Source organism: Herbaspirillum sp. Her2, assembly GCF_057961375.1.
This window is the reverse complement of record NZ_CM176331.1, coordinates 5,090,244-5,316,612: the sequence shown is the minus strand read 5'-3', so window position 1 is coordinate 5,316,612 and position 226,369 is coordinate 5,090,244. Positions and strand designations below refer to the sequence as shown.

At 61.9% G+C, this 226,369-nt stretch carries 205 protein-coding genes, 2 tRNA genes, 3 pseudogenes and 1 riboswitch (2 of these 211 only partly in view); of the genes and pseudogenes, 90 read left to right on the top strand and 120 right to left on the bottom strand.

The window, feature by feature from the left end; translation table 11 throughout:
• The 4 genes from ftsY to rpoH all read left to right on the top strand — a co-directional run.
• A protein-coding gene (ftsY, locus tag ACWHXP_RS24140) for a signal recognition particle-docking protein FtsY (protein WP_134136932.1) crosses the window boundary here: on the top strand, window positions 1-122 show its final stretch. 1,099 nt of this gene lie to the left of the window's left edge; the window shows 122 of its 1,221 coding nt (coding positions 1,100-1,221); its start codon lies off the left edge, out of view; the stop codon is at window positions 120-122.
• A gap of 4 nt (window positions 123-126) precedes the next feature.
• Window positions 127-819, top strand: coding sequence for a cell division ATP-binding protein FtsE (locus ACWHXP_RS24135; RefSeq protein WP_121040482.1), 693 nt, complete (start codon window positions 127-129; stop codon window positions 817-819).
• Window positions 816-1,739 carry a permease-like cell division protein FtsX gene (gene ftsX, locus ACWHXP_RS24130; RefSeq protein WP_034330663.1) on the top strand — a complete coding sequence of 308 codons (924 nt, stop codon included), beginning with the start codon at window positions 816-818 and terminating at the stop codon, window positions 1,737-1,739. Before ACWHXP_RS24135 ends, ftsX begins: the two co-directional genes overlap by 4 nt.
• Before the next feature lie 560 nt (window positions 1,740-2,299).
• Window positions 2,300-3,199, top strand: coding sequence for an RNA polymerase sigma factor RpoH (rpoH, locus tag ACWHXP_RS24125; RefSeq protein ID WP_121040486.1), 900 nt, complete (start codon window positions 2,300-2,302; stop codon window positions 3,197-3,199).
• Between the two features lie 88 nt (window positions 3,200-3,287).
• Here rpoH and ACWHXP_RS24120 read toward each other — a convergent pair whose 3' ends face one another.
• From ACWHXP_RS24120 to ACWHXP_RS24100, 5 genes are read right to left on the bottom strand one after another with little or no spacing between them, the layout of a single operon-like run.
• Window positions 3,288-3,878 (bottom strand): SCO family protein, encoded by a 591-nt coding sequence (locus ACWHXP_RS24120; protein ID WP_034332698.1) that lies wholly within the window; start codon window positions 3,876-3,878, stop codon window positions 3,288-3,290.
• 12 nt (window positions 3,879-3,890) lie between these two features.
• Complete coding sequence (gene cyoE, locus ACWHXP_RS24115; RefSeq protein WP_489634869.1) at window positions 3,891-4,784, bottom strand: heme o synthase; 894 nt, start codon at window positions 4,782-4,784, stop codon at window positions 3,891-3,893.
• Window positions 4,781-5,917 (bottom strand): COX15/CtaA family protein, encoded by a 1,137-nt coding sequence (locus tag ACWHXP_RS24110; protein WP_134223500.1) that lies wholly within the window; start codon window positions 5,915-5,917, stop codon window positions 4,781-4,783. Before ACWHXP_RS24110 ends, cyoE begins: the two co-directional genes overlap by 4 nt.
• Window positions 5,918-5,961: 44 nt before the next feature.
• Window positions 5,962-6,594: an SCO family protein gene (locus tag ACWHXP_RS24105; protein WP_489623887.1), complete on the bottom strand. Its 633-nt coding sequence runs from the start codon at window positions 6,592-6,594 to the stop codon at window positions 5,962-5,964.
• On the bottom strand, window positions 6,581-7,297 hold the full coding sequence (locus ACWHXP_RS24100) for an SURF1 family protein (protein ID WP_489634870.1): 717 nt from the start codon (window positions 7,295-7,297) through the stop codon (window positions 6,581-6,583). The genes ACWHXP_RS24105 and ACWHXP_RS24100 overlap by 14 nt, the downstream gene beginning before the upstream one ends.
• A 108-nt stretch (window positions 7,298-7,405) precedes the next feature.
• Here ACWHXP_RS24100 and ACWHXP_RS24095 point away from each other — a divergent pair, with 108 nt between their 5' ends.
• Window positions 7,406-7,606 carry a twin transmembrane helix small protein gene (locus ACWHXP_RS24095; RefSeq protein WP_006461519.1) on the top strand — a complete coding sequence of 67 codons (201 nt, stop codon included), beginning with the start codon at window positions 7,406-7,408 and terminating at the stop codon, window positions 7,604-7,606.
• A gap of 72 nt (window positions 7,607-7,678) precedes the next feature.
• On the opposite strand, the gene ACWHXP_RS24090 is transcribed toward ACWHXP_RS24095, so the two are convergent.
• From ACWHXP_RS24090 to ACWHXP_RS24055, 8 genes are all read right to left on the bottom strand, one after another.
• A complete protein-coding gene (locus ACWHXP_RS24090) occupies window positions 7,679-8,539 on the bottom strand; it encodes a cytochrome c oxidase subunit 3 (RefSeq protein WP_489634871.1) in 861 nt (286 codons plus the stop codon).
• 128 nt (window positions 8,540-8,667) lie between these two features.
• Window positions 8,668-8,844 carry a DUF2970 domain-containing protein gene (locus ACWHXP_RS24085; protein WP_166675599.1) on the bottom strand — a complete coding sequence of 59 codons (177 nt, stop codon included), beginning with the start codon at window positions 8,842-8,844 and terminating at the stop codon, window positions 8,668-8,670.
• 73 nt (window positions 8,845-8,917) lie between these two features.
• A complete protein-coding gene (locus ACWHXP_RS24080) occupies window positions 8,918-9,490 on the bottom strand; it encodes a cytochrome c oxidase assembly protein (RefSeq protein WP_039783803.1) in 573 nt (190 codons plus the stop codon).
• Window positions 9,487-9,597 carry a cytochrome oxidase small assembly protein gene (locus ACWHXP_RS24075; RefSeq protein ID WP_209532642.1) on the bottom strand — a complete coding sequence of 37 codons (111 nt, stop codon included), beginning with the start codon at window positions 9,595-9,597 and terminating at the stop codon, window positions 9,487-9,489. Before ACWHXP_RS24075 ends, ACWHXP_RS24080 begins: the two co-directional genes overlap by 4 nt.
• Window positions 9,598-9,646: 49 nt before the next feature.
• Window positions 9,647-11,266 (bottom strand): cytochrome c oxidase subunit I, encoded by a 1,620-nt coding sequence (gene ctaD / locus ACWHXP_RS24070; protein WP_034332709.1) that lies wholly within the window; start codon window positions 11,264-11,266, stop codon window positions 9,647-9,649.
• Between the two features lie 18 nt (window positions 11,267-11,284).
• Window positions 11,285-12,445: a cytochrome c oxidase subunit II gene (gene coxB, locus ACWHXP_RS24065; protein WP_489634872.1), complete on the bottom strand. Its 1,161-nt coding sequence runs from the start codon at window positions 12,443-12,445 to the stop codon at window positions 11,285-11,287.
• 22 nt (window positions 12,446-12,467) lie between these two features.
• Entirely contained in the window at window positions 12,468-12,938 is a 471-nt protein-coding gene (locus ACWHXP_RS24060) for a DUF2244 domain-containing protein (RefSeq protein WP_121040498.1), read from the bottom strand.
• A gap of 426 nt (window positions 12,939-13,364) precedes the next feature.
• A complete protein-coding gene (locus tag ACWHXP_RS24055; protein WP_489634873.1) occupies window positions 13,365-14,309 on the bottom strand; it encodes a methyltransferase domain-containing protein in 945 nt (314 codons plus the stop codon).
• A 136-nt stretch (window positions 14,310-14,445) separates the two neighbouring features.
• On the opposite strand from ACWHXP_RS24055, the gene ACWHXP_RS24050 reads away from it, so the two are divergent.
• Entirely contained in the window at window positions 14,446-15,297 is an 852-nt protein-coding gene (locus tag ACWHXP_RS24050; protein ID WP_489634874.1) for a double zinc ribbon domain-containing protein, read from the top strand.
• A 37-nt stretch (window positions 15,298-15,334) separates the two neighbouring features.
• Complete coding sequence (locus tag ACWHXP_RS24045; protein WP_489634875.1) at window positions 15,335-15,817, top strand: tRNA (cytidine(34)-2'-O)-methyltransferase; 483 nt, start codon at window positions 15,335-15,337, stop codon at window positions 15,815-15,817.
• Window positions 15,818-15,878: 61 nt separating this feature from the next.
• Here ACWHXP_RS24045 and ACWHXP_RS24040 read toward each other — a convergent pair whose 3' ends face one another.
• The 4 genes from ACWHXP_RS24040 to ACWHXP_RS24025 form a co-directional block, all read right to left on the bottom strand.
• Window positions 15,879-16,673, bottom strand: a complete 795-nt coding sequence (locus ACWHXP_RS24040) for an ABC transporter ATP-binding protein (RefSeq protein ID WP_034331301.1) — start codon at window positions 16,671-16,673, stop codon at window positions 15,879-15,881.
• Between the two features lies 1 nt (window position 16,674).
• A complete protein-coding gene (locus ACWHXP_RS24035; RefSeq protein ID WP_489634877.1) occupies window positions 16,675-17,568 on the bottom strand; it encodes an ABC transporter permease in 894 nt (297 codons plus the stop codon).
• A gap of 142 nt (window positions 17,569-17,710) precedes the next feature.
• The gene (locus ACWHXP_RS24030) at window positions 17,711-18,682 is read right to left on the bottom strand and encodes an ABC transporter substrate-binding protein (protein WP_343742682.1); all 972 of its coding nucleotides are present in this window, start codon (window positions 18,680-18,682) and stop codon (window positions 17,711-17,713) included.
• Between the two features lie 150 nt (window positions 18,683-18,832).
• Complete coding sequence (locus ACWHXP_RS24025) at window positions 18,833-19,813, bottom strand: ABC transporter substrate-binding protein (protein WP_034331297.1); 981 nt, start codon at window positions 19,811-19,813, stop codon at window positions 18,833-18,835.
• Window positions 19,814-20,024: 211 nt separating this feature from the next.
• Here ACWHXP_RS24025 and ACWHXP_RS24020 point away from each other — a divergent pair, with 211 nt between their 5' ends.
• Both ACWHXP_RS24020 and ACWHXP_RS24015 read left to right on the top strand, forming a co-directional pair.
• Window positions 20,025-20,411: a DUF2946 family protein gene (locus tag ACWHXP_RS24020; protein ID WP_489634878.1), complete on the top strand. Its 387-nt coding sequence runs from the start codon at window positions 20,025-20,027 to the stop codon at window positions 20,409-20,411.
• 88 nt (window positions 20,412-20,499) lie between these two features.
• The gene (locus tag ACWHXP_RS24015) at window positions 20,500-21,018 is read left to right on the top strand and encodes a copper chaperone PCu(A)C (RefSeq protein WP_259433368.1); all 519 of its coding nucleotides are present in this window, start codon (window positions 20,500-20,502) and stop codon (window positions 21,016-21,018) included.
• A gap of 78 nt (window positions 21,019-21,096) precedes the next feature.
• On the opposite strand, the gene rfaE2 is transcribed toward ACWHXP_RS24015, so the two are convergent.
• The 4 genes from rfaE2 to ACWHXP_RS23995 all read right to left on the bottom strand — a co-directional run bounded on the left by rfaE2 (window position 21,097) and on the right by ACWHXP_RS23995 (window position 24,902).
• On the bottom strand, window positions 21,097-21,579 hold the full coding sequence (rfaE2, locus tag ACWHXP_RS24010; protein WP_034331294.1) for a D-glycero-beta-D-manno-heptose 1-phosphate adenylyltransferase: 483 nt from the start codon (window positions 21,577-21,579) through the stop codon (window positions 21,097-21,099).
• A gap of 124 nt (window positions 21,580-21,703) precedes the next feature.
• Window positions 21,704-22,558 (bottom strand): ferritin family protein, encoded by an 855-nt coding sequence (locus ACWHXP_RS24005; protein ID WP_034331293.1) that lies wholly within the window; start codon window positions 22,556-22,558, stop codon window positions 21,704-21,706.
• 137 nt (window positions 22,559-22,695) lie between these two features.
• Window positions 22,696-23,568 (bottom strand): PhaM family polyhydroxyalkanoate granule multifunctional regulatory protein, encoded by an 873-nt coding sequence (locus ACWHXP_RS24000; RefSeq protein ID WP_489634879.1) that lies wholly within the window; start codon window positions 23,566-23,568, stop codon window positions 22,696-22,698.
• A gap of 29 nt (window positions 23,569-23,597) precedes the next feature.
• Window positions 23,598-24,902 carry a branched-chain amino acid ABC transporter substrate-binding protein gene (locus ACWHXP_RS23995; protein ID WP_252696487.1) on the bottom strand — a complete coding sequence of 435 codons (1,305 nt, stop codon included), beginning with the start codon at window positions 24,900-24,902 and terminating at the stop codon, window positions 23,598-23,600.
• Between the two features lie 110 nt (window positions 24,903-25,012).
• On the opposite strand from ACWHXP_RS23995, the gene ACWHXP_RS23990 reads away from it, so the two are divergent.
• The 4 genes from ACWHXP_RS23990 (at window position 25,013) to ACWHXP_RS23975 (ending at window position 29,201) form a co-directional block, all read left to right on the top strand.
• Entirely contained in the window at window positions 25,013-26,158 is a 1,146-nt protein-coding gene (locus ACWHXP_RS23990) for a DUF3108 domain-containing protein (protein WP_489623892.1), read from the top strand.
• A gap of 158 nt (window positions 26,159-26,316) precedes the next feature.
• On the top strand, window positions 26,317-27,087 hold the full coding sequence (locus tag ACWHXP_RS23985; RefSeq protein ID WP_209532619.1) for a DUF3108 domain-containing protein: 771 nt from the start codon (window positions 26,317-26,319) through the stop codon (window positions 27,085-27,087).
• 120 nt (window positions 27,088-27,207) lie between these two features.
• Complete coding sequence (gene queC / locus ACWHXP_RS23980) at window positions 27,208-27,975, top strand: 7-cyano-7-deazaguanine synthase QueC (protein ID WP_489634880.1); 768 nt, start codon at window positions 27,208-27,210, stop codon at window positions 27,973-27,975.
• A 38-nt stretch (window positions 27,976-28,013) separates the two neighbouring features.
• Window positions 28,014-29,201, top strand: coding sequence for a serine hydrolase domain-containing protein (locus ACWHXP_RS23975; RefSeq protein ID WP_134223514.1), 1,188 nt, complete (start codon window positions 28,014-28,016; stop codon window positions 29,199-29,201).
• 143 nt (window positions 29,202-29,344) lie between these two features.
• Here the strand turns inward: ACWHXP_RS23975 and ACWHXP_RS23970 are convergent, their stop codons facing one another.
• On the bottom strand, window positions 29,345-31,660 hold the full coding sequence (locus ACWHXP_RS23970; protein ID WP_209584658.1) for a penicillin-binding protein 1A: 2,316 nt from the start codon (window positions 31,658-31,660) through the stop codon (window positions 29,345-29,347).
• Window positions 31,661-32,012: 352 nt separating this feature from the next.
• Here ACWHXP_RS23970 and pilM point away from each other — a divergent pair, with 352 nt between their 5' ends.
• The 8 genes from pilM (at window position 32,013) to ACWHXP_RS23930 (ending at window position 41,131) form a co-directional block, all read left to right on the top strand.
• A complete protein-coding gene (gene pilM / locus ACWHXP_RS23965; protein ID WP_489634881.1) occupies window positions 32,013-32,912 on the top strand; it encodes a type IV pilus biogenesis protein PilM in 900 nt (299 codons plus the stop codon).
• Between the two features lie 8 nt (window positions 32,913-32,920).
• Complete coding sequence (locus ACWHXP_RS23960) at window positions 32,921-33,511, top strand: pilus assembly protein (RefSeq protein WP_489634882.1); 591 nt, start codon at window positions 32,921-32,923, stop codon at window positions 33,509-33,511.
• The gene (locus ACWHXP_RS23955) at window positions 33,508-34,095 is read left to right on the top strand and encodes a type 4a pilus biogenesis protein PilO (protein ID WP_204727006.1); all 588 of its coding nucleotides are present in this window, start codon (window positions 33,508-33,510) and stop codon (window positions 34,093-34,095) included. Before ACWHXP_RS23960 ends, ACWHXP_RS23955 begins: the two co-directional genes overlap by 4 nt.
• Window positions 34,092-34,739 (top strand): hypothetical protein, encoded by a 648-nt coding sequence (locus tag ACWHXP_RS23950; RefSeq protein ID WP_489634883.1) that lies wholly within the window; start codon window positions 34,092-34,094, stop codon window positions 34,737-34,739. The genes ACWHXP_RS23955 and ACWHXP_RS23950 overlap by 4 nt, the downstream gene beginning before the upstream one ends.
• Entirely contained in the window at window positions 34,736-36,772 is a 2,037-nt protein-coding gene (locus ACWHXP_RS23945) for a type IV pilus secretin PilQ (protein WP_489634884.1), read from the top strand. Before ACWHXP_RS23950 ends, ACWHXP_RS23945 begins: the two co-directional genes overlap by 4 nt.
• 199 nt (window positions 36,773-36,971) lie before the next feature.
• Window positions 36,972-38,771: a bifunctional shikimate kinase/3-dehydroquinate synthase AroKB gene (gene aroKB, locus ACWHXP_RS23940; protein WP_489623900.1), complete on the top strand. Its 1,800-nt coding sequence runs from the start codon at window positions 36,972-36,974 to the stop codon at window positions 38,769-38,771.
• A 1-nt stretch (window position 38,772) separates the two neighbouring features.
• Window positions 38,773-39,924: a deoxyguanosinetriphosphate triphosphohydrolase gene (locus ACWHXP_RS23935; RefSeq protein WP_489634885.1), complete on the top strand. Its 1,152-nt coding sequence runs from the start codon at window positions 38,773-38,775 to the stop codon at window positions 39,922-39,924.
• Window positions 39,925-40,375: 451 nt separating this feature from the next.
• On the top strand, window positions 40,376-41,131 hold the full coding sequence (locus ACWHXP_RS23930) for a DUF5610 domain-containing protein (RefSeq protein ID WP_489634886.1): 756 nt from the start codon (window positions 40,376-40,378) through the stop codon (window positions 41,129-41,131).
• 161 nt (window positions 41,132-41,292) lie between these two features.
• Here ACWHXP_RS23930 and ACWHXP_RS23925 read toward each other — a convergent pair whose 3' ends face one another.
• Window positions 41,293-43,644: a Tex family protein gene (locus tag ACWHXP_RS23925; RefSeq protein ID WP_489634887.1), complete on the bottom strand. Its 2,352-nt coding sequence runs from the start codon at window positions 43,642-43,644 to the stop codon at window positions 41,293-41,295.
• Window positions 43,645-43,886: 242 nt separating this feature from the next.
• Here ACWHXP_RS23925 and pth point away from each other — a divergent pair, with 242 nt between their 5' ends.
• On the top strand, window positions 43,887-44,465 hold the full coding sequence (gene pth / locus ACWHXP_RS23920; RefSeq protein ID WP_489623903.1) for an aminoacyl-tRNA hydrolase: 579 nt from the start codon (window positions 43,887-43,889) through the stop codon (window positions 44,463-44,465).
• Window positions 44,466-44,539: 74 nt separating this feature from the next.
• Here the strand turns inward: pth and ACWHXP_RS23915 are convergent, their stop codons facing one another.
• Together ACWHXP_RS23915 and ACWHXP_RS23910 are read right to left on the bottom strand one after the other, a co-directional pair.
• Window positions 44,540-45,307 carry a DsbC family protein gene (locus tag ACWHXP_RS23915; protein ID WP_489634888.1) on the bottom strand — a complete coding sequence of 256 codons (768 nt, stop codon included), beginning with the start codon at window positions 45,305-45,307 and terminating at the stop codon, window positions 44,540-44,542.
• Between the two features lie 181 nt (window positions 45,308-45,488).
• Window positions 45,489-46,721: a UbiH/UbiF family hydroxylase gene (locus ACWHXP_RS23910; RefSeq protein WP_489634889.1), complete on the bottom strand. Its 1,233-nt coding sequence runs from the start codon at window positions 46,719-46,721 to the stop codon at window positions 45,489-45,491.
• Between the two features lie 85 nt (window positions 46,722-46,806).
• On the opposite strand from ACWHXP_RS23910, the gene ACWHXP_RS23905 reads away from it, so the two are divergent.
• From ACWHXP_RS23905 to ACWHXP_RS23895, 3 genes are all read left to right on the top strand, one after another.
• Window positions 46,807-46,882: transfer RNA gene (locus ACWHXP_RS23905), tRNA-Phe, on the top strand.
• Window positions 46,883-47,203: 321 nt separating this feature from the next.
• Window positions 47,204-47,635: an STM2901 family protein gene (locus ACWHXP_RS23900; protein WP_252696497.1), complete on the top strand. Its 432-nt coding sequence runs from the start codon at window positions 47,204-47,206 to the stop codon at window positions 47,633-47,635.
• A complete protein-coding gene (locus tag ACWHXP_RS23895) occupies window positions 47,635-48,003 on the top strand; it encodes a DUF1493 family protein (RefSeq protein WP_489634890.1) in 369 nt (122 codons plus the stop codon). Before ACWHXP_RS23900 ends, ACWHXP_RS23895 begins: the two co-directional genes overlap by 1 nt.
• A gap of 85 nt (window positions 48,004-48,088) precedes the next feature.
• Here ACWHXP_RS23895 and ACWHXP_RS23890 read toward each other — a convergent pair whose 3' ends face one another.
• Window positions 48,089-48,859, bottom strand: coding sequence for an OmpA/MotB family protein (locus ACWHXP_RS23890; RefSeq protein WP_489634891.1), 771 nt, complete (start codon window positions 48,857-48,859; stop codon window positions 48,089-48,091).
• Between the two features lie 7 nt (window positions 48,860-48,866).
• Window positions 48,867-49,562, bottom strand: coding sequence for a hypothetical protein (locus ACWHXP_RS23885; RefSeq protein ID WP_489634892.1), 696 nt, complete (start codon window positions 49,560-49,562; stop codon window positions 48,867-48,869).
• Between the two features lie 204 nt (window positions 49,563-49,766).
• On the opposite strand from ACWHXP_RS23885, the gene ACWHXP_RS23880 reads away from it, so the two are divergent.
• Window positions 49,767-53,123 (top strand): autotransporter outer membrane beta-barrel domain-containing protein, encoded by a 3,357-nt coding sequence (locus ACWHXP_RS23880; protein WP_489634893.1) that lies wholly within the window; start codon window positions 49,767-49,769, stop codon window positions 53,121-53,123.
• A 73-nt stretch (window positions 53,124-53,196) separates the two neighbouring features.
• A complete protein-coding gene (locus tag ACWHXP_RS23875) occupies window positions 53,197-54,057 on the top strand; it encodes an alpha/beta fold hydrolase (protein WP_489634894.1) in 861 nt (286 codons plus the stop codon).
• A gap of 101 nt (window positions 54,058-54,158) precedes the next feature.
• Here the strand turns inward: ACWHXP_RS23875 and mqo are convergent, their stop codons facing one another.
• Window positions 54,159-55,808, bottom strand: a complete 1,650-nt coding sequence (mqo, locus tag ACWHXP_RS23870; protein WP_489634895.1) for a malate dehydrogenase (quinone) — start codon at window positions 55,806-55,808, stop codon at window positions 54,159-54,161.
• Window positions 55,809-56,310: 502 nt separating this feature from the next.
• Here mqo and cheD point away from each other — a divergent pair.
• Window positions 56,311-56,922, top strand: coding sequence for a chemoreceptor glutamine deamidase CheD (gene cheD / locus ACWHXP_RS23865; protein WP_034341503.1), 612 nt, complete (start codon window positions 56,311-56,313; stop codon window positions 56,920-56,922).
• 92 nt (window positions 56,923-57,014) lie between these two features.
• Here the strand turns inward: cheD and otnI are convergent, their stop codons facing one another.
• From otnI to ACWHXP_RS23835, 6 genes are all read right to left on the bottom strand, one after another.
• Complete coding sequence (otnI, locus tag ACWHXP_RS23860; protein WP_134223547.1) at window positions 57,015-57,818, bottom strand: 2-oxo-tetronate isomerase; 804 nt, start codon at window positions 57,816-57,818, stop codon at window positions 57,015-57,017.
• Between the two features lie 129 nt (window positions 57,819-57,947).
• On the bottom strand, window positions 57,948-59,261 hold the full coding sequence (locus ACWHXP_RS23855) for an MFS transporter (RefSeq protein WP_034341512.1): 1,314 nt from the start codon (window positions 59,259-59,261) through the stop codon (window positions 57,948-57,950).
• A gap of 277 nt (window positions 59,262-59,538) precedes the next feature.
• Window positions 59,539-60,186: a 3-oxo-tetronate 4-phosphate decarboxylase gene (gene otnC / locus ACWHXP_RS23850; protein WP_008332714.1), complete on the bottom strand. Its 648-nt coding sequence runs from the start codon at window positions 60,184-60,186 to the stop codon at window positions 59,539-59,541.
• A complete protein-coding gene (gene otnK / locus ACWHXP_RS23845; RefSeq protein WP_134223548.1) occupies window positions 60,183-61,469 on the bottom strand; it encodes a 3-oxo-tetronate kinase in 1,287 nt (428 codons plus the stop codon). The genes otnC and otnK overlap by 4 nt, the downstream gene beginning before the upstream one ends.
• 37 nt (window positions 61,470-61,506) lie before the next feature.
• Window positions 61,507-62,403, bottom strand: coding sequence for an L-threonate dehydrogenase (gene ltnD / locus ACWHXP_RS23840; protein WP_134136972.1), 897 nt, complete (start codon window positions 62,401-62,403; stop codon window positions 61,507-61,509).
• Window positions 62,404-62,575: 172 nt separating this feature from the next.
• On the bottom strand, window positions 62,576-63,277 hold the full coding sequence (locus tag ACWHXP_RS23835) for a FadR/GntR family transcriptional regulator (protein WP_121040565.1): 702 nt from the start codon (window positions 63,275-63,277) through the stop codon (window positions 62,576-62,578).
• A gap of 250 nt (window positions 63,278-63,527) precedes the next feature.
• On the opposite strand from ACWHXP_RS23835, the gene ACWHXP_RS23830 reads away from it, so the two are divergent.
• Window positions 63,528-64,469 carry a 5'-nucleotidase gene (locus ACWHXP_RS23830; RefSeq protein WP_489634896.1) on the top strand — a complete coding sequence of 314 codons (942 nt, stop codon included), beginning with the start codon at window positions 63,528-63,530 and terminating at the stop codon, window positions 64,467-64,469.
• Window positions 64,470-64,709: 240 nt separating this feature from the next.
• Here the strand turns inward: ACWHXP_RS23830 and ACWHXP_RS23825 are convergent, their stop codons facing one another.
• From ACWHXP_RS23825 to ACWHXP_RS23805, 5 genes are all read right to left on the bottom strand, one after another.
• Window positions 64,710-65,144 (bottom strand): hypothetical protein, encoded by a 435-nt coding sequence (locus ACWHXP_RS23825; RefSeq protein ID WP_489634897.1) that lies wholly within the window; start codon window positions 65,142-65,144, stop codon window positions 64,710-64,712.
• Complete coding sequence (locus tag ACWHXP_RS23820) at window positions 65,141-66,736, bottom strand: methyl-accepting chemotaxis protein (protein ID WP_489634898.1); 1,596 nt, start codon at window positions 66,734-66,736, stop codon at window positions 65,141-65,143. Before ACWHXP_RS23820 ends, ACWHXP_RS23825 begins: the two co-directional genes overlap by 4 nt.
• A gap of 319 nt (window positions 66,737-67,055) precedes the next feature.
• Window positions 67,056-68,030, bottom strand: a complete 975-nt coding sequence (locus ACWHXP_RS23815) for a helix-turn-helix domain-containing protein (protein ID WP_489623918.1) — start codon at window positions 68,028-68,030, stop codon at window positions 67,056-67,058.
• A 102-nt stretch (window positions 68,031-68,132) separates the two neighbouring features.
• Window positions 68,133-68,798 (bottom strand): ceramidase domain-containing protein, encoded by a 666-nt coding sequence (locus tag ACWHXP_RS23810; RefSeq protein WP_489634899.1) that lies wholly within the window; start codon window positions 68,796-68,798, stop codon window positions 68,133-68,135.
• A gap of 129 nt (window positions 68,799-68,927) precedes the next feature.
• Window positions 68,928-70,118 (bottom strand): MFS transporter, encoded by a 1,191-nt coding sequence (locus ACWHXP_RS23805; protein ID WP_489634900.1) that lies wholly within the window; start codon window positions 70,116-70,118, stop codon window positions 68,928-68,930.
• 122 nt (window positions 70,119-70,240) lie between these two features.
• Here ACWHXP_RS23805 and ACWHXP_RS23800 point away from each other — a divergent pair, with 122 nt between their 5' ends.
• Window positions 70,241-71,122 carry an AraC family transcriptional regulator gene (locus tag ACWHXP_RS23800; RefSeq protein WP_489634901.1) on the top strand — a complete coding sequence of 294 codons (882 nt, stop codon included), beginning with the start codon at window positions 70,241-70,243 and terminating at the stop codon, window positions 71,120-71,122.
• On the top strand, window positions 71,107-72,663 hold the full coding sequence (locus ACWHXP_RS23795) for a CYTH and CHAD domain-containing protein (protein ID WP_489634902.1): 1,557 nt from the start codon (window positions 71,107-71,109) through the stop codon (window positions 72,661-72,663). The genes ACWHXP_RS23800 and ACWHXP_RS23795 overlap by 16 nt, the downstream gene beginning before the upstream one ends.
• 33 nt (window positions 72,664-72,696) lie before the next feature.
• Here ACWHXP_RS23795 and pelG read toward each other — a convergent pair whose 3' ends face one another.
• The 7 genes from pelG to ACWHXP_RS23760 form a co-directional block, all read right to left on the bottom strand.
• Window positions 72,697-74,067: an exopolysaccharide Pel transporter PelG gene (pelG, locus tag ACWHXP_RS23790; RefSeq protein ID WP_134136983.1), complete on the bottom strand. Its 1,371-nt coding sequence runs from the start codon at window positions 74,065-74,067 to the stop codon at window positions 72,697-72,699.
• 11 nt (window positions 74,068-74,078) lie between these two features.
• A complete protein-coding gene (pelF, locus tag ACWHXP_RS23785) occupies window positions 74,079-75,704 on the bottom strand; it encodes a GT4 family glycosyltransferase PelF (RefSeq protein WP_039783712.1) in 1,626 nt (541 codons plus the stop codon).
• The gene (locus ACWHXP_RS23780; protein WP_489634903.1) at window positions 75,701-76,765 is read right to left on the bottom strand and encodes a tetratricopeptide repeat protein; all 1,065 of its coding nucleotides are present in this window, start codon (window positions 76,763-76,765) and stop codon (window positions 75,701-75,703) included. The genes pelF and ACWHXP_RS23780 overlap by 4 nt, the downstream gene beginning before the upstream one ends.
• Window positions 76,755-78,245, bottom strand: a complete 1,491-nt coding sequence (locus tag ACWHXP_RS23775; RefSeq protein WP_489634904.1) for a PelD GGDEF domain-containing protein — start codon at window positions 78,243-78,245, stop codon at window positions 76,755-76,757. Before ACWHXP_RS23775 ends, ACWHXP_RS23780 begins: the two co-directional genes overlap by 11 nt.
• A gap of 11 nt (window positions 78,246-78,256) precedes the next feature.
• Window positions 78,257-78,886 carry a penicillin-binding protein activator LpoB gene (locus tag ACWHXP_RS23770; RefSeq protein WP_489634905.1) on the bottom strand — a complete coding sequence of 210 codons (630 nt, stop codon included), beginning with the start codon at window positions 78,884-78,886 and terminating at the stop codon, window positions 78,257-78,259.
• 140 nt (window positions 78,887-79,026) lie between these two features.
• Window positions 79,027-83,121 (bottom strand): tetratricopeptide repeat protein, encoded by a 4,095-nt coding sequence (locus tag ACWHXP_RS23765; RefSeq protein WP_489634906.1) that lies wholly within the window; start codon window positions 83,119-83,121, stop codon window positions 79,027-79,029.
• Window positions 83,051-86,035 carry a bifunctional glycoside hydrolase/polysaccharide deacetylase family protein gene (locus ACWHXP_RS23760; protein WP_489634907.1) on the bottom strand — a complete coding sequence of 995 codons (2,985 nt, stop codon included), beginning with the start codon at window positions 86,033-86,035 and terminating at the stop codon, window positions 83,051-83,053. The genes ACWHXP_RS23765 and ACWHXP_RS23760 overlap by 71 nt, the downstream gene beginning before the upstream one ends.
• Before the next feature lie 543 nt (window positions 86,036-86,578).
• On the opposite strand from ACWHXP_RS23760, the gene ACWHXP_RS23755 reads away from it, so the two are divergent.
• The 5 genes from ACWHXP_RS23755 (at window position 86,579) to ACWHXP_RS23735 (ending at window position 90,410) form a co-directional block, all read left to right on the top strand.
• Window positions 86,579-87,325: a GntR family transcriptional regulator gene (locus tag ACWHXP_RS23755; protein ID WP_034334379.1), complete on the top strand. Its 747-nt coding sequence runs from the start codon at window positions 86,579-86,581 to the stop codon at window positions 87,323-87,325.
• A gap of 58 nt (window positions 87,326-87,383) precedes the next feature.
• The gene (locus tag ACWHXP_RS23750; protein ID WP_039783710.1) at window positions 87,384-88,166 is read left to right on the top strand and encodes a transporter substrate-binding domain-containing protein; all 783 of its coding nucleotides are present in this window, start codon (window positions 87,384-87,386) and stop codon (window positions 88,164-88,166) included.
• 204 nt (window positions 88,167-88,370) lie between these two features.
• Window positions 88,371-89,042: an amino acid ABC transporter permease gene (locus tag ACWHXP_RS23745; protein ID WP_034334375.1), complete on the top strand. Its 672-nt coding sequence runs from the start codon at window positions 88,371-88,373 to the stop codon at window positions 89,040-89,042.
• A complete protein-coding gene (locus ACWHXP_RS23740; RefSeq protein WP_034334373.1) occupies window positions 89,039-89,695 on the top strand; it encodes an amino acid ABC transporter permease in 657 nt (218 codons plus the stop codon). The genes ACWHXP_RS23745 and ACWHXP_RS23740 overlap by 4 nt, the downstream gene beginning before the upstream one ends.
• Window positions 89,676-90,410 carry an amino acid ABC transporter ATP-binding protein gene (locus ACWHXP_RS23735; protein ID WP_489634909.1) on the top strand — a complete coding sequence of 245 codons (735 nt, stop codon included), beginning with the start codon at window positions 89,676-89,678 and terminating at the stop codon, window positions 90,408-90,410. The genes ACWHXP_RS23740 and ACWHXP_RS23735 overlap by 20 nt, the downstream gene beginning before the upstream one ends.
• Window positions 90,411-90,525: 115 nt before the next feature.
• On the opposite strand, the gene ACWHXP_RS23730 is transcribed toward ACWHXP_RS23735, so the two are convergent.
• The gene (locus ACWHXP_RS23730) at window positions 90,526-91,071 is read right to left on the bottom strand and encodes a hypothetical protein (protein ID WP_121040593.1); all 546 of its coding nucleotides are present in this window, start codon (window positions 91,069-91,071) and stop codon (window positions 90,526-90,528) included.
• A gap of 301 nt (window positions 91,072-91,372) precedes the next feature.
• On the opposite strand from ACWHXP_RS23730, the gene ACWHXP_RS23725 reads away from it, so the two are divergent.
• The 5 genes from ACWHXP_RS23725 (at window position 91,373) to puuE (ending at window position 97,060) form a co-directional block, all read left to right on the top strand.
• Entirely contained in the window at window positions 91,373-92,431 is a 1,059-nt protein-coding gene (locus ACWHXP_RS23725) for an adenosine deaminase (protein WP_489634910.1), read from the top strand.
• 442 nt (window positions 92,432-92,873) lie between these two features.
• Complete coding sequence (locus ACWHXP_RS23720; RefSeq protein ID WP_204726984.1) at window positions 92,874-93,614, top strand: GntR family transcriptional regulator; 741 nt, start codon at window positions 92,874-92,876, stop codon at window positions 93,612-93,614.
• Between the two features lie 223 nt (window positions 93,615-93,837).
• Complete coding sequence (locus tag ACWHXP_RS23715; RefSeq protein WP_121040597.1) at window positions 93,838-95,289, top strand: NCS1 family nucleobase:cation symporter-1; 1,452 nt, start codon at window positions 93,838-93,840, stop codon at window positions 95,287-95,289.
• Window positions 95,290-95,328: 39 nt separating this feature from the next.
• Window positions 95,329-96,063 carry an aspartate/glutamate racemase family protein gene (locus ACWHXP_RS23710; RefSeq protein ID WP_489634911.1) on the top strand — a complete coding sequence of 245 codons (735 nt, stop codon included), beginning with the start codon at window positions 95,329-95,331 and terminating at the stop codon, window positions 96,061-96,063.
• A gap of 64 nt (window positions 96,064-96,127) precedes the next feature.
• Window positions 96,128-97,060, top strand: coding sequence for an allantoinase PuuE (gene puuE, locus ACWHXP_RS23705; protein WP_489623929.1), 933 nt, complete (start codon window positions 96,128-96,130; stop codon window positions 97,058-97,060).
• A 945-nt stretch (window positions 97,061-98,005) separates the two neighbouring features.
• Here puuE and ACWHXP_RS23700 read toward each other — a convergent pair.
• Window positions 98,006-99,250: a urate hydroxylase PuuD gene (locus tag ACWHXP_RS23700; protein WP_121040603.1), complete on the bottom strand. Its 1,245-nt coding sequence runs from the start codon at window positions 99,248-99,250 to the stop codon at window positions 98,006-98,008.
• Between the two features lie 719 nt (window positions 99,251-99,969).
• On the opposite strand from ACWHXP_RS23700, the gene ACWHXP_RS23695 reads away from it, so the two are divergent.
• The 17 genes from ACWHXP_RS23695 to prmC all read left to right on the top strand — a co-directional run bounded on the left by ACWHXP_RS23695 (window position 99,970) and on the right by prmC (window position 116,376).
• A complete protein-coding gene (locus ACWHXP_RS23695; RefSeq protein WP_489623930.1) occupies window positions 99,970-101,052 on the top strand; it encodes a porin in 1,083 nt (360 codons plus the stop codon).
• A 300-nt stretch (window positions 101,053-101,352) separates the two neighbouring features.
• Window positions 101,353-102,387, top strand: a complete 1,035-nt coding sequence (locus tag ACWHXP_RS23690; RefSeq protein ID WP_489634912.1) for an ABC transporter substrate-binding protein — start codon at window positions 101,353-101,355, stop codon at window positions 102,385-102,387.
• 44 nt (window positions 102,388-102,431) lie between these two features.
• Entirely contained in the window at window positions 102,432-103,217 is a 786-nt protein-coding gene (locus tag ACWHXP_RS23685) for an ABC transporter ATP-binding protein (protein ID WP_034332722.1), read from the top strand.
• A gap of 28 nt (window positions 103,218-103,245) precedes the next feature.
• Window positions 103,246-104,025 carry an ABC transporter permease gene (locus tag ACWHXP_RS23680; RefSeq protein ID WP_051057499.1) on the top strand — a complete coding sequence of 260 codons (780 nt, stop codon included), beginning with the start codon at window positions 103,246-103,248 and terminating at the stop codon, window positions 104,023-104,025.
• A 179-nt stretch (window positions 104,026-104,204) separates the two neighbouring features.
• Window positions 104,205-105,755, top strand: coding sequence for an ABC transporter ATP-binding protein (locus ACWHXP_RS23675; RefSeq protein WP_034332724.1), 1,551 nt, complete (start codon window positions 104,205-104,207; stop codon window positions 105,753-105,755).
• Window positions 105,748-106,842 carry an ABC transporter permease gene (locus ACWHXP_RS23670; protein ID WP_413458012.1) on the top strand — a complete coding sequence of 365 codons (1,095 nt, stop codon included), beginning with the start codon at window positions 105,748-105,750 and terminating at the stop codon, window positions 106,840-106,842. The genes ACWHXP_RS23675 and ACWHXP_RS23670 overlap by 8 nt, the downstream gene beginning before the upstream one ends.
• A 16-nt stretch (window positions 106,843-106,858) precedes the next feature.
• Window positions 106,859-107,779: an ABC transporter permease gene (locus tag ACWHXP_RS23665; protein ID WP_034332726.1), complete on the top strand. Its 921-nt coding sequence runs from the start codon at window positions 106,859-106,861 to the stop codon at window positions 107,777-107,779.
• Window positions 107,780-107,877: 98 nt separating this feature from the next.
• Window positions 107,878-109,017 (top strand): BMP family ABC transporter substrate-binding protein, encoded by a 1,140-nt coding sequence (locus ACWHXP_RS23660; protein ID WP_039783680.1) that lies wholly within the window; start codon window positions 107,878-107,880, stop codon window positions 109,015-109,017.
• Window positions 109,018-109,398: a hypothetical protein gene (locus ACWHXP_RS23655; RefSeq protein ID WP_489635889.1), complete on the top strand. Its 381-nt coding sequence runs from the start codon at window positions 109,018-109,020 to the stop codon at window positions 109,396-109,398.
• Window positions 109,328-110,125 (top strand): septum site-determining protein MinC, encoded by a 798-nt coding sequence (minC, locus tag ACWHXP_RS23650; protein WP_121040610.1) that lies wholly within the window; start codon window positions 109,328-109,330, stop codon window positions 110,123-110,125. Before ACWHXP_RS23655 ends, minC begins: the two co-directional genes overlap by 71 nt.
• Before the next feature lie 72 nt (window positions 110,126-110,197).
• Window positions 110,198-111,013: a septum site-determining protein MinD gene (gene minD, locus ACWHXP_RS23645; protein ID WP_489623933.1), complete on the top strand. Its 816-nt coding sequence runs from the start codon at window positions 110,198-110,200 to the stop codon at window positions 111,011-111,013.
• Between the two features lies 1 nt (window position 111,014).
• The gene (gene minE, locus ACWHXP_RS23640; protein WP_006465131.1) at window positions 111,015-111,284 is read left to right on the top strand and encodes a cell division topological specificity factor MinE; all 270 of its coding nucleotides are present in this window, start codon (window positions 111,015-111,017) and stop codon (window positions 111,282-111,284) included.
• A gap of 122 nt (window positions 111,285-111,406) precedes the next feature.
• Window positions 111,407-112,108 (top strand): winged helix-turn-helix domain-containing protein, encoded by a 702-nt coding sequence (locus ACWHXP_RS23635; protein ID WP_489634913.1) that lies wholly within the window; start codon window positions 111,407-111,409, stop codon window positions 112,106-112,108.
• A 275-nt stretch (window positions 112,109-112,383) separates the two neighbouring features.
• Window positions 112,384-113,676, top strand: coding sequence for a glutamyl-tRNA reductase (hemA, locus tag ACWHXP_RS23630; protein ID WP_121040612.1), 1,293 nt, complete (start codon window positions 112,384-112,386; stop codon window positions 113,674-113,676).
• Between the two features lie 107 nt (window positions 113,677-113,783).
• The gene (gene prfA / locus ACWHXP_RS23625; protein WP_034331945.1) at window positions 113,784-114,863 is read left to right on the top strand and encodes a peptide chain release factor 1; all 1,080 of its coding nucleotides are present in this window, start codon (window positions 113,784-113,786) and stop codon (window positions 114,861-114,863) included.
• Between the two features lie 185 nt (window positions 114,864-115,048).
• Complete coding sequence (locus ACWHXP_RS23620; RefSeq protein WP_489634914.1) at window positions 115,049-115,543, top strand: disulfide bond formation protein B; 495 nt, start codon at window positions 115,049-115,051, stop codon at window positions 115,541-115,543.
• Window positions 115,543-116,376, top strand: coding sequence for a peptide chain release factor N(5)-glutamine methyltransferase (gene prmC, locus ACWHXP_RS23615; RefSeq protein WP_489623934.1), 834 nt, complete (start codon window positions 115,543-115,545; stop codon window positions 116,374-116,376). The genes ACWHXP_RS23620 and prmC overlap by 1 nt, the downstream gene beginning before the upstream one ends.
• 34 nt (window positions 116,377-116,410) lie before the next feature.
• On the opposite strand, the gene ACWHXP_RS23610 is transcribed toward prmC, so the two are convergent.
• The 7 genes from ACWHXP_RS23610 to ACWHXP_RS23580 all read right to left on the bottom strand — a co-directional run bounded on the left by ACWHXP_RS23610 (window position 116,411) and on the right by ACWHXP_RS23580 (window position 127,348).
• Window positions 116,411-120,004: an indolepyruvate ferredoxin oxidoreductase family protein gene (locus ACWHXP_RS23610; RefSeq protein WP_489634915.1), complete on the bottom strand. Its 3,594-nt coding sequence runs from the start codon at window positions 120,002-120,004 to the stop codon at window positions 116,411-116,413.
• Window positions 120,005-120,604: 600 nt separating this feature from the next.
• The gene (phhA, locus tag ACWHXP_RS23605) at window positions 120,605-121,486 is read right to left on the bottom strand and encodes a phenylalanine 4-monooxygenase (RefSeq protein WP_489623936.1); all 882 of its coding nucleotides are present in this window, start codon (window positions 121,484-121,486) and stop codon (window positions 120,605-120,607) included.
• An 80-nt stretch (window positions 121,487-121,566) separates the two neighbouring features.
• Complete coding sequence (locus ACWHXP_RS23600; RefSeq protein WP_489623937.1) at window positions 121,567-122,304, bottom strand: GNAT family N-acetyltransferase; 738 nt, start codon at window positions 122,302-122,304, stop codon at window positions 121,567-121,569.
• A gap of 12 nt (window positions 122,305-122,316) precedes the next feature.
• On the bottom strand, window positions 122,317-123,549 hold the full coding sequence (locus ACWHXP_RS23595) for a multifunctional CCA addition/repair protein (protein WP_489634916.1): 1,233 nt from the start codon (window positions 123,547-123,549) through the stop codon (window positions 122,317-122,319).
• 10 nt (window positions 123,550-123,559) lie between these two features.
• Window positions 123,560-124,261, bottom strand: coding sequence for a glutathione S-transferase family protein (locus ACWHXP_RS23590; protein ID WP_034331932.1), 702 nt, complete (start codon window positions 124,259-124,261; stop codon window positions 123,560-123,562).
• A gap of 44 nt (window positions 124,262-124,305) precedes the next feature.
• Window positions 124,306-125,274, bottom strand: a complete 969-nt coding sequence (locus ACWHXP_RS23585; RefSeq protein WP_039783660.1) for a complex I NDUFA9 subunit family protein — start codon at window positions 125,272-125,274, stop codon at window positions 124,306-124,308.
• 73 nt (window positions 125,275-125,347) lie between these two features.
• A complete protein-coding gene (locus ACWHXP_RS23580) occupies window positions 125,348-127,348 on the bottom strand; it encodes a lytic transglycosylase domain-containing protein (protein WP_489634917.1) in 2,001 nt (666 codons plus the stop codon).
• Window positions 127,349-127,382: 34 nt separating this feature from the next.
• Between ACWHXP_RS23580 and ACWHXP_RS23575 the strand changes: the two genes are divergently transcribed.
• Window positions 127,383-127,979: a 5-formyltetrahydrofolate cyclo-ligase gene (locus ACWHXP_RS23575; RefSeq protein ID WP_489634918.1), complete on the top strand. Its 597-nt coding sequence runs from the start codon at window positions 127,383-127,385 to the stop codon at window positions 127,977-127,979.
• A 45-nt stretch (window positions 127,980-128,024) separates the two neighbouring features.
• Here the strand turns inward: ACWHXP_RS23575 and metF are convergent, their stop codons facing one another.
• The 4 genes from metF to metK all read right to left on the bottom strand — a co-directional run bounded on the left by metF (window position 128,025) and on the right by metK (window position 132,298).
• Window positions 128,025-128,867, bottom strand: a complete 843-nt coding sequence (gene metF, locus ACWHXP_RS23570; protein ID WP_121040626.1) for a methylenetetrahydrofolate reductase [NAD(P)H] — start codon at window positions 128,865-128,867, stop codon at window positions 128,025-128,027.
• Window positions 128,864-129,217: a phage holin family protein gene (locus tag ACWHXP_RS23565; RefSeq protein WP_008332818.1), complete on the bottom strand. Its 354-nt coding sequence runs from the start codon at window positions 129,215-129,217 to the stop codon at window positions 128,864-128,866. The genes metF and ACWHXP_RS23565 overlap by 4 nt, the downstream gene beginning before the upstream one ends.
• A gap of 152 nt (window positions 129,218-129,369) precedes the next feature.
• A complete protein-coding gene (gene ahcY, locus ACWHXP_RS23560; RefSeq protein WP_085946192.1) occupies window positions 129,370-130,776 on the bottom strand; it encodes an adenosylhomocysteinase in 1,407 nt (468 codons plus the stop codon).
• 49 nt (window positions 130,777-130,825) lie between these two features.
• A riboswitch (S-adenosyl-L-homocysteine riboswitch) is annotated at window positions 130,826-130,915 on the bottom strand.
• 219 nt (window positions 130,916-131,134) lie between these two features.
• On the bottom strand, window positions 131,135-132,298 hold the full coding sequence (gene metK, locus ACWHXP_RS23555; RefSeq protein ID WP_489623940.1) for a methionine adenosyltransferase: 1,164 nt from the start codon (window positions 132,296-132,298) through the stop codon (window positions 131,135-131,137).
• Window positions 132,299-132,487: 189 nt separating this feature from the next.
• Between metK and ACWHXP_RS23550 the strand changes: the two genes are divergently transcribed.
• Genes ACWHXP_RS23550 through dapF form a run of 3 tightly spaced genes read left to right on the top strand, consistent with a single transcriptional unit; the run spans window position 132,488 to window position 135,136 of the window.
• On the top strand, window positions 132,488-133,333 hold the full coding sequence (locus tag ACWHXP_RS23550) for a lysophospholipid acyltransferase family protein (RefSeq protein ID WP_121040627.1): 846 nt from the start codon (window positions 132,488-132,490) through the stop codon (window positions 133,331-133,333).
• On the top strand, window positions 133,330-134,214 hold the full coding sequence (locus ACWHXP_RS23545) for an LpxL/LpxP family acyltransferase (protein WP_310838777.1): 885 nt from the start codon (window positions 133,330-133,332) through the stop codon (window positions 134,212-134,214). The genes ACWHXP_RS23550 and ACWHXP_RS23545 overlap by 4 nt, the downstream gene beginning before the upstream one ends.
• Window positions 134,215-134,272: 58 nt before the next feature.
• Window positions 134,273-135,136 (top strand): diaminopimelate epimerase, encoded by an 864-nt coding sequence (dapF, locus tag ACWHXP_RS23540; protein WP_288065077.1) that lies wholly within the window; start codon window positions 134,273-134,275, stop codon window positions 135,134-135,136.
• A gap of 103 nt (window positions 135,137-135,239) precedes the next feature.
• Here the strand turns inward: dapF and ACWHXP_RS23535 are convergent, their stop codons facing one another.
• Entirely contained in the window at window positions 135,240-136,856 is a 1,617-nt protein-coding gene (locus tag ACWHXP_RS23535) for a tetratricopeptide repeat protein (protein WP_489634919.1), read from the bottom strand.
• Between the two features lie 367 nt (window positions 136,857-137,223).
• Here ACWHXP_RS23535 and ACWHXP_RS23530 point away from each other — a divergent pair, with 367 nt between their 5' ends.
• From ACWHXP_RS23530 to ACWHXP_RS23515, 4 genes are all read left to right on the top strand, one after another.
• The gene (locus tag ACWHXP_RS23530; RefSeq protein ID WP_489634920.1) at window positions 137,224-138,351 is read left to right on the top strand and encodes a porin; all 1,128 of its coding nucleotides are present in this window, start codon (window positions 137,224-137,226) and stop codon (window positions 138,349-138,351) included.
• A gap of 252 nt (window positions 138,352-138,603) precedes the next feature.
• Window positions 138,604-139,272 (top strand): DUF484 family protein, encoded by a 669-nt coding sequence (locus ACWHXP_RS23525; RefSeq protein ID WP_489634921.1) that lies wholly within the window; start codon window positions 138,604-138,606, stop codon window positions 139,270-139,272.
• A gap of 34 nt (window positions 139,273-139,306) precedes the next feature.
• Window positions 139,307-140,299: a tyrosine recombinase XerC gene (gene xerC / locus ACWHXP_RS23520; protein ID WP_489634922.1), complete on the top strand. Its 993-nt coding sequence runs from the start codon at window positions 139,307-139,309 to the stop codon at window positions 140,297-140,299.
• A gap of 135 nt (window positions 140,300-140,434) precedes the next feature.
• Window positions 140,435-141,007 (top strand): Fur family transcriptional regulator, encoded by a 573-nt coding sequence (locus tag ACWHXP_RS23515; RefSeq protein WP_489634923.1) that lies wholly within the window; start codon window positions 140,435-140,437, stop codon window positions 141,005-141,007.
• A 22-nt stretch (window positions 141,008-141,029) separates the two neighbouring features.
• Here ACWHXP_RS23515 and ACWHXP_RS23510 read toward each other — a convergent pair whose 3' ends face one another.
• Complete coding sequence (locus tag ACWHXP_RS23510; RefSeq protein WP_034331773.1) at window positions 141,030-141,767, bottom strand: HAD-IA family hydrolase; 738 nt, start codon at window positions 141,765-141,767, stop codon at window positions 141,030-141,032.
• 95 nt (window positions 141,768-141,862) lie between these two features.
• On the opposite strand from ACWHXP_RS23510, the gene ACWHXP_RS23505 reads away from it, so the two are divergent.
• Window positions 141,863-142,765, top strand: coding sequence for a TraB/GumN family protein (locus ACWHXP_RS23505; RefSeq protein WP_489634924.1), 903 nt, complete (start codon window positions 141,863-141,865; stop codon window positions 142,763-142,765).
• A gap of 127 nt (window positions 142,766-142,892) precedes the next feature.
• Here the strand turns inward: ACWHXP_RS23505 and ACWHXP_RS23500 are convergent, their stop codons facing one another.
• The 5 genes from ACWHXP_RS23500 to ACWHXP_RS23480 all read right to left on the bottom strand — a co-directional run bounded on the left by ACWHXP_RS23500 (window position 142,893) and on the right by ACWHXP_RS23480 (window position 146,998).
• A complete protein-coding gene (locus tag ACWHXP_RS23500) occupies window positions 142,893-143,372 on the bottom strand; it encodes a DUF2059 domain-containing protein (protein ID WP_489634925.1) in 480 nt (159 codons plus the stop codon).
• A 110-nt stretch (window positions 143,373-143,482) separates the two neighbouring features.
• Window positions 143,483-144,376 (bottom strand): acetylglutamate kinase, encoded by an 894-nt coding sequence (gene argB / locus ACWHXP_RS23495; RefSeq protein ID WP_121040645.1) that lies wholly within the window; start codon window positions 144,374-144,376, stop codon window positions 143,483-143,485.
• A 131-nt stretch (window positions 144,377-144,507) separates the two neighbouring features.
• Window positions 144,508-145,290, bottom strand: a complete 783-nt coding sequence (locus tag ACWHXP_RS23490; protein WP_489634926.1) for an SPOR domain-containing protein — start codon at window positions 145,288-145,290, stop codon at window positions 144,508-144,510.
• Window positions 145,291-145,358: 68 nt separating this feature from the next.
• Window positions 145,359-146,159, bottom strand: a complete 801-nt coding sequence (locus tag ACWHXP_RS23485; RefSeq protein ID WP_489634927.1) for a type III pantothenate kinase — start codon at window positions 146,157-146,159, stop codon at window positions 145,359-145,361.
• Window positions 146,156-146,998 carry a biotin--[acetyl-CoA-carboxylase] ligase gene (locus ACWHXP_RS23480; RefSeq protein WP_121040651.1) on the bottom strand — a complete coding sequence of 281 codons (843 nt, stop codon included), beginning with the start codon at window positions 146,996-146,998 and terminating at the stop codon, window positions 146,156-146,158. Before ACWHXP_RS23480 ends, ACWHXP_RS23485 begins: the two co-directional genes overlap by 4 nt.
• A 111-nt stretch (window positions 146,999-147,109) precedes the next feature.
• On the opposite strand from ACWHXP_RS23480, the gene ACWHXP_RS23475 reads away from it, so the two are divergent.
• The 4 genes from ACWHXP_RS23475 to ACWHXP_RS23460 all read left to right on the top strand — a co-directional run bounded on the left by ACWHXP_RS23475 (window position 147,110) and on the right by ACWHXP_RS23460 (window position 150,857).
• Window positions 147,110-148,261, top strand: coding sequence for a VanZ family protein (locus tag ACWHXP_RS23475; protein ID WP_489634928.1), 1,152 nt, complete (start codon window positions 147,110-147,112; stop codon window positions 148,259-148,261).
• A 67-nt stretch (window positions 148,262-148,328) separates the two neighbouring features.
• Entirely contained in the window at window positions 148,329-148,673 is a 345-nt protein-coding gene (locus ACWHXP_RS23470) for a (2Fe-2S) ferredoxin domain-containing protein (protein ID WP_034331765.1), read from the top strand.
• Between the two features lie 78 nt (window positions 148,674-148,751).
• Window positions 148,752-149,414 carry an alpha/beta hydrolase gene (locus ACWHXP_RS23465; RefSeq protein ID WP_343726157.1) on the top strand — a complete coding sequence of 221 codons (663 nt, stop codon included), beginning with the start codon at window positions 148,752-148,754 and terminating at the stop codon, window positions 149,412-149,414.
• A gap of 288 nt (window positions 149,415-149,702) precedes the next feature.
• Entirely contained in the window at window positions 149,703-150,857 is a 1,155-nt protein-coding gene (locus ACWHXP_RS23460) for a D-alanyl-D-alanine carboxypeptidase family protein (protein WP_034331763.1), read from the top strand.
• 252 nt (window positions 150,858-151,109) lie between these two features.
• Here the strand turns inward: ACWHXP_RS23460 and ahpF are convergent, their stop codons facing one another.
• Both ahpF and ahpC read right to left on the bottom strand, forming a co-directional pair.
• A complete protein-coding gene (gene ahpF / locus ACWHXP_RS23455; protein WP_121040657.1) occupies window positions 151,110-152,711 on the bottom strand; it encodes an alkyl hydroperoxide reductase subunit F in 1,602 nt (533 codons plus the stop codon).
• A 172-nt stretch (window positions 152,712-152,883) separates the two neighbouring features.
• Window positions 152,884-153,447, bottom strand: a complete 564-nt coding sequence (gene ahpC, locus ACWHXP_RS23450) for an alkyl hydroperoxide reductase subunit C (protein ID WP_008332872.1) — start codon at window positions 153,445-153,447, stop codon at window positions 152,884-152,886.
• 358 nt (window positions 153,448-153,805) lie between these two features.
• Between ahpC and ACWHXP_RS23445 the strand changes: the two genes are divergently transcribed.
• Entirely contained in the window at window positions 153,806-154,258 is a 453-nt protein-coding gene (locus ACWHXP_RS23445; RefSeq protein WP_286864655.1) for an acyl-CoA thioesterase, read from the top strand.
• A gap of 92 nt (window positions 154,259-154,350) precedes the next feature.
• Here ACWHXP_RS23445 and ACWHXP_RS23440 read toward each other — a convergent pair whose 3' ends face one another.
• On the bottom strand, window positions 154,351-156,219 hold the full coding sequence (locus ACWHXP_RS23440) for a phosphoenolpyruvate carboxykinase (GTP) (protein WP_252696538.1): 1,869 nt from the start codon (window positions 156,217-156,219) through the stop codon (window positions 154,351-154,353).
• A 387-nt stretch (window positions 156,220-156,606) separates the two neighbouring features.
• Window positions 156,607-156,813, bottom strand: a complete 207-nt coding sequence (locus ACWHXP_RS23435; RefSeq protein ID WP_489634929.1) for a LysR substrate-binding domain-containing protein — start codon at window positions 156,811-156,813, stop codon at window positions 156,607-156,609.
• Window positions 156,814-156,992: 179 nt separating this feature from the next.
• Here ACWHXP_RS23435 and ACWHXP_RS23430 point away from each other — a divergent pair, with 179 nt between their 5' ends.
• On the top strand, window positions 156,993-157,979 hold the full coding sequence (locus tag ACWHXP_RS23430) for a D-2-hydroxyacid dehydrogenase family protein (protein ID WP_489623948.1): 987 nt from the start codon (window positions 156,993-156,995) through the stop codon (window positions 157,977-157,979).
• Here the strand turns inward: ACWHXP_RS23430 and ACWHXP_RS23425 are convergent.
• Window positions 157,957-158,721, bottom strand: coding sequence for a hypothetical protein (locus ACWHXP_RS23425; protein ID WP_034330392.1), 765 nt, complete (start codon window positions 158,719-158,721; stop codon window positions 157,957-157,959). The genes ACWHXP_RS23430 and ACWHXP_RS23425 overlap by 23 nt on opposite strands.
• 208 nt (window positions 158,722-158,929) lie before the next feature.
• On the opposite strand from ACWHXP_RS23425, the gene ACWHXP_RS23420 reads away from it, so the two are divergent.
• Window positions 158,930-159,415, top strand: coding sequence for an asparaginase domain-containing protein (locus ACWHXP_RS23420; RefSeq protein ID WP_489634930.1), 486 nt, complete (start codon window positions 158,930-158,932; stop codon window positions 159,413-159,415).
• A 25-nt stretch (window positions 159,416-159,440) separates the two neighbouring features.
• Here ACWHXP_RS23420 and ACWHXP_RS23415 read toward each other — a convergent pair whose 3' ends face one another.
• The gene (locus ACWHXP_RS23415; protein WP_489634931.1) at window positions 159,441-160,343 is read right to left on the bottom strand and encodes a LysR family transcriptional regulator; all 903 of its coding nucleotides are present in this window, start codon (window positions 160,341-160,343) and stop codon (window positions 159,441-159,443) included.
• A gap of 159 nt (window positions 160,344-160,502) precedes the next feature.
• On the opposite strand from ACWHXP_RS23415, the gene ACWHXP_RS23410 reads away from it, so the two are divergent.
• Complete coding sequence (locus ACWHXP_RS23410; protein ID WP_204726967.1) at window positions 160,503-161,552, top strand: YeiH family putative sulfate export transporter; 1,050 nt, start codon at window positions 160,503-160,505, stop codon at window positions 161,550-161,552.
• 107 nt (window positions 161,553-161,659) lie between these two features.
• On the opposite strand, the gene ACWHXP_RS23405 is transcribed toward ACWHXP_RS23410, so the two are convergent.
• A complete protein-coding gene (locus ACWHXP_RS23405) occupies window positions 161,660-162,130 on the bottom strand; it encodes an SRPBCC family protein (RefSeq protein ID WP_489623950.1) in 471 nt (156 codons plus the stop codon).
• A gap of 126 nt (window positions 162,131-162,256) precedes the next feature.
• Between ACWHXP_RS23405 and ACWHXP_RS23400 the strand changes: the two genes are divergently transcribed.
• The 7 genes from ACWHXP_RS23400 to ACWHXP_RS23370 all read left to right on the top strand — a co-directional run bounded on the left by ACWHXP_RS23400 (window position 162,257) and on the right by ACWHXP_RS23370 (window position 170,133).
• Entirely contained in the window at window positions 162,257-164,329 is a 2,073-nt protein-coding gene (locus ACWHXP_RS23400) for a UvrD-helicase domain-containing protein (protein ID WP_145605004.1), read from the top strand.
• A gap of 217 nt (window positions 164,330-164,546) precedes the next feature.
• Complete coding sequence (locus tag ACWHXP_RS23395) at window positions 164,547-165,359, top strand: basic amino acid ABC transporter substrate-binding protein (protein WP_134223600.1); 813 nt, start codon at window positions 164,547-164,549, stop codon at window positions 165,357-165,359.
• A 159-nt stretch (window positions 165,360-165,518) separates the two neighbouring features.
• Window positions 165,519-166,262 carry an amino acid ABC transporter permease gene (locus ACWHXP_RS23390; protein ID WP_034330368.1) on the top strand — a complete coding sequence of 248 codons (744 nt, stop codon included), beginning with the start codon at window positions 165,519-165,521 and terminating at the stop codon, window positions 166,260-166,262.
• An 85-nt stretch (window positions 166,263-166,347) separates the two neighbouring features.
• Window positions 166,348-167,646: a TIGR03862 family flavoprotein gene (locus tag ACWHXP_RS23385; protein ID WP_204726964.1), complete on the top strand. Its 1,299-nt coding sequence runs from the start codon at window positions 166,348-166,350 to the stop codon at window positions 167,644-167,646.
• Window positions 167,643-167,852, top strand: a complete 210-nt coding sequence (locus tag ACWHXP_RS23380) for a SlyX family protein (protein ID WP_083859453.1) — start codon at window positions 167,643-167,645, stop codon at window positions 167,850-167,852. The genes ACWHXP_RS23385 and ACWHXP_RS23380 overlap by 4 nt, the downstream gene beginning before the upstream one ends.
• A 39-nt stretch (window positions 167,853-167,891) precedes the next feature.
• Complete coding sequence (dinB, locus tag ACWHXP_RS23375; protein ID WP_259433442.1) at window positions 167,892-169,046, top strand: DNA polymerase IV; 1,155 nt, start codon at window positions 167,892-167,894, stop codon at window positions 169,044-169,046.
• Window positions 169,047-169,206: 160 nt separating this feature from the next.
• The gene (locus ACWHXP_RS23370) at window positions 169,207-170,133 is read left to right on the top strand and encodes a recombination-associated protein RdgC (protein WP_034330361.1); all 927 of its coding nucleotides are present in this window, start codon (window positions 169,207-169,209) and stop codon (window positions 170,131-170,133) included.
• Window positions 170,134-170,201: 68 nt separating this feature from the next.
• Here the strand turns inward: ACWHXP_RS23370 and lhgO are convergent, their stop codons facing one another.
• Complete coding sequence (lhgO, locus tag ACWHXP_RS23365) at window positions 170,202-171,419, bottom strand: L-2-hydroxyglutarate oxidase (protein WP_489634932.1); 1,218 nt, start codon at window positions 171,417-171,419, stop codon at window positions 170,202-170,204.
• Window positions 171,420-171,487: 68 nt separating this feature from the next.
• Complete coding sequence (locus ACWHXP_RS23360) at window positions 171,488-172,129, bottom strand: TetR/AcrR family transcriptional regulator (protein WP_204726962.1); 642 nt, start codon at window positions 172,127-172,129, stop codon at window positions 171,488-171,490.
• 227 nt (window positions 172,130-172,356) lie between these two features.
• Here ACWHXP_RS23360 and fusA point away from each other — a divergent pair, with 227 nt between their 5' ends.
• A complete protein-coding gene (fusA, locus tag ACWHXP_RS23355) occupies window positions 172,357-174,462 on the top strand; it encodes an elongation factor G (RefSeq protein WP_088755108.1) in 2,106 nt (701 codons plus the stop codon).
• A gap of 139 nt (window positions 174,463-174,601) precedes the next feature.
• On the opposite strand, the gene ACWHXP_RS23350 is transcribed toward fusA, so the two are convergent.
• The 7 genes from ACWHXP_RS23350 to rpmH all read right to left on the bottom strand — a co-directional run bounded on the left by ACWHXP_RS23350 (window position 174,602) and on the right by rpmH (window position 179,918).
• Window positions 174,602-174,678, bottom strand: a tRNA-Asp gene (locus ACWHXP_RS23350).
• 111 nt (window positions 174,679-174,789) lie between these two features.
• On the bottom strand, window positions 174,790-175,383 hold the full coding sequence (locus ACWHXP_RS23345; RefSeq protein WP_039783592.1) for a nitroreductase family protein: 594 nt from the start codon (window positions 175,381-175,383) through the stop codon (window positions 174,790-174,792).
• Window positions 175,384-175,696: 313 nt separating this feature from the next.
• On the bottom strand, window positions 175,697-177,097 hold the full coding sequence (mnmE, locus tag ACWHXP_RS23340; RefSeq protein ID WP_209584367.1) for a tRNA uridine-5-carboxymethylaminomethyl(34) synthesis GTPase MnmE: 1,401 nt from the start codon (window positions 177,095-177,097) through the stop codon (window positions 175,697-175,699).
• Window positions 177,098-177,251: 154 nt separating this feature from the next.
• Complete coding sequence (gene yidC, locus ACWHXP_RS23335) at window positions 177,252-178,952, bottom strand: membrane protein insertase YidC (protein ID WP_489623959.1); 1,701 nt, start codon at window positions 178,950-178,952, stop codon at window positions 177,252-177,254.
• A gap of 16 nt (window positions 178,953-178,968) precedes the next feature.
• Window positions 178,969-179,322, bottom strand: a complete 354-nt coding sequence (yidD, locus tag ACWHXP_RS23330; protein ID WP_134223606.1) for a membrane protein insertion efficiency factor YidD — start codon at window positions 179,320-179,322, stop codon at window positions 178,969-178,971.
• Between the two features lie 18 nt (window positions 179,323-179,340).
• Complete coding sequence (gene rnpA / locus ACWHXP_RS23325; RefSeq protein ID WP_134223607.1) at window positions 179,341-179,754, bottom strand: ribonuclease P protein component; 414 nt, start codon at window positions 179,752-179,754, stop codon at window positions 179,341-179,343.
• 26 nt (window positions 179,755-179,780) lie between these two features.
• Window positions 179,781-179,918 carry a 50S ribosomal protein L34 gene (rpmH, locus tag ACWHXP_RS23320; RefSeq protein WP_006461360.1) on the bottom strand — a complete coding sequence of 46 codons (138 nt, stop codon included), beginning with the start codon at window positions 179,916-179,918 and terminating at the stop codon, window positions 179,781-179,783.
• Window positions 179,919-181,174: 1,256 nt separating this feature from the next.
• Here rpmH and ACWHXP_RS23315 point away from each other — a divergent pair.
• The 4 genes from ACWHXP_RS23315 (at window position 181,175) to ACWHXP_RS23300 (ending at window position 186,670) form a co-directional block, all read left to right on the top strand.
• Complete coding sequence (locus tag ACWHXP_RS23315) at window positions 181,175-183,097, top strand: PrkA family serine protein kinase (protein WP_013236263.1); 1,923 nt, start codon at window positions 181,175-181,177, stop codon at window positions 183,095-183,097.
• A 102-nt stretch (window positions 183,098-183,199) separates the two neighbouring features.
• Complete coding sequence (locus ACWHXP_RS23310; protein WP_034336397.1) at window positions 183,200-184,468, top strand: YeaH/YhbH family protein; 1,269 nt, start codon at window positions 183,200-183,202, stop codon at window positions 184,466-184,468.
• Window positions 184,465-185,994 carry a SpoVR family protein gene (locus tag ACWHXP_RS23305; protein WP_008332933.1) on the top strand — a complete coding sequence of 510 codons (1,530 nt, stop codon included), beginning with the start codon at window positions 184,465-184,467 and terminating at the stop codon, window positions 185,992-185,994. The genes ACWHXP_RS23310 and ACWHXP_RS23305 overlap by 4 nt, the downstream gene beginning before the upstream one ends.
• Before the next feature lie 22 nt (window positions 185,995-186,016).
• Entirely contained in the window at window positions 186,017-186,670 is a 654-nt protein-coding gene (locus ACWHXP_RS23300; protein ID WP_039783570.1) for an LON peptidase substrate-binding domain-containing protein, read from the top strand.
• A gap of 64 nt (window positions 186,671-186,734) precedes the next feature.
• On the opposite strand, the gene ACWHXP_RS23295 is transcribed toward ACWHXP_RS23300, so the two are convergent.
• From ACWHXP_RS23295 to ACWHXP_RS23185, 23 genes and pseudogenes are all read right to left on the bottom strand, one after another.
• Entirely contained in the window at window positions 186,735-187,424 is a 690-nt protein-coding gene (locus ACWHXP_RS23295; RefSeq protein WP_039783569.1) for a MarC family protein, read from the bottom strand.
• 110 nt (window positions 187,425-187,534) lie between these two features.
• Window positions 187,535-188,820 (bottom strand): annotated as a pseudogene (locus tag ACWHXP_RS23290) (MFS transporter).
• A 100-nt stretch (window positions 188,821-188,920) separates the two neighbouring features.
• Window positions 188,921-189,382, bottom strand: coding sequence for a DUF4279 domain-containing protein (locus ACWHXP_RS23285; RefSeq protein ID WP_489634933.1), 462 nt, complete (start codon window positions 189,380-189,382; stop codon window positions 188,921-188,923).
• Between the two features lie 341 nt (window positions 189,383-189,723).
• Window positions 189,724-190,305 (bottom strand): tetratricopeptide repeat protein, encoded by a 582-nt coding sequence (locus ACWHXP_RS23280; protein WP_489634934.1) that lies wholly within the window; start codon window positions 190,303-190,305, stop codon window positions 189,724-189,726.
• Window positions 190,306-190,502: 197 nt separating this feature from the next.
• Window positions 190,503-190,940 carry a hypothetical protein gene (locus tag ACWHXP_RS23275; protein ID WP_489634935.1) on the bottom strand — a complete coding sequence of 146 codons (438 nt, stop codon included), beginning with the start codon at window positions 190,938-190,940 and terminating at the stop codon, window positions 190,503-190,505.
• 236 nt (window positions 190,941-191,176) lie between these two features.
• A complete protein-coding gene (locus ACWHXP_RS23270; RefSeq protein ID WP_489634936.1) occupies window positions 191,177-191,710 on the bottom strand; it encodes an SMI1/KNR4 family protein in 534 nt (177 codons plus the stop codon).
• Window positions 191,711-191,813: 103 nt separating this feature from the next.
• Complete coding sequence (locus ACWHXP_RS23265; RefSeq protein WP_489637753.1) at window positions 191,814-192,086, bottom strand: hypothetical protein; 273 nt, start codon at window positions 192,084-192,086, stop codon at window positions 191,814-191,816.
• Between the two features lie 226 nt (window positions 192,087-192,312).
• Window positions 192,313-192,612 (bottom strand): hypothetical protein, encoded by a 300-nt coding sequence (locus ACWHXP_RS23260; RefSeq protein ID WP_489634938.1) that lies wholly within the window; start codon window positions 192,610-192,612, stop codon window positions 192,313-192,315.
• 37 nt (window positions 192,613-192,649) lie between these two features.
• Window positions 192,650-193,186, bottom strand: coding sequence for a hypothetical protein (locus ACWHXP_RS23255; RefSeq protein ID WP_134040221.1), 537 nt, complete (start codon window positions 193,184-193,186; stop codon window positions 192,650-192,652).
• 142 nt (window positions 193,187-193,328) lie between these two features.
• Window positions 193,329-193,682 carry a hypothetical protein gene (locus tag ACWHXP_RS23250; RefSeq protein WP_489634939.1) on the bottom strand — a complete coding sequence of 118 codons (354 nt, stop codon included), beginning with the start codon at window positions 193,680-193,682 and terminating at the stop codon, window positions 193,329-193,331.
• 143 nt (window positions 193,683-193,825) lie between these two features.
• Window positions 193,826-195,181 (bottom strand): lysozyme inhibitor LprI family protein, encoded by a 1,356-nt coding sequence (locus ACWHXP_RS23245; protein WP_489634940.1) that lies wholly within the window; start codon window positions 195,179-195,181, stop codon window positions 193,826-193,828.
• A gap of 345 nt (window positions 195,182-195,526) precedes the next feature.
• Window positions 195,527-195,907 (bottom strand): hypothetical protein, encoded by a 381-nt coding sequence (locus ACWHXP_RS23240; RefSeq protein WP_489634941.1) that lies wholly within the window; start codon window positions 195,905-195,907, stop codon window positions 195,527-195,529.
• Window positions 195,908-196,016: 109 nt separating this feature from the next.
• On the bottom strand, window positions 196,017-196,445 hold the full coding sequence (locus ACWHXP_RS23235; RefSeq protein ID WP_489634942.1) for a hypothetical protein: 429 nt from the start codon (window positions 196,443-196,445) through the stop codon (window positions 196,017-196,019).
• A gap of 180 nt (window positions 196,446-196,625) precedes the next feature.
• Window positions 196,626-197,036 carry an SMI1/KNR4 family protein gene (locus tag ACWHXP_RS23230; RefSeq protein WP_489634943.1) on the bottom strand — a complete coding sequence of 137 codons (411 nt, stop codon included), beginning with the start codon at window positions 197,034-197,036 and terminating at the stop codon, window positions 196,626-196,628.
• Window positions 197,037-197,117: 81 nt separating this feature from the next.
• Entirely contained in the window at window positions 197,118-197,729 is a 612-nt protein-coding gene (locus ACWHXP_RS23225; RefSeq protein ID WP_489634944.1) for a T6SS immunity protein Tdi1 domain-containing protein, read from the bottom strand.
• Window positions 197,730-197,799: 70 nt separating this feature from the next.
• Window positions 197,800-198,465, bottom strand: coding sequence for a DUF6392 family protein (locus ACWHXP_RS23220; RefSeq protein WP_489634945.1), 666 nt, complete (start codon window positions 198,463-198,465; stop codon window positions 197,800-197,802).
• Between the two features lie 138 nt (window positions 198,466-198,603).
• On the bottom strand, window positions 198,604-199,092 hold the full coding sequence (locus ACWHXP_RS23215; RefSeq protein ID WP_489634946.1) for a hypothetical protein: 489 nt from the start codon (window positions 199,090-199,092) through the stop codon (window positions 198,604-198,606).
• A 71-nt stretch (window positions 199,093-199,163) separates the two neighbouring features.
• Window positions 199,164-199,994, bottom strand: coding sequence for a hypothetical protein (locus tag ACWHXP_RS23210; protein ID WP_489634947.1), 831 nt, complete (start codon window positions 199,992-199,994; stop codon window positions 199,164-199,166).
• Window positions 199,995-200,946: 952 nt separating this feature from the next.
• Complete coding sequence (locus ACWHXP_RS23205) at window positions 200,947-203,655, bottom strand: bpX6 domain-containing protein (protein WP_489634948.1); 2,709 nt, start codon at window positions 203,653-203,655, stop codon at window positions 200,947-200,949.
• Window positions 203,645-205,453, bottom strand: coding sequence for a hypothetical protein (locus ACWHXP_RS23200; RefSeq protein WP_489634949.1), 1,809 nt, complete (start codon window positions 205,451-205,453; stop codon window positions 203,645-203,647). The genes ACWHXP_RS23205 and ACWHXP_RS23200 overlap by 11 nt, the downstream gene beginning before the upstream one ends.
• Window positions 205,450-205,866, bottom strand: a complete 417-nt coding sequence (locus tag ACWHXP_RS23195; protein ID WP_489634950.1) for a bpX5 domain-containing protein — start codon at window positions 205,864-205,866, stop codon at window positions 205,450-205,452. Before ACWHXP_RS23195 ends, ACWHXP_RS23200 begins: the two co-directional genes overlap by 4 nt.
• Window positions 205,866-206,987: an AAA family ATPase gene (locus ACWHXP_RS23190; protein ID WP_034336441.1), complete on the bottom strand. Its 1,122-nt coding sequence runs from the start codon at window positions 206,985-206,987 to the stop codon at window positions 205,866-205,868. The genes ACWHXP_RS23195 and ACWHXP_RS23190 overlap by 1 nt, the downstream gene beginning before the upstream one ends.
• A gap of 107 nt (window positions 206,988-207,094) precedes the next feature.
• Window positions 207,095-207,505: pseudogene (locus tag ACWHXP_RS23185) on the bottom strand (XdhC family protein); the annotation flags it as partial.
• A gap of 59 nt (window positions 207,506-207,564) precedes the next feature.
• Between ACWHXP_RS23185 and ACWHXP_RS23180 the strand changes: the two are divergent.
• A pseudogene (locus ACWHXP_RS23180) lies at window positions 207,565-207,729 on the top strand (IS30 family transposase); the annotation flags it as partial.
• Window positions 207,730-207,912: 183 nt separating this feature from the next.
• On the opposite strand, the gene ACWHXP_RS23175 reads toward ACWHXP_RS23180, so the two are convergent.
• The 6 genes from ACWHXP_RS23175 to ACWHXP_RS23150 form a co-directional block, all read right to left on the bottom strand.
• Window positions 207,913-208,374: a DUF7832 domain-containing protein gene (locus ACWHXP_RS23175; RefSeq protein WP_489634951.1), complete on the bottom strand. Its 462-nt coding sequence runs from the start codon at window positions 208,372-208,374 to the stop codon at window positions 207,913-207,915.
• A 748-nt stretch (window positions 208,375-209,122) separates the two neighbouring features.
• Window positions 209,123-209,440 carry a hypothetical protein gene (locus tag ACWHXP_RS23170; protein ID WP_489634952.1) on the bottom strand — a complete coding sequence of 106 codons (318 nt, stop codon included), beginning with the start codon at window positions 209,438-209,440 and terminating at the stop codon, window positions 209,123-209,125.
• 219 nt (window positions 209,441-209,659) lie between these two features.
• Window positions 209,660-209,983, bottom strand: coding sequence for a hypothetical protein (locus tag ACWHXP_RS23165; protein ID WP_489634953.1), 324 nt, complete (start codon window positions 209,981-209,983; stop codon window positions 209,660-209,662).
• A gap of 805 nt (window positions 209,984-210,788) precedes the next feature.
• Window positions 210,789-211,142 (bottom strand): DUF2185 domain-containing protein, encoded by a 354-nt coding sequence (locus ACWHXP_RS23160; RefSeq protein ID WP_134137034.1) that lies wholly within the window; start codon window positions 211,140-211,142, stop codon window positions 210,789-210,791.
• A gap of 51 nt (window positions 211,143-211,193) precedes the next feature.
• Window positions 211,194-211,481, bottom strand: coding sequence for a hypothetical protein (locus tag ACWHXP_RS23155; protein WP_489634954.1), 288 nt, complete (start codon window positions 211,479-211,481; stop codon window positions 211,194-211,196).
• Window positions 211,482-211,584: 103 nt separating this feature from the next.
• Entirely contained in the window at window positions 211,585-211,989 is a 405-nt protein-coding gene (locus ACWHXP_RS23150; RefSeq protein WP_489634955.1) for a hypothetical protein, read from the bottom strand.
• Between ACWHXP_RS23150 and ACWHXP_RS23145 the strand changes: the two genes are divergently transcribed.
• Window positions 211,980-212,429 carry a hypothetical protein gene (locus ACWHXP_RS23145; RefSeq protein ID WP_489634956.1) on the top strand — a complete coding sequence of 150 codons (450 nt, stop codon included), beginning with the start codon at window positions 211,980-211,982 and terminating at the stop codon, window positions 212,427-212,429. The two genes, ACWHXP_RS23150 and ACWHXP_RS23145, sit on opposite strands and share 10 nt — an antisense overlap.
• Here the strand turns inward: ACWHXP_RS23145 and ACWHXP_RS23140 are convergent.
• Window positions 212,417-212,701, bottom strand: a complete 285-nt coding sequence (locus tag ACWHXP_RS23140) for a WGR domain-containing protein (protein ID WP_034336458.1) — start codon at window positions 212,699-212,701, stop codon at window positions 212,417-212,419. The genes ACWHXP_RS23145 and ACWHXP_RS23140 overlap by 13 nt on opposite strands.
• Window positions 212,702-212,834: 133 nt before the next feature.
• Window positions 212,835-216,578 carry a methionine synthase gene (gene metH, locus ACWHXP_RS23135; RefSeq protein WP_489634957.1) on the bottom strand — a complete coding sequence of 1,248 codons (3,744 nt, stop codon included), beginning with the start codon at window positions 216,576-216,578 and terminating at the stop codon, window positions 212,835-212,837.
• Between the two features lie 200 nt (window positions 216,579-216,778).
• On the opposite strand from metH, the gene ACWHXP_RS23130 reads away from it, so the two are divergent.
• Window positions 216,779-217,378 (top strand): phosphorylase family protein, encoded by a 600-nt coding sequence (locus tag ACWHXP_RS23130; RefSeq protein ID WP_489623981.1) that lies wholly within the window; start codon window positions 216,779-216,781, stop codon window positions 217,376-217,378.
• A gap of 86 nt (window positions 217,379-217,464) precedes the next feature.
• Here ACWHXP_RS23130 and fmt read toward each other — a convergent pair whose 3' ends face one another.
• The 7 genes from fmt to hemE all read right to left on the bottom strand — a co-directional run.
• Complete coding sequence (fmt, locus tag ACWHXP_RS23125) at window positions 217,465-218,418, bottom strand: methionyl-tRNA formyltransferase (RefSeq protein WP_489623982.1); 954 nt, start codon at window positions 218,416-218,418, stop codon at window positions 217,465-217,467.
• 32 nt (window positions 218,419-218,450) lie between these two features.
• Window positions 218,451-219,257: an SDR family oxidoreductase gene (locus ACWHXP_RS23120; protein WP_134223616.1), complete on the bottom strand. Its 807-nt coding sequence runs from the start codon at window positions 219,255-219,257 to the stop codon at window positions 218,451-218,453.
• Between the two features lie 100 nt (window positions 219,258-219,357).
• Entirely contained in the window at window positions 219,358-220,065 is a 708-nt protein-coding gene (locus tag ACWHXP_RS23115; RefSeq protein WP_039783539.1) for a thiol:disulfide interchange protein DsbA/DsbL, read from the bottom strand.
• A gap of 107 nt (window positions 220,066-220,172) precedes the next feature.
• Entirely contained in the window at window positions 220,173-220,841 is a 669-nt protein-coding gene (locus ACWHXP_RS23110) for an SPOR domain-containing protein (RefSeq protein WP_489634958.1), read from the bottom strand.
• Between the two features lie 21 nt (window positions 220,842-220,862).
• A complete protein-coding gene (gene argS / locus ACWHXP_RS23105) occupies window positions 220,863-222,596 on the bottom strand; it encodes an arginine--tRNA ligase (RefSeq protein ID WP_134137043.1) in 1,734 nt (577 codons plus the stop codon).
• 296 nt (window positions 222,597-222,892) lie between these two features.
• Window positions 222,893-225,076, bottom strand: coding sequence for a primosomal protein N' (locus ACWHXP_RS23100; RefSeq protein ID WP_489634959.1), 2,184 nt, complete (start codon window positions 225,074-225,076; stop codon window positions 222,893-222,895).
• Between the two features lie 717 nt (window positions 225,077-225,793).
• Window positions 225,794-226,369: the 3' portion of a uroporphyrinogen decarboxylase gene (gene hemE, locus ACWHXP_RS23095; RefSeq protein WP_489634960.1), read on the bottom strand. Its footprint extends 522 nt past the window's final position; 576 of the gene's 1,098 nt are visible here — the last part of the coding sequence; its start codon lies off the right edge, out of view; the stop codon is at window positions 225,794-225,796.

Below are 226,369 nucleotides of genomic sequence, written 5' to 3'. Positions count from 1 at the left end.
GCATCCTGGCCGCCATCGCCAAGACCCGCCCGGTGCCGCTGTACTTCATCGGCGTGGGCGAGAAGATCGAAGACCTGCAGCCGTTCAATGCCACCGAATTCGTCGATGCCCTCCTGAGTTGAACCGATGATTGAATTTACCCGGGTTTCCAAGCAATACGCGCGCGAGGTCTATGCCCTGCGCGACATTACGTTGTCGGTGAAGAAGGGCGAATTGATCTTTTTGGCCGGCCCTTCCGGTGCCGGCAAGTCCACGCTGCTGAAGATGATCGCGGCCATCGAGCGGCCCACTTCGGGCAAGCTCACCGTCAGCGGCACCGACATCGCGGGCTTGAAACCTTCCGGCCTGCCCTACCTGCGGCGCAACCTGGGGCTGATCTTCCAGCAGCAGAAGCTGTTGCTGGACCGCAATCTGCTGGCCAACGTGATGCTGCCGCTGATCGTGACCGGCTCTTCCCGCCCGGATGCGGAAAAGCGCGCCCGCGCCGCGCTCGACAAGGTCGACCTGCTGGAGAAGGCCATGTGCGAGCCGCTGGAACTGTCCGGCGGTGAGCAACAGCGCGTGGCCATTGCACGCGCCATCGTCAACCGTCCGCAGATCATTCTGGCTGACGAGCCGACGGCCAATCTGGACCGGGCCAATGCCAACAAGGTGCTGGCGGCCCTGAAATCCTTCCACGGCGTGGGCGTGACCTGCCTGATCTCGACCCACGACGAAAATTTCCTCACCGGTGCCGACCGCATCATCTACCTGGACCGTGGCCGCATTGTCGATGGCTGGCACAACGGCGTGGCCAATCCCGTGGAGGTGTCGCCATGAACTGGCTCCGACAGCATTTCGCCGCCATTGCGGACGCCCTGCGCCACCTGCTGCGCTCGCCGGGCAATTTCCTGTTGAACGTGCTGGTGGTCTCGATTGCGCTGGCGCTGCCCTTTGCCGGCCTCTCGGCGCTGGAAAACGTGCGCCCGATCTCGGAGCAGATGTCGGTGGAACCGGAGATCAGCATCTTCATGAAACCCGATGCCAGCCGCGAGGCCGCGCAGGCCGTGGGCAAGACCATCAGCCAGGTGTTGAAGGACAGCAACACCAATGGCAAGGTCGAGTTCATCCCGCGCGAAAAAGCCTTCGATGCGATGAAGAGCAAGACCGGCCTGGCCGACGTGCTCGCCACGCTGGGCAGCAATCCGCTGCCGGACAGCTACGTGGTGCGCCTGCCCGGCTTCGAGAACGCCATGAATGCCAGCCGGGTGGATGACATCGCCCAGCAGCTCAAGAAGCAGCCGGGCGTGGATACGGTGCAGATCGATTCCGAATGGGTCAAGCGCCTGGCGGCGCTGCTGCGCATCCTGCGGCTGGTGCTGCTGTTCCTGGGGATCACGCTGGGGGCGGTGGTGGTGGCGGTCGTTTTCAACACGATTCGCCTGCAGGTCATGACGCAGCGCGACGAAATCGAGGTCTCGCGGCTGTTCGGGGCGACCAATTCCTTCATCTATCGTCCGTTCTATTACACCGGCGCGCTGCTGGGCCTGTGTGCCGGCGCGGTGGCGCTGGGGCTGGTGGTGGCGGCACAGCAGCCGCTCAATGAAGCCATCCTGGACTTTGCTCACCTGTATGCGTCGGAATTCCAGCTGGCCCTGCCCAGCCCCATGGCCATCGGCCTGCTGCTGGCCATCAGCGGCTTGTTGGGCTTGTTCGGGGCGATGCTCTCGGTGCGCAGGCAGTTGGCCAGGAAGGCTTGAGCGCCAGCTCAGCCATCCGGTTCGCCAAGCCAGAAAGCCCGCTCATGCGGGCTTTCCTTTTTTGACAGGAACATTCACCTGATCCTGCTGCCCATACAATAAGAGCGGCGTCAGATCGTCTTCTACTTGAAGCCAAGTTCATTTGACCGGTTTACCACCCCCCCAGCACCGAAGCTTCCCAATGCAGGATGGCCATTTCCTGCGCCTTGCCCCTCACTTGGCGCGCTGCAAAAAAGTGTTACAAGTTTCTGGCCCCCTTTTGACCCCAATCGCAACTTTTGTCGCCCAAAGGCGACTAATATGAAGAGGAAGTAATGCAATGATTAGCTGAGCAGCAATAGTTCTTGGCTATCAACACCGCACCATCATGCAATTAGCACTCTTGGGTGACGAGTGCTAGAATACCTTATTGAATTGCTCCAGTTTTATCGGAGCACAGCACCAAACAGCGTCTGGCCACGTTGGCCGCGCCGGGGAAGTTGGCAACATTGCCCCCGGCAACCGAAGCATCCGCTTCCTACCGTTTCATACTGTTTCCGCAAAGGAACCAAGGAGAATCCATGAAAACTGCGTCTGCACACACTGCACTCATGCCTGCCGAGTCCAATGCACTCGCGCTGGGTTTTTCCGGCAGCCTGGGCAATATCGACGCGTATATCTCGGCAGTGAACCGCCTGCCCATGCTGACCCACGAAGAAGAGATCAAGCTGGCGCGCGACCTGCGTGAAAAGAACGACCTGGGCGCCGCTCAGAAGATGGTTCTGTCGCACCTGCGCTTGGTGGTGTCGATTGCCCGTGGCTATCTCGGCTACGGCCTGCCGCACGCCGACCTGATCCAGGAAGGCAATATCGGCCTGATGAAGGCCGTCAAGCGCTTCGACCCGGCCCAGAACGTGCGTCTGGTGTCTTATGCCATGCACTGGATCAAGGCCGAGATCCACGAGTACATCCTGAAGAACTGGCGTCTCGTGAAGGTCGCGACCACCAAGGCCCAGCGCAAGCTGTTCTTCAACCTGCGCAGCCACAAGGAAGGCCTGGACGCGATGACGCCGGCCCAGGTCGAGGCCCTGGCCAAGACCCTGGACGTCAAGCGCGAAGAAGTGATCGAGATGGAAACCCGTCTGTCCGGTCGCGACATCGCCCTGGAGTCGCCCACCGATGATGAAGATGACAAGTTCGCCCCCATCGCCTACCTGTCCTCCGACAATTCGGAACCGACCCGCGTGATCGAAGCCAAGCAGTACGACCGCCTGCAATCCGAAGGCCTGGAAGCGGCCCTGTCCAAGCTGGATGACCGTTCGCGCCGCATCGTCGAAGCCCGCTGGCTGGCCAATGACGACGGCTCGGGTGCAACCCTGCATGAACTGGCTGACGAGTTCGGCGTGTCGGCCGAGCGTATCCGCCAGATCGAAGCAGTCGCGCTGAAGAAAATGAAGACCGCGCTGCAGGCTTATTCCTGATCCGGATTTCATTCAGGTCAGCAGCAATGAAAAAGGCACCCTCGGGTGCCTTTCTTTTTATCCAAACGATTTATATCGTTTCAAGCCATCACGACAGCAGCAGCTTGATGTCATGCGCCAGCGTCTGCGGCCCTTGTCCGTGCTTGACGAACAGGCGGATGTGTCCCTGCGGATCGAATACGTAGCTGCCCGCCGTGTGATCCATCGTATAGCTGCCCGGCTGCTTGCCCGGCACCTTCTGGTAGAACACCTTGAATTCCTTGGCCACCTTCTCGGTCTGCTGCAGATCGCCGCGCAAGCCAAGGAAACGCTTGTCGAAGGCCGGCACGTATTGCGCCAGCACTTCCTGGGTATCCCGCTCCGGATCGACGGTCACGAAGAGCACCTGCACGCGGTCGGCGTCCGGTCCCAGTTCCTTCATGACGTTGGACATCTCGACCATGGTGGTCGGGCACACGTCCGGGCATTGCGTATAGCCGAAGAACATCACCACCACCTTGCCCTTGAAATCGGCCAGAGTGCGCGGCTTGCCGGTGTGGTCGGTCAGGGCGAAGTCCTTTGCGTAATCCAGCCCGGTGACATCGGTATTGTTGAACTTCAGTTCAGGCTTGGACGGCCCGCAGGCCGCCAGCAGCGTTGCGCAGCCAGCCAGCAGCAGCGCCGAGAGGAATCGTTTCATGCGTTCAAGGAATCAGAAACTGCGGAACAGGAAATAATGGTCCACCAGCAGCACCGCAAACAGGATGGACAGGTAGACGATCGAATAAGCAAAGGCCTTGCGCGCGATCAGGTCGGTGTAGTGGCGATAGATCTGCCACGAATACCAGAAGAAGATCGCACCCAGCACGATGGCGGTACCCAGGTAGATCAGGCCGCTCATGCCGATGGCGAAGGGCAGCATGCTCACCGCCAGCAGTGCAATGGTGTACATCAGGATGTGCAGCTTGGTGACATCCATGCCATGCGTGATGGGCAGCATCGGCAGGCCGGACTTGGCGTAATCGTCGCGGCGGTACATGGCCAGCGCCCAGAAGTGCGGCGGGGTCCAGATGAAGATGATCATCACCAGCACCCAGGCCTGCATCGGCACGTCATTGGCCATGGCCGCCCAGCCCAGCGCGGGCGGCATGGCGCCGGCCAGGCCGCCGATGACGATGTTCTGCGAGGTCGCCGGTTTCAGGATGATGGTGTAGATGATGGCGTAGCCGACGAAGGTGGCGAAGGTCAGCCACATGGTCAGCGGATTGACCAGGTTGTACAGCACCCACATGCCCAGGCCACCCAGCACGCCCGAGAACACCAGCGTCTGTCCCACCGTGATTTCGCCGCGCGCCATCGGACGGCGGGCGGTGCGGGCCATGCGCGAATCGATCTCGCGCTCGACCAGGCAATTGATGGCGAAGGCCGCGCCGGCAAGCAGCCAGATGCCCAGCGTGCCGAAGATGACCTTGCGCCAGTCCGGCAGGTCAGGCGTGGAAAGGAACATGCCGATCACGGCACAGAACACTGCCAGCTGCGTCACGCGCGGCTTGGTCAGTGCCCAGTACTGGGCGATGCGGTTGGGTTGGGCGGTCAATGTGGTCATGGCGTGACGGGCCGGGCGGATGCTGGTGGAGCAGCGGCGGCCAGGCCGGAGGGTGCGTAACGGACCTTGTAGTTTAACATGACCATCAGGATGACCAGCAGCGCCGCGCCGCCGTTGTGGATCACCGCAATGGCCAGCGGCCAGTTCAGATAGATGGTCGCCAGACCAGTACAGAGCTGCAAACCCAGCACCGTCAGCATCCAGCGGGCGGTCTTGCGCAAGCCTTCATCACGCAGTGCGCGGTGTGCCAGCCATACAACATACAAGATGACGACAAAGGCAAAACTGCGATGCACCCAGTGGATCGCGGTCAGCGCTTCCACCGGCAGGTAGTCGCCCGAGGAGGTCATGCCAAGATGCCGCCAGAGGGTGAAGCCATGTTCGAAGTCCATCTCCGGCACCAGCTGGCCATTGCACAGCGGGAAATCGGAACAGGCCAGCGCCGCGTAATTGGTGCTGACCCAGCCGCCCAGCGCGATCTGCAAGCCCAGCAAGGCCGCGCCGATGGTGGCCGGCGCGATCAGCGCGCGGCCTGCGGGCGAGACCGGCACATGCTGCTCCTGCCGCGCCCCCAGCCAGGCCAGCATGGCCAAGAGCGTCAGGCCCAGCAGCAGGTGGATGGTGACGATGATCGGTTGCAGCTTCATGGTCACGGTCCACGCACCGAAGGCGCCCTGCAGGCAGACGAAGCCCAGCAGTGCCGTCGGGAACCAGGGACGGAACTGCAGTTCGGTCTTGCCCGACTTGATCCAGCGCCGCCAGGCGGCCACCATCAGCACGATGATGAGGAAGCCCACGGCCATGGCGAAATAGCGGTGGATCATTTCGATCCAGGCCTTGGCCCAGGTCACCGGACCAAACGGCATGGCCTCCTGCGCGGCATTGATGTGCTCATGCGCCAGCAGCGGATTGGCATGGCTGTAGCAGCCCGGCCAGTCGGGACAGCCGAGGCCCGAATCGGTCAGGCGCGTGAAGGCCCCGAACATGATCAGGTCGAAGGTAAAGAACAGCGTCACCCACACCAGCTTGCGGTATTTGTTGGCCACGCCCTGTGCGCGCCACACCAGCGCCAGCGGAATCAGGGCCACCACGAGCCCGGTCAGGCCCAGTTGTATCAGCGTCGTTGCATTCATCTTGAGTCAAACGTGCGTCACTGCGCGCAGGGGATCCATCCGCATCAGCCGATGGAGGAAGCGCGCAGCAATTTGGAAATGTCCTTCTTCATCTTGCCGGGATCGGGGTCCTTGGGGAAGCGCATCATCAGGTTGCCCAGCGGGTCGATCAGGTAGATGTGGTCTTCGGCCGAGGTGCCGGCATCGGCCGGCAACCAGGACTGCAATTTGCCAGCGTCAACCCGAAGGATATCGGTTCCGTCGAATTCGCGCAGGAGCATGGTCGCAATCGGCGCGCGATCCGTCACCAGCCATACGCGCTCGATGCGCTCCATTTCCTTGCCTTGCATCAGCCGCAGCTGGCGCATGGTCAGCAGTTTCTTCTGGCAGGGTTCGCCGCAGTCGCCGCGATCGACCTGCAGCATCACCCACTTGCCCTTGTAATCCTGCAGCTTGGCCGGACCGCCATCGATGGCACTGCTGCCCAGATCCGGAATCGGATACTGGCGCGGATCGATCAGCGCACCATAGTTGTTGCGGCTCTGCGGCTTGATCACGTAATAGGTGAGGTAGGAAGCGATGAGCGGTGCGGCACACACGGCCACCACCGCCAGCATCTTCCAGCGGCCGATGCGGCGGCGGCGCGCCTCGTCGATGGATGCGGCTTGCGCGGATTGTGGAGCTTCAGGCTTTGTCATGACGACCACGTTTGAATCCTGTCACGATGAAAAAAAGAAGAGCCATGCCCGCCAGTGCATACCACTGCACGGCATAGCCGCGATGACGATCGATGCCCAATGAAGGAGCGGGCCAGTCGCGCACCAAGGTATCGCCCGCCGCCCCGCCCTGCTCGATCACCAGCGGTGCGAGCGGCACCCCGCTGGCCTTGGCCAGTGCCGGCACATCGAGATTCTGCAGGATGGCTTGCGGACGCGGCGCATCGGCCGTCCCCAGTTGCAGCACATGCCCGGCATCGCGGCGCAGGATGCCTTCCACCTCGGTGACTCCTGATGGCGGCGGCACCTGCGGCACACGCGTGCGATCGGACGCATCGCGCGGAGCCCAGCCACGTGCCACGACCACGGCCGGTCCACTGCCCTCGGGCTGGAACAGCGTGAGGACATGGAAACCGACTACGCCGTTGTAGGGGCGGTTCTCCAGATACAGCGTCCACTGCGGAAGATAGTGGCCGCGCAGGCGGATCTGTCGAAACTCCGCATCGCTCGCATCAACCGGCAGCGCACTCAGAGGAGCCTCGCTGCCCCGCGCCTGCATGCGCTGCTGCAAGCCCAGCTTTTCCTCGGCGCGATGCGTCTGCCACTGGCCCAGCGCAATGCCGGCGGCAGCCACGACCAGCGTGGCGCAAAACGGGATGAGGCGAAAAACGAATCGGGTCGGCATCGATGAAGTTTGGCCTTACAATGAAGCGCACACAGGACAAGAAAAAATCTTGCATATCAGCGTCGCAGCATACCGCATGCACGCCTTCGGAGACAGGGTTCCATCCTCATGAAAATCATCGTCGCCATCGCCTTCATCCTGATCCTGGCCAGCCTGGCCTCGGCATTGATCTTCCTGATGCGCGACAAGGGCAAGAGCAATCGTACGGTCCAGGCGCTGACGCTGCGGGTCGGCTTCTCGGTAGCGCTGTTCCTCTTCATCCTCCTGAGCTACAAACTGGGCTGGATACAGCCGACCGGCATCCGCTGATGTCATCCTCACGGGTCGCATGAAAAAGCCGCACCGAAGTGCGGCTTTTTCATTGCGCAGGCGGTGCCCGCCTTACAGCCAGTACACCACCACATACAGGCCCAGCCACACCACGTCCACGAAGTGCCAGTACCAGGCCGCGCCCTCGAAGGCGAAGTGGTTGGTGGGTGTGAAATGCCCGCGCAGCACCCGATACAGCACCACCGACAGCATGATCGCACCCATGGTCACGTGGAAGCCATGGAAGCCGGTCAGCATGAAGAAGGTCGAGCCGTAGATGCCGGAGGTGAGCTTGAGGTTGAGCTCGCTGTAGGCGTGGATGTATTCATAAGCCTGGAAGCCCATGAAGACCGCGCCCAGCAGAATGGTCAGGAACAGCCAGACGGCCGTCTGCGCACGATGGCCGGCGCGGATGGCATGATGCGAGATGGTCAGCGTCACGCCCGAGGTCAGCAGCAGCAAGGTGTTGATGGTCGGGATCGGGAACGGACCCATGGTGGTGAAATTCTCCACCGTACCGGCCGGGCCGATATTGCCCCACTGCCCGGTGAAGTCGGGCCAGATCACCTTGTGGTCCAGATCGGCCAGCCACGGCATGGTGATGCTGCGCGCATAGAACAGCGCACCGAAGAAGGCCGCGAAGAACATCACCTCCGAGAAGATGAACCAGCTCATGCTCCAGCGATAGGAAAGATCGATGCGCTCGCTGTAGAGGCCCGACTCCGATTCGCGGATCGCATCCCCGAACCAGTAGTACAGCACCACCAGCACCATCAGGATGCCGAGGATATTGACGTAGGGCGCCCACGAGACGCCATTGACCCAGGCCGAGGCCCCGATCATGGTGATGAGCATGGAAATGCCCGCCATCATCGGCCAGCGCGACGGGCCTGGAACGAAATAATGGGGTGCCTTGGCTTGTTGAGAACTCATGTTCTTCTCCCGGTACGAAATCCGATTGTCCTGGCCTGGGCAAGAGCAGCAAACATGGGCATTAAGCTGCGTTGAATGCTCTTGCGATACAGGGTTTACGTTTCCTTAATGCTCTTTTTCGGTCAGTCTCATCCACCTGCCGCGCTGCGTACCACCAGCTTGACGATGCTCACCAGCACGGTCACGAAGATCACCGCACCGAGAATGCCGGCGATGATGACGTGCACCGGATTCAGCCGTGCTGCATCCGACTCGTAATCCTTGCGCTTGCGCACGCCGAAGAAGGACCAGAACACCGCCTTCATCGTCGCGCCGAAGGAGGCCTTGCGCCGGGCCGCCTGTTTCAGCTCATCGTTCACACCCGCTCCTCGGGGCTGGTCAGCCCGCCGTCTTGGCCTTGCCGTTGATCTCGAAGAAGGTATAGGACAGCGTGATCGTGGTCACTTCCTTGGGCAGCTTGGGGTCGATATAGAACACCACCGGCATCTGCTTGGCCTGGTTTGGTCCCAATGTCTGCTGCGTGAAACAGAAGCACTCCACCTTCTTGAAGAAGGCCGCCGACTGCAGCGGTGCATAGCTCGGGATGGCCTGTGCATCCACATTGCGCGGCTGGGTGTTGACCACTTCGTAGGTGACCTGCGTCATCTCGCCGGGGTGCACCTGCATGCTGGCCACCGTCGGGCGGAAGCGCCACGGTCCCTGTGCATTGCCATCGAACTCCACGGTGATGGTGCGCGTCTTGTCGATCTGCGTATTGGCCGGCGCTTCCACCGTCACATCCTTGGGCGTGAGGAAGTTCACGCCGGTCACTTCGCAGATCTTGCGATAGACCGGGATGAGCGCATAGCCAAAGCCGAACATCAGCACCGCCACCACCAGCAGCTTCCTGAACATCACGCGGTTCAGGCCGCGTGATGTCGTCTCTTCCACCTGATCGTCATCTCTGCTCATTTGGCAAACCAGATGCGGTTGATGAAGATGCCGACGAAGAAGGCCAGCGCCACCAGCCCCAGCAGCAGGCCGGTGCGCAGGTTGTTGGGTTTCTTGCGTTCGGTCATGAGGGTTGCCTTTGCATTAGGGGCGATGACTTGTGTTATCCACAGGCGATTACTTCACCACCGGTGGTTCTTCGAAGGTGTGGAAAGGCGCCGGGCTGGGCACGGTCCATTCCAGGCCCTCTGCACCTTCCCAGGGCTTGGCTTCGGCTTTCTTGCCACCCTTGATCGAGGGAATCACCACGAAGAACAGGAAGTACACCTGCGACAGCCCGAAACCGAAGGCGCCGATGGAGGCGATCATGTTGAAGTCGGTGAACTGCGCCGGGTAATCCGCATAGCGGCGCGGCATGCCCGCCAGCCCGAGGAAGTGCATCGGGAAGAAGGTGATGTTGAAGGTGATCAGCGAGGCCCAGAAGTGGAACTTGCCGCGCCATTCGTTGTACATGAAGCCGGTCCACTTCGGGCCCCAGTAGTAGTAGCCGGCGAAGAGCGCGAACAGCGATCCGGCCACCAGCACGTAGTGGAAGTGCGCCACCACGTAGTAGGTATCCTGCATCTGGATGTCGATCGGCGTCACCGCCAGGATCAGGCCGGTGAAGCCGCCCATGGTGAAGACGAAGATGAAGCCCACCGAGAACAGCATCGGCGTCTCGAAGGTCATGGAGCCGCGCCACATGGTGGCGATCCAGTTGAAGATCTTCACGCCGGTGGGCACGGCGATCAGCATGGTGGCGTACATGAAGAACAGCTGCGCCGTCACCGGCATGCCGGTGGTGAACATGTGGTGCGCCCAGACGATGAAGGACAGGATCGCAATCGAGGCCGTCGCATACACCATCGAGGCATAGCCGAACAGCGGCTTGCGCGCGAAGGCCGGGATGATCTGCGAGACGATGCCGAAGGCCGGCAGGATCATGATGTAGACCTCGGGGTGGCCGAAGAACCAGAAGATGTGCTGGTACATCACCGGGTCACCACCGCCGGCGGCGTTGAAGAAGGAGGTACCGAAGTGACGGTCGGTCAGCGTCATGGTGATGGCACCGGCCAGCACCGGCATCACGGCGATGAGCAGGTAGGCGGTGATGAGCCAGGTCCAGCAGAACATGGGCATCTTCATCAGCGTCATGCCGGGCGCGCGCATGTTGAGGATGGTGACGATGATGTTGATCGAACCCATGATGGAAGAGGCACCCATGATGTGCATGGCGAAGATGCCCATGTCCATGCCGGGGCCCATCTGGGTCGACAGCGGTGCGTACAGCGTCCAGCCGGCCGCGGTGGCGCCGCCCGGCACCAGGAAGGAACCGGCCAGCAGGAGCGCGGCCGGCGGCAGCAGCCAGAACGAGAAGTTGTTCATGCGCGCAAAGGCCATGTCGGACGCCCCGATCTGCAGCGGGATCATCCAGTTGGCGAAGCCCACGAAGGCCGGCATGATCGCACCGAACACCATCACCAGGCCGTGCATGGTGGTCAACTGGTTGAAGAATTCAGGACGGAAGAACTGCAGGCCCGGCTGGAACAGCTCGGCCCGGATCAACAGCGCCAGCACGCCGCCCGAGAGCAGCATGGTGAACGAGAACCACAGGTAGAGCGTACCGATGTCCTTGTGGTTGGTGGCAAAGAGCCAGCGCCGCCAGCCGTGCGGATGGTCGTGCGCGTGGTCATCGTGAGCGTGCCCATGCCCGTGATCGTGGGAATGATCGGGGGCGTGATCGGCGGTGGTAGTCATGTCCGGTTCTCCAAACGATTACTTGCGGGCGGCCAGGATTTCGGCCGGCTGCACGATGTTTTCCTGGGCCTTGTTGGACCAGCTGTTGCGCGTGTAAGTGATCACGGCGGCGATTTCGGTGTCGTTCAAGACACCCTTCCAGGCCGGCATGGCGTTCTTGCCGTTGAGCAGGATGTGGATCTGGCCATCCTTGGGGCCATTGACCACGGCACTGCCGTCCAGCGCCGGGAAGGCTCCCGGCACGCCCTTGCCGTTGGCCTGGTGGCAGGCCACGCAGTTGGCTGCATAGACCTTCTCGCCGCGCTGCTTGAGCTCATCCACCGTCCAGACCTTGCTGGGATCGTCGGCCTTGGCGGCCATTTCCTTCTTCTTGCCCTCGACCCATTTCTTGTAGTCGTCATCACTGACCACGTTGACCACGATGGGCATGAAGGCGTGATCCTTGCCGCACAATTCCACGCACTGGCCGCGATAGGTACCGATCTTCTCGGCGCGGAACCAGGTGTCGCGCACGAAGCCGGGAATCGCATCCTGCTTCACGCCGAAGGCGGGGATGGTCCAGGAGTGGATCACGTCATTGGCGGTGGTAACGATGCGCACCTTCTTGTTGACGGGCACCACCACCGGATTGTCGACTTCGATCAGGTAGTTGTCGTTTTTCTTCAGGGTAGGATCGGTGACCTGCTCGCGCGGCGTGGCCAGGCTGGAGAGGAAGGAGATGCCCTCACCATCGCCCTTGAGATAGTCATACCCCCACTTCCACTGCATGCCGGTGACCTTGATGGTGAGGTCGGCGTTGGAGGTGTCCTTCATGGCCACCACGGTCTTGGTGGCCGGCAGGGCCATGCCGATGACGATCAGGAAGGGCACCACGGTCCAGGCGATTTCCACGGTCGTGCTTTCGTGGAAGGACGCGGCCTTGTGGCCGACCGACTTGCGGTGCTTGATGATGGAATAGAACATCACCCCGAAGACCGCCACGAAGATGACCAGGCAGATGATCAGCATCAGGATGTGCAGGTCATAGATCTGCTCGGCGATCTTGGTCACCGGTGGCTGGAAATTCATCTGCAGCACGGCCGGTCCGCCCGGACTATCCACCACTGCCCAGGCCGGCAAGCCGGCCGCCAGCAGCGAGGCACCGAGGGTCAAGGATTGAAGGCGCTTCGCAAGTTTCATGGATTTCCTCAAAAGCCCAAAATTATAAGAATGAGAGTGCTGCCACCCCGCCACCCCTGGCGGCCAGTTCCTGTTGCAGCTCCTGCACCAAAGCGCGCCGCTGCCACAAGCTCATGAACCGGCCAATTTCCACGCGCTGCCCCCGGCTTTCCAGGGCCACCAGCGACTGCCGGCCCACAGGAAAAGCGATGCGCATGCCATGCAACTGCAAGCTGCTGCGGTGCGAACGACTACCCTGGATGACTTCCACCTCCAGGCCATGATCGGCCAGCACCAGCACTTCGCGATCGGTGGCGTGACGGGCGTAGACCAGCATGGCCGCGCCCACCGCTACCAGTTCAATGCATGAAAAAACCAGGATGATCCAAGCGCCGCGCAGCGTGAAGCCCAGCGCGACCGTGAGTGAAACCGTACAAAGGACTGCGAAGACCCACGCCAGCTGGCGTGGCGCAATCGAACAATTGCGCTTCAATATCCATTCCCGCGTCTCCATGGCACCTCGCCAGCATGATTGTCGGTCGAGCGTGTCTCTGTCTCTTACCGCAGGGGATGCTCACTGGATGCGGGCCAGCCCGTTCTTGCCGGGGGCCGTCTTGCGTGGGGCGCACTCCGTGGCTATCCGTTTTGCGGTCTTTATTTATTCTTGCTATTCGTTCGTACTGGAATTTCTTTGTGTGAATTTTTTTACCCATTTGAGTATAAGGGCTAACGTCGCCATGGATCAAGCACGCACCGCCGCATTGACAACGGTGGCGCCTGCGGGCTGTCCGGCGGGCCGGGATAGCGGCAGCAGAGCCGCCAGGGGCGCGGCTTTGCGGCGATATGAAGGCTTCGGCAGGAACAGGCAGGGCGTAACGATACAGCAACTATCTGGCAGGCCAGATAGAGCTGGGCGACTAAGCCTTATATGAAGTTTCGACTATCGCGGCGGGCGTTCGAAGCGAATGATGCTCTCGCCGGCCGCGGTGGTCTTGGGCACCGGACGGAAGGCGTGGCCGTAGACGACCTCGAAGGTCAGCGGGATCTTGCCGTCGGGCTTGCGCATGGCCTCGAAGGCCGCCAGCAGGCGCTGGTACTGGCTGCGGCTCATCATGCTGCGGCGCCGCGATTCCAGCGGATTGCCACCCCAGGCGCGCACGTCTTCCAGCAGGCGCTGGGGCGTTTCGTAGGTGACGGTGATGGTTTCCATGTCCATCACCGGTGTGGAAAAACCGGCATTGACCAGCATGTCGCCGAAGTCGTGCATGTCGACGAAGGGCAAGGTGTGCGGTGCAAGATCGATTTGTTCGAAGGCGCTGCGCACTTCGCGCAGGGTATCGGGGCCGAAGCAGGAAAACATCAGCAGGCCCTCCACCCGCAGCACGCGCCGCCACTCGGCAAACACGCGGTCGGGCTGGGGATGCCAGTGCAGGGCCAGGTTGGACCAGACCAAGTCCAGCGCGTTGGCGCCCAGCGGCAGGCTGGCGAAGTCGGCGCAGGCCAGTTCCGGCCCGCCGGCACCCGGACCGGAACCGAGCCACTTGTTGATGGAGCCGAACAGGCGGTTCATGGCCGTCTGCGCGCCGCGCTGGTGGTCGGCGGCCTTGGCCAGCATGCCGTAGGCGCCGTCCAGACCGATCACCTGCGCCTCCGGATAGCGTTTCTGCAGCACCGGCAGGTCGGCCCCTTCGCCGCATCCGGCGTCCAAGACTTCACGCGGGGCGATTTTCACCAGGGCCAGGCGCTCCTGCATGCGGGCCGAGACTTCGCGGCGCAGGAAATCGGATTCGGCCACGCGCTGGGGCTGGCCGAAACGGCGGCGCACCAGGGGCAGGTCGATGGGAGCACTCAGCTTGGCGCTGGCAGAAGGGGGCGGCAGGGACATGGGCAACGGAACAGGAAGATGGACTGCGCAGCAGCGTGGCAAGCTCGGGCGGCCAGCAGAGGGGCGCCGATCCACGGGGCTGATGCGATAATGCGCGTAGTTTAGTCGAAATCCATTTTTCCCGGGCGCACCTCGCATGGATCTCAAATCCCCCAAACCCGCTGCACCATCGCCCCAGGCCAAGCCTGGCACCGCCTATCGCGCCGTCGGCGGCAAGCCGGCCCGGCCGGGCAAGCCATCCGGCCCCGGCTGGCTGCAGCGCCTGCTGGCCCATATGCCGCAACTGTTGCCGTCGTCCTGCGCGCTGTGCGGCGCGGCCGGACGCGAGACTCTCTGCGCGCCCTGCCACAAGCGTTTCTACACGCGCCAGCACCGCCGCTGCATCCAGTGCGCCCTGCCCATGCCGGTCACCGGCAAGGAACTGCGCTGCGGTGCCTGCCTCAAGGACCGCCCGGCCTTCGACGCCACCATCGTGGCCACCGATTATTTCGCCCCGTCCGACCAGCTGGCGCTGGCCCTGAAGTTCGGCGGCGACCTGCGCCTGGCACCGCTGCTGGCGCGATTGATCTTCGATGCCACGCGCCGCAATCCGGTGCCGGGCAGCGACGTGCAGCTGCCGATGCCGGTCTTGCTGGCCCCGGTGCCGCTGGGATTGGCGCGATTGCAGGAACGCGGCTTCAACCAGGCGCTGGAAATTGCCCGGCCGCTGGGCAAGCTGATGGACATCCCGGTGCAGCCGCGCCTGCTGGAACGCAAGAAGGAAACCGATGCCCAGTCGGCCCTGCCGGTCGGGGCTCGCGCGCGCAACGTGCGTTCGGCCTTCGCCCTGCCGTTCGCGGCCATGGACCAGGTGCGCGGGCTGCATGTGGGCATCGTCGACGATGTCATGACCACCGGCGCGACCTTGAATGAAGTGGCGATCGTGCTCAAGCGGCACGGCGCCCGGCGCGTGACCAACCTGGTCTTTGCGCGCACCCTGCCGACCTGAAGCGGGCCGGCCATCCTTTACATAGCAGGAGAATTGTTTGTTCCACGTCGTCCTGGTCGAGCCGGAGATCCCTCCCAATACCGGCAACATCATCCGCCTGTGCGCCAATACCGGCGTGCAACTGCACCTGGTGGAGCCGCTCGGCTTCCCGCTCGATGACGCCAAGATGCGGCGCGCCGGGCTGGATTACCACGAATACGCCAACATGCAGGTGCACAAGGACTGGGACCAGTTCCTGGCCCATCGCCGCCAGGATCCGCAGTTCGATGAGGCGCGCATGTTCGCCATGACCACGCATGGGTCCACGCCCTTTGCCGGCCTGGCCTTCCGTCCGGGCGACACCTTCGTGTTCGGCTCGGAAACGCGCGGGCTGGCACCGGAGCGGCGTGAATCCTTCCCCACGGCACAGCGCATCCGTCTGCCGATGCGGCCGGGCAATCGCAGCATCAACCTCTCCAATACGGTGGCGGTGGTGGTGTATGAAGCCTGGCGGCAGAATGGCTATGACGGTGGCAGCTGACGATCCGCTGCGCCCATGAAAAAACGGCTCCCGAGGGAGCCGTTTTCGTTGGCAGGGCAGATCAGCCCAGCAACAGGGCGTCGTCCGAGAGCTTCTCGCCGCGCGTCTGCTCGAACATCTTGAGCAGGTCCGGCACGTCCAGCCCGGCGCGTTCGGGGCCGGAGACATCCAGCACCACGCGGCCCTGGTGCAGCATCACGGTACGGTCGCCGTAGTCCAGCGCCTGGCGCATGCTGTGGGTCACCATCATGGTGGTCAGCTTGGCCTCGGAGACGATCTTGGCCGTCAGTTCCAGCACGAAGGCGGCCGTCTTCGGGTCCAGCGCGGCCGTGTGTTCATCGAGCAGCAGGATGCGCGAAGGCTGCAGCGAAGCCATCAACAGGCTCACCGCCTGGCGCTGGCCGCCCGAGAGCAGGCCGATACGGTCGGTGAGGCGATTCTCCAGGCCCAGGTTGAGGATGGCCAGCTTCTCGCGGAACAGCTCGCGCATCTTGCCACGAATGGCGAAGTTGAAGCCGCGGCGGCGGCCACGGGCCATCGCCAGCGCCATGTTCTCCTCGATGGTCAGCGCCTCGCAGGTACCGGCCATCGGATCCTGGAACACGCGCGCCACCATGCCGGCGCGATCCCACGCCTGCTTGCGGGTGACGTCGGTGCCGTCGATTTCGATCTTGCCGGTATCGACCAGCAGATCACCGGAGATGGCGTTGAGGAAGGTCGACTTGCCGGCGCCATTGGAGCCGATCACGGCCACGAACTGGCCGGTCGGGATTTCCAGCGAGAGGCCGCGCAGGGCCGGGTTCTCGATGGGCGTGCCGGGATTGAAGGTGATCTTGAGATCGGTGGCTTTCAACATTTCAGGCTCCCTTTCTCAGCAGTTTCAGTTTGCGCTTGCCCATGGGCAGCACCAGCGCCAGCATCACCAGCACGGCCGTCACCAGGTTCAGGTCCTGCGCCTGCAAGCCGACGAAGTCGCTGTTGAGCGCCAGGGCAATGAAGAAGCGATACAGGATCGCGCCCAGGATCACCGCCAGCGTGGTCCACACCAGGCGGCGCGCCGGCAGGATGTTCTCGCCGATGATGACGGCAGCCAGGCCGATGACGATGGTACCGATGCCCATGGAGATGTCGGAACCGCCCTGGGTCTGCGCAAACAGGGCACCGGCCAGGGCCACCAGGGCATTGGCCAGGGCCATGCCGGCCAGCGTCGCGCGGCCGGTGGCGATGCCTTGGGCACGCGCCATGCGGGCATTGGCGCCGGTGGCGCGCATGGCCAGGCCGATCTCGGAAGAGAAGAACCAGTCCAGCAGCAGCTTGGCGCCAGTCACCACCACCAGCAGGATCAGCGGTCGGGCCACGTAGTCGGGAATCGAGCCCGGCTGCAGGATGGTGAAGATGGTCGGCTCGGAAATGAGCGGCACGTTGGGCTTGCCCATGACGCGCAGGTTGATCGAGTACAGCGCGATCATCATGAGGATACTGGCCAGCAGGTCCATGATCTTCAGGCGCACGTTCAGCCAGGCGGTGATGAAACCGGCCAGCGCACCGGCCAGCAGCGCGACGAAGGTGGCGAGGAAGGGATTGAAACCGGCTGCGATCATGGTGGCGGCCACGGCACCGCCCAGCGGGAAGCTGCCGTCGACGGTCAGGTCAGGGAACACCAGGATGCGGAAGGAAATCAGCACGCCGAGGGCCACCAGACTGAAGATCAGGCCGATCTCCAGGGCGCCCAGGAGGGTATACAGCGACATAAAAAGGACTTTCTAAAAAAAACACATTCGGCACGGCGCGGTACGCCAATGCCGAATGTCTTCTGCGTGGCGCCGGCGCTGCACGGGTGGTGCCGCGCCGGCGGTGCATGGCCGACGAATCAGACTGCGGTCATGCTCTGTTTCAGTTGAGGACCTTGGTGGCCGACTTCAAAAACTCCGGCGACAGGGTCACGCCCTGCTTCTGCGCCGCCGAGGTATTGACGTACAGCTCAAGATTCTTGACCGGCGACGAAGCGATCTCGCCGGCCTTCTCGCCCTTCAGGATACGGGCCACGACCTTGCCGGTCTGGCGGCCCATGTCGTAGAAGTTCACGCCCAGGGCGGCCACGGCACCGCGCTTGACGCTGCCGGTGTCGGAGGCGATCAGCGGGATCCTGGCGTCATTGCAGACCTTGGCCAGCGACTCGAAGACCGAGACCACGTTGTTGTCGGTGGTGGTGTACATCACGTCGATCTTGCCGATCAGGCTCTTGGCGGCCGGGGCCACGTCCACCGAACGGGGGGCGGCGGCTTCCACCAGGGTCAGGCCGGCTTTCTGCAGCTCGCCCTTGAGGTTGTTCAGGGCCGACACGGAATTGGCTTCGCCCGGATTGTAAACCACGCCCACACGCTTGGCCTCGGGCACCACGCGCTTGATGATCTCGACCTGCTTGACCGGGTCCAGCATGTGCGACAGGCCCGTCACGTTGGTGCCGGACGGCTTCCAGTCCTTGACCAGCTGCGCGGCCATGGGATCGGCGATGGCCGAGTAGACGATGGGGATGCTCTTGGTCGCGGCCACCATCGGCTGCGCCGACGGGGTGCCGATGGCCACGATCACGTCGGGGTTGTCCCCCACGAACTTCTTGGCGATCTGGCCGGCCGTACCGGCATTGGCCTGGGCGCTCTGGAAATCCCACTTCAGATTCTTGCCGGGCTCGAAGCCCTCGGCGATCAGTTCATCCTTGGTACCGTCCCGCACGGCGTCCAGCGCCGGGTGTTCGACGAAGGAGGTGATGGCCACCACCTTCTCGGCGGCCAGGGCCGACGCGCAGATGGCGCTCAGGGCGAGCGCGCCGGCGATGGCGCGCAATGACTTCGATACTGCAAACATGGTCCTCTCCTCGTTCATGGTGGTCAGGCCTCGGCGTTCCTCTCGACCGGGCCCGTTATGCGTATGGGCAGATCTTGCTACGTTGCTGCGTTGTTGCGGCCAGATACGGAAGATCCCGCATGGCAGCGGGATCTTCAGGCGAACCCTGGTTTATTGCTTGATGACGGTCTTGGCCGAGCTCACCAGTTCCGGCGACAGGGTCACGCCCTGCTTCTGGGCGGCGGCGGTGTTGACGAACAGTTCCAGCTTGCTGCTGGTGGCCGAGGCGATGTCGCCCGGCTTTTCACCCTTGAGAATGCGTCCGACCACCTTGCCGGTCTGGCGGCCCAGGTCGTAATAGTTCACGCCCAGGGCAGCGATGGCGCCGCGCTTGACGCTGTCGGTGTCGGAGGCCACCAGCGGGATCTTGGCGTCGTTGCCGACCTTGACCAGCGCTTCATAGGCCGACACCACGTTGTTGTCAGTGTTGGTGTAGATCACGTCGACCTTGCCGATCAGGCTCTTGGCGGCCGAACCGACGTCCACCGAACGGGGTGCGGCGGCTTCCACCAGGGTCATGTTGGACTTGGCCAGCAGTTCCTTCAGGGCCTTGACCACCACGGCGGAGTTGGCTTCGCCCGGGTTGTAGACCATGCCCACGCGCTTGGCGTTGGGGACCACGCGCTTGATCAGGTCGATTTGCTTGTCCAGTTCCAGCAGGTCGGACACGCCCGTGACGTTGGTGCCGGATGCTTTCCAGTCCTTCACCAGTTGCGCGGCCACCGGATCGGTCACGCCGGAATAAACCACCGGGATGCTCTTGGTGGCCGATACCAGCGCTTGGGCCGAGGGGGTGGCGATGGCCACGATGACGTCGGGCTTGTCGCCGACGAACTTGCGGGCGATCTGGGCGGCGGTGCCGGTGTTGCCCTGGGCGCTCTGGTATTCCCACTTCAGGTTCTTGCCGGCTTCAAAGCCTTCTTCCTTCAGCTCGTCCTTCACGCCGTCACGCACGGCGTCCAAGGCCGGGTGTTCGACGATGGCGGTCACGGCAACCGATTTGTCGGCAGCCATGGCCGGGGCTGCGCAGACGGCAGCCAGGGACAGGGCGGCGACCATCGCGCGCAGTGTCAGCTTGTTGGTGTAGGACATGCAGTCTCCCTTGGAAAAATGTGAACGAAAACCCAAAAACCCGAAAAGACGCTAAGTCTAGCCTAGCGCCTGTCAACAATCAATTTGCATGAAGGACCGCCGCCGCCCGCGCTGGCAGGCGTGCCGGGCGGCTCGCATTGCGGGACATCCCCTGATCGGGATCAAGCAGCGCGCCGGGCAAAAAGGGCGACGGGCGCTATAATCAGGCCCCATGTCTTCCCGCCTGCGCCCCTCCCCCACACGACTTGCCTTGCGCCGCCCCTGGCTGCGCCTGCAGGTGTGGACCAGCCTGGCGCTGCTGCTGGCGATGGTGGCTGCGCCCTGGTGGCAGCAGGCCGCCGCGCGCACCCTGCGCGACAGTCCGGCCATGGCCATCTGCAGCGTGGGCGGCGGCGCTTCCGGCAATGCACCGGTGCATCTGGCGGCCAGCCATTGCCCGCTCTGTTGCGGCGGCCAGGCGGCCACGCCGGCAGCGGATGCTTCCTTCGATACTACGGTCCTGCCGGGCATCAGCTATCCGCTGGCCGGCACCGCGCTACGCCTGCGTCCGCTCAGCCTGGCACCGGGTTCGCCGCGGGCCCGTGCACCACCGGCCTGAACCCGCCGTCCCCCGGGCCTTTGCGCCCACCCATGCAGGCCGCGCGCCCGCATTCCAGACATGAACAAGACAACCAGGAATCATTGATATGAAGCATTTCGTCCAAAAGCTGGCCACCCTGGCCATCACCTCCGCCCTGCTGGCTGCCGCCCCGCTGTCACAGGCCCATGAATACAAGCTGGGCCAGCTGGAAATCGGCCATCCCTACGCCCGCGCGACGGTTCCCGGCCAGCCGGCCGCCGGTGCCTACGTGAGCATCGAGAACAAGGGCAGCGCGCCGGATCGCCTGGTGGGCGTGTCCTCGCCGGTGGCCAAGTCGGGTGAAATCCACACCATGGCCATGGAAGGCAACGTCATGAAGATGCGCGAAGTCGAGGGCGGTCTGGAAGTCAAACCCGGCCAGAAGATCACCATGCAGCCGGGCAATGGCTACCACATCATGCTGATGGGCCTGTCCAAGCCGCTGCAGGCGGGAGAGAAGGTGCCGGCCACGCTGACCTTCGAGAAGGCGGGCAAGGTCGACGTGACCTTCAACGTCGAGGACCGCAATGCGGCAGCGGCGGGCAAGGATGACATGAAGGACATGAAGGGCCACATGCACCACTGATCCACCGGGCAGCCTGAAACGGCAAGGCCGGCAGCGAGCGATGCTCCTGCCGGCCTTGTCGTTTGCAGCGTACCGCGATCAGCCGGCCAGCTTGCGCACCTTGGCCAGCAGCTTGGTGGTGGAGCGGTCATGTTCGAAGGCAATCGACAGCACCTGGCCGCCATAAGCCGCCACGGCCTGGCCTTCGGGGATGGCGTGCATGTCGTAGTCGCCGCCCTTGACGTAGATCTCCGGACGCGCCTGCTGCACGGCTTCCAGCGCCGTGTCTTCATCGAAGGGGACTACCAGCGACACCGATTCCAGCGCCGCCAGTACCGCCATGCGGTCTTCGCAGGTGTTGATGGGACGGTCATCGCCCTTGCCCAGGCGCTTGACGGAGGCATCGGTATTGGCTGCCACCACCAGCGACGCACCCTGGGCGCGGGCCTGCGCCAGGTAGGTCACGTGGCCGCGATGCAGGATGTCGAAGACGCCATTGGTCATCACCACCGGCTTGGGCAATTGCGCTACGCGCTGCTGGAGTTCGTCGCGGGTACAGAGTTTGGATTCGAAGTCGGCCATCTTGATCGGGATCGGTTCGGGTAAGCGGGTGATTGATTGCTGAGTGCAGCATGAAAAAAGCCGCAACCTGGGTTGCGGCTTTCGTGATTGTACTGCCTTGCTGCCTGTGAAGGATTTTTCCCTGTCAGGCGGCCGCCGTACCCGGCGGCAGGATGCGCTGGGTCACTTCCTTGCGGTAGCGGTTCAGCTCCTGCACGTTGCTGAAGGTCCTTTCGAACAGCAGCGACATGTTGTGCAGGATGCGGTCCACGACCTTCTTTTCCCACTCGCCGTCGAACTTGATCTGGTTGTCCAGCCAGCGTTCCAGCCATTCCGGATCCGGCAGGCGGCTCTGGACGGTGTCGTTGGGGAACAGCGCCTGGTTCACGTGCAGGTTGGTCGGGTGCAGCGGCTTCTCGGTGCGGCGCGCCGAGGCCATCAACACGCCGATCTTGGCGAAGGCGGCACGGGCCTTGTCGCCCACTTCGTTCAGGGCCTTCTTCATGTAGCGCAGGTAGGCGCCGCCGTGGCGGGCTTCGTCCTGGCTGATGATCTTGTAGATCTGCTTGATGACCGGCTCGGTGTGCCAGTCGGCGGCACAGCGGTACCAGTGGTTCAGGCGGATCTCGCCGCAGAAGTGCAGCATCAGGGTTTCCAGCGGCGGGGCGGGATCGAACTCGAAGCGCACGTTGTGCAGTTCCTCTTCGGTCGGGCACAGGTCCGGGCGGAAGCGGCGCAGGTATTCCATCAGCACCAGCGAGTGCTTCTGTTCCTCGAAGAACCATACCGACATGAATGCCGAGAAATCGCTGTCCCCGCGATTGTCGCGCAGGAACATCTCGGTAGCCGGCAGCGCCGACCATTCCGTGATGGCGTTCATGCGGATGGTCTGCGCCTGTTCGTCGGTGAGCAAGGAAGCGTCGAACTTGTCCCAGGGAATATCCTTATCCATATTCCAACGGACCTGCTCTAGCGATTTGAACAATTCTGGGTACAGCATCTCAGTATGTGCCTATATGCGTTAAGTGTTTGATTTTAACAAGATTTTCCCGATCCATACTAAAACGGTCAGGTTTCAGCAATATGACAGAGACCCGGCGCGGCTGCGCCCGGGGCCAGGCTCTGCCATGGCGAGGATCAGGGGGAATTTGGCTTGCGGGAGGCTGGCTTCTTGTTTTGCCGGGATTGTACAACAGCCGTCCGGGCGGGCGCGCTCGTATTTTCCGCACGCTTGGGCGCTTTCTTGACCGCTGGCTTCTTCGGCGCCGTCTTGGCTCCCTTGGCCGGCTTGGGAGCGCCAGCAGGCTTGGCTTTGGCGCCTGCCTTGGGCTTGGGGGCAACTGTCTTATTTTCGCTACGCTTAGGAGCCTTCTCGGGCTTGGGCGGCTTGGCGGGCTTCAACAGCGGTTCCTGCTCAGCCAGGCCACCGGCCAGGGCGTTGCCGACGGCATGCTTGAATTGCTCCTGCAACACATTCCACCAGGCATTGGGATTGGCGATGGCGGACTGGAAATCCGGCGCCGGCGGAGCACTGCCCTCGGCTTCTGCAGCAGGCTCGGCATCGGCCTGCGGCGCAGCGGCTTGCTCCTCTGCAACTTCAGGCACGGAAGCAGGCTCTTCCTCTTCTTCAGGCGTTTCTTCGGGCTGGGCACCTGCTCCCGGCCACATCGGGAAACCGAAGGGGAAAGCCGGGGCCGCGCTGCCCTCTTCCTCCGCCGGGGCCTCGGCCTGGGGCGTGCCGCGCGAGGCCATGATCTCGCTCATGGCCTGCAGGGTGGAGAGGGTCGCGCTCTGCACTTCCAGGGTCTGGATGGTGGCCTTGAGCATGTTCAGGTTCAGCTCCAGCCAGGAGGCCACGGTCTTCAGGTCGCTGATCTTCTTGTTGATGTCCTCCACCGACAGCGAAGGCGTGGCCATCGCGGGGGCGCCCATGCTGCTCCACATCTTCTTCATGAAATCGATGGTATCGGCTACCGAGCCTGCGCCCGGCATCTGCTCATGGTTCAACATTGATCGCTCCTCTTGTTGTGGTGTCGTGCTCAGCGTGGCGGGCGCTGCATCCGGCACGTGCTCGGCAGTGCGGTCTGCTCGGCCGGGATGAAGCGCTCGGTACGGAATCCGAAGCCGCTGCCCTCATTGTCGAAGCGGATGCCGCCACTGTCGGCGCGCTGCATCTGCATCAGGTAGAGCGGCTGGATCAGCTGGTGATCCTCGGCCCGCAAGGTCGCCTCGTGGAAGGCGTTCTGATAATGCGCGCCTTCCAATGCATATGCAACCGCCTTGGGATCGGTGCTCCTGGCTTTCTCGATGGCCTTGACCAGCATGTCGATCATCACCTGCATGCGCAGGTAGAGGTAATCGTCCTTGGGCTGCGGATAGCGCTTGCGGAATTCCTGGTAGTAGGCGTCGCTGGGCGAGCCCGGATTTCCGCCGGCATTGGGATGCCATTCCGCCACCGCACGCACCACGCCCACACCCGCATCACCGATGGCCGCAGGCGCGCCCAGGCTGTTGGCATAGAAGGTGTAGAACTTGGCCTTGAAGCCCGCATCACGTGCAGCCTTCACGAGCAGCGTCAGGTCATTGCCCCAGTTGCCGGTGATGACGGCGTCGGCCCCGGCGCTGCGCATCTTGGCGATGTAGGGGGCGAAATCCTTGATCTTGCCGATGGGATGCAGCTCGTCGCCGACGATGGCGATATCGGGCCGCTTGGCCGTGATCTGCTCGCGCGCGGCCTTGGCGACCTGGCGGCCGAAGCTGTAGTCCTGGCCGATCAGGTAGACCTTTTTGGTCGCCGGATCAGCCTTGATGGCTTCGGTCAGGGCCTGCATGCGCATGTCGGCACTGGCATCGAAACGGAAATGCCAGAAGCTGCATTTCTCGTTGGTCAGCGTGGGATCGACCGCCGAATAATTCAGGAACAGCACGCGCCGGTCCGGCTCGCGCTGGTTGTGCTTGTTGACCGCATCGATCAAGGCCGCAGCCACGGCCGAGCTGTTGCCTTCGATCAGGAAGGGAATGCGCTCGTCCGTCAACTGGCGGAACTGCACCAGCGAGTCTTCCACGCCCAGCTTGTTGTCGAAGGTGGAGAGCTGCAGCAGGTGCTTGCCATCGGGCAGATTCACGCCGCCGCGCGCATTGACGCGCTCGATGGCGTAGCTGATGTTGCGCACCACCGCTTCACCGGCATTGGCGAAAGGACCGGAGAGGCCATCGATCATGCCGATGCGCACCGGCGGCAAGGGTGCGGCAACGCTGGAAACCGGGGTGGAAACGGCGGCCAGCGCCAGCAGGGCGGCCGGGAACATGCGCAGGGGCAGGCGGAAAGACAGGGACAGGTTCATCGATTCTGCAAGAGACAGCGGCAAAACCCGCATTGTACGTTGTTTGAAATGGCCCTCCTTTGCCCTGCGCCCCCACGACGCTCCTTGCATGATCCGATACACTGGCGGGCATGAGCGAAGTTTCCCGTCCCACCCGGCGCTGGCCGCGCCTGTTGATCCTGATTGCATCGAGCCTGGCACTGCACGCCGCGCTGGTGGACTGGGGCCGGCGCCAGATCGTGATGCCGGGCCGGACGCAGGAACAGGCCATCACGGTGGAACTGCGCCCGGTGCCGCCGCCGGAGCAGCCGGTGGCACTGCCGACACCCAAGCCGGTACCACCGAAGACGGCCAAACCGTCCACTCCCGCCAGTCGCCCGGCACCACAGCCACGGCGCGCGCCCGAGCCCTCCGTCGAACCGCCAGACGAGCCTATCCGCGAGACCGTGGAACGCATCACCACGCCTGCCCCGGAAGCGCCGCAAACGGCCGCAGCGCCCTCCGCTGCGGAAACTGCGGGCCCGGCGTCGCCAGGCAGCGGACCGGGCAGCGGCACCGCCAGCACCGCAACCGGCAGCGGCGATGCGCCCGAGGCCGCCACCGGCAAGCAATACCAGACCAGCGCCCCGCCCAGCGTGCTGCTGGAATACGACGTCACCGGCACCAAGGACCAGCAGCCGGCCTACGGCCGCGGCAGCATCGCCTGGCACAACGAGGGCGATCACTACAAGGTGGAAGGCAAGGCCAAGGCGCTGTTCTTCACGCTTCTCAATTTCACCAGCGTGGGCGAGCTTGATGCCTGGGGCGTCTCGCCCGAGCTCTATACGGAACAGAAGGGCTTCAAGTCGGCCACCAACACCCATTTCAATCGCGAACGCAACGTCGTCAGTTTTTCCGCCTCCACCACCAGCTACCCGCGCCGGGGCGGCGAACAGGACCGCGCCAGCCTGATCTGGCAACTGGCCGCCATCGGCCGGGGCGATCCCGGCCAGCTCCAGCCGGGCGCGGTGATCGACCTGTTCGTGGCCGGCGTGCGCGATGGCGAAATCTGGCGCGTGCAGGTCTTGGGCCAGGAAAGCCTGACGCTGCCCGTCGGCACCGTCCAGACCTGGCATGTGGTGCGCCAGCCCAAGCCCGGCTCCTATGACGACCGCGTCGATATCTGGCTGGCCCCGCAGCATGAGTGGTATCCGGTGCGGGTGCGCTATACCGACCTGCGGCCCAATGGCGACTACACCCAACTGGACCTGTCGGGCCTCAAACCGGTGGACCAGTAAGACCAGATCCTGCAAGCCCTGTCAAAATCGGAAACAATTGCGCACAATTACGCGCCCGGACGGCAGAACCGCCCCCCGGCATTTTGGTCGTATTCCTTCATATGGCTCGGCATTGCCTCATCGCCGAGCCCCACAGAGACCAACACGAAGAGCTCGCCATGACATTTCTTTCATATCGCCTCAAAACCACCCTCGCTGCGCTGCCGCTGGCCGCCCTGATCGCCAGTGCGCCCGCTCTGGCCGCCGACGGTCCGCATCCGGTGGACAAGCGCCCCTTCAACCTGCCGCCTTCGGCCGAGCTGCATTACGCCATCACCGCCAAGCAGAGCGGCCTCGATCTGAAGGGGGAAGGCCTGGTCAAGTGGACGCAGAGCAAGACCGCCTACAGCGTCAACACCGAAACCCGCGCCATGCTGCTGGGCAAGATCCTGGAAACCAGCAGTGAGGGCAGCATCGACGCCTACGGCCTGGCCCCGTCGCGTTTCGTCGAAAAGCGCCTGCGCCGCGAACCGACCACCACCACCTTCAATCGCGAACAGAACAAGATCACCTTCACCGAATCGGCCGAGAGCTTTCCGCTGCAGGGGGGCGAGCAGGACCGCACCGGCATCACCTGGCAGTTCGTGGCGATTGCCCGTGCCAATGCCGCCAAGATGAAGCCGGGTTCGGAGTGGAATTTCTTCGTGGCCGGTCCGCGTGATGCCGAGCAGTGGACCTTCAAGGTGGTGGGCCGCGAAAAGATCAAGACCGCCCAGGGCGAGACCGAAGCGCTGCACCTGTTCCGCAATCCGCCCCCGGACGACCAGGCCCAGAAACTCGACATCTGGCTGGCACCGAAGATGGAGTGGTATCCGGTGCGCCTGAAGTTCACCGATCCCAATGGCGACTATATCGAGCAGGTGCTGGATTCGGTCAAGAAAACCAACTAAGCTTGCCGCTATTGCAGGCGCGGGGCCAGGCCGGCAGCGATGCCGCCTGGCCCCGCGTGCGTTTTTCGCCCCCATCACGCGCCTGATTCCCCCGATTCCGATTACTTGTTGAGCCCGACCATGTCCGCCAATCCCGCCAATCCCGCCAATCCCGCCACTCCCGCCATCGCCCCGACCCTCAGCACCCAGAGCGCCCTGGTGCTCTTCTCCGGCGGACAGGATTCCACCACTTGCCTGGCCTGGGCGCTGTCCCGCTATCAACGGGTGGAGACCATCGGCTTCGACTACGGCCAGCGCCATGCCATCGAACTGGAAGTGCGTCCGGCCCTGCTGGAAAAGATGAAAGCCTTCTCGCCTGCATGGCAAGCACGCCTGGGCGAGGATCACATGATCGACCTGTCGCTGATCGGCAAGATTTCCGACACGGCCTTGACACGCGATGTCGCCATCGCCATGCAGGACAACGGCCTGCCCAATACCTTCGTGCCCGGCCGCAACCTGCTGTTCATGACCGTGGCCGCCACGCTGGCTTATCGCCGTGGCTTGAACGTGCTGGTCGGCGGCATGTGCGAGACCGATTTTTCCGGTTATCCCGATTGTCGCGACGACACCATGAAGGCGCTGCAAGTGGCGCTCAACCTGGGCATGGCCACGCAACTGAAGGTGGAAACCCCGCTGATGTGGATCGACAAGGCCGAGACCTGGTCCCTGGCCGAATCGCTGGGCGGTAGCGCGCTGGTGGACCTGATCCGCGCCGATACCCACACCTGCTACCTGGGCGAACGCGGCCAGCTGCATGACTGGGGCCATGGCTGCGGCAAGTGCCCGGCCTGCGAACTGCGCGCCCGTGGCTATCAACAGTACGCGGCACGCAAAAGCGCCGGGTAATCGGGCACAATAGGCTCACCATTCCAAGAGCGAGCCTCATGCCCCAAGCCCGCACCACCCTTCTGCTCGCCCGCAGCGCCGCCGCCTTGCTGGTGCTGCTGGCCAGCGCCGAGATCGGCCGCCGCATCGCCGACCTGCCCAGCCTGCCCGCGCTGGTCGACCTGCAATTCGACCTGACCCCGCGCAGTCAGAGCTTCAAGGTATTCGAGGACAACCCGATTGCACGATCCTCGCATCCACAGCCGCTGCCCACCGCGCTGCGCCCGCTCAACATTGATGTGCCCTGGAAAGACGGCAAGCGCCTGCCGCTGATCGATTTCATCAAGGGGACGGCGGCGCACGCCTTTGTGGTGATCCAGGATGGCAGCGTGGTCTATGAGCGCTACATCGATGGCTACGATGCCAATTCGCGCTTCACTTCCTTCTCGGTGGCCAAGTCCTTCGTCTCGGCGCTGACCGGTGTGGCGCTGAAACAGGGCAAGATCCGATCGCTCAATGATCCCATTGGCCGCTATCTGAAACCCGATGAGATTTCCCCGGCTTACGCCAACATCACCATCGGCCAGTTGCTGGACATGCGCTCCGGCATCGATGTCGATGAAAACTACGGCGGGTCGCTCGCCTCGCCGGTGGTGCGCATGTTCGTCAGCACCGACCTGCAGCGTTTCATCGCCCGCCGCAGTGGTTTGCGCTTTGCACCGGGTTCTCGCTTCGAATATCGCAGCGTCGATACGCTGATCCTGTCGCGGGTGCTGGCGCGCGCCACCGGCATGCGCCTGTCCGACTTCGCCCAGCAGGCGCTGTGGGAGCCGCTGGGCATGGAGCAGGACGCCAGCTGGAGCGTGGACAGCCGCCAGCATGGCGTGGAGAAGGCCTTCTGCTGCCTCAATACCACGGCGCGCGACTTCGCCCGCCTCGGTTTGCTTTATCTGCATGGCGGCCGCATCGGCGAGCAGCAGATCGTCAGCCCGGCCTGGGCCGCCGAGCCGCGTCAGCCGGTCAACAACGGCAATGCGCTGGATTATCGCGATGGCTGGTGGATCCCGCCGGGCAATGCCAATGACCGCGACTTCTCGGCCATCGGCGTGTTCGGCCAGTACATCTACGTCAACCCGGCCACGCGCACGGTCATCGTCAAACTCAGCGACTACGGCACGGAGCAGGATGAAGTGCTGACCATGCTGGCCATGCGCAGCATCAGTCATGTGGTGTCGGGCAAGGAGTAAGCTGGCCTGCCGCATACCGATGGCCATGAAAAAAACCGCCTGTCTTGCAACAGGCGGTTTTCGTTTGAAGCAGCGATCAACGGAAAAAATTTAAATGATATAAATCGTTTATATTTTTTGATCCGTTCATCGAAAATCAGAAATCAGAACAGCTCGTTCTTCATCTGCGTCTTGGCTTTTTCTTCTTCCGGCGTCAGCCCACCGCGATCGCCCATGCCCAGGTCACGCACCATTGCGCTGGGCGGGAACTCGGCATAGTAGTACTCGCCGCCCGATTCGATCACGCCATCCGGCACCTTGCGGTCCACGTTGGGCACATCCTTGAGCGCCTTGGACATGTAGCTGATCCACACCGGCAGGGCCAGGCCGCCACCGGTTTCGCGGTCGCCCAGGCTCTTGGGCTGGTCATAGCCAATCCACGCAATCGCGGTCAGGCCCGGTTGATAGCCGGCGAACCAGGCATCCATGGAATCGTTGGTGGTACCGGTCTTGCCGGCCAGGTCGGTGCGTTTGAGCGACAAGGCCTTGACGGCGGTGCCATGGCGCACCACGTCGCGCAGCATGCTGTCCATGATGAAGGCATTGCGTGCATCGATGACGCGATTGGATTCATCCTCGGCAGTAGCCGGCTTGGCCTGCGAGAGGACTTCGCCGTTGCTGTCGGTGACCTTGGTGATCAGGTAGGGATTGATCTTGTAGCCGCCGTTGGCAAACACCGAATACGCGCCCACCATCTGCAGCGGCGTGACGTTGCCCGCGCCCAGCGCCAGGGTCAGGTAGGGCGGGTTCTTGTCGGCATCGAAACCGAAGCGGGTGATGTATTCCTGCGCATACTTCACGCCCACGCGCTCCAGGATGCGGATGGACACCAGGTTGATCGACTTCTGCAAGGCGCGGCGCATCGAGATCGGGCCTTCGAACTTGCCACCGTAGTTCTTCGGCTGCCACACCTGGCCGCCGGTCTGGGTGAAGGTCAGCGGCGCATCATTGATGATGGTGGCCGGCGACAGGCCCTTTTCCAGCGACGACGAATAGATGAAGGGCTTGAACGACGAACCCGGCTGGCGCCACGCCTGCGTGACGTGGTTGAACTTGTTGCGGTTGAAGTCGAAGCCGCCGACCAGCGAGCGGATCGCACCATCGCGCGAGTTCACCGAGACGAAGGCCGATTCCACTTCCGGCATCTGGGTGATGATCCAGCTGTTGCCATCCTGGAACACGCGGATGATGGCGCCACGGCGGATCTTTTTCTGCGGCGGTGCCTTGTCCGACAGCAGGTTGGCACCGAAGCCCAGGCCGGCACCGGAGATGCTGATCTCTTCGCCGGTCGAGAGCATGGCGGTGATTTCCTTGGGCTTGGCCTCCAGCACCACGGCGGCGACCATGTCGTCACTGTCGGGATGGTCGGCCAGTTCCACTTCAACCGCATCTTCCACCACTTCCTTGGTGGCCTTCTCCGGCAGCTCCATGTAGCCTTCCGGACCGCGATAGCCATGGCGGCGCTCATAGTCGATGATGCCGCGGCGCAGGGCGATGTAGGCGGCGTCCTGGTCGGCCTTGGTGATGGTGGTGAAGACGTTCAGGCCGCGCGTGTAGGTCTCGTCCTTGTATTGCGCATAGACCAGCTGGCGCGCCATTTCGGCCACGTATTCGGCGTGCATGCCGAAGGCCGAGCTGTCGCCCTTGACGCGCAGCTCCTCATCCTTGGCTTCCTGATACTGGGCATCGGTGATGTAGCCCAGCTGGCGCATGCGCAAGAGAATGTACTGCTGGCGCGCATGCGCGCGCTTCGGATTGACCACCGGGTTGTAGGCCGAGGGGGCCTTGGGCAGGCCGGCCAGCATGGCTGCTTCGGCGATGGTGAGGTCCTTCAGTTGCTTGCCGAAATAGATCTGGGCGGCCGAGGCGAAGCCATAGGCGCGCTGGCCCAGATAGATCTGGTTCATGTAGACCTCGAGGATCTGGTCCTTGGTGAGGTTGTTCTCGATCTTCCAGGCCAGCGGAATCTCATAGAAAAACTTGCGCGTGGCCTTCTGCAGGAAGGTCGGCTCGTTGCTGGTCAGGAAGAAGTTGCGCGCCACCTGCTGCGTGATGGTGGAAGCACCGCCGCCGCCGCCGGACAGGTTGGAGAAGGTGGCGCGGGCGATACCCTGGTAGTCGACACCGCCGTGTTCGTAGAAACGGTCATCCTCGATGGCCAGCACGGCCTTCTTCATGATGTCCGGGATGTCCTTGAAGTGGACCAGGTTGCGGCGCTCCTCGCCGAATTCGCCGATCAGCACGCCATCGGCGGAGAAGATGCGCAGCGGGATCTTGGGGCGATAGTCGGTCAGCGTATCGAGGTCGGGCAGCTTGGGATAGGTCAGGGCGACGATGAAGGTCACGCCCAGCAGCACCATCACCACCAGGCCCAGCACGGTACCGAACAAACCCAGAAGGATGCGCAGCGACCAGTGCATGCGCTTGCGGGGCGCTTTTTCTGCGGGGGCATCCGCCGATGCCGGTTTGGGTTGATCGCCGCCGTTGGAAGATGAAGACATTCGAATTAAGCGTTAAAGCAGGCCGAAGCTGCAGGCCAGAGCCGGAGTGGAAGAAACAAGCCCGCATTATAGCGGCTCGCCCTGAGCCGCCGCGCGGCCGGGTGTTGCAAATAGACCAAAGGGCAGGAGGCCGGTTCCGGAGTGAGAGCGGGGAAGTGCGGCATTGGGCGCAAATTGCTGCAAATTGACGGGCATTCCTCAAGTTTCAGCGATTCCCGCCTGGCCGCGCAGACCGGAGAATCCGGGGTTTCCCTCCGCATGAGAACGGCATATGACAGGCTTACCCCACTTTTTCGGCCTCGGCACCCCGCGCCTGTGCGCAGGCCTCGACATCGCGACCGACCGTGTGCGGCTGGCGCTGCTGCGCCGTAGCGGCCGCCGCGCGCAGTTATTGAAGCTGACGCAGCGGCTCACCGGCGGAGTGATCTGCCGGGACGGACAGATCACCGACTTCGAGGCCTTGACCCTGATCTGCCGCTCCCTGCTGGATGAGGCCGGCTGCCAGGGTGCCGCCCTGGCGCTGGCGGTCCCGGTGCAAGGCCTCACCGGACGCCGACTCGTGCTGCCGGCTGACAGTCACCCGGTACAACGCTGGCGGCAAGTGCAATCCGAACTCGCGGCCCACGGCATCGCCGCTGACGATCACGCCATGGACTACCGTGAACTGGGTCCGCCGCCGGGCTCGCCCTCGGACCAGCAGGTACTGGCGGTGGCCGCCTCCCGGCTCATCATCGAAGACCGCCTGTCGCTGGCTGCAGCGGTGGGCCGGCCGCTGGTCACCCTGGCACCGGAAGACCTGTGCCTGGCCGCCTGGCTGCGCGACGACCGGCTTCCCGGCGAGACCGCCGTGCTGCGCCTGGATCGCAGCGCCCGCTGGCTGCTGCACGGCGAGGGTCCCAGCCACGCCTTGCCGGAGGTCAGCGCCCGCGGCGGGCACCTGGCCCTGCTGGCGCACGCCGCGCCCTTGCTGAAACCCCTGCCGCGTCGCCTGCTCCTGAGTGGCGACCATCCGGCTCTCGGCACGATTGCCCGCGCCTTCGTCAAGTACGCGGGGCTGGAGGCGCGGGTGGCCGCGCCTCCCTCCTCGCTGGTGCTGACGCCGCAGATCGCGGCGCTGATGCCGCCGGACTACCAGCTGGCACTGGCCCTGGCCTGGGAGGGACTGGCATGAGATGCGACATGGATTTCTCTCAGTCACCGGCACAGCGGCGGCGCACGCGGGAACGGAATTTCTATCGAGTGCTGGTCTTCTTCCTGCTGCTGGGCATCGCGCTGGCGGCCTTCCCCGGCTGGCGCGTTTCCTTGCACACGGCCTCACTGCAAAAAGCCAATGTGCTGTTGACCGGCGAGTTGCATACCCTGGCCCCCCAGGCCAGGCAAACGGCCGAGTTGCGCAGCCAGATCGCCGCGCTGGAAAAGCAGATCACGGCACACCAGCATCTCGGCAAACGCCGCCAGCAGTCGGCGCAATTGCTGCGGGCTGCCGCCCGAGCGGCGCAGGCAAGCGCGGGCAAGATCCGCCTGCACCGCCTGTTGCTGCAAGGCGATCGCGGCGAATTGCGCGGCCAGGCGGCCAGCGCGCAGGAAGTCCGCGACTTTACCGCCGCGCTGGGTGCTGCCGGCCTGGAGGGGGCCACCCTGCATGACCTGCACGTCGAAGACGGTGCCTATGCCTTCATCCTGGCCATCCCCCTGCCGGCCTTGCAGACGGGCACGTCCCCCGCGCCCGCCCCCGCAACCGCAACCGCAGCCAAGGTGGCCGCACCGTGAACCAGTCGCGCTGGCAGACCCATCCCGCGCACTGGCCGTTGCTGCCCCGGCTGGCCTTGTGTTTGCTGGCCCTGCTGGCGTGTGCAGGCAGTGGCCTGCTGCTGGCCGTGAGCGAACTGGATGAGGCACGGCGGTCCGCGCGCCAGCGACAGCAGGATCTGCGCGTGCAATACCAGGCGGCATTGACCCAGCAGGCGCAACTGCCTGCCCTGCAATCACGTGAACGGGCGCTGGCGGTACAACTGACCGCGCAGCAGAGCCAGTTGTGGCCGACCGATCAGCTGCAGCCGGAGCTGCTGCAAGCCAAGCTGGCCCGCCGCGCCAGTGAATGCGGGCTGACGCTGTCCTCCTTCAAGCCATTGAGCGGCAAGCTGGCCGCGGCCATCGTGCTGCGCGGCAGCCATGCCGGCCTGCTGCGCTTTGTGGAACTGGTCAGCAGCCTGCCCTTGCCTGTGATGGTCGAGCGGCTCGATGTCAATGTCGTCGAACAGGACGGGCAAAGCGAGTTGCAGATGAATGCCTCCGTGAGCGCACTGGTGACGGCGAGCCTGTCCGGCACCGGGACGAAGGAGAGCGCGCCATGAGCCCGCTCTGGCTGGCAGCGCTGCCGGTCTTGCTGGCGGGGCTGGTGATGGGCGCAATGATGGCGCTCGACCATCCCGATGAAGTCCACGCCACGCGGATGTGGATCACGCAGGTCCGGCCCTCTTCCACCCTGCCCCTTCCTGCTGCCGCCCTCTCCGACGCGGCGACGGAAGACAGCCTCCCCGGCGAGGACAGCGAGTTGCCCGATCCCTTCCAGCTCGGCGCGCTTGCGCCCGCCAGTCCGACGCGACCGGCCGCCTCACGGGTTCGCGCGCAAGATGAGGAGGATGAAGAAAACAGTCCAGTCCCGGCCGCCGCCCCGATTGCCCCGCTTCCGACGCCCGTCCTGCGCCTGCTGGGTACGCTGCGCCGTGACCAGGAGTGGATCGCCATCGCTGAACTGGAGGGCAGCACCAGGCAGTTGCAAACCGGGGATACGCTGCCTGGCGGCCTCGGCCGTGTCCTGGCGGTACGCGAAGACGCCCTCGACATCGGCCAGGACGACGCCGCTCGACAGACCATTGCCATGACCACCCTCCCCGCTGCCAGCCCGATGGCCATCGCTCCTGCGCGCAAGGTCCCGGCGCGAACTTCCCAGCGCAACACACGTCGCCGCCTGATCCGTCCCGGAATGTCGCCATGAAAATGATCCTGTTCCTGCTGGCCCTGCTGGCGAGCCACGCTGCCTTGGCGGAAAACCGCCTGCTGGCCATCCATCTCCATCCCCGTGCGGACGGTACGACCCTGGAACTGCAGTTGCAGGCACCCGTGGACCCTGCACTGGTCCAGAACTTCCTGTTGATCGAGCCGCCGCAGTTGGTCCTCGACCTGCCCCGGAGCACGGCTGCGGCAACACTTGCGCGGACCCTGAGCGGCAGCGGCCTGGTCAAGCGCATCCAGCTCGCCGAAGATGATGACCGCCTGCGCCTGCAGGTGCTGCTCAAGCACGCCGCCATCTATCAACTGCGCACCGAAGAAGAGCGCCTGCTGGTGGACCTGACGCTGCAGCCGCCCTCCGATCCCGTTGCGCTGCAAGCGATCGACTTGCGCCGCGGCCCACAGGGCGAGGCGCACCTGGCAGTGGACATGGGCAGCCACGCACATACCGTGCAGGTACGCCAGCTGGGCGGACGCCTGATCGCCGACATCACCGGTGCGACCGTCCCGCTGGCCCTGCGGCGGCTGGTCGAGACCGGACAGATGGGCACGCCGGTCCTGCAATACCGTGCTTACGGCCATCAGGACGGCGCACGCCTGGTCCTGGAGATGCAGGGCCAGTGGCGCTACCAGGCCTATCAGAGCAAACGCCGGCTGATGATCGATGTCCTGCCGGTCAAATCGGCTCTGACCGGGATTGCGGCGGCCGGCTTGCAGGAAGGCAAGACCTACGGCGGCCCCCGGCTGTCGCTGAACTTCCAGAACATCGAGGTGCGTACCGCCCTGCAAGTGCTGGCCGAGCACAGCGGCGTCAACATCGTGGCCAGCGATACGGTCACGGGCCAGCTGAGCCTGCGCCTGAAGGACCTGCCCTGGGAACAGGTGCTGGACCTGATCCTGCAGGCCCGGGGGCTGGAAATGCGCCGTCATGGCGAAGTGCTGTGGATCGCGCCGCGCGACGAGATGCTGGCGCGCGAGCGACTGGAGCTGGAGCAGAAGGCCATGATCGCCGACCTCGAACCCTTGCACGCCGAGAGCTTCCAGCTCAATTATCAGCGCGCCGACACCCTGCGCAAGGCGCTGGGCATCGGCGAAGACGGCAGCACCCAGGCCAATCGCCGCAATGCCCTGCTGTCGCGCCGTGGCAGCGCCATGATCGACAGCCACACCAACCAGTTGCTGGTCACCGACACGCTGGCCGTACTGGCCAATGTACGCAAGCTGATCGAGCGCATCGATGTGGCCTCGCGCCAGGTGCTCATCGAAGCCCGCATCGTCGAGGCCGACGACGGCTTTTCGCGCAATCTCGGCATCAAGCTGGGATTGGCCGCCACCACACGCGGTGCCGCCGTCGGCAACGGCTATGCGGCCATCGCTGAACAGAGTGGCCAGACGCCGGCCACACCCGATCTCACCCTGCGCGAACCGGCCCTGAACCTGCGCGCCGACGGCCTCAGCGGCGCAGCCCCGGGCAGCTTCGCCTTCACCCTCTTCAATGCCGCTGCCCGGCGCTTCCTCAACGTCGAACTCTCGGCACTGGAAGCCGACGGGCGCGGCAAGATCGTCTCCAGCCCGCGCCTGATCACGGCCGACCAGCAGGCTGCGCTAATCGAGCAGGGCGAAGAAATTCCCTACCAGCAATCTGCCGGCAATGGCAGCACCGCCACCGCCTTCAAGAAGGCCAACCTCAAGCTGGAGGTCACGCCCCAGATCACCCCGGACGGCAACGTGATCCTCGACGTGGACGTCAACAAGGACAGCCGGGGCAGCGTCACGCCGGGCGGGCTGGCCATCAACACCAAGCACATCAAGACCAAGGTCCAGGTCGAGGATGGCGGCACGGTGGTCATCGGCGGCATCTACACCCAGACCGACAACGACCACGAGACGCGGGTACCGCTGCTGGGCGACCTCCCGGTGCTGGGGGCGCTGTTTCGCAGCCAGAGCAAGGTGCGGGACAAGACCGAGCTGCTGATCTTCCTGACCCCGCGCATCGTCGCCGGGCCGCGCCCGTATTGAGCCGGAAGGCCCCGGCCACGGGATTTTTCCCCGGTGGCGGGCCAAAGAACGGTAAAATCGCTGTTCCAGGCCCGCTGCGCCGGGCGCAAGCCCGCCAGCGGCGGGCAACACAGCCGTCCACCGGGCGGCAGGCGACCGTGCCGGCAGACGTGCGGCGCCATGACATTGGCCAGTAGCGCAAAGCGCAGAATTCTTAGATATGACGGGAAGCATTTTCCTTGTCGGCCTGATGGGAGCCGGCAAGACCACCATAGGCCGGGCCCTGGCCAAAAAGCTGAACAAGCGCTTCGTCGATTCGGACCACGAGATCGAAGCGCGGACCGGTGCCACCATCCCGGTGATCTTCGAGATCGAGGGCGAGGAGAACTTCCGTCGCCGCGAAGCCGAGATCATCCGCGAGCTCGCAGCCCAGCCCGACATCGTGCTGGCCACCGGCGGCGGTGCCGTCCTGCGTGCCGAGAATCGCGAGAACCTCAAGAAGGGCGGCACCGTCGTCTACCTGCGCGCCAGCATCAACCAGATCCTGCAACGTACCGGCCGCGACAAGAACCGCCCGCTGCTGCAGACCGCCGATCCGCGCCGCAAGCTCGAAGAGCTGTCGCGCCAGCGCGATCCGCTGTATCGCGAAGTGGCCGATTTCGTCGTCGAGACCAACCGGCCCAATGTGCAATTCCTGGTGCAGACCATCATCAGCCATCTGGAACTCTCGCCCAAGCATGGTTCCTGGCTGGCCGAACCGGAACCTGACGAAACCGTCGTATTCGAGAGTCACAGCGCGGTCCTGACGCAAGGCGCGGACGGCAGCACCACGCTGTCCCGCAGTCATTCCACCCAGATCTTCCATGGTGCCGCCAGCACCGAACCGAATCTTCGCAGCATGAACCAGAACACCGCTCCCGCCGCTACCACGATCGCTTCGCTGACCCTCAACGTCGACCTGGGCGAACGCAGCTATCCCATCCACATCGGCCGCGGCCTGCTGGATGACGCCACGCTTTTGCCGCAATACGTCAAGGGCAAGCGCGTGGCCATCGTCACCAATGACAAGGTCGGTCCGCTCTACCTCGACAAGGTGGCGCAAGCGCTGCGCGCGGCAGGCAAGCAGGTCACCGAGATCGTGCTGCCCGATGGCGAGGAAGAGAAGAACTGGGCCAGCCTGATGAAGATCTTCGATCGTCTGCTGGCCGACAAGTGCGACCGCAAGACCACCCTCATCGCCCTGGGCGGCGGCGTGATCGGCGACCTGACCGGCTTTGCGGCCGCCTCCTACATGCGCGGCGTGCCCTTCGTGCAAGTGCCCACGACCTTGCTGTCGCAGGTGGATTCCTCGGTGGGCGGCAAGACCGGCATCAACCATCCGCTGGGCAAGAACATGATCGGCGCCTTCTACCAGCCGCAGGCCGTCATCGCCGATACCGCCACCCTGCACACCCTGCCCCCGCGCGAACTGGCGGCCGGCATTGCCGAAGTCATCAAGCACGGTGCCATCATCGATGCTCCCTTCTTCGACTGGATCGAAACCAATATGGCGCGCCTGGTCTCCAAGGATGACGCCGCCCTGGCCTATGCCATCCAGCGCTCCTGCGAGATCAAGGCCGAGGTGGTGCGCCAGGACGAACGCGAAGGCGGCCTGCGCGCCATCCTCAACTTCGGCCACACCTTCGGCCATGCGATCGAGAATGGCCTGGGCTACGGCCAGTGGCTGCATGGCGAGGCGGTCGGTTGCGGCATGGTGATGGCGGCCGATCTGTCGCAGCGCCTGGGCTACATCGATGCCGCCACGCGCGAACGGATCCGCGCCGTGACCGCCGCGGCCGGCCTGCCGACGGTGGCCCCGAACCTGGGCACCGAACGCTGGCTGGACCTGATGGAAGTGGACAAGAAGAACGAAGGCGGCGCGATCAAGTTCATCCTGATCAAGCCGCTGGGCAGTCCCCTGATTACCAACGCGCCGCAGGAACTGCTCTTGCAAACCCTGGCGGCCTGCACCGGAGAATGACATGCACACTGAAGCGCCCGACCATCTCGCCCCCTATGCCGCCCACTCGGCAAGTTCGCGAGGCCGGCGCTTCAGTGAAACGCCACCGGGCTCGCGCAGCGAATTCCAGCGCGACCGTGACCGCATCGTCCACTCCACCGCCTTCCGCCGTCTCGAATACAAGACGCAGGTCTTCGTCAATCATGAAGGCGACCTGTTCCGCACCCGCCTGACCCACAGCATCGAAGTCGCCCAGATCGCCCGCTCCTGCGCGCGCAACCTGCAACTGAACGAAGACTTGGTGGAAGCCATCTCGCTGGCCCACGACCTCGGCCACACGCCCTTCGGCCATGCCGGGCAGGACGAGCTCAACCACTGCATGAAGCATCACGGCGGCTTCGAACACAACCTGCAGAGCCTGCGCGTGGTCGATGAGCTGGAGCAGCACTACGCTGCCTTCGATGGCCTCAATCTCACCTTCGAGACGCGCGAAGGCATCCTCAAGCACTGCTCCCTGCACAATGCGCGCCAGCTGGGCGAGATCGGCGTGCGCTTCCTGGAAAAGAAGCAGCCCTCGCTGGAAGCGCAGCTGGCCAACCTGGCCGATGAGATCGCCTACAACAATCACGACATCGACGATGGCCTGCGCTCCGGCCTGTTGACCATGGAGCTGATGAGCGAAGTCGATTTCTTCGCACGCCATCTGCGCGAAGTCGAACAGACCTATCCCGGCATCACCGGACGCCGCGTCATCCATGAGACCGTGCGCCGCATGATCAATGCGCTCATCGTCGACCTGAACCAGACCTCGCGCAGCCGCATCGCCGAGATCGCCCCGCGCGACATCGAGGATGTGCGCAATGCGCCGCAGCTCATCGCCTTCTCCGATGCGATGGCAGCCGAAGCGGCCATCCTGAAAAAATTCCTGCGCGAGAAGCTCTACCGCCACTATCAGGTCAATCGCATGACGGCCAAGGCACGCCGCATCATCGCCGAGATGTTCGAGGCCTTCACCACGCAGCCCAGCCTGCTGCCGCCGGACTATCAGGTCAAGGGCATCACGGACGAAACCCAGCGTCTCGACAAGCAGGCGCGCAAAGTCGCCGACTACATCGCCGGCATGACCGATCGCTATGCCATTCGCGAGCATCGGCGCTTGTTCGTGATGGAGTGAGGATTGATGGAGCGGGTGCAACGCCCGCGTTGAACGCCGCGTATCGATACGCGGCGTTTTCATTCAGCGCATCCGTGCGCCCTCATTGTCGTGCTGCCAGCGCAATTTCATTACCTCACTGCAATTGAAATCCCGCTGCCGGTCTCTCGCGCACATTTCGTTACATTTTTTCTTGATCGCCTGCATCCCTTGCGGTCAGCCCGACGGCACGCACGGTATCGCCGCAAACCCGCTTCCAGCAAGGCTTTCCCAAAGATTGCGCGGGTGCAATGCAGGCCTGTCAACGAAGTCCCCCAGAAACTGACAGGTGTAAATTTCTGTCAATATCAAGTCCGCTTTGAACAGGCCGTTATGCAGGAATGGAGTGGATGCGCATGGTGCGCAGTTTCGCTTCCGTGGATCCGTCTCCCCCTCTGATGCCCGGATCCCCTTTCATTTTCAGGAGACCGTCATGGCTATCGGCAACACCAGCGGCGTGGACAACAAGTCCCTGCTGCCCGTCACCCCTTCTTCCACTTCGTCGACCTCTGCCGCAGCGTCAGACAACGACAAGCTGCCCGCCACCGCCGGCGACAGCAGCAGCGGCGACAAGATCGCCCAGGCCAAGCAAGCCAACCTGCTCACCGTGAGCGGCGCCAAGGCCCAGTTCAATCTCTCCATCGTGCAATCCTCGCTGGAGGTATCGCTGCAGACGCAGAACGATCCGCTGTCGCTGGTCTACAAGACCGCCATCGAGAACATCAACGATATCCTGCGTCCGCAGCTGGGCGACAACGCCATCCAGACCGCATCGACCCAGGACAATTCGCCGGAGGCAACGGCCGGCCGCATCGTCTCCTTCATCACCAACATGTTCGAGCTCTACAAGCAGAACAATCCGGACAAGGAAGACGCCAGCAACATTGACGACTACATGAACCTGATCTTCAAGGGTGTCGACCAGGGCTTCAAGGAAGCACGCGGCATCCTGGAGAGCCTGAACGTGCTGCAAGGCGATATCGCCAGCAACATCGACAAGACCTATGACCTGGTGCAGAAGGCGCTGGGCGACTTCATCAACAAGGTCAAGGGCGGCAAGCAGGAGGGTGAGGACGGATCGGGCAGCGAAGGCAATGCGGATGGCCAGGGCGGTACCCTGGTGGCCAGCGAGACGACTGTCAGTATTTCAGTGTCGGTGAGCCAGACGCGGATCAGCACCAGTGCGTAATCGCACCTTGCAGTCGCGCTGAGCTGCAAAAGCCAATTCGCAAAAACTAATAAAAAAGAGGCTGTCTCTCTTGGGAGACAGCCTCTTTTTACTTATTTTTCATGACATCGAAAGGCGTGAGAAAGACCGCCCTCGACATCACAAACCATCACAAACACACATCATCCACGCAACTTCGCAAAGGCCGCGGCCATCGCATTGTTGGCCGGTGCCTGCTCACGGCCGCGCTGGTTCTGGTGTTGCGACAAACGGCGCGAATCGGTACGGTCACCGCGCTGTTCATTGCGCGCACCCGGGGCCGGCGCGGTGTCGTTCAGGCGCATGGTCAGGGCGATGCGCTTGCGCTTCTCGTCCACTTCCAGCACCTTGACCTTGACCACCTGGCCGGCCTTGACCACGGTGTGCGGATCCTTCACATAGCTGTTGGACAGCGCCGAAATGTGGACCAGGCCATCCTGGTGCACGCCGATGTCGACGAAGGCACCGAAGGCCGCGACGTTGGTGACCACGCCTTCGAGGATCATGTCCACGCGCAGGTCCTTGATCTCTTCCACGCCTTCCTTGAAGGTCGCCGTGGTGAACTCGGGACGCGGGTCACGGCCTGGCTTGTCGAGTTCCTTCAGGATGTCGGTGACGGTGGGCACACCGAACTTCTCATCGGCATACTTGGCCGGCGACAGGCCCTTCAACAGCGAGGTCTGGCCCAGCACGCTCTTCACATCCTTCTTGATGTCGGCCAGGATCTTTTCCACCAAAGGATAGGATTCCGGGTGCACCGCCGAGGCATCCAGCGGGTTCTCACCATTCATCACGCGCAGGAAGCCGGCGGCTTGCTCGAAGGTCTTGTCGCCCAGGCGCGGCACCTCACGCAGCGCTGCGCGGGAATTGAACATACCCTTCATATCCCGGTAGGACACGATGCTCTGCGCCACGCTGGCGTTGAGCCCGGAGACGCGCGCCAGCAGCGGTGCGGAAGCGGTGTTCACATCGACCCCCACCGCGTTGACGCAGTCCTCGACCACGGCATCCAGCGAGCGCGCCAGTTGCGACTGGCTCACATCGTGCTGGTACTGGCCCACGCCGATGGACTTGGGATCGATCTTGACCAGCTCGGCCAGCGGGTCCTGCAGGCGGCGCGCAATCGAGACCGCGCCGCGCAGCGACACGTCCAGATCCGGCAATTCCTTGGAAGCGAATTCGGAGGCCGAATACACCGATGCGCCCGCTTCGGAGACCACGATCTTGGTGAGCTTGAGTTCGGGACGCAGTTTGATGAGGTCCTGGGCCAGCTTGTCAGTCTCACGCGAGGCGGTGCCGTTGCCAATCGAGATCAGCGAGACATTGTGCTTATCGGCCAGTTGCGAGAGGGTATGCAGCGAACCGTTCCAGTCATTGCGCGGCTGGTGAGGATAGATGGTATCGGTGGCGACGACCTTGCCGGTGGCGTCCACGATGGCGACCTTCACGCCGGTACGCAGGCCCGGATCCAGGCCCATGGTGGCACGCGGGCCGGCCGGTGCCGCCAGCAGCAGGTCCTTCAGGTTGCGGGCGAAGACGTTGATGGCTTCAGCCTCGGCCTTCTCGCGCAGGTTGGTCATCAGCTCGGTTTCGAGGTGCATGAAGACTTTCACGCGCCAGGCCCAGCGCACCGTGTCGGAGAGCCATTTGTCGGCCGGACGGCCCTTGTTGGACACACCGAAACGTGAAGCAATGCGACCTTCGCAGGGATTGTGCGGGGCATCCCACTTCGGCTTCTCTTCTTCGGTATCCAGGCGCAGGATGACGTTCAACATCTCTTCGCGGCGGCCACGGAACAGTGCCAGGGCGCGGTGCGAGGGAATGGTGGAATAGGTTTCGGAGTAATCGAAATAGTCGGCGAATTTTTCACCGGCATCCTGCTTGCCCTCGATCACCTTGGATTCGACCACGCCGTGCTCGGTGAGGTATTCGCGCAGGCTCTGCAGCAGCTCGGCATCTTCCGAGAAACGCTCCATGAGGATCTGGCGCGCGCCATCCAGGGCGGCCTTGGTATCGGGCACGCCGGGGTTGTCGCCGTTGTCGGTGGTGAAGGCGGGCTTGATGAACTTGGCCGCTTCTTCTTCCGGATTCAGGGCCGGGTCATTCAGGAGCGCATCGGCCAGCTCGGTCAGGCCGGCTTCGGCGGCGATCTGGGCCTTGGTGCGGCGCTTGGGCTTGTAGGGCAGGTAGAGGTCTTCCAGGCGGGTCTTGTCTTCCGCGTGGGTGATGGCATCCAGCAGCACGGGCGTCATCTTGCCCTGCTCTTCGATGGAGGCGATGATCGCGGCGCGGCGGCTTTCCAGCTCGCGCAGGTAACGCAGGCGCTCTTCCAGCAGACGCAGTTGGACATCGTCCAGGCCGCCGGTGACTTCCTTGCGGTAGCGGGCGATGAAGGGAACGGTGGCACCTTCGTCCAGCAAGGCGATGGCGGCAGCGACCTGAACCGGCTTGGCGGCGAGTTCGAGCGCGAGTCGTTGTTCGATAGAAGGCAGCATGGTGAAACCCAGTCAACAGTTGAGCAATTAAGCGGTTAAGCGTTTATGCAGTGAAGAAAAACAAGCGTTGGATGATACGCAATTCAGGCAGCCAAGCCAATCTTGACATTGTGCGATTGCACGCCAAAGTGCCTTGGCACGGGCCTCACCGGCCCCTGCCCGGCAACGCGCGGATTGGACGCGCAGCCGCAAAGCCGGGATAATCGGCGCTTTCGCATTGCGCGTTCTCGTCCTTTAGCACCATGTCCATCCGTCTCATCGTCGGTCTCGGCAACCCCGGCCCGGAATACGAACAAACCCGCCACAACGCCGGCTTCTGGCTGGTCGACAATCTCGCCGGTCCGGTGCGCCTAGCGCGCGAGCAGCGTTTCAACGCGCTGGCGGGCAAGACCAGCATCGCCGGCAATGAGGTCTGGCTGCTGGAACCGCAGACCTACATGAACCGGTCCGGCCAGTCGGTCGGTGCACTGGCGCGCTTCTACAAGATCAATCCGGATGAAGTGCTGGTGGTGCATGACGAACTGGACCTGCCGCCGGGCGCGGCCAAGATCAAGAAAGGCGGTTCCTCGGGCGGACACAACGGCTTGAAGGACATCACCGCTGCGCTGGGCACGCAAGACTACTGGCGCCTGCGCCTGGGCATCGGCCATCCGCGCACGCTGGGGCTGCAACAGCCGGTGGCCGACTTCGTGCTGCACCGGCCGCGCAAGGAAGAACAGGCGCTGATCAACGAGGCGCTGGACAAGAGCCTGAACGTCATCTCCCTGCTGGTGCAGGGCAAGTTCGAACAGGCCATGATGGAATTGCATACCGGGAAGTAATCCCCTGCCGGGGAAAAAACAAGGCAGATGAACGAAGGGCGCTCGACATGCGAGCGCCCTTTTTCTTTATCTGCTTACTTCAGCGAAGACAGTTTCTGTTCCAGTCCCTTGGCATCGACCGCGCCAGGAATGCGCGAGCCATCGGCAAAGAAGATGGTCGGCGTGCCGGTGACCTTGAGCTTCTTGCCCAGGGCCAGCACCTCTTCATGCGGGGCGTTGCAGGAGGCGGCAGCGGCCGGTACTTCCTTGCCGCTCACCATCCACTCGTTCCAGGCCTTGCTCGGATTGGGTGCGCACCAGATGTTGCGCGACTTCACGATGGAATCCGGCGAGAGGATGTTGTACTGGAAGGTGTAGTAGGTGATGTTGTCCACTTCCTGCAGAGTCTTGTGCAGGCGCTTGCAGTAGATGCAGTTGGGATCCTCGAAGATGGCGATCACGCGCTTGCCGTTGCCCTTGACGGTCTTGATGGCCTTGTCCAGCGGCAGGGCCGAGAACGGCGTCTGGTTCAGCGAATCGATCTTTTCCTTGGTGTAGTCGCGATAGGTCTGCGAATCGACCACGCGGCCGATGAAGAGATACTGGGCCTTGGCATCGGTGTAGATGACGTCGCCATCGATCTGGATTTCATAGAGACCGGCATAGGGCGTCTTGGTGACGGCATCGACCTTGGCATCCTTGCCCAGGCGCGGCTCGATGAGCTTCTTGATGGTGGCCTCGGTGCTGTCGGCGGCCTCGGCTTGCGCATGCGCGCTCACGCCCACGACGGTGGAAGCCAGCAGCACTGCCGCCATGCTCAGATGGCGCAAGGAGCTCGCACCTGCGGTCAAAAATTTTTTCATACTCGTCCTGATTCAAATCAAACGCGCGCCCAATCTTCGGAACGTCGGCCGCAAAGCCGCGCCGGGACTGGGTTCGCACATGTCTTTCAACAATGTAGGGGGAAGGTGTTGCGCTGGCGAAGACAGGCATCGTACCGCCGCGCTTCGCCAGAGGCCCTACCTTACCTGAAATCACCGTCCCTTACTGCCCCAGCGCATGGGCAATGAGGCGGCGTTTCAGGATGGGCAGATGGTTGACCAGGCTCATGCCGAGGTTGCGCACCAGGCGCACCGGCTCGGCCTCGGTGGAGAAGAGGCGATGCAGGCCGTCTGTGGCGATCTGCATCAGCAGCACTTCTTCCTTGCGGGCGCGGGCATAGCGGCGCAGCACGCGCTCGTCGCCGCAGTCGTACTGCGGTTCACGCTTGAGCAGGATGTCGATCAACGCGGCCACATCGCCGAAGCCCAGGTTCATGCCGTGGCCGGCCATGGGGTGCACGACGTGGGCGGCGTCGCCGATCAGGGCCACGCGCGGGGCGATCATCGCGTGCGGTTTGATCAGGCGCAGCGGGAAGGCCTTGGCCACTTCGGGCTGCAGCGGTGTGAGCGCGCCCAGCACTGGCGCGGCCCATTGGGCCAGGCGCTCGGCCAGGGCCGACAAGGGCAGCTGCAGCAATTGATCGGCCAGCGCCTGGGGTGCGGACCAGACCAGCGAGACGCGGTTGCCCGGCAGCGGCAGCAGGGCGATCACGCCTTCGATCGGGCTGAACCACTGGTAGGCCACGCCGCGATGGGGCAGCTCGCAGGAGAAATTGGTGACGATGGCGTTCTGGCCGTAGGCGCGGTAATCGAGGCCGATATCGCACTGGCCGCGCACCCAGGAATTGGCGCCGTCGGCACCGACCACCAGCGCGGCTGACAGCGACTGGCCGGATTCCAGCGTCAGGGTGGCGGTCTCACCGGCCACTGCCAGCTCGGTGGCGCGGCCGTGCAGCACGCGCACGTTGGAGGCGAAGCGCAGGGCCGCGTCGAGCGCCTGGTCGAGGTTGCGGTCCTCGACGATCCAGGCCAGGGCATCGGTGCGGGCGGCGTAGGCATCGAAGGAAAGCAGGCCGGGGCGGGCTTTCTCGGGCAGGCCATCGCCATGCACGGTCATGTTGTCCACCGGCGCGATGCGGGCGGCATCCATGGCGTCCCAGACGCGCACCGACGACAGCAGGCGATGCGCGGTGTGGTTGAGGGCGTAAACGCGCACGTCCCAGCTGGCGGGATCGGGCGCGGTGGTCGCGGGCGGGGGAGCCAGCAGGGTCACCTTGAAGCCCGCCTGGGCCAGCCCCAGCGCCGCCGTCTTGCCGACCGCGCCGTCGCCGACGATGCAAATGTCAGTGCCAGACGCAGCCGGCGAAGAAGTATGGGTGTGTGCTTGGGTAGTCATGCTGGCGATTATAAACGGGGTGGCGAAAACTATTTTTCAAAAAGGACTTGCATAATTTTTTAAAGTGTCTATACTTGTCCGTCTTGGCCTGGTAGCTCAGTTGGTAGAGCAGAGGATTGAAAATCCTTGTGTCGGTGGTTCGATTCCGCCCCGGGCCACCAAGTTATAGAAAACGCCAACCTTCGGGTTGGCGTTTTTCATTTCTGCGCCAACATTCTTTGGCCCATTCGGGTTTGCGCCTCTGATCCTCTTGCAACCCACATCCCTACCCATGCCGCTTGCAGCAAACTGATTGGTTATCGGCATAGCGTCCGGCAACTGAGTTACTCTTGGCATCGCCCCAAAGAACCAGCACAACTCACAAGATCGAGTTCTGCGACACTTGCTTGCCTCTTGGTGCAGGTCTTAGAACTCAGCAGTTAGCGCCCAGTCTGATCGCGGTTTGATGAGTAATCCCCCCCTCAACACGCGAAGACTAAATCATGGACAACACCTACAGCTTTGGCCTGCACACCAAACTTTCCCCTAACGAGCTGCTCTTCTACGTCTTCATCGATGAGACGTGCAAAGAGTTTGGCGTCGATGACGTCAGTGCTGCTGCCGCAGTTCTTGTCGGTCAAAATTGGATTCCGACCAGAGCCAAGCCTCGGGGCGCAACCAAAGGCACCTCGTTAGCCTCAATCATGGGGCGTAGATATCTCAACTACGATTTGAAGAGAAAGATTCTTCCAACTGTTACTAACAGAAGTATCAAGACGCTCAAAATTTTGATGACAGCCAATATCGGAAAATTTATTGGTCGTGCGGTACCCATGGTCGGGTGGGCGGTATTAGCCTATAACGTAGCGTCGATCACCAGCCGTTCTATCGCGAACTATAATCGCAGGGTCAAACCGGAAGACAGGGTCTTTTAATGCGGGACATTACTTGGGAAAGATTGGAAGCTTGGGTCCGCAAGGAAAACAGCACGAGTCCCAAAAAGCTGATCACTCGCGATACTCAGCTCTACAATGACTTGGATGTCGATGGTGAAGAAGCGGTTGATTTCATGGAGCACTTCTTTGAAGAATTCTCCATCGACTTCGGGGACTACAATTTTGATCACTATTTTGTCCCAGAAGGCTTCAGCCCACTTGAGATTTTCCTGCTGCTGATCTCGAAGAAAAAGCGGGCTTCCTACGACAGGCCACCAATCACCCTGGGTATGCTCTACCAGGCCGCCCTTGATGGCCGATGGGATTGCGCCCGCCTGGATTCACTGTCATCACTTTCACAGACTTGAATCGACACAACCCATCACGCCAGCTGATAACACAAAAACAGAAAAACAAAACCGAGCTGATCGCAACGTGCGCAACATCACGACCTCAGTTCAATTCCTCTCCCCCCCCATTGACGAACCGCACCTCCACCCGCCGGTTGCGTTCATCACTGGCTGCCAGCCCCGGCAGCGGTTGCGAATCCCCATACCCCGCCACGATCACGCGGCGCGCCGCTTCCGGCGCACTGCGTCCGATCAGCAGCAAGCGCGCTTCGCGGGCACGCGCCGCAGACAGCGTGAAGTTGTCATCGTAGACCGTGCAATATGCGCGCACATCAGTCACCGGGGCCTTCACCGGCTTGTCATCCGTATGGCCTTCCACATAGATGCGGCCCGCCGGATACTGCTGCAAATACTCCGCAATCCGCTCCTCGACCTGCGCAAACGCGGCCCGCGCTTCCGGCTCCACGCAAGCACTGCCGCGACGGAATGCCCCCTCTTTCAGCGTAATCTTCCCCGCCTCGGTATCGACCGCCACCAGGTTGGAAGCGCCCTGCTGCGCAAACACCGTCTGCACCTGGCGCAACACGACCGTCAATCCCGGCCCGTCGGATTCGCGCCGGGCCGTCGCCGGCGCGGCTGGCGGTGGCGCAGCCTCAGCCGCTGCAGGCGCCGGTGGGGTGGGTGCTGCAGCAGGCAAGGGGGCAGCCGGTGGCGGTGGCGGCGTGGAAGCGGCTGCCACCTGCGGTGCCTCCGCACGCAGCTGCGCAATCTCGGGACCACCCGCCCGGCTCACCGCCAGCAGGACGATCAATACCCCCGCCAGCGCCGCCATCAGCCCGGTGGCCGCGACCCATTCGTGATCGGATTGACTCATCACGGCCTCAGGATGAACGTCCGGACTGGCGCTGCAGCGCTTCCAGCCATTCGCCATGGCGCAGATGCGCGCGCTGTGCCTCGGCCTGTTGTGCCGCCAGCAGGGCTTGTCCGCTCTGCTTGATGGCGTCCACCAGACGCTGCTGTTCTTCTGCGTGTTGCACCGCCTGCGCTTGCGCAGCCGCAGTGGCCACGTCCTTGAGAATGCCGATGCTCCACGCCAGCCGCGCCTGCTCATGCCCGCGCAAGATCATCCAGGACTTCAGAATCAGAAACGCCAGCATGCTCCACGCGGCAATCTTGAACTTGCTGCCCAGCGCATCGATCACCGCTCCCAGCGCACCCGGTGCAGCCTGTGGTCCAAGCACGCCGGCCGTCGCCGTCAAGGCCAGGCCCAGGCCGATGAAGGTCCCCAGCAAACCCAGCATCAGGATCAAGCCAGGCATTGCGGCAGCCCAACGTTCCGGCGCAGTGGCCACGGCCTGGCTCAGTTCGTCCGGTGTGGTCGTCGCAGGCAGAGGCCCATGCTCACCGGTCAGCGCTTGCCGCCGTGCCTGCCACTGCGCAGGCCGGGCGCTGCGTGAAAGCAGCAGCGGCAGTGCGATCACCAGCAACAGCAACACCAGCGCAAACACCCACTGCAGGCCGCCATAGGCCGTGCCATCCCATTGCGGCAGCAGGAAACTCCACAGCGATTTATCCATGAACAGCCCCTGTCTGCATGACGAACCTTCCCATCCTTGCTCCCCCTCTTCTTTACATTGTCAGCGTCTTGTCACGACAGGAGATTATCAGAAAGACCACACTGAGGGACGAAAAGCCCCGCGCAGCCGACCGATGTAATGGTCCGGTCACAAGTTGTCAGCAAACTTTCAGTTCTTGACAACTTGCTACCAATTTCTTTGCACATGGCCCGCTCTTCTTTACCTATTCGCCTGCTTCCGCTGGCCCTGGCCCTGCAAGCCATCCATGCCCCTGCCCAAGCGGCCAACTACACGGTGGCCAACGGCACGACCGACACCAGCGCCAAGACCCTGACCAAGAACGGTGCCGATACCATCACCGTCAATGCCGGCGGCACCCTGGCTTCCGGCAGCGCGGCCACCATCCGCACCTCGCAGGACAACGACAACCTCAGCACCGTCACCATCAACAACGCCGGCACCATCGGTCAGAACAGTGGCCTGACAGCCATCAGCATCAACCACAAGAAGGTCAACCTGATCCTCAACAACGCCGCTGGCGGCGTCATCACCAGTTCCTCCAGCAGCGCCAAGACACCGACCATCCTGATCGGCAAGGGCAGCGATACCTTCTCCATCGTCAACCTCGGCACCATCTCGCAGACCGGCCCCACGCCCACCAATGCGGACAATGGCAAGAACTACGCCATCAATGCCAACGGCGACTACTCCACCGCCGGCAATACCATCGTCAACGGCTCGGCCAGCAACAGCAGCGCCACCATCAGTTCGTCGAGTTCGAGCGCGATCAAGATGGGCTCCAACATCCTGCTGACCAACTACGGGCGCATCTTCACCACCAGCCCGGTCAACACCTCCTGTCCGGATTACCTGTCGGCCTGTGCCAGCGGCTCGCCGCCGAAAGCGGCCGATGGCATCTCCATCGACGACGGCATCCGCAATGCGGTCATCGTCAACTACGGCAGCATCACCGGTGCGCGCCACGGCATCGATGGCGGTGATCCGGTGGCCGCCACACCAGACAGCAATCTCGCCAATGCCATCCAGCTCACGCCGCGCCTGAGCGCCACCGGCATCACCTTCGACGCCACCTATGCCGATGGCAGCACGCGCAGCAACGTGGCCATCAGCAACAACGTGGTGATCAACCAGGCCGGCGGCGTCATCACCGGCAACAACGGCTCGGGCGTGGGCTTCGACAGCCATGGCGTGGTCTTCAACTACGGCACCATCATCGGCAACTACGCCGGCAGCGGACGCGTGTATGACGTGCTCGGCAATGGCGCCACCACCAGCAATGGCGACGGCGACGGCGTCGATATCGACGGCACCGCCTACATCGAAAACTGGGGGACCATCCGTGGCAATGGCGCAGGCGGCCTCGATTCCACCGGCCAGCCAAACGGTGCCGATGGCATCGCCGCCGGCGGTGGCACCATCATCAACCACGCGGGCGCGGTGATCTATGGCGATGCCCACGGCATCCTCATCGACGATGGCAACGACTGGTCCAAGGACCCGAGCAATCCGCGCATCACCTACAACACCGGCAACACCACCGGACGCGGCACCGGCGGGACCAACGGTGTCAACGGTGCCAAGGCGTACATCGTCAACGACGGCAGCATCACCGGCAACAAGGGCATCGCCATCGGTCTGGTCGGCAATTACGATGACACGCTCATCAACAACGCCAGCGGCGTCATCACCGGCGGCGCCCAGGCCACGCTCACCGGCCAGGGTGGCAGCACCGTACCGGGCGCGGCGGTGCAGATGGGCGGCGGCAACGATACGCTGATCAACTACGGCCGCATCGAAGGCAAGAATGGTCTGGCCATCGACATGGGCGACGGCGACGATTCACTGCAACTGCTGGGTGGCACCGTGATCGGCACCATCAACGGCGGCGCAGGCATCGACACGCTCACCACCGGTGGCACGCAGACCTTTGCGGCCGGGGTGCTGTCGGGCTTTGAAAACTACGTCGTGCGCGACGGCGTCACACGCTTCAATTACGACCTCGGCACCGTCAGCAACATGACCGTCAACCAGGGGGCGATACTGCAGGTCAATGGCGCCTTCGGCACCAGCGGCAACCTCGCCATCAATGGCGTATTCCAGGCGGCGGAGGGTACGGCCACGCGCACCATCAACGTCGGCGGCAATCTCTCCGTGGGCAGCAACGGGACCCTGCAGGTGGCCGTGGCGGGACCGCAGGCCGATCGGATCAATGCAGCCGACAGCGCCACGCTGGCCAACGGTGCGACCCTGCAGCCGGTGGTCAAGACCTATGTCCCCAATACCGCACGCTGGACCATCCTCTCGGCCGCAAGCGGCCTGTCGGTCGATGTGTCGACGATCCAGCTGGCCGACACCGCCACGCTGGACTACGGTCTGCAAGTCTCGGGCAATGACCTGATCCTCACCGCCCAGCGTACCGCCAGCGTGAGCGACGTCAGCGGCAGCCCGCTGGGCCGCGCGCTCGACGCGCTCGGCAACAACAGCAGCAACGCCCAGGTGCAGAACCTGCTGGCCTCGCTGGATGCCTTGCCCACGGCCGCCGCCTATCGCAGCGCGGTGCGCCAGTTGCAACCGGAAACCAATCGCGCCAGCCAGCAGGCGGCGCAGATCTCCATGGGCAGCGTCTTCTCGGCCGTGGCCGGACGCGTGGACAGCGCACGTGGCGATGCGCCTGTGGCCAGCCAGGGTGGCAGCGGCGTGGCCACCGGCGAAGCCGCCGCACGCGGCCGTGTCTGGCTGCAAGGTCTCGGTGCCTGGGGCCGTCAGCAGGCCCGCGCCGGCGCTGATGGCTATGATGTCAGCGCCTACGGCATGGCCGCCGGCATGGAGACCGACCTCTCCGCCCGCGAAGTGGCCGGACTCACGCTCGGCTACACGCGTGCCGGCACGCGTGGCAGCGACAACGCCAGCGGCAATGACGTCAACGTCGATGCGGTGCATGTGGGCGGCTACGTTGGCCTGGACATGGATGGCTGGACGCTCGACGGCGCGCTCATGGTGGGCGGCAATCATTACGGCAGCCAGCGTGCCATCAGCTTCCTCGGCCAGACCGTCAGCGGCAGCTACAACGGCTGGCAGGTCGGTGCCCGCGTGGAAGCCGGCCTGCCCTTCGCCCTCAGCCAGCGCTGGTCGGGCCGCTGGCTGGCCGGCCTGCGCCTGTCGCACCTGAGCAATGAGGGCTACACCGAAAGCGGCAATGCGGCGCTGGCACAGAACGTGGAATCCAGCCGTGCCAATTCGGTACAGCCGACCCTGGGCGTGGAATTCAATCGCCTGAGCGACAACGGCGACCGCCTGCAACTGCGTGCACGCTACCTGCACGAGCTGGCGGGCAACCCGGATGTCACCGCCAGCTTCGTGGCCGGCGGCCCCAGCTTCACCACCGCCAGCACCGCACCCAATCGCGATGCCGTGCAACTGGGCGTGAGCTATCGCTTCAACGGGGCCCAGGGCAGCTATGGCACGCTCGGCTATGACGCCGAAGTCCGCGACCGCTCGCTGATGCATCAACTGACCGCACGTGTGGGCTGGCTGTTCTGATGCTGTCCTGCCCATGAAACAAGGCCCGCAGCTTGCGCTTGCGGGCCTTTTTCACTCCGGCGACAATCGCCCGATGCGCTCCTCTTTCCTCTCCCGGTTCCGGCTACCCCGCCCTGCCCTGGCCCTCGCCAGCCTCGCCCTGCTGGCCGGCTGCGCCAGCGATCCCGATCTCGTGCAACGTGCCGATGCCCTGGTCGCACCTGCCGGCCTGCAACGCGAGGAAGTCCGCGGCGGCCCCTTCGTGCTGACGGCCTACGTGCACGCGCGCCCGAAAGCCCCGCTGTTGCGCGTGTATCTGGAAGGCGATGGCCGCGCCTGGATCACGCGTACTCAGGTCTCGCCCGATCCGACGCCCCATACCGCCATGGGCCTGCGCCTGGCCGCCAGCGATGGCGGCGACGTGGTGTATCTGGCGCGGCCCTGCCAGTTCACGCCGATGGCGCGCAATCCGACCTGCCAGCCGGAGTACTGGGCCGGCCTGCGCTATTCCCCGCTGGTGGTGAGTGCCATGGATGAAGCCCTGAGCCGCTATGTGGCGCGGCTGCAGCCGGCCCGGCTGGAGCTGGTGGGATTCTCGGGCGGCGGTGCCATCGCCGTGCTGCTGGCGGCGCGGCGCAAGGATGTGAGCGCCATCCGCACGGTGGCCGGCAACCTCGATCACGTGGCCGTCAATCAATGGCACAAGGTCTCGCAGATGCCAGGCTCGCTCAATCCCATCGATGTGGCGGCGCAGGTGGAGCGCATCCCGCAACTGCATGTGAGCGGCGCCGAGGATACCGTCATCCCCACTGCCATCACGCACAGTTTCGTCGACCAGGTCGGCCGCTGCGCCGGACTGGTGACCGTGCAGGGCATGACGCACCAGAGCGACTGGGATCGACTCTGGCCAAGGCTGCTGGCAGTACCGCTGCCTTGTACGGCCAAGCAGCCCTGACCGATCCACCATAAAAAATGGGTAGCCGGGAAAATCCGGGCTACCCATTTTTCTAACAAAACTTCATATCGTGATTGCCTGGAAAACAGGCAATCCCGCCATCACAGCGCCATATCGGCCGATGCGTTGGCTTTTGGCTTTTCCATGCTGCCACCCTTGCCGGTCTGGCCGGCCGCCTTGGGGGCGATCACCGGCGGCGGCATCAGTTGCAGCACATCGGCGGTGTAGGCCCACTCCTTGGCGACCTGGTCCGGGTGGTCATTGAGCTTGGTGCCATAGCTGGGCACGATCTGGCGCACCTTCTGCTGCCATTCGGGCGTGGCCAGCTTGTCCTTGAAGACCTTCTGCAGCACGGTCAGCATGATCGGCGCGGCGGTCGAGGCACCGGGCGAGGCACCCAGCAGACCGGCGATGCTGCCATCGGCCGAGGCCACGATTTCGGTGCCCAGCTTCAGCACGCCGCCCTTGGCGTCATCCCGCTTGATGATCTGCACCCGCTGGCCGGCTTGCCAAAGGCGCCAGTCTTCCTTCTTGGCGTTGGGGAAGTATTCCTTGAGCGCGGCGAAACGCTGATCGTCGGACTGCATCAACTGGCCGGCCAGGTATTCCACCAGCGGGTATTCATCGATACCGACACGGGCCATCGGCCAGACGTTGTGCGTCGTGGTGGCCGAGAACAGGTCCCACAGCGAGCCCTGCTTCAGGAACTTGGTCGAGAAGGTGGCGAAGGGGCCAAACAGGATCACGCGCTTGCCATCCAGCACACGGGTATCCAGGTGCGGCACCGACATCGGCGGCGCGCCCACGGAGGCCTTGCCATAGGCCTTGGCCAGGTGGCGCAGGGCGATGTCATGGTTGTCGGTGATGAGGAAGGAGCCACCGACCGGGAAGGCGGCGTAGTCACGCGCCTCGGGGATGCCGGACTTCTGCAGCAGCTTCAGGGCACCGCCACCGGCACCGATGAAGACGAACTTGGCATCGGTCTCGGTGGTGCTGCCATCCTTGAGGTTCTTGTAGACCACGCGCCAGGTGCCATCACCGTTGCGGGTGATGTCGCGCACTTCGCTGGAGAGCTTCAGGCCGAAGTTGGGACGCGTCTGCAGGTAGGCTGCGAACTGGCGGGTGATTTCGCCGAAGTTGACGTCGGTACCCAGCGGGGTCCAGGTGGCGGCCAGCTTCTGGTTGGGGTCGCGGCCTTCCATCATCAGCGGCACCCACTTCTTGATCTGCTCGTGGTCTTCCGAATACTGCATGCCGGCAAACAGCGGGCTGGCCTGCAGGGCTTCGTAGCGCTTCTTCAGGTAGGCGACATTGTCATCGCCCCAGATGAAGCTCATGTGCGGGGTGGAATTGATGAAGGAGCGCGGATTCTTCAGCACGCCGCTCTTGACCTGCCACGACCAGAACTGGCGCGAGATCTGGAAGGCTTCGTTGATCTCGATGGCCTTGGCGATCTGGATCTTGCCGTCCTTGTCTTCGGGCGTGTAGTTCAGTTCGGCCAGGGCCGAGTGGCCAGTGCCGGCGTTGTTCCAGCCGTTGGAGCTTTCTTCGGCCACACCATCGAGGCGCTCGACCATTTCCATCGACCAGCCCGGCTCCAGCTCATTGAGCCAGACCGCCAGGGTGGTGCTCATGATGCCGCCGCCGACCAGCAGCACGTCGACCTTCTTGACGTCCGCCGCCTGCGAAGCAGGCGTGACGACCAGCGCAACTACGAATCCCAGCAGGGCCAGGAAGGATTTTTTCAACATTGTCTAATCCATTTGTGATGAGAGAGGGCTGCCTCCCCTGCACAGTGGCGGGGAGTCGGACAACCGGTGCATGTCACAGGCCGCAGCGCCTGCCGTGGAGGGCGGGCGCGAAAGCGCTGCGTCATGTGGGCCTTGCAGATCAATGCAAGCCCGGCCGGGCGTGGCCGCGCGGGGCCACGGCGCACGTACAGGCCTGTAGCCTGGGTGGTGCCTGCCGGTTTCAACTGCCTGTCCGATACCTGTCTCCGGCATTTGGGGAATGCCTGTACAAATCGTCTCCGTCAGAGCGGACCGGGATCGGGTCATGTCGAGGGGGCGCAGCGTACCACGGGATGGGAGCCAAAGGCGATTGCGGATATCCCCTATTAACGATGGCGCACAAGCATGTTCTGGGCTAGGGAATTCCCCGATATCGTGTGGGCCGTGCCTGACTGACAATGCACGGACCGCCAACACTCACCGTCCCTCATCGGGGCGCACACAAGAACGATCAGGGGCCCGTATGCAAACCGTCATCAACAAGCCGGAAAATTTCGCGTCGTATCGGTATCACGACCGGGCCTTCAATTGCGACACTGCCAAGATCCTGCCGGGCGAATATTTCTATACCGGCGAGGACATGATGATCGTGACCGTGCTGGGCTCCTGCGTCTCGGCCTGCCTGCGCGACCGTGTCAGCGGCGTGGGCGGGATGAACCATTTCATGCTGCCTGATGGCGGTGGCGAAGCCGACAGCCCGGTCTCGGCCTCGATGCGCTACGGCACCTATGCCATGGAAGTCTTGATCAACGACGTGCTCAAGGCCGGTGCCCGGCGCGAGAACCTGGAATGCAAGGTCTTCGGCGGAGGTGCGGTGCTGCGCGGCATGAACGCCATGAACGTGGGCGAACGCAATGCCGCCTTCGTCAAGAATTACCTGTCGGCCGAGAAGATCCGCGTGGTGGCCGAGGACCTCAACGACATCTGGCCGCGCAAGGTGCATTTCTTCCCGCGCACGGGCAAGGTGCTGGTCAAGAAGATCAAGGACGCCGCTGCCGATCTGGCCAGCCGTGAACGTGAATATGCCTCCAAGCTGCAGGCCAAGCCGGTGGGTGGGGAAATTGATTTGTTCTGAGCGACGCCATCGTCCAAACAAAAAAGCGGAACCCGTTGCATGGGCTCCGCTTTTTTCATGCCTGCTTTACGCGGGCCGATACCAGATCGTAATCAGGCCTTGAGCGTGGTCAGGCCTTGCTCAGCCAACGCCTTCAACCATCCCAATCCCGCCGAGGTCGCCCCCGCCGGGTTGTATTCGCAACCGATCCAGCCCTGGTAACCCAGGCTGTCAATCAGCTTCAGCAGATACGGATAGTTCAGCTCACCCACATCCGGCTCATGGCGCTCGGGCACACCGGCAATCTGGATGTGGCCGATGCCGGGCATGTCGCGCTTCAGCTTCACGGCCACGTCGCCTTCGACGATCTGGCAGTGGTAGCAGTCGAATTGCACCTTCAGGTTGGGCGCGCCCACTTCGGCACAGATGGCCTGGGCATCGTCCTGGCGATTGAGGAAGAAGCCCGGAATGTTGCGGGTGTTGATCGGCTCGATCACCACGGTCAGCCCGGCGGATTCGGCCTGGTGTGCCGCATACGACAGGTTGTCCAGATACACCGCGCGGTGACGCGCGCGATCCTGGTCGGGCTTGATCAGGCCGGCCATCACGTGCAGGGTCTTGTTGCCGATGACGGAAGCGTACTTCAGCGCAGTCTCGATGCTGCGCTTGAATTCGTCTTCGCGGCCCGGCAGCGAGGCGATGCCGCGCTCGCCGGCGGCCCAGTCACCCGGGGGCGCATTGAACAGCGCCTGGGTCAGGCCATTGGCCTCCAGGCGCGACTTGATCTCTTCAGGCTGATAGTCGTAGGGGAACAGGAACTCGACGCCGGAGAAGCCATCCTTGGCGGCGGCGGCGAAGCGGTCCAGGAAATCGTGTTCCACATACATCATGCTCAGGTTGGCGGCAAAACGCAGCATCGGATTCTCCTTGGTAACGAAGGGGCCAGTGTAGCGCGAACACTCTTGCGCGCGTCCACACCGGCAGAAGGTGCAGAAAACGTCAAAGCCCGCAGGCAAAGGCATGCGGGCTTTGAACGGGACATCACATTACTTGTTGACCATGCCCGGCTTGGTAGCCAGCGTGGCAATCGAACCCACCACCAGCATCACTGCCAGCATGTACATGCCGGTCGCGTTGTTGTGGGTCAGGTCCTTCAGGTAGCCGATCAGGTAGGGGCTGACGAAACCGGCCAGGTTGCCCACCGAGTTGATGGCGGCAATACCGACAGCCGCCGCAGCGCCCGACAGGAAGGCGGTCGGGAGCGACCAGAACAGCGGTGCGCAGGTCAGCACGCCGGCCGCGGCCAGCGACAGCGATGCGATCGAGACCGCGGTGTTGTCGGCGAACAGCGCCGCACCCACGAAGCCCACGCCACCCATCAGGGCCGGGATCACCAGGTGCCAGCGACGCTCACGCATGCGGTCGGCGCTGCGGCCGATCAGGTTCATGGCGATGATGGCGCAGCCAAACGGAATGGCCGACAGCAAGCCGATTTCCAGGTTGCCCTTCACACCGGTGGCCTTGACCAGCGTCGGCATCCACAGCGTCAGGCCGTATTGACCCATGACGAAGGAGAAGTAGATCAGGCACATCAGCCAGACACGCGCATCCTTCACGATGGCGCCGAAGCCGTGCTTGCTTTCCTTGCCCTTGGCATCGCCGTCGATGTCGGCTTGCAGGCTGGCCTTCTCTTCATCGGAGAGCCACTTGGCGCTCTTGACGTCGTTGTCCAGGTACAGCACCGTGGCCACACCGATCAGGACCGCCGGAATGGCTTCGATCAGAAACATCCACTGCCAGCCTTCCAGGCCGCCATTGTTGTGGAAGGCATCCATGATCCAGCCCGACAGCGGGTTGCCCAGGATGCCGGCCACCGGAATGCCGGACATGAAGACCGCGATCACCTTGGCACGGCGGTGCGAAGGGAACCAGTAGGTCAGGTACAGGATGATGCCGGGATAGAAGCCGGCTTCGGCCAGGCCCAGCAGGAAGCGCAGGACGTAGAACTGGGTGGCGTTCTGCACGAACATGAAGGCCGCCGAGAGAATGCCCCAGGTGATCATGATGCGGGCGATCCAGATGCGCGCGCCGACCTTGTGCATCAGAATGTTGCTGGGCACTTCAAAGAGGAAGTAGCCGATGAAGAACAGGCCAGCGCCCAGACCGAAGACGGTCTCGGAAAAACCCAGGTCCTGCGACATCTGCAGCTTGGCAAAGCCGACGTTGACGCGATCCAGATAAGCGATCACGTAGCACAGCATCAGGAACGGCATGATGCGCCAGAAGACTTTCTTGTACAGTCCGTCCTTGGATTTGTCGTTGACGTCGAGTCCGACGCCGGAAGTGCTTGCGGTGGTCATGGTGTTACATCTCCCTAAGAGTGTCGCGGCTGTCTATGCACGGCCGCTGGTTGCTTGGTGCCCGTGGTCTGACGGGCAATTTATGGATTCAATCGGACCCGCGTGCCGCTCCTTGCGGAACGGCACGCGGGCCGGCATTGATTGGCCGGTCTTGTGCCGGCTTGGCTGCACCCACCACCTTCCGTTGGGCGCAAGCGGGTCATGGCGGACTGGCTGCGTCCGCCATGACGTGTTGTTGCTATGGGTTGCTGAAGCTGCCTGAGCGCTACCGTTACTGCTACCAGCGCGCCTTGAAGGTGTCGCGCAGATCCTGCAGCGCGGGCTCTTCCAGCGGCGTGGCACGGCCACCGGCCAGGTGCCACAGCTTGGCGGTTTCTTCCAGTTCTTCCAGGGCGAAGGCGGCCTTGGAGACCGAGCTTTCCCACACCACCGGACCGAGCCGTTCCAGCAGCACGCCACGCACTTGCGTGGCGATCTTCGCCACCTGCTCGGCCACTTCCGGCGCACCCGGACGGGCATAGCGGATCAGCGGGATGTGGCCGACCTTCATCACGTAGTACGGGGTGATGGGCGGCAAGACATCCTGCTCGCTGTAGACGCCATTGATGGTCAGCGACACCAGATGCGTGGAGTGCGTATGCACCACCGCATGCATCTCGGGATTGTTGTCGTAGATGGCGCGATGCAGGACCAGGGTCTTGGAGGGCTTGTCGCCCGAGACCCATTCCCCTGCCGCATTGACCTTCGCAATGGCCGCCGGATCGAGGAAACCGAGGCAGGCGTCGGTCGGCGTGATCAGCCAGCCGTCATCGAGACGTGCGCTGATGTTGCCGGCCGACCCGACGGTATAGCCACGCTGATAGAGCGAAGCGCCGATGCGGCAGATCTCTTCGCGCAGCGCGCTTTCGTTGGTGTTGCGGCTCATGCCGTCTTCCCGTCGAGATAGCGCAGTGCCTTCTCGAAGAAATCGACGCTGCCGAAATTGCCCGACTTCAATGCCAGCGCAACCGGTTGTTCATCCAGCGTGGCGGTCGCGGGCACGCCCGGATCGATCTGCGGGCCGATGCGCAGGGCGCGCACATCCAGCGCCTGCACCACCGCACCGGAGGTTTCGCCACCGGCGACGACGAACTGGCGCACGCCACGTTGCTTCAAGCCAGCGGCGATCGATGCCAGCGCCTGTTCGACCAGGTGACCGGCCTTGGCGACGCCCAGTTCTTTCTGCACGGCCTTGACTTCATCGGGCGTGGCGGTCGCGTAAATCAATACCGGCTCGTTCTTGATGCGTTCATCGGCAAAGGCCAGCGCCTGTGCCACCACGTCTTCGCCACGGGCCAGGGCCAGCGGGTCGATGCGGAAGGCGGGACGCTTGGCCTTCCATTCGGCCACCTGCGCATTGGTCGCCTTGGAGGCGGAACCGGCCAGCACTACCGACAGGCCATCGACCTTGGGCAGTTGCGCGGCTTCACCGGCGGCAGTCAGCAGGCCGGCGCGGCGGAAGTTCTCGGGCAGGCCCAGGGCCACGCCGGAACCACCGGTGATGAGCTTCAGTTCGGCGCAGGCTTCGCCCAGCGTGAACAGGTCCTTGTCGGAGACGGCATCGGCGATGGCCATCTTGACGCCGTCGGCGCGCAGGGCCGTGAAGCGTTCCTGCGTGGCGGCCGCGCCGCGTGCCACGGTGTCGTAGCGCACCAGGCCGACCTTGGATTCGGTCTGGCGCTGCAGGACGCGCACCAGGTTGGCATCGGTCATCGGGGTCAGCGGATGGTTTTCCATGCCCGATTCATTCAACAGCGCATCGGCCACGAACAGGTAGCCGCGATAGATGGTGCGGCCGTTTTCCGGGAAGGCCGGGCAGGCGATGGTGAAGTCCTCGCCCAGTTCCTTCATCAGCGCATCGGTCACCGGACCGATGTTGCCTTCGTCGGTGGAATCGAAGGTGGAGCAGTACTTGAAGAAGAACTGCGTGCAGCCCTGCTGCTGCAGCCAGCGCAGTGCGGCTAGCGATTGCTCGATGGCTTCGGCAGCGGGAATGGTGCGCGACTTCAGTGCGATCACCAGCGCGTCAGCCGCCACGGCCGGCATTTCGCTGGGCACGCCGATGGTCTGCACGGTGCGCATGCCGCCGCGGACCAGCATGTTGGCCAGGTCGGTGGCGCCGGTGAAATCGTCGGCGATACAACCGAGCAAGGGACGGGATGTGGACATGAAAACTCCTCGATTCAGATGCAGGGACGACGCTGGATTACTTGGCCTTGGCCGGCGGCAGGTCGATGCCGGGGAAGATCTTGATGACGGCCGAATCATCCTCGCCGCCATGACCAGCGGTGGAAGCCATCATGAACATCTGGTGCGCAGCGGCCGACAGCGGCAGCGGGAATTTGCTGCGGCGGGCGGTATCGAGCACCAGGCCCAGGTCCTTGACGAAGATGTCCACCGCCGACAGCGGCGTGTAGTCGCCGTTGAGGATGTGCGGCACGCGGTTTTCGAACATCCACGAATTGCCGGCGCTGTGGGTGATGACGTCATACAGCGCATCCGGATTGACGCCTTCGCGCAGGCCCAGGGCCATGGCTTCAGCGGAGGCGGCGATGTGCACGCCGGCCAGCAGCTGGTTGATGATCTTGACCTTGGAGCCGATGCCGTGGGTGTCGCCCAGGCGATAGACCTTGCCGGCCATGCCGGCCAGCACGTCTTCGATCTTGGCGTAGACGTCAGCGGGGCCCGAAGTCATCATGGTCATCTCGCCGGAAGCGGCGCGCGCGGCACCACCGGAGACCGGTGCGTCCAGCAGCAGCAAGTCCTTTTCTGCCAGGCGCTTGCCCAGCTCGACGGCGAAGTCGGGCGCCACGGTGGCGCTGGAGATGACGACGCTGCCCGGCTTCATCGCGGAGACGGCACCGTTCTCACCGAAGAGCACCATCTCGGTCTGGGCGGCATTGACCACCAGGGTGATCACCACATCGACCTTGGCGGCCAGCTCGGCCGGGTTGGCACAGGCCACGCCACCGGCGGCGGCGAACTTGTCCAGGACTTCCTTGCGCACGTCGCAGGCATGCACATTGAAACCGGCACGCAACAGCGAGCTGGCCACGCCATAACCCATGGCTCCCAAACCGATCACACCTACATTCTTGGACATAATTGCCTCCGCATTGATGACGCCGCTGCCGCTCTTGACGGGCAGGACATTGCGCCGGGTTGATGATGCAACGCCGGCAAAGGCCGGCGTCAGAATTTCAAAATTTCGTAAAACTTATAAATCGTTTAGAACATTCAAATCATTTGCTGCCGTTCAAGCCGGGACACTCTTTTCAGGACTGTCCCTGGCTCAAGCGCCGTGCCGCGTTGAACATGTGGGTCTGGGCGGCATTGCGGGCCGCCATTTCATCACCGGCGCGAATGGCCGCGACGATGGCCTCATGTTCTTCGCGCACCTGGCGCGAGAAATCCTCATACCGTGCTTCATTGCCACGCGTCACCGCCGTGGCCGCTTCCAGATACTGGGACAGGAACTCCAGCGTCTTGATGAAGTACGGATTGCGCGTGGCCTGCGCCAGTGCGCGATGGAAGGCCACATCGGCGGCCACGCCATCACCGCCTGCGGCCACATCGGCCCCGATCTGCACCAGTGCCGCGTCAATCGCCTGCAGGTCTTCCGCACTGCGGCGCTTGGCCGCCTGTGCGGCGACTTCGGCCTCGATGGCACGGCGCAGCTCGACGATCTGCAACACCGCCTCGGGCGAACTGACCTCGGTGTAATCGATGCGCAGCGGCTTGATGCCGGCCTGCTCGGTCACGAAGACGCCGCTACCCTGGCGCGGTTCGACCACGCCTTCATGTTTCAGGCGCGCGATGGCTTCGCGCACCACCGTGCGGCTCACACCGAACTGCTGCGCCAGCACCGCCTCGGTGGGCAGCTTGCTGCCCCGGGGAAAGGCACCGGCGTCGATGTTTTCCAGCAATTGCCTGGCTACAGTGTCGCTGAGCGCCTGTGCGGGGATCTTCTGAAACATGCTGTCTCGCGGTCGTTATCGTAAAGTTATCCGGTCATCATACAAATTTATTTTGAACGGGGCAATCCGATTTTTTCTCTTTACCGGGAGTAACACCCCCGTTTGGCAAACAATATGTGCAGTTGACGGAACTTGACGTGATATATGCAGCAGTTCGCTCCAGACATCAAGAATACGAATATCTCTGCCAAGGCTGCGCCAGCAGGCCGGGGGCTCTACAATCAGGGCTTTCCTGCCACGGATGTGCCGCATGCCCTACGATCTCTCGGACAAGCTCGTCATTGGAATCTCTTCCCGCGCCCTCTTCGATCTCGAAGTGGAGAACGCCATCTACGACCAGCAGGGTGTGGATGCTTATGCGCAGTACCAGCGTGATCACGAGAATGATCCGCTGCAGCCGGGCACGGCCTTCCCGCTGGTCAAGGCGCTGCTGCAGCTCAATGAACTGATTCCGGAACGCCGTCTGGTGGAAGTGGTGGTCATCTCGCGCAACACGCCCGACACCGGCCTGCGCGCCTTCAATGCCATTGCCGCCCACAAGCTCGACATCAGCCGTGCGGCCTTCACCGGTGGCGGACCGACTGCGCCTTATCTGCAGGCCTTCAAGATCGACCTGTTCCTCTCGCGCGATACCGGCGACGTGCAGGAAGCCATCGATGCCGGCGTGGCGGCGGCCCAGTTGTATGCCGCGCCGCTGGACTACAGTGCGCCGGACAAGCAGATTCGGATTGCCTTTGACGGCGATGCCGTGCTGTTTTCGGCGGAGTCCGAGCGCATCTTTGCGGAGAAGGGATTGGAGGCCTTTGCGCGGCATGAACAGCGCCATCGCAAGAAGGCCATGAAGGAAGGTCCGTTCGCCAAATTGCTGCTGGCCTTGTCGGCGATCCAGAAACAGTTTCCGCCCAAGCAGTGCCCGGTGCGCATCGCCATCGTCACGGCACGCAACAGCCCGGCGCACCAGCGCGTCATCCATACCTTGCGGACCTGGAATGTGACGGTGGATGAAGCCTTCTTCCTGGGCGGGCTGAACAAGGCGGAAGTACTGCAGGCCTTCGGCGCGCACATGTTCTTTGATGACCAGGAGGGGCATGTGCAGAAGGCGGCCGTGGTGGTGCCGTCGGGGCGGGTGCCTTACAAGGGCGGCACGCTGGAAGGGGCACGTGCGGTGCGGGGACGGGCGGTCAAGGGCTGAAGAAGAGACGCTAGCGAAAGAGAAACCAACGATCTCATCCCGCCTCGCACGCGGACAATGCCGCCGATCACAATTGCGCTGACACCTCTCCACACCTGCGGATCCATCTCAGGCAAAACTGTCTCAAAAAATCGGATGGATCGCAATCATCGCGGATGATGTTCCGAAAACCTCCATTTCCTCGTCATCGCCCACCTGCAGTCTCGCCCTGCAGGCCAGCGCCGCCGAACGATGACAGAATCAGCCATCAGGCCCGCCCTGCTTGAGCCGCAGCAGCGCCCCATGTGCATTGCGCATCAGGATCTCCGGGTATCTCTCGACCAGAACATTGAGGCTGGGTACGATCCTCTGCAACGAGGTGGCAATGGCCATCTCCGTCACGTCCTCGCTCCACAAGATCTTTTGTATGAAAAGAACGGCACCGATCTCTCCGACCAGATCGACACAGGTCTGAAACTCGAACGCATCCTGCGCTTCGCCGTAGCACCGCTTGATCACATCGTTCAGTTCTTGCGCCAGTGCATGCGCTGCCGGCGAGTCAGCCTGGCCAGCGGCCGATTGAAAGACCGCGCAGAGCCGATCCAGTTCTTCGGCCAGCCTGATGGTGCTGTTGACGACTTTGCGCAGGTCTTCCAGCGACAGCGCTGTCCGGGGTGGCTGGTCATCCTTGCTCATTGCGCCTGCCCCTCCGGCGCAAGCACCGCCACGCTCGGATCGGCCGGAAGTCGAAAACGGCCTACCAATGTCGATAACAGACCAGCCTGGTCCTGCAGCCCCTGCGACGCCGCTGCGGCTTGCTCTACCAGGGCCGCGTTCTGCTGAGTTACCCCGTCCATCTGTCCGATCGCAAAGTTGATCTCCGTGATGCCTTTGCTCTGATCGTCGCTGGCGCGTGCAATCTCGGCAACGATGGCGGTAACCTGCTCGACGCTGCCGACCACGCTCCTCATCGTCTCGCCCGCTTGCTGAACCAGCAGGCTGCCAACGCCTACTTGCTCTACCGTATCGTCGATCAGCCCCTTGATCTCTCTTGCCGCGGTCGCAGAGCGTTGTGCCAGATTGCGCACTTCCGCTGCCACCACGGCAACCCCCCTGCCCTCGTCACCCGCACGAGCCGCCTCTACCGCAGCATTGAGCGCAAGGATATTGGTCTGGAACGCGATCCCGTCGATGACGGCGATGATTTCGACGATACGCGTCGATGCCTGTTTGATTGCCGACATGGTCGTGACCACTTCAGTGACGACCTGTCCCGCCTCTCCCGCCACGGTTGAAGCATTCACAGCCAGCGCATCTGCCTGGCGCGAATGGGCACTCGCCTGCACGATGCTGCTGGTGATCTGCTCCATGGCCGCCGCCGTCTGCTGCAACGAACTGGCCTGCTCCTCCGTGCGCGAAGACAGATCGATGTTGCCGCTGGCAATCTGACGTGATGCCGTGGCTACATTCTCGGCGCCTGACTTGACCCCATTGAGAATCAGCCGAAGCTCCTCGTTCATGTGCCGCAGAGCGGCGATCACCTGTCCCGTTTCATCGTCGCCGGACAACGCAATCTCGGTGCACAGGTCGCCCGCAGCGACCGTATTGGCGATCCTCGCTGCGAGGATGAGCGGCTGCGAGATGGCCCGCGCGACGATCATCGCGAGCCCACCCCCGATCAGCAGTACGGTCAGCAGCGCAAAGCAGATCAAGGTCTGCGACTCCCCGTAGATACGATTTGTGTCAGCGGCGGACTGATCGCCACCTCGCCGATTGACGTTCGCCAAGGTATCAACATCCTTGAGCAGCGAGAAATAAATGTCCGAAGATTCGCCCGCAAAGATGGTGCTGGCCAGATCGGGATGACCGTCTGCCAGCGCTGCCATGAAGGCAGCGTGGTGCTGCAGCAGTCGTTTGATCCGCAGACTGGCCTCCGGATAGACATCCTTCTCTTCGGGCTCGGAGATCTGCCCCTCGTAGGTGTTGAGCGCAGTCTTGAGATCATTGAGGATATCCAGTGTGCGCCCGGTGAGTTTCTTGGCCTGAACGTGATCGCCTGCATACATGATCAGTTGCGCTTCATTGCTGCGCAGGCGCGCCAGCAGCAGCTTGATCTCCCCCAGTGTCTTGATGCTGGGCAGCCAGTTGGTCGCCAGTTCGTTGGCCGATGCATTGACACGATGCAGCTGCCAGATGGAAAACAGACCGATACTCGTCGTGAACAACAAGATCAGACTGAATGAGATGACGAGCTTCTTGGCGATCTTGAGATCACGAAATTTCTTCACACTACCCCCGAATTATTGATGAATGGCTAAATCGGGACTGATTCACTTGAGGCGGGCGACCGATGGCACCAGTTCGCGATGCTGCATTTCCATCGCCTCCTTTCTCACGGAAGCCCAGAGAGAAACGGCAAGACTCTCATCTGCAACAGACAATGTTGACCTATCCTTCCGGGCCGCACGAGGAGACACTCGCTTCAGGGAGAAGAGCCCCCGAACAAGGTAGCAGCTGTCGTTCGCAATCCTTGCCCGAGAGCGCATCATCATTGACGCACAGCGCAGTCACATCACAAGATGACAATAAATGACGTTGGCCCGCACATTACTCGCCGCTCGGTGTGTGCGCCACCGCACGACGCACTTCATTGGGCGTCTGGCCGAACGCCGCCTTGAACACCCGGCAGAAATGGCTGACGGAAGCGAAGCCCTTGCTATAGGCGATTTCCGAAATACGCAGATGATTGAAAGCGGGATCGGACAGCATTTTTTGACAGGCCTCAAGCCGCCTCTGGAGAATGAAGCGTGAGACCGGCATATCCTCCTGCTGAAAAAGAGAATGCAGGTGGCGTACGGAGATGCGATGGGCCGCAGCGATGGTGGCGGGATCAAGCCTCTCGTCATGCAAATGGCGAAGAATGTATTCCCGAATCAATTGCAGTTTGACGGACGCATTATCGAGTGCCGCGCGAGTATCGTAATGAAGCAGCGCATTGACCAGTTCAAGCAGGGAACGACTGGCAGCACCGGCCACACGAGGATCGAGATGCATGAGCTCACTGGCCAACGCGCGCATCTGATTGACCAGGAGGTAGCCGATACCATGACGCCCCTCACGCAGACCGCCCACAGGCGGTTCCTTGTGCTCGGGAAAACGATCTCTCAACAGGCGCCATGGCAGCATCAGCGTCACCTTGTGCAAGGTCTCGATCACCTCGAACCGCGTCGCATCGGCGGTAGTCCATACGATCAGATCACCCGCGCCCACTTGCAGACGCTGACCTGCTGTATCGAAGCGTTCAGCACCACTCTCTGCAAGCTGGATACCGATATAGAGATCGTCATCCCTCCTGAGCGTTTGGTAATCGCGTTCGCCCTCGCACGGACCGCAGATCGTATTGATGAGCAAGAGCTCATTGAATTCATGTCTGACAAGGTGTGCACGAAACTCGGGAGAAACGGCCTTGGTCAGCGTCCATTCCCGGTAGGATCGGCGCAGCTCCGCTTGCCAGGCATCCGTTCTTTCAGCAGGAGGAATCTCTTCGCTGAGCCAGGATTGCGTCTTCCTTTTACGATACATGACGAGCTCCTTTCACAGGCATGCTCGCATCTGATGCTGACAAAAGAATGACGAATGACGACACCGTAAACGGCGGCGGGGTGGATGAAATTGCCTATCTGGCTATGCGCGCGCATCGCCTGTCTGCAGCATGAAAGCCCGCGTGGTGAGATACAGCACCACCCCATTGAGCAGATGCCAGAACATGTGGGTGCCGATGCTGATGCTCGGGCATACCGCCATGTCCATGGAGCGCAGCACCAGCGACAGCGTAAAGACACCGGTGGCCAGCAGCAGGATCCCTGGCTCCGCATTGCGCATGCGCCAGTGATACACGCCCAGCCCGCCAATGAACAGCCACGCCGAACCATACGACGCCACCGAACCATTGAGCCACTGATCCGGCAGCATGCCGACGCCATACGTGACAGCGAAGAAAAACAGCACCCAGCCCAGCGTCACCAGCCAGCTGCAGCGCGCCACCTGGCGCACATAGAAGGCCAGGAACAGCACCTGATAGACCGAAATCGGAATGACATCGGCGAACAGGGCCCAGCGTTGCGCAAAGGTGTGGAAAAGAAAACTGCCCACGCCGATCACGGCCACCATCAGCGTCAGGATCCGTGACATCACCACGGCACTGCGCCCTTGCGGCAACGGCAAGCGCCACAAGAAATACGCGGCAAGCAAGAAGGCGAGATTGGAAAGTGCATTGACGGGCTCAGCCCAGAAGGCAGTGCTGAGGCGTTCGCAATACAGATCTACCGGGGCAAGAAGCGATGCGGTCATGGTGTGGTCGCCAGCAAGGCGTCGCGTTTCAGGAAGACATCGCAAGCGGTGATCAGGCAGCCACCCGTTCACGATGCAGCCGCCATCATCCTCGAAGCCGCGGATTTTTTCCAGTCGCGCATCGACTCTCTATACGGCCGCCCCGATCACCCTCCCCGGCCGCCCCGCCAACCAGCCCAGCGCCCCCATCAGCACCGCCCCACCCGCACACAAGCCCAGCACCAGCGTCCACCCACCGCTTACATCATGCAGCTGACCCATGAGGATGGGCCCGGCGGCCGCCAGCAGATAGCCCACGCTCTGCGCCATCGCTGACAGCGCAGCAGCCTGTGGTGGTGTCGATACGCGCGTGCCGACAAAGGCCAGCCCCAGGATCAGCACCGCGCCCGTCCCGAACCCAAACAGCGGCACCCAGATGATGGACGCCTGCGGCCACGCAATGAGGCCGATGAGGCTCAGGACAGTCGCAGCCGACATGCTCACCGCCACCGGGCGATGATCGCGCATGCGCGGACCCAGCGGCACCAGCAGCAAGCCCGGCAAAGCCGAGGCCAGTTGCATCAGGCCATGCAGGTTGCCCGCCTCCACCGCACTGTGTCCATTGGCCGCGAGGATGGACGGCAGCCATGCCGTCACCACGTAATACACCAGCGAATTGGTCCCGAGGAAGAAAGTCACCTGCCACGCCAACGGCTGGCGCCACATCGACGCCGCACGTGCAGGCGCAGTGGCCGGGCGCGTATCACGCCGCAATTGCGGCAGCCAGACCAGTACCGTCACCACCGGCAATGCAATGAACGAAGCCAGCGCCCACGCCCAGCCGAGGCCCGCCGCCAGCGGCACCGCACAGACCGAGCCCAGCGCCGACGCACCGCCCATGGTGAGCGCATAGATGGCCGTCATGCGCGTGAGATCATCGGGAAAGTCGCGCTTGAGCAAGCTGGGCAAGAGCACATTGCCGCCGGCAATCCCGCAGCCGATGACACAGGTCCCGGCCAGCAAGGCCGCCACCGATCCCGAAGAGCGCAGCACGATACCGCCCGCAATCAACAGCAAGGCCAGCAGGAGCGTGCGCTCCAATCCGAGACTGCGCGCCACGCGGGCCGCCAGCGGCGAGACCAGCGCAAAGCACAGCAGTGGCAAGGTCAGCATCAGCCCGGCGGCACCGGCCGAGAGCGCGAAGGTCTGTTGCAGCAACCCCATCACCGGCCCCACGGCCGTGACCGGTGCGCGCAGATTGGCGGCGATCAGCAGGATGCCTGCAATGAGCCAGACACTGCGATGAACAGGGCGAACGTGAGGAGGATGCGTGGCGTGCATGGCGGGCGTGATGAAGGCAATGATTGATCGAAAGCAGCGAGCGCCCAGCTTAGCCAATCGCAGCCTGTACGAATTTGGCTACAATGCCAGCTTATTGCTAAAAACGGTCAACCCTGCTCCCGATGGCCACTCTCTACGCCAGCCTGGTCGAACACGATCCGGACCGCCTCGACGCCGCGGTCACGGCCCTGCGCGTGCATACCAGCCAGAGCGAGCGAGAAACCCCCTTCCACAGCCATCGCAAGGGCCAGCTGGTGGTGGCCCTGCGCGGCGCGGTCACCTGCGAGACGGCGCAGGGCATGTGGATCGTGCCGCCGCAGTCGGCGGTCTGGATTCCGCCGGGCGTGCCGCACAGCAACCGTGTCACGCTGGACGGCCAGCTGTGCTTCCTCTTCATCGCGCCACATGCAGCCAGCATGCCGGACCAGTGCTGCACGCTGGCGCTGTCGCCCCTGCTGGTGCAGATGATCTGCCACCTCGCCGAGCAGCGCCAGGACTACGCCCCGCACGAGCGCACCGCGCGCCTGGCCTCGGTACTGGTGGAAGAACTGGAACACAGCCAGCGCCACGCCCTGCCCCTGCACCTGCCCGTGCCGCAACATTCGCGGCTGCGTGCGATTGCGCGCCACCTGGCCGAACAACCGGCCGACCGCAGCACGGTGGCCGAATGGGGCCAGCGCCATGCGATGAGCGAGCGCAGTTTTGCGCGCTTCGTGCAGGCCGAAACCGGCATGAGCTTCGGCCGCTGGCGGCGGCAGATCCACCTGATGCTGGCCCTGCAATGGCTGGCCTCGGGCAGCTCGGTGCAGCGCGTCTCGCAGGACCTGGGCTATGAATCGGTGAGTGCTTTCATCACCATGTTCCGCAATACCCTGGGCAAGCCGCCCGCGCGCTACATGGCACAGCGCCAGGCACCGCTTGCCCGCCCCGCTTCTTCCCCGCCGCCTAGCCCGGCGGCCCCCTACTTCCAACCGACACGGAACGCCTCATGGAAACCGAACTGAAACTGCTGCTCGCCCCCGAGCACACCAAGGCCTTCATCCGTCATCCGCTCATCAAGCGCTACGCCCAGGCCGCGCCACGCATCAAGGACCAGACCGGCACCTACTTCGATACGCCTGACCTGCTACTGCGCCAGAACGAAGCCGGACTGCGGGTGCGTCGGACCGGAAATGAATATATCCAGACCCTCAAGGCAGGCGGCGGCGTCAGTGGCGGCCTGCACCAGCGCAATGAATGGGAGTCGCTGGTGGAAGGTGAACAACCTGACCTGCCGGTGCTGCGCGAGCTGGCGGCCTCCGACGAAGCCTGGGCCAGGAAGGTGTTCTCCGACAAGACCGCTGCGCAGTTGACGCCCATCTTCAGTACCCGCATCCAGCGTATGGTGTGGAACCTGGTATTGCAGGATGGCAGCGAGGTCGAATGCGTGCTCGACCAGGGCACGGTAGAACACGGAGAGCTCAAGGCGGAGGTCTGCGAAATCGAACTGGAACTCAAGCAAGGCGAGGCCAGCGCCCTCTTCGATTTCGCACTGCAACTGCTGCAGACCCTGCCGCTGCGCATCGGCATCCAGAGCAAGGCGCAGCGCGGCTATGGATTGTTCCACCAGGCGCGCCGTGCGCAGCAGGGCATCGCCGCGACCTCGTCGGCCAGCCGCGCCAAGCCGCTGCAGCTGACCCGCAAGATGCCGGTGGAGCGGGCCTTCCTGGCGGTGGTCAACAATTGCGTGGAGCAGATCCAGGCCAATGACATCGCCGACCAGGACAGTGACGACATCGAACGCCTGCACCAGATGCGCGTGGGCCTGCGCCGCCTGCGCTCGGCCTTCACGCTGTTCGAGCCCGTGATCGCCCTGCCCGCTTCCCTGGCCGCTGAATTCGACTGGGTCTCGCAAGCCATCGGCAATGCACGTGACTGGGATGTACTGGCCACGCAAACGCTGACCACGCTGCCACCGCACGCCATCGGTGCCATCGATCTGGAACGGGTGCGCCATGCCGCGCTGGTGGAAGCCGGCAAGGAACATGCACTGGCGGTACAGGCCGTGGCCTCGCCGCGCTATACCGCGCTGGTCCTGCAGTTCAGTCGCTGGCTGCTGACCTCTGGCTGGCGCGATGGCCTCGGCGAGGCGGGACAGGAAGCCCTCTCGCAAGCGCTTTTCCGCTATGCACGGCAGATGCTGCAGCGGGATGAGAAACGCCTCAACAAGCGCGGTGCGCATCTCGAAGAAAACGACCGCGCCCGCCACCGTACCCGCATCGCTGCCAAGAAGATGCGCTACGACATCGAGTTCTTCCAGGCGCTGTATGGCGAGAAGAGCAGCCGCCCCTACCTGAAAGCCTTGTCACGCCTGCAGGAGCAACTGGGCGTGCAGAACGACCTGGTGGTGGCCGATGCCCTGCTGCAGCAACTGCAGCAGAAGCAGGTACGCCTGGCGCCGAGCATCGCCTACGCGCGCGGCTTCCTGGCCGGCCAGGTCAACGATGGCCACGAGCGCATGCGTCGCCTGTGGAAAAAATGGAAGGCGCAGGAGTTGCCTCAGTGAGTACCGCAATGAGTGCTGCAATGAGCGCCGCGCTCATTGCAGCATGAAGGTCTCATACTCCAGCAGTTCCAGCTTGCGGGTGAGCAGCACGAAACCGGCCAGCACCACCACGAACACCGCCAGCGCAAATCCGAAACCGTAGAAGGTCGGACCCAGGTGCAGCGAGAGCGCGGTGAGCGCGAAGTTGAGCACCACCAGTCCCCCGCACAGGCCCAGCACGATGCGGCGCTTGTCGAGATAGAAGAAGACGTTGAGGATGCCCAGCAGCACCACCTGCAGGCTGGCCGCGATGACGTCGATATAGAGCAGCGGCAGGTAGAGCGTGGAAATGCCCAGCCACTTCAGGATGGACTCACCCGTCACCATCAGCAGCAAAGTGGTGATGGCCTGGATCTTGATGATTTCCAGCAGGCCCAGGCGCACCGTTTCCACCATGCCGTTGCGGTGTTTCTCGATGGTTTCCAGCGAGGCCCCGGTGCGCACGGCCTCATAGAAGGCATCGTAGTCCTCGACGAAATCGGTCTCCATGCGCAGCAGGAAAATGGCCATGCCGGGAATGATGGAAAGGTAAGCCAGGAACACCGGCAGGTCATAGATCACCGAGGCACGCAGCGGACCGATGATGGCCTGGCTGGTCTCGGGCGTGTACCAGAACATGGCCTTGTCGATCCAGATCGCGGTGTTGTAGAGCAGGCCGATGGCCATGAGCGAGGGATAGAGTTTCTTGCGCTCATAAAACTCGAAGGAGATGAAGCGGTCCGACGGAAAATTGCGCAGGATCAGCGCCATCATCGCCATCAGCAGCACCGCCTGGCCGATCACGAATCCGCCCATCAAACCCTCCAGCCCCAGCGGACGCAACAGCAGCGCCGCCACCACCGTGATGGCATAGCCGAGCGCATAGATCCAGAAGATGGCCTTGTACTGCTTCATCCCCGACAGGAAGATGGTGGCGATCCAGATGTTGCACATGATGATGAAGGCCGCCAGCAACAGCAGCCGGTACAGCGCACTCTGCTGCGGGAACAGGAAGGCCACCGCCAGCAGGCCCAGCACGCCCCCCACCACCGTCACCGCCATCGACACCGAATGGAAATTGGGCAGAATGGCGTGATTGTCCTTTTCAAACAGGCGGTCCGCTGCGAAGCGCGTCAGGGCCAGCTGGAAGATGCCGGTGAAGATCAGCGACAGCGAAATCACGTAGGTGATGCTGACCTGGAATTGCACGATGGCCAGCTTGGGCATGTTCACCGTATAGCTCACCAAACCGATGACCAGGATGCCGACGATGGACATGATCCACGGCCCCGAACTGATCAGGGCCGCATAGGAATACGCCTGCATCAGCGAGAGCAGGCTGTCGCGCTTCAATATCTTGCGCAGTTCAAAACCGATACCGGCCATGGCGGTCCTCGTCAGTGCCGCACCGGGCAGCGCAGCGGCTGGCCGGATGCGGCGTCGCTGTCCGGCCCGCCCTGCGCCAGCGAACGCTGGTACAGCTCACGGTAGGCACCGAACATCATGTCCTGGGTGTAGTAACGCTCCACGCGCGCAATGCCTGCGGCCTGGGCCGCGTGCCAGCGCTGCGGATCGGTCAGCAGTTTCAATGCCGCGTCGGCCAGCGCCTGGGGCTGGGCGATGCCGACCACATCCCCCGCTGCGCCCAGCGCCTGGTCTTCTTCCGACAGTCCATACAGCAGCTGGCGGCACGATCCCACATCGGTGGCAACGGCCGGCACACCGGCCGCAAAACCTTCCAGCAGCACCAGCGGCAAGGCCTCGCTGATGCTGGAGAGCACCACCAGTCCGATCTTGGGCATGAGCTCGTCGATCTTCTGGAAACCGAGAAACTTGACCTTGTCGGTCAGGCCCAGACCATCGGCAATCGCATGGCACTCACCGGCATAGGCCGGGTCTTCATCTTCCGGTCCGGCGATCCAGGCTTCGGCCTCCGGATACTGGTTGACCACGGTACGCATGGCACGGATGAAGGTCTTCACATCCTTGATCGGCACCACCCGGCCCAGCAGGCAAAGCACCGGCGGAATATTCTCGCTGCGCAATGCGCGCAGCTTCGACAGGCGCGGCAGGTCGATGCCGTTGGGGATATTGCGCGTGCGCTCGGCCGGTGCGCCGTCATGGATCTGGCGCAGGCGGTTGGTCTCGTAGAGCGCGACGATGTCGTTGGACGCCTGGTAGCACAGCCGGCCCAGCGCCTCGAAGAAGCGGATCCACATCTCGCGGAAGTAGGGGATCTGCGAGGCATCCTTTTCGAAGACGTTTCGGTTGTCGCGGATCCACTCGCTCTGGAACAGGTCGATCTTGCGTTCCTTGGTGTAGATGCCGTGTTCGGAAAGGATCAGCGGACGGCCGGTCTGCATCTTCATCAGCGCCCCGAGGAAGCCCGCGTAACCGGTGGAGATGGTGTGATAGCAGCGCGCCGGGATCAGCTGGCGCGCCACGCGGGCCAGGGTCCATACCGGCTGGTGCATGATGCGCACGGTCCAGAAGTAATCGACGAAGGAAGGATCGGTGCAGAAAATGCGGTATTGCGAAGCGAGGTAATCCCAGGAACGCTTGCTGAAGAGGAAGGTGTCCTGGTCCATCTTGCCCCCATCTTCCATCATCGGAATCAGTTCACCCAGTTGCGCCACCAGCGCCGAATGCGAGGTGGCATCGGTGCGATCGTAGGCGCGGAACATGGCATGCAGTTCGTCGATGCGTTCGAAGGCGGCTGCATCGCCGCGCGAACGCACCACCTGCGTCGCCGAGAGATGTTCGTGGATGAAGTGCGTTTCCAGATGGACCACGTTGTCCGGCAGTGCGTACTTGGGGGTGCCGTAATCCTCAGGCCGACTGCCGATGAAGCACAGGCCGAAACGGATCTCGGGAAAACCCCGGATGATCTGGTTGACCCAACTTGACACGCCACCGCTCACATACGGGAAGGTCCCTTCCAGCAGCAGCATGACGTCGCAGTCCTTGGCGCGGCGCTGGTAGGACGCATCGCCGGCGACCGGTTTGACGACAGGCGCATTCATCGGCGGCCTCCGCCAGGACGGCCCGCAGGCGCGGGACTGAAGGTGTCAGGCCGGTTGGCAATGGTGCGCCGGCCATGGCGCCAGTAACGGTGCAGCTGCGGCTGCGAGGACACGCTGGGATCGTATTGCATTTCGATGAAGAGCTTGCGCACTTGTTCGTAGTCGTGTTCGAGGAAGCTGAGTTCGGCCAGGTAAGGCAGGAGACGCACGCGCGAAAAACCATATTCATGGGCGCGCTGCATGGCCTCGGCGGCGTCGGCCACGTTGCGGTTGGCCAGCTCCATGCGCGCCAGCATGAACCACAGGCCCGGTTGGGCGGCATCGATCTGCAGCGCCGCCCGGGCGTGCTCGCGCATCTGGGTGTAGGAGTAGTTCAGCAGGTCGCCCTGCACCAGGTTCTGGTAGATCAGTTCCTGATACAGCTCGGCCACCTGCTGATGCAGGATGCTCAGGGTCTCGGGGTCGGAGACGGTCTTGAGGTGGTTGCGCATGTCGACGATGCGCTGGGTGATCTTCTTTTCCTTGCCATCCAGGATGCCATAGGCCAGCAGCCGCACGTCGTCCGCCGGATCGCCCAGCAGGCTGCGCAGCGAAGCGCCGCTGGCGCGCGTGGGCGCGCTCTGGATCGCCACCAGTGCATTGAGCCGCTTGTCCACGGGGGTGGCGACGTTGCCCAGCTGCGCCCGCACGCGGTTGCCGGAAAAACCGCTGCCCTCGCGCCTGCGCGCAGTGACGAAGGCCGGCGCCTGGCTGGTATCGAAATGGTCTTCCGGTTTGTCCTTGGGCCAAAGCACGGCCACCAGCAGCGCCACCACGGCACACAGCACGCCGCCGATGGGAATGAAGAAATTGAAGAAGAACAAATACAGCAGCAAGGCCGTGCGCGGACGCCGGTACTGCGGCGGGGCCACCTGCGCGATGGCCAGCGCGAACAGCGCCGAGGAGGCCAGGTGCAGCAGCAGATAACCGGAGAGTACGCCCAGCCCGTTGCCACCCTGCAGCAGCAGGGCCACGGAGGCGGTCTCGAAACTCAGACCGGCAGCGGAGAGTTTAAGCAGCACAGCGTTCCGCCAGGTTGATCAAGAGGCGCATCGGCTCATCGCTGCCCAGCGCAGCGGTGTGCGCAGCGGCGAAGTTGGCCAGTGACTTGTTGTCGAACTGCGCGTGCGAAGCGGTCTCGATGCGCATCAGGTAGCCATCCACCGCTGCCGGTCCGGCCAGCGGCAGCAAGGTCATCAACACGTTGCGGCCACCGGCCTTGTAGGTCCAGACCACATCGGCGGCGCGCTTCAAACGGCGTACCTGATCGTACATGTCGCGCGAGAGTTCGTCGTCACCGAACACCAGCGCCACCAGCGAGGAATCGATGTCGGTGCTGCGCTTGAGGCGATGCAGGCGCACCAGGTCCACTGCCAGTTCCGGCGGGCAGGTCGGCAGCTGCTGCAGGATGGCGCGGGCGCTGTCGCCCATCTCGATGCCGTCGGCGTAGTAGTCGATGAGCACCGACATCAGTTGCAGCGTGTCTTCGTTGAGGGCCAGGAAGGGTAACTGCTCCACCACCAGCAAGCCGAACTGGCGGCCCTCGTAGTTGCGCAAGGGCGCACAGACCAGATAGCGGCTCTGGTTGCGCAGGGTCTGGTTCAGGCTCTCGGTCTGGATATGGCCCAGCTTCTGCTGCGTCAGGCAATAGCGCACCAGCGGGTCGTCGGCCGCCAGCGGCGTGACCTTGCCCACGCTGGCCACCGCCTCAGGCAGGACGTGGCCGTGGACATCGCAGGCAAACACCGAGGCCGACTCCACCTGGCAGCTCTGCACCAGGATCTGCAGGAAGGCATCCGGTGCCGGCATGCGGCCCGGGTCCAGCAGGTATTGCGTGAGCGTGAGGGCGCGCATGCGGTCCAGCGATTCACGCAGGGTCAGCGGCTTGGACAGCAGGTCCTGTTCCAGCCGCTCATGCGACAGGCGCAGCAGGAAGTGATTCTTGGTGAGCATGGTCAGGCGCTCTTCCAGATAGGCATTCACCCCGCGCAGGCGGCGGCTGCGCGCATTCCACACTTCGGCGAACTGGCCGCACAGCAGCGTCAGCACCAGCCCGCCCAGGAAATAGGCTTGCGGAAAGGCCTGCGCCGCCGACACCACGGCCTGCGCCTCATCTTCATGATGGCCATGCATGAGCAGATACCAGCCCCCCAGCATGGTGGCCACCGCCACCACGCCCAGCGTGCTGCCGTAGCGCATGGCAAGGATGGCCGGCATCAGCCACAGCCAGGGGAATTGCGCCTCCAGCCCGAACGGATCCTCCGGCGCCAGCCACCAGGCCACACCCAGCGCGGCGGCCACCAGCGCAATGGTCTCGACGATGCGCAGGGCCGCCTTGCGCGGTGATCCGCTGTCGGTATCGAAGCGCGTAAACAGGCGTGACCAGAACTTCTGGCGCTTCTGCGCCGCCGTCGGTGCCGGCCGCGGACTGGCCGCCCACGGCTGGCCACCGCCGGGACGTCCTGAGACCGGTGGTGTAGTGGGCCGTTGGCTGTCGTTCACGTTCTCTCCCATCAGGGGCGCTGCATCTCGGGCGCGGTGGACTCGGTCTGCGCCGCAGCGTCCGCTGCGTTGGCCGCATTGACGGCCGCCGAGGTGCGCGCCAGCGTGCGCAAGGGCGACAGCAGGCTGCGCATGAGCTTCTGTGCCACGGCCGACAAGGCTTCGCGGCTCCAGCCACTCTTGGCACCGGCCGCTGCCCAGACCACCTTGCCGCTGGAGACCTCGATCAGCTGCAGCGTCAGGCCCACCGCCGGCTCGCCATCGATGCCGACCTTGTAGCGCCATTCATCGACGGTGCCGGAGAGCGCATAGGTGATGTTCTCGCTGCGTGCCCAGTCGAGGGCGGCATCGAGCTGCTTGCGGTCCATCGGTTCGAACAGGGTTTCATTGTTGAGCGAAGCCGGATAGCGGCGCAGCTCGGCCAAGCCATTGGCGCGCAGGATGCTCTCCGAGATCGACTCGGCACGCAGTCCGGCCTGCGGGGTCTCGGTGTGATTGGCGAAGGGCAGCAAGCCCCAGCGTGCGTCGGCCGGTACCACCGGCGCGGGGCCGATGTCAGCGGTGGAGCAGGCGGCCAGGCCCAGGGCCAGTACGGCAGCGCTGCCGAGTTTCAACAGCGTGGAGCGGATCTTGTTTGTCATGGTGGTCACCTTGGAGCAATGCGCGGCCTTTCGCGGCCATAGATTAATGAGAGCTGATTCATCGATTTCATTGATCAATCAATTTCGACACGGTACGGACAGCGAGGCCTTCACCTGCAGTTTCAATTTCAGATTCATATTCAGTAGAACCATTTGTAGAGCACATTCAATTCAAACCCGCGCTGCGGCGTGTTGGGCGTGGCGCTGGTGCTCTGCGCCGCTACCGACAACACGTCCTGCCCCAGCACGCTGCCGGCCACCCCGGCGCGCAGGTTGCGGCCCCAGCCGATGTCGGAGGTGCGGGTCAGGCCGAACTCCGCATAAGGACGCCAGGCGCGCGTGTAGGCATTTTCGATGACGGTGCCGGCACCCAGTGCGACACCCCACGAGCGCGCATCCAGCGGCATGTAGCGAAAGCCCGTCGGATCGTTGCCGGCCGGGACCAGGCGTGCGATCTGGTCATCACTGGCGCCGCGATCGCTGAACTTGGCATCGTTGACGAAGCCGCGCAGGGTCAGGTTGGGATACTCCACGCGCAAGTGCGTCCCGATTTCGGCATTGAGGGTGCGGCCATTGCCGAGTGCCGTGCCGGATTGCGTCTGGTAGCGCTGCAGGCCGCCGCCCAGGCGCAGGTATTCGGTACGGCTCAATTGCAGGTTCAGGTTCAGTTCGCCGCCGCTGCGCCGTCCGCCCACGCGGATCAAGGCCGAATCGATGGCCGCCAGGTTCAGCCCGCCATTGCCGGAGAGCGTGAGCTTGGGCGTGAGCTGCTGCGAGAATTCCAGGCGCAGGCCATTGAAGGAAGTCATCGCGTCGCGGTGCTGCAGGCTGGCGCTGACGAACCCATCCTCGATGCGACGGCGCAAGGTGAATTCGAAGAGGCGGTCCACCGCCGGCACAGCGCCCAGCAGGGTAGTGTCGTCCACGGTCTGGTGCCGTTCGGTGTAGCCGACGGAGAAGCGCGTGCCCGGCGTGAGCGCCACGCCGGTGTTGACCGTGAACAGCTTGGTGGCCAGCGGGAATTCGCGCGTGGCGGTGTAGCCCGCCGAGAAGCGCGGCGGCTCATCGGTCACCAGGCCGGTCAGCCGTCCGTGCAGTTCATCGTCAGCGGGCAGGCGTTCGAGCTGGTCGAAGGCCAGCGTCTGTGCCAGGCCGACGCGCCCGGCCACGCGGGCCGCTTCAACGCGGTCATACATGGGCAGCCAGTCGGCCAGGTTGTCCAGCATGGCATTCAAGCGCTGGCGATCATCGTTGCCCAGGGCCATGGCCAGCTCGCCCCACAGGGGCTTGTCGAGCTGTTTGGCAAAGCGCGTGGCCAGCCAGGTGCGGGCCAGGTCGGACTGGTTCTGGTTCATCGCATAGGCCAGCGCCAGTTCGCGTGCACCGGAAGACAAGCGCGCATCATCGCCCGGGCGCTGGCCGGTGTCGGTGGTGGGCGCAAACAGTGCTGCCGGCCCCTCGGCCAGTTGCGCTGATCGCACCTCATCCTGGCTGCGCTGGACGGCATCGCTGCGCGCGGCTTGCTGCATGTCCTTGAGCAGGGCCGGGCCATTGGCGGGCGTGGACTGGCCGTCCGGCCGCGGTGGCAGCGTCACATCGCTGCGCAACAGTGCGCGCATGACGCGGGCGCTGTCGTCGGCGCTCATGAACAGCGGTGCCAGCGCCGCCAGACGATCGCGCCATTCATGCAATTGCCCGGGCGGGACATTGCGCAGCAATTGCGGATTGCGCACTTCCAGCCAGGCATGGCGGCGGATGCGCCAGGCCAGGTCGGGCTGGCCGGTGGCATCCAGCGCCTCGGCATAACTCATCAGCCACAGGTAATCGTCGTGCGGGAAGCCGGATTTGCGGAACCAGTGCAGCGCCTGGTTCTGCCGGTTCAGCGACATGTTGGCGGCGGCGTACGGTCCCCACAGTTGCGGCGTGGTCTCGGCATCATGGGCCCACATCGTCATGGCGCGATTGAGCAGTGCGGCATCGCGCGTGGCGATCAGTACCCAGAGGGTCTCGGCCCGCACATCGGCCGCGCGCGGTGCCAGCGACAGCGCCAGGCGCATGTCGGCACGCGCGCCCTCGAGATCGCGCTGCAATTGCTTGACCGAGGAACGCACGCTGAGGAAAGGAACGTATTTTTCCAATGCCGCATTCTGCTGCGGAGTCAGGCTGGCGAGGAAGCTGCGCGCACCCTCCAGGTCATTGAGACGCAGACGATAGGTCAGCGCCTGCACCGCGAAATTGGGCACGCCAGTGCGGTGGAAACCGAACTCGGCCAGCTCGGCGGCGGCGCGCGGTTCGCGGTCCTGGATGACCACCATCATGTTGCTCATGTCGCCTTCGGCGGCCTGGTCTGCGGCCAGCAGGCGGTCATAGCCGATGCGCGCCTCTTCATTCAGACCCATGTAGCGCGCCACTTCCGCATAGGTGCGCCAGAAGTCGGCATTGCCGTCCGGTGCCACCTTGGCGGCAGCGCGCAGCACTTCCAGCGCATCGTCCAGGCGGCCGCGCAGATACAGGGGATTGGCGGTCATCAGGGCGTTCGCGGCGGAAGGGCCGAACTCCTCGCGCTGGCGGCGCAAGGTCGCCAGCGCAGCATCATCCCGGCCCATGCGCAGATACAGCTTGGCCAGCGCTTCCATCGTGCCGTTGCGCTCGGTGGCGGCGTCGGGAGTGCGGGCCGGCTTGCCACGCAGACGCTCTTCCAGCAAGGCGGCGGCGCGTTCGGGCTGGCCGATGTTTTCGTATTGCGCCACCAGCAGGTTGACCCACTGCGCATTGCCGGGCTCGACCTGCATCTTGTGCTGCAGGGCCTCCACCAGCATGTCTTGTTCAAAGGTCCCGGCGGCGGCACGCAGGACGTTGTCCCACGCCGCCTCGTCACCCGACAGGCGCGCATAGGCCAGCCATTGCGGCGTGGCCTGTTCCGGCACGCCGCTCCATTCGGAGACCTCGGCCAGGCGCTTGCGCCAGGCCGCGTCATCGGGACGCTGGCGCACCGCCGATTGCGCCAGCAGGCGCGCATCGACCAGGTTGCGATTGGCCAGGAAGACGTTGTAGGCCAGCGTGTAGATCTCCTCATCGAAGGGCAGCCTGGCCAGCGCGCGGCTGGAAGCCACATCGGCCGCCGAGGGCTGGTTCTCTCCGGCCACGCGCAACAGGCGGCCCTGCTGCATCGCGCGCTGCAGTTCATTGTGCAGGCGCCGAGGGTGGTGCAGCAGCGATTGCATCTGCTGCAGCGACTGCCGGAAGTCCTGCATGGACACGGCCACCACGCCCCCCTGCCCGGCCCGCGCAGCCGCCAGCGGCGACGGCACACGCGCCATCGACAATTGCAGCAACTGCTTCACGTAACGCTCGGCGGCATCCGGGCGATTGGCCGCCTGGGCCAGCCGCGTCAGGTACAGCAGCACGGTCTTGTCATTGGCCAGCGGACCGAGGTTGGCCTCGGCGGCGGCCAGCGCTTCCTGGTAGAAGCCGCCGGCCTGCAGGGTCCGCATCGCATCGAGGAAATTCTCGCGGCGCGCCGCCAGCGATCCGGCATGTTGCATGGCCAGCAGGTAGAAGGCCGCGCTGCTGTGATAATCGCCCACGCCCAGACTCTGCTGGCCCAGGCGCACCGCTTCGGTATAGGACATGTCGGCCGTGCTGCGATCGGCCAGCAGGCGCGCGAAGGCAGCGCGGGCAGACTCGCCGTCACCGAGCGCCAGCGCATCCTGCGACAGCGTCAGCCATTGCTGTGCAGTGAGCGGATAGGTCATCAGCACATTGAGCTGTTCGCGCAACTGCGCCAGCAAGAACGTGCGCTCGGGCGCATCCTTCGGCAGGGCGAAGACTTCCTGCTGGCGGATGCGGTATTCCAGCCAGGCCGCCGACAGGCGTGCGGCGGCACTGCTGTCCATCTGCAGCAGCGCGAGTTGCGCGCGCGCCTCCCCGAACTGGCCGAGGTCGATCATCTGCTTGACCAGCTCGGCACGCAGCGCCGCATTGCCGGGCTGGGCCTTGAGGAAGACCTTGATGTACTCGACCGTCAGCTGGTCGGATTTGCCGCTGGCATTGGCCACTTCCAGCCGCTGCTGCAGCGAGACCTTGGGATAGACCAGGGCAAGCACCGTCCCGACCGCCAGCGCGAAGCCGGCGATCGTCCAGGGCGAGAACAGCCTGGCCCGTTCATAAGGTGCATTGAACGAGTACCAGGTGCCGTGTTGTCGCGAGCGGGGCGGTTGCGGAGCCGATGTCATATTGATGAACTGCAGTCTTGGCGGTGAAATTGCGGTACCACGCCTGGCCGGTGATGCTGACCGACTTGCCCTTGGCCAGCGCCACGCCATCGGCGGTAGCGGTACAGGCGCGCGCGCCGCTGACGCTGAAGGTCGTCACGCCATTGGCGGTGAGCGAAAAACGCAGCTCGGCCTTGTTGCCGTTGATGCTGCGCTGGAAATCACCGACCTGGCCGGCCGCTTCCAGCAGCATGGGCAAGGCCGGCGACGCATCGGATTGCTCGCTGCTGCTGCGCTGGCGGATGCGCACTTCGCCGGCCGACGTGATCAGGTAACGGCCACTCGGGCCCGGTGCGATCCCGGCGATGCCGGGCTGTGACAAATCCACGTCAGGCGCATCGGCCGGGATGCGCAGCGTGCGCAGATACTCGCCGGTGCGATACACCAGCGTGCCATCGGCGGTGCGGGCGATGCTGGTGTTTTCGAAATCGATGACCTTGCGGATGTACTGCGAGACGTACAGCCGCGTGAACGGCTGCGCCTCCGCCCAGCGGTGGATCTTGTGCAGGGCTGCCACCGAGGCGGGCTTGGTGCCGGCATAGAAGTGGTAGTAGATGTCCACCGCCTTGAAGCGGACCGGCTCGCCGGTCAGTTCATAACTTTCTATGGCGCGCTCGAAACCGTAGAAGGGACCGGTCCAGTTGCCGGTGTAGACATTCTCGTCCTGGTTGGGCGCGAAGACCTGGTACCAGCCCTGCTTGCGCACCCCCTGCGCGGCGATGTCGGTCCAGGTGTTGCGGCTCCTGGTGATCATGGTGTCGCCGCCGTTCATGTTGAGGAAACCGTCCAGATAAGTCTGGGCGATGGCCTCGGGCGGCGGCACGCAGTTGCCGGTCCAGAGGAAGACTTCAGCCTTCTTGCCGGGCGGCAGCAGGGTCTTGTTGATGTAGTCCATCGACCCCTTGATCTCGCGCTGCAGGTTGAATTTGTAGTTGGGGATGTCCAGCGTGCGCGAGGCATCGCCATCCATCTGGTTGATGTCGGCAGTGCGAGTGTCATACATCGCATCGGCCCAGTTGAAGGGATGCGAGAAGGAATGGCTGGCCGGCTCCACATAAGGCAGCGTGAACATCTTGCGCGCCAGCGCCGTGGTCTGTGCGGAGAGCTGCGGATAGACGCCCTGCGGGCTCAGCTCGCCCTCCACCACCGAGACCGTCACGGGGAAGCGGTAGCGGTCCCAGATCTCCCGCTGCAGCACTTCGACCGCAAAGGGCGAGCCCGGATATTCGGCCTTGGAAGGAAAACCATCGCCATCGAGGTGGCTGGTCTGGATGCGGCGGCCGCCCTCGGTGGTCACGTCCGGCACCGGAATGGCAGGCAGGCGCAGCGCGCGCTTGAGGAACAGCATGGGCTGCAGCACCCAGCGCGGCGGATCCATCACCTGCAGCGTGGTAGTGGCGAACGGGGCCAGGGCGAATCCGCCCCAGGGCATGATGGCGGCGGCATCGTAGATGTTGTTGCGGCCATCCTTCATGCGCAGCAGCGACTTGGCGGCAGGGTCGGTCAGGCGCACCAGCTCCAGCTGCGTGCGGTCCACGCGCGGCTTGGTCTCGAAACCCATCAGTTCGGGATCGGCTTGCGTGACCACCAGCTGTTCCGGCGCAGGGGCGGAAAAACTGGTCAGCCCCAGCATGCCGGCGCTGAGTTTGGTCATCTGGAAACCGAAGGCATTGAAGATGGCCACCGGCACACCTTCCTTGATGCGCTGCCCGATCCACGGGCCCAGGCGCTGGTGATCGGTACCGCTGCGGAACCAGGTCACCACGCCGGCATAGCGTCCGGCCAGTGGCTCGGTGGGCAGGCCCTCGCGGCCGACTTCACGGAATTCATAGCGCAAGCCGAGGTGATTCAGCTGGATGCCGAGGAAGCGCTGGGCCTCGGTGGTATGCAGGTCATCGCCCTGAGCCACATCCAGCAGCACCAGCACATTGCGCGGCACCAGTTCGACACTGGACACGCCCATGGACATCAACGTGCCATCGGCCACCCAGGGCAGGAAGCCGTCGGCGCTGATCTTTTTGGCCGTCTCGCGCGCCAGGGCGCGGGCACCGGGCTGGAACGGGTCGACGTAATCGATCGCGATGGCCGGCAGGCGATAGCGGTCGCGGATGGTACGCAGCTGGCCGGAGAGCCAGGCGCGGTCATTGTCGGTGACGGCACCATAGCTGCGGCGGCCGGCGTCGTAGCCGCGATAGAGCGATTCGGCAGCCACCGCATACGTCAGCGGAGCCACATCGGGGAACAGTTCGAAGCCGCGATTGAGAATCAGCTTCGCCTCCGGATAGCGGCGCTTGAATTCGCGCAACGTGGCGATCATGGCCTGCGTCTGGGCGGCGCGTTCGGCATCGGTCTTGGCAAAGAGCTGGTAGGAATCCAGCGTGTCGAGGAAGAAACCGCGCCAGCCCTGCGCCCACAAGGGCGCCACGATCTTGTCGAGGAAGAAGTCACGCCAGCCGGGCGCGGTCTGGTCGATCACGCGGCTGCCCCAGGCGGCGTTGTCGCCCTTGAGCAGGCCGGTCGGCATCTGCTTGTAGTAAGGCCGCGAAGGCTGGACCTCGCCCAGCGAGACATAGGCAAACAGCTGGTGCGCCCCGTTGGCCGCACTGCGCGTGCGTGCGGCCGGGTCGCGCACGAAGGCCGGTTCCACCACGGCCACGTCAAAGGCCTGCAGGTCAGCCAGCGGGGGATTGGGGCCGTAATAGAAGGCGATCGAGGTGGGCGCGGCCGCCGTGGCCGCCGCCGGGTTCTGGGCCGGCGCTGCACCGGTCACCAGCGCCGCCGCGCTGGCGGCCAGGGTCCAGGCCAGCGCCCGCAAGGCGCGCCAGGTCCGGCCGGCTGTTTGTTGTATGGCTTGGCTTGCTGCAGAGCGCGGCACGGGCTCTCCCTGATGGATTTGTTATCAATTTGGCAGGCCGTATGAAACCACGGCTGCGGCATTGCGGAAATCCGGAAAATCCTGACATGGATGAGCTTCCATCCTTGTTCTTGTTAAATTTGCAGGATTTTCCCTGCGTACTTGTTAGCAATTTGTATCAGATTCTAACTAGATTCAACTGCAAGTTTATTACTTGAAGGGAATTTCGATGACTCTTGATGTGAATATTTTGACGTCCATCCAAGATAATCCGCTGCCTGAAATTGCCAATGCATTCATATTCGACAATGCGGCGCACAAAAGCAGGGCAGCCCAAACCCGCGTGTGGCAGGCTCAAGCGCACCAAAAGCAGGCAAGCCCTGCGCCCACTCCTTCATTTCGCCCATTTTGCGCCGCATCACCCGCCCTCCCGCCAGCGTGACCACATTGCGACACCCCGCGCAAACCCTTGCCACACCGGCGTCTGGCCGCCAATAATCGTCGCGGCTTGTTGTATGCCAATCTTGTATATCAGCGTGGCACACAACTTGCTGATGAGGGGATATGAACACCGATCCTTCCGCCAAGTCGTCGTCGCAGATTGCGGTCCGCATCACCGAGGCCATCCTCGCCAAGCAATTGGCACCGGGGACGCGCTTGGGCGAGCAGCAGCTGGCCGACCTGTTCGGCGTCTCGCGTACCCAGGTGCGCGAAGCGCTGACCCGGCTCATGGCGCGTGGCATCGTCACCGTCAGTGCCCGGCGTGGCTGGTTCGTCATCGAGCCGACTGCCGAACAGGCGCGCGAAGCCTTCGAGGCACGCCGCGTGATCGAACTGGGGCTGTTGCGTCAGGCGCGGGTGCGGCCGATCAGCGCGCAGGCCATCGGCCAGCTGCGCGATCACATCGCACGCGAAGAGGCGGCCATCGCCGGGGCCGATGTGGGGGCGCGCAGCTATCTGCTGGGGGACTTCCATGTCTGCCTGTGCGAATGCCTGGGCAACTCGCTGCTGTCGGAAACGCTGCGCGACCTGACCGCGCGTACCACCCTGACGGCCATGCTGCACCAGTCGTCGGAGCAGGCCGAGGATTCATGTTCGGAACATGTATTGATCGTCGAGGCGCTGGAACGCGGCGATCTGGAACGGGCAGAGCAACTGATGCAGGACCACCTGCAGCATGTGGAATCAGGGCTCACCCAGGTGCGCAGCAGCGATCCGCTGGAACCGCTGCGACAGGCGCTGGCATCGGTGTCGCGGCAGGGGGCTGCGGGCGAGACCGGACTGCCACGCCAGGAAAGCAAACGGCCTTGAGCTGCACAACAGGCCACTCATCAACGTAGTCAATGACGTCAACCCAAGGGAAACTGCTATGAAACTGACCAAACTCCTGCTCGGCCTGATGGCCGGCGCCATGATGTTCTCCGCTTCGGCTGCCCGCGCCGACGCCCTGGACGATATCCAGAAGCACGGCACGCTGCGCGTGGCGGTGCCGGCCGACTTCCCGCCGTTCGGCTCGGTCGACAGCGACCTCAAGCCGCTGGGCTTCGACATCGACGTGGCCAACCTGATCGCCAAGAAGATGGGCGTGAAGGTCGAACTGATCCCGGTCTCCAGCGCCAACCGCATTCCCTACCTGACCACGAAGAAAGTCGACCTGGTCATCTCCAGCATGGGCAAGAACGCCGAGCGTGAGAAGGTGATCGACTTCAGCGCTGCCTATGCGCCCTTCTTCAATGGCGTGTTCGGCCCGGCCGACCTGCCGGTCAAGAGCGCCGCCGACCTGGCCGGCAAGACCATTGCCGTCACCCGTGGCTCGGTGGAAGACCTGGAACTGACCAAGATCGTGCCGGCCTCGGCCACCGTGAAGCGCTACGAGGACAACAACAGCACCATCAGCTCCTTCCTCTCCGGCCAGGTGCAGCTGGTAGCGACCGGCAACGTCGTGGCCGCCGCCATCATCGCCAAGAACCCGCCCAAGAAGCCCGAGACCAAGTTCCTGATCAAGGATTCGCCTTGCTTCATCGGCCTGAACAAGGGTGAGAAGAAGCTGCAGGACAAGGTCGACGCCATCCTGGCCGACGCCAAGAAGGACGGCAGCCTCAACGCCATCTCCCAGAAGTGGCTGGGCCTGCCGCTGCCGGCTGGCCTGTAATTTGCTGGAGTGACCGCACACCTTCGTGGTGTGCGGCATGACAGTTGCGGAAATCCACCAGTACAGTAGCAAGGCGACGGCAATACGGTCGCCCTAGAGCACCAATACAGTACCAATACAGCAGCAAACCAGTTTCACCCCGGCAGCAGGCAGGCGGACAACCCGGCAAACGCAGCATTTTCGAGGCAGGGCAGACACGACATCATGGCTTATCAATTCGATTTTCTTTCCACGCTCGACTACACCGACGTCATCGTCAAGGGTGTGGCGACCACCGCCGAGCTCATCGCCATCGGCGGCGTGCTGGGCGTGGCCGTGGGCATCTTCGGTGCCTGGGCACGCACGCAGGGGCCGGGCTGGCTCAAACCCATCGTCAGCGGCTATGTGGAGATCATCCGCAACACGCCCTTCCTGGTGCAGCTGTTCTTCATCTTCTTCGGCCTGCCTTCGCTGAACATCCACATCAGTGAAATCACCGCTGCCATCCTGGCCATGGTGATCAACCTGGGGGCCTACAGCACCGAGATCATCCGCGCCGGCGTACAAGCGATTCCGCGCGGGCAGATCGAGGCGGCGCAATCGCTGTCGATGTCGCGCGGGCAGATCTTCCGCCACATCATCCTGCGTCCGGCGCTGCAGAAGATCTGGCCGGCACTGTCTTCGCAGGTGGTCATCGTCATGCTGGGCTCGGCGGTGTGTTCGCAGATCGCGGTGGAAGAATTGTCCTTCGCGGCCAACTACATCCAGGGCCGCAACTTCCGCGCCTTCGAAGCCTATATCGTCGCCACCGCCATCTACCTGGTGCTGGCCATCCTGCTGCGCCAGTTGCTGCGCCTGATCGGCAACCACTTCATCACCGCCCGGAGGACCGCATGATCACGTTCACCACCTGGGACATCGTCCGCAACCTGATGTTGGCGTGGCGCTGGACCATCGTCCTGTCGCTGGTCACCTTCGTGCTCGGTGGCGCACTGGGCCTGATCATCCTGTTCATGCGCACTTCGCGCCAGAACTGGCTGCGACAAGTCGCCCGGCTCTACATCGAACTGTTCCAGGGCACGCCGCTGCTGATGCAGTTGTTCCTGGTCTTCTTCGGCATTGCGCTGTTCGGTATCGAAGTGCCGGCCTGGCTGGCGGCGGGACTGGCGCTGATGTGCTGGAGCGCGTCGTATCTCGCCGAGATCTGGCGCGGCTGCGTGGAAGCCATTCCCAAGGGGCAGTGGGAAGCCTCATCGGTGCTGGCCATGGGCTACTTCCAGCAGATGCGCTACATCGTGCTGCCGCAGGCTTTCCGTATCGCGATTGCACCGACGGTGGGATTTGGCGTGCAGATCATCAAGTCGACGGCGGTGACCTCCATCATCGGCTTCATCGAATTGTCCAAGGCCGGCACCGTCATCACCAATGCCACCTTCCGCCCCTTCACGGTGTTTGCCATCGTGGGTGCCTTCTACTTCGTGCTTTGCTGGCCGCTGTCCAAGTACAGCCAGTCTTTAGAAAGGAAATACAATGCCGCTCATCGCCATTGACAACGTCAAGAAACGCTTCGGCGACAACGAAGTCCTCAAGGGCATCAGCCTGGACGTCGAGCCCGGTGAAGTGATCGCCATCATCGGCAAGAGCGGCTCGGGCAAGTCCACGCTGCTGCGCTGTATCAACGGCCTGGAGAGCATCGACGAGGGCAACATCAGCGTGGCCGGTGCCAAGCTGGGTGCGAGCGAACTGGAGCTGCGCAACCTGCGGCTGAAGGTCGGCATGATCTTCCAGCAGTTCAACCTGTTCCCGCATCTCTCGGTGGGCCGCAACGTGATGATTGCGCCGATGATCGTGAAGGGCACGAGCGAAGCCGAAGCGATGGCCACGGCCAAGGCCAATCTGGAGAAGGTCGGGCTGGGTCACAAGTTTGATGCATTTCCGGACCAACTCTCCGGCGGCCAGCAGCAGCGCGTGGCGATTGCGCGCGCGCTGTCGATGAATCCGCAGGCGCTGCTGTGCGACGAGATCACCTCGGCGCTGGATCCGGAACTGGTCAACGAAGTGCTGGCCGTCATGCGCGGCCTGGCCAAGGAAGGCATGACGCTGTTGATGGTGACGCACGAGATGCGTTTTGCGCGCGAGGTCTGCAACCGGCTGGTGTTCATGCACCAGGGCAAGGTGCATGAGATCGGACCGCCGGAGGAATTGTTCGGCAATCCCAAGACGCCGGAATTGCAGCAGTTCATCGGGATGACGCAAGGGGCTTGAAGCCGCCATATGTCAGACGGAGTCAGAAATGAAAAAGCCGAAGGTGCTCTCGCCTTCGGCTTTTTTTCGTTCAGGTCCTGCACGGATGTGGCTGACCATTGGGCCAGCCTGGGCGTTACCGCTCCACTTCACACACCTTCCGGTCATTCTCATAAAACACCACCGGCCCCGTCGTGAACCGTTCTTTGGGAATGGCCACCATCAGGTAATCCTTGATGCGATACGAAGCGCCGGAAGCCGGTGCGCGATAGAGATAGTTCAGACGCAGGGTGCCGTCGCGCAGACGCAGCGACAAGGGCGTGAAGACATGGGGACGTTCCGCCGCATCCGGCGCGGTCATGCTGCGCGCCACCACCAGATATTGCTTGCGTTCAAAATGATCGGCCGAAGGACCGAAGGGACGCTTGTCGTTCATCACCGGGGCCGGCTGCATCCAGCGGTCCCACTCGGCGCGGCTGCGGATCAGGGCACAGAAAACCGGCTGACGCTGCTCATCCCAGTTCTTCAGGAAACCCTGGTAAGAACCGCTCAGGACCGTCTTGTACGGTACCACCGTCGGGTCCTCGGCTTCGGTCCACGGCATCATGGAACACCCCGACATGGCCACCAGTACGGTGCCACCCACGATCCACTGCATGCTTTCCCTGATCGACTTGCGCATTCGTTTCCCCCAAGAAGCTTAGCATTTAAACATGGCTTGCCCGATGCTGGCGAGATTTAGTTGCATCCCTGCCAAAGTCCCGCCCGGCGAGAGGCCGCAGCACTGCTGCTCGGAACTCACGCAGCCTCTTTGGTTCAGCGACATACCGGCTTTTACCTTTGTGGAGCCAGGGTTGCGATTTGCGTGATAATGCGGGGTCCGGAAGGCGGCTATGCTGGCGCGGCGAGGTGTCGCGCGGCGCTCGCGGGTCTGTTCCCGCGCCCGCCTTCCCTGTTTCTGCCATTTTTGAAGGGTCGTTTCCATGAGCTCAGCTGTCATTTCTTCCTCCGCTACCGGCGCCGCGCTGGACGGTTTCATCGCCGGCCTGCCGAAAACCGAACTGCACCTGCACATCGAAGGCACGCTGGAACCCGAGCTGATGTTCGCCCTGGCCCAGCGCAACAACGTCGCCCTGCCCTACGCTTCGGTCGAGGACCTGCGCGCGGCCTACAACTTCAGCGACCTGCAGTCCTTCCTCGATCTCTACTACGCGGGCGCCAACGTGCTGCGCACCGAGCAGGACTTCTACGACATGACCGCCGCCTACATTGCCCGCGCGCAAGCCGACAACGTGCGCCATGCCGAGATCTTCTTCGATCCGCAAACCCACACCGAGCGCGGCATTCCGATCGCTACCGTGTTCGCCGGCATCGCCGCCGCCCTGCGCGATGCGCGCCGTCGCGATGGCTTCGGCAGCGTGATGATCATGTCCTTCCTGCGCCATCTTTCCGAAGAGGACGCCTTCGCCACCCTGGAAGCGGCACTGCCGCTGCGCGAGCAGTACGCCGACCTGTGGCTGGGCATCGGCCTGGATTCCTCCGAACGCGGCAATCCGCCGGAGAAGTTCGAACGCGTCTACGCCCGCTGCCGTGAACTGGGCTTCCGCCTGGTGGCCCACGCCGGTGAAGAAGGTCCGGCCGCCTACGTGATCGGCGCGCTGGACGTGCTGCACGTCGAACGCATCGACCACGGCGTGCGCAGCGAGGAAGACCCGGCCCTGATGCAGCGTCTGGCGCAACAGCGCACGCCGCTGACGGTGTGCCCGTTGTCCAACCTGAAGCTGTGCGTGGTCAAGGACATGGCCGAGCACAACCTGGCACGCCTGCTCGATGCCGGCCTGGCCGTGACCGTCAACTCCGACGACCCGGCCTATTTCGGCGGCTACATCAACGCCAACTACCACGCTGTCGCCCGCTCGCTGAACCTCTCGCGCGAGCAGGTGCTGCAGCTGGCCCGCAATGGCATCGACGCCTGCTTCCTGTCCGACGAAGACAAGGCCACCCTGCACCAGGAGCTGGAACAGTACGCCGCCAGCCACTAAACCTGCCGCAGCTTGCAATACCGCGCCCGGCCATGTGCCGGGCGTTTTCATATCCCTTGCGGTCAAGCACGCTTCTTGCATAGGAGTTACAGGGGATTGGCGACGGTCCGGCCCGTCTTTTGCAGCGCGCCACCGGCACCATTGACCACCCGTTTTTGCCGCAATCGAACGCACGGATTGACAACAATTTTTGAAATCAAGATTACGCCATGCAGCATGCGGTACGCCATTGTTCACAAGGGAAGTTTGCCCCATCGGCGCTGCGTCGCAGCATCGAAAGTCGCGTCGGCGGTGACCCAAAGAGGGTCACAGGGCATTCTTTTTGGTGCAGAATGAGCCCCGTTTTGTTGCAAATCCATTTTCAGATTGTTGACGATCCATGCGCCTCGTTGTTGACCGGCAAGACCTTCCAGACAGTCATTCCAGCCAGAGCATGAGCATCATGAACAAAGCCAGCAAAACCGCACGCCCCCCTGCCGCCCCGGGCCGCGCCAGTGCGCGCGAGCGCGAAAGCACGGGAGCGGTCGAGGAGAGGATGTACCAGGACATCTATGACGCGATCATGGAACACCGCCTGCCGCCGCGTACCAAGCTGACCGAGCAGACCCTGTGCCAGATCTACGACACGGCCCGCCACACGGTGCGCAAGGTGCTGTCGCGCCTGGCCTCGGAGGGCATGGTGGATCTGGAAGCCAACCGGGGCGCCTTCATCGCCAGCCCTTCGCATGCCGAGGTGCGCGACATGTTCGAGTTGCGCAACATCCTCGAACATGCGGTGCTGGAGAAGGTCGGGCGCGAGGCGGGTACGCGCCAGATCGCCGGCTTGCGGCGCATGGTAGAGGAAGAGCGGGATTGCTATCTGAACGGTGACCGGCCGCGCTGGATCCGGCTTTCCGCCCAGTTCCACCTGGCGCTGGCGGAGCTGACGGGCAATGCGCTGCTGGTGGAGACGCTGCGCAAGCTGGTTTCGCGCACCACGCTGATGATTGCCAAGACGGAGGCGCCGGGCCACAACGCCTGCTCCTTCGATGAACACGAGACCGTGCTGGAAGCGCTGGAAAAAGGCGATGTTGCCGCTGCCCAGTCGCATATGGCACATCACTTGCATTTGTGCGAGGACCGGGTACGGCCGGATGCGGATGATCAGTTCGATCTGCGTGCCGTGCTCGGCAAGGGACTGTGACCCACGGGCCGGCGCGCACACCCTGATTTTCCCGCCAGGGCGGATCAGGAAGATGGAAGAAGGAAGTGAGAAACAAACAGGGCCACGTCGCGCGGCCGAATGCAATACCGACCGTGTGACCACCACCATGCCGACAAGAGCATGCAGGAAGTCCGTTGAACAGCCCGGCTGCGGCCGGGCGTGATTCGTTTCACCCAACCTTTCTCTCTGATGGAGACCGGCCATGACTACCGATGCTTCCCCCTCCGCTGCACCCGGCGCCTATCTCGCCGGCGCCGACGACGCGCGCCTGACCAATGAAGACCTTGCCCCGCTGAAGAAGCAGACCTGGGGTTCCTACAACATCTTTGCCTTCTGGATGTCCGACGTGCACAGCGTGGGCGGCTACGTGTTTGCCGGCAGCCTGTTCGCCCTGGGCCTGACCAGCTGGCAGGTGCTGATCTCGCTGCTGATCGGCATCAGCATCGTCTACCTGCTGTGCAACCTGGTGGCGCGTCCCAGCCAGGCGCATGGCGTGCCCTATCCGGTGATGAGCCGCCTGTCCTTTGGCGTGCTGGGCGCCAACGTCCCCGCCATGATCCGCGGCCTGATCGCGGTGGCCTGGTATGGCATCCAGACTTACCTGGCTTCGGCCGCCTTCGTGGTGGTGGTGCTGAAGTTCTTCCCGGAACTGAAGCCTTATGCCGATGTTCATGTGCACTCCTTCGCCGGCCTCTCCACGCTGGGCTGGGGCGGTTTCCTGCTGCTGTGGGTGCTGCAGGCGCTGGTGTTCTGGAACGGCATGGAGACCATCAAGAAGTTCATCGACTTTGCCGGTCCGGCGGTCTATGTGGTCATGTTCATCCTGGCGGGCTGGATGATCTACAAGGCCGGCTGGCAGAATGTCGGCCTGAACCTGGGCGAGATCAAGTACAGCGGCTGGGCGGCGGTCTCGGTGATGATCACGGCGATCTCGCTGGTGGTGTCCTATTTCTCGGGGCCGATGCTCAACTTCGGCGACTTCTCCCGCTACTGCCATACTTTCGCCGATGTGAAGCGCGGCAACTTCTGGGGCCTGCCGGTCAACTTCCTGGCCTTCTCGATAGTCACGGTGGTGACGACTTCTGCCACCATCGCCGTGTTTGGTGAGCTGATCACCGACCCGGTGGAAACCGTCTCGCGCATCGACAGCACCACGGCTGCGGTGATCGGCGCGCTGACCTTCCTGACGGCCACCATCGGCATCAACATCGTGGCCAATTTCGTCTCGGCGGCCTTCGACTTTTCCAATCTCTCGCCCAGCCGCATCAGCTGGCGCGCCGGCGGCATGATCGCGGCCACGGCCTCGATCTTCATCACGCCCTGGAATCTGTTCGGCAATCCGGAAGTGATCCACTACACGCTGGATGTGCTGGGCGGCTTCATCGGCCCGCTGTACGGCATCCTGCTGTCGGACTACTACCTGGTCAAGCAGCGCCAGGTAAAGGTTGAGGATCTCTACACCATGCGTCCCGAAGGCCGCTACTGGTACACCAATGGCGTGAACCGTGATGCGGTCAAGGCGCTGGTGCTGGCCGCAGCCGTGTGCGTGGCCTGCGTGATGCTGCCGCAGCTGCGCAAAGCGGCGGACTTCTCGTGGTTCATCGGTGCGGCGCTGGGCGCGGTGTTCTATCTGATGTTCGCGCGCAAGCGTTGAGCGTCACCGACCTGGACTTCATTGCATCAAGGAACAAGCATGCGCATCAAGCTGATCAATCCCAATACCACCATGAGCATGACCGAGGCCATGACCGCCTGCGCCCGTCAGGTGGCGGCACCCGGCACCGAGATCACGGGCGTGAGTCCGCAGATGGGGCCGGCCTCCATCGAGAGCCACTATGACGAGGCGCTGGCCGTGCCGGGCCTGCTGCAGGAAATCGAGCAGGGCGAGCGCGAGGGAGTGGACGCCTACGTGATTGCCTGTTTCGGCGACCCTGGCTTGGCGGCCGCGCGCGAGCTGGCGCGGGGACCGGTGATCGGGATTGCCGAAGCGGCGATGCACATGGCCAGCCTGGTCGCCCCCTCCTTCTCGGTGGTGACCACGCTGGCGCGCACCAGCGGCATGGCCTGGCATCTGGCCGAGCGTTACGGCATGCAGCGTTTTTGCCGTAACGTGCGCGCCTGCGAGATTGCGGTGCTGGAGCTGGAGAATCCGGCTTCCGATGCGCGGGCGCGCATTACCGACGAGTGCCGGCGTGCGCTGACTGAAGACGGGGCCGAGGCCATCGTGCTGGGGTGTGCCGGCATGGCTGACCTGTGTGCGGCCATTGGCCGTGACATTGGTGCACCGGTGATCGATGGGGTGACCGCAGCGGTCAAGCTGGCGGAGTCGCTGGTGGCGCTGGGGTTGGGCACGGCCAAGGGTGGTGAATGGGCGCGGCCTTTGCCCAAGGCTTATCATGGATTGCTCAGCGGTTTTGCACGTGTGTGATTTTCCCTGCGGCGCTGTGGTTGGGCGCTGCGATTTCCTTTCTTGACAGCCAAACGAAGAACTTATGTCACAGCAACAAACTTACCCTCGCGACCTGGCCGGCTACGGCCGCAACCCGCCGCACGCGCGCTGGCCCGGCCAGGCGCGGGTGGCTTTGCAATTCGTGCTGAATTATGAAGAAGGCGGCGAGAATTGCGTCTTGCATGGCGATCCTGCGTCGGAGCAATTCCTGTCCGAGATCGTGGGGGCGGCGGCTTATCCGGCGCGGCACATGTCGATGGAATCGATTTACGAATATGGGTCGCGGGTGGGGGTGTGGCGCATCCTGCGCGAGTTCGAGAAGCGCGGTCTGCCGATGACGATCTTTGGCGTGGCCACGGCCTTGCAGCGTTCGCCTGATGTGACTCAGGCGTTCCAGGAGCTGGGGCATGAGATCGCTTGCCATGGCTTGAAGTGGATTCATTATCAGAACATGGATATCGAGACCGAGCGGGCGCACATGCAGGAGGCGGTGCAGATCTTCCGTGCGCTCACCGGGAGCGCGCCGCTGGGCTGGTATACGGGGCGGGATTCGCCCAATACGCGGCAGCTGGTCGTGGAGCACGGGGGCTTTGCCTATGACTCCGATTACTACGGGGATGATCTGCCGTTCTGGACTGAAGTCGAGACCAGCGGTGGCGTGAAGGCGCCGCATCTGGTGGTGCCTTATACGCTGGATTCCAATGACATGCGGTTTGCCACGCCTCAGGGGTTCAATACCAGCGAGCACTTCTACCAGTACCTCAAGGATAGTTTCGACGTGCTCTATGAAGAGGGTGAAGACGCGCCGAAGATGCTGTCCATCGGGATGCATTGCCGCTTGCTCGGACGGCCTGGTCGATTCCGTGCCCTGCAGCGCTTCCTGGATTATGTGCAGTCACACGACAAAGTCTGGATCTGCCGGCGTATCGATATCGCTGAACACTGGAAGAAGACGCATCCATTTTCGGAGCGTTGATTTGTTCTCTTTTGGAATTAGTCTGTGCCTCCCTTGGGTTTTCTCCTTGGGCGGTATTTTTTTGTCGGCGTTGGTTTTGTGGTTTGGGGTAGTCTGCACGGAATTTCTTCCTGCGCTCTAGCTTAATTATTTTCTCTCTCCGGTCGGAAGAACGCGCCGGGAGCGGCCCGGCAGCCGCTCACTTTTCTTGTCTCGCCAAGAAAAGTAAGCAAAAGAAGGCGACCGCAACTCCGCCGCCCTCCTTCGGAGGGTCCCGCTTCAGAGCCCAACAAAACGGGAAAAATAGAGTCGCTTCGCTCCGACTATTTTTCTGATCCGTTTTGTTGGGCTCTGAAGCGGCGGCGCAGATGCGGACGACTGAGACGGCTCGCCTTCGGCCTCGCAACTTCTCCGACTCGCCTTCGGCTTTGCGTTGGCGTTCTCTCGCCTTCGATACGTCGCTGCGCGACTACTCAGGACGAACGGACGGAAATTATTTAGACAAAAAAAAACAAAAAAGAAAAACCCAAAACCCAGAGCGGGAGTGGAAACGATCGACCGGTCGATGCCGCAGGCGAGCCAACGCAAAGCCGAAGGCGAGTCGGAGAAGTTGCGAGGCCGAAGGCGAGCCTGTGGGGGTTGCCGTCCCCATAGAGCCAGCCGTCGCAGCGGAGCGAAAAGTGGATCAGAAGGATAGTGGGAGCGAAGCGACTCTATCCTTCCCACTTTTCGCTTCGCTGCGACGGGGACCCTCCGCAGGAGGGCTGGCTCTTTGGGGTCGCCTTCTTTTGCTTACTTTTCTTGGCGAGACAAGAAAAGTGAGCGGCTGCCGGGCCGCTCCCGGCGCGTTCTTCCGACCGGAGAGAGAAAATAATTAAGCTAGAGCGCAGGAAAGCAATCCGTGCAGACTGCCCCAAACCACAAAACCAGAAAAGCAGTCTGCCAAGCCACCAAGCAATCAAACCATCATTTAACGGGAGCGCCGCTTTCGAACCACTTCCCGATGATGGCACGTTCATCGTCGGTGATCTGAGTCATGTTCCCTAAGGGCATGGCCTTCTGCACGACAGCCTGTTGATAGATCTGCTGAGCGTGCTGGGAGATATGTTCAGGCGAATCGAGCAGCACGCCTTTGCCGGGCACAGGCATGAGGGTAGGTTTGGCGGCATGGCACTGGATGCATCGCGCCTGGATGACTTGCTGGACTTGGGCAAACGACCCTGCAGCCACAGCTTCGCCAGCAGGAGCAGGAGCAGCAGAGGAAGAAGGAGCAACAGCAGCCACCGGCTTGGACTGCATGGCAGGACTCATCCACAAGATCACCGCCAGCAGCAGTGCAACAGCAATCCCCGGATACCACCAGTTGTAAACCCCCTTGTGCCGCAACACGAAGAACTGCCGGATCAAGGCACCAGCGGCCATGATGCACAACAAGACAATCCAGTTATGCGGCGCGCTGTAAGTCATGCTGTAGTGATTGGACAGCATGGCAAACAGCACCGGCAAGGTGAAGTAAGTATTGTGGACGCTACGCTGCTTGCCGCGCTTGCCATGAATCGGATCGGGTGCTTGCCCGGCGCGCATGGAGGCCACCATCTTGCGCTGCCCCGGAATGATCCACACCAGCACGTTCGCGCTCATGATGGTGGCAAGGGAAGCCCCGCTGATGAGGAATGCCGCCCGCCCCGAAAACAGATGGCAGGCTGCCCAAACCGAAACGATCACCTGCAACCCGACCAGAATATTGACCAGCCGATCCGCCCCCGGCCGATCCCCGATGGTGCTGCAGATCGCGTCATAGATCAGCCAGTTGAAGACCAGGAAGGCAATGGCCGTCCCGCCCGCCATCGACGCCGACATATCGAACACATTGCGATCCACCAAAAAGACGTTCGCATTGAAGAGATACAACAGCGAAAACAAGGCAAAGCCCGACAGCCAGGTACTGTAGGACTCCCAATAAAACCAGTGCAGATGCTCCGGCAACACCTTGGGTGCAAGAAGATACTTTTGCGGATTGTAGAAACCGCCGCCATGCACCGCCCACAGCTCCCCGCCGACGCCCTTTTCCTTGAGTTCAGGATCGGTCGGTGCCACCAGACTGTTGTCCAGCCAGACGAAATAGAACGAAGACCCGATCCAGGCAATCGCCGTGATCACGTGCAGCCAGCGCAGCAGAAGATTGAGCCAATCGAGAAGGTAGGCTTCCATGTCAGAAATGCGTCCTCATGTAGTAGTAAGGCTGGAGGGCTAAAATGCCCCAGCCAAAGGTTCAAGCATAAATGGTGCCGGGATGAGAAAAACACCGACATCCGCTTGCGAACAAGTCTGCATCCCGATTGCCAACAGGCTTAATCCCACCGAGCAACCCAAACCAACAGCAGCCCAGCTGACGCTTGGAGAAGCCAAGCGCAGATTGTGCACAATAGCAATATTTTTTGTTCACAATATGTGGCGATCTTTATAGCCCAAAGTGCTTTTTGCAGATAAGCGTCAACCCGCTCCCGGGCGATACCTCCACGATCAGATCAAGGCCATCGCCAGCCTGCCTGGCAAGCATGTTTTTTTAGTGCATGCCGTCAAAATCAGTGCAGCGAAGGCACCAACTTGTTGCAATTGATCAGAAAACATTGTCAACAAAATGTAAGCCAACTGCCGACGCATACGACAATTGATTGTCGCACCTCCCAACAACCTCAGTCAGAACCACCTCTCCCCTTGTGCAGGGGGCCGGGCTGATGAGTCCCGCCCGCCCTCCAATATCAGCGCCCGGCCCGCAATACCCGGTTGGCACGATATCTGCTAATTGGCGTTGCTGAACCCGCACGGCAGGTGGATCGGGAGAGCGGCATTACCTCCTGTCATGCGCAACACGGTGAAATCGTCGGATCAGCTTTCCGACACCCATTTTTTATCAACAGGGGAGATCAATGAAGAAAACTCGTTTGGCACTGGCTTTATCAGCCTGCCTGATGGCCGGCAGTGCAATGGCGCAATCATCCGTCACTGTCAGCGGCCTCGTCGACGCTTACGTCGGCAGCATGAAAAACAGTGGCGATACCGGAAGCAAGTCCTCGGTCGGTTCTGGCGGCATGACCACCTCCTGGATCGGCTTCAAGGGTGTTGAAGATCTGGGCGGCGGTCTCAGGGCAGAATTTGCCCTGACCTCGTTCTTCCAGACAGATACCGGTGCCTATGGCCGCTTCTCCGGAGACAACCTGTTCTCGCGCGATGCCAACATCGGCCTGTCAGGTGAGTTCGGCAAAGTCTCCCTGGGACGCGGTCTCGCACCAAGCTTCCTGCCAACCGTGCTGTTCAACCCGTTTGGCGACTCCTTTACCTTCTCACCGCTGGTACTGCACGTCTACACCCCGTCGGGAAGTTTCGGTGCGCGCACCTGGACCCAAGCAAACGCAGCTGACAGCGGTTGGAGCAACGAAGTCATCTATACCACTCCGAAGTTCGGTGGCCTGCAAGCCAACCTGCACTATCAGTTCGGTGAAGTGGCTGGCGATAACGGCAAAAAGAACATCGGTGTCAACGCGCTCTACTTCAACGGTGGTCTGGCACTGACCGCCTTGTACTTCGATGCGCAGGTCAGCAACCCCAATTCCGGTGCGGCTGTCGTTGACGCCACCACACCCTTCGCTTCCATCAATCGCCAGAAAACCTGGATGCTCGGCGCGACCTATGACTTCCAGGTGATCAAGCTGTACGGCACCTACCAGACCAGCAAGGACACCACCGCTGGCGCGTCGCAAGCCAAGGACAAGGTAATGAGCGCAGGCCTGTCGATCCCGGTAGGCAATGGCTCCATCCTGGCCGCCATCGCTCGCACCAAACGCACCGGCGATCTGCTGACCACCGGCGACGTGTCGCGCAATACCACCTCAGTCGGCTACGACTACTTCCTGTCCAAGCGCACCGACGTGTACGCGATCGTCATGAACGACAAGATCTCCAGCCAAAGCAATGCAGCATCGTTCGGCCTGGGAATCCGCCATCGCTTCTAACGGCATGTCCGCATATTGAACACACCGCAATTGCGGCATGTTCAAACTGGAGTACGCGCCACCCGTTTCCGATGGCGTGGACTCCGGTCATGCGGTGATCGTGCAGCAGGTTTTACAAGCGTCGTAGCCGTCGCGGCGACTCCTTCTAGCCGTGGCGTGATCTTGAGGCAGTACTTCGGTGGGAACCGCATTACCGGAACGCGCCGCCGGCACTCTGAACGCTATCGTTTCCACGACCAAATAGCGCGCGCGTTGCGGTTTCCATCTTCTTTTTTCAATCGCTTTTCGGGAGATTTCCCCATGCGTCATTTCCGCTTCCTCGGTTGCCTGGCGGCGCTACTGCTCGGCCTGCTGTCGACCTCGCCCAGCTTTGCCCAGGACACCAAAATCAAATTCCAGCTGGACTGGCGCTTCGAAGGACCGGCCGCCCTGTTCCTGGTGGCCAAGTCCAAGGGCTACTTCGCGCAGGAAAAACTGGATGTCACCATCGACGCCGGCAACGGCTCCGGCAATGCGGTCAACCGCGTGGCCTCCGGCACCTATGACATGGGCTTTGCCGACATGGCCGCCCTGATGGAATTCACCGCCAACAATCCCGATGCCCCGGACAAGCCGGTGGCCGTGATGATGGTCTACAACGACACCCCAGCCGCGGTGTTCTCGCTCAAGAAATCCGGCATCAAGAAGCCCGCCGACCTGGCCGGCAAGAAGCTGGGCGCACCGGTGTTCGACGCCGGCCGCCGCGCTTATCCGATCTTCGCCAAGGCCAATGGGCTCGATGCCAGCAAGGCGCAATGGACCAGCATGGACCCGCCGCTGCGCGAAACCATGCTGGCACGCGGCGACGTGGATGCCATCACCGGTTTCTATTTCACCTCGCTCCTGAACCTGAATGCGCGCGGCATCAAGGATGAAGACATCAACGTGATGATGTACCCGGACTACGGCGTGCGCCTGTACGGCAACACCATCATCGCCTCCGAAACCATGGTCAAGCAGAAGCCCGAAGCCATCAAGGGCTTCCTGCGCGCCTTCGCCAAGGCCAGCCGCGACGTGATGGCCAATCCGGAAGCCGCCATCAAGGTCCTGAAGGAACGCGATGGCCTCATCGATGAAAAGCTGGAACTGCGCCGCCTGAAGCTGGCCATCGCCAGCGCCATCGCCACACCGCACGCCAAGGCGGAAGGCTATGGACAGGTCTACAGCCCGCGCCTGACGCTCATGGCCTCGCAAGTCTCGGACGCCTACGGCACCAAGACCCGCGTCAACGCCGACAAGATCTGGAATGGCAGCTTCCTGCCGAGCAAGGCCGAGCTGGACGTGTTCCCCAAGTAAATCATTTATATCGTTTACCAAATTCATCCTTGACTGAAGCATTCATGAGCGAACCCTTCGTCGATTTCCGCCACGTCTACCTGGCCTATGATGGCGCCGCCGAATTTGCGGTGGAAGACATCGACCTGCAGACCCGCGCTGGCGAATTCATCGCCATCGTCGGGCCGTCCGGCTGCGGCAAGTCCACCTTCATGAAGCTGGCCACGGGCTTGAAGCAGCCCAATCGCGGCAGCGTCGTCATCAATGGCCAGACGGTCACGGGGCCGCTCAAATTCGTGGGCATGGCCTTCCAGGCCCCGACCCTGTTGCCCTGGCGCACCACGCTGGAAAACGTGCTGCTGCCGCTGGAGATCGTCGAGCCCTACCGGCGCGAGTTCAAGCAGAAGAAGGCCGAGTACACAGAGCGTGCGCTCAAGCTGCTCAAGACCGTGGGCCTGGATGGCTATGCCGACAAATTCCCGTGGCAACTCTCGGGCGGCATGCAGCAGCGCGCCTCGATCTGCCGCGCGCTGATCCATGAGCCCAAGATGCTGCTGCTGGACGAACCCTTCGGCGCGCTCGACGCGTTCACCCGCGAAGAGCTATGGTGCGTGCTGCGCGACCTCTGGGCCGAGCGTCGCTTCAACGTCATCCTGGTCACGCACGACCTGCGCGAGGCGGCCTTCCTGGCCGACACCATCTATGTGATGAGCAAGCGTCCGGGCCGCATCGTGGTGCGGCGGGAAAACCCGCTGCCGCGTCCCTGCCCGCTGGAAACCACCTATACCGACGGCTTCAACGCGCTGGTGCATGAACTGCGCGAGCACATCGGCCACGTGCGCAATACCTGACCCTCACCAGGCCCGGCCAAGGAAACTCATGAAAACTCCGTTCAACGGCAAACTCAACCGCGCCGCCACCACGCTGGCGCCCTGGATCCTGCTGCTCGCCATCCTGGGCGTGTGGCAATTCATCTGCAGCGTGTGGCAGGTCTCCGACTTCATCTTTCCGAGTCCCGCTTCCATCCTGCAGGCCATGGTGGATTACGCCGGCCCGATCACCGAACATGCGCTTTCTACCTTTTGGGTCACCATGGTGGGCTTTGCCATTGCCGTGGCGGTCGGTGTGACGCTGGGCTTCGTGATCGGATCTTCACCCGTGCTGTATGCCGCCGCCTATCCGCTCATGACGGCCTTCAATGCCCTGCCCAAGGCGGCCTTCGTGCCGGTGCTGGTGGTCTGGTTCGGCATCGGCGCAGGGCCGGCCATCCTCACGGCTTTCCTGATCTCCTTCTTCCCCATCATGGTCAACATCGCCACTGGCCTGGCCACGCTGGAACCCGAACTGGAAGACGTCTTGCGTGTGCTCGGCGCGCGCCGCATGGACATCCTGCTCAAGGTCGGCCTGCCGCGTTCGATGCCGTATTTCTTCGCCTCCCTGAAGGTGGCCATCACGCTGGCCTTCGTGGGCTCGACCGTGTCCGAGATGAATGCCTCCAACCAGGGCATCGGCTACCTGCTGGTCTCGGCCGGCTCCTCGATGAAGATGCCGCTGGCCTTTGCCGGGCTGGTGGTGATCGGGGCCATGGCCATGGCCATGTACGAGCTGTTTGCCATCATCGAGAAACGCACCACCGGCTGGGCGCATCGGGGAAAATGAGGTAAATCGGGCCGTAACGCCGCAACAGGGGCGCAAAACCCGGCAAAAGCGGTATGCGGCGCGGCGCAATTTGTCTATGATGTCGCGCGTGCGAGCCGCAGGGGCGCTCGCGGCGGCCGCAGGCACGCGGACCGCGTTGCATTTCGACATGACCACATTCATCACCACAGGGAAATCACGTGAGCGCAGTTCCACTCCGTCTTGAAATCAGCCATGTGCGCAAGGCCTACCCGGGCGTGCTGGCCAATGACGATGTCAGCCTGGCGGTGGCGCCCGGCGAGATCCACGCCGTGCTCGGGGAGAACGGCGCGGGCAAGTCCACCCTGATGAAAATCATTTTCGGCGCCGTCAAGCCGGACGCCGGCGAACTGCGCTGGAACGGCGAGACCGTGCAGATCGCCAATCCACAGGTGGCGCGCAAGCTGGGCATTGCGATGGTGTTCCAGCATTTCTCGCTGTTCGATACGCTGACCGTGACCGAGAACATCGCCCTGGGCCTGGATGCCAAGACCGACCTCAAGGAACTGGCCGAACGCATCACCCGCACCGGCGAAAAATACGGACTGGAACTCGAACCGCAGCGCCACGTGCATACGCTGTCGGTCGGTGAACGCCAGCGCGTGGAAATCGTGCGCGCGCTGCTGACCGAACCGCAATTGCTGATCCTGGACGAGCCGACCTCGGTGCTCACGCCCCAGGCGGTGGAAAAACTGTTCGTCACCCTGCGCCGCCTGGCCGACGAGGGTTGCAGCATCCTCTACATCAGCCACAAGCTCGACGAAATCCGCGCGCTGTGCCACAGCGCCACCGTCATGCGCGGTGGCCGCGTGACCGGCAACTGCGATCCGCGCAATGAAAGCAGCGCCAGCCTCTCGCGCATGATGATCGGTGACGAACTGGTGCGCCTGCAGCGCGAACGCAATCCCGATTCGCTGCGCAATGAGCGCAAGCTGCACGTCAATCGTCTCTCGCTGCCCAAGGCGCATCTGTTTGCCACCGAACTGAAGGACATCGAATGCGAAGTGCGCGCCGGTGAAATCGTCGGCATCGCCGGGGTCTCCGGCAATGGCCAGCAGGAATTGCTGGCGGCGCTCTCGGGCGAAGACCAGCGCGCTGCGCCCAACATGATCATGCTGGCCGGCAAGGCCGTAGGCGACCTCTCGCCCAATCCGCGCCGCGCGGCGGGCCTGGGCCTGGTGCCGGAAGAACGCCTGGGGCGCGGTGCCGTGCCCGGGCTTTCGCTCACGGCCAACATGCTGCTGTCGCACCAGAAAGCGCCCTACGTGAAGCGCGGCATGATTGACTTCGGTTTTACGCGCCGTGCTGCGGCCTCCATCATCGAACGCTTCAAGGTCAAGGCAGCCGGACCGGATGCACCGGCCAAGAGCCTCTCGGGCGGCAACCTGCAGAAATTCATCGTCGGCCGCGAAATGGAACGCAAACCCGCCGTCTTCGTGGTGGCCCAGCCGACCTGGGGGGTGGACGTCGGTGCCGCCGCCCAGATCCACGGCGAAATCTTGAAACTGAAACAGGAAGGTTGTGCAGTGCTGGTGATCTCGGAAGAACTTGACGAATTGTTCGCATTATGTGATCGCCTGCACGTCATCGCCAAGGGACGTCTGTCGCCCTCCATCCCCATCGAGCAGGCCACGCGCGAACAAGTGGGTGTGTGGATGAGCGGTCTATGGGACGAACCAGCAGCCGCTGCGGCGGAGGTGAACCATGGCTGAACGCATGAGCTTCCCGCTGCGTCTGGAACTGCGCGGTGCGCCGTCCAAGACCATGACTTATCTGTCGCCGGTGATCGCCATCGTCGCTACCCTGTTCCTGGGGGCGTTGCTGTTCCTGGCACTGGGCAAGGATCCGCTGGCGGGTCTGAAGGTATTCCTGATTGATCCGTTCAACGGTAAACGCGCCATCAGCGAGCTGCTGCTCAAATCCGTGCCGCTGATCCTGTGTGCGCTGGGGCTGGCGGTGTGCTTCCGCGCCAGCATCTGGAACATCGGTGCCGAAGGCCAGTTCACGGTCGGCGCGCTCTGCTCGGGCGCCATGCTGGTGTGGCTGGATGTGCCGGGGCACGGCATTTCCGGCGGCATGGGGCTGGTGCTCATGATTGTGGCCGGTGTCATCGGCGGTGCCTTGTGGGCGGCCATCACGGCTTACTTGCGCGACCAGTTCAACGCCAATGAAATCCTGGTCTCGCTGATGCTGACCTATGTGGCGCAGCTGCTGCTGATGTGGGCCGTCAATGGTCCGCTGAAGGATCCCAACGGCATGAACTTCCCGCAGTCGAAGGTGTTCTCCGGCGAATTCATGCTGCCCATGCTGATGTCGGGCACGCGCCTGCATATCGGCTTTGCGGTGGCCATCGTCGCGGCCATCCTGATGGCGATCTTCATGATGCGCAGCCTGCGCGGCTTCTCGCTCATGGTCGGTGGCGTGGCACCGCATGCGGCGCGCTATGCGGGCTTCTCGGCACGGTCGGCCTTGTGGGTCTCGCTGCTGATCTCGGGGGCCTTTGCCGGACTGGCCGGGGCCTTCGAGATCGCCGGTCCGATCGGGCAGCTGTTGCCGTCGGTGTCGCCGGGCTATGGTTTCGCCGCCATCATCGTGGCCTTCATCGGCCGCCTGCATCCGGTGGGCGCCATCCTGGGCGGGCTGATCATGTCGCTGCTGTACCTGGGCGGCGAGCTGGCGCAGTCGCGCCTGGGCCTGCCCTCGGCCATCACGGGCGTGTTCCAGGGCATGCTGCTGTTCCTGCTGCTGGCCTGCGATACGCTCATCGATTACCGCCTGGCGTGGAAAAAGAAAGTCTAAGGAATCAGGACAGGACATGGAACAACTCGCTCCTCTCATCGCAGCCTCCATCAATGCCGGCACGCCCCTGCTGCTGGCGGCCATCGGGCTGTTGATCAATGAACGCTCCGGCGTGCTCAACCTGGGTGCCGAAGGCATGATGCTGGTGGCGGCCATCGCCGGCTTTGCGGTCGGCTATGCCACCAAGAGCCCGCTGCTCGGCTTTGTTGCCGGCGCCGTCTGCGGCATGCTCATGGCGACGCTCTTCGCCTGGCTGGCGCTGCGCCTGGCCACCAACCAGGTCGCGACCGGCCTGGCACTGTCGATCTTCGGGGCTGGCCTGTCGGCCTTCGTCGGCCAGCGCTTTGTCGGCCTGGCGCTGCCGGCGCAACCGAATTCGATTCCGCTGCTGGGTGATATTCCCTTCCTCGGCAAGGCCCTGTTCCACCAGCACTGGATGAGCTATGTGGCCTTCGCGCTGTGCCTGGCCAGCATCTGGTTCCTGTATCGCACACGGGCCGGACTGGTGCTGCGTGCAGTGGGCGAGTCGCCGGAATCGGCGCATGCGCTGGGCTATTCGGTGCGTGGCATCCGCTATCTGGCGCTGCTGTTCGGCGGTGCCTGCTGCGGCCTGGCGGGTGCTTACATGTCGCTGGTCTATACCCCGATGTGGGTCGAGGGCCTGGTGGCCGGACGCGGCTGGATCGCGCTGGCCCTGACCGCCTTCGCCACCTGGCGTCCGGCACGGGTCTTGCTGGGTTCGCTGCTGTTCGGCGGCGTCACCATCGCGCAGTTCTACCTGCAGGGCATGGGCGTGACGGTACCCTCGCAGATCCTGTCGATGGCCCCGTACCTGGCCACCATCGTGGTGCTGGCGCTGATCTCGCGCAACCCCGACTGGATCCGCCTGAACATGCCGGCCTCGCTGGGCAAGCCGTTCCGTCCGGGCGCTTCCTGAACCATTTATACCGTTTAAATCGTTTATATCATTTAAATCGTTTATTCCGTTTTTGTAGCAGCACCTGCATTTATCCACTGACCTTGAGGGAGAACACAATGAAGATTTCGCGCAGGGCATCCTTGACGATGCTCGCCACCTTGGCGGCCGCAACCCTGATCGGTTGCGGCAAGAAGGAAGAACCCGCTGCCGCCGCGCCCGCTGCTGCGCCGGCTGCTGCTGCACCGGCGGCTGATCCGCTGAAGGTGGCCTTCGTCTACATCGGCCCGGTGGGCGACGCCGGCTGGACCTTTGCGCATGACAAGGGCCGCAAGGCGGTCGAAGAAAAATTCGGCGACAAGGTCAAGACCACCTTCGTGGAAAACATTCCCGAATCCGCAGCGGATGCCGAGCGCGTCTTCCGCCAGCTGGCCACCGATGGCAACAAGCTGATCTTCGGCACCACCTTCGGCTACATGGAAGCGATGCTCAAGGTCGCCAAGGAATTCCCGGATGTGAAGTTCGAACACGCCACCGGCTTCAAGACCGCCGACAACCTGGCGCAATACGACGTGCGCACCTATGAAGGCGCTTACCTGGCCGGCGTGGTCGCGGGCAAGATGAGCAAGTCCGGCAAGCTGGGCGTGGTGGCCTCGGTGCCGATTCCCGAAGTGATCCGCAACATCGACTCCTTCACCCTGGGTGCGCGTTCGGTCAACCCGAAGGCCACCACCGCCGTGGTGTGGGTCAACAAGTGGTTCGATCCGGGCAAGGAACGTGAAGCCGCCACCACCCTGATCGGCCAGGGCGTGGATGTGCTGATGCAGAACACCGACTCCGCGGCCGTGGTGCAGACCGCGCAGGAAAAGGGTGTGTATGCCTTCGGCTGGGACAGCGACATGACCAGCTTCGGCCCCAAGGCCCACCTGGCTGCTTCCATGATCAACTGGGGCGTGTATTACACGGCGCGCGTGCAAGCCGTGCTGGATGGCTCGTGGAAGAGCAGCACCAGCTGGATCGGCCTGAAGGAAAACGGCATCGACCTGGCCGCCTTCAATCCTGAACTGCCGGCCGACGTGAAGTCGCTGGTGGAAGAGCGCAAGAAGGGCATCGTCGACGGCTCGGCCCCGATCTGGAAGGGTCCGATCAAGGACAACGCCGGCAAGGAAGTGCTGGGCAAGGACGCCGTGGCCGATGACGGCTTCCTGCATGGCATCAAGTTCTACGTCGAGGGCGTGGACGGCAAGGTACCGGGCTGATTGCCGGTTTCCTCACCCGGCGCTGCTGTCAGGCGCCGGGGCAAGCTTGATGAAGACCGCTGGCATCGCGAGGTGCCGGCGGCTTTTTTTTGGCAAAGTGCGCTTTCGCCGGGTTACTTTTCTCTCAGAAATCTTCACGGCTGCAACTTTTGCCGAATCTCCGAACAGTCTTGGCCGCCTTACTATCGGCTCGCCGAAAACCCCCGCTCCACCGCTATCGCAGCCGCATCCAGCCTGTATAATGCACAGCCAAACCGGGTGGAAAGCCTGCATTTTCCTTCACTTTCCGCCGCATTGAACTACAGGATTTATGCAAAAAACGCGCAAACCGATCGAAATCAAAATTTCCACTGTAGTTGCCATTTCGGCAATCCTGCATGAAACCGATCCGACTTCGCTGGAAAAAGCCCTGAAGGAAATGACTGGCGGCGTCGCCGATTTCTTCGAGGACGAATTCGCGGTACTGGACATCGGCACCCTGGATGCAGCGGCCGCTGCGGCCATCGACTGGAGCGCCGTGGTGGCCCTGTTCAAGCGCTTCCGCTTGAATACCGTGGCCGTACGCAATGCGCCGGAAGAGTTGCACGGCGGCATCGTCGCCCAGGGCCTGGCCATCGACAACTCGGCCGTGGCCGGTGCCGGCACCGCCAATGCACGTGCGCAGGAGGCGGCAGCCCAGCAGGCCGAGCCGGCACCGACACCGGTAGCCGCCCCCGCAGCACCTGCAGCTCCCGCTGCGCCCGCTCCCCAGTCCGCCCCGGCTCCGGTGGCCAACACCGTGGTCATCGACACCCCGGTGCGCGCCGGCCAGCGCATCTATGCGCGCGGTGCCGACCTGGTGGTGCTGGCCGTGGTCAACAACGGTGCCGAGCTGATCGCCGATGGCTGCATCCACGTCTATGCACCGCTGCGCGGCCGTGCCCTGGCCGGAGCGTCGGGCAATACGACCGCGCGCATCTTCGCCGCTTCACTGGAAGCGGAACTGGTTTCCATTGCGGGGGTCTATCGGACCTTCGAGAACGGTCATGCGCCCGAACTCGCCGGCAAGCAGGTGCAGGTGCGACTGCAGGGCGAACGCATCGACGTGCTGCCGATGGCGGCATCGTAAGGCTGCGGCGTAAATCATTTAAACGAATCCAGCCGGAACCGCCGGCGTACTGTTCTTCTTAAGGAGTTTTTCGTGGCAAAAATCATCGTTGTGACTTCGGGTAAGGGCGGCGTCGGCAAAACGACGTCCAGCGCCAGTTTCGCATCGGGCCTGGCCATGCGCGGCCACAAGACGGCCGTGATCGACTTCGACGTCGGTCTGCGCAACCTGGACCTGATCATGGGCTGCGAGCGCCGCGTGGTCTACGACCTGATCAACGTGATCAACAAGGAAGCCACCCTGAACCAGGCCCTGATCAAGGACAAGCACTGCGACAACCTGTTCATCTTGCCGGCCTCGCAAACCCGCGACAAGGACGCCCTGACCGAAGAAGGCGTGGAGCGGGTCCTCAACGACCTCGCCAAGATGGACTTCGAATACATCATCTGCGACTCCCCGGCCGGCATCGAGCACGGTGCGGTGATGGCACTGACCTTCGCCGACGAAGCCATCGTGGTCTCCAACCCCGAAGTGTCGTCGGTGCGCGACTCGGACCGCATCCTCGGCATCATCCAGGCCAAGTCGCGCCGCGCCTCCTCGGGCGGCGAGCCGGTCAAGGAGCACCTGCTCATCACCCGCTACTCGCCCAAGCGCGTGGAAGACGGCGAGATGCTGTCCTATACCGACGTACAGGAAATCCTGCGCATTCCCCTGATCGGCATCATCCCCGAATCGGAAACCGTGCTGCAGGCCTCCAACCAGGGCTCCCCCGCCATCCACATGAAGGACAGCGACGTGGCCCAGGCCTACCAGGACGTGGTATCGCGCTTCCTCGGCGAGACCGTCGAGCTGCGTTTCACCACCTACGAAAAGCCGGGCTTCCTGCAGCGCATCTTCGGAGGTAAGTGACATGTCCCTGCTTTCTTTCCTGTTCCCCAGCAAGCCCAAAAGTGCGGTGGCGGCGAAGGAGCGGCTGCAGATCATCATCGCCCGCGAGCGTTCCAACGGCCGCCAGGGCCCGGACTTCCTGCCGGCCCTGCACAAGGAACTCATCGAGGTCATCTCCAAGTACACCAAGGTCAACGCCGACGACATCAAGATCTCGCTGGACCGCCAGGGCAACCTGGAAGTGCTGGATGTGAACGTGGTGCTGCCTGACAGCGACGTACCGGCTGCCTGAGCGCACATACCGCACTCTGCATGAAGAAAAGGGCAGCTTCGGCTGCCCTTTTTGCCAATACGGTCCACCACACCCGGGCTCTGCGCGTTGACTGCCTTTTACTGCTGCCCTGAACTGATGCAATGAAAATCGGGATCCTTTCCAAAGACGCCGATACCGTGACCCTGGTCACGCAGCTGGCCGATCGCCATGACTGCCAGGTCTACAGCGGCGTCGAAGGCTTTGCCGCCGCCTGTGCCGACCGCGCCAACCTGGTCGTGCTGGATCTGGACGACCTGCAGCGGCATCAGCATGCGGTCACCATGCTGGTCCAGCAGCACCGTCCGCCGGCGGCCTCGAAGGCGCGGCCGGTAGTGTTGCTGCTGTGCACGCCGGCCCATCAGCACTGGCTGCGCAACCTGCGCATGGCGGGGGCCGATGATTTCCTGGTCAAACCGGTGGACCGCCAGGAACTGGCCCTGCGGCTGGACTTGCTGCTGCTGGCCGCGCAGCCCTATGAAGCCCCGCCCAGCGTTGTGGAAGCCGGCGGCTTCATGGTCGACCTGGCGCGCCTGCGCATCACCCATCCCGAGCGGCCCGACCTGGATGCCACGCTCACCCGCAAGGAAGTCGAACTGGCACTGCTGTTCATGCAGCACCTGGGACGCCCGCTGTCGCGCGCCTTCCTGCAGGAACGCATCTGGGGGGCCGAACCGGACACCCCGACCCGCACCATCGATACCCACGTCTCGCGCATCCGCACCAAGCTCAAGCTGCATCCGGGCAATGGCTACCAGCTGGCCACCGTCTATGGCTACGGCTACCAGCTGGAGCGGCTGGAATAACACGCAGTGAACCTTCGCGCAGGCCAGCCGGCGAGTGTTGCATCGGCACCCCGGCCATCTGCGCCAAGCCTGATCCATGTCAGGGACATATACCGATTATCAGGGGCCGTCCCAACCCGAGTGTGGGCAAAGAGTATAATTATTCCCAAAACCGGGGCCGAATCTGTCTGATTTTGTACGAATTGCATTGTTTCGTACGCTTTCATTCAGTTTCACAGCCATAGAAGTGCAATTTCCCAGCTCATCGGCACTGCTGCCTTATAGTCGATTCCTCCATGCATTTGCTCGCCGTCGGACTCAACCACACTACCGCGCCGGTCTCGCTGCGCGAGAAAGTGGCATTCCCCGCTGACCAGATCGGTCAGGCGGTGGCGTCCGCGCGTGCGTGGTTTGGCGGCAATGACAAGATCGTGGCCGCGGGCGAAGCCGCCATCCTTTCCACCTGCAATCGCACCGAGCTGTATGCGGCTGCGGCCGCCGGGCAAGACGGGGTGGAATTCGCCATCGACCGTACCGCGCAGTTCCTGGCCGAGTATCACCACATTCCCTACGCCGACCTGCGTCCCTACCTGTATTCGCTGCCGCAGGACAATGCCGTGCGCCATGCCTTCCGCGTCGCCTCCGGGCTGGACTCGATGGTACTGGGCGAACCGCAGATCCTGGGCCAGATGAAGGATGCGGTACGCCAGGCCGATGCGGCCGGTGGCCTGGGCACCTATCTGCACCAGCTGTTCCAGCGCACCTTTGCGGTCGCCAAGGAAGTGCGCAGCACCACCGAAATCGGCGCGCACAGCGTCTCGATGGCCGCCGCTGCCGTGCGCCTGTCGCAGCGCATCTTCGATTCGATCTCCGGCCAGAACGTGCTCTTCATCGGTGCCGGCGAGATGATCGAACTGTGCGCCACGCACTTCGCGGCCCAGAATCCCAAGACCCTGACGGTGGCCAACCGCACCATGGAGCGCGGCGAAACCCTGGCCCATCGCTTCAGCGGCCGTGCCATCCGCCTGGCTGACCTGCCGGCGCAGCTGGCCAACTTCGACATCGTGGTCTCCTGTACCGCCTCGCAGCTGCCAATCATCGGCCTGGGGCTGGTGGAACGGGCCGTCAAGGCACGCCGCCACAAACCCATCTTCATGGTCGACCTGGCCGTGCCGCGCGATATCGAGGCTGAAGTCGGCCGCCTGGATGACGTTTTCCTCTACACCGTGGACGACCTGGCCTCGGTGGTGCAAAGCGGCGTCGAAAACCGCCAGGCTGCAGTCGCCCAGGCCGAAGCCATCATCGAAACCCGGGTGCAATCCTTCATGCACTGGATCGACAGCCGCGCCATGGTGCCGCTGATCCAGGACCTGCATGAAACCGGCGAGGCCCTGCGCCTGGCCGAACTGGAGCGCGCACGCCGCATGCTGGCCAAGGGTGAGGATGTGGAAGCGGTGCTGGACGCCCTCTCCAAGGGCCTGACCGCCAAGTTCCTGCACGGCCCGCAACAGGCCCTGCATCACGCCCAGGGCGAACAGCGCAGCCAGCTGGTCTCGCTGCTGCCGCAACTGTTCCGCGCCAAGCGTTAGCGCCTCTCCCGCCGCGCTGGCCGCTGCCTGCGGCTGGCAACCTCGCGCCGTCGCCGACGGCTGCCGTCGTCCCCCTCATTGCTGACCGATACTGACTTCCCGACCTCATGAAACCCTCAATGCTCGCCAAACTCGACCAGCTCGCCGAACGGCTGGAAGAGCTCAACAGCCTGCTGGCCCAGGAAGATGCCACGTCCAGCATGGACAACTTCCGCAAGATGACCCGCGAACACGCCGAACTGGGCCCGCTGGTAGCGCTGTACCACGACTATGTGCAGGCCAGTGAAGATATCCGCACCGCCGGCGAGCTGCTGTCAGACCCCGACATGAAAGCTTTCGCCCAGGAAGAAATCGATGGCGCCAAGGCCCGCATGGAGGCGCTGGAGCTGGATCTGCAGAAGATGCTGCTGCCCAAGGATCCCAATGATGAACGAAACATCTTCCTAGAAATCCGCGCCGGAACCGGAGGTGACGAATCGGCCCTGTTCGCCGGCGACCTGCTGCGCATGTACACCCGCTATGCAGAACGCCAGCGCTGGCAGGTGGAGATCGTCTCGGCCTCGGAATCGGAACTGGGCGGCTACAAGGAAGTGATCGCCCGCATCGCCGGCTTCGGCGCCTACTCGCGCCTGAAGTTCGAATCCGGCGGCCACCGCGTGCAACGCGTGCCGGCCACCGAGACCCAGGGCCGCATCCACACCTCCGCCTGCACGGTGGCCGTGATGCCTGAAGCCGATGAAGTCGAGGATGTGGACATCAACCCGGCCGACCTGCGCATCGACACCTATCGCGCCTCCGGGGCTGGTGGGCAGCACATCAACAAGACCGATTCGGCGGTGCGCATCACGCACTTGCCGACCGGCATCGTGGTGGAATGCCAGGACGACCGCAGCCAGCACAAGAACAAGGCGCAGGCCATGAAAGTGCTGGCAGCCCGGATCAAGGACGTGCAATTGCGCGAGCAGCAATCCAAGGAAGCCGCCACCCGCAAGTCCTTGATCGGCTCGGGCGACCGCAGCGAGCGCATCCGCACCTACAACTTCCCGCAGGGGCGCATGACCGACCACCGCATCAACCTGACGCTCTACAAGCTCGATTTCATCATGGATGGCGACCTGGACGAACTGACCAATGCCCTCATCACCGAGCACCAGGCTGAACTGCTGGCCCAGCTGGGCGACGACTGAGGCCACCGGAACCAAACCGGGGGTATCCGTTCAGAGTGCCTTTGCCTGCGCGGGCAGCATGCACGCAGGCCCGGACTTCTCTACAATCGCGTCATGGCAAAAAAACCGCCGGATCATCCGCGTGGTCCCGCCCATCGAACTGCCCCGACGCATTCCCACATTAATGAATCTCTGAATCCTCAACCATGAAATCATCCAAAGCGATTTTCCTGCTGGTGGCGCTGGTGTGCGCTGCCCTGCTGGGCGTTGCCATGTACCTGCAGATCGTCGAAGAAATGCAGCCCTGCCCGCTGTGCGTCATCCAGCGCTACATGTTCGTGCTGGTCGGCGCCTTCGCCCTGATCGGTGCCCTGATGCCCGAAGCCGCCCGCCGCGGCAGCGCCGGCCTGGGCCTGCTGGCCGCGCTGGCTGGCGCCGGCACCGCGATCTGGCATCTGTACGTAAAGGCGCATCCGGGTGTCTCCTGCACCACCGATCCGCTGGAAACGGCGCTCAACCAGCTGCCCACAGCCAAGCTGTGGCCGCAGATGTTCACCGCCGACGGCTTCTGCTCGGCCCCCTGGCCCCCGGTGTTCGGCCTGCAGATCCCGACCTGGTCGCTGATCTGGTTCGGCGTGCTGGCCCTGGTGCTGGCCGTGCAACTGTTCAAGCGCGCCCCGCGCACCACCATCTGGAAGTGATGGAGCCGCTCTCCAGCTATGCCGGCTGTACGCTGGCCACCGTATTGAAGACGGCGCCGCTGGAGCCGCTGGAGAACCGCATCCTGCTGTGCCACGCGCTGCGCATGACGCGCGTGCAACTGATCACGCAATCCGAACGGCGGCTCGATGCCGCTGAATCGGAGGCGCTCACGGCCCTCTACACCCGTCGTCTGCGTGGCGAGCCGATTGCCTACATCATCGGCCAGCGCGAATTCTATGGACTGGACTTGCGCGTCACGCCGGATGTGTTGATCCCCCGGCCCGATACCGAGCTGCTGGTGGAACTGGCCATGGAAAGATTGCCGCAAGGCGCGGCGCTGCTGGACATGGGGACCGGTTCGGGGGCGATTGCCATCGCCATTGCCCATACGCGGCCCGATGCGGTAGTGACGGCACTGGATGCCAGCGCTGCTGCCCTGGCTATCGCACGCGAAAATGCCACGGCCAACCAGGTCCGCGTGACGCTGCTGGAAAGCGACTGGTACGCCGCCCTGCCCGAGGATCAGCGCTTTGCGGTGATCGCCTCCAACCCGCCTTATATCGTCGCAGGGGACGTCCATCTCTCCCAGGGCGACCTGCGCTTCGAACCGGTCGATGCGCTCACCGATCACGCTGATGGCCTGACCGACCTGCGCAGCATCATCGACGGCGCACCGGCGCATCTGCTGCCCGGCGGCTGGCTGCTGATGGAACATGGTTACGACCAGGCCGCTGCGGTGCGCGGACTGCTCTCCGGCACCGGCTTCAAGGAAGTCCGGAGCTGGCGCGACCTGGCCGGTATCGAACGGGTCAGCGGCGGCCGCCTGGCCTGATCCGCTGACCGTTTCTGGCCTTCCTCCTGCTCTCTCAGGCCGCCCGCTTGCCGCCTCCTTGCGGCGAATGCGGCTGCTGTGAGGATCCCTGTTCGAGCTGTGCCAGCAAGGCGGCCTGTTTCTGCATGGCCGCTTTCAGATGGCGTTCCTTCACGTGGCCATAGCCGCGAATCTCTTCCGGAATGCGGGCCACGGCGACCACCTGTTCCAGGTTCTCGGGCGTGAGCTTGGCCAGCAGGCGTGACAGGGTGGCACGGTACTCGCTGATCAGCGCCCGCTCCTGCTTGCGTTCCTCGGTGTAGCCGAAGGGATCGAAGGCCGTACCCCGCAGGAAGCGCAGCTTGGCCAGCACGCCGAAGGCCGACATCATCCAGTTGCCGAAGGCCTGCTTGCGCAGGTGTCCCTGCTCATCCCGCTTGGCCAGCAGAGGCGGGGCCAGGTGGAAGCGCAGCTTGTAATCCCCCTCGAACATGCCGGCGATCTTGGCGCGGAAAGCGGGCTCGGTATAAAGGCGCGCGACTTCGTACTCATCCTTGTAGGCCATGAGCTTGAACAGATAGGTCGCCACCGCGCGGCTCAGTTTGAGGCCGCGTGCCGCCTCACCCAGCGTGCTCTCGCGCGCACGCACTTCTTCCACGGCATCGCGATAGCTGCGCGCATAGGCGGCGTTCTGGTAATCGGTGAGGAAGGCCACGCGGCGTTCCACCAGTTCATCCAGGGTCGGCGTGCGCTTGAATTCGATCACCTGGGCCGTCATGCCATTGCGGCCTGCGGCGGCCAGTACGACCTCGACATCGTGCGCGGCCACGCGGCCCCAGGCGAAGGCCTGCTTGTTGAAATCCACCTGCAGCGCGTTGAGTTCGATGGCGCGCAACAGGGCCGCTTCCGACAACGGTACCCAGCCCTTTTGCCAGGCATAGCCGAGCATGAACATGTTGGTCGCGATCGCATCGCCCATGAGCGCCGTCGCAATGCGGCCGGCATCAATCAGTGAAAGATTGTCGCGGCCGCAGGCCTTGGCGATCTCGCCTTCGCTGGAGGCAGTGGGGAATTGCCAGTCCGGATTGCGGACGAACGCGGCAGTTGGCATCTGCGTCGAATTGACCGCTGCATGGGTACGCCCCTCGCCCATGCGCGAGAGGGCATCGCGGCCTGCAGTGACGATGACGTCGCAGCCGATGACCAGGTCAGCCATGCCGGTGCCCACGCGGGTGGACTGGATGTGCGCCGGGTCCTCGGCCACGCGCACGTGCGACATCACGGGCCCGCCCTTTTGTGCCAGCCCGCTCATGTCGAGCACCGAGCAGGCGCGGCCTTCGACGTGCGCCGCCATGGCGATGATCTGGCCAATGGTGATCACGCCCGTGCCGCCCACGCCGGTGACCACGATGCCATAAGGCTGGGCCAGCCCCGGCAGGACCGGTTCCGGCAGTGTCGGCAAGACCGGACCCGATTGCGTCTTGGCGCGTACCGGCTTCTTCAGCTGGCCACCTTCCACCGTCACGAAGCTGGGACAGAAGCCGTTCACGCAGGAATAGTCCTTGTTGCAGGAAGACTGATTGATCTGGCGCTTGCGGCCGAACTCGGTTTCCAGCGGCTCCACCGACAGGCAATTGGACTGCACGCTGCAATCGCCGCAGCCTTCGCACACCGCCTCGTTGATGACGGCGCGCTTGGCCGGGTCGGGATAGGCATTGCGTTTCCGACGACGGCGTTTTTCCGAAGCGCAGGTCTGGTCATAAATCATGGCCGACACACCGGGCTGTTCACGCAGTTCGCGCTGCACGGCATCGAGTTCGCTGCGATGGCGGATGGTCACGCCCTCGGCCCATTGGGTGCCGGCCGGATATTTGTCCGGCTCATCGGTGACCACGATGATGGGCCGCACGTTTTCGGCCGCCAGCTGGCGCGAGATCATGGCCGGATCGAGCGGGCCATCGAACTCCTGGCCACCGGTCATGGCCACCGCATCGTTGTACAGGATCTTGTACGTGATATTGACCTTCGCCGCGACCGAGGCGCGCACCGCAAGCAGGCCGGAATGGAAGTAGGTGCCATCACCGAGGTTGGCGAAGACGTGTTTTTCCGTCGTGAACGGCGCCTGTCCCACCCAGGTCACGCCCTCGCCGCCCATGTGGGTGAAGAGGCTGGTCTCGCGGTCCATCCAGGTGACCATGTAATGGCAACCGATACCGGCCAGGCCACGGCTGCCATCGGGCAATTTGGTGGAGGTGTTGTGCGGGCAGCCCGAGCAGAAATGCGGCACGCGGTCCTTGTCGGGATCGGGCTTGCTGCTGATGTTGAGGGCCGCTTCCTTGGCTTCGAGATAGGCCACGCGGGTGCGCACACGCTGCTCCACCGGATGGCCGGCGAAGTAGCGCGAGATGCGCGTGGCAATCGCGCGTGCGATCTGCGCCGGATTGAGTTCATAGGTGGCCGGCAGCAGCCAGTTGCCATGGCCTTCGCGCTGCGAACCGCTCCATTCTCCGGTGTCATCGAATTTGCCGACCACGCGGGGTCGAACATCGTCGCGCCAGTTGTAGAGTTCTTCCTTTAACTGGTATTCAAGAATCTGGCGCTTCTCCTCGACCACCAGGATCTCGTCCAGACCCTGCGCGAATTCACGCACGCCTTCGGCTTCCAGAGGCCAGGTCATGCCGACCTTGTAGAGACGGATGCCGATGTCGGCGGCGACCTGTTCATCGATGCCCAGGTCTTCCAGCGCCTGGCGCGTATCGAGGTAGGACTTGCCGGCAGTGATGATGCCGATGCGCGCACGCGGACTGTCCCAGATAATGCGGTTCAACTTGTTCGCACGTGCGTAAGCGAGGGCGGCATACCATTTGTAGTTGATCATGCGCGCTTCCTGGCCCAGCACCGTATCCGGCATACGGATGTTGAGACCATCGGGCGGCAGTTCGAAGTCCGGTAACTCTATCTTCACGCGCTCCGGATCGATCATCACCGACATGCCCGATTCGACCAGGTCGGTCACGCATTTCATTGCCACCCACAAGCCGGTGTAGCGGCTCATGGCCCAGCCATGCAGGCCGTAGTCGAGATACTCCTGCACCGACGACGGATAGAGCACCGGAATGCCGCAAGCCTTGAGGATGTGCTCGCTCTGATGTGCGGCGGTAGAGGACTTGGCGGCATGGTCATCGCCCGCGATCACCAGCACGCCGCCGTGTTTGGAGGTGCCTGCCATGTTGGCGTGCTTGAAGACATCGCCGCAGCGATCGACCCCCGGGCCCTTGCCGTACCACAGCGAGAACACGCCGTCGTATTGCGCGCCCTTGAAGAGATTGACCTGCTGCGTGCCCCACACACTGGTGGCAGCCAGGTCTTCATTCATGCCAGGATGGAATTTGACCTGTTTGGCTTCCAGGTATTTGCGCGCCTTCTCGGCGGTCTGGTCGACCGAGCCCAGGGGCGAGCCGCGATAGCCGGTGATGAAGCCGGCGGTGTTCAGGCCCGCGCGTTCATCGTATTGCCGCTGCAGCATCGGCAGGCGGATCAGCGCCTGAATGCCGGTCATGAAGACGCGGCCGCGCTCCAGTGCATATTTGTCGTCCAGCGATACATCGTCCAGCAGCAGGCGTTGCCCGGCGGGTAGGGGTGCGTTCATGTGGTCTCCGTGCCAAAAATCTTGTTTTTGCCTTGCACATGCTCCCGCCAGTCACGCCCCGCACCCTGTCGCTGTGCAGTTACGCTGATCTGTCGGGAATCGGGAACACGTCAGTCTTGTGAACCGGGTGTCTTCAAGTTGTGGGGTCAAGTTAGCACAAGGGTGACCGGCCCGCTACGCGCGCCGCAGCAGGGTTTCCGGGCTTTTTTGTCTTGCGGGAAACTGTTTCCGCAAGTCCTGCGGCATTCACGGCATTGCGGAGAAGAAAATGCCGGAAAGCGAAAAACAACAACATTTCCGGCTGAAAAAAAAGGGCTGCGGACGCCCCAAGTGTTACAAGCAAGACGTGAATGTAACAGCCCGTAAAAGCCGTTGGACCAGCTCGGCCGCTGACGTTTAATAGACCTCACTTGAACAGCGATTGATTGGTATCCGTTACTGTGCAAGGTTCCTCCCCTCTAGTGTTGAAAGCACCACTAGCTCGCGGATCCGGCCTCCCCTGTCGGATCCGCTTTTTTTATGTGCGCTTCTGCCGGGCACAAAAAAAAAGCCGGACGCATGTCCGGCTTTCCTGAGCGCTTGCTTGCAGCGATGTCATCTTCAGCGATTGGGCGGGAAATTGGTCTCGCCCGGCACCAAGGTATTGGCCGGCAGGGCCTCCTGCTGCTTGAGCCGCTCGTAGAGCGGCGTGAAGTCCGGCGCGGTATCGTTGAAGAGCTGTTCGAAATCCTTGATCACGAAATAGGTCTCCTGATAGGTGTCGATCTTGTAGAGCGTGCGCATGATGCGCTCCACTTCAAACGGCACGCGACGCGGCTGGTCGCTGGAGAGGCAGTACTCGACTTCGCCGCCCGAGGACAGGATGCCGGCACCATAGATGCGCAAACCCTCCTTGCTCTGGATCAGTCCGAACTCGATGGTGTACCAGTACAGGCGCGCCAGATAGGCCAGCCCGTCGAGCTTGAGCGCCTTCAGGCCACCCTTGCCGTATTCCTGCAGGTGGTTGGCGAAGATCGGATTGAACAGCAGCGGCACATGGCCGAAGAAGTCATGGAACAGATCAGGCTCGACGATGTAATCGAACTCGTGCTCTTCACGCAGCCACACGGTGACCGGGAAGCGGCGATTGGCCAGGTGCTCGAAGAAGGTATGGTCCGGCACCAGGCCCGGCACGGCCACCAGCTCCCAGCCGGTGGCCTTGAAGAGCGCTTCGGTGGTACGGTCAAAGCGCGGGATGCCTTGCGAGACATCGAGCGCCTTCAGGCTGTCGATGAAGACATCACAGGCGCGGCCGGGAATCAACTTGGCCTGGCGTTCATAGAGACGACGCCACAGCGCGTGCTGGGCGGGCGTGTAGCCCTCCCAGTTCTGGGCCACGACGTAGTTGGCGTCGGCCTGGCTGTAGTCGCCGCGCAAGGCTCCGCTATCGGACTTGGTGGCGACGGTGGCGAAGAAATCATCGGTGTTGGGATTGGTGCTCATGGCATACCCGTTATCAAAGTGAGGCGCATATTATGCGCTCCCGGCACGGGATGGTCATGTGCGTTCGCGCAAGCAGCGCGTCAGGCAGCAGGCGGCGGCGTGCCGTCGTCCTTCTTTTTGGCACCGATGCCGGTCACGCGCGCGCCCCATTTCAGCAGTGCCTTGAAGTTGGCCTTGACGATATAGTCCAACATTGCAACTTGCTCTTCCAGCGCTTCCTGGAACACCGTGGCCGAGTTGGCAGGCTTGATCTTGAGGTAGGCATCGGCCTCGCCATAGTCGCGATGGATTTCCATGCCAGCCTTCTTGGCAATGTGCATCATCACCTTGTTGGACGAGAGACAGTGCATGTACAGCGTATCGACATCGGCATTGCGACAGTGCATCGAAGCACGCATGAACAGGCGCGTGCCCACACCGAGCCCACGCGCGGCAGCCGTCACCGAGACCCCGAACTCGGCCACCACCGGCTTGATGGTGGCACCGCTGATGCGCGTACTCTCCTTGGGCGCGAAGGCCAGGTGGCCGACACCGAGCAGTCGCAAGCGACGGTCATAGACGCCGAAGACGGTATCGCGCTCGAAGTTGATGCCCTCCACGTAGCGCGTCACCATCTCATCGGAGAGCTTGGAACCGAAGCGCAGCAGGCGATCCTTCTCTTCCAGCGCGAGGAAATGGCGCAGCAGGTGGCGGCGCGCACGCGGCGAGAGCTCCTTGACGAAGACGTTGGGCTTGTCCTGCTTCTCCGGCTGTACAGGCGGCAAGCCGGATTGCTGGCCACGCAAGCGCTGGAGGAGACGGGACAGGGGATGGCTCATCGTGACGTTTCCTCAAGACTGCGCCGGACGATGCTGCTCGACATAGGCCGCCACTTGCGCGGTACGTGCCGCCAGGATGGCCTCAGGAATGAGTTGCGGCTGTGCCTGCTGCTGCGCGATGGCGCCGGCATCGATGGCCTGCGCGGCCTGCAGTGCGCCTTCCAGATAAGCCGCCTGCGGGAAGGGCTGCAACTCCAGCCCGGTGCGGCCGCGATGGTCGCATTCCGAGGCGCGCAGCATGTCGACGAAGCGCTGCGGTTTGCGGAAGGCATCGCACCGTGCGAAGAACTTGACCAGGGTATCGGGACGCATCTCGAAGGAGCGTCCCACATTGCCATGTTCGCGCGCCGTCATCAGCGCCAGGTCACGGCATTCGCCGGGCACCTTCAGGCGCGTGCAGACGTCTTCGGCCAAACGCTCGCTGCGCGCTTCATGGCCATGATGGCGCGGCCAGATCTCGGGTGGCGTGGTGCCTTTGCCGAGGTCGTGCAACAGCGCGGCAAATCGGATCGGCAATGAAAAATTCTGCGCGGCGGCCCAATCGACCACCAGCATCACATGAACACCGGTATCGATTTCGGGATGCCATTTCTCCGGCTGCGGTACGCCCCACAGCGCATCGAGTTCGGGCAGGATGCGCTGCAAGGCGCCGCAGGCGCGCAAGACCTCGAACATGCGAGACGGCTTGTGCTCCATCAGGCCGCGCGCAAGTTCCTGCCAGACGCGTTCAGGCACCAGCGCATCCACCTCGCCCTCTTGCACCATGCGCTGCATGAGCGCATTGGTTTCCGGGGCCACCGTGAAATCGGCGAAGCGCGCCGCAAAACGTGCTACGCGCAGGATGCGTACCGGATCTTCGACAAAGGCCTCGGAGACATGGCGAAATACGCGCGCCTCAAGATCGGCACGGCCGTGATACGGATCGACCAGGGTGCCATCCTCATCCTGCGCAATCGCATTGATGGTGAGGTCGCGGCGCGCGAGATCGTCTTCCAGCGTCACATCGGGTGCGGCATGGAAGGCGAAGCCCTTGTAGCCGGGCGCGGTCTTGCGCTCGGTGCGGGCCAGGGCATATTCCTCGTGGGTATCGGGATGGAGGAACACCGGGAAGTCCTTGCCGACCGGGCGGAAACCCAGTTCCAGCAGCTGCTGCGGCGTGGCCCCCACCACCACGTGATCGCGGTCCTTCACCGGCAGGCCCAGCAAGCCGTCGCGCACTGCGCCGCCGACGGTGTAGGTCTTCATCGGCTGCGCCTCACTGGTGGTCCGGAAGGATTTCCTTCTCGGCCAGCGCCTCGGCGATCCAGCGCGCCACCGCCGGGTGCTCGCGCACACGGTCGGCATAGGCTTGCAGGGCCGGAGCCAGCGGCACCTGGTAGCTGACGAAGCGCATCACCACCGGTGCATAGAAGGCATCGGCAATGGAGAAATCGCCGAAGAGGAATTCATGATGGCCGAATTGCGAGAGGCACTCTTCCCAGATCTCGCACACGCGCGCGATATCGGCTTGTGCGTCGGCGGTGCGCCCCTTGCCGGGGTAGCGGCCACGGATGTCCATGCTCATGGCCGTGCGCAGGCCAGTGAAACCGGAGTGCATCTCGGCACAGATGCTGCGCGCGATGGCACGGGCATCGGTGCGGGCCGGCCACAGGTGGCGGTCAGGGAATTGCTCGGCCAGATATTCGCAGATGGACAGCGAATCCCAGATCGCGATGTCGCCATCGAGCAGCACCGGCACGCGGCCCGAGCCGGTGTAGCGGGCGATCTCGCCGGCGGTCTCGGGCTGGTCCAGCAGCACGCGCACTTCCTTGAAAGGGATATCGAAAGCCACGGCGGTGACCCACGGGCGCATCGACCACGAGGAATAATTCTTGTTGGCGATCACCAGGGTGGGCATGTGGCGTCCGGCCTTTTGCAGGGTTTCGGACAAGACCGGATCCAGTTCTGTATCTTGCATGTGAGCTCGTTTCTCGAAGATCAATGTCGCGGCGACTGAACCATTCAGCGTCGCGCGGTGCTACGGAAAAAGTCGAATTGCTGTTGCGGGCTGCGCGGCAGGAGATAGCCGGGAATGACGTCTTCCAGTGCGCGCGGCGTGAGCTGCAGCTCGGGGGCGATGGGGCCGTGCAGGACATTGTCCACCTTCATCGAGGCGACATTGTCGCGGCTCATCAGCTTGCCCGGCAGGTGTTCCAGCGCGAAGGCCTGCAGCCAGCCGGCCGCATCGGGCAAGCCGATCACCGGACGCGGATGGCCGCTGTACCAGCCCGACAGGCGCACCAGTTCACGCAGAGAATATTGCTTGGGCCCGCCCAGCTCGAACACCTTGCCGCCCAGGCGCGGCAAGGCCAGCGCATTGACGAAGGCCTGTGCCACATCACCCACGTAGACCGGCTGGAAGCGCGCATCAGGGCTGCCCAGCGGAATCACCGGGAACAGGCGGTTCAGGCCGGCGAACATGTTGATGAAATTATCGCCCTCGCCGAACACGACCGACGGACGGAAAATGGCCACATCGAGCGCCGGCGAGGCCAGCGCTTCCTGTTCGCCGGCCGCCTTGGAACGCAGGTACATCGACGGCCCCTGGGCATCGGCGCACAGCGCGCTCATGTGCAGGTAGCGCGGCACGCCCTGCTGCACGCAGGCGGCCACGATGCGGCGCGGCAGCAGCACGTGCTGGCGTTCGAAATCCGGACCATAAGGAGCACCGCCACGCGCCGGACGCGATTGCAGGATGCCGACCAGGTTGATGACCACGTCCGCCTCGGCTACCAGGCGCGCCAGCACGGCATCGTCATGGATGTTGGCCTGGACCACGCTGACCACGGGCGAGACCAGCAGATGCTTGGCGCGCTCGTAGCGGCGCGTGGGCACCATGATGCGGTAGCCGGTGGTGCTGCCCAGCAGTTCGATCAGGCGGGTGCCGATGAAGCCGGAACCGCCGATGACGAGGATCTTCTTGACTGCCATTTGTCTCTCTCCGATTTCCAGGGGGAACCGCTGGCCGCCGCGTCAACGAGGGACGACGGCCGCGGCGATGGGATCAGGGCAGGTCGGTGGCGACGTTGGCATTGGGGGCCACCGTACCCATGCGCTGCTTCAGCGATTGCGGGCGGTTCTCGAACATGGCCGCATAGTAGGTCGCATTGGACATCACGTTCTTGACATAGCCCCGGGTTTCATTGAAAGGGATGATCTCGGCGAAGATCGCCCCTTCGACCGGACGCGGCAAGGTCGCGCGCCAGGTGCGCGGACGGCCGGGGCCGGCATTGTAGCCGGCGGTGGCCAGGGTTTCCGAGCCTTCCAGGTTGTTCAACACCATGTCCAGATAGCTGGTGCCCAGCAGCAGGTTGGTGTTGATGTCATTGACCTGGTCAGCCGTGAATTCGGTCATCCCGATCTTCTTGGCAACGAACTTGGCGGTGGCCGGCATCAGCTGCATCAGGCCGGAAGCGCCCACATGCGAACGGGCCGACTTGATGAAGCGCGACTCCTGGCGGATCAGGCCATAGACCCAGGCGTTCTCCATGCCCAGCGGTCGCGTGGCCGCATTCATCTCGGGCAGGTGCGGTGCCGGGAAGCGCTGGGTGAAATCGAACTCGGTCTTGGTGCGGTCGGAGGTGTTGACCATGCGGTCCAGCACATCATTCTGGCGTGCGTATTCAGCGGCGGCCAGCAACTGGCGGTCGGTCATGTTGCGCAGTTCCCAGTTCCATTCGCGGATGGCTTCGAAGCGCAGGTTCAGCTGATAGAACTTGAGCGAACGCTTGAAGCCGGCGTTCTGCGAATACAGCGCCACTTCACCGGCACCCGGCGGGGTCGGGCCGGGCGGAATGGTGATCTGCTGGCCCAGCTCTTCCAGCGCCAGCTGGCCATAGAAGCTGAAGTTGGGCGCGATCGATTCGAACAGGCGGCGTGCGGCCTCGTTCTGGCCTTCGGCCTTCAGGGCACGGCCGAGCCAGTAGACCCAGGCGGTGTCGCTGCGCAGCGGGGCCGGCATGGCTTCGATGGTCTTGCGTACGGTCTTCCAGTCGCCGTCGCGCAGGGCCATGCGGACCTTCCATTGCATCGCATCCTGGGTCAGCGGCGCGTCCTTGGCTTTGCGCCAGTAGTCCGAGGCTTCCGGTGCCAGCTTGTAGGATGCGGCCAGGGCGATCTGTGCCCAAGCCTGTGCGACTTCCTGCGAGCTCATGTTGCGGCCGGCATCGTTGAGATAGGTCGCGGCCTGGGACGGATTGGTCTTGGCGATGCGGCCCAGCGCGATGATGTAGAGCTGGTGGTTCACCGGGCCACGGCCCGGTCCCTTGGCCAGCATCACCGCCGGACGATCCATCACCTGGGTCACGCTGACATCGCCGCTGTCGACCAGCACCGCCGCACGGCGGGCCACGGTGGCATTGCCGTTCTCGGCGGCCTGGCGGATCTGGAACCAGACGTCGGCATCACTGAACTGGCCGTTCTGCGCCAGGGTGGCAATCAGGTCGCTGCAGCCCTGGCCGTAGTCCTTGGGATTGCTCAGCAGGGTGCGCGCCTCCTCGGCGACATTGGCCCCCTTGAGCGCGCGCGAGTTCAGGGCGAAGCACTTGACCTGGGTATCATCATTGAGCACGAACTTGGGGTACTGCTCATCGAAGACGGCCCAGTTGCCGGTCTTGCCCAGGGCCAGCAGCCAGTCGTTGCGCAGGCGATCAACGATGGCCTGGCCGTCCCAGCGTGCCAGGAAATCGCGGATCTCCTGCTCGCTGGCGCTGTAGTCGCGCACGCGCGGCTTGAGCCGGTAGTAATCGACATAGGACGCCAGCTCATAGCCCGACAGCCGCGAGGCCAGGTCTTGCGCCAGCGCGGCGTTGTCGCTGGCGGCCGCCTGGCGCAGGGCCAGGAAAATATCGTCAGGAGCGGCGTCCGGGGCCACGCGCTTCTGGGCGTGGGCGGCGGGCGCAGCGGTGAGCATGGCGCCGGTCGCCAGCGCCAGGGGGAGCGCCACGGAGGCGGCCAGCGCGCGCAGGCGCTGGTTGAACGGATGATTCTTCGGACGCATACTCATGCAAGCTTCTTCATGCAGATTGTTGGAACAAATAATGAACCCAAGCATAGCACGCGATACGCCCCCTCCACCGACGGAACAGGAGGCGGCCGCCCTTCACAAACAGCGCCTGCGCGCAGAGCTGCTGGCGCGCCGCAAGGCCCTGCTTGACGAGGACAAGATCGCAGCCGATGCCATCATCGGGCAGCGGGTACTGGACTGGTGCGCCACGTACGCCATCCACAGCCTGGCGGTTTACCAGCCGATCCGGCGCGAACCGGATCTGTCTGCGGCCTATAACGCGCTGGCCGCGCGCGGGGTGCACCTGTGCCTGCCGGTGGTGGTCGATAAAGATTCGGCGCTGGAATTTCGCGCCTGGCAGCCTGGCGATCCTCTGGAAAAGGATGGGATGGGCACACTCGTGCCACCGGCCGGGACCACCATCGTGCAGCCGCAGGCCTTGCTGATTCCTTGCCTGGGTGTCAATGCGGGGGGATGCCGTCTGGGCTATGGCGGCGGCTTCTACGACCGCACGTTGGCGGCCAGTCCGCGGCCGCTGGCGGTGGGGGTCTGCCACGGCTTCGGACGGGTCGAATTCGAAGCGCAGGCGCACGACATCGCGCTGGATGGCGTCATTTTCGACGATATATGAAGAAAAAAGCCGGACCCAGGTCCGGCTTGGAAAGGCAATCTCCGCCTACTTCACCAGTTGTTGCCAGATCGCCTCGGTCGGCCCAGCCTGGTTCAGTGAATAAAAATGCAAACCGGGCGCACCGCCAGCCAGCAGGCGCTGGCACAGCTGGGTCACCACGTCCTGGCCGAAGGCGCGGATCGATTCGGTATCGTCGCCGTAGCTGGCCAGCTTGAGACGGATCCAGCGCGGGATCTCGGTACCGCACATGTCCGAGAAGCGCATCAGCTGGGTGTAGTTGGTGATGGGCATGATGCCGGCAATCACCGGAACGGTCGCGCCCAGTCTGGCGGCCTCGTCCACGAAGCGGAAGTAGGCGTCGGCATTGTAGAAATACTGGGTGATGGCCGAATTGGCACCGGCCTTCACTTTGCGTGCGAAGTTCTGCACATCGTCCTGCGGCGAGCGCGCTTGCGGGTGCATCTCGGGATAGGCGGCCACTTCGATGTGGAACCAGTCGCCGGTTTCGGCGCGCACGAACTCGACCAGTTCGTTGGCATGGCGGAATTCGCTCGAAGCCTGATCCATCGCCCCATAGCCGCTGGGCAGGTCGCCGCGCAGAGCCACCAGGCGCTTGATGCCTTGGGAGCGGTAATCTTCGAGAATGGCGCGCAGGCTGGCGCGCGAGCTGCCGATGCAGGACAGGTGCGGTGCGGCCTCGTGGCCTTCACCGATGATTTCCAGCACGGTATCGCGTGTACCTTGTTGCGTCGAACCGCCGGCACCGAAGGTCACCGAGAAATACTTCGGAGCCAGCGCCGCCAGCCGGGCGCGGGTAGCGCGCAGCTTTTCCGCCCCTTCGGCAGTCTTGGGCGGGAAAAATTCGATACTGAAATTATGTGTACTCATTGATTCGAACCCGATTTCAGCAACAGTGTGGACAGTGCCCAGGACACGATGCTGTAGAGCAGTGCGCCGCCGACCGCAGACCAGAAGCCCGCCACGTGGAAGCCGCCGACCAGTTGCGCCACAACCCAGAACATGAGGCCATTGATGACCAGGATGAACAGGCCCAGGGTGAGCATGGTCACCGGCAGGGTCAGCACCACCAGCACCGGGCGCACGATGGTATTGACGAACCCCAGGATCAGCGCGGCCAGCAGGGCCGAGCCGAAGCTGTCGACCTGCACCGAGTGCATCAGGTAAGGAACGGCCAGCAAGGCCAATGCGTTGATGAGCCAGGTCAGCAGCAGGCGCATGAAAAAACCTTTCGATCCCGTCGGGGGAGTGATGAAGACACCCGTGAAGCTTGCATCACCTCAAGAGGGGATGCAAGGTCCGCAGGCGGGAGATGATACTGAGATGCAGGGCCGGCCCCTCAAATCAAGAGAAGGCCGGCGCCAGGCAGGAATCAGTAGCGGTAGTGCTCAGGCTTGTAGGGGCCTTCGACCTTCACGCCAATGTAGGCGGCCTGTTCGGCGGTCAGTTCGCTCAACTGCGCATTGAGTTTCTTCAATTGCAGACGGGCGACCTTTTCGTCCAGGTGCTTGGGCAGCGTGTAGACGCCGACCGGATAGTCCTTGGTGTTGACGAACAGTTCGATCTGGGCAATGGTCTGGTTGGCGAAGGACGAGCTCATCACGTAGGACGGGTGGCCGGTGGCACAACCCAGGTTCACCAGGCGGCCTTCGGCCAGCAGGATGATGCGCTTGCCATCGGGGAAGATCACGTGGTCGACCTGCGGCTTGATGTTTTCCCAGGTGTACTGCTTCAGGGCGGCAACTTCGATTTCATTGTCGAAGTGGCCGATGTTGCAGACGATGGCCTGGTCCTTCATCTTCTTCATGTGCTCGTGGGTGATCACATGGTAGTTGCCGGTGGCGGTGACGAAGATGTCGCCGTGTTCGGCGGCGTAGTCCATGGTCACCACGCGATAGCCTTCCATGGCGGCCTGCAGGGCACAGATCGGATCGATCTCGGTGACCCACACTTGCGCCGACAGCGCGCGCAGGGCCTGGGCCGAACCCTTGCCGACGTCACCGTAACCGGCCACGATGGCGACCTTGCCGGCGATCATCACGTCGGTGGCGCGCTTGATGCCGTCCACCAGCGATTCGCGGCAGCCGTACAGATTGTCGAACTTGGACTTGGTGACCGAGTCGTTGACGTTGATGGCCGGGAAAGCCAGCTTGCCTTCCTTGAACATCTGGTACAGGCGGTGCACGCCGGTGGTGGTCTCTTCGGTGACGCCCTTGATTTCCTTGATGCGCTTGGAATACCACTGCGGGTCCTTGGCCAGGGTGCGCTTGATGGCGTTGAAGAGGCACACGGCTTCTTCCGAATCCGGCTTGTCCAGCACCGAAATGTCCGCCTCGGCACGGGTGCCCAGGTGCAGCAGCACGGTGGCGTCGCCGCCATCGTCCAGGATCATGTTGGAATAGCCACCGTCGGTCCATTCGAAGATGCGGTGGGTGTAATCCCAGTATTCATCCAGGGTTTCGCCCTTGACGGCGAACACCGGGGTGCCGTTGGCCGCGATGGCCGCAGCAGCGTGATCCTGGGTCGAGTAGATGTTGCAGGAAGCCCAACGCACCTTGGCGCCCAGTGCTTCCAGGGTCTGGATCAGCACGGCGGTCTGGATGGTCATGTGCAGCGAACCGGTGATGCGCGCGCCCTTCAGGGGCTGGGAGGCAGCGAATTCCTCGCGGATCGCCATCAGGCCCGGCATTTCGGTTTCGGCGATCTTGATTTCCTTGCGGCCCCAGTCGGCCAGCTTGATGTCTGCGACGATGTAGTCTTGGGTAGGATTGGTGGTCATGGCAATGGCGCTGTTCACGCCCTCCTTTCATGAAAAAGCCAGAAAAAAAGTAACGTGAGCGCGGTTGCCAGGCGACTTGCGCCTGTTCACCGCTTCAAGCCTGGCAGGGGATCTCCCTGTCGCAACGCTCCTTGCAGCGGTGAGGCATTGTGAGATTTGGCGTTCCGGACGCAATGCCAACATCGGAACAGTGCGCGAATCTTCATTCGCGGGAACAGCATTGTAGCGCGGGTCAGGCGTTAGTCAATCCTCGGAACAGGCGTGTGAATCACTCTTCACACGCCTGTTGAGCAGGTTTGCAGATGCATTGGCGCTTCATTGTGCATACTGCAAGCCGGCTCGTGCCGGATGGGCTGGCTTACAGGCCGGCCGAGGCACGCAGGGCGGCGACCTTGTCGGTGCGCTCCCAGGTGAATTCCGGCTCTTCACGGCCGAAGTGGCCGTAAGCGGCGGTCTTGGCGTAGATCGGACGCAGCAGGTCCAGCATCTGGACGATGCCCTTGGGACGCAGGTCGAAGTGCTCCTGCACCAGTTGGGCCAGCTTTTCATCGCTGATCTTGCCTGTGCCGAAGGTGGTCACCATGACCGAAGTCGGCTTGGCGATACCGATGGCGTAGGACACCTGGATCTGGCAACGCTCTGCCAGGCCGGCAGCGACGATGTTCTTGGCCACATAGCGGCCGGCATAGGCAGCCGAACGGTCGACCTTGGACGGGTCCTTGCCGGAGAAAGCACCGCCACCGTGGGGCGCCGCGCCACCATAGGTATCGACGATGATCTTGCGGCCGGTCAGGCCGCAGTCGCCCTGCGGGCCGCCGATGACGAAACGGCCGGTCGGGTTGATCAGGTAGCGGGTGTTCTTGAGCCACTCGGCCGGCAGCACCGGCTTGACGATTTCCTCGATGGCAGCTTCGTGGATGTCCTTCTGCTCCATCTCGGGCGCGTGCTGGGTCGACAGCACCACGGTATCGATGGCGACCGGCTTGCCATCCACATACTTCAGCGTGACCTGCGACTTGGCATCCGGACGCAGCCAGGGCAGGCGGCCATCCTTGCGCAGTTGCGACTGGCGCTCGACGATGCGGTGGGCGTAATAGATTGCGGCAGGCATCAGTTCCGGGGTTTCATTGCAGGCGTAGCCGAACATCAGGCCCTGATCGCCGGCACCTTGCTCCAGATCAACGCCACGGCCTTCGTCCACGCCCTGAGCGATGTCGGGAGATTGCTTGTCGTAGGCCACCAGCACGGCGCAGCTCTTGTAGTCGATGCCGAAGTCGGCGTTGTCGTAGCCGATGCGCTTGATGGTTTCGCGGGCCACATCGATGTAGTCGACGTTGGCGCGGGTGGTGATTTCACCGGCGAGGACCACCAGACCGGTGTTGCACAGGGTTTCGGCGGCGACGCGGGATTGAGGATCCTGGGTGAAAATGGCATCCAGGATGGCGTCCGAAATCTGGTCGGCAACCTTGTCGGGATGGCCTTCGGAGACGGATTCGGAAGTGAAGAGATATTCGTTGGACATGCAAGCCTCTGACTGAAAACGATTTACCATTGTCGCGGCCCATCGTTAGTCGTGCCTGCGACGCTTTAGCGATATTTGTACCCCGTCTCGCAAGTTGTCATTAACTCGACGGCTTGTGCTATTTTACGCGTCTTGCATTTTTCTGCAATTTGACGGCGGAGCAACTCCGCCTTTTTGTTATCGGCAAGTATGCTCGTTTCTTTATTCCGCCTGCTCTCTTTCCTGCCGCTGCCGGCCTTGCATGCCCTCGGCGTGGTGGTGGGCTGGCTGGTTTTCCTGCTCTCGCCCGCCTATCGCCGCCGCCTGACTGACAACATCACCCTGGCCGGCCATCGCGGCAGCCTGTGGAAATCGGTCGGGGAAGCCGGCAAGGGCATGTTCGAGCTGCCCTTCATCTGGTGCGCCCGCCCGGAACGGGTGTTGCGCACGGCGCGCATCGTCAACTGGGATCTGGTCCAGCAGGCACTGGACGCCAAGGCCGGCATCGTCTTCCTCACTCCGCACCTGGGCTGTTTCGAGATTTCGGCGCAGTCGGTGGCGCGCCATCACAGCCTGAGCGTGCTGTACCGCCCACCGCGCAAGGCCGCACTCAAGCCGCTCATCGAGGGTGCCCGCGCCCGCGCCAACCTGCACCTGGCACCGGCCAACCTGTCCGGCGTGCGTATCCTGCTCAAGGCCTTGAAGAATGGCCAGGCCATCGGCCTGCTACCGGACCAGGTGCCGCAGAATGGCGAAGGCGTGTGGGCCAATTTCTTCGGCAAGCCGGCCTATACCATGACCCTGCCAGCCAAGCTGCAACAGATGAGCGGCGCGCCCATCATCCTGGCCTATGCCGAGCGCCTGTCCTGGGGACGCGGCTACGCCATCCATTTCGTGGCCTTTGAAGGTGAACTGGGCGAAACGCCCGAGCAACAGGCTCGTGCCATCAACGCCGCCATGGAAAAGCTGATCGCCCGCTGCCCGGCGCAATACATCTGGAGCTACAACCGCTACAAGACGCCCCCGGGCGTAACCCCGCCGGGAGCCGCTCAATGAGAGCCCTGATCGGGCTGATGTGGCTGCTGCACTGGTTGCCGCTGCCCATTCTGGGACGGCTGGGCGAGGCGCTGGGCTGGCTGCTCTATATCTATATGCGCCCGCGCCGCCGGATCACCCTGATCAACCTGCGGCTGTGCTTTCCCGAGAAATCGGAAGAGGAACGCCGCCTCATCGCCCGCCGCCACTTCCAGGCCTACGCCCGCAGCGCCCTGGAGCGCGGCATCCTGTGGTGGGCCCCGGAGTCCCGCCTGAAGCGCCTGATCCAGGTCGAGCCCGGCGTTCCCTTCGAGACGCTCGACAAGGGTCCGACCATCCTGCTGTGCCCGCATTTCGTCTGCCTGGAGATTCCCGGCATCGCGCTGGTGCTCAACTCGGACTACTCGGTCTGCACCATCTACTCCCGCCAGCAGAACGAAGTGGTGGACCAGGCCCTGCTCAAGGGGCGCTCGCGCTTCCGCCCGGTGACCCTGCTGGCGCGCGAGAAAGGGGTCAAACCCATCATTCGCGCCATGCGCGAGGGCCTGCCCTTCATCATGCTGCCGGATATGGATTTCGGCACCCGCGATGCCGAGTTCGTCCCCTTCTTCGGCGTGCCGGCCGCGACGCTCACTGCCACCGCCCGCATCGCGGCGGCCACCGGCGCGTCGGTGGTGCCGGTGATCACCACCTTCCTGCCCGGCTATCGCGGCTGGAAGACCACTTTCTATCCGGCCTGGGAAAACTATCCGGGCGACGATATCGTGGCCGCCACCCGCCGCATGAATGCCTTCATCGAAGAACGCGTGCTGGAAGCCCCGGCCGAATATTTCTGGGCGCACAAGCGTTTCAAGAACCGGCCCCCGGGCGAGCCCGACGTCTACCGCAAGGGCCAGCACTAGGCCCTGATCTCCCTCCCTGCGCCCTGTGAATCGGGCGCGGCGTACTTATAATGATGTGATGAAAATCAAATTTACCAAGATGCATGGTGCCGGCAACGACTTCGTCGTGCTTGATGCCGTGAACCAGGCCATTTCGCTCACCCCAGCCCAGTGGCAGTTCATCGCCGACCGCCGCTTCGGCATCGGCGCCGACCAGATGCTGGTGGTGGAAAAGGCGCAAGCCCCTGGCGTCGATTTCCGTTATCGCATCTACAACGCCGATGGCGGCGAGGTGGAGCAATGCGGCAACGGCGCGCGCGCCTTCGTGCGTTTCGTTACCGAAAAGGGCCTGACCGACAAGCGGGCGATCCGGGTGGAAACCATGTCCGGCGTGATCGAACCGCGCCTGGAAGCAGACGGCCAGATCACCGTGGACATGGGCGCGCCCATCCTCACGCCGGCCGACGTCCCCTTCGACAGCCGCGGCCTGCAACACCGCACCGAAGCCGAGGACACGCTGTGGCCGCTGGACGTGGCCGGCAAGACCACCTGGATCTCGGTGGTGTCGATGGGCAACCCGCATGCGGTGCAAGTGGTGGAGGACAGCGAAGCGGCCCCGGTCCTGGTGGACGGACCGCTGATCGAGCACCATGAACGTTTCCCCAAACGCGTCAACGCGGGTTTCATGCAGGTGGTGGATCGCCATCACATCAATCTGCGCGTCTACGAACGCGGTGCCGGAGAAACCCTGGCCTGCGGCACCGGCGCCTGTGCCGCGGTCGTCGCGGGTATCCGCCGTGGTCTGCTGGATTCGCCGGTAGCGGTCCAGACCCATGGCGGCGTGCTCAACATCGCCTGGGCCGGCCCGGGCGAACCGGTGATGATGACCGGCCCTGCGGTGACGGTGTTTGAAGGCGAAATCGAACTGCCTGATTCGCTTTGATCCCGGACCGACAGCAGATATAACAAAGCGGCTTGCTGAAGCATCAGCAAGCCGCTTTCCATTTGCGCTGCATGACTTGCGCAGATCAGTGCTTCTGAATCTGTCAGGCCGCCAGATCCTGGGTCTCGGCTTCCTCGTCTTCCTGCGACTGGGGCAGCACGGTCTTCAGACGGTACAGACGCTGGCGGTAATTGCCTTCCGGCCCGCTGGGACCGCAGTCCATGTCTTCGAAGAGCCGTCCGATACGGTTGAGCGTGCCACGCTGCTCGCCGGTCTCCACCATGATGAGCCGCCGCTTGCTGCGCGCGTACTGGCTGCGGATGTCGATCATCAGGCAATGTCCGCAATCCGCCTGCTTCAGGTCGATCAGCAGGGCTTCCGGCCGGGTCAGGCCAAACAGCATGGCCAGCTCGATGCGGGCGGCCAGGAAGGGATGGGCATTGACCTGCTCGCGGCTCATCTGTGCGCGGGCCTGCACGGCCCAAGCGGCAGATTGCGGACGATCCGCCACCTTGTCGAGCAAGGCTTGCGCCTGTTGCGCACCCTGGCTTGCCGCCTTTTGCAACCAGTACAGCGCACGCACGTCATTGGCGGGATCGTCACGCCGGTTGCGCCACGCGCCCACGCCGCATTCCAGCTGCGCCTCCACATGACCCATCTCGGCGGCACGCTCCAAATAATGCTGCACATCGGCAAGGTTGCGCTGTGAAAATTCCGGCTTCAAATAGATACGGGAAAGAACAAACCAGGCCGCTGCCATCCCCTGCTCGCCCGCCAGGGTCAGCCAGCGGATGGCCTTCTTGTAATTGGCTGACCCTTGCCCGGCGAACCGGCGCTCACCCGAGGCGTCGACCCGTCCGTACAACAGGCCCAAGGCCAGTTGCGCATCCCGGTCGCAGGCCAGGGCCGCCAGTTCCAGCAGTTGCTGGGCCTGCAGGAGATCGGGGCGCTTGTCGGACTGGTGCACTTCGGCCAGGCGGCGCAGCAACTGGATGTTCTGCGCGCCGAGCGCAGCAGCCAGCGCCTCCGAAGGAGCATTGAGCTGCGCCACCTGCTGTTCATGCTGGCGCAACAGGGCATCGGCCAGGGGCTGGGCGCGCTGGCGGAAGGCCGCAAAGTCGGACTGCTGCCAGGCGCTGTCGGCCAGCGCATGCTGGGCCTGTTCGATACCGGCATCGGCGGCTTTCTGCGTCCATTGCTGCAATTGCTCGGGCCTCACCGTTGCCGCCGCCGCTGGCGCCACATCGGCTGCGGCCTCTGACGATACTGCTGTCGGGACCAGCATGCGTTCGCCCTGACGTGCCAGCAGCCACTGGGCATCCGGATCGCCCTCCGCTGCCACCGTTTCCAGCGCGCGCAGCGCGCGGTTCTTCTGCTCGGGACTGGCCGCCGCCACGCCGGCAGGGTGTTCCAGGACCAGGCGCGCCAAGGTCAGACCAGCGCGCGTGGCCCCCGCCTCGAAGGCGCGCTCGTACCATTGCGCAGCTTCGTGCGGCTTGCCAAGCTGGCTCACAACTTCATAGGGAATATGCCGGGCAATGAGCATCCAGGCATCGGCCAAGCCCTGGCGGGCAGCCCGCTCCAGCCAGTGCCATGCGGTGCCCGGACTTTGCGGCAAACCATTGCCGCCAAACAGGTAGCGCTGGCCCAGGCTCAGTTGCGCCTGGGCATCTCCGGCACGTGCTGCCCGGATGATTGCTAGATCCTCGCGATTGGCCATCCAGCCTCCACATCAGGTCAGAAAGCCAAAATTATGCCGCACAATCGACATTTTTTTAAAATTCCCTAGAAAAGTATCCAAATGCATCGTTTTAACAACAAACTTGTTGACGAGACGGGGCGGATCAAGTTTTGCTCGGCCATGCCGTTAATGAGTGACACGCTGCAAGCCAAAATTTGCCTGTCATGCATTGACGGGCAGGAAAGCGTTTGAAAAAAACAACACTCCATCCGCGGATTGACGCTTTCAACCAAAATTCCTCCCTCCACGTGACCAATCTGCGGCCACGCCAAATGAGAACCCTTAATGTCTCACCATCCGACCAGAAGTACGGATCCTCAAGACTATTTTTATAGAAGGATGTCAAATGAAAAAATCTCTGCTGGCACTGGCCGTCCTCGGCGCGTTCGCAGGTGCTGCTCAAGCACAAAGCTCCGTTACTATCTACGGTATCGTTGATACCGGTCTGGTTTACACCAGCAAGGCTGTTAACACCACCACTGGCAACACTGGCAGCAAGTTCGGTCTGAACTCCGGCATCGTCCAAGGTTCGCGTATCGGCTTCAAGGGCGTTGAAGACCTGGGCGGCGGCCTGTCGGCTGTGTTCCAACTGGAAACCGGCTTCAACAACGATAACGGTGCTCTGAACGGTCAAGATGCAGGTTCGACCAACCTGTTCCGTCGCAAGTCCGTCGTCGGTCTGTCGGGTGGTTTCGGTACTGTCCTGGCTGGTCGTCAAACCGACTTCGCTGACACCATCTCCGCTTACACCTCCGTGAACGACTTCGGTGGCGTGACCGGCGCTGTCGGCCACAACCTGGACCGTCTGGAAGGTACCCGTACCAACAACTCCATCAGCTACACCACCGCCAACCTGAGCGGCTTCACTGGTAACCTGATGTACGGCTTCGGCGAAACCGCTGGCAAGACCTCTGCTGGTCAGTCCTACGGCATCGGCGGCAAGTACGACAACGGTCCTCTGGGTCTGGGTATCAACTACTACCAGTCCAAGCAAGGCTCGACCCCGTCGGATACCAGCCTGATCTCGACCGCTAACGGCGCCCAAGCTGGCAACACCGCCTTCAAGGGTCTGAACGTCGTGGCTTCGTACCAGTTCGGTCCGGCACGCGTCTACGGTAACTGGTCGCGCGTCAAGCAAGACCTGAACACCTCGACCACCCTGGCTCGCAGCCTGGGCAACACCACCAAGGCTGACGTCTACGAACTGGGTACCGCTTACTCCCTGTCCCCGTCGCTGAAGCTGCTGGCCAGCGTGCAACACACCCGTGCTGACTTCGCCAACGGCGGCAACAAGGGCAAGCTGACCCAATTCAACCTGGGTACCGACTACTGGCTGTCCAAGCGTACCGACCTGTACGCCTTCGTGTCGAACATCCGCGCTACCGACATGATCAACACCGGCGTCTACGGCGACACCACTGGCTCTGACGCCAGCCAAACCGCTGTGGCAGTTGGCGTTCGTCACAAGTTCTAATTCAAGGACCTGAAACCGGTGTGAACACATCGGTTTCAACCTGAGTTGAACCTGAGTCGTACCGAAAGAGGCCTGCATGAGCAATCATGCAGGCCTCTTCCTTTTTGCCCTCATCCGCTGCCATCGCCCCGTCCAACTGCCCTGAACGGTGCCGATGATTGTCAGTGTGTCCGATAGCGAGGATAATCTCGCGATACTTCCGGTGCGCCCCTCCCCGCGCGCCACCGGCACTCCAACACAGACCCCGCGACGATGACCACCGAACTGGATTCCAGCCTGATTGCCGACTACCTGCTCGACCACCCTCATTTCTTCGAGGAGCATGCCGAACTGCTTTCGACGGTCAAGCTCACCAGCCCGGTCATGGGCCGCGCCGTGTCGCTGCAGGAACGCCAGATGGAAATCCTGCGCGAGAAGATCCGCGTACAGGAGCTGCGCATGGCCGATCTCATGCGCATCGCCCAGGAAAACGACGAGATCACCAGCAAATTCCAGGCATGGAGCCGCGCCCTGCTGCTCACGCGCGATGCCGATGACCTGCCGCGCGTGCTGGTGGACCGCCTGCAGGAAATCTTCCACGTGCCGCAAGTGACGGTCCGCCTGTGGAACCTGGGCCCGGCCCACGTCGGCAACTGGGCCACGCAGGAAGTCTCGGACGACGCCCGCATCTTCGCCAATGGCCTGTCGGCCCCGTTCTGCGGTCCCAACAAGGATTTCGAAGCCGCGACCTGGCTGGACGATGCCGCCTCCGTGAAGTCGGTCGCCATGCTGCCGCTGCGCGTCGGTGCGGCACCGGAAGCCTTCGGCTTGCTGGTGCTGGGATCGCCCGATCCGAATCGCTTCACTGCCGACATGGGCACCGATTTCCTGACCCGCATCGGCGAAACCGGCAGCGCCGCGCTGGCCTGCCTGCTGCGCTGAGCGCGGCCGAGCGCGTCCCACCGGGAGTCATGGCATGGATGGCCCAGCTTCCCCGGCTTCTTCCCTGATCGGACAGTATCTTTCCTTCCTGCGCAGCCAGCGCAAGCTGTCGCCGCACACGCTGGACAGCTATGCGCGCGACCTGCAGGAGCTGCGCGCCCTGCTGGCCCCCGCCGATCAACCGCAAGAGACCGAACCCGCGCTGCAGCGCGTGACCCAGGCCCAGATCCGCAAATGCGCTGCGCGCCTGCATGCGCGCGGGCTGAATGCACGCTCCATCTCGCGCAAGCTGTCGGCCTGGCGCGGCCTGTTCGCCTGGCTGGCCGTGGAACAGACGATGCCTGCCAACCCGGTCGACGGCGTCAAGCCGCCCAAGAAGAGCAAACCCCTGCCCAAGGCTCTGCCGGCCGACGAAGCCATCCGCCTGGTCTCCCAGGCCGATCCGGCGCGCGACCCCGATTCCACCCTGGCGGCCTGCAACCGGGCCATGTTCGAACTGCTGTATTCGAGTGGGCTGCGGGTCTCTGAACTGGCCGGCATTGATGTGAAAGACGTACGCGACGGCCCTTATGAATCAGCAGGCTGGATCGATCTGGAAGAAGCGGAAGTCACCGTGACCGGCAAGGGCGGCAAGAAGCGCAAGGTCCCGGTCGGGCAGGCCGCGCTGCAGGCGATCCGCGACTGGCTGCCCCTGCGCGCCAGTCTGGTCAAGGCCGATGGCGGCATGGATGGCCATGCGCTGTTTCTCAATGAACGTGGCGCGCGGATGTCGCCCCGGGTCACGCAGCTGCGCCTGAAAGCGCATGGCAAGAGTGTGGAGATGCCGGCCGACGTCCATCCGCACATGCTGCGGCATTCCTTCGCCTCGCATGTACTGCAGAGTTCGGGGGACTTGCGGGCGGTACAGGAAATGCTGGGCCACGCTTCCATCACCGCCACCCAGGTCTACACCGCACTGGACTTCCAGCGCCTGGCCCAGGTCTACGACCAGGCCCATCCGCGCGCCCGCAAGGGCGGCGGGAAATAGTCACTGACGAGCCACAGTCCGGCCGCCGGCCGCGCCGCCGCGAGCGCCGGGCCGTGATCGGCTAAAATGGAGGCTTCCGCACGCCACGTGCTACTGAATCCTTTCGCCAGTCCTGCTGGCCCAGCACACTCGCCCATGCCGACCATGAAAGCCAAAGCCGCCGACTCCTCTCCCGCCAGCACCGCCGCCCAGGCTGCGACGGTGACCGCGCTGGCCGAGGCGCAGCTGCGCGAGGCCGGCGTGCGCGTGACGCAAGCCCGGGTCAACGTCCTGGGCGCGCTGCTGGAAACCCGCAGCGCCGCCTCCCATCAGGATATCCAGGATCGCTTTGCCGACATGGACCGGGTCACCCTCTACCGTGCCCTGGATTGCCTGACCGAAGCCGGCCTGGCGCACAAGATCTCCAGCGACGACCGCATCTTCCGCTACAGCGCTGGTGCCGATCACCCTGAACACGGGCTGCACGACCATGCGCAGGGCAAGCAGCACCAGCACGGCCACTTCAAGTGCACCCGCTGCAACCGCGTGTTCTGCCTGGATGCCAGCGATGGCACCGACTTCCTGGCCACCGTGCTGCCCGATGCCGACCGTCACCGCTCCACCGCCGCGCAACTGCAGTCGGCCTTGCGCAAGACCCTGGGCAAGGGCTTCCAGAGTCACGAAGTGGAACTGACCATCAAAGGCTGGTGCGCCGACTGCGCCGACTGACTTTTTGACACATCCCTTCAGGTCAGCGCGCAGCCCCCAGCGCCGCGAGCCGTCGCGGCAGCTGCCGCACTGAACGAACCTTCACATCGACAAAACCCGGCAGGCGACTGAGCGCACGCTGGCCTCCCATGTGCCCGAGCAGGGCCTGGCTGCCGCGCAGGTACTGGGTGACCCACGCCGTGCGCACGCCCAACTCGCGGGCGCTCTTGAGGTTATCCACCGTATCCTCGACCAGGATGCAGCGCCGTGGGGCCACCTTGTGGCGCGCCAACAGCTTGCGCAGCATGATGCGCGAAGGCTTGGGGCGCAGCTGGCGATGCACGTGCATGGATTCGATGGAAATGTGATGCGAGAAATGCCGGTGCAGCCCCAGGTGCCGCACCAGCTCGCGCGAATAGCGGCGCGGCGCATTGGTGAGCAGGATCTTCTGCCCCGGCAACTGCGAGAGCCAGCGGCCGATGCCGCGCTCGGCGCGCACCATGCCCGGGAGGTCGTCGAACAGATGCGCTTCATGCAGGAATTCATCCACCCCCAATCCATGATGCCGCACCAGCCCCAGCAGGGTCGCGCCGTAGAGCTTCCAGTAATGCCGCCGCAGGTAATTGACCGCGGCTTCGTCGCTGGGCTGGCCATCGTTGTCCAGCACGCGCTTGATGATGCGGTTCATGTTGGTGTTGATGGCGGGGAAGATCGCGTGCGAGGCGTTGTGCAGGGTATTGTCGAGATCGAACAGCCAGAGCGGTGTAGTATTGGACGCCATAAAAAGACCGGCGCGCCGCCGTCGCCGGGGCGCACCTTCAGCAAGCTAGGAAAGAAAGGCCAGCAGTGACCGGATTGATGCAACGCTTGATTATAGTGAGTTTGACCTGGCTGTCCTGCCTGAACTTGCTCTCCCCGGCCCGCGCCGCGACGCCAGCCGATGCAGCTCCGCCCGCCCCGCCGCGCGGCGCGCTCTACCAGGTCTCCGATGGCCGCCATACGCTGCTGCTGTTTGGCACCATCCACGTCGGCGCACCCGATTTCTATCCGCTGGAACCGAAACTTCAGCAAGCCCTGGCTGCCGCACCCACGCTGGCGCTGGAACTGGATCCGCAGAACGCCGCCGCCATGCAGAGCGCCGTGCAGCGCTATGCGGTCTATCCTGCCGGTCAACAACTGCTGGACCAACTCGACCCGGCGCTGCGCGAACGGACCCGGACCACGCTGCAGCGTTTCGGCATGACGCCGGACAACGTACGGCAACTTCGTCCCTGGATGCTGGCCATGGCCCTGACCGTGCAGGAATATGTGCGCCACGGCTATCGCACCGACCTGGCCGTCGACAGCCACCTGGCTGAGAGCGTGCGCGCACATGGTGGCAGGGTGATCGAACTGGAAAGCGCCGACCGCCAGCTGGGCCTGTTCAGCAAGCTGACGCCGGCGCAGCAGGCGCAATTCCTGTCCGATACCCTGCAGGAGCTGGACGATGCCGACCTCGCCCGCAAGCTCGATCGCCTGGTGGCGGCCTGGCGCAGGGCCGACGGTGCCGACTTCGGTGCCGCCTTGCAGGAGATGCAGCAGGATGACAGTTTCGCCAGCCGCTTTGCCGTGCAAACCCTGCTGCGTGAGCGCAATCCTGGCCTGGCGGCGGGCATTGCCGGACTGCTGCGCCAACAGGACAAGGCCGTGGCGGCTATCGGGATCCTGCATCTGGTCGGGCCGGACAGCGTGCCGGTGCTGCTGGGCAAGCAAGGCCTGCAGGTCAGACAGCTCTATTGACCCGGTCGGTCCACGATATCCGGAAACAAAACAGGGATGAGCACACTCATCCCCGTCCATCTCACCAGCGTCAGAAAGCGGCTTACTTCGCCGCCTTGATTTCCGCCATGAAGTCCTGCTGGATCTGCTACATCCTGGGCTGCATCGCGATGAGCGATTGCTGCATCAGGTCCATGTTCCGCTGCATCAACACTGGCAACTTGTGGATCATGGCCTGTCCGGCCGGGGTCCGGTAGAAGTCGAGCATGCCCTGCACCTCTTCCTCCGTGAAGGTCTCACGGTAGAGGCGTATATAGGCCGGCTCCATCTTCTCCCAGTTGATGCTCTCCCTGATGAGGTTGAGCATGCGGAATTTCATCTTGTCCATCGCCTGCTGCTGAGCCGGGGTGGGCTTGTGCCCCGCGAGCACCGCCGTCATGACCTGATCCATGCGCGCCGCCTGCTGGTCCATGATGCCGTCAACGAGCTGACGCGATTGGGTCACTTCCAAGATCTGGCGAACGGTGTCCTCGCTGGCGGGTGCCGCCAGCGCAGGTGCCGAGACGGCAGACAGGGCAGCCAAGGCCGACAACGCGACGGCCAGCAGGATACGGCGGTGATGCATCATGGTTTCTCCAGTCGATGAGGAAGGCAAACAAAAAAGGATGGGGGCACCATCCTTTTGGGGTTCATGGCGATCTGCGCCGCCTTGATGTTGGAACTTGAATCGCGTGAGGATCAGTGCGAACGGATCATGGTCCCGAAGGCCTGCTCGGTCAGCACTTCCAGCAGCAGCGAGTGTTCAATACGGCCATCGATGATGTGCACCGTGTTCACGCCCGACTTGGCCGCATCCAGCGCCGAGGAAATCTTGGGCAGCATGCCGCCGGAGATGGTGCCGTCGGCGAACATCTCGTCGATCTCGCGCGCCGACAGGTCGGTCAGCAGGTTGCCGGCCTTGTCCTGGACACCGGCGATGTTGGTCATCATGATCAGCTTTTCGGCGTGCAGGATCTCGGCGATCTTGCCGGCCACCACGTCGGCATTGATGTTGTAGGCCTGGCCGTCGTCGCCGAAACCGATCGGCGAGATGATGGGGATGAAGGCATCATCCTGCAGCGCCTTGACCACCGCCGGGTTGATCGCGTCGATCTCACCCACGTAGCCGATGTCGAGGAATTGACCCGGATGCTCCTTGTCCGGCATCTGCATCTTGCGCGCGCGGATCAGGCCGCCGTCCTTGCCGGTGAGGCCCACCGCCTGGCCGCCATAGTGATTGATCAGCATCACGATGTCCTGCTGCACCTCACCGCCCAGCACCCATTCCACCACTTCCATGGTTTCTTCATCGGTAATGCGCATGCCCTGCACGAAGGTCCCCTGCTTGCCGATCTTCTTGAGCGCCGCATCGATCTGCGGGCCGCCGCCGTGGACCACCACCGGGTTCATGCCGACCAGCTTCAACAGGATCACGTCGCGCGCGAAGCCGTGCTTCAGGCTCTCTTCGGTCATCGCGTTGCCGCCGTACTTGACCACGATGGTCTTGCCGTGGAATTTGCGGATATACGGCAGCGCCTCGGCCAGGATTTCGGCTTTGATCTGCGGGGCTACGTGGGTGAGGTCGGTGGTCATGGCAATGTCCTGTCGATGCGATGAGGAAAAGGTGATGGGGTGATGCGGTTAGGGACGCGATTTTACATGGAAAGCCGCTTGCCTTCGCACTGCAACATGCGGCGTGTCCTATCCAGACAACGCCGCCGCGCTCAGGCGCTGCAGGCGCGGATTTCCTGATCCGGGAAGGCGCTCTTGATGTTCTCCAGTGCGGTGCGGGCTTCCGGGCTCAGGTCGCGCAGCTGGAATACCTGTTTGCCGGCCCCCGAGCGGCGCGCAATGATGCGGGCGCTGCGCACGCCCCGCGAGATCAACTGGCCCACATAGGCCTTGGCCGCCTCCTCGGTACGGAAGATGCCCAGCGAGACGCCCGAACGCAGTGCCGGATTGGGGAAACTGTCTGGAATGACGTAGAAATCGCCGATACCCAGCCGGCGCAGTTCGGCGATGCGGCGGTCCGCGCCCTCGCGGCCATCCAGGGGCGGGATGTAGACCATGTGGCTGGTGACGTCCTGGGTCAGCTTCTGGACCACCTTGTCGCGCAGCTTGAGGCTGGCCAGCTGGTCCGAGAAGCGGCGGGCGTCGGCGGCGGTAAAGTTGCCGACTTCGGTACAGGAAGGCGTGACCGTGGCGACCTGCGGGACCGCTGGCTGGGCCGGGGCTGCCGTGGCGGGGGTGGCCGCAGGGGCAGGCGCTGCGGCCGCCGTCCCAGTGTCGGCAGCGGCGGCCTGCGCGATCGCTGGCTGCGCGCGCAGTTGCGACGCGAGTTTGTCGCTATTGGCGGGCAGCACGCTGAGCAGTTCCGGGCGCAATTGCTCAGCCAGGCGCTGCGGCTCGCGCCGTTCGGACGCGTTGGCACCGAAATAGCCGCGCGACATCCCGAACAGGACCACGTTACCTACCAGCAACAGCCAAAAAAGCAGTTTCAGCTTCATCCGCGCCCAGTCTTCCTTGCCCTCATTGATTTGCCTGTCTGCATGGACAAGCGCTCAGCGTCCATGGTTCATACCCGCATGGTGGCCATATGAAGGCCTATGAGCACCAGATTATCCACTTTTTCCAGTGGCGTATCGCCCGATGCGAGATACGGCGCCAGCAACAAGCCGGCGCCCCCGGCCAGCAGGCAGCGCAGCGGAACGTTCGGACGCAGGCGCCGCCGCTCGGCCAGCGCATGCTCGATGGCTCCGACCTGGGCCGCGATGCAGCCGGCGACGATGGCCTCGACGGTATTGTCCGCAAACAGGCGTTCGGGCGGTGCGGCGCCATCGATGCGCGGCAGCTGGGCGGTATTCAAGGCCAGCGAGGTGGACATGGTACCGAATCCCGGCAGGATCATGCCGCCCTCGAAGCACCCGTCGGCACTGACCACGTCGATGGTGGTGGCCGTGCCGCAGGTCGCCACCAGCAACTCCTGGTCCGGAAACAGGGCCCGCGCGCCAATGGCCGCCGCAAAGCGGTCGCAGCCCAGCTGGCCGGGTTGGCGGTAGCCATTGCGCACGCCAGCCCGCTCGGCGGTGGAAGCGAACCATTCGACGATCACACGCGGTCCGAAGACACCGTGCAGAAGGGCCTGCAGGCTGTCGCGCAGGGCCGGGCCGGCGACGTTGGACACACAGATCTGCAACTCCTCCTCAGGAGCAGCCTGTCTGGCCAGTGCCCCCCAGTCCCGTGCCAGCATCTCCACCTGGGCGCGTTCCACCGCGCCTTGCTGCTGCCAGCGCGGCAACGGCGCCATACTCCGATCCGCATCAGCCACGACCGCCCACTTGATGCGGGTGTTACCGGCGTCGACCAGCAGCCTCATGCGTCTTGCAACCGCAAGGAGACATCCCCGGCCAGGATCTCGACCTGCCCGGCCTCGGTGTCCATGAGGAATCGGCCCATCATGTCCACGCCCACGGCCGTGCCTTCCTGCAGCACGCGGCCATTCTCGACGATCTTGACAGCCTGGCCGGCATAGGCGTGGAAGGCTTCCCATCGCTTGACGAAGGCCCCGAAGCCGCGCGCCTCGAACTCTTCCAATACGCCTGCCAGCGCGCTGGCGATGATGGCCAGCACGGTTTCGCGCGGCGGCTTCTGCAGTTCGGGGGCCGCACCGATGGCGCGCTGCAGTTCATCTTCCAGCCCCGGCGGAACCGCCAGATTCAGTCCGATGCCGATCACGGCCCAGGTGGCATTGCCCTGGCGGCCATCCGCGGCGGTCTCGATCAGGACACCGGCCAGCTTGGCGCCATCGCGCAAGACGTCATTGGGCCACTTCAGTTGCGGCCGGATGCCGAACACTTCCAGCGCCTCGGCCAGCGCCACGCCCACAGCCAGCGGCAGACCCAGCAGCGCGTGCATGGGACGCTGCAGGCGCCAGGCCAGCGAAAAGGTCAGGGAATCTTCCGGTGCGGCGCGCCACGGACGGCCCGCGCGGCCACGGCCGGCGGTCTGGCGGTCGGCCACCAGCAGCAGCGGACGCTGCAGGGACGACAGGCGCTGCATCAGGTCGACATTGGTGGAACCGGTCTCGGCCACGGCTTCGACATCGATGCGTTGCTGCCCCTGGGGATCGGAACCGGCCAGGAGCATGCCGATGCGCTCGGGACGCACCAGCGGTGCCGATTCAGACTCGGCGGGCATGGGAAAAGTCAGTGTCATGCGGGCATTGTAACGGCAGAGCGCACCTGCGCGGGGGGCCGGGCACGCTGCAATGGTAAAGACGGCAGCCGGCCGGCGCTGCCTGGCCCGAAATCGGTTACCCTCTGGCCCATGCCCGTTCCACCCGATTCCCGCTCCGAGCCTCCCGCTACCCCGGCCAGTGCACCGGCAGCCTCGTCGTTCGCGCGCGTGAGCCTGCTGGTCTATACCCTGCTGATCGTCTATGCCAGCTGGTATCCCTTCTCCGGCTGGCGCGACATGGGAATCAAACCCTTCGATTACTTGGGCGCGCGCCTGCCCTACTACTGGACCGTGTTCGACGTCTGGACCAACGTGGCCGGCTACATCCCGCTGGGCCTGCTGCTGGTGCTGGCCCTGCACCCGCATCTGCGCCCCTGGTGGGCGATATGGCCGGCCACGGTGGCCGGTGTGCTGCTGTCGGCCTGCATGGAGGCGGTGCAGACCTACCTGCCCACGCGCGTGTCCTCCAATCTCGACCTGCTGACCAATTCGCTGGGCGTGGCGCTGGGGGCCGTGCTGGGCGCAGCTTGCAGTCGTTATTTCCTGGAGGATAGCCGCTTCCTGATGCTGCGCCGCCGCTGGTTCTCGGGCGCGGCCAGCCGCGGGCTGGTGGTAGCGTGGCTGTGGCCGCTGGCGCTGATTTATCCACAGAACCACCTGTTCGGCCTGGGACATCTGGTGCCGCCGTTGTCTGCATTCTTTTCCGACCTGTTCGATACCCCCATCGACCTCGCCACCACCTGGCTCAACAGCGCGCAACCGAGCGCCGAGCAATACTGGCTGGCCGACGTCATCGTCACCGCCTGCGGCCTGACCGGCGCGGCCCTGCTGGTGCTGCTGCTGATGCGCCGCCAGGCCCCGCGCCGGCGGCTGGTAACGCTTTACCTGCTGGCCTGCATCGCGGCCAAGTCGCTGGCGTGCGCGCTGTTCTTCGCGCCGCAGAATGCCTTCGTCTGGATTTCTCCCAGTGCCGTGGGCGGTATCATGCTGGGGACGCTGATGATCGTCGGCCTGGCCTGGGCCCCGCCTACGGCGCAGCGGCGCGTGGCAGCGCTGGCACTGATCCTGAGCCTGGTGGTGACCAACGCAGTCCCGGCCAATCCCTATTACCTCTCCACGCTGGAGACCTGGGTCCAGGGAAAATTCCTCAACTTCGACGGGGCCGCGCAGTTCCTGTCGGTGCTGTGGCCCTTCCTGGCGATCTGGTTCCTGTTGCACCCGGTGCACCGCAGGCCGGGCTGAGCGGGGTGTATCATTGATGCTTTGCCGGCCCGCGCCGGCACTGCCGTCACTCTCCACAGGGCATTCCATGAGCGATCAAGAGCAACCGCAAGAGCAAGAGCAACCCTATTACGAACATCACGTCTTCTTCTGCCTGAACCAGCGCAAGCCGGGCGAACGTACCTGCTGTGCCGACAAGGGCGCGCAGGCCGCGCAGGAACACGCCAAGAAGCGCATCAAGCAACTGGGCCTGTCCGCGCCCGGCAAGGTCCGCATCAACAAGGCCGGCTGCCTGGAGCGCTGCGAAGAAGGCCCGGTGGTGGTGATCTACCCGCAAGGCACCTGGTACACCTACGTCGACAATGAAGACATCGACGAAATCATCGACAGCCACATCGTCGGCGGCAAGGTCGTGGACCGCCTGAAAATCTGACGATATGAAAGTTTGATCATGCTGCCGCCCTGAATGCCGGGCGCAGCAAGCTTCCCCTCATCCGTTTCCCCGCACGCCATGAACGTACATACCCAAAACTTCCAGATCGCCGGTGCCGTCGGCCAGCTCGAATGCGCACTCGACCTGCCGGATCCCGAGCAATTCGCCGCGCCCGTCGGCCTGGCCTTGGTGGCCCATCCGCATCCTCTGTATGGCGGCACGATGGACAACAAGGTCGCACAAACCCTGGCCCGCACCTTCCTGGCGCTGGGCTACGTGGCGGTGCGCATGAATTTCCGCGGCGTGGGCAAGTCCGAAGGGGTGCACGACCACGGTGCCGGCGAGACCGACGACATGGCCCTGCTTCTGCAGCACATGCGCGCGCAATATCCTGACCTGCCGCTGGCACTGGGCGGTTTCTCCTTCGGTACCTTCGTTCAGGCGCAATTGCAGCAGCGCCTGCTGCAACAGGATGCAGCCAGCGCCGCCGAACGCCTGGTGCTGGTCGGCACCGCCGCCGGCAAGTGGCCCATGCCGCCGGCCCCGGCCAATACCATCCTGATTCACGGCGAGCAGGACGACACCATTCCCCTGTCCGCCGTCCTGGACTGGGCGCGCCCGCAGGAGCTGCCGGTGGTGGTGATTCCGGGCTCGGATCACTTTTTTCACCGCAAGCTGCAACATATCAAGAACGTCGTGGTCGAAAGCTGGCATCGCCGCCCGGCGCAGCTTCCGGCCTGAAGGTTTCCGGCACGTCCGGCGTTCATCCGGAAGCATGGCGGCGCTGTACGAGGCCAGAGCCAGGGTGCATGCCGGTATCGTGAGGGGATTTTCGGGGATGAAGATCCATTCAATTGGGAACGATGCCACATGACGTTTTATAATTCAGTGCGACCAGCCAGACCGGCGCAGCGCGCGCCATTGCGGTTGTTCGCATCGATTGAACCAGACTGATCCGTCCTGCCTCACCCTCTTTTCAAACCAACAGCTACGATGTTCCCCCGTGCTGGCAATTTTTCTTAGGCACCGATGAAAAAGCTTCTCGCGGCATTTGCCGCAACCGTCCTTTCCCTTTCCGCCCTGACCGCCTCCGCCCAAAGCCTGCCGCCGCCGACCGTGGCGGCCAAGAGCTGGCTGCTGCTGGATGCCTCGGCCAACCAGGTGATCGCCTCCAGCGACGCCGACACCCGCGTGGAACCGGCCTCGCTGACCAAGCTGATGACCGCCTACCTGGCCTTCGCCGCCCTGCGCGACAAGCGCCTGAGCCTGGAGCAGGAAGTGAACGTTTCGGTCAACGCCTGGAAGGTCGATCCGAGCAGCTCCAAGATGTTCATCGAGCCCAACAAGCCGGTCTCGATCGACAACCTGCTGTATGGCCTGATCTCGGTCTCCGGCAATGACGCCGCCGTGGCCGTGGCCGAAGCCGTCTCCGGTACGGAAGATGCCTTCGTGCAGCTGATGAACCGTGAAGCGCAGCGACAGGGCCTGACCAACACCCACTTCAGCAACCCGCACGGTCTGCCCAGCGCCGACACGTACACGACCGCGCGCGACCTGTCCATTCTGTGCCGCAACCTGATCAACGACTTCCCTGACTATTACAAGCGCTATTACTCGGTCAAGAAGTTCACCTACAACAACATCACCCAACCCAACCGCAACCGCCTGCTGTGGCTGGATCCGACGGTCGATGGCATGAAGACCGGCCACACCTCCAGCGCCGGCTATTCGCTGATCACCTCGGCCCATCGCCCGGTGCCCAACGGCGAGCGTCGCCTGATCTCGGTGGTGATCGGTACGGTTTCCGACCAGGTCCGCACCCAGGAAAGCCAGAAGCTGCTGAACTGGGGCTTCCAGAACTTCGACGCCGTGAAGCTGTATGCCAAGGGCCAGGCCGTGGATACGCCGGACGTGTGGAAGGGTTCGCAGAGCAAGATCAAGGTCGGCTTCAAGAACGACGTCTACATCACCATCCCCAAGGGCACGGCTGACAAGGTCAAGACCAAGCTGGAACGCAATGATCCGCTGATCGCCCCGATCTCGGAAAACGCCAAGGTCGGCACCCTGAAGGTGACCATCGATGACAAGACCGTGGCCGAACTGCCGGTGATCGCGCTGGAATCGGTGGGCCCGGCTGGCTTCATCGGCCGTGCCTGGGACTCGCTGCGGCTGATGTTCAAGTAATCATCAGGCAGTTCTGCCGCCACGGCGGCAGATGAGCAAGATGAGCAAGATGAGCAAGTCAAGAAAACGCCATCGGGTGACCGATGGCGTTTTTTCATGTGCGCTGCCAAGGCCACGCATTGCATGCCGATACGTATACGCAAACCCTTGGATGCATCGGATCACATAGCCCACGCCAGAAACAAAAACGCCACCGGCGAACCGGTGGCGTTTCTTTTACTGCTTTACTGGCTGGCTGAAATCAATCAGCAATCAGGCCGCAACCGCTTCCTTGGCTACTGCCGGTGCCACATCATCCGCCGACGACCGGATCAGGTGATCGAAGGCCGACAGGCCAGCCGTTGCACCTGCACCCACGGCGATGACGATCTGCTTGTACGGCACCGTGGTGACGTCACCGGCCGCGAAGACGCCCGGAATCGAAGTCTGGCCCTTGGCGTCGATCTCGATCTCGCCGTGCTTGGACAAGGCCAGGGTACCCTTGAGCCATTCGGTGTTGGGCACCAGGCCGATCTGGACGAACACGCCTTCCAGTTCCACGTGCTTGACCTCACCGGTTTCACGTTCCTTGTAGCTGATGCCGTTGACGCGCTGGCCGTCACCGGTGATCTCGGTCGTCTGCGCCGAGGTCACGATGGTCACATTGGGCAGGCTCTTGAGCTTGCGCACCAGCACCGCATCGGCCTTCAGTTCGGCTGCGAACTCGATCAGGGTCACATGGGCGACGATACCGGCCAGGTCGATGGCTGCTTCCACACCCGAGTTGCCGCCACCGATCACCGACACGCGCTTGCCCTTGAACAGCGGACCATCGCAGTGCGGGCAATAGGCCACGCCCTTGTTCTTGTATTCCTGCTCGCCCGGCACGTTGACGTTGCGCCAGCGGGCACCGGTGGACAGGATCACGGTCTTGCCCTTCAGCACGCCGCCATTGGCCAGCTTCACTTCGATCAGCTTGTCGCCCGGCACCAGCGCTTCAGCGCGCTGCACGTTCATGATGTCGACGTCATAGGCCCGCACGTGCTGTTCCAGCGCAGTGGCGAATTGCGGGCCTTCGGTCTCCTGCACCGAGATGAAGTTCTCGATGGCCAGGGTGTCGAGCACCTGGCCGCCGAAACGCTCGGCCACCACGCCGGTACGGATACCCTTGCGCGCTGCATAGATCGCCGCCGCTGCACCGGCGGGGCCACCGCCGACGATGAGCACGTCATACGGCTCCTTGGCGCTCAGTTCTTCACCCTTGCGGGCAGCGGCACCAGTGTCGAGCTTGGCGAGGATCTCTTCCACGCCGGTACGGCCCTGACCGAAGACTTCACCGTTCATGTAGACGGTCGGCACGGCCATGATCTGGCGTTGCTCGACTTCACCCTGGAACAGCGCGCCGTCGATGGTCACCGACTGGATGCGCGGATTGATGATGGACATCACGTTCAGCGCCTGCACGACTTCCGGGCAGTTCTGGCAAGTCAGCGAGACATAGGTCTCGAAGCGATAATCGCCGTCCAGGTTCTTGATCTGCTCGATGACCTTGTCGTCGAGCTTGACCGGGTGCCCGCCGACTTGCAGCAGCGCCAGCACCAGGGAGGTAAATTCGTGGCCCATCGGGATCGCGGCGAATTCGACGCTGATATGGGTCCCGGGGCGGTTCAGTCTGAAGGACGGGGTACGTCCCTGGGCATCGGCACCGCGTTGCTCGACCAGCTTGATGCGGTCCGACAGCAGCACGATGTCTTGCAGGAGTTCCTGCATCTCACGGGACTTGGCGCCATCATCGAGCGACGCGACGATCTCGATCGGGTGGCTGACCTTTTCCAGATAGGCCTTCAATTGGGTCTTGAGATTGGCATCAAGCATGATGATTACTTCCTCGTTGAGAGATTCTAGGGTCGCCCTGACCACGGCCTCGCCCTTGTGGGGGTCGGCCGCTTGCCCGGGGGGAGCGGGCCAGGACGGATACTGCAGGGATGTTCAGTGCAGCGCCAGCCGGAGAACAGCGCTTGGCTGGCGCGATACGGCGGGGTGTTGCTTAGATCTTGCCGACCAGGTCCAGCGAAGGCTTCAGGGTGGCAGCGCCTTCTTCCCACTTGGCGGGGCAGACTTCACCCGGGTGCGAGGCCACGTACTGGGCAGCCTTGACCTTGCGCAGCAGTTCCGAAGCGTCACGGCCGATGCCGTTGTCATGCACTTCCATGACCTTGATTTCGCCTTCCGGATTGATCACGAAGGTGCCGCGCAGTGCCAGGCCTTCTTCTTCGATCAGCACTTCGAAGTTGCGTGCCAGGGTTGCGGTCGGGTCGCCCACCAGCGGGTACTGGACCTTCTTGATGGCTTCCGAGGTGTCGTGCCATGCCTTGTGAGCGAAGTGGGTGTCGGTGGACACGCCGTAGATTTCAACGCCCAGCTTCTTGAATTCAGCGTAGTTGTCGGCCAGATCTTCCAGCTCGGTCGGGCACACGAAAGTGAAGTCGGCCGGGTAGAACACGAACACGGACCACTTGCCCTTCAGGGTGGCTTCGGTGATGTCGACGAACTTGCCATCGTGGTAAGCGGTTGCCTTGAACGGCTTGATAGTGGTGTTGATCAGGGACATTGTCGATTTCCTTTTAAAGGGGGGTTGAGTGAAGCGATGGGTTGAATAGTAGAACGCCAAACAAAATAGATCAATTTTATTTAATCAATACTTTTGATTGGATTTAACTATCAGTCTTGAGGATCAGGCTATCGGCAGCGCCGGCGCCCGCAAAACGACGCGGTCACCGGAAACACATGGCATCGGCCTGCGCAGATGCAAGCGCGACACTGGCCAATCTCTGACCGTGATCGCTTAAGATGGAACACTTCCGGCCGCGCCAAGGAGCGGGTGCGAGCGGAAGTGGGAGCAATGTTACTGCAAGCACGCCGTTCTTGTGCAGGTGCACAAGCTGACCAATCCTGACCCTGATGAACCGATGAGCGAGCACCGTCCCCAACCCGGCCGCCGCGCCGATTTCCTGCACTTCCACGCCATTGCGACACGCTGGATGGACAACGATGTCTATGGCCACGTCAACAATGTCGTCTACTACAGCTGGTTCGATACCGCCGTGAACCACTACCTGGTGCAGCGGGGCGTGCTGGATATCGAACGGGGGGATGTGATCGGGCTGGTCATCGAAACGCAGTGCAACTATTTCGCTTCGGTCGCCTTTCCGGACCTGATCGAAGTGGGCATGCGCGTGGCGCATCTGGGCCGCAGCAGCGTGCGTTACGAGCTGGGCATCTTCAAGGCGGGGGAAGAGACTGCCGCTGCGCAAGGCCACTTCGTGCATGTGTACGTGGATCGCGCCAGCCGCAGGCCGGTGGCGTTGCCCGAGGCATTGCGGGCGGCGCTCATGCCGCTGACCTTGCTGATGCCGGGCTGAAAAAACGCTTTCGCCAGATCCGCCACCCCAAAAAGAAAACGCCTGCCGCATCGTTGCGGCAGGCGCTTCCTGTCTTCTCCGAACCGGTCAGCTTAGGCTGCCAGCTTCTTCTCCAGCTTGTCCTTCACGCCTTGCAGTTCGGCAGGCAGCTTGTGCTTGAGCTTGTCGAACAGTTCGGCATGCAGCTCCAGTTCCTTGACCCAGGCGGCCTTGTCGATGGAGGTGATGGTGGCGAACTGTTCGGCGCTGAAGTCCAGGCCTTCCCACTGCAGGTCATCGAAGCGCGGGGTCACGCCGAACAGGTGTTCGACGCCGCCGGTCTTGACGCCCTGCGGATCCTCGATGCGGTCCAGCATCCACTTCAGCACGCGCATGTTGTCGCCGAAGCCGGGCCAGACGAACTTGCCGTCGGCATCGGTACGGAACCAGTTCACGCAGTAGATCTTCGGCAGCTCGGCGGGCGAGGCGGCGATCTTCTTGCCGATGTCCAGCCAGTGCTGGAAGTATTCGCTCATGTTGTAGCCGGCAAACGGCAGCATGGCGAACGGATCGCGGCGCACCACGCCCTGCTGGCCGACGGCCGCAGCGGTGGTTTCCGAGCCCATGGTGGCGGCCATGTACACGCCTTCCACCCAGTTGCGGGCTTCGGTCACCAGCGGCACGGTGGTGGAACGGCGGCCACCGAAGATGAAGGCCGAGATCGGCACGCCGGCCGGATCATCCCAGGCCGGATCGATCACCGGGTTCTGGGTTGCGGCCACGGTGAAGCGGGCGTTCGGGTGCGCTGCCTTGCGGCCGGTTTCCTTGCCGATTTCCGGGGTCCAGTCCTTGCCCTGCCAGTCGATCAGGTGCGCCGGGGCTTCCTTGGTCATGCCCTCCCACCAGACGTCGCCATCATCGGTCAGCGCCACGTTGGTGAAGATGGTGTTGGCTGCAACCGAGGCCATGCAGTTGTAGTTGCTCTTTTCGTTGGTGCCCGGGGCCACGCCGAAATAGCCGGCTTCAGGGTTGATGGCGTACAGGCGGCCATCGGCACCCGGCTTGATCCAGGCGATGTCGTCACCGATGGTGGTGACCTTCCAGCCGCCGAAGGCCTTGGGCGGGATCAGCATGGCGAAGTTGGTCTTGCCGCAGGCCGAGGGGAAAGCGGCGGCCACGTAGTGCTTCTTGCCTTCCGGGGATTCGACACCCAGGATCAGCATGTGCTCGGCCAGCCAGCCCTGGGCGCGGCCCATGGTGGAGGCGATGCGCAGGGCGAAGCACTTCTTGCCCAGCAGCGCATTGCCGCCATAGCCCGAACCGTAGGACCAGATCTCGCGGGTTTCCGGATAGTGGACGATGTACTTGGTGGCATTGCACGGCCAGGCCACGTCCTTCTGGCCGGCGGCCAGCGGTGCGCCCACGGTGTGCACGCAGGGCACGAACTCGCCATCGCTGCCCAGGACGTCATACACGGCCTTGCCCATGCGGGTCATGATGCGCATGTTCACGGCCACATAGGGAGAGTCGGACAATTCCACGCCGATGTGGGCGATGGGCGAACCCAGCGGACCCATCGAGAACGGCACCACGTACAAGGTGCGGCCGGCCATGCAGCCGTCGAAGAGGCCGTTCAGGGTCTGGCGCATCTCGGCCGGATCGGTCCAGTTGTTGGTCGGGCCGGCGTCTTCCTTGTTCTGCGAGCAGATGAAGGTGCGGTCTTCCACGCGGGCCACGTCCGACGGATCGGAGCAGGCCAGGTAGCTGTTGGGACGCTTGGCTTCGTTGAGCTTCTTCATGGTGCCGGCGGCGACCATTTCAGCGCACAGGCGATCGTATTCTTCCTGCGAACCATCGCACCAGTAAATGCGAGCCGGCTTGGTCAGCGCGGCGATTTCGGCGACCCAGTTGATCAGTTTCTGGTGTTTGACGTAGGCGGGCGCATTGACTGCGGGAATGCCTGCCATGAGGGGTTGGTTCATATGCTACCTCCAATGCCACAAGTTGATGAATTCGGTTGGCACGGCAGGATCGTCGTTGCACGGGCCTGGCGGGATACGCACGCCAGTCTGCAATACGGCGGTCTTGTCGATGGCGGCGGTCTCCAGGAGCCCGGCCACCCGGCCCGCCTCCTTGCTGGCGGCGGGTTTTGCTCACTCTTCGACAGTCGAGAGTGCAGGAAAGTGGCAGCGATTGTACCCCGATAAAACGGAATTTACGCAAATTTGTAGCGAAAAATACCCGACTTATGTAGTAGGTAATTACAAATCAAAAAAAATCTGTTAATTCATTACCGTGGCATATAACAGTCATTCCTTGATAAACCGCATGAACACTGGATTTGCGGGGCATTGCGGGCGATATGCCATTCACAACGTGAATATCTCCTGCAGAAATGCGACGAAAACTTTCACCTTGGCCGTCTCGCGGCGTGTTGGTTGGTAAAGCGCCACGATGTCCGGACCGGCCACCTGCCATTCCGGCAGCACCGGCACCAGGCTGTCCTCCTGCATGGCCGGATCGAGGGTCACCGACATCTGCTGGATGATGCCGCTGCCGGCCTGTGCGGCAGTCATCGGAGTCGCTGGCGGCCGCCGGATCGGGCGGCCCTGAAAAATATGCGAGCTTTACGCGCCGCCCCAATTGCATGGGCAACAGCGCCCGTGCCGAATCCCGGCAATCGCTTTATGATGGACGCCCACGCCGGCCACGCAGGTGGCCGGTCACAGCCCTCAAGAGTGCCAGGAGACTTCCCATGAAAATCGCCATCCTCGACGACTACCAGGATGCCGTGCGCCACCTAGATTGCTTCCGTCTGCTCGACGGCCACGACGTCAAGGTCTTCACCAACACCGTGCGCGGCACCGGCCAGCTGGCCGCGCGGCTGGCGCCCTTCGACGCCGTGGTGCTGATCCGCGAACGCACCGCCCTCACCCAGCCCCTGCTGGAAAAACTCCCCCTGCTGAAACTGATTTCCCAGACCGGCAAGGTCAGCGGCCATGTCGACGTGGCCGCCGCCACCGCGCGCGGCATTGCCATCGTCGAAGGCGTGGGCGACCCGACCGCACCGGCCGAGCTGACCTGGGCCCTCATCATGGCTGCCATGCGCCGCGTGCCGCAATATTGCAGCGCCCTGCGCGCGGGGGCCTGGCAGCAGGTCTCGCCCACGCCGCATCACAACCTGATCGGCACCGCCCTGAAGGGACGCACCCTGGGCATCTGGGGCTACGGCAAGATCGGAAAGCTGGTGGCCGGTTATGGCCGCGCCTTCGGCATGCAGGTGGTGGTGTGGGGACGCGAGGCCAGCCGCGAGCAAGCCGTCAAGGATGGCCTGCACGCTGCCGCCAGCAAGGAAGATTTCTTCACCCAGGCCGACGTACTGACCCTGCACCTGCGCTTGAACGACGCCACGCGCGGCATCGTCAAGGCCAGCGACCTGGCCCGCATGAAGCCGACCGCCTGCTTCGTCAACACCAGCCGCGCCGAACTGGTCGAGGCCGATGCGCTGGAAGCGGCCCTGCACGCCGGCCGTCCCGGACTGGCTGCGCTCGACGTCTACGAGCGCGAGCCGCTGCCGGTAGATTCACCGCTGCTGAAGATGGACAACGTAGTGGCCGCCCCGCACCTGGGCTATGTGGAAAAAGACGGATATGAACTTTACTTCCGCGCGGCCTTCCAGAACATCGTCGACTACGCCGCCGGTGCGCCCAGGAACGTGCTCAATCCTGAGGCTCTGGGGTGATGCGGTGAATGGTTCTGACCGGCGGGTCATAGGTGAGCTGGGGCATGGCCCCGGCGCGCTTCCACAGGTGGCGCCAACCCGGCGGCCAAGGTAGCGGCGGGCCGGCGTATTCGGGGACGTTGCGCCGGATCGGGATCACCGGCAGGTGTTCCGGAATGCTGCCGTTGCTGTGCCAGCCAAGGCTGAAGGCGTAATCCGGCAACAGCGTGGCGCACACCAGTTCGAACCAGCTGGCGTGGGCTTCGTCTTCGCCCAGCGCCTGGGCCAGGCCCTGCGGGTCGAACTGGGCCAGCAGGCGCGCCAGTTCTTCGGGAGACGAAGACGGTCCGTCTCCCCAGCCCATCACCGGATTGAAGTTGTAATCGGCGCCCGAGCCATACCAGCCCTCGCGCCAGGGCCGCTCGATCCAGTTGCGCGGACCGCTGAAGAGATGCCAGCGCCAGTGCAGACCGGACGGCTTGGGCCAGCTGTAGAGGTAGAGCCGCTGGTAGCCGGCACGATGCAGCTCGCGCACCATGGCCATCAGGCGCGCATGCGGCATGCGGTCCGGCGGAGCGCGGCGAAACAAAATGGGCGTGCCATCGGCGTGCTGCACTTCGTCCGACGACAGGTTCAGGTCCAGGGTGCGCACTTCGCTGCCGAAGCGCGCAGAAATCCAGCCCGTCATCAGGTTGACGAGCACGATCACGCCATAGCCGCGATGGCGGTGGAAGATGACGGTGCCGGGTGCCAGAGGTTTCATATGCGGTCCATTATAAATGTCCTTGGAAAATCGCTCCTGACCCGCCCGGCTTCGCACGAAAATGAAGCTTCCTGCGTGTAAGATAGCGCCTGCCAGCAGCCATAGCGGCGGCTATCCGGGGGGGAAGCGGCTGGCACGCGGCGTCCGGGACCGCATCTTGCTTATCCCGCGATGTGAACATTTTGACCAGTTGGAAGATAGGAAACCCATGAGCCTGCGCATCATCGCCACCGGTGGCACCTTCGACAAGCATTACGACGAAATCGCGGGCCAGCTTGGCTTTGGCGAGAGCCACCTGCCGGACGTCATTGCCCGCGCCCGCATCACCACCGAAGTTTCCCTGGAAACCCTGCGCCTGCTCGATTCGCTGGAGATGCAGGACGGCGACCGCCAGCGCGTGCTGGAAGCCTGCCAGGCCTCGGCGCAGCAGGCCATCGTCATCATCCACGGCACCGACACGATGCAGCAGACCGCCCAGGTGCTCGGCCAGGCGCTCACCGACAAGACCGTGGTGCTGACCGGCGCCATGATCCCCTACGAGATCGCCAATTCCGACGCCTTCTTCAACTTCGGCTTTGCCTGCGGCGTAGCCCAGATCCTGCCGCCGGGGGTGTATGTGGCCATGAACGGCCGCATCTTCGCCTGGAACAAGGTGGCCAAGAACCGCAGCGCGGGTGTCTTCGAACCGATCTGACCCCAGCCCCTGGCAGGCCCCGTCTTCAGTGCGGTGCCTGCCGCTGCGCCCAGTCGCGGCAGAACGACAGCAGCGCCGCGAGGCTCGGCGAAGGCGCGCGGTGGCGGCTGACCACCATGTAGAAATGCCGGCGCAAGGTCGGCAGCGGCGTCTCCAGTTCGACCAGCTTCCTTGATTCGATCAAATCTTCCACCACCGAGCGTGACAGGCAGCTGATGCCCAGGCCTTCCGCGGTGGCGCGCTTGATGGCTTCCGAATTGCCGAACTCGAAGGAGGACGGCAAATGATGCAGGTAGGGAATGAGCGCATGCTCGACCGCCTCGCGCGTGCCGGACCCGGCCTCGCGCAGCAGCCAGTCGGCTTCGCGCAGCATCTTCAGGGTGATCTTGCGGCGTGCGCGGACGATGGGGTGTTTGGGCGCGGCCACCACGATCAGTTCATCGGTCATCCACGGCTCCACCTGCACATCATCGGCATGGCAGGGGCCTTCAATAAGTCCCGCATCCACTTCGAAGTTGACTACGGCCTCCACGATATCGGCGGTATTGGCCACCAGCGCGCGCACTCGCGCCCCTGCATGACTGCGCCGATAAGCGGCGATCATGGCCGGCAGCAGATAGCTGCCGATGGTGGTGGATGCCCCGAGATGCAGGTCGCTACGCGCGGCCGGATCGCTGAACTGGCGCTCGATGGTCTGGGCTGCATCCAGCATGTGGCGCGCCTGCGGCAGCAGCTGGCGGCCGCTGTCGTTCAACACCAGCCGCTTGCCGACACGGTCGAACAATTGCACGCCCAGCAGGCTCTCCAGTTCGTTCAATGCAGCGCTGGCCGCCGACTGCGACAGCGCCACCAGCCCGGCCGCCGCCGTGGTCGAGCCCGACTGGGCCACGGCCAGAAAAATCTGCAATTGCCGCAGCGTGATCCTCATCGATCCTCCTTTATGCATTTCCGACATGGGGGTGCGCAGAAAACGTCACCGCCCATCTACCTGTTAAACAGGTAGATATTAGCAAAATAACGCGTTTTTCTTTTATAAGCCCGGCGCGTAAAGTGCACTCCATCGACAGCACCCTTCGTGGAGAGCCCCATGCGTACCGCCATCCAGACTTCCTCCCTGCCGCCGGCCGCCGCCGGACTGGCGCTTTCGGGCGCCGTCGCCTGGGCGGCCATGAGCCTGGGCAATATCGGCTGGCTGCAGAATCACGGCTTCTCGGCCCTGACTGTCGCCATCGTGCTGGGCATCGTGATCGGCAATACCGTCTATCCGCGCCTTGGCGCGTACTGCGGCGAGGGCGTACGCTTCTCCAAGCAGACGCTGCTGCGTGCGGGCATCATCCTCTACGGCTTCCGCCTGACCTTCCAGGACATCGCCCACGTCGGCGTGGCTGGTGTGGTGATCGACGCGGCCATGCTGCTGTCCACCTTCGGGCTGGCCTGGCTGGTCGGTACCAAGTTGCTGAAGCTGGATCGCGATGCCGCGCTGCTGATCGGTGCCGGCAGCTCGATCTGCGGTGCGGCTGCCGTGATGGCCACCGAGCCGGTGCTGCGCGCCCGCAGCGAGCAGGTCACCGTGGCGGTCTCGACCGTGGTCATCTTCGGGTCGCTGGCGATCTTCCTCTATCCGCTGCTCTATACGCTGCAGGCCGAACCGGTGTGGGGCCTGCGCCTGCCGGACTTCGGCGTCTACATCGGTTCCACCGTCCATGAAGTGGCGCAGGTGCTGGCCGCTGCACGCTCCATCGATCAGCACACGGCCGACGTCGCGGTGATCACCAAGATGGTCCGCGTGATGATGCTGGCGCCCTTCCTGCTGATGCTGTCGATGAAGGCAGCGCCGTCCGTCACCGGACACGAGCACCAGCCCCGCAAGCTGTCCATTCCCTGGTTCGCCTTCGCCTTCATCGGTGTGGTGGTGTTCAACTCCTTCTTCCCGCTGCCGGCCGCGGTCAACCAGCTGGTGCTGCAAGCCGATACGCTGATGCTGGCCATGGCCATGGCGGCCCTGGGACTGTCCACCCATCTCTCGGCGCTGCGCAGTGCAGGCATCAAGCCCATGATCCTCGGTGCGGTGCTGTTTGCCTGGCTGGTGATTGGCGGTGCCCTGGTCAATGGCGCATTGGGACGCTTGCTGGCCTGAGGCCCACTCCACCTCATCAAGCAAAAAGGCGCGCTCCGCAGGGAGCGCGCCTTCTTATTTTGTTACATCAGGAAAACTGACTCAACGGGAAACTTGATTCAGTTTCTTCAATGCAGCTCACCACGCTGGGTCAGTTCGCGGATGATGCGCACCGTATCGATATCGGCTTCCTGATAAGCCGAGCGGCGGAAGTTGTCATAGAAAGCTTCTTCGCCGGTGACATCCTCGGGCTTGCCGTCGTCATACTCGAAGCGCACGAAGAGCACATCGGCCTGGGGCTCCTCGATGGTCATGCTCATGCGCGACGCCGGGATCTCGCCCTGCGAGGGCACTTCATAGAGCACCTGGATCTGCGGCAGGTAAGTGACCTTGTCGATGATGACCAGCTCGCCATAGCGCAATTCACGGCGCACGCTGTCGAGGCTTTTTTCGGAGAGGCGGCAGTCATCCAGATGCGGCATGAACAGGCGCGGCGACTCCGCACGCAGGACCAGGCCGCGCCAGAGTTGCTCGCGGGTCAGGGAATCGATCAGCGGATTCGTCGGATCGTTGATCTGGATGAGATGGTTGAATTTCATGGTTGCTCTCGTGTTGTTGTTGCCGCCGGCAATGCGGGCATTGTCCCACAGGCGCAGCCGGGCCGGTCGGGCGGGCTGCTACAATGGCGCCTCGTTTCTTCTCCTGCCCACGCCGATCGCCTCCGTATGTCCGCACCCTCCTTCGGCCTGAACAAGCCGCAAAGCGAAGCCGTCCACTACATGGCCGGGCCCTGCCTGGTGCTGGCCGGTGCCGGTTCGGGCAAGACCCGCGTGATCACGCAGAAGATCGCGCACCTGATCGAGAACTGCGGTTACGAATCGCGCAACATCGCCGCGCTCACCTTCACCAACAAGGCTGCGCTGGAAATGCAGGAGCGCATCGCCAAGCTGCTCAAGGATCCCAAGCAGGCCAAGCACCTCACGGTCTCGACCTTCCATTCGCTGGGCGTGAAGATCCTGCGGCAGGAGTCCAAGCATCTGGGGCTGAAGGACCGCTTTTCAATCATGGACAGCGATGATTGTTTTTCCCTCGTGCAAGAACTGGCGGTCACCACCGACAAGGCCATCATCCGCGGCATCCAGAATTCCATTTCCTTGTGGAAGAACGGCCTGGTCGATCCCGAGCTGGCCGAAAAGAATGCCCGCACCGAAGACGAAGCCCAGGCCGCGCGCATCTACCGCAGCTATGTGGCTACGCTGAAGGCGTACCAGGCGGTCGATTTCGATGACCTGATCCGCCTGCCGGTGGAACTGTTCCGCAGCAACGAGGAAGTGCGCGACCGCTGGCAGCGCAAGCTGCGCTACCTGCTCATCGACGAATACCAGGACACCAACACCTGCCAGTACGAACTGGTCAAGCTGCTGGTGACCGGCGTGGGCAAGAAGCCGATGTTTACCGCCGTGGGTGACGATGACCAGGCCATCTATGCCTGGCGCGGCGCGACCATCGAGAACCTGAAACTCTTGGGCGTGGATTTTCCCAACCTGCACCTCATCAAGCTGGAGCAGAACTATCGTTCCAGCACGCGCATCCTGCAGGCGGCCAACGCGGTGATCTCCAACAATCCCAAGCTGTTCGACAAGACCTTGTGGTCCGAGCACGGACTGGGAGACCCGATCACGGTCATGGCGATGGATGATGAAGAAGCCGAAGCCGACCAGATCGCCATCACGCTCTCGGCGCACCGCTTCGAGCGGCGCGCCAAATTTGCCGATTACGCCATCCTGTATCGCGGCAACCACCAGGCGCGCATCCTGGAAAAATCCTTGCGGCGCGAACGCATACCCTACGTGATGTCGGGCGGGCAGAGTTACTTCGACCGTGCCGAGATCAAGGACATCATTGCCTACCTGCGCCTGATTGCCAACCAGGACGATGACCCGGCTTTCATCCGCGCCGTCACCACGCCGCGCCGTGGCGTCGGCCAGGCGACCTTGGAAGTGCTGGGCACGCTGGCCGGGCAGTGGCAGTGTTCGCTGTTCGAGGCGGTCTACAAGGGCGGCCTGGAAGACAAGCTGACCGACCGCCAGCTGCTGCCGCTGCGCAAGTTCTGCGACTTCATCAATGCGCTGGAATCGCGCGCCACGCGGCCGGGTCCGTCCGGCAGCGGCGAAGAGGCCGGCCGGGTGCTGGACGACATGATGGAGGCGATCAACTACGAGTTCTACCTCTACGACAGCTTCGAGGAACGCGCGGCGCAGGCGCGCTGGCAGAACGTGGTGGACTTCATCAACTGGTTGAAGGAGCGTGCCTGTGGCGGGCGCGATGGCGAGGGCGAGGAAAAGAACCTGCTGGAGATCACGCAGATGGTGGCGCTGATGAGCATGCTCGAAGGGCGCGACGAAGAACAGGATGCGGTACGCATGTCGACCCTGCATGCCTCCAAGGGACTGGAGTTTCCGCACGTGTTCCTGGTCGGCGTGGAGGAAGGCATCCTGCCGCACAAGGGCGACCCCGACACCCCGCCCGAGGCTGCTGCTGCGCGCGTGGAAGAGGAGCGCCGCCTGATGTACGTGGGCATCACCCGTGCGCAGCGTTCGCTGCACCTGTCCTGGTGCAAGCGCCGCAAGCGCGCCAAGGAAGTGATCGAATGCCAGATCTCGCGCTTCGTCAAGGAGATGCGCCTGGATGAAGGCGAAGCGGTGCCGCAGGAGAGCGAGAAGATCACGCCGCAGGCGCGGCTGGCGAATTTGAAGGCGTTGTTGCAGAAACCGCGGCCGACGCCTGAAGGAAGTTGAGTCCAGCGGCGCATACGCGCCTGAAACGTGGCGAAAATGTCGATATCACGCACATCCATTGTGCGATTTGATCTCGAAATGAGCGCCCTGGCCGCATCGCGGTTTACAATGCCGCCTGCAAAAAAATCCCCGAGTTTCACCCAAGCAACACCGCCCGCCGCGCTACCCGCTCGCCTGCCCCTGTTGCCCCAACCATTCCAGACAAGGAAATCAAGCAATGATCAAGATGTTCTCCCGCCACGCCCGTACGCTGGCGCTGACCGCCGGCTTCGTCGGCATGCTGGGCCTGGCCGCCTGCGGCAAGCAAGAAGACAAGAGCGCCGCCGCCCCCGCGCCGCAAGCCGCAGCCGCCCGCGTCTACGTGGTCGGCGTGGAATCGGCCTATGCGCCCTTCTCCTCGGAAAACGAACAGAAGGATGTGGTCGGTTTCGACATCGACGTCATGAAGGCCCTGGCCAAGAAGATCGGCATCGAAGTCAAGTTCGTACCGACGCCCTTCGAAGGCTTCTTCAACTTCCTGGCGCAAGGTGACCGCGACCTGCTGATCTCGGCCATCACCATCACCGATGAACGCAAGAAGTCGGTGGCCTTCTCCGAGCCCTACTTCGTGGCCACCCAGACCATCGCCCTGCCGGCCGCCGACACCAAGGTCAGCAAGATGGACGACCTGAAGCCCCTGACCGTCGGTACCCAGAGCGCCACCTCCGGCGACGAACTGGTGCAGCAGGTGCTGGGCAAGAACAGCGCCAAGATCAAGCGCTTCGACTCCACCCCGCTGGCCCTGAAGGAACTGGAAAGCGGTGGCGTCGACGCCGTCGTGGCCGATGAACCGGTGGTCAAGAACTACATCGCCAACAACCCCAACAGCAAGCTGCGTACCGTCACCGATCCCAGCTTCCCCAAGGAAGACTACGGCATCGCCGTGCGCAAGGATGATCCGGAACTGCTGGCCAAGATCAACAAGGGCCTGGCCGACATGAAGGCCGATGGCAGCTTCGCCGCCATCAGCGCACAATACTTCGGCAAATAAGCCCGCACGCCGTCCTGCCGCTCCTGCCGACCTCTACAGGAGCAGAGGACTGCATGAGTGCTTGAGTGCATGACTGCCTGATCCGGCAACAAGACGGCGGCCCCGGCCGCCGTCCCCGTTTTGTTCCTTTCCCGATTTCAACCACCAATCGAGTCCGACATGGATTTCCGCTGGAGCATCATCCAAGGCTACGCGCCACTGTTCGCCAAGGGCGTCCTCATGACCTTGCAGGTGTCGCTGATCAGTATCCTGATCGGCACCGTGATCGGCTTGCTGGTGGGCATGCTGCGCCTGGCCGACCTGCAGCACGGCCCCTGGAAGTGGCCGCTGAAGCTGCTGCGCTGGCTGGCCAGCTTCTACGTCGCCTTCTTCCGTGGCACGCCGCTGTTCGTGCAGATCATGCTGATCCACTTCGCGGTGATGCCGCTGCTGGTGCAACAGGAACATGGCCTGCTCATCACCGGCGAACTGGCGCGCACCATCAAGCAGGACTATGGTGCCTTCCTCTCCGGCACGGTCGCGCTGTCGCTCAATGCAGGGGCCTACATTTCGGAAATCTTCCGCGCCGGCATCCAGTCCATCGAACGCGGCCAGTCCTATGCCGCCGCCAGCCTGGGCATGAACTACGGGCTCACGATGCGCTACGTGGTGCTGCCGCAGGCGTTTCGCCGCATGCTGCCGCCGCTGGGCAACGAAGCGATCACGCTGTTGAAGGATTCCTCGCTGGTCTCGGCCATCGGCCTGGCCGAACTGGCCTATGCCGCGCGTACCGTGGCGGGCACGTATGCCCGCTATTGGGAGCCGTATATCACCATCTCCATCCTGTATTTCTCCATGACCATCTGCCTGGCACTGGTGGTGGCCCGTCTGGAAAACAAGTACAGCGCGCCGCATCGCCGCTGACCGTTTTGCCCGCCGATCCGCAGCGATCAGCGGGAAGCGCGTGCGCTGCTCGCAGGCGGGCGGTATCATGCCGCGCATGACATCGATGCACACTCTCCCCCAACTCGCTCCCGGCAGCCGCCGCGTGGCCGTGATCGGCGCCGGTCCGGCCGGCCTGATGGCCGCCGAAGTGCTGGCCGCACAAGGCGCCGCCGTGGACGTCTACGACGCCATGCCCTCGGCCGGCCGCAAATTCCTGCTGGCCGGGCGCGGCGGCATGAACATCACGCACTCCGAACCGCAACCCGACTTCCTGCCGCGCTATGGCCATCGCCGTGAACAGGTCGCACCCTTCGTGCGCCGCTTCGACGCCGACCAATTGCGTGCCTGGATACACGGCCTCGGCATCGAGACCTTTGTGGGCAGCTCCGGCCGCGTCTTCCCGCGCGAGATGAAAGCCGCACCGCTGCTGCGCGCCTGGCTGCATCGCCTGCGCGAAGCCGGCGTACGCTTCCACATGCGCCATCGCTGGCTGGGCTGGCAGGAGGACGGCGCGCTGCGCTTTGCCCATCCTGATGGCCACACCGATGTGCAAGCCGATGCCGTGGTGCTGGCTCTGGGCGGCGCCAGCTGGCCGCGCCTGGGCTCGGACGGCAGCTGGGTGCCGCTGCTGCAAGACCGCCAGGTCGAGGTCGCACCACTGCTGCCTTCCAACTGTGGCTTCGAGCTGGACTGGAGCGAACATTTCCGCAGCCGCTTCGCGGGCGAACCGGTCAAGCCGGTGGTGGCCAGCACGGCACTGCCCAGCGGCGGCGTGCAGAATCGCCGCGGCGAATTCATCATCACCGCCGAAGGCATTGAAGGCAGCCTGGTCTATGCCATGTCCTCGGCGTTGCGCGACACCATCGCCGCAGAAGGCGCGGCGCGTCTCTACCTGGACCTGCTGCCCGACTGGCCGCTGGAAAAAGTGGAAGCCGAACTGGCCCATCCGCGTGGTGCGCGTTCGCTCTCCAGCCACCTGCAAAGCCGCCTGCATCTCAAGGGCGTGAAGGCCGGACTGCTGCGCGAGCTGGTCAGCAAGGACGACTTCGCCGACATGGGCAAGCTGGCGCGCGCCATCAAGGCCCTGCCGCTGACCGTGCTGCGCACGCGTCCCATCGCCGAAGCCATCAGCAGCGCCGGTGGCGTCAGCTTCGAGGCGCTCGATGATGCGCTGATGCTGCGTGCCCTGCCGGGCGTGTTCTGCGCCGGCGAGATGCTGGACTGGGAAGCGCCCACCGGCGGCTACCTGCTTACCGCCTGCTTTGCCACCGGGCGCGCCGCTGCGGCCGGTGCCTTGCATTGGCTCATCAGTGATGACCGCGCTGCCAGCCTGAGCCACTCTTCCAAGGAACAACACAAGTGACCCAAGACGACCGCCTCATCGACCTGGAAATGAAACTCGCCCATCAGGAACACCTGCTGGACGAACTGAACCAGACCGTCTATCGCCAGGAAAAGAAGATCGAAGAACTGGACATGCTGCTGCATGCCCTGGCCAAGCGCTTCAAGGAATTGTCCGACACCAGCCAGGACCGCGCCGCCGCCAACGAGAAGCCGCCGCATTACTGATCGCGCCGCTTCCGCTTTTTCTTCGCTGCACGCACCACCATGGCCAACGAACGCCGCATCGCCCACCTCGACATGGACGCTTTCTATGCGTCGGTGGAATTGCTGCGCTATCCCGACCTGCGCGGCCAGGCGGTGGTCATCGGCGGCGGTTCGGCCACGCGGCCGGTGGAATTGCCCGACGGTACGCGCCAGTATTTCCGCATGCGCGATTACGCCGGGCGCGGCGTGGTCACCACCTCCACCTACGAGGCGCGCGCGCTCGGCGTCTTCTCGGCCATGGGCATCATGAAGGCGGCCCAGCTGGCACCGGACGCCATCCTGCTGCCGACCGACTTCGAGGCCTATCGCAAGTATTCGCGCCTGTTCAAGGAAGCGGTGCGCAGCATCGCGCCGCTGATCGAGGATCGCGGCATCGATGAAATCTATATCGATCTTTCTGCGTGGCCCGATACCGCGCATGAAGTCGCGCGCCAGATCAAGGATGCGGTGCATGCCGCTACGGCGCTTACCTGCTCCGTCGGTGTGGCGCCCAACAAGATGCTGGCCAAGATCTCTTCCGAACTGGACAAACCCGATGGGCTGACCATCCTCACGCCCGAGGATATCGAGCGCCGCATCTGGCCGCTGCCGGCGCGCAAGATCAACGGCATCGGACCGAAGGCCGCCGAAAAGCTGGCGGCATTGGGCATCGAGACCGTGGCCGACCTGGCACGTGCATCACCTGAAATGCTGCGGGCACATTTCGGGCGCAGTTATTCGGAATGGCTGGGCCGCGTGGCACAAGGCGTCGATGATCGTCCGGTGCAAACTTATTCCGAACCCAAATCCATCAGCCGGGAAACCACCTTTGAACGCGACCTGCATGCGCGTGCCGACCGTACGCAACTCTCGGAAATCTTCACCGCCCTGTGCGTAAAGCTGGCCGGTGACCTGGAGCGCAAGGGCTATGTCGGCCGCACCATCGGCATCAAACTGAAATACGCCGATTTCCAGGGTGTGACGCGCGATGTTACGCTGCCCGCACCCACCGGGGACGCTGCCACCATCCGCCAGGCGGCGGGGGAATGCCTCAAGCGCGTCCCCCTGGAAAAGAAGCTGCGCCTGCTCGGTGTGCGCGTGGGCGCGCTCTCGCGCAAGGATGAGCTTGCATTGACAGCGCAGGCGCTGCAGGCGGAGTTGCCGTTCGGCGGCTGATCCATATTTCCGCGAACTATTTGTGCGTTTTTCTGACGTACTCTGCGGCAAGCCCGGCCACGAAAAATTTAACTGCAAGCGTGGACAATCCGACATCGCTTGCGGCGAGACGGGCGTGTAAAATCTCCCCCTTTCCCTCTTTGCCCTGCTCCGGAAACCTATGTGGTTCAAGAATCTCCAGATCTACCGTTTGCCCGCACCGTGGGCGATCAATGCCGACGAACTCGAATCCCATCTCGCGCCGCAGGCCTTCACCGCCTGCTCCAGCCTGGACATGCAGAGCCAGGGCTGGGTGCCGCCGCGCAACAATGAAAAACTGGTGCATGTGGTCAACCGCCAGCTGCTGTTGAAACTCGATACCGAGAAGAAACTGCTGCCCTCGACCGTCATCAACCAGGTCACCAAGGCCCGTGCCGCCGAGCTGGAAGAGCAGCAAGGTTTCCCGCCGGGCCGCAAGCAGACCAAGGAATTGAAGGAACAGGTCACCGACGAACTGCTGCCGCGCGCCTTCTCGGTAGTGCGCAGTACCTGGGTCTGGATCGATCCGGTCAATGGCTGGCTGCTGGTCGATGCCGGCTCGCCGTCCAAGGCCGAAGAAGTCCTGAAGCTGCTGTTCAAGGCCATCCCCAAGTTCCCGCTGGAAACGCTGCGTACCGTCATGTCGCCGGCAGCGGCCATGACCGACTGGCTGGCCAGCGACGAAGCGCCCAACGGTTTCACCGTGGACCAGGATACCGAGCTGCGCTCCACCGCCGAGAGCAAGGCCACGGTGCGCTATGTGCGCCACACGCTGGAAGCCGACGACATCCGCCGCCACATCGAAGCCGGCAAGCAGTGCACGCGCCTGGCGCTGACCTGGGCCGACAAGGTGTCCTTCGTGCTGACCGAGAACCTGTCGGTCAAGCGCATCGCGCCGCTGGACGTGCTCAAGGAAGACAGCGAGATCGCCGGCAAGAACGACGATGAACGCTTCGATGGCGACTTCATGCTGATGACCGGTGAGCTGGCGAAGCTGCTGACCGCGCTGGTCGACGCGCTGGGAGGCCAACTGAAGGAAAACGACGGAACACTGGCCCGCGCGGCCTGACCGGCATCGCTTCAGTACGCCAGTACGAATGAAAACGCCGCGACGGGCTGACCGTCGCGGCGTTTTTTTCATATCGTCCCGTGCGGGTGGATCAGGTTGCGCACGATGTGCTCGCCGATGGCCAATGACGAGGTGGCCCCGGGCGAAGGGGCATTGCGGATATGCGTGACACGGCTGCTCTGGCGAATCACGAAATCATCCACCAGCCGGCCATCGGGTTCCATGGCCTGGGCACGAATGCCGCGCACCGCCGGGGTCACGCTCACCTCGGACAAGGCCGGCACATAGCGGGCAGCTTCGCGCACGAAGTGCCGCTCGCTGATCACCGTTTTCAGTTCACGCAGGGTCGCGGCCATGTTGCGGCTGGCGAATTTCCAGAAACCCGGATAGCCGAGATAGTCGGCCACGTCGCGCAGGCTGAAACGATCCCCTTGGTAATTCTCGCGCCCCAGCGAAATGAAGGCGTTCGGACCGATGGTCATCTGGCCATCGATACGCTTGGTGAAATGCACGCCGAGGAAAGGAAAGCGCGGATCGGGCACCGGATAGATCAGGCCCCGGACATGCGACTTGAAGGCTTCATCGATGACGTAGTACTGACCGAAGAAGGGCACGATGCGCGGCGTGGCGACATCGCCCGATTGCTGCGCCAGCCGGTCTGACTGCAGGCCGCAGCAGGCGATGACGAAATCGAACGCATCACCGTGCACCTCGCCGCCGGCCAGTTCGATCTGCACATGCTGCCCCTGTTCGAACACGCGTTGCACCGCTGCATTGAGACGGATCACGCCGCCCCTCTGCACGATCTCCTGCGCCATGTGCTGCGCGATCTGGCCATAGCTGACGATGGCCGTGCGCGGCGAATACAGCGCGCGCAGCCCTACGCAATGCGGTTCGATCTCGCGCAGGCGTGCGCTGTCGATCATCTCCACATCCTGCACGCCATTGGCCAGCGCCTTGCGATGGATGGCTTCCAGGCGCGGCAATTCGTCCGCCTCCAGCGCCACCACCACCTTGCCGCATTCATCGTAGGGCAAGCCATTCTGCTCGCAGTAGGTCCTGACCAGCTCGACGCCGCGCCGGCACAGCCGCGCCTTGAGGCCGCCCGGTTCGTAATACAGGCCGGCGTGGACCACGCCGGAATTATGGCTGGACTGGTGGCGGGCCACGGCGTCTTCCTTCTCGAAGACGGTGACGCGCACATCGGGTTGATCCAGCAGCAACTGGCGGGCCACGGCCAGGCCGTTGATGCCGCCGCCGATGACGGCATAGTGCAAGGGTCTCATGAGGCTGGTAAGGGTCCTGGTAACGGCAAAGGGAGGGAGGATATCGTAACGGGCGCAGCCGGCTTCATTCACTCCGGCGGCAGCGCATGCACCATCACGTTTTCCAGCGGCAGCATCGCATGCGCCAGCGTGGCGGCCAGCCGCGCCGTGGAGACCCCATCGCGCGCACCCAGCGCCAGTCCATTGAGGAAGCTGGTATAGAAATCTCCCAGGGCGGTGACATCGGCATCGGCCCGGATCTCCCCTTCACGCTGCGCCTGCAGCAGGCGCGCGCGGATTTCATTGCGGCGCTTGTGGCGACGTTGCGAGAGCGCATCACTGTGCTCGCTGTTTTCGGGTGCACAGTTGATGGCGGAAATCACTACCATACACCCCTTTCCTGCCGGCAAGCCCGGCACCGTCGACTTGCCCGAATACATGCGCACACTGGCGCGCAGCATGGCTTGCAGGTCTTCGCGAATGCCCTTGCCGGCCTGCAACAGGCGCAGCGGTTCGGCGCTGATGGTGCGCGAGTAGACCTCCATGACTTCACGGAACAGCGCATCCTTGTCGCCGAAGGCCGAGTAGAGACTGGGCGCCTTCACGCCTATGGCCTCGCACAGATCGGCCATGGTGGTGCCTTCGTAGCCCTTGCTCCAGAACACTTGCATGGCCTGCTGCAGCGCCTGGTCGCGGTCGAAGCTGCGCGGGCGGCCACGGGTTTTTATCATCGGTTTCCTTTGCGGGGTATTACCCCTGGCGGTAATGGTGTTGCGGAGAAGTGTAGTTTAATTTAGTCGGCATTACAAAAATAAATCGCCAGACCTTGAACTTTGGGGAAGACGTTCCTATTATCTAATGCTCGTTACATAAATAAACTTTGTAGCGGGCAATTTGATCAATCGTCACCATCAACACTGAATCCAGCATTTGACGGCACCCATCGAAAGGACATGCCATGAGCCGCAAGACCCGAATAGAAAACTACCGCAACATCGGTATCAGCGCGCATATCGACGCGGGCAAGACCACGACCACCGAGCGCATTCTTTTTTATACGGGTGTCAACCACAAGATCGGCGAAGTGCATAACGGTGCGGCCACCATGGACTGGATGGAGCAGGAGCAGGAACGCGGCATCACCATTACCTCGGCCGCCACCACGGCCTTCTGGAAGGGCATGGCCGGCAATTACCCCGAGCATCGCATCAACATCATCGACACCCCGGGCCACGTGGACTTCACCATCGAGGTGGAGCGCTCCATGCGCGTGCTCGATGGCGCCGTGATGGTGTACGACTCGGTGGGCGGCGTGCAGCCGCAGTCCGAGACCGTCTGGCGCCAGGCCAACAAGTACAAGGTGCCGCGCATCGCCTTCGTCAACAAGATGGACCGCATCGGTGCGGACTTCTTCCGCGTGCAGAAGCAGATCGAAGAGCGCCTGAAGGGCAAAGCGGTTCCCATCCAGATTCCGGTGGGTGCGGAAGACCATTTCTCGGGCGTGATCGACCTGGTCAAGATGAAAGCCATCATCTGGGACGAAGCCAGCCAGGGCGTGCTGTTCAAGTATGAAGACATCCCGCTGGAGCTGGAGGACACCGCACGCCACTGGCGCGACCTGATGGTCGAGCAGGCAGCTGAAGCCAATGAGGAACTGCTGGAGAAATATCTCTCCGGCAATCCCCTGACCGAAGACGACATCAAGCGCGGCCTGCGCCTGCGCACGGTGGCCAACGAGATCGTGCCGATGCTGGCCGGCAGCGCCTTCAAGAACAAGGGCGTGCAGGCCATGCTGGATGCGGTGATCGATTACCTGCCCTCGCCCGTCGACGTGCCCGCCATTGCCGGCCATGCCGAGGACGACAGCGAGATCGAGCGCCATCCGTCGGACGAGGAACCGTTCTCGGCGCTGGCCTTCAAGATCATGACCGATCCCTTCGTGGGGCAGCTGACCTTCTTCCGCGTGTATTCCGGCATCGTCAATTCGGGTGACACGGTCTACAACCCGGTCAAGGGCAAGAAGGAACGCCTGGGCCGCATCCTGCAGATGCACGCCAACGAGCGCAAGGAAATCAAGGAAGTGTTCGCGGGCGACATCGCAGCCGCCGTGGGCCTGAAGGATGTGACCACCGGTGACACGCTGTCGGATCCGGAACATCCCATCATCCTGGAGCGCATGATCTTCCCTGAGCCGGTGATCTCGCAGGCGGTGGAGCCGAAGACCAAGGCCGACCAGGAAAAGATGGGCATCGCCCTGAATCGCCTGGCGCAGGAGGATCCGTCCTTCCGCGTGCATACCGATGAAGAATCGGGCCAGACCATCATGTCGGGCATGGGCGAGCTGCACCTGGAAATCCTGGTGGACCGGATGAAGCGCGAGTTCAACGTCGAGGCCACGGTCGGCAAGCCGCAGGTGGCTTACCGCGAAGCGATCCGCAAGGGCGTGGAGGATGTGGAAGGCAAGTTCGTCAAGCAGTCCGGCGGACGCGGGCAGTATGGCCACGTGGTCATCAAGCTGGAACCGCAGCCGGCCGGCAAGGGCTATGAATTCGTCGATGCCATCAAGGGTGGCGTGGTCCCGCGCGAATTCATCCCGGCGGTCGACAAGGGCATCCAGGAGTCGCTGAAGGCGGGCGTGCTGGCGGGTTACCCGGTGGTGGACGTGAAGGCCACGCTGACCTTCGGTTCGTACCACGATGTGGACTCCAACGAGAACGCCTTCCGCATGGCCGGCTCCATGGCCTTCAAGGAAGCGATGAAGCGTGCGGGTCCGATGCTGCTGGAGCCGATGATGCAGGTCGAGGTGGAAACGCCCGAGGAATTCATGGGCAACGTGATGGGCGACCTGTCCTCACGGCGCGGGATGGTACAGGGCATGGAAGACATGGTGGGCGGCGGCAAGCTGGTGCGTGCTGAAGTCCCGCTGTCGGAAATGTTCGGCTACTCGACCACGCTGCGCTCGCTCTCGCAGGGGCGCGCGACTTACTCGATGGAGTTCAAGCACTATGCTGAAGCGCCACGGCAGGTGGTGGAGCAGTTGTCGGGGAGCAAGGGCAAGGGTTGATTGGCCCTGCTCGCTGCTGGCTGCATGAGGAAGCCGATGCATCTTTGGGTGCATCGGCTTTTTTTAACTTTAGGTAAATAATCCGGAAAGAATCCGCAAAAACAAAAACGCCCCATTCTTGCGAATGAGGCGTTTTATTTGGCGGAGCGGACGGGGCTCGAACCCGCGACCCCCGGCGTGACAGGCCGGTATTCTAACCAACTGAACTACCACTCCTAAAACCGTTTCAGCTGTCGTTGCTTGCTGAAAGATCGCTATTATAGGAGAGCCTTTTTGAAAATGCCAGCCCTTTTTAAAAATAATTGCGAAATATTTTACGGCCCGGCATCAAGCCTTGAACTTGCCCTCAAACGCCAGCTTGGACAGCGGCTCACGCGGGCTCGGGACTTCACGTGCCTGCAGGCCTTCCGGCAGGATGGACTTGTCACCCAGCTTGCCCACCACCACCATCGCCTCCACCGAAAACTCGGCCGGGACGTTGAGCTCGGTACGGGCCTTGTCCTTGTCAAAGCCGGCCATGCCGTGCGCATGCCAGCCGGACAGCGACGCCTGCAGCGCCAGATAGCCCCAGGCCGAACCGGTGTCGAAGGAATGGGTCGGCGCAGGCACCGCCTCGGTCGCACCCGGCGGCACCATCACGGTACGCGACAGCACCACGAACAGGGCCGATGCATTGGCGCACCAGGAACGGTTGAATTCATTCAACAGGCCCAGCAGGCTGTCCCAGGCCGGCGTACCACGGCGCGCATAGACGAAGCGCCACGGCTGCGCATTGTAGGCCGAGGGTGCCCAGCGGGCGGCTTCGAGGAAGGTCAGGACGGTTTCTTCGGAGATCTCGGCACCGTTGAAGGCGCGCGGGGACCAGCGGTTCAGGAATTGCGGATCAATGGGATAGTCGGCGTTGCGCGGATTGGCGGACATGCTCTTTTCCTATGAGGATGAGGGTGGATGAATTCAGGCAGCAGGCATCTTAGCAGCGCCGCCTGTTTCCTGCAGAGCCAGCCGCGCAGCCATAAAAAAACCCGCGCACCTTGCGGCGGCGGGTTAAATCCAATTCTCAGGGGTGATGAATTGGAGGGGGAGGAACTTCAGAATAACGATCGCCCTCTCGCGCCTCCAACGTTTTTACACGCTGTAACATCCGTTGCAATTGTGCAGTGGACTGTGGGGAATCTGTCAGGAATGGCGTTTCCCCTGTCGTCCACGGCCGACGCGGCTTTGCGCCGCATCCGGCTCATTTCCCGATACAGAACCGCGAAAAAATCACCCCCAGCAAATCATCCGGCGTGAACTTGCCCGTGATGCTGGACAAGCGCTCTTGCGCCAATCGCAACTCTTCTGCAAACAGATCCAATGCATGTTCACCAGCCTCATTGTCCAGCGCCGCATGCGCCGCTGCATGGGCCAGATGTTCATCGGCCGCCTTCAGTGCCAGCAAATGCCGCTCGCGCGCGAGGTAGCGCGATTCCACCGTCTGCTGCCAGCCGGCAATGCGCAGCAACTCGGCGCGGAGCAAGTCCACGCCCTGCCCTTCGGCCGCCGACAGATAGACGTGCGTGGCGTCCGGCATCGGATCCACCGCCGGCTTGTGGCCGGAGCGGTCGATCTTGTTCCAGATGCGGATGATGGGCACGCCTTCCGGGAAGCGCGCGGTAATCTTTTCATCTTCCAGCGTCGGGCCACGGTCCGCATCCAGCATGTGCAGGATCACGTCCGCCTTGGCCACCTCGGCCCAGGTGCGTTCGATGCCAATGCGCTCGACTTCGTCCGGACCGCTGCCATCTTCACCAGCCTCGCGAATGCCGGCCGTATCGATGATGTTGAGCGGCATGCCTTCGATCTGTATCGTCTGCGTCACCTTGTCGCGCGTGGTGCCGGCGATCGGCGTGACGATGGCCACATCCGATCCGGCCAATACGTTCAGCAGAGAAGACTTGCCCACGTTGGGCTTGCCGGCCAGCACCGCATTCAGGCCATCACGCAACAAGGCGCCTTGCGCGGCATGCTTGAACACCTCTTCCAGCGTGCTGCGGATGGTGGCCAATTGGCCGCGTGCGTCGCTCTGTTTCAGGAAATCGATTTCTTCCTCGGGGAAGTCCAGCGTCGCTTCCACCAGCATGCGCAGGCGCGTGACCTGGTCCACCAGCTCGTGGATCACCTTGGAGAACGCGCCAGAGAGCGATTCGGAGGCCGACTTGGCCGCCGCTTCGGTGGTCGCTTCGATCAGGTCGGCGACGGCCTCGGCCTGGGCCAGGTCGATCTTGTCGTTCAAGAAGGCGCGCTGGGTGAATTCACCCGGCTCGGCCAGGCGCAGGCCGATCTCGTGGCCCGCCTGCACACAGCGCGCCAGCAGCATCTGCATCACCACCGGGCCACCGTGGCCCTGCAGCTCCAGCACATCCTCGCCGGTATAGGAATGCGGGGCCGGGAAGTGGATCGCCAGGCCCTGATCGATCGGGCTGCCATCCTCATTGAGGAAGGGCAGATAAGTGGCGTGGCGCGGTGCCAGGCTGTCGCGGCCGCAGACGGCGCGGATCACCGGGCCCAGGTTCTTGCCTGAGATGCGGACCACGCCGATGCCCCCGCGTCCGGGTGCGGTGGCGATGGCGGCAATGGGAGAAGAATCGAAAGTCATCTGCAAATACTTGTTGTTGTGTTGAGGTGAGCCCGCCGCTGCATCCCCCTCGGAGCAACGGCGTAAAGCCATGTTAACCCTGCTTGCGCTCTACGACCGAAAAAAAACCCGTGGATTCCACGGGTTTTTCCTTTGATGGCCTGCAAGAAGCAAATTATTTGGTCTTGCCGCTCTCGATATTGCGGGTGATCACCCATTGCTGCGCGATCGACAGGATGTTGTTCGTCACCCAGTACAGCACCAGGCCGGACGGGAAGAAGAAGAACATGAACGAGAACACCAGCGGCATGAACATCATCACCTTGGCCTGGACTGGATCCGGCGGCGTCGGGTTCAGCTTGGTCTGCAGGAACATCGACGCAGCCATGATGATCGGCAGCAAACCGATGGGCATGTTGAAGTAAGGGATGGTGCCGAACAGGCGGTCCGGGGCGGTCAGGTCATGCACCCAGCCCAGCCAAGGCGCGCCGCGCATTTCCACCGAGGCCAGCAGCACCGAGTACAGCGCGATGAACACCGGGATCTGGATCACGATGGGCAGGCAGCCACCCAGCGGATTGATCTTCTCGGTCTTGTAGAGCGCCATCATCTCGCGGTTCATGGCCTGCGGATCACCCTTGTGGCGTTCGCGGATGGCTTGCATCTTGGGCGAAACCGCCTTCATCTTGGCCATGCTGCGATAGCTGGCGGCCGACAGCGGGAAGAACACCAGCTTGATCAGCACGGTCAGCAGGATGATGGTCCAGCCCCAGTTGCCCACCAGGTTGTGGATGTGGGTCATCAGCCAGAAGATCGGCTCGGCGATCACGGTCAGGTGGCCGTAGTCGCGCACCAGATCCAGGCCCGGGGCAATCGCTTGCAGGGTCTTGGAGACGGTGGGACCGGAATACAGCTGGGTATCCATGGTCACGCTGGCGTTCGGGGCCACGCTGCCCAGCGGCAGGATGGAACCGACCGCGTACAGGTTGTCGCCGACCTTCTTGCTGAAGATGTCGCGCTGCGCGTTCTGCGGCGGGATGAAGGCCGAGACGAAGTAGTGCTGCACCATGGCGATCCAGCCGTTGTCCGCCTTGTTGACGTGCTGCTGCTTGCCGTTGGCGATCTTCTCGAAGTCCAGCTTCTCGAAGTGCTCGGTGCTGCTGTAGACGGCAGGACCGGTGAAGGTGCTGTAGAAGTGCGATTCGCCGCCCGGCTTGTTGCCGTCGCGCACCAGCTGCAGGTACAGCGAAGGATTGATCGTCGCACCCGTGGTGTTGGTCACGGTGTGCTTGACGTCGATCAGATAGCTGTCGCGCTTGAAGGTGTAGGTCTTGGTCAGCTTCACGCCGCCCTGCTCGGCTACCAGCACCAGCTGCACTTCATTGCCGTTGTCCAGCGAACGGGCGCCGGGCTGTGCGGTGAAGATGGTCTTGTGATTGGGGAAGGGACCGCCGATCAGGCCCGACTCCGCCAGGTACATGTGGCCGGGTTCGGAATCGAACAGCACGACGTTCTTGGTCGGATCGACCACGTCGGGTTGCTTCAGCAGTTCCAGGCGCTTCAGTTCACCGCCCACGGTATCGATGCTGGCCTTGACCAGGTCGGTGGTGATGGTGATGGTTTCGCCCTTGGTAGCGGCAGCCACGTCAGCACCGGGGACCGCGCCAGGTGCCGGTGCCGGCGTGCCAGCCTGCGGCACCGGGGAACCGGTCGGGCTGGCGGTGGGCGCGGCCGGATTGGCGGCGGCTTGCTCCTGAGTCGGGTTGGCCGACGGGAAGAACATCGACTGATGTCCGTTATGGCGCATCCAGCCATCCCACAGCAGCAACAGGGAGAAGGAGAATACAACCCACAGGACGGTACGTTTGATATCCATATGCGTATTGATGAGTTCAGGAGTGGCTGCAACCGTCAGCGGCCACAGGGGGAGACAGCCGCGCTACCGGAGACGGCAGCGCAGAGGTCGGGGAATCGGGAACGACGGAAGAAGACGGGCTGTTCGCCTGCGCCTGTGCATGGGCTTGCGCCTCGGCCGAGCCGGGCACGAAATCCAGGCCGCCGGCATGCCAGGGATGGCATTTGCAGAGACGCTTGCCGGCCAGGACACTGCCCTTGAGCGCGCCATGCAGACGCACCGCCTCGGCAGCGTAGTCGGAACAGCTGGGATAGAAACGGCAATTCTGCCCCAGGAAAGGGCTCACTCCCAGCTTGTAGGCACGCAACAGCAGGAGCAGAGGGGTCTTCATCACTTCCTGTTTTCCTGGCTATTTCCTGGCGAACGCGGGGGCGCTCGGCAGGAAGGCGAACAATTGCATCAGTTCGGCACGCAGCATGGCCTTGACGGACGCACTGCGGGCAGGATCCTTCCTGGTATTGACCGGGCGCGACAGGCGCACGATGCAGTCCACGGCAGGCAGTTCAGCCTGGCGAAACAGCTCGCGCGTGGCCCGTTTGATCGTGTTGCGGGTGACCGCACGCGGTGCCAGCCGCTTGGCCGCCACTACGCCCAGACGGGCTTGCGGCAGGCTGTTGCGGCGTGCGTACAACACGAAATGCTCGGTACGATACACGGGGCGCAAACGAAAAACGGATGAAAACTCATCCGTTTTAACGATTCGCCGATCGCGTGGGAAGTCGCCTGCTTGACGTGCTGGAAGCGGTGTACGGACGTCCGTCACACGAAACGGCAGCGCAAAGCCCCGGCTTAAACTGCAGCCAGACGCTTGCGGCCCTTGGCGCGACGGGCGTTGATCACGGCACGGCCGCCACGGGTTGCCATACGGGCACGGAAACCATGGGTACGCTTGCGACGCACGACGGAAGGTTGGTAAGTACGTTTCATGTTGGACTCGCTAAGTTGGGCTGCCTTGGAGCAAACAGCAAAAATAAATCGGAATTCTGGAACCGCTTTCGGTGTGCCTGTTCCGCATCACCGATGCCCTGCCGCCTGTCTGAGCCGGCAGCCCCTGCATCGCTGACACCATTAACTCTGTTGGCCTCTGCCGCCTCCCGGTGTGATCACTGGGTAATCGACCGGTGGACAACTGAAACAGCACTGCGTCGGCACCGCGCGCAATTCTTCAGATGGTGAACCCTGAATTAGACTGCATTTTCCACTTCGCTGTCAATGACTTATGCGCTTTTACGCCCTCCCCGGGCACTCAACGGCCGAGTTCGGGGCCAATGCGTGGCGGAATTGCCGCATCTGGCCAGAATCGCCCCTTCCCTGCCGCCAGCCGGCCGGTAAAAAGCCGATATGAAGTTGCTTGCAGGACATCACCCCGATTTCAGTACAAGCCTTCACCTGACGCGTTCAATGCATGAAGAAAATGCAGGCACGCCATGCGCCCCACGCATGAACAAATCCGTAAATCATCTAAAGCATTTTTTCAGCAGGGCTGGACACCGGTGCGCGGACTTGCCCACGGGAGGCGGATGAGGCCGATCAGCAACATTGAGACACCGCAATCGTCCTGTTACAAAAAAGATGCGTCATGAAAGCTGCACCCTGCAATATGACAAACATGCCTGGCACGATTCCAGCTATAAGGGGAGATGAAGCAAAGAGACCGGCAAGCAGGCAGGAACGAATTGCACCGGCAGGAGGAGATCGGCAGCATCGCCAGGCACCAGCCGCGCTGGCCTGCGCAACCGCCCGACAGGCATTGTCCGCCTGTTCCCTCCCGCCGGCTATCAGGGTTTTCACGATGGCGCGCTGCGCGAAAATAGCGCACCGTGTGGTCAACCGCTGAAGCAATCCGCACATTGAAAGAGCATGATGTGAATGAAGCTGCGAATGTCCCTGCGCACGCAATGGGATAAACGCGTCACCCCAATGCGCGGGAAAATGCAAAGAAAATCCAGCGCTTGCTGAATGAAGCTGCACTATAGGGATCACCAAGCAGAAGCAAAAAAAGGAATAGAATGAACTGCAGGATCTGAAAAGATCTTCGCATCACGTTGTAGAGGCTACGGCTTTCAAAGAACACACCGGCAATGACGCAATACAGAGTCACCGACGCGTTCTTCGATAACCGCAGATGGCAAGTCCAGACATATGAATCTGTTTCGTACTTTTTTGAGAGCGACGGAGGTGGTATGGATATCTACAGCAGCTTTGCAAGCCGGTTCGACAAGACCAGAGAAGAAGAATTATCGCTTGAAGAGTATCTGAATCTTTGCAAGAACGACCCGGCAGTCTATGCATCGGCTGCCGAACGGATGCTGATGGCCATCGGCGAACCGGAGAAGGTCGACACCCGGGAAGATCCGCGCCTCTCGCGCATCTTCGCCAACAAGGTCATCAAGGTCTATCCCGCCTTCAAGGAGTTCTACGGCGCGGAAGAAGTGATCGAGCAGGTGGTTTCGTATTTCCGCCATGCCGCGCAAGGCCTGGAAGAAAAGAAGCAGATCCTTTATCTGCTGGGTCCGGTCGGTGGCGGCAAGTCCTCCATCGCTGAACGCCTGAAGCAGTTGATGGAACAGGTGCCCTTCTATTCCATCAAGGGCTCGCCGGTCAATGAATCCCCGCTGGGCCTGTTCGATTACGACGAAGACGGCCCCATCCTCGAAGAGCAATACGGCATCCCGCGCCGCTATCTCAAACCCATCCTGAGCCCCTGGGCCGTCAAGCGCCTGCACGAGTACAACGGCGACATCCGTCAGTTCCGTGTGGTCAAGCGCTATCCGTCCATCCTGCGCCAGATCGGCATTTCCAAGACCGAGCCGGGCGATGAAAACAACCAGGATATTTCCACCCTGGTCGGCAAGGTCGACATCCGCAAGCTGGAACAATATTCGCAGGACGATGCCGACGCCTACAGCTACTCGGGCGGCCTGTGCCTGTCCAACCAGGGCCTGCTGGAATTCGTGGAAATGTTCAAGGCCCCCATCAAGGTGCTGCACCCGCTGTTGACGGCCACGCAGGAAGGCAACTTCAAGGGTACCGAAGGTTTCGGCGCGATCCCCTTCGATGGCGTCATCCTGGCCCACTCCAACGAATCGGAATGGAAGGCCTTCCGCAACAACAAGAACAATGAAGCGCTGCTGGACCGCATCTTCATCGTCAAGGTGCCGTATTGCCTGCGCGTCTCCGAAGAAATCAAGATCTACGAAAAGCTGATCCGCAGCTCTTCGCTGGGCAAAGCCACTTGCGCGCCCGGCACGCTGAAGATGATGGCGCAGTTCTCGGTGCTGACACGCCTGAAGGAACCGGAAAATTCCAGCCTCTTCTCCAAGATGCAGGTCTATGACGGCGAGAACCTCAAGGACACCGACCCCAAGGCCAAGTCCTACCAGGAGTATCGCGACTATGCCGGTGTGGATGAAGGCATGAACGGCATCTCCACGCGCTTCGCCTTCAAGATTCTGTCGCGGGTGTTCAACTTTGATACCACCGAGGTAGCGGCCAATCCGGTGCACCTGATGTACGTGCTGGAACAGCAGATCGAACGCGAACAATTCCCGCAGGAGACCGAGCAGAAATATCTCTCCTTCGTGAAGGACACGCTGGCCTCGCGCTACGCCGAATTCATCGGCAAGGAAATCCAGACCGCCTACCTGGAGTCGTATTCGGAATATGGCCAGAACGTCTTCGACCGTTACGTGACCTATGCCGACTTCTGGATCCAGGACCAGGAATACCGCGATCACGATACCGGCGAGAGCTTCGACCGTGCGGCCCTGAATGCGGAACTGGAAAAGATCGAGAAGCCGGCCGGCATCAGCAACCCCAAGGACTTCCGCAACGAGATCGTCAACTTCGTGCTGCGTGCGCGGGTCAACAACGGCGGCAAGAATCCGCTGTGGACCAGTTACGAAAAACTGCGCGTGGTGATCGAGAAGAAGATGTTCTCCAACACCGAAGACCTGCTGCCGGTGATTTCCTTCAACGCCAAGGGCTCCACCGAGGAAATGCAGAAACACGAAGACTTCGTCAATCGCATGGTCAGCAAGGGATACACGCCCAAGCAGGTGCGCCTGCTGTGCGAATGGTACCTGCGCGTGCGCAAGTCCTCGTAAGCGCCGCTGTTGCGCATCGCCCGCAGTAGGCGTGGCGATGCGCGCGGCGACCCTTCGGCGCCGTGCGCCTGGCGCACCGCCGACCACTAGCAGGAGAACCGAGTGCTGCATCAGATCATCGACCGCAGGCTGGCTGGCAAGAACAAGAGCATCGCCAACAGGGAGCGCTTCCTGCGGCGCTTCAAGGGGCATATCCAACGTTCGGTGGCGGACGCCGTGCGCGACCGCAGCATCACCGATCTCGAAAAATCGAAGAGCATCAGCATCCCGCGCAAGGATGTCTCGGAGCCCTTCTTCCATCACGGCAAGGGCGGCAAGCGCGAAGCCGTGCACCCGGGCAACCAGGATTACCTGCAGGGTGACCGCATCCCGCGCCAGAACGGCGGCAGCGGCGGCGGTGGCGGCAGCAGTGCCAGCAACGACGGCGAAGGACAGGACGATTTCACCTTCGAACTGACCCGCGAAGAATTCATGCATTACTTCTTCGAGGACCTGGAACTGCCGCGCCTGGTGGAAACCAACCTGCTGCAGGTACCGAACTGGAAGAACCAGCGCGCCGGTTATTCGGTGGACGGTTCGCCCAACAACATCGACGTGGTGCGTTCGCTGCGTTCCTCGCTGGGCCGCCGCATCGCCCTCGGTGGACCGCTGCAGCGCCAGCTCGACGTGGCCGAGGAAACGCTGGCAGAGATGAAGCGCAAACCCGAGGAGCATAGCGCCGACATCCCGCTGCTGGAAGAGGAAGTGAAGCATTTGCGCGCCCGCATCCTGCGCATCCCCTTCATCGACCCCTTCGACCTGCGCTATGTGAACAGAGTGCGCCAGCCGCAACCCTCCAGCCGCGCCGTGATGTTCTGCGTCATGGACGTATCGGGCTCGATGGATGAGCAGCGCAAGGATCTGTCGAAGCGCTTCTTCATCCTGCTGTATCTGTTCCTCACGCGCAATTACGAACACATCGAAGTGGTCTTCATCCGCCATCACACGCGGGCCGATGAAGTCGATGAGAACACCTTCTTCCATTCGCAGGAAAGCGGCGGCACGGTGGTCTCCAGCGCGCTGGAGCTGATGCATGACATCATCACCAAACGCTATTCGCCCAGCGAGTGGAACATCTATGGCGCGCAAGCCTCGGACGGCGACAACTGGAACGACGATTCCCCCAAGTGCCGCGAACTGCTGGAGTCATCCATCCTGCCGCTGACGCGCTACTTCGCCTACATCCAGGTGGCCGAGCCGGAACAGAACCTGTGGACCGAGTACATGCAGCTGATCGAATCGCATCCGCACTTCGCCATGAAGAAGGTGCAATCGGCCGCCGAGATCTACCCGGTCTTCCGCGAACTCTTTGAAAAGCAGGTGCACGCATGAACAGCCGCTTCAAGCATGACCCGCTGCCTTGCCCCTCGGATTGGAGCTTTGATCTCATCGAGCGCTACAACGAGGAAATCGCACGCGTGGCCAAGGGGTACGAGCTGGACATCTATCCCATCCAGCTGGAGATCATCTCGGCCGAACAGATGATGGATGCCTATGCCTCGCACGGCATGCCGGTCAACTATCGCCACTGGTCCTACGGCAAGCATTTCATGCTGACCGAGCGCGATTACAAGCGCGGGCAGATGGGCCTGGCCTATGAGATCGTGATCAATTCCGATCCCTGCATCGCCTACCTGATGGAAGAGAACACGATGACCATGCAGGCCCTGGTCATCGCGCACGCGGCCTATGGCCACAACTCCTTCTTCAAGGGCAATTACCTGTTCCAGTTGTGGACGGACGCCAGCGCCATCATCGATTACCTGGTGTATGCCCGCAATTACATCGCCGAGTGCGAAGAACGCCACGGCTTCGAACGCGTGGAAGAATTGCTGGATTCCTGCCACGCGCTGATGAACTACGGCGTGGACCGCTACAAGCGTCCGCAACGCCTGTCGCTGGCGCAGGAGAAGGCACGCCAGCGTGAGCGCGAGGCCTACATGCAGTCGCAGGTCAACGAACTGTGGCGCACCCTGCCGGCCAAAAAGGAAACGGCCGCCGCAGCCGTGGAAGGCCGCTTCCCCTCCGAACCACAAGAGAACCTGCTGTATTTCGCCGAGAAGAACGCGCCCCTGCTGGAGCCCTGGGAACGCGAGGTGATCCGCATTGTGCGCAAGGTCGGCCAGTATTTCTATCCCCAGCGCCAAACCCAGGTGATGAACGAGGGCTGGGCCACCTTCTGGCATTACACGCTGTTGAATACGCTCTATGACCAGGGCCGCCTGACCGATGGCTTCATGATGGAATTCCTGCATTCGCACAGCAATGTGGTGTTCCAGCCGCCCATCACCAAGCCGTATTACAACGGCATCAATCCGTATGCACTGGGCTTCTCGATGATGAGCGACATCCGCCGCATCTGCGAGAACCCTACCAATGAAGACCGCGAGTGGTTCCCCGACATCGCCGGGCGCAACTGGCTCGATACCCTGCAATACGTGATGCGCAACTACAAGGACGAAAGTTTCATCGCGCAATATCTCTCGCCCAAGCTCATGCGCGACATGCGCATGTTTGCCGTGCTCGATGACGAGGCGCGCAGCGAGATCGAGGTCTCGGCCATCCACAACGAACGCGGCTTCCAGTACGTGCGCCAGGCGCTGTCCCGGCAGTACGACATCAACCACCGCGAACCCAACATCCAGGTCTGGTCGGTCAACACGCGCGGCAACCGCAGCCTGACGCTGCGCCACTTCCGCAGTGACGGCCGCTCGCTGGGCGACAGCACCAACGAGGTGCTGCGCCACATGGCGCGGCTGTGGCAGTTCGACGTCTATCTGGAAAGCGTGGACGACAACGGCTACATCGTGCAGCGCTATGAATGCGTGGCCGAGAACCGGTATGCTCTGCGTTCGTGAGTGACCGCTGCCAGGAGTGACCATGCCCGCCGCCCCCGCTACCCCGCGCCCGCCGATCTCGGCCCAAACCATCCCGCTGTTTCCGCTGGCCAGCACGCTCTTCCCGGAAGGGCGGCTGCCGCTGCAGATCTTCGAGGTGCGTTATCTGGACATGATCGGCAAATGCATCGCCGAGGGCAGCAGCTTCGGCGTGGTGGCCCTGACGGAAGGATCGGAAGTGCGGCGGCCCGGCCAGAGCGAACGCTTCGTCGGCGTGGGCACGCTGGCGCGCATCCAGGAATGGAGCACGCCCTCCCCCGGCCTCATGCGCATCGCCTGCCTGGGCAGCGAGCGTTTCCGCATCGTGCAGGCCGAGCAGCAGAAACATGGACTATGGACCGCGCAGGTAGAGATGATGGAAGCGGACCGTGCCGTGACGATCCCCGAGGAGTTGCGCAATACCTCGCAGGCGCTGGACAACCTGCTGCAATCGGTATTGCGCCAGGGCCTGCCGGACAGTGAAGTGCCCATCGCCGCGCCTTACCGGCTGGACGATTGCGGCTGGGTGGCCAACCGCTGGGCCGAGATGATGCCCATCTCCGTCAACCTCAAGCAGAGCCTGCTGGCGCTGGACAATCCCCTGTTGCGGCTGGAGCTGGTGCAGGATGCACTGGATGAGTTGGGCTGGCTGAAATAGTTAGTTATTTCCATAATGCAACTAACTATCCCGCTTCAGATTTCCTGATAGTTGTACTTCCCCATCACGGCGACACGCCGCTGATCCCCGCCTCGGCCAGCAGCGCCGACATCCCCGACCAGAAGATCTGGATCCCGATACACAGCAGGATGAACGCCGACAGGCGCAACACCACCATGGTGCCCAGACGCCCCATCAGGTGCACCAGCTTGTGCGCATAGTTGTAGCAAAGGAAGATCACCAGCGCCGTGAGCGCCGCGCCCAGGGCGGCACTGCCGACCGAGATCACCCAATCCAGCAGGCGGGTTGGCGTATTGGCGCCCAGCGTGATGGACGCGGCGATGGTGCCGGGGCCGACGGTCAGGGGAAAGCTCATGGGATAGAAGCTGCGCGCCTTGATTTCATCGTCGGGCAGGTCTTCGTCATAGGTCTTGGCCACTTGGGTGGGGATGGAGCTGTCCTGGCTGTTGTCGTTGAGGAGTTTCCAGCCCGAGACCGCCACCAGCAGGCCGCCGCCGACGCGCACGATGGGCAGCGAGATGCCGAAGAAGGTCAGCACGTGCGAGCCGATGAAGATCGCCGCCACCAGCATGAACCAGCAATTGATGGCGACCTGGCGCGCGATGCGCTTTTCGGTGCTGCGGCTGACGTTGCCCAGCAGGTTGGCGAAGACCGGCGCGATGCCCAGGGGATTGAGGATGGGCAAGAGCGTGACCGGGATCAGGACGACCGCCTTGAGGAAAAGGATGAACATGGCGCAATCAGAAATAAACGGCATTGAAGGTTGACCCGGCAGCGTAGCTGAAAGCCGCTACGCTGCCAACCACGGCCGCATCTGGCGTTGCGGGGTGGTGCCCTCTGCCCTCAGGCGGCCCGCAACCGCATGCCGCGCACCCGGGTGAAAAGCAGCACGGCGATGCCCAGGTTCAGCAGGTTCCAGGCGATGCCATTGGCGAAGGCCGCGTGATAGCTGCCGGTGAGATCGAAGATCTTGCCGGACATCCAGCCGCCCAGCCGCCCAGCGCCATGCCGAACATGGTGGCCATGATGACCGCGCCCACACGCTGGCCGGCTTCGGCAGCGGGGAAGTATTCGCGCACGATGATGGCGTAGGACGGCACGATGCCGCCCTGGAACAGCCCGAACAGGGCCGAGATGAGATAGAGCGAGGCCAGGCTGTCGAAGGGGATGAACAGCAGCAGCGACAGGCCCTGCAGGGCCGAGCCCAGCAGCAGGGTGCGCAGGCCGCCGATGCGGTCGCAGATGGCCCCGGAGACCAGGCGGCTGACCACGCCACAGGCCAGCATCAGCGAGAGCATCTGGGCACCGCGTGCCGGGCCGTAGCCGAGGTCGCCGCAGTAGGCCACGATGTGGACCTGGGGCATGGCCATGGCCACGCAACAGGCGACACCGGCCACGCACAGCAGCAGCTGGGCGGAGCCCGGTGCCAGGCCGAAGGGACGCGGGCCGCCACCGGCGCGGGGCGTCGCTGCATTGCTGTCCTGCACCGGCGGGCGGGCGCGCATGAGCAGGGCCAGCGGGCACATGACCAGGATGCAGATCAGGCCCAGACCGCGATAGGTTTCCTGCCAGCCGTAGTTGTCGACGAAATGCTGGACGATGGGCGGCCAGATTGCGCCGCCCAGGTAGTTGCCGCTGGCACAGACCGCCACGGCGATGCCGCGCCGCTTGCGGAACCACAGCGAGGTATCGGCCACCAGCGGAGAAAAGGTGGCGGAGGTCCCCAGCAGGCCGATGAGGATGCAATGCACGGCCATGAAGGTCCAGATGTCCTGGGCCCAGGAAGCGGCGAGGAAACCGCCGCCCAGGCACAGCCCGCCCAGCATCATCGGCCGGGTGATGCCGGAGCGGTCGGCCATGCGGCCCATGAGCAGGCCACCGACGCCCACGCCCAGCATGGTGAGGGTATAGGGCATCGAGGCCAGGCCCCGGTCGACGTAGTAATGCGCCTGCACGTAGGGCAGCACCACTGCGATCACGTACATGCCGCTGGCACCCACGACCATCAGGATCATGGTGATGCAGAGGCGCATTACGGCGTAGGGGGAGTCGACCTGGTGGGGGTCGGTGGGTGCGGGGCTTGCGGGGCTTGCGGGGCTTGCGGGGCTTGCGGGGGAGGATGGGGGCATGGGGGTCTCCTGATCATTTTTTTAATGGGGCGCTGCAACGCCCGCTTGTTCTCGGTTGGCAATTTTTCTTGGCTGACTGCTGGCGATGAGCTTGGTCTGATCAGCCTTGTTTCTCATCTTTTTTATAGGGATAGTAATCGAGGCAGATGCCCAGGCTTGCTTCGGCAAGGCGTCCCATCAGCGCTGGTTCCAGCTCAACGACGATATTGAAATCGCTGAAGAGTCCGACAAACAATTCGGCCCGTCCTCCTTCTGCACGAACTTTCCTGAAAAACAAAGCTTGTTGGGAAAACGCTTCGACTTGCCGCGCTATCTCCTCTTCGACCCAAATGGTATCGGAGAGCACTGTTTTCTTCGTTAGTCTTTCGGTCCAGTAGGAGCAATCATAGGCACCTCCCAAAGGTTTTCCATGAATCGAGAAGCGAGGACTTCCCACAGTCCAACTGCGATTGGGCGTGCGCCCCATCATTCTTGAAATCTCTTCGTGAGGCATATCTGGATGCCAAATCCGAAGGGAAATAACGTACTGATAAGCACAGGGATCTGGTTCTTGCATGTTCATGACACCACGTTTTTGTTCAGAGGGTCGTTATCGGACCAAGCCGCTTCAGCCGAAGGAAGATTCAATCTTGCGCAGTCATAGTCCGCTTCTTTCGCCCCTTTGTTCCAAGAAATTCAACTTCAAGAAGTCGTCGCTTCGAAAAGCTGATCAGCGATTTCCCGACGTCTCTGCGACCAAAAGGCAGCTGTGTTACGAAATGCTGGATGTCATGGCTCGTTGACTATTCCCGGCCTATCGTGACAGCAAGCCACAGTAGCGGAATCACTGCCATCGAAAACAGGAGCACTGGCTGACCGTGTACCTGTAGTCTTGGTGTTGCTCACATTTGGCCGCTGGTGATTTCATGGATCATCTTTAAATCGCGGGATGGAGCCAAAATCCGAGAGCAACTTCTCCTTCAATTGGTTTGCCTTTTCCAGATCCGCGTCACCCATTTTTCCAGCCAGCATCTTTAAATTCGATGCGAGAAATTGTTTTAGCTCTGCTTTTTCTTCATGACTTTCCGCGACAGAGAACCATGCGTAGGAAAGTGGTAGATTCTTGATCGGAGAGCCTTCGCCGTAAGCGAACGCAAGGTCAACTTCAGCTAAACGGAAGCCTTTTTGTGCGGCACCAAGGAAAAACGGAACAGCTTCCTGGATGCTGCGCTCTTTGCGAAGAATGACACCAAGGATATGGATTGCGGGCGGATATCCACTCTCGGCCGACTTGGTTTCCAGCTTGACGCCTTCATCACTATCTTTTCTTCCACATTGCCCCGTCAAAAGCTGAGTACCCAACAAATATTGGGCCTTGCGATTCCCTTGCTGAACTTCCGCCTCCAGCAACTTTTGTGAGGCATCGCTGCAATCGCGGGGGAGTTGCGCATGAGCGCAGTTCGACAGGAATAACAGTAGATAGAAAATCGACGGGTAAATTTTCATTTTGAATTTCCGTGATTACTTGAATTCTTGGTTCCGGATAAATGGGATGTCTGCTTCTGGCCGGAAGCGGTCCTTGATGACTACGGCATTCGAATCAGGTATCTCGTTCAGCTTCAAGTACAGCGACATTAATTAAATCACCGGAACCGACCCCGAGCGTCGCAAATTTTCACTCAAGCAGGCATGCTCCGAAACAGTCAGTCGCCCAGCGACGCAGGTTTATAACGCACTTTGAATTCCTTGAAAATGCCATCTTCACCGATTCGTTCAAAGTTATCTTCATAGTAAGATTTTGCCCACTCAATGAACTCTTCCGCGTCCATTTGCACCATATCTAACAACCAGTCGGAGCCATCATCAATGCCGACAGGAAGTAACGCGGTTCCGGTTTCCCAAGATTTACCGTCTGTACTCCAACAGCAAAACGTAACGAGCTCAGATTCGATGGCCTCGTCCTGTATCAAACGTAGGAATTCTTGCGGCATACCCTCGTAAATCCCTGGCCAGATTCCGTATTCATCGCGCGCATATGGGCTGACTTCTGATTCGTGGTCAAAGCCTTTGAGCACAACTTTTCCGTCAACGCTAAAGAGCGCAATAACATGGTCTCCCGCACCATTGTCGTATTTAGCCATTGCAATCCCGTCCGACCAGTGCTGTTCATACCAGAAGGATCTTAGCCAATCTTCGGAAGTTATCAATGCATCGCACTGAGCTGCGCATTGCCACGTCATTTGGAGTTGAGACGGCGAGAGTTTTGGAATTTTCATTTTATTAATATTTTTAAAAATCTTTTTTAAGCATTGATTTTGGTCCGCTTGTGGCCGATTGCGGCCGTTCTCTTGCCGTCCAATTCGCAACCAAACAATATCTATAATTTTGAAATCTCCGCCATCACCTCACTGTGCCACATGGTATTGACGTTTGCGGCGGCGGCATCTATTCCTTCAATTTCGGTTAAACAAGAGGACATCGTTTCGCTTCGAAGATGCTCTTGGAAGACACAGAGGCATTCTGCAAACTGGTGCACTGTCGAATTGATAAAAACCCGTAAGTTATGCGCATCATGATTAAAGTAGACGACCTGTCGCGAGTCCTCGTCTATCGCAATGATGTCACCTGACCCATTGTTTCCAATGGGAAGGTAATGGGGGGGGGGTAATGCGAAGGTTTCGATACTTTGAGCAATTTGCGACGGAGAATATGCGGAAAAACTTAGAAACGGTGACGCATCGCACGGCAAACCATGTCGTTCAAGGAAGGCGCTATCCTCTTCAGCCAAGCAAGAGAGAAGATTTTTATCAAACTCGACAAACCTGTCCAAATTTAATTCCAGCCCAGGAGGAATAGAAGGTAAAGCCCCGATAAACCGCGTTTTAAAATCAAAGCTTTTCATAGTAGTCATAAGTAGTTAAGTACCTGAAGTAGCGTTGTTGATTGCGGGAGGCTCTACATCAATACCATTTTCAATGCCTGATACTGGCCGTGTCCGGCTATACTTTCAGAACTCAAAATTCGCAATATTCCAGCTTAATTCCGTGCAGTTCAAGGTAAATGCCGTGTTCCGTATCCCATTGTGGAGAGATGTAAAAACATGAACTCAGTGCTTGCATGTCTTCGTCCCGAATGACGACAATATCTCTCACTACAAGATATGGCAGCAGTTCATCTTTATTTAAATTTTCTGGAACGTCGCAGGAAGCTAGCCATTCAGAATGCGCATCGAAACCCCGATAGTGTTCATAGACTTTATCCAATAGTTTATCGGGATGTGCTTGCATAAATGAGACTAATCTTTCAGCTTCATTAACCATCTACAAATCTGGCTCGCCAATATCCGGACGAAGTTCGACGGCAAATAAACCTAATACGCTCGAAATTAAAACTGGGTGGACCCAAAAATCGAAAGCGTACGGCCCTCGCGGTGCTTTCTTAAATTCGGATAGTTGAAAAATTATTGGCATGTGCTTTATCTATTGAAAGTCCGCTTTTGGCCGTATTGAGACTTCATGGAATCAGGTCTACCGTTTCGCCAATCTTCAAAAGCTCGCCATCTTTACGCTCCAGCAATTCAAAGGAAAATACGGTCAAATCTGGTGAGCCGTCTGGTCGTAGTGCGCGTGGTTGTAAAAATTGGCACTTGATACGACCGCCGGCCAGACGCGAGTCCGGCCCTACTCTGAAGTCACCTTTGTCTACTTGACGCGCCAACACATATGGAGCATTGCCAGTCGATAGATATTCCAATTTGAATCGCATATCTGATTCCTTATTGAACGGCATCCTCTGGCCAATAGAAGACATCATATTCCACGCCTTTAGCAAGTCTTTTCGCACTGGGAGCCTATGCCGCCGAACGTTGCGAGAGAACAAAAAACATTTCCTCTTCATTCTCGTCAAATGCCGCATCATGTCGGAATCCGACTAATCGCTCTGCCAGCATAATCGGGACATCAAAAACATAGTCGACATCCGTACGGCCATCCTGTAGCTGCAGCATCTCCGCGCGTACCTCATCAAAAAAGACAGGCGGATTGCCCATCACATCAAGGCTCATGACCCCATCTTCTGCGTCGTGAGCAATAAACCATTGCTCTTTTCCATTTTCCCAGCAAGCTGCCGTGCTGACCATTGCATGCTCTTCTATCTGACATGCGACGATCTTCGTGCTTGCGGAGAGCATACGCAGAAATTCCGGTTTCAATGCCGAAGGACTGGGGGTGTCAAACCATACGACGTACCATCCAGTTGGCAGCGCAATTCCCGCGCGAGCGGTTTCTGTGAATGACTGACGTTGATTGGTCTCAGCTAAACCCAATGCACTAAGCACAATCTCTTTCTTATCGGACGGAGTGGCTAACCAAGAGATAGAAAAACCCATTAATCTCCTTCATTTAATGTAAGCAGTTACATATCTAGGCCGCTAGGGGATACCTGAACTGGAATCAATTTGGGCAAAGCGACGACTAACTGGGCAGGACGAAGCCTCAAAAGTCTGTCCCGGCCCGATTGCGAACTTTGATTCAATCATCGTCACCATACTCATGTGCATCAGAATCCATGACTTGATGGAATTCGGCTAGAGACTGGTAGGTGATAACTGACGGGTATTCTGCTGGATTATTATGCGGGCCGGTTGCCCAGTCGAGATGGACAACTACCATTGCTCCATCGCAACAAAGGACCAATACATCATCGTTGTCCACTCGACGGCCAACGACTTCAATATCTTTCCCCCAGAGGGGATGGCCTTCTGCAAGCTCTCGTTCCAGTTGGAGCTGAAGAGCAGGTACGTCTCGAGGATGGGTCAACGGCCTCCATGGCATCCTCCATAAAATGTCATCGATTGTTTTTGTCATTAATGATAGAAATGGCATGTCTGCTCCTGGCCGATTGCGGACCAGGTGATGGTTCGTTCAAGCACTTATTTTTCGTCCCCGAAAACATAGTATTCCAGCATTCCAAGTCCATCTCCTGGCAGCACCCACCAATAAAGCTTCTCTCCCGAGGAAAACTAAGCTTAATGTTTTTGAAGGGCACCAATTAAATTTCTCTCGAACGAGCGTAGCGTTCTACTTCGATTCAGTAGCTTTGTGAATTCTTCGTCTTTAAGAACGTGAAATGTTTTGCCAATCGCCGGTGCGTCACTGGTCATGTCGGAACGGAATCGATACCAATTGTCGTCCGAGAGTCGTAGCCAGAATGTTCCATCGGCTCGTACAAAGACGGACTGAATCTGATCAATGAAGACATTAGAAGTGTAGTGATCAGAATCGTTGGGAATGAATCCTTTGGGGAGTGGGGCTGAGAGAGCACACGTAGGGGTTCTTTGCTTCTCAGCCTTGGTCCGAATTTCTATAATTTTGAATGTTCCTCCAGAATATTCGTTCGGGCGAATCGGAAGAGACTTCAGGGCGGCAGCATTCACATAAATTCCGCTAGCAAAAGGATTTGCGCTACATTTTGCACTTCCTCCATCACTTACTAAAATACTCTCCAAAGCTGAAGGTGAAACGCCCAATATCGGAACATCTTCAGCAACACGACCATACCAATGATTTGGCGCTCGCCTGACAAGGCGACTTAATGTTGATAGCTCATCTTTTGAGAGCGGACGCGTCATGAACGGCGCTGTAGAATCCGCGTCGCTATCTTCGGAAGTCTGTTGGAACCATGAAGGCACTTCGCCCATGAGATAAATTTGCTGGCTAACGATGCCCCACGCGGGTGTCGCCTGTTTATCATCCAGCGTCCATAATCCTGAATTGAGCAAAGTCGATGCTGATTCAGGCGATGTGATCCATGAACGCAGTCGATCATATGCCTCTCGTGGAAAGCATTCATGATCGAGAAACTGTTTTGTTTTACTTCGGTGGCATTGCATGGAGAGGCAGGAGCGCGTCTCGGTCAGATAACGCGTCAAGAGTTGGTCGTATCCAAGGCGAAAACGTTGCTCGTCGTCGGTGCCGGAAATGTTTAGCTGCGAGACATAGGGCCTCCATTTCTCCCACATTTCTTTCACAATCTCCTGCAATGCTCGTGCATCGTTTGCCGCACAGACTCTCATCTCATTCGCGGCCGCCGGCGTTACGCAATCGATTTGGAAATCCTCAATGCGCCTCTCGTATAGGCGTTGCAGGCACTCTGCATTTTCACCACCACAACCTGCCAGGGAAACAAGCCATCTGCGCTGTTCCAGGGTAATCGCATTTCGCTCTTCCTTATCACTGACCGTTGACATCATGTATCGATAGGCAGCGTCCATTTTTCCGTCAAGCCGAGCGAGATCTGGTGTACCACAAATCTTTTTCTCAACAGGCTTGTCCGCTTTTTCACACTTGAAGCTTGGATACGACTGAGCGTAGGAAATTTGCACCGTCGATGCCATCGCGAACATCAAGACGAATTGGACAAGCCATGATAGAACTGTCCGGCAATCATACAAAGACGCAACGAAAGTGAGATGGCGCACCTAACTCCCCCCATTATTTTTTCTCGAGCAAAGTGGATGTAAATTGAAATTGATCTTGCAGAAAATCAGTTGATGAGGTCTGGCAGGACATCGTGCAAAGTTGTCCTGGCTGCCTGCTCCTGGCCGGAAGCGGACAAGTCATACCGCATCAGTTTCAATAAGTCGTTCTCCCTGCGTAACACCTGCAAAGCAAGGGCCGGCATCCTAAGTGCTGTGGCGAAAATATTGAAGAGTTAAGCTTTAGGTTTGTCATTCTTCTTGCGCCCAATCATCTGGACCGGACCTGATCTCATCTAGCGTCGCGCCAGGTTTTTCTCGCAACTTCTTGCGCATGGCTGCGATGCTACCTGAGGCTTCTCTAAGAGCTCGGGCAGCGTACAAAATCATATTCTCGGCCTCATCATCGTGCGCTGGCCCATGCTTGATCAATTCAGCACACACCAATGCGCTGCGACACTGTTCATACAAACCTAACTTATCCAGATCGTGTTTAGACGCCTCGAGGCTTTCGTTAACCATTTCGATTCCGTGAGGAATGAACTCCGGATTATGGCCTTTGCGGTAGCTGCTAACGGAACCCAATGCATAATCAAGATTTTTCTCAAGCTCCCGCAGTTCTTTCTTACCCATATCCTATTTTCCTTTTTTTAATAGCTCCGGGCCATGCGACCGCTTCTGGCCGAATGCCGACCCATTGTGTCGTCCGTTATCGAGTCCAAGCCATTAGACGGCGGGAGAATCAGACGAACAGCTTACGTTTCCCGGCCGGTAGTGTACGGGCCATGTCCGCAAAGCCTTGGTAGAAGAATGGAATGTTATCGGCAGGGTCACCGTTCAAACGACCACGTATCTTCTCCCAGGTGGCAATGGCAATGTGTGTCGTTGGTTCGCCGACGATAAGAACTGGGCCTTTCGCCTCGTCTAGCCATGCGTACTCGCCCCCGTACGTGGTGCGTGCAACTTCAAGGACGTAGCAGCCAAGGAGCTGAACTAAGCTCGAAATCTCGGGCTGAGGCATTTCACTGATGTAGTCCGAGGCTTCTGCCAGCATCTCTTCCACGATTGAAAGGCTACCCTCAGAGAAATCTAAACCGCCGCGCGACCGGTCATGAAAGGTGTCTACAGCCCGCTTGGCGGTATCGGCTACATCTTGAAGAACTGTTGCCATCAGTTTTTGATTAGTGAGGGTTTAGGAGTAATACAACCACGCATATCAGATTTTGGCCGATTGCGGCCGAAACGATTTTTGCTTTGCATTGCCTCTTAATCCGGGGCCATTATCATCTACCTCTGTCGGGTATCGCCCCTTTATAAATAAAACCGGTCAATTGCATTCTCAAAACAAACTCTACGTGAGCTTCTCGAAATCTGCCTTATAGACCTCGAGGATAGTTGAGCCGAGCAGTTCGTACTCACCCTCCATGTGATGGTGGAAAGCTATGATCTCCCCCGGCCGTGTCCAATTGATACCCCAGGCCTCATCAGCGCTTGATAGGCCAAAAAAGACGAAGGGTTTAATATCAAATCCCGGCCGCAATCCCTGCCACTCCATCCAGAGCGAGGTGGTGACACCAACTAATTCGTCCAGAGGTAGTAGATACGAAGAATTACCAATGCTTTCCCTAAATCCGTCAGCTTGCATGTACAGCACCTTCAGGTCCTCGGGCAGTCGAATGCCGAGTTCCGCCTCTGCACTTTCAATTGCAGCTGCAGATGAAGGTGCGCTAAAACGCCAGTCTGGAAATTGCTCTTTAATCATTTCTCTATTCGCCTTTACCTGAATCAATTTATGTCGCCGCAGCCGATGTCCTCTTCTGGCCGTTAGAGACCGTCAAATTTTCTAGCGTATGTTTATTTTGGCGCCTTCTGGAAGCCCCCTCACTTGCCGAATCAATTGCGATGAAATGTGCCAATAGACATCGATGTCGCATAGCTCTAAATTTTCAAGGCGGTCTTTACCTCCTAGAAAAAGCGGCCTTTTGTAGCCAATACATTCTTCCAGAGCAGGAGACTTCCCACCGTGACCTAACCATTCTTGGAAGAATTCGGTTGCTAATGCGGCATCCCTATAGTGGATTAACTCTTCATCATGAAAGGTCAAGATGTTGGCGGGTATCTCAAGAGCTTCGCCAGATCCTGGTTCAAACATGACGATTCCAGGCAGACCATCTACCACCCGTGAAGAATCTTCGGCAAACAGTCTCCCAAGCCAGTCGTAGCCGAAACATGTTATTCGTTTCTCGAAACCGGGAAAACACAGAGTCACCCGTTGAGCCCATGGCCCGATCTCGGTCGCTAGAAGGACACGATACACGCCGCCACCATAGGATCGCCCTCCCAGCACCTCTATAACTTTGAAGACAACCTGATCACCAGGCGAAGGACGCTGATATTCCTGGGCAAAAGAAGACGGCGTATCCGGTGGGAATTCTCTTAAGAATTGATCGAACATGAAAAGCGCCTAAATTGAATTATGGGAATGTCTTTTTTTGCCCATTGCGGACTTTTCAATGAAGTAAGAATTACCGGTAGCGCGTCCAAGAATCCCAAGGATTGTCTACATCAATATCGATGTAGCCACGCTCGCTGTCTTTGTACAGTTTGAAATAACGGGGCATGACCGTAGCCTCGCAATTATCTCGAGCATCAAAAACTTCTTCAATGGTCAAAGGAGCGCCTTTCCTCTTCTCCATATCCACGAGGATATTTAGGAGCGACGGTTCTGGAACAACCACCATGGGTTCGCTTGCGGGAATTCCCACTAGACTACGCACGTCTTGCAGGCTGACAAGAAAAATCCGGCTGCCATCTGGGGCATATTCGCAGTGAATTCGAAAATTTGAATAGACGAATAAATCCCAAGGATTACCCACATGAGAGTCGCCAGTACTGCTTTTATAGGGGGCACCAAGTTTCCCCCTGACGGCGTCTTGCGAGTCAGAGAAAAAGAGGTCGCCATTCACATGCCCGGAAAAAGCCTCATAACTATCGTCTTTGCCGGGACCAAATAGCTGAGCGCAGTATATTTCCCCACTTTGTCTGTCCGAAATTAAGCAGATTCCTCGTTGAGGAATCTCGAGATAAATATCATTCAAAAAAATAGTTTCATCATCGGAGACCGTGACTTCTTTTCCAAAGACACTTATCACGTCGTCGACTTGCTTACCTAAAAAATCTGATATTTTCATTTTTCGTAAAGTTAAACCTAAAAGCATCTGATGGGCTGAAGGACTTTACTTTCGTCGAACTGCAAAGGAGCGCTTCTGGCCTATAGCGCGCGCCTTGACTTGCCAGCGAGAAGGTCCGCTTCTGGCCGATTGTGGTCGTTATCTTTTCAATTTATGAAACACTGCGTAGGACGACTCTCTATCGTTGAATGCACACCCCCTGAAATAAAAAATATAGTTTTTTGTTTCAATTGTTCTGTGAACAAATATCCCATCTACCGCTATGCGATAGGCGGCTGTCTCTTGAATCACCTTCGACTGTATCCGATTTAGCTCGGAGAGAATTGATCCATATTCAGGGCTGACAGCTCCGGGTAATATGCCAGGAAAAATTGGCAACGGCGCTCCGGTATCATCCTCTATGGACATAACAGACACTCTTTTCGCCGCATCGTCGCCTGGAACGAACAAGACCCCCGTAACGAATGGCGAATCGACACTGTCTATGAATTCGTTGTTCTTGTATTTGCTTGTTTGAAGGCAAACACCATCCGCCAGCCTGTAAAGTGACCCTACCAAAAAAGCCATGGGATCAATGGGACCGTTGTACTTCGTCTTGTCGCCTACAGGCCCAGCATTGATGGCCATAGCAGCCTCCCGATTGATGACTCTTCATCAATTTAGCCGTTCAGGCGAGAAATTTCGACGAAAGTACATAATTAGGAGACATTTAATGGAATAACCTCACTTGAGTAATCAACCAGTACTCCTCGATGCCGCGCCAGCTTTGCTAATGCAACAGACCACACGTCAAATACACGCGGATTATTTTCCAAGAATCCATCCAATACTTGGTTGTGATCTACTTTTTTATCCGTCGAACGCTGAAGAAATAGCGCTTCCTGCCGCGCCAAAATTTTATTAAATTCAGCATTATCTCGCTTGAAGATCAGGCTCATCAATTCATCATAATTGAAATAAACGCTAAAGTAGCGATCAATTATTTTATCCTTCGCATAGCGGGCTTGCGCATGTGCAAACGCCTTCTGATCATCCAATGTGAGAGCAATAATCATTTTTATGATTTCGTCGTGCGGATTGTTGTTTTCCCCCTCTAAACCCTCCTCCTTCATGACGGGTAAGTAGCAAGCCTCTGCCAGCCGCACTGCGCGCTCCCAATCCTCGGTTAAAAATAGTGCTAGGAACGGGAAAGTCAAATTCTTCACATGAATGAAATTGGTGTCCGTAAAACCGATGGCATTGGCTTGACGGATAGCATTTTCAATATGATCGAGGAACGGGGTTATGTCCTTTAATGCTTTTCTGCCCAGATCCCAGTCTTTTTTACTGCGCACGTATAACGCATGCTTGCCAATAAGGCTCTCAATGGCATCGCTCGAGTTTCGAACAACGTATTCAAAGTTTTTTTCGGCATAATTAACAGGGAGAGTGCTTTTAATAATTTCTATCCCGCTATCGGCGTACGATAATTTAAAGCCAATAGGATCATCCTTATAGATTGGGGTTTGGGATTTTTTCTTAAAAAACATTAGCGCCCCACATTTTTGTTGATGAAATATCTATTTGCGTTCAAATTCGCGCCAATCCCATCTGTAAATGTTCGAAGATTGAATTGAGCCAGGCGTTCGTTGCGATTGAGAGATGCAAAACTCTCTATTCTGCCCGTGGCAATCTGAACTCGCATATCGTTAACTAATTGTATATTCGCAGTAGGGATTTCCGAATACCTATCCACAGCGTTTTGGATGTATCTGGCTGACCCCTGCCTATGCTTCAGCGACCCAAAAAGACATTTCCTTGCCATGTCGATGCCAAGCCAATCGCGTCAATGAGAAGCCATTGCCAATCGCTCAGTACCTTCCTTCCCAGTTCGTCATCGAAAACGGTAATTAGCCCCGAGTCGTACACCCCGGGGGGCGACAGAGACCGTCGCCGTCAATTTTCCGGTCACCGCATAGGAAGGCATCGGCTCAGTCGGACTATAGATATGCTCGAACTTACTCAATGCTTTAACCCCTAGTTAAAAGTAACGTAACTATTTGGAGGTCCCGAGGACACGGTAAAGGAAATCGTAAAGGCCAATACATCCGGTGTATCGCCTGGGGCGGGGAAGCCTTCAATCGTCAGTACCCCATCTTCTTAGAGCCCTCTTCAGCTGGTCCGTTTCTGACCGATTGCCGGAAATTTCTACTTTAGACCGGTACTAATTCTGGGGTACGGTCACGCCAGCAGATCAGCAACAGGTATCCATCCTTGAGGATCCAAAAACAAACCTAAAAACATCCGGTTTATGACGGAGCACCAAGCTGAGAAATTTGCTCAGTTCTACCAACGTAGTATTCATATCGTTGTTAAAAACAGGTTCGTAAATAGTATTGATCACGCCGAGTTCCGCACGGGTATCAATGAATAGATTGCCACTGGAATTTCCAGCTAAGTGATCAGGCACAGTCAACAATGGACTGCCCTCCCATCGTTCACCTACACCAGTATCAATGTATGCACCTGGCTGTCGTCACAGCCTATATCGATCAGCCGACCGGCCTGGTCGAACAGCAGAATATGATTGTTGTCGAGACGAACGCGGGCTGATTCGCCAGCCGCCAACGACAACTCTGCAAAGGTCATTCCCGTCCATACGTCCGCCACCACGCATCGCGAGCGGGCGTCATCGGAATGGCTGCGTACCAGCAGCAATCCCTGGGAGAGGCTGACTTCTGGTTTGTCTCGCGCGCTGTCCAGTGCGATCTCTACCGAAGCGGAGATATCACGGCTGTGCACCAACAACGACGAAAAAGGCGCATTCGACGGAAGTCGAAGCACCGTCGGCGTGTCGCGGGTGCTGTTCGGTAATAACTGCCAAACCTGCTCACCCGGACGAGGGAAGCTGTCACGTTGCAGGAGTCGGCGCGAAGGCAATTGATAACGCCATTGCTGTATTTCGTCAGCGCCGGATAGCAACAGTGTTTGCGTGCCCGACTCTTCTTGAAAGGCAAAAATCTGTCCCGGCAAGTCTGCGACTTGCCAACTCACCGCCAATTGCTCCTTGCTGGTGTCAATGGCGACCAGCCGATTGTCGATCACCGCATTCCAGATCAAGCCATCATAATCATCCGCCCAGAAACGCAGTGGCTGCACGATCCAATCCGCTACCTTGCCTGCCAGCAGGTCGATCCGACTGACTCGCCACATGCGGTCACGGGGCGCCAGGGCCAGCGCGCGTTGCCCTCCTGCGGCAATGACCAGGCGTGTTGCCGGAACGGGGAATTGCATCAGTTGGCGGCCATAGCGGTCGATGCGAACAACGCCCGCCTCGCCCAGTGCAAGCAGATAGTGACCATCTGACAAACAACGGGCATCGTGTATCGGCAGCAGACCACGCTCTGTCAGATGCACAGGCAATGTCTGTCTACGCGCCCGTAGCGTTTGTGGCGGCTCCGCGTTGGAAATGCTGAGCGGCGGCAAATCCGCTTTCAATACATGGTCCTCGGATAGCTTCAACAGTTGCGCGAACGACTTTTGGTCGAAGCTATTGCGCCCCGTCATCCGGTCCGCCAGCAACGGCCGCATCAGTTCTGCAGCCAGACGCCTGGTAGCAAACGAATGCTGCGCCATGGTCTTCAATTCCCTTCCCAAGCGGGCACGCTGTTGTGCACCCGGCTCACTCTGATCGTCGAGCAACTGCAGGATGCTGCTCTCACTGCTGGCCAGGCTGTCCGGCAACAGGGTCAGCTTTTTAAGCAGTGCAAGCAAGCCCAGCGTGCCGCCGGCGCGCTCCGCCTGCAACAGCCAAGTCAATGCCTGGTCACGCTGATCGGCAAGCGGCCAGATGACTTCAGCGGCTTCGCTCAGGTGAGCGCGCAAGGCAAGATCCTGCGCCCACAGCAGCCGCAGCGTGGCTGCCTGCGGACTCTGGCGGCGCTCCAGCAACTGCACCGCGGCAGCAAACGCCTGCCCGAGTTGAGCCAGTTGCAGCGCCCGCTCAATGTTGCCTTCCAGGCACCACAGTCGTACCGCAATCTCAGGCGCCAGCTCCATCGTTTCGGCCAGTTGCGCCGCTTGCTTGATGCGACCTTTGCGCTCAAGATAGTCGACCGCTTCGCCACCACATTTGAGCAATTCGGCCAGCACAAAGGTGGCTTCGTCGATATTGCCTTCCCGGTCCAGGCGTTCGAAGGTGCTACGGTATTTATTGCGTAAATAATTTTCCAGCTCGGCGCCCAGACCGATGGCGTTACTCACCGACTGCGGGCCGGTGATATCCAGGCCTGCACGCGGACGCGGCGTACCAAAAGCTGGTCGACTGACTTTAGACAATGCATCGAGGGGGATGGCATAGCGCAGAGCTTCCTGCATATCACCTTTTTCCAGCAATTCCATCATCTTGCGCAGATAGGCTGCCTGACGCCAACCAATAACTTTTGAGGCACGCGTGATGATCGCCAGTTTTTCCGCCATGGCGCGCAGAAGCTGCGCCAGTGTCGAAGCCCCTGATGCGTTTGTGGAGCGCGGTGATGTTTGCTCCTGCCGCACAGTCTGTTGGGAGCCACCACCGAGTAGCTTGCGCAGGATCAACGGGATGCCTCCCAGCAGCATAGCCGCCAGCCCAACCGTAGCTTGCGCCACGGCGGTCCCCGGCATTCTGTTGAGTCCCTTGCGCTGCACCTGCTCCACGCGTTTAAAAAAGTCCTCACGTTGGGCACTGGGCGAAGGGATCGCGCCAGCGAAGATGCTGCGCACCGGCGTCACCGTCAGCGGCTCCACACCAACCGCCTCACCTCGCGGCGGCAGCAACGGCACATGCAAGGTAATCGCGCTGAGATCCAACCAGGCTGCGGGATTGATACGTGGCGCTGCAACCAGACTGATCAGTTGTACTTGTGCCGCCCGTACCAGCCAGATACTGGCGGTGGGCGTCGCGGCGCGTTCATCCGGCGCAAGTGGCGCGCTGCTGAGAATACCTGACTGCTCACACAAAGGCAGGCCGTCCAACATCGCACAATGGCCGTAGCGGGGTGCCGCCAGCATCAGCAAATAACCGTCTTGCACCAGATGCAGCCGCGCGCCCGGCGTCCAATGCTTCAACACCCGGCGCCGGGCTTCAGTCTCACCGAGAAGGGCCAGGTCAAACCACAGCGCATGCACCATCTGCATGCCCTCATACAGCGGGCGCCGGATTTTATGACTCATCCAGACCTCCATCGTGGGAAATTTGCAGCAGCGGCTGATCGTCGTCAATGGCACGCACGACGACGGTGCTGGTTTTTGCTGTAATCCACGCAATCCGGCTACTGGCCACGTCCATGCAGGCATGCTGGATGGGCTCGGCCGTAGCAGCCAGCTCATGGCGTGCTTGGCCGACGCGCAACTCTATCCGCCGCTTTGCGGGATGTAGAACCACCAACCCGGCTTGTGCATGTTTCTTGCTCAAAACAACTCCGAGCACGGTCACGCCCTCTTCGACTTCTATCGTTTCACCAACACCGGACTTACCCAGTGACCAACTGGTGGCGCTCCGTTGAATTGCCATCAGGCCGAAGTTGCAATTTCGATGCCGCTCTTTGCTTCCACCATATAGCAGTTGCCTTCCGGCTTGCTCAAGTCGCCCTTGCTTAAGCGGTACGACATGTTGACTGCTCCAGGTATATAAATCGATGCCATCGCCGTCGGCTGAGGCAAAGAATAAAATGTTGTTGACCTGCTGAATACCGATCACATCGTTGGCGATGTGGAGAAATTGCGGCTCAGAATTGGCCTGATTTTTCATGCGTTTATCTGCACGCCAGCACACCAGCCGTTTTTTGGTATCAAGCACGACTACATCTTCGCTCGGATGAGCGTGGTCGCGTGAGAGCAGATAAAACGTCGGCAGCCAGCGCGCCATGCCCGGCGGCGCATGAAAATCATCCTGCGGTGGCCGCTCGCACATGGTCCGCTGACCTGAGAACAGCGGCCCGGGAAATCCGCGAAAATCCAGCTTGCCGTCCACCGACGTGATGAAAGACAAATTCGGTTTGAAGACGCCTGCGGCAAGGATAGCGCCACTGGTCGGCGCGGCCTGGACGCGATGCTTGCCCGGTTTGGATTGTGCCGATTGCGGTACGTTGTAGACGATCGCGCCGCCGCCGACTTGCGCCACGCAGAGCCAGTTGCCGCCACTGGAAAAACGCGGCGCCTGGGCGCGCGACGGCCGGCTGCCGCGATGATGAAAAACACCCAGTGGCGCAGCCGGCGTGAACGGTGCCCGCAGCAGACGCACCGCCGCTGGCGTGTCGGGCAGCTCCAACTGCAGCGCGCGACGATCGTGCCGCTGCTGCAAGCTGACCTGCAAAAAGTTGCCGCTCAAGGCGCGCCGGATAAGGATACGGTTGACGATTGGTAGCGGCGCTTCACCACCACCGACAAACCAGCAATCGGTCTGTTCTGCATCGAACACTGCTTGCCATTGTTCGCGCGCATCGGCCGGCGGCGCCAGCAAGCTGCGCGACTTCAGCAATTTACGGATGCCACCTAGACCGGTATCGTCATGCAGGATTCCCGGTTGCTGCAGAATGCCCCAACTGAATTGCGCGTCGGCTTGTTCTGCACGGCGCGCCAGCAGGATAAACAAGGCCATCTGCGCCAGGCGCGGCTCCCCCAGCTGTGCCAGTCCGGCGTCGAACAAAGCAACGCTGCGCAAGGAGCGCTGTTGCAGCGCCGGCTCCGGACCGTTGAATAATAATTCGCCATTACCGGCGCGACGAATGAACTCGTCCGGCTCGGCATCCGCATAGACCCACTCGGTCATCAGCAGGCGCTCATAATTGCCGCGGCGGACAATATTGCCGATGCCGGCCGGTTCAATGCCGCGTACCGGAGTGGCGGTGCTGAGCTTGCCGATCAAAGGCTGCAGACGCAGCAAGAGCTCACCGACAGCAGGGATCAGGTCTGGCGCAAACAGCGTCAGCCAGGCTGCCCATGGCTCCAGTGGTGCGGGTAGCCGGGTCATGCCAACTGCCCTGCCAGCCAGTCCAGCAACTGCGGCGTCAGCGTTTGCGCAGCGGCAAGCGACAGTATTTGTTCCGGCCTATGCCATAGCAGCACCGGGCTGCTGCCGGCGCGCTCGATCAAATTCGATTGCAGCAGATCGACCGGCAACAAAGGTTCAAGATGAGTAGGCGTCCACAAGTTGGGCGCTTGCGGTGAAGGCGCGCAGTAGCGCGCCCCGTCAATCCAGGGCAGCGCCTGATTGACGCCCAGTACCACCAGCAAATCGCGTGTAGCGACCACCGACAATACTTGCAGTTGCTCGTCGCTGCATTGTCGCAACTGCGCCAATAGCGCCGGCAGCAACGCGCCGGCCGCCACCAGCCCGGCCGGCGTCAGCGCACTGGTGCGCGCTTGCCATGCCACTACTTGCATCAGACGCCACTCACGGCGGCAACCAGACGCTTGCGGCGTTCGCCCAGTTCTGGCGGCATTTGTTCCGGATCAAAGTTGGCATCGATCTCGCGTAGCAAGGCTTCGAACTTGGGACGCGCATCGCCAGAGCTGCCATCGGCCAGCAGCAGATCGGCGCTTTCCGCCAGACGTGACAGCCGCGCCAATGGTTGTTGGGCCACTTGCTCCACTACCGCGTGCAGCAAGGGATGACTGGCTTCGGCTAGCAGTTCACGCAAGACTTCGCGGGCGCTATGTTGGCCGGCGGCCGTCGGGATCACATACAACAGCGGCCACAGGTCGGCACGGCTGGCTGTCTCACGCCCTGCCAGCACCGTCGCCGCTGCGATCAGTTGCTGGGCTTTGACAATGCGCCGGTCCGACAAGGGGATATGGGCCTGACGCAATAGTCGGATCGCCTGTGCCAAGGGCATGTGCACGCTGTCCAAATCGACTTTCGACACCGCGCGATTAAGTACATCGAGACTGGACAATTCAGCGGCGGCCGTCACCTTGTTTTGGCCTGCCGCCCAGCCGCCGGCCAGCAGATCTTCCAAACGATGGTCGGCTACCGGTTCGACAAACACGTGCAGCAGAAAACGGTCGGCAAACGCGGCCAGACCTTCGTCTTCCGGCAGGCTGTTGGCGGCGCCAACACAAACTCGCAATGGGCAAGCAATGCGTGTGTGGCCGCGACGGAATTGGCGTTCGTTCAACAAGCCCAGCAAGGTATTGAGAATAGCGGTCGAGCCGAGGAACACCTCATCGAGAAACGCGATCTCCGCCTCCGGCAACATGCCAGCGACATCCGTTTCGACCAGGCCTTCGCGCAACTTGCCGAGGTTGACTGGGCCGAACAGCTCTGAAGGCTCGGTAAAGCGGCCCAGCAAATATTCAAAATACTGTCCGCCCAGACTTTGCGCCACACGTCGCACTACGGCGCTTTTTGCGGTACCTGGAGGCCCTACCACCAGAAGATGTTCTTGTGCGACGGCAGCAAGAATCATCAGTTCGGCAAGCTGTTCGCGATCAACCAGCCCTGCTGTGGCTTCGCGGATGGCGACGCGCAGACTTCCTGCGGCTTGGTTCACAGTCAAGGTCATAGGTACTCGGATCGATGTCAGGAATGGTCCGGCATCTTAACAAAAAAAAACAATGGTGCGTCACGGAAACTGCCCCTGATCCGTCGGCAAAATCAAGATACGCAGCATCATTGTGATGGATGCTTCCCTATTTTTTTTGCAGACAGAATAACAATCCCATGACGCACAGCAGTCATTTCGGCAATCACCGAGACGGCAATCTCGGCCGGCGTCTTGCTGCCTATATGCAAGCCGACCGGGCCGTGCAAACGCGCGACATCTTCCGCATTGAGGTCGAATAAAGCCAGCCGCTCGCGGCGGCGCGCATTGTTGTCGCGCGAACCGATAGCGCCGACATAGAAGGCCGGCGAACGCAAAGCTTCCATCAACGCCAGGTCATCGAGCTTGGGATCATGTGTGAACGCTGCCACGGCAATGCAGGCATCGGGTCGCATCTCGATGACGAGATCGTCCGGCATGGCATGCGCTACCGGCACGCCGGGCACCTGCCACACGCTACAGAATTCATCACACGGATCGCGGATACCAAGGCGGATTCAACCGGTCGTCGCAACACCTTCAACCGAGAAGGTGTTTCATGGGGAAGAACGCAATACGGCTCCGGAAATTAACGGGGCGAGAAGAAATGCCATCGCCGGTTGGACCGGTGCTCCGAGGCGAGCTCGAACGTCGGTTCTGGGAGCAGATTGCTACGGGGATCACTCGCGAGAGTGCCGCAGCGGCTGTTGGAGTCTCTCGGGCTCAACCCAAGACAGGGATGCAGCAATTAAATAACATAAGACGGCGACTACGTTTGTGATGGCCAGCACCTTAGTACGCGGTTTATATGAACTAGCAATTTTTGTGTCTGACGGCATAACTAACCCTTTTTCTTTGCGTCGCGGAAGTCCGCAAATGGCCGACAGCTGACTTAATGAGCTAACGACTAAGCAGAAATTGACTGCGTCCATACGGAAAACCGCTCATCGAAGCGACGCTTGATCAGCTCGTAGTTTTCCCAAGTATCTTTCACCGCGTAATCGGAACCCAAATCCTTGACTAGAAGCTCCCGATAGTCTTTCAAAAACATACCCTTAGAAAAATCAAAGTAGTCTCGTGCAAAGCGATTTCCGGTGCTGGTAATCATGTAATCAATCAAGCATTCACCCAATCGTGCATATAACTGGGGGCCAGTCAGCTCGCGTCGTTTGAACCGCGCAATGGCATCCGCGATATGAGGTGTGCTGTCATCTAGAAAATCCATATCAGCCAGCCAGCCGACAAAAACGCCGGTATGCACATAAGCCTGAGTGGCGGGAAACGACGACGGGAAGTCGTCTGCGCCATAGTGATACTTAGCCTTGTCATAAACGAAAGGCTGTTCATCCGGTGAAGTTTTCTTTGTCATACTTGCCCTGGTTTGATGTTTCGTTAGGATTCGGTAAAGGCAGCTCCTGGCCGATTGCGGCCAAATTTAAGCGGAAGTCTGCTCTGGATATTGCTTAAGCTTTCCATTGCTATGGTAATTTAAGAAATCAGACATGATTGGCGTTAGCTCTGTTTTTGCTGCGATTTTCCAAAATCTTGTTTCCCCGAGCACGGGGACGAGACCATCGATGAGTCCTTTGCTGCAATTATGGCTCGCAGACGTCAGCCAGTACTGCAATAAAAGAATAACTTCCTCCAACGGGAGCTGTGATGACCTGGTGAGGGAAAGTGCATACCTGTAGTTCCTCGGAAACAGAGTTCTTATGAACTCGATACGCCCGGAAACCGATTGAGAGCGTAGCCACCTGCGGAGTTCGGTATCAACCTGTGCAATGCCTGAACGACGGACGAACTGTTCTGGTTTGTATTGTAGCTCACTCATATCAGTCATTACTTCAGCTATATCTGCTTGGTGGACATGAAGGGCTGCTGTTGGCCGATAGCGGACACATAGCCCCAATAACAATGACGATCGCCGATATGCAAACCGCCTATGCTTCTCAGCAAATCATGCGAGCCCCTAGACTGGCATGTGGTCGCGATAGCTCCGTTATCTGCCGTTCAGCATTAACTAAAAACGCGGCCAGGAAAGCACGCTGCTGAAAACTTGCGGACGACATCGGGACGTTGAAACGCAAGCATGGAAGCAGCAAGAAATAAGCGGGCGCTCAACGGCAAGTATTGAGATCTGTATTGCTGATGATCATTCCTTGCTTGCTGCCTACGCTCAGGCTCAATGACATATCCTCGGAACGATAACCAGGTTCATCTTGTTCCAGAACGATATACTGCGCGCCGTTTTTCCAGGCACGCAGAGATCCGTAAACCCTTCCCTTTTTGATGTCTTTCAGATACTCGGCTGTTGCGTCGCTATAGTTCTTGTCGAAGCAAAGACAGCGGCCAAAACGGGAACCTGAACATGCGCAAATTCCATCTGGCAGAGTGGTGCTCCCATCACCATCAAAGACTTTGCACGAGGAAAGCATTTATTGGGTTTAGAATCCGAGTCCTGTACGACAACAGCCTTCTTCGATACAAGTAATTGCGCATCAGCCATTTGCCTTACAGTTCTGGGGGTGGCACTTAATTTCTCACAGGCCTCCTGGACCGAGCTTGCAGTCGCCTGAAACGCATCATTGTTACGACACAGACATCGACATCGGGTGAATCTGCAACCGCCAATTCCTGGCCGTCACCAAACACCTTCAGCGATTCACAAGCAGAACGATGGCAGAAAAGATCATTCCCCAAAATACCAACGCGCCTGCCAATCCCATCAACATGAGGATCTGGCTGAGATAACGAAGAGCGGATCGGGCTTGATGGAATCTGTCATTCATCTTTGCCAGGAACAGGATGGCGAGCCCCGAACAAATGGTGAAGAAGATGGTGCCGCGGATACTGGCCGTGACAACCCGATTCCCCTCCTTCAACCACGCGGAATAGGAATGGTCCATGAAGCTCACTACTATCAGCCATTGAATCGCGATAACGATGCCCGCAAGGACCAGTCCGATTTTTGTCTTCATTGAAAATGAGAAGTCATATTTCAGGCCATTTGCCAGTAGTACTTCGCCGCCAGCCGATAGGCTCGCAATTGTTCGGTGACGCTTGCATCCAAGGCAAGCGGTTCATCAATGACTTGTGAGAGCGGATCGCAGGTCATATGGCTTCTTTCGATATGTCGGTTGGGCCGCAGTCCGTCCCGGTCCGATTGTGGGCATCGTGCGCAAGAACAATCCATGTCACTCGCGGTTGCACAGGACTCCGATTACATCGTTACAGGTACCGATTGGCCAACTCGTCGAGCGCCACCGATAGGTTCCGGGACCGATGAAACGCATCTCCCATTCACGATATCGCTCAGGAATTCCGGACAGGTCGGTGTTGTATTTGATGATCAAAACGTTGGGACCGCTGCTGACGATGGTCGCTGAATAGCGCTCCAATTCCTCACCATTCGCCGATTTCCATTTTCTGTCATTCTCGAAGATCAAGGTCCGGAGGTCGCGTGAGGGAGACAATCTCTGGTGCACGTTATCAGGGCTGCCGCCAAATTTCCCTTGTGCACTTTCTGCCTAACTTCCCTTGAGCAAGGTCCAATCAAATCCATCGGCATGGGAAGTGGAAAGCCCACACACCATGAGAAAAGTCGCGAGATGGCGAACGGATCGTTGAGTCAGCACTGGATAAAATTTTAGCTGGCTATTGGTTGGGGCAAGCAGAATATACAGCCACTGAAGCATGATGCAATTTGAGAAGCCACCTCACGTTCTTTCCTTGTATTTTCGTCGTCCGCTTTTGGCCGAATAATATCCCTCACTGTTACGCACGTCATTCCAACGGTTCTTCATAGGGAACCTGAATCAGCTTTCCAGAAGAAATACGTGCGAACGCTGTACGTGGGGGCGAATCAAGAAACGCCACAATATCCGGAGAATAGTTGGCGATGGTGTTCACGTCATAAATTTCGTGATTGGTGCTGTCATCCATATATTCCTGGGTCTCGTCACCCGCCATGAAACACCACCCGCTATCGCCCGGGCGTGAGGTCTCCTCACGGACCATATATCCCACTGGCTTGCCGTCGACAGTGATCCTGTCTGTAGCAATGCATCCTCCTCTGCCAGTTGCGAGAGGCTTGATTTGATCAGCCGTCAGTGCGAACTTCTTTTTTTGTCTATTCATGATTAGCGTCATGGGGTTCAGGGATGTCTGTCTCTGGCCGAGCGCAGACTTTCAGTCCTGTTTCTCTCTGGTCCAAGGTACGCCTTTTCCAGAACGCCAAGCGCACCAGCCTGACGGCAACGAAGCCAGCTCCTGAACGGAAAAATCGATTGCGACGATGCTTTCAAGGCTAACCAGCATAGCATCATCAACAGACAGACCGCCGTCGACATTCGGGAGGAATTGCCAAGTACCGTCATCTGCATCGTGCGAGACGTAAGTCACAGGATGTGAGCCTTCGACAATACATCGAAGTGTAATGACGGCCACGTTTGGAGGGTCCGCAAACAACCAGGACATAACGGCAACTCCTTGTTATTAATTTGCACGCGCGTCCAACCGAAAGCATTTTATAGTTGCTCTCATGCCATAACCTGCCTCAGCCAATTGCTGACATGATGGCCTAACGAATCTGTCCCGATGTCCTTCGGATCAATATCTGCTCATCACTTAAATGCACGCCGCCTAGCAAGGGCATTCCAACCAGCGCCGCTGAAAACCAATCCTGCATCCCTGCGTTCATCACAACAATACCGATAAAAGCACCAAGGATACCAAGGCCAAATCCCGCGCCGAATTTGTACGGGTGCTGAGAAATCGTACAAACTGCGAGGATCCAGAACTGCAATAACGCCCACGCACCCGCTAAAGCACCGATAGCGCTCATCGGTCGGCCTTCTGCCAATTGATTAACGGATCCCCCGACAATATAAAGAAGTCCGCAAATAAACAAAAGAGACGTCGGACCACCCAAAGCTACTGCTTCGATAAAAAGAAAAGAGCGATTTTCTGTGACGCATGGATTCACCTTCCGGACTTCACAAGCTCACATGCAACGATTTCCATGTGCCCCGCTACCAACTCGATACACCCGAAATCACCTTCGAGCGTGAGCCGATGGGGAGCAAACTGTATCGCTTCAATCTCACCCAGGCTTGGGCTGCCGTCGGCAGTGCAACGGCCTGCATTGAGCGCGATTGGATGAAATCTCATCTGCACATCGACATCATGCAGGGCGATGGCGTCGATCCGAACTCTCCGGTCGTCCACAGTAAGGACTTCAAGGCCGGCATACGTCTTCTCTTGCGCCCACTCAATGGAGAGGAGCTCACCCTCCAACAGGTCATGCATGTTCATGCGACACTCCTGAATATCGGCCTGCCAGACACCCGCACACAAAAAAGCCGCCCGGGCCAGCAAGGCGCGAACGGCAATCAAGAACGAAGACGACGGCCTCAGCCCACGTGATAAAGATGCACCGGCCGAAACCCCAGGCGCTCCTTGTGCCGCGCAATCTTCTGCAGCATCCGCAAGCCTTCCTCATGCCCGGCCACCACTACCCGGCGCACGGCGCTGCGGCCTTCGATGCCGTCCCAGGCTTGCGTGAGCACCCAGTCCCCCAGGAGATCCTGCACCAAGTCCACCGTAAAGATGGCGCGCGTCTTGCCGTCGGTGAAGTGCAGGCGCGTGGCCACGGTCACGGGCAGTGCATGGGTGACGTGGTCAGCGGAATCGATCATGGCAAAAGCAGGGCTACGGAACGGCGGGCGTGGATGATAGCAGGACGGCGACGGAATACAAGAACCAGCGGCAAAAGTCCGGAAATGAAACTAACCGTCCGGCATCAGGCCGGACGGCGATTCCGTAAATCATTTACAGGTTCGGCGCCAGCCAGCGCTCCACCTCTTCCTTGGGCACATGGCGGCGCTCTGCCATATCCACGACCTGGTCTTCGCCGATCTTGCCGACCACGAAGTACTTCGACTGCGGATGCGCGAAGTAGAAGCCCGACACCGAGGCGCCGGGGAACATGGCGTAAGACTCGGTCAACTGCATGCCGATCTCGTCGCACTGCATGACACGGAAAGCCTCAGCCTTGACGGTGTGCTCCGGGCAAGCCGGATAGCCGGGGGCGGGACGGATGCCGAGATATTTTTCCTTGATGAGATCGGTGCTGCTCAGGTTCTCATCAGCGGCATAGCCCCACAGGTCCTTGCGCACGCGCTCATGCAGGTATTCGGCAAAGGCTTCGGCCAGGCGGTCGGCCAGGGCCTTGAGCATGATCGACGAGTAATCGTCGTGGGCATCCTCGAAGCGCTTTTCGTATTTCTCGATCCCCAGGCCAGCGGTCACGGCAAACATGCCGATGTAATCCTGCACGCCCGATGCCTTGGGCGCGATGAAGTCCGACAGGCACTGGTTGGGACGCGCCACGCCATCCACCACCGGCTTCTCGGTCTGCTGGCGCAGGCCGTAATAGGTGAAGGCGACCTGGCTGCGGCTGTCGTCGGTGTAGATCTCGATGTCGTCGTCATTGACGGTGTTGGCCGGCAAGAGCGAGATGACGCCATTGGCGGTGAGCCAGCGGCCATCGATAATCTTCTTCAGCATGGCCTGGGCTTCCTGGAAGACCTTGGTCGCCGCTTCGCCCACGACTTCATCGGTGAGGATCGCAGGATAAGGACCGGCCAGGTCCCAGGTCTGGAAGAACGGACCCCAGTCGATGTAGTTGGCCAGCAAACCCAGGTCCACATTCTTGAACAGGCGGCGGCCGATGAACTTGGGCTTGACCGGTGCGAATTCCAGCTTGGTCTTGTTGGCGCGGGCCGCTGCCAGCGACAGCATGGGCGCGGCCTTCTTGCCGGCGTGCTGTTCGCGGATGCGTTCGTAGTCGGCGTTGAGGTCGGCCACGTACTGCGTCTTCTGCTCGTCGGCCAGCAGCGACTGCGCCACCGACACGGCGCGCGAGGCGTCGGGCACGTAGACCACCGGGCCTTCGTAATTGGGGGCGATCTTGACGGCCGTGTGGGCGCGCGAGGTCGTGGCGCCGCCGATCATCAGCGGCATCTTGAGACCCGCGAAATACGGATCGCGCTGCATTTCCTTGGCGACGTAGGCCATCTCTTCCAGCGACGGGGTGATCAGGCCGGAGAGGCCGATGATGTCGGCCTTCTCTTCCTTGGCCTTGGCCAGGATCTCGGCGCAGGGCACCATCACGCCCATGTTGACGACCTCGAAGTTGTTGCACTGGAGGACGACGGTGACGATGTTCTTGCCGATGTCGTGCACGTCGCCCTTGACGGTGGCAATGACGATCTTGCCCTTGGGCTTGGCGACTTCACCGGTGGCGATTTCGAGCTGGCGCTTCTCTTCTTCGATGAAGGGGATCAGGTGCGCCACGGCCTGCTTCATCACGCGTGCCGACTTGACCACCTGCGGCAGGAACATCTTGCCCTGGCCGAACAGGTCACCGACCACGTTCATGCCATCCATCAGCGGACCTTCGATCACGTGGATGGGACGGCCGCCATCGGCGGCGACCTGCTGGCGCACCTCTTCGGTGTCTTCCACGATCCACTGCGTGATGCCGTGCACCAGCGCATGCGAGAGGCGCTTGGCCACCGGCAGGTTGCGCCATTCCAGGGTGGCTTCTTCCTTCTTGTCGCCAGCCTTCAAGGTGGCGGCGTATTCGATCATGCGCTCGGTGGCGTCTTCGCGGCGGTTCAGGACCACGTCTTCCACGCGCTCGCGCAGCTCGGCCGGCAGGTCGTCATAGACGCCGATCATGCCGGCATTGACGATGCCCATGGTCATGCCGGCCTTGATGGCGTGATACAGGAACACGGTATGGATCGCTTCGCGCGCCGGGTCGTTGCCGCGGAAGCTGAAGGACACGTTGGAAACACCACCGCTGATCTTGGCGTAGGGCAGGTTCTGGTGGATCCAGCGGGTGGCTTCGATGAAGTCGACCGCGTAGTTGTTGTGTTCCTCGATGCCGGTGGCGACCGCAAAGATGTTGGGGTCGAAGATGATGTCTTCGGGCGGGAAGTCCAGCTTGTCCACCAGCAGGCGATAGGCGCGTTCGCAGATCTCGATCTTGCGGGCGAAGGTATCGGCCTGGCCCACTTCGTCGAAGGCCATGACGATGACGGCCGCACCATAGCGGCGGCACAGCTTGGCTTCGCGCAGGAATTTCTCCTCGCCTTCCTTCATCGAGATGGAGTTGACGATGGACTTGCCCTGCACGCACTTCAGGCCCGCTTCGATGACTTCCCATTTGGAGGAGTCGATCATGATGGGCACGCGCGCGATGTCCGGCTCGGAGGCGATCAGGTTGAGGAAGCGCGTCATGGCGGCGACCGAATCGAGCATCGCCTCATCCATGTTGATGTCGATGATCTGCGCGCCGTTCTCGACCTGCTGGCGGGCCACTGCCAGGGCCTCGTCGTACTGCTCGTTCAGGATCAGGCGGGCGAAGGCCTTGGAACCGGTGACGTTGGTGCGCTCGCCGACGTTCACGTAGAGCGACTGATCATTGATGGTGAAGGGCTCCAGGCCCGACAGGCGCATCTCGTGCGTGGGCTCGGGCAGCTTGCGCGGGGCGATGGTGGCCACCGTCTCGGCAATGGCCTTGATGTGCGGCGGCGTGGTGCCGCAGCAGCCACCGGCGACGTTGACGAAACCGCTCTCGGCGAATTCCTTCAACAGGGCCGAGGTGACGTCCGGGGTTTCATCGAAGCCGGTATCGCTCATCGGATTGGGCAGACCGGCGTTGGGATAGATGCAGACGTAGGTGTCGGCGATCTTGGACAGCTCTTCCGCATAGGGGCGCATCAGGGCTGCACCGAGGGCGCAGTTCAGGCCGACCGTCAGCGGGCGCGCATGGCGGATGGAGTTCCAGAAGGCCGTCACGGTCTGGCCCGACAGGATGCGGCCGGAGGCATCGGTGACGGTGCCCGAGATCATGATGGGCAGGCGCTTGCCGCTCTCTTCGAAGAAAGTATCAATGGCGAACAAAGCCGCCTTGCAGTTGAGCGTGTCGAAGATGGTCTCGACCAGCAGCACGTCGGCACCGCCTTCGACCAGCGCACGGGTCTGCTCCAGGTAGGCCGCTACCAGTTGATCGAAGGTGACGTTGCGCGCGGCCGGGTCGTTGACGTCTGGCGAGATGGAGGCCGTCTTGGGCGTGGGGCCGAGGGCACCGGCCACGAAGCGCGGCTTGTCCGGGGTCGAGTACTTGTCGCAGGCCGCACGGGCCAGGCGCGCCGATTCCACGTTCATCTCGTAGACCAGGTGCGCCATGTGGTAATCGTCCTGGGCCACGCTGGTGGCGCCGAAGGTATTGGTCTCGATCAGGTCGGCACCGGCAGCCAGGTATTGCTCGTGGATTTCCTGGATAATGTGCGGCTGGGTCAGCGAGAGCAGTTCATTGTTGCCCTTGACGAACAGGTCCTTGCCGGGAACGCTGAAGTCGGCGAAGCGCTGGCCGCGATAATCCTCTTCGGTCAGCTTGTAGCGCTGGATCATGGTGCCCATCGCACCATCGAGGATGAGGATGCGCTGCGACATCAGGTCGCGCAGCAGCAATTCGGTCTGGCACAGTTCGTTCGGCTTCATCTGGCGTTTTTCTCTGGTAACGGCAACAATGCGAGGCCTGATCCCGCACGCGAGCGCGCTGCGGATAAAAAAACCGGCCAGAAAAGAGCCGGTTCGTCAGGCAAAAAGTGAACCCGATTATACGCCAAAGCACCCTCCCCCCGCCTTCCGGCAGGCTTTGCGGGCGGGGCTTGGTTGCAGAATGTTAACTATTTACATCCATGCCCGATCACCCGCCCATCCTCATTCTGACCGCCCTGGAAAATGAACTCGATGCCGCCGCCGCCCCGGCGGGGGTGCAGGTGGTCTATTGCGGCGTGGGCAAGGTCAATGCCGCCCTGCATGCGACCCAGGCCATCCTGACCCGTCGCCCGCGCGCGCTCATCAATTTCGGCACGGCAGGGAAGATCGATCCGGGGCACGACGGGCTGCTCGAAGTGGCGGCCGTCATCCAGCGCGACATGGCGGCCATGCCGCTGGCACCGCGCGGGGTGACGCCATTGATGAACCAGGAGCAACAGCCGGCGCGCCTGGAGTCCGGCTATCCCGGCGTGCTGTGCGGCACCGGCGACAGCTTCGTGACGGCAGCCGACGACTGGCTGCTGGAACAGAAGGTCGATCTGGTGGATATGGAATTGTTTGCCATCGCCCGCGTGTGCCGGCACTTTGGCTTGCCGTGGCGGGCTTTCAAGTTCATCACCGATGGCGCCGATGACGATGCGGCCGATGACTGGCAGGCGCGCGTGCATCTGGGCGAGGAACTGTTCTGGCGGCATCTGCCGCTGGTGCTCAGGCAGTTCGAGGAAGAACAGGCGCGTTGATTCGCGCAGGCATTCAGGCGCGACGGGAGGACTTAGTTCGCGCCTGAACCAAAGTCCTCATGCCTGCCAGAAGGTGGTCGCAGCGCTCAGGCGAAGCGGCCGCCTTCCAGCGGGAATCCCTTCAGGAATTCTGCCGCCGGCAGGCGCTTGCCGCCCGGCTTCTGCAGTTCCGTCAGCAGCAATGCGCCTTCACCGCAAGCCACCACGATGCCGGCCTGGGCATCGGCCGACAGTACCTGTCCCGGCTCGCCCTGCTGCGCCACCTTGACCGGACGCGCCTGCCACAGCTTGACCACGGTATCGCCGAAGCGGCCCGTTGCGCCGGGGAAGGGATTGAAGGCGCGGATGCGGCGAGCCAGTTGCTCGGCACTCTGGGTGAAGTCGAGCGCGGCCTCTTCCTTGGCGATCTTGGCGGCGTAGTTGGCGCCCTCTTCCGGCTGCGGCGTGGCCGGCAACGTGCCCTGTTCCAGCCTCGCAATTGCTTCCACGATCATCTTGCCGCCCAGCGCGGCCAGCTTGTCATGCAGGGTGCCGGTGGTGTCGTCTTCGGCAATGGGGACGCTTTCGATGAGCATCATGGGGCCGGTATCGAGGCCCTCTTCCATCTGCATGATGGTGATGCCGGTCTCGGCGTCACCGGCCTCGATGGCGCGATGGATGGGGGCGGCACCGCGCCAGCGCGGCAGCAGCGAGCCGTGGATGTTGATGCAGCCCAGGCGCGGGATGTCGAGCACGCTGCGCGGCAGGATCAGGCCATAGGCAGCCACCACCATCACGTCATGCGGGGTCGATTGCAGCAGGGCGTGGGCTTCCTGGGCCACGTCCGGATACTTGCCGTTCAGGCGCAGGGAGACAGGCTGCGCCACGGGCGTGCCGTGCTTGATCGCGCACTGCTTCACGGGCGAGGCCTGCAGCTGCATGCCGCGTCCGGCGGGGCGGTCGGGCTGGGTCAGCACCAGCGTGATCTCGTGACCGGCAGCGTACAGCGCTTCGAGCGCGACGGCGGCGAATTCCGGCGTGCCGGCAAAAATGATCTTCATGAAAAACTCCAGGGGCGGCCGCAGCCGCCAGATTACAGATTGCGTTTCTTGTGGGGCGCGCGGGCGAAGGCGATATCGTACAGCCAGTTCGGCAGCAGCCGCAGCAGCTTGGCCACCACTCCCATCTGCCACGGGATGACGCGATAGCTCACGCCCTCGGCGATGCTCTCGACGGCACGCTCGGCAAAGCGCTCCACGGGCATCAGGAAGGGCATCGGATAGGTGTTCACGCGGGTCATCGGGGTATCGATGTAGCCCGGCGCAATGGTCACGACCTTGATGCCCGAAGAGCGCAGCTCCACCCGCAGCGATTCGCAATAGCTGATGACGGCCGACTTGGAAGCGCTGTAGGCCCCCGCCCCCGGCAAGCCGCGAATGCCGGCCACGCTGCCGATGCCGACCAGGCGGCAGCGATTGCGCTGCGCGGGCGGCGCGGCCTTCATGCGGGCCACGAAGGGCGTGAAGGTAGCAAAGGTGGCCGTGACGTTGACGGCCAGGATGCGTTCGAAGGCCGGCAGGTCTTCCTGGTATTCGGTCAGCGTGCCTTGCGAGATGCCGGCGTTGGCAATGACCACGTCAGCCCCGCCGAATTCGGCCAGGAAGGCTTCGGCTGCGGCCGCCAGGGCCGTGTGGTCAGTCACGTCAAGGGCATAGACGCGATGCCGCTCCGGATGCGGCAGGCTGGCGCGCAGGGCTTCCAGCTCGGCCGTGCGGCGCGCGACCAGGCCGAGGATGGCACCACGGCGGGCGTAGGCTTGCGCCAGGGCCATGCCGATACCGCTGGAGGCGCCGGTCAGGAACACGCGTTCCTGGGCTGCAACGACGAGAGGGTTGGCCATGCCTGCTCCTGATGTGAGTTGAAGGTTTAGGTAATTTCTGCTGCCCAAATGACAACGGTCCGCGGCCTTGCGGACGCGGACCGTGTGGAACGGGTGAAGCTTATTTCTTTTTCGCGGGGGTGCTGCCAGCGGCCTTTTCAGCAGCCACCTTGGCCACCAGGTGATCCATCACCTGCAGGGCGGCGGCTTGCTGCATCGATTCCGGCTGGTTGGCCAGGGCCACGCCGACCACGGCCGGCGAAGTCACGTAACGGCCATCGATGGCGATCATGGGCACGCCGTCGACCTTGTAGGCTTCCTGCAGCTGGGCCGCGCGGCGGGCCTTGGTCTGCACGCCAAAGGAATTGTACAGGTCGAGGAATTTCTGCTTGTCCAGGCCGATCTTCTCGATGTAGGCCAGGATGGTCTTGTCGGTGTTGATGCGCTGGTTTTCCACGTGGATGGCCTGGAAGATCTTGGGGGTCAGCTCATCGGCACGGCCCATGGCTTCCAGCGTGTAGTAGAGCTTCTGCTGCGGCACGAAGCTGTCGCGGAAGGCCACCGGCACCTTCTTGAAGCTGATCTTGTCGCCCTGCTTCTTGACCCACGCCGTCAGCGACGGATCCCAGGCCGCGCAGTGCGGGCAGTCGAACCAGAAAAATTCGGTGACTTCGACCTTGTTGCCGGAGTCGGTCGGCTGGGCCTGCTCCAGCACACGGTAGTCGCTGCCCACTTGCGGATTGGCCGGCGAGGCCGAAGCGCCAACGCTGGCGGTGAAAGCCAGTACGCCGAAGCTGACCGCAGCTAGCAGCTTTTGATGGAAACGCATGGTATTACCCTCTCTGATGGATAGTCGGCGGAATCGGCCTGGGGCCGTTCCAAGCCCGTCGTGCCGGTCGGTTATCCCCTGCCGCCGGCATCCACGGTGCGATCTGTTTATTTGGGGATGCGCACGATGGCGGCATCGACCCCGTTATCGGACAGCTTGCTGCGCGTGCGGTTCATCGACTCCGCATGCTCGAAGGGACCGATACGCACGCGGTAAAGCACGCCACTGTCTGCCGTGCGCTCGGTGACCTTGGCCTCGAAGCCCAGCAGGGCCAGCTTGGCGCGGGCACTTTCGGCATCGGCCTGGTCGCGGAAGGCACCAGTCTGCAGGAAGTAAGTCCACTTGTCGTCGTTGGTGTCGTTCTTGGCGGCCGGGCTCGCAGGCGTGTTGGCCGAGGGCTTGGCGTCAGCGGTCTTGCTGTCGGACTTGGACGGTGCCGGCGTGGCCGGGCTGGCCTGCGGTGTCGGCGCTACCGGCGGCACCGGCTGCGCAGCAGCGGTATTGGGCGGCACCGGCGTCTGCGACTGCTGCTGGTCGCGCGCTGCTTCGCGGGCGATGTCGCGGTTGCCGTAGAGCGGACGGTTGGGATCGGCCGCCTGGGCCGGTGTCGGGTCGGCGCGCTCGGGGCGCGTCACCTTGTTGACGAAGGGGATGGGCGACTTGGTGATCATCAGTGCCACACCCACGGCGATCCCAAGGCCGACGATCAAACCCAGGATCAGGCCGAGCAGCGTACCGCCGGCCTGCTTGTGATATTTCGCGTTCAACGGTTTCACGTTTCTCTTTAGCTGCTTGTTTTACATTCTGGCCGGAGCCGATACGCCCAACAATGCCAGGCCGTTGCGCAGCACCTGGCGGGTGGCGGACAACAGCGCCAGGCGTGCAGACCTGGTTGGGACATCGTCGACCAGCACGCGTTCCGCATTGTAGTAGCTATGCAGTTCGCCTGCCAGATCGCGCAGGTAGAAGGCCACCTGGTGCGGTCCCAGTTCCTGCAGGGCATGGGCCAGCATGTCCGGATACTCGGCCAGCTTGGCCAGCAGCGACGCTTCGCGCGGGGCGGTCAGCAGCGACAGGTCGGCCGTGGTCTTGAGCGCTTCTTCATCCACGCCCGACTTGCCAAGCACGGTGCAGATGCGGGCATGCGCGTACTGGACGTAGTAGACCGGGTTTTCATCGGACTGCGCCAGGGCCAGGTCGACGTCGAAGACGAACTCGGTATCGGCCTTGCGCGAGATCAGGAAGAAGCGCACCGCATCGCGGCCGCGCGTGAGATCACGTTCCTGGCCCTCGACCGCTTCGCCGGCCGACCATTCGATCAGGTCGCGCAGGGTGACGTAGGAACCGGCGCGCTTGGAGATCTTGACCTCTTCGCCATTGCGCATGACGGTGACCATCTTGTGCAGCACGTAGTCGGGATAGCCCTGCGGGATGCCCACGCCGGCAGCCTGCAGGCCGGCGCGCACGCGGGCGATGGTGCCGTGGTGGTCGCTGCCCTGGATGTTGATGACCTTGCCGTAGCCGCGTTGCCACTTGTTGATGTGGTAGGCCACGTCCGGCACGAAGTAGGTGTAGGTGCCGTCGGTCTTCTTCATGACGCGATCCTTGTCGTCGCCATAGTCGGTGGTGCGCAGCCAGAGCGCGCCATCCTGCTCGTAGGTCTTGCCGGCGGCAATGAGCGCCTCCACGGCGGCGGCCACCTTGCCGTCGGCGTAGAGCGAGGACTCCAGGTAGTAATTGTCGAACTTCACGCCGAAGGCCTGCAGGTCCAGGTCCTGCTCGTGGCGCAGGTAGGCCACGGCGAAGCGGCGGATCGATTCCATGTCTTCCACATCGCCGCTGCCGGTGACGGGTTCGCCATCGCTGGCCGAGACGGTTTTCTTGTCGAGGAAGTCGCGGGCGATGTCGGCGATGTAGTCGCCGTTGTAGGCCGACTCGGGCCATTCGGCGTCACCCGGCTTGAAGCCGCGCGCACGCGCCTGCACCGAGGTGGCCAGCGTGGCGATCTGCACGCCGGCATCGTTGTAGTAGAACTCGCGCAGCACGTCATAGCCCTGGGCTTCCAGCAGCGAGGACAGCGCATCACCCAGCGCGCCCTGGCGGCCATGGCCCACGTGCAGCGGACCGGTCGGGTTGGCCGAGACGAACTCGACCAGCACCTTCTTGCCAGCGCCCAGGCTGCCACGGCCGAAAGCCTCGCCCTGTTCGTGGATCACCTTGACCACCGCCTGCTTGGCGGCAGCCGCCACGCGCAGGTTGATGAAGCCGGGGCCGGCGATCTCGACCGACTCCACCAGGCCTTCACGCGCCGGGTCGGCCATGACGGCGGCCACGATGGCTTGCGCCAGTTCGCGCGGGTTCTTCTTGAGCGGCTTGGCCAGCTGCATGGCGATGTTGCAGGCGATGTCGCCGTGCGAGGCATCGCGCGGACGCTCCAGGGTGATGGTCGGGGTCAGGCCGCTATCAGCCAGCAGCGGCTGCAAGGCGGACGAGAACAGGTCGGAGATGCGTTGTTTCTGTTGTGCGAGCATGGGAATGAGGGGTAAAGCGGAAGCGGCCGAGGCGCTGGTCTGGCAGGCTGCGCCGCGCGGAGGGATCGCTTGCAATTGGTTGAGCAGCCGAGATTATACCGGCTAGGCGCACCATGTTGGCTGCCCGAGCAAGCAGCTTGCACACAGGCAAGCTCTCTGTTCCATAAAGATGGCGCAATCACAACAAAGCACGCAGCCTCGCTTGCCGGCGCTTGGACGCGCTTAGGTCAATTTTGCAACAAACTTCACCCGGCATTTCACGATGCGCCGGGGGCCCGCCTGCGGCCGGGCTGCCTTCATATATCGACCGGATCGACCTCAAGCGACCAGCGCACCCGCGTCTTCAGTTGCCGCAACTTGGCCAGCCAGTGCTTGAGGAAGCCTTGCAGCGCCGGGCGTGATGGACATTCGATGAGCAACTGCGCCCGCTCCACGTTGGCCACCCGCATCATGGTCATGGGGATCGGTTCGTTGATGGTGATGGCGGGGGCGTCCAACAGGGCGGCAGCCTCCTTCAGGAAAGCCATGGCCGTATCCAGCTCGCGCGCCTCCGCGCGCAGCAGGGCCTGGTACATGAAGGGCGGGAAATGGGCCTGGCGGCGCTCGTCCAGCAGGTCGCCGGCAAAGCCGTCGTAGTCATGGCGCATCACGGCCTGGTACAGCGGGTGATGCGGATAGCGGGTCTGGATCAGCACCTCGCCCGAGCTGCCATCGGCGGACAGCCCGGCCCGTCCGGCGCGGCCGGCCACCTGCATGAGCTGGGCAAAGAGCCGTTCGCTGGCGCGGTAGTCGTGCGAAAACAGCGCCGTATCGGGATTGAGCACGCCCACCAGCGTGAGCTTTTTGAAATCGTGTCCCTTGGCCACCATCTGGGTGCCGACCAGGATATCCACCTCGCCCCGGTGCACGCTGTCGAAGGCGCTCTGGGCCGAACCCTTCAGGCGGGTCGAATCGGCATCGATGCGCAACACGCGCGCGCCGGGGAAAATCGCCCCCAATCCCTCCTCCACCCGCTGGGTACCGCGCCCCAACGGCTGCAGATCGACGTTGCCGCAGGTCGGGCAGGCGCGCGGGATGGCCAGTTCCAGGCTGCAATGGTGGCAGCGCAGGCGGCGCTCGGGCCGGTGCACCACCATGAAGGCATCGCAGCGCATGCAGTTGCTGATCCAGCCGCAGGCATCGCAGGCCAGTACCGGCGCATAGCCGCGGCGGTTCAGGAACAGCAGAGACTGTTCGCCCTGCTCCAGGCGCTTGCGCACGGCGGCGATCAGGCCGGCGGTGAGGCCATCGACGGGCTTGTCGCGCTCCATGTCGATCACCTTGACGGTGGGCAGCACCGCCTGCTGAGCTGCGCGCTGGCGCAATTCCAGGCGGCGGTAGCGGCCGGCCTGGGCGTGGTGCCAGGTTTCCAGCGAGGGCGTGGCCGAGCCCAGCACCACCGGAATGCCGAGCTGGTGCGCGCGCCACACCGCCAGGTCGCGCGCGGAATAGCGCAGGCCTTCCTGCTGCTTGTAGGAGGGATCGTGTTCCTCGTCGATGACGATGAGCTTCAGGGATGGCAGCGAAGACAGGATCGCCAGCCGCGTGCCCAGCACGATGTGGGCCTGGCCCAGGTGCGCGGCCAGCCAGTTGCGGGCGCGCTCGCCCTCGGCCAGTCCGCTGTGCAGCGCCACCACGTTCAGGTGCGGGAAGCGCGCGCGGATGTTGCCTTCCAGTTGCGGGGTCAGGTTGATTTCGGGCACCAGCACCAGGATCTGCGCGGGGGCCGGCGCGGGCTGGCCGGGGTCGGCCGTCTGGGTCTGCTGTTCCTTGTTGCCCTGTGCCGCCTCATCGGCTGCGCGGCGCAGGATGGCGGCGGCGGCTTGCAGGTAGACCTCGGTCTTGCCGCTGCCGGTGACGCCGTACAGCAGCAACGGCGCGAATCCCGTGGCACCGGCGATGGCGTCCACGGCCTGCTGCTGGGCCGGGTTCAGGGGCGGTGCCTCACCCAGCTCGAGCGGATCGGGTGCAGCCTGCAGGCCGGGTTCTGCTGCTTCGGCGGTGATCGCTTCAGCCTCGGCGCGGGTCTTGCGGCGCGCCTTGGTCTTCTTGGGCGCGACCAGACGGCCCAGGGCCTTGAGCGCCTTGTCCAGCGCCACGGTGGTCAGGGCGCGCAGGTTCTTGGGCAGCCCCGGCAGCATCACCTCGCCCAGCGGGCGCTGGTAGTAGTCGGCAGCGAAGCCGCACAGTGCCAGCCAGTGCGCCGACATGGGCGGCAACTGGTGGCGCACGGCAATGACGTCCTTGATCTTGTTGGCCTGCAAGTCGGTCTGATCCGCATGGCCAACGACCACACCCACGGCTTCGCGGCGGCCGAACGGCACCACCACCAGTTGGCCGATGGCCGGCATGGGCTCCTCCGGCGTGTTCGGCTGCCAGCGGTAATCGAAGACGGTATGCAGGGGCGTATCGAGCGCCACCTGGAGCAGGCGTTGTTCCACGAACTTAAAGTCAATCCTGAAAAACCGGGCTAAGCCCCGGTTTCATCGTCATTTTTGGACCTATCCACATACGCTGTGGATAACTTTGGGGACAAGTGCCACTTGACATCGCCCCGCGCAGGCTGGCTGCGGCTTGCGATGCGTTGCCCAAATCGAGGGCAAAAAATTAAGCCAATGAAATCAATGACTTGCATCCGAGGCTTCAAGCACGAAAAATATTTTTGCATGGAAGCTTTGCGCATGGCGCTGGTGCTTCCTGTGTGCATAAGTCTGCACCAAGGGGCAATGTGCCCAGCGTTTGTCAAGTCCTGACCGACAGAATTTTGTCGGCTTTGGCCGGCAGGCCGTTATCTCACTGTCCTACAAACTTAAAGTAAACCTTCAAAGATTTCGATAAGCAGCGGTTTTGTAAACGCTTTTGGGTCTTATGCACAGCGTCTGTGGATAACTTTGTGGGCAACTGCCTATTGACAAGCTCGCAAGCCACGGCCAGTGCATGTTTCAGCAAAAATGTCTCTGCAAGCCAAAAAATTAAACCCAATAAAATCAATGGGTTACACAAGAGCCCTCTGCGCAATCCTTCATATTCAAATAAATTTGATTCTCAGTCAAAAATTCTGCCTGTATGTGCATAAGTCCCTCGCCAGTGGCACGAATGTGCATATGGACTTGGCAAACTGCACAAATACGAAAAGATAACGACAGATACGCGCACGTTCAACCGCGCAGCGAGCGGCTGATCTCGTGCACGGCCTGCGCAAGGGTCGCCACCGCTTCCGGCGGGGTGTGCTGGGAGATGCCGTGGCCCAGGTTGAAGACATGCCCGCTACCGGCGCCGGGGCGTCCGAAGGACTCCAGCAGCTTGCGCACTTCGGCGCGGATGGCGTCGTCACCGGCAAAGAGCACGTTGGGATCGAGGTTGCCCTGCAGGGCTACCTTGTCGCCCACGCGGCGGCGGGCTTCGCCCAGGTTGACGGTCCAGTCCAGGCCGACGGCATCGGCGCCGATGGCGGCGATCTGCTCCAGCCACAGGCCACCGCCCTTGGTGAAGACGATCACCGGGATCTGCTGGCCATCCTGCTGGCGCTGCAGCTGGCTGACCACCTGCTGCATGTAGGCCAGCGAGAATTGCTGGTAGATGCCATCGGCCAGTGCGCCACCCCAGGTATCGAAGATCATCACGGCCTGCGCACCAGCGGCGATCTGCGCGTTCAGGTAGGCGGCCACGGCATCGGCATTGGTCTTGAGGATGTGGTGCATCAGGTCCGGGCGGCGATAGAGCAGGCTCTTGAC

What these genes read in the sequence shown, in the direction of transcription:
- ACWHXP_RS24135 (WP_121040482.1), top strand. Translation starts at nt 127, where the DNA reads ATGATTGAATTTACCCGGGTTTCCAAGCAATACGCGCGCGAGGTCTAT.
- ftsX (WP_034330663.1), top strand. Translation starts at nt 816, where the DNA reads ATGAACTGGCTCCGACAGCATTTCGCCGCCATTGCGGACGCCCTGCGC.
- rpoH (WP_121040486.1), top strand. Translation starts at nt 2,300, where the DNA reads ATGAAAACTGCGTCTGCACACACTGCACTCATGCCTGCCGAGTCCAAT.
- ACWHXP_RS24120 (WP_034332698.1), bottom strand. Translation starts at nt 3,878, where the DNA reads ATGAAACGATTCCTCTCGGCGCTGCTGCTGGCTGGCTGCGCAACGCTG.
- cyoE (WP_489634869.1), bottom strand. Translation starts at nt 4,784, where the DNA reads ATGACCACATTGACCGCCCAACCCAACCGCATCGCCCAGTACTGGGCA.
- ACWHXP_RS24110 (WP_134223500.1), bottom strand. Translation starts at nt 5,917, where the DNA reads ATGAATGCAACGACGCTGATACAACTGGGCCTGACCGGGCTCGTGGTG.
- ACWHXP_RS24105 (WP_489623887.1), bottom strand. Translation starts at nt 6,594, where the DNA reads ATGACAAAGCCTGAAGCTCCACAATCCGCGCAAGCCGCATCCATCGAC.
- ACWHXP_RS24100 (WP_489634870.1), bottom strand. Translation starts at nt 7,297, where the DNA reads ATGCCGACCCGATTCGTTTTTCGCCTCATCCCGTTTTGCGCCACGCTG.
- ACWHXP_RS24095 (WP_006461519.1), top strand. Translation starts at nt 7,406, where the DNA reads ATGAAAATCATCGTCGCCATCGCCTTCATCCTGATCCTGGCCAGCCTG.
- ACWHXP_RS24090 (WP_489634871.1), bottom strand. Translation starts at nt 8,539, where the DNA reads ATGAGTTCTCAACAAGCCAAGGCACCCCATTATTTCGTTCCAGGCCCG.
- ACWHXP_RS24085 (WP_166675599.1), bottom strand. Translation starts at nt 8,844, where the DNA reads ATGAAGGCGGTGTTCTGGTCCTTCTTCGGCGTGCGCAAGCGCAAGGAT.
- ACWHXP_RS24080 (WP_039783803.1), bottom strand. Translation starts at nt 9,490, where the DNA reads ATGAGCAGAGATGACGATCAGGTGGAAGAGACGACATCACGCGGCCTG.
- ACWHXP_RS24075 (WP_209532642.1), bottom strand. Translation starts at nt 9,597, where the DNA reads ATGACCGAACGCAAGAAACCCAACAACCTGCGCACCGGCCTGCTGCTG.
- ctaD (WP_034332709.1), bottom strand. Translation starts at nt 11,266, where the DNA reads ATGACTACCACCGCCGATCACGCCCCCGATCATTCCCACGATCACGGG.
- coxB (WP_489634872.1), bottom strand. Translation starts at nt 12,445, where the DNA reads ATGAAACTTGCGAAGCGCCTTCAATCCTTGACCCTCGGTGCCTCGCTG.
- ACWHXP_RS24060 (WP_121040498.1), bottom strand. Translation starts at nt 12,938, where the DNA reads ATGGAGACGCGGGAATGGATATTGAAGCGCAATTGTTCGATTGCGCCA.
- ACWHXP_RS24055 (WP_489634873.1), bottom strand. Translation starts at nt 14,309, where the DNA reads ATGTCCCTGCCGCCCCCTTCTGCCAGCGCCAAGCTGAGTGCTCCCATC.
- ACWHXP_RS24050 (WP_489634874.1), top strand. Translation starts at nt 14,446, where the DNA reads ATGGATCTCAAATCCCCCAAACCCGCTGCACCATCGCCCCAGGCCAAG.
- ACWHXP_RS24040 (WP_034331301.1), bottom strand. Translation starts at nt 16,673, where the DNA reads ATGTTGAAAGCCACCGATCTCAAGATCACCTTCAATCCCGGCACGCCC.
- ACWHXP_RS24035 (WP_489634877.1), bottom strand. Translation starts at nt 17,568, where the DNA reads ATGTCGCTGTATACCCTCCTGGGCGCCCTGGAGATCGGCCTGATCTTC.
- ACWHXP_RS24030 (WP_343742682.1), bottom strand. Translation starts at nt 18,682, where the DNA reads ATGTTTGCAGTATCGAAGTCATTGCGCGCCATCGCCGGCGCGCTCGCC.
- ACWHXP_RS24025 (WP_034331297.1), bottom strand. Translation starts at nt 19,813, where the DNA reads ATGTCCTACACCAACAAGCTGACACTGCGCGCGATGGTCGCCGCCCTG.
- ACWHXP_RS24020 (WP_489634878.1), top strand. Translation starts at nt 20,025, where the DNA reads ATGTCTTCCCGCCTGCGCCCCTCCCCCACACGACTTGCCTTGCGCCGC.
- ACWHXP_RS24015 (WP_259433368.1), top strand. Translation starts at nt 20,500, where the DNA reads ATGAAGCATTTCGTCCAAAAGCTGGCCACCCTGGCCATCACCTCCGCC.
- rfaE2 (WP_034331294.1), bottom strand. Translation starts at nt 21,579, where the DNA reads ATGGCCGACTTCGAATCCAAACTCTGTACCCGCGACGAACTCCAGCAG.
- ACWHXP_RS24005 (WP_034331293.1), bottom strand. Translation starts at nt 22,558, where the DNA reads ATGCTGTACCCAGAATTGTTCAAATCGCTAGAGCAGGTCCGTTGGAAT.
- ACWHXP_RS24000 (WP_489634879.1), bottom strand. Translation starts at nt 23,568, where the DNA reads ATGTTGAACCATGAGCAGATGCCGGGCGCAGGCTCGGTAGCCGATACC.
- ACWHXP_RS23995 (WP_252696487.1), bottom strand. Translation starts at nt 24,902, where the DNA reads ATGAACCTGTCCCTGTCTTTCCGCCTGCCCCTGCGCATGTTCCCGGCC.
- ACWHXP_RS23990 (WP_489623892.1), top strand. Translation starts at nt 25,013, where the DNA reads ATGAGCGAAGTTTCCCGTCCCACCCGGCGCTGGCCGCGCCTGTTGATC.
- ACWHXP_RS23985 (WP_209532619.1), top strand. Translation starts at nt 26,317, where the DNA reads ATGACATTTCTTTCATATCGCCTCAAAACCACCCTCGCTGCGCTGCCG.
- queC (WP_489634880.1), top strand. Translation starts at nt 27,208, where the DNA reads ATGTCCGCCAATCCCGCCAATCCCGCCAATCCCGCCACTCCCGCCATC.
- ACWHXP_RS23975 (WP_134223514.1), top strand. Translation starts at nt 28,014, where the DNA reads ATGCCCCAAGCCCGCACCACCCTTCTGCTCGCCCGCAGCGCCGCCGCC.
- ACWHXP_RS23970 (WP_209584658.1), bottom strand. Translation starts at nt 31,660, where the DNA reads ATGCACTGGTCGCTGCGCATCCTTCTGGGTTTGTTCGGTACCGTGCTG.
- pilM (WP_489634881.1), top strand. Translation starts at nt 32,013, where the DNA reads ATGACAGGCTTACCCCACTTTTTCGGCCTCGGCACCCCGCGCCTGTGC.
- ACWHXP_RS23960 (WP_489634882.1), top strand. Translation starts at nt 32,921, where the DNA reads ATGGATTTCTCTCAGTCACCGGCACAGCGGCGGCGCACGCGGGAACGG.
- ACWHXP_RS23950 (WP_489634883.1), top strand. Translation starts at nt 34,092, where the DNA reads ATGAGCCCGCTCTGGCTGGCAGCGCTGCCGGTCTTGCTGGCGGGGCTG.
- ACWHXP_RS23945 (WP_489634884.1), top strand. Translation starts at nt 34,736, where the DNA reads ATGAAAATGATCCTGTTCCTGCTGGCCCTGCTGGCGAGCCACGCTGCC.
- aroKB (WP_489623900.1), top strand. Translation starts at nt 36,972, where the DNA reads ATGACGGGAAGCATTTTCCTTGTCGGCCTGATGGGAGCCGGCAAGACC.
- ACWHXP_RS23935 (WP_489634885.1), top strand. Translation starts at nt 38,773, where the DNA reads ATGCACACTGAAGCGCCCGACCATCTCGCCCCCTATGCCGCCCACTCG.
- ACWHXP_RS23930 (WP_489634886.1), top strand. Translation starts at nt 40,376, where the DNA reads ATGGCTATCGGCAACACCAGCGGCGTGGACAACAAGTCCCTGCTGCCC.
- ACWHXP_RS23925 (WP_489634887.1), bottom strand. Translation starts at nt 43,644, where the DNA reads ATGCTGCCTTCTATCGAACAACGACTCGCGCTCGAACTCGCCGCCAAG.
- pth (WP_489623903.1), top strand. Translation starts at nt 43,887, where the DNA reads ATGTCCATCCGTCTCATCGTCGGTCTCGGCAACCCCGGCCCGGAATAC.
- ACWHXP_RS23915 (WP_489634888.1), bottom strand. Translation starts at nt 45,307, where the DNA reads ATGAAAAAATTTTTGACCGCAGGTGCGAGCTCCTTGCGCCATCTGAGC.
- ACWHXP_RS23910 (WP_489634889.1), bottom strand. Translation starts at nt 46,721, where the DNA reads ATGACTACCCAAGCACACACCCATACTTCTTCGCCGGCTGCGTCTGGC.
- ACWHXP_RS23900 (WP_252696497.1), top strand. Translation starts at nt 47,204, where the DNA reads ATGGACAACACCTACAGCTTTGGCCTGCACACCAAACTTTCCCCTAAC.
- ACWHXP_RS23895 (WP_489634890.1), top strand. Translation starts at nt 47,635, where the DNA reads ATGCGGGACATTACTTGGGAAAGATTGGAAGCTTGGGTCCGCAAGGAA.
- ACWHXP_RS23890 (WP_489634891.1), bottom strand. Translation starts at nt 48,859, where the DNA reads ATGAGTCAATCCGATCACGAATGGGTCGCGGCCACCGGGCTGATGGCG.
- ACWHXP_RS23885 (WP_489634892.1), bottom strand. Translation starts at nt 49,562, where the DNA reads ATGGATAAATCGCTGTGGAGTTTCCTGCTGCCGCAATGGGATGGCACG.
- ACWHXP_RS23880 (WP_489634893.1), top strand. Translation starts at nt 49,767, where the DNA reads ATGGCCCGCTCTTCTTTACCTATTCGCCTGCTTCCGCTGGCCCTGGCC.
- ACWHXP_RS23875 (WP_489634894.1), top strand. Translation starts at nt 53,197, where the DNA reads ATGCGCTCCTCTTTCCTCTCCCGGTTCCGGCTACCCCGCCCTGCCCTG.
- mqo (WP_489634895.1), bottom strand. Translation starts at nt 55,808, where the DNA reads ATGTTGAAAAAATCCTTCCTGGCCCTGCTGGGATTCGTAGTTGCGCTG.
- cheD (WP_034341503.1), top strand. Translation starts at nt 56,311, where the DNA reads ATGCAAACCGTCATCAACAAGCCGGAAAATTTCGCGTCGTATCGGTAT.
- otnI (WP_134223547.1), bottom strand. Translation starts at nt 57,818, where the DNA reads ATGCTGCGTTTTGCCGCCAACCTGAGCATGATGTATGTGGAACACGAT.
- ACWHXP_RS23855 (WP_034341512.1), bottom strand. Translation starts at nt 59,261, where the DNA reads ATGACCACCGCAAGCACTTCCGGCGTCGGACTCGACGTCAACGACAAA.
- otnC (WP_008332714.1), bottom strand. Translation starts at nt 60,186, where the DNA reads ATGAGCCGCAACACCAACGAAAGCGCGCTGCGCGAAGAGATCTGCCGC.
- otnK (WP_134223548.1), bottom strand. Translation starts at nt 61,469, where the DNA reads ATGTCCACATCCCGTCCCTTGCTCGGTTGTATCGCCGACGATTTCACC.
- ltnD (WP_134136972.1), bottom strand. Translation starts at nt 62,403, where the DNA reads ATGTCCAAGAATGTAGGTGTGATCGGTTTGGGAGCCATGGGTTATGGC.
- ACWHXP_RS23835 (WP_121040565.1), bottom strand. Translation starts at nt 63,277, where the DNA reads ATGTTTCAGAAGATCCCCGCACAGGCGCTCAGCGACACTGTAGCCAGG.
- ACWHXP_RS23830 (WP_489634896.1), top strand. Translation starts at nt 63,528, where the DNA reads ATGCCCTACGATCTCTCGGACAAGCTCGTCATTGGAATCTCTTCCCGC.
- ACWHXP_RS23825 (WP_489634897.1), bottom strand. Translation starts at nt 65,144, where the DNA reads ATGAGCAAGGATGACCAGCCACCCCGGACAGCGCTGTCGCTGGAAGAC.
- ACWHXP_RS23815 (WP_489623918.1), bottom strand. Translation starts at nt 68,030, where the DNA reads ATGTATCGTAAAAGGAAGACGCAATCCTGGCTCAGCGAAGAGATTCCT.
- ACWHXP_RS23810 (WP_489634899.1), bottom strand. Translation starts at nt 68,798, where the DNA reads ATGACCGCATCGCTTCTTGCCCCGGTAGATCTGTATTGCGAACGCCTC.
- ACWHXP_RS23805 (WP_489634900.1), bottom strand. Translation starts at nt 70,118, where the DNA reads ATGCACGCCACGCATCCTCCTCACGTTCGCCCTGTTCATCGCAGTGTC.
- ACWHXP_RS23800 (WP_489634901.1), top strand. Translation starts at nt 70,241, where the DNA reads ATGGCCACTCTCTACGCCAGCCTGGTCGAACACGATCCGGACCGCCTC.
- ACWHXP_RS23795 (WP_489634902.1), top strand. Translation starts at nt 71,107, where the DNA reads ATGGAAACCGAACTGAAACTGCTGCTCGCCCCCGAGCACACCAAGGCC.
- pelG (WP_134136983.1), bottom strand. Translation starts at nt 74,067, where the DNA reads ATGGCCGGTATCGGTTTTGAACTGCGCAAGATATTGAAGCGCGACAGC.
- pelF (WP_039783712.1), bottom strand. Translation starts at nt 75,704, where the DNA reads ATGAATGCGCCTGTCGTCAAACCGGTCGCCGGCGATGCGTCCTACCAG.
- ACWHXP_RS23770 (WP_489634905.1), bottom strand. Translation starts at nt 78,886, where the DNA reads ATGACAAACAAGATCCGCTCCACGCTGTTGAAACTCGGCAGCGCTGCC.
- ACWHXP_RS23765 (WP_489634906.1), bottom strand. Translation starts at nt 83,121, where the DNA reads ATGACATCGGCTCCGCAACCGCCCCGCTCGCGACAACACGGCACCTGG.
- ACWHXP_RS23755 (WP_034334379.1), top strand. Translation starts at nt 86,579, where the DNA reads ATGAACACCGATCCTTCCGCCAAGTCGTCGTCGCAGATTGCGGTCCGC.
- ACWHXP_RS23750 (WP_039783710.1), top strand. Translation starts at nt 87,384, where the DNA reads ATGAAACTGACCAAACTCCTGCTCGGCCTGATGGCCGGCGCCATGATG.
- ACWHXP_RS23745 (WP_034334375.1), top strand. Translation starts at nt 88,371, where the DNA reads ATGGCTTATCAATTCGATTTTCTTTCCACGCTCGACTACACCGACGTC.
- ACWHXP_RS23740 (WP_034334373.1), top strand. Translation starts at nt 89,039, where the DNA reads ATGATCACGTTCACCACCTGGGACATCGTCCGCAACCTGATGTTGGCG.
- ACWHXP_RS23735 (WP_489634909.1), top strand. Translation starts at nt 89,676, where the DNA reads ATGCCGCTCATCGCCATTGACAACGTCAAGAAACGCTTCGGCGACAAC.
- ACWHXP_RS23730 (WP_121040593.1), bottom strand. Translation starts at nt 91,071, where the DNA reads ATGCGCAAGTCGATCAGGGAAAGCATGCAGTGGATCGTGGGTGGCACC.
- ACWHXP_RS23725 (WP_489634910.1), top strand. Translation starts at nt 91,373, where the DNA reads ATGAGCTCAGCTGTCATTTCTTCCTCCGCTACCGGCGCCGCGCTGGAC.
- ACWHXP_RS23720 (WP_204726984.1), top strand. Translation starts at nt 92,874, where the DNA reads ATGAACAAAGCCAGCAAAACCGCACGCCCCCCTGCCGCCCCGGGCCGC.
- ACWHXP_RS23715 (WP_121040597.1), top strand. Translation starts at nt 93,838, where the DNA reads ATGACTACCGATGCTTCCCCCTCCGCTGCACCCGGCGCCTATCTCGCC.
- ACWHXP_RS23710 (WP_489634911.1), top strand. Translation starts at nt 95,329, where the DNA reads ATGCGCATCAAGCTGATCAATCCCAATACCACCATGAGCATGACCGAG.
- puuE (WP_489623929.1), top strand. Translation starts at nt 96,128, where the DNA reads ATGTCACAGCAACAAACTTACCCTCGCGACCTGGCCGGCTACGGCCGC.
- ACWHXP_RS23700 (WP_121040603.1), bottom strand. Translation starts at nt 99,250, where the DNA reads ATGGAAGCCTACCTTCTCGATTGGCTCAATCTTCTGCTGCGCTGGCTG.
- ACWHXP_RS23695 (WP_489623930.1), top strand. Translation starts at nt 99,970, where the DNA reads ATGAAGAAAACTCGTTTGGCACTGGCTTTATCAGCCTGCCTGATGGCC.
- ACWHXP_RS23690 (WP_489634912.1), top strand. Translation starts at nt 101,353, where the DNA reads ATGCGTCATTTCCGCTTCCTCGGTTGCCTGGCGGCGCTACTGCTCGGC.
- ACWHXP_RS23685 (WP_034332722.1), top strand. Translation starts at nt 102,432, where the DNA reads ATGAGCGAACCCTTCGTCGATTTCCGCCACGTCTACCTGGCCTATGAT.
- ACWHXP_RS23680 (WP_051057499.1), top strand. Translation starts at nt 103,246, where the DNA reads ATGAAAACTCCGTTCAACGGCAAACTCAACCGCGCCGCCACCACGCTG.
- ACWHXP_RS23670 (WP_413458012.1), top strand. Translation starts at nt 105,748, where the DNA reads ATGGCTGAACGCATGAGCTTCCCGCTGCGTCTGGAACTGCGCGGTGCG.
- ACWHXP_RS23665 (WP_034332726.1), top strand. Translation starts at nt 106,859, where the DNA reads ATGGAACAACTCGCTCCTCTCATCGCAGCCTCCATCAATGCCGGCACG.
- ACWHXP_RS23660 (WP_039783680.1), top strand. Translation starts at nt 107,878, where the DNA reads ATGAAGATTTCGCGCAGGGCATCCTTGACGATGCTCGCCACCTTGGCG.
- minC (WP_121040610.1), top strand. Translation starts at nt 109,328, where the DNA reads ATGCAAAAAACGCGCAAACCGATCGAAATCAAAATTTCCACTGTAGTT.
- minE (WP_006465131.1), top strand. Translation starts at nt 111,015, where the DNA reads ATGTCCCTGCTTTCTTTCCTGTTCCCCAGCAAGCCCAAAAGTGCGGTG.
- ACWHXP_RS23635 (WP_489634913.1), top strand. Translation starts at nt 111,407, where the DNA reads ATGAAAATCGGGATCCTTTCCAAAGACGCCGATACCGTGACCCTGGTC.
- hemA (WP_121040612.1), top strand. Translation starts at nt 112,384, where the DNA reads ATGCATTTGCTCGCCGTCGGACTCAACCACACTACCGCGCCGGTCTCG.
- prfA (WP_034331945.1), top strand. Translation starts at nt 113,784, where the DNA reads ATGAAACCCTCAATGCTCGCCAAACTCGACCAGCTCGCCGAACGGCTG.
- ACWHXP_RS23620 (WP_489634914.1), top strand. Translation starts at nt 115,049, where the DNA reads ATGAAATCATCCAAAGCGATTTTCCTGCTGGTGGCGCTGGTGTGCGCT.
- prmC (WP_489623934.1), top strand. Translation starts at nt 115,543, where the DNA reads ATGGAGCCGCTCTCCAGCTATGCCGGCTGTACGCTGGCCACCGTATTG.
- ACWHXP_RS23610 (WP_489634915.1), bottom strand. Translation starts at nt 120,004, where the DNA reads ATGAACGCACCCCTACCCGCCGGGCAACGCCTGCTGCTGGACGATGTA.
- phhA (WP_489623936.1), bottom strand. Translation starts at nt 121,486, where the DNA reads ATGAGCACCAATCCCAACACCGATGATTTCTTCGCCACCGTCGCCACC.
- ACWHXP_RS23600 (WP_489623937.1), bottom strand. Translation starts at nt 122,304, where the DNA reads ATGAGCCATCCCCTGTCCCGTCTCCTCCAGCGCTTGCGTGGCCAGCAA.
- ACWHXP_RS23595 (WP_489634916.1), bottom strand. Translation starts at nt 123,549, where the DNA reads ATGAAGACCTACACCGTCGGCGGCGCAGTGCGCGACGGCTTGCTGGGC.
- ACWHXP_RS23590 (WP_034331932.1), bottom strand. Translation starts at nt 124,261, where the DNA reads ATGCAAGATACAGAACTGGATCCGGTCTTGTCCGAAACCCTGCAAAAG.
- ACWHXP_RS23585 (WP_039783660.1), bottom strand. Translation starts at nt 125,274, where the DNA reads ATGGCAGTCAAGAAGATCCTCGTCATCGGCGGTTCCGGCTTCATCGGC.
- ACWHXP_RS23580 (WP_489634917.1), bottom strand. Translation starts at nt 127,348, where the DNA reads ATGAGTATGCGTCCGAAGAATCATCCGTTCAACCAGCGCCTGCGCGCG.
- ACWHXP_RS23575 (WP_489634918.1), top strand. Translation starts at nt 127,383, where the DNA reads ATGAACCCAAGCATAGCACGCGATACGCCCCCTCCACCGACGGAACAG.
- metF (WP_121040626.1), bottom strand. Translation starts at nt 128,867, where the DNA reads ATGAGTACACATAATTTCAGTATCGAATTTTTCCCGCCCAAGACTGCC.
- ACWHXP_RS23565 (WP_008332818.1), bottom strand. Translation starts at nt 129,217, where the DNA reads ATGCGCCTGCTGCTGACCTGGCTCATCAACGCATTGGCCTTGCTGGCC.
- ahcY (WP_085946192.1), bottom strand. Translation starts at nt 130,776, where the DNA reads ATGACCACCAATCCTACCCAAGACTACATCGTCGCAGACATCAAGCTG.
- metK (WP_489623940.1), bottom strand. Translation starts at nt 132,298, where the DNA reads ATGTCCAACGAATATCTCTTCACTTCCGAATCCGTCTCCGAAGGCCAT.
- ACWHXP_RS23550 (WP_121040627.1), top strand. Translation starts at nt 132,488, where the DNA reads ATGCTCGTTTCTTTATTCCGCCTGCTCTCTTTCCTGCCGCTGCCGGCC.
- ACWHXP_RS23545 (WP_310838777.1), top strand. Translation starts at nt 133,330, where the DNA reads ATGAGAGCCCTGATCGGGCTGATGTGGCTGCTGCACTGGTTGCCGCTG.
- dapF (WP_288065077.1), top strand. Translation starts at nt 134,273, where the DNA reads ATGAAAATCAAATTTACCAAGATGCATGGTGCCGGCAACGACTTCGTC.
- ACWHXP_RS23535 (WP_489634919.1), bottom strand. Translation starts at nt 136,856, where the DNA reads ATGGCCAATCGCGAGGATCTAGCAATCATCCGGGCAGCACGTGCCGGA.
- ACWHXP_RS23530 (WP_489634920.1), top strand. Translation starts at nt 137,224, where the DNA reads ATGAAAAAATCTCTGCTGGCACTGGCCGTCCTCGGCGCGTTCGCAGGT.
- ACWHXP_RS23525 (WP_489634921.1), top strand. Translation starts at nt 138,604, where the DNA reads ATGACCACCGAACTGGATTCCAGCCTGATTGCCGACTACCTGCTCGAC.
- xerC (WP_489634922.1), top strand. Translation starts at nt 139,307, where the DNA reads ATGGATGGCCCAGCTTCCCCGGCTTCTTCCCTGATCGGACAGTATCTT.
- ACWHXP_RS23515 (WP_489634923.1), top strand. Translation starts at nt 140,435, where the DNA reads ATGCCGACCATGAAAGCCAAAGCCGCCGACTCCTCTCCCGCCAGCACC.
- ACWHXP_RS23510 (WP_034331773.1), bottom strand. Translation starts at nt 141,767, where the DNA reads ATGGCGTCCAATACTACACCGCTCTGGCTGTTCGATCTCGACAATACC.
- ACWHXP_RS23500 (WP_489634925.1), bottom strand. Translation starts at nt 143,372, where the DNA reads ATGATGCATCACCGCCGTATCCTGCTGGCCGTCGCGTTGTCGGCCTTG.
- argB (WP_121040645.1), bottom strand. Translation starts at nt 144,376, where the DNA reads ATGACCACCGACCTCACCCACGTAGCCCCGCAGATCAAAGCCGAAATC.
- ACWHXP_RS23490 (WP_489634926.1), bottom strand. Translation starts at nt 145,290, where the DNA reads ATGAAGCTGAAACTGCTTTTTTGGCTGTTGCTGGTAGGTAACGTGGTC.
- ACWHXP_RS23485 (WP_489634927.1), bottom strand. Translation starts at nt 146,159, where the DNA reads ATGAGGCTGCTGGTCGACGCCGGTAACACCCGCATCAAGTGGGCGGTC.
- ACWHXP_RS23480 (WP_121040651.1), bottom strand. Translation starts at nt 146,998, where the DNA reads ATGACACTGACTTTTCCCATGCCCGCCGAGTCTGAATCGGCACCGCTG.
- ACWHXP_RS23475 (WP_489634928.1), top strand. Translation starts at nt 147,110, where the DNA reads ATGCCCGTTCCACCCGATTCCCGCTCCGAGCCTCCCGCTACCCCGGCC.
- ACWHXP_RS23470 (WP_034331765.1), top strand. Translation starts at nt 148,329, where the DNA reads ATGAGCGATCAAGAGCAACCGCAAGAGCAAGAGCAACCCTATTACGAA.
- ACWHXP_RS23465 (WP_343726157.1), top strand. Translation starts at nt 148,752, where the DNA reads ATGAACGTACATACCCAAAACTTCCAGATCGCCGGTGCCGTCGGCCAG.
- ACWHXP_RS23460 (WP_034331763.1), top strand. Translation starts at nt 149,703, where the DNA reads ATGAAAAAGCTTCTCGCGGCATTTGCCGCAACCGTCCTTTCCCTTTCC.
- ahpF (WP_121040657.1), bottom strand. Translation starts at nt 152,711, where the DNA reads ATGCTTGATGCCAATCTCAAGACCCAATTGAAGGCCTATCTGGAAAAG.
- ahpC (WP_008332872.1), bottom strand. Translation starts at nt 153,447, where the DNA reads ATGTCCCTGATCAACACCACTATCAAGCCGTTCAAGGCAACCGCTTAC.
- ACWHXP_RS23445 (WP_286864655.1), top strand. Translation starts at nt 153,806, where the DNA reads ATGAGCGAGCACCGTCCCCAACCCGGCCGCCGCGCCGATTTCCTGCAC.
- ACWHXP_RS23440 (WP_252696538.1), bottom strand. Translation starts at nt 156,219, where the DNA reads ATGAACCAACCCCTCATGGCAGGCATTCCCGCAGTCAATGCGCCCGCC.
- ACWHXP_RS23435 (WP_489634929.1), bottom strand. Translation starts at nt 156,813, where the DNA reads ATGACTGCCGCACAGGCCGGCAGCGGCATCATCCAGCAGATGTCGGTG.
- ACWHXP_RS23430 (WP_489623948.1), top strand. Translation starts at nt 156,993, where the DNA reads ATGAAAATCGCCATCCTCGACGACTACCAGGATGCCGTGCGCCACCTA.
- ACWHXP_RS23425 (WP_034330392.1), bottom strand. Translation starts at nt 158,721, where the DNA reads ATGAAACCTCTGGCACCCGGCACCGTCATCTTCCACCGCCATCGCGGC.
- ACWHXP_RS23420 (WP_489634930.1), top strand. Translation starts at nt 158,930, where the DNA reads ATGAGCCTGCGCATCATCGCCACCGGTGGCACCTTCGACAAGCATTAC.
- ACWHXP_RS23415 (WP_489634931.1), bottom strand. Translation starts at nt 160,343, where the DNA reads ATGAGGATCACGCTGCGGCAATTGCAGATTTTTCTGGCCGTGGCCCAG.
- ACWHXP_RS23410 (WP_204726967.1), top strand. Translation starts at nt 160,503, where the DNA reads ATGCGTACCGCCATCCAGACTTCCTCCCTGCCGCCGGCCGCCGCCGGA.
- ACWHXP_RS23405 (WP_489623950.1), bottom strand. Translation starts at nt 162,130, where the DNA reads ATGAAATTCAACCATCTCATCCAGATCAACGATCCGACGAATCCGCTG.
- ACWHXP_RS23400 (WP_145605004.1), top strand. Translation starts at nt 162,257, where the DNA reads ATGTCCGCACCCTCCTTCGGCCTGAACAAGCCGCAAAGCGAAGCCGTC.
- ACWHXP_RS23395 (WP_134223600.1), top strand. Translation starts at nt 164,547, where the DNA reads ATGATCAAGATGTTCTCCCGCCACGCCCGTACGCTGGCGCTGACCGCC.
- ACWHXP_RS23390 (WP_034330368.1), top strand. Translation starts at nt 165,519, where the DNA reads ATGGATTTCCGCTGGAGCATCATCCAAGGCTACGCGCCACTGTTCGCC.
- ACWHXP_RS23385 (WP_204726964.1), top strand. Translation starts at nt 166,348, where the DNA reads ATGCACACTCTCCCCCAACTCGCTCCCGGCAGCCGCCGCGTGGCCGTG.
- dinB (WP_259433442.1), top strand. Translation starts at nt 167,892, where the DNA reads ATGGCCAACGAACGCCGCATCGCCCACCTCGACATGGACGCTTTCTAT.
- ACWHXP_RS23370 (WP_034330361.1), top strand. Translation starts at nt 169,207, where the DNA reads ATGTGGTTCAAGAATCTCCAGATCTACCGTTTGCCCGCACCGTGGGCG.
- lhgO (WP_489634932.1), bottom strand. Translation starts at nt 171,419, where the DNA reads ATGAGACCCTTGCACTATGCCGTCATCGGCGGCGGCATCAACGGCCTG.
- ACWHXP_RS23360 (WP_204726962.1), bottom strand. Translation starts at nt 172,129, where the DNA reads ATGATAAAAACCCGTGGCCGCCCGCGCAGCTTCGACCGCGACCAGGCG.
- fusA (WP_088755108.1), top strand. Translation starts at nt 172,357, where the DNA reads ATGAGCCGCAAGACCCGAATAGAAAACTACCGCAACATCGGTATCAGC.
- ACWHXP_RS23345 (WP_039783592.1), bottom strand. Translation starts at nt 175,383, where the DNA reads ATGTCCGCCAATCCGCGCAACGCCGACTATCCCATTGATCCGCAATTC.
- mnmE (WP_209584367.1), bottom strand. Translation starts at nt 177,097, where the DNA reads ATGACTTTCGATTCTTCTCCCATTGCCGCCATCGCCACCGCACCCGGA.
- yidC (WP_489623959.1), bottom strand. Translation starts at nt 178,952, where the DNA reads ATGGATATCAAACGTACCGTCCTGTGGGTTGTATTCTCCTTCTCCCTG.
- yidD (WP_134223606.1), bottom strand. Translation starts at nt 179,322, where the DNA reads ATGAAGACCCCTCTGCTCCTGCTGTTGCGTGCCTACAAGCTGGGAGTG.
- rpmH (WP_006461360.1), bottom strand. Translation starts at nt 179,918, where the DNA reads ATGAAACGTACTTACCAACCTTCCGTCGTGCGTCGCAAGCGTACCCAT.
- ACWHXP_RS23315 (WP_013236263.1), top strand. Translation starts at nt 181,175, where the DNA reads ATGGATATCTACAGCAGCTTTGCAAGCCGGTTCGACAAGACCAGAGAA.
- ACWHXP_RS23305 (WP_008332933.1), top strand. Translation starts at nt 184,465, where the DNA reads ATGAACAGCCGCTTCAAGCATGACCCGCTGCCTTGCCCCTCGGATTGG.
- ACWHXP_RS23300 (WP_039783570.1), top strand. Translation starts at nt 186,017, where the DNA reads ATGCCCGCCGCCCCCGCTACCCCGCGCCCGCCGATCTCGGCCCAAACC.
- ACWHXP_RS23295 (WP_039783569.1), bottom strand. Translation starts at nt 187,424, where the DNA reads ATGTTCATCCTTTTCCTCAAGGCGGTCGTCCTGATCCCGGTCACGCTC.
- ACWHXP_RS23285 (WP_489634933.1), bottom strand. Translation starts at nt 189,382, where the DNA reads ATGAACATGCAAGAACCAGATCCCTGTGCTTATCAGTACGTTATTTCC.
- ACWHXP_RS23280 (WP_489634934.1), bottom strand. Translation starts at nt 190,305, where the DNA reads ATGAAAATTTACCCGTCGATTTTCTATCTACTGTTATTCCTGTCGAAC.
- ACWHXP_RS23275 (WP_489634935.1), bottom strand. Translation starts at nt 190,940, where the DNA reads ATGGCTAAATACGACAATGGTGCGGGAGACCATGTTATTGCGCTCTTT.
- ACWHXP_RS23270 (WP_489634936.1), bottom strand. Translation starts at nt 191,710, where the DNA reads ATGACTACTATGAAAAGCTTTGATTTTAAAACGCGGTTTATCGGGGCT.
- ACWHXP_RS23265 (WP_489637753.1), bottom strand. Translation starts at nt 192,086, where the DNA reads ATGCAAGCACATCCCGATAAACTATTGGATAAAGTCTATGAACACTAT.
- ACWHXP_RS23260 (WP_489634938.1), bottom strand. Translation starts at nt 192,612, where the DNA reads ATGATGTCTTCTATTGGCCAGAGGATGCCGTTCAATAAGGAATCAGAT.
- ACWHXP_RS23255 (WP_134040221.1), bottom strand. Translation starts at nt 193,186, where the DNA reads ATGGGTTTTTCTATCTCTTGGTTAGCCACTCCGTCCGATAAGAAAGAG.
- ACWHXP_RS23250 (WP_489634939.1), bottom strand. Translation starts at nt 193,682, where the DNA reads ATGCCATTTCTATCATTAATGACAAAAACAATCGATGACATTTTATGG.
- ACWHXP_RS23240 (WP_489634941.1), bottom strand. Translation starts at nt 195,907, where the DNA reads ATGGGTAAGAAAGAACTGCGGGAGCTTGAGAAAAATCTTGATTATGCA.
- ACWHXP_RS23235 (WP_489634942.1), bottom strand. Translation starts at nt 196,445, where the DNA reads ATGGCAACAGTTCTTCAAGATGTAGCCGATACCGCCAAGCGGGCTGTA.
- ACWHXP_RS23230 (WP_489634943.1), bottom strand. Translation starts at nt 197,036, where the DNA reads ATGATTAAAGAGCAATTTCCAGACTGGCGTTTTAGCGCACCTTCATCT.
- ACWHXP_RS23225 (WP_489634944.1), bottom strand. Translation starts at nt 197,729, where the DNA reads ATGTTCGATCAATTCTTAAGAGAATTCCCACCGGATACGCCGTCTTCT.
- ACWHXP_RS23220 (WP_489634945.1), bottom strand. Translation starts at nt 198,465, where the DNA reads ATGAAAATATCAGATTTTTTAGGTAAGCAAGTCGACGACGTGATAAGT.
- ACWHXP_RS23215 (WP_489634946.1), bottom strand. Translation starts at nt 199,092, where the DNA reads ATGGCCATCAATGCTGGGCCTGTAGGCGACAAGACGAAGTACAACGGT.
- ACWHXP_RS23210 (WP_489634947.1), bottom strand. Translation starts at nt 199,994, where the DNA reads ATGTTTTTTAAGAAAAAATCCCAAACCCCAATCTATAAGGATGATCCT.
- ACWHXP_RS23205 (WP_489634948.1), bottom strand. Translation starts at nt 203,655, where the DNA reads ATGAGTCATAAAATCCGGCGCCCGCTGTATGAGGGCATGCAGATGGTG.
- ACWHXP_RS23200 (WP_489634949.1), bottom strand. Translation starts at nt 205,453, where the DNA reads ATGACCCGGCTACCCGCACCACTGGAGCCATGGGCAGCCTGGCTGACG.
- ACWHXP_RS23195 (WP_489634950.1), bottom strand. Translation starts at nt 205,866, where the DNA reads ATGCAAGTAGTGGCATGGCAAGCGCGCACCAGTGCGCTGACGCCGGCC.
- ACWHXP_RS23190 (WP_034336441.1), bottom strand. Translation starts at nt 206,987, where the DNA reads ATGACCTTGACTGTGAACCAAGCCGCAGGAAGTCTGCGCGTCGCCATC.
- ACWHXP_RS23175 (WP_489634951.1), bottom strand. Translation starts at nt 208,374, where the DNA reads ATGACAAAGAAAACTTCACCGGATGAACAGCCTTTCGTTTATGACAAG.
- ACWHXP_RS23170 (WP_489634952.1), bottom strand. Translation starts at nt 209,440, where the DNA reads ATGCTTTCCTCGTGCAAAGTCTTTGATGGTGATGGGAGCACCACTCTG.
- ACWHXP_RS23165 (WP_489634953.1), bottom strand. Translation starts at nt 209,983, where the DNA reads ATGAAGACAAAAATCGGACTGGTCCTTGCGGGCATCGTTATCGCGATT.
- ACWHXP_RS23160 (WP_134137034.1), bottom strand. Translation starts at nt 211,142, where the DNA reads ATGAATAGACAAAAAAAGAAGTTCGCACTGACGGCTGATCAAATCAAG.
- ACWHXP_RS23155 (WP_489634954.1), bottom strand. Translation starts at nt 211,481, where the DNA reads ATGTCCTGGTTGTTTGCGGACCCTCCAAACGTGGCCGTCATTACACTT.
- ACWHXP_RS23145 (WP_489634956.1), top strand. Translation starts at nt 211,980, where the DNA reads ATGGATTCACCTTCCGGACTTCACAAGCTCACATGCAACGATTTCCAT.
- ACWHXP_RS23140 (WP_034336458.1), bottom strand. Translation starts at nt 212,701, where the DNA reads ATGATCGATTCCGCTGACCACGTCACCCATGCACTGCCCGTGACCGTG.
- metH (WP_489634957.1), bottom strand. Translation starts at nt 216,578, where the DNA reads ATGAAGCCGAACGAACTGTGCCAGACCGAATTGCTGCTGCGCGACCTG.
- ACWHXP_RS23130 (WP_489623981.1), top strand. Translation starts at nt 216,779, where the DNA reads ATGCCCGATCACCCGCCCATCCTCATTCTGACCGCCCTGGAAAATGAA.
- fmt (WP_489623982.1), bottom strand. Translation starts at nt 218,418, where the DNA reads ATGAAGATCATTTTTGCCGGCACGCCGGAATTCGCCGCCGTCGCGCTC.
- ACWHXP_RS23120 (WP_134223616.1), bottom strand. Translation starts at nt 219,257, where the DNA reads ATGGCCAACCCTCTCGTCGTTGCAGCCCAGGAACGCGTGTTCCTGACC.
- ACWHXP_RS23115 (WP_039783539.1), bottom strand. Translation starts at nt 220,065, where the DNA reads ATGCGTTTCCATCAAAAGCTGCTAGCTGCGGTCAGCTTCGGCGTACTG.
- argS (WP_134137043.1), bottom strand. Translation starts at nt 222,596, where the DNA reads ATGCTCGCACAACAGAAACAACGCATCTCCGACCTGTTCTCGTCCGCC.